Raw genomic sequence first — 220,085 nt, 5'->3', positions numbered from 1 at the left:
TACAGCGTTACACGCTGCTGTCAACACCTCTTTTTCACCCCCCTTTGTGCTTCGATGAACTGAAGCAACCTGCTGCCGAAAACTGCGTAACTCTTTGTTTACCAAGGAGTTTTCCGTTTCGACTGCGCCGGAAGTGGGGCGAATTATAGACACCTGGAATCTGCCGTCAAGCACTGATTTAGGTTTTCTATCAATAAGCTGCAGAAAGCAGCAAAACGCCCTAAAGGGCGCCTATATAGAGGAGCCGAAACACCCTCTATATAGAAGAGACCTATCAGAGAACGCCAGAAGCCTTGAATGCGGACACCGCCCCGGCATCCAGACCCAACACACGCTGCAAAACTTCAAGCGTGTGCTCACCCAGCAGAGGAGGTGCAAAACGATACTCAACCGGCGTCTCCGACAATCGAATCGGGCTCGCCACCTGAGGCACCATCCCGGCCAGCGCATGCGGCAGTTCGATAGCCAACCCACGTGCCTTGACCTGAGGATCGGCAAACATCTGGGCCACGTCATTGATAGGCCCGCATGGCACGCCAGCCTGTTCCAGTTGCGCCACCCATTCAGCGGTAGTCTTGAACACCGTCGCCTGGCGGATCAGCGGAATCAGTATTGCCCTGTTTGCCACCCGCAGCTTGTTAGTGGCAAAACGCGGATCGTCCGCCCACTGCGGCTGCCCGGCCACTTCCGCAAACTTGCGGAACTGACCATCGTTCCCGACGGTAAGGATGAAATCGCCATCCGCCGTAGGAAAATCCTGATAAGGCACGATGTTCGGGTGAGCATTACCCAAGCGCTTAGGCGCGTTGCCTGTCGTCAGGTAGTTCATTGCCTGATTGGCCAGACAAGCCACCTGTACGTCCAACAGTGCCATATCGATATGCTGACCACCGCCGTCGTGATCCCGATGCGCAAGCGCAGCCAGGATCGCGACAGTCGAATACAGCCCGGTGAGGATGTCCGTCAGCGCCACGCCAACCTTCACCGGCCCCGCACCCTCTTCGCCCTCAGGTCGCCCCGTCAGACTCATGAGGCCGCCGAGCCCCTGGATCATGAAGTCATAACCCGCACGCTTGGCATAAGGACCGGTCTGGCCGAACCCGGTGATCGAGCAATAGATCAGATCCGGATTGATCGTCTTCAGCGTTTCATAGTCCAGGCCATAAGCCGCCAGACCGCCGACCTTGAAGTTCTCGATCAGGATGTCCGACTTGGCCGCCAGTTCACGCACCAGCTTCTGCCCTTCAGGGCGAGTGAAGTCGATGGTGACAGATTGCTTGTTGCGATTGGCCGACAAGTAATAAGCAGCCTCGCTGGTATTCTCGCCATAAGCGTCTTTAAGGAACGGCGGCCCCCAGGCGCGCGTGTCATCGCCGTTACCCGGACGCTCGACCTTGATCACTTCAGCGCCAAGGTCGGCCAGGATCTGCCCGGCCCAAGGCCCGGCCAGCACCCGCGATAAATCCAGTACCCGTAGATGCGATAGCGCGCCCATGGACGTTCTCCTTAATAGAACGCCTGGAGGCCGGTTTGCGCACGACCGAGGATCAGTGCATGGACGTCGTGAGTACCTTCATAGGTGTTCACCACTTCCAGGTTGACCAGGTGACGCGCCACACCGAATTCATCAGAGATGCCGTTGCCGCCCAACATATCGCGAGCCATGCGCGCGATATCCAGGGACTTGCCGCAAGAGTTGCGCTTCATCATCGAGGTAATTTCGACCGCAGCGGTACCTTCGTCCTTCATACGACCCAGTCGCAGGCAGCCTTGCAGCGCCATGGTGATTTCAGTCTGCATGTCGGCCAGCTTCTTCTGGATCAACTGGGTAGCGGCCAGTGGGCGACCGAACTGTTGACGATCCAGGGTGTACTGGCGAGCGGTGTGCCAGCAGAACTCGGCTGCACCCAGCGCACCCCAGGAGATGCCGTAACGTGCCGAGTTGAGGCAAGTGAAAGGACCTTTCAGACCACGGACGTCCGGGAAGATGTTCTCTTCCGGAACGAACACGTTGTCCATCACGATTTCACCGGTGATCGATGCCCGCAGGCCCACCTTGCCGTGAATCGCCGGAGCGCTCAGACCTTTCCAGCCTTTCTCCAGAACGAAGCCGCGAATGTCACCGGCATCGTCCTTGGCCCAAACCACGAACACATCGGCGATCGGGCTGTTGGTGATCCACATCTTGCTGCCGGTAAGGCTGTAGCCGCCTTCCACTTTGCGCGCACGACTGATCATCGCGCCCGGGTCGGAGCCGTGGTTAGGCTCGGTCAGGCCGAAGCAGCCGATCCACTCGCCCGACGCCAGTTTCGGCAGGTACTTCTGCTTTTGCGCTTCGGTACCGAATTCATTGATTGGCACCATCACCAGCGAGGACTGCACACTCATCATCGAACGATAGCCGGAGTCGATGCGCTCGACTTCACGGGCGATCAGGCCATAGCTGACATAGTTCAGGCCGCTACCACCGTATTGCTCGGGGATGGTTGCGCCCAACAGGCCGACCTCGCCCATTTCGCGGAAGATCGCCGGATCTGTCTTCTCATGACGGAAAGCTTCGAGGATGCGCGGCGCAAGGCTTTGCTGAGCGAATTGCGCAGCCGTGTCGCGAATCATTCGTTCTTCTTCAGTGAGCTGTTGATCCAGCAGCAGGGGATCGATCCAGTTGAAGCTAGCTTTACCGCCCATGAGTGTGTCCTCTCGAATCGGGTCAAATAACGTGGACTGATCCTAGGCCTGGATCGGCGCGACGGCAAACGAGGATTTTGCATACTGTTGTGCTAATTTCTCACTCCGAAACGTCGCAAAAGAGCTTTTATGCGATGCATTAGTGAGGTTGACGTACATGCGCAGAAAGATACCCAGCACCACCGCCCTGATCAGCTTCGAGGCCGCGGCGCGCCACGAGAGCTTCACCAAGGCCGCCCAGGAGCTTTCGCTGACCCAGGGAGCGATTTGCCGACAGATTGCCAGCCTTGAAGAGTTCCTCAGTGTGGAACTGTTCCGACGCTCGCGGCGCGGGGTCAAGCTGACGGAAGCCGGACTCTCCTACAGCCGTCGGGTGGCCACTCAGCTCGATGCCGTTGAGCGCGACACCTTGTCCGTGATGGGCCAGCAGGGCACCAACGTGATCGAACTGGCCGTAGTTCCGACCTTCGGCACCCAATGGCTGCTGCCGCGACTCAAGGATTTCCAGCAGAAACACCCGGAAGTGACGGTCAACCTGACCAACCGCACGCGGCCGTTCCTGTTCGCCGACACGGATTTTGATGCCGCCATCTACTTCGGCGACGCGGATTGGTCGGGTACAGAATCCCACAGGCTGATGGGTGAAAATCCGATGCCCGTTTGCAGCCCCAACCTGCTCGGAAACAAGACCAGTCTGACGCCCGGGGAAATCGCCGACTTGCCTCTTCTGCAACAAACCACTCGCCCCTATGCCTGGCGCCAATGGTTCGACTCCCAACACCTGAATGTCCCGCGAGACATGACGGGCCCCCGCTACGAGCTATTCTCCATGCTCGCCCAGGCAGCCATGCACGACATGGGCATTGCCCTGATTCCGCCGTTCCTGATTCAAAGGGAGCTGAAAGAGAAACGCCTGGTGATCGCCAACCCCCAAGCCCTGTCCAGTATCAAGGCTTACTACCTGATGATTCCTGAGCGAAAGGTCGAATCCGCGTCTTTAAGGGCATTTCGCGACTGGTTGGTAAATCAGGCGTACAGCTACAGCCTAGAGGGATAAAGGCTCTACAAGGTTACTTGACCCCGTAGTCAGCAAAATAAAAGCCCTACAGATATACGTATTTGTCGCATGGCAGCAAACTGTATCGACAAGTCGTACAAACGTCCCACAAGCGCCTGATGACGCGGCTTTGCGCCACTATTTCGAGGCAATGCCGCATCATTCATACGGCCGATGTGTAAATTCTTCAATTTCGGCCAGAATCCTTGAAAAGCACGGTCTGCAAGGGATTGAGCCGGTTGGTTGCGACATTCGGTCACGGGGTGACTTGTAGTTAATTTTCCGTCACCCGTCATAATCCCTTGAAGGGCACAAAGTTCGCCTGCAAAATGCCGCGCCCCGCCCTGATTTGGCGGGATCGTGCTGATCGGCCGCCCCAGCCGCACCATCCGTAGTGCATGGGTTTACTCAATAAGATCACGCAGGAGATTTGACGTGCACATTGGTGTTCCTCTCGAAACCCAGACCGGTGAAACACGGGTTGCTGCAACCCCGGAAACCATCAAGAAGCTGATCGGCCAGGGCCATAAGGTCACTGTACAAAGCGGCGCCGGCATCAATGCCAGCGTTGTCGACAGTGCCTATGAAGCGGCAGGCGCAAGCATTGGCAGCGCCAACGATGCGTTTGGTGCCGAGCTGATTCTGAAGGTGGTCGCGCCCAGCGACAGCGAGCTCGCCCTGATCAAGAGCGGCACCGTAGTGGTGGGCATGCTCAATCCGTTCAGCAATGAAACCATCGCCAAAATGGCCGAATGCGGCATTACCGCCTTTGCCCTGGAAGCTGCGCCGCGCACCTCCCGCGCCCAAAGCCTGGACGTACTGTCGTCGCAAGCCAACATCGCCGGCTACAAGGCTGTGTTGCTGGCCGCGCACTACTACCCGCGTTTCATGCCAATGCTGATGACCGCAGCGGGCACCGTGAAAGCGGCGCGCGTGCTGATCCTGGGTGCCGGCGTGGCCGGCTTGCAGGCCATCGCTACCGCCAAGCGCCTGGGGGCGGTGATCGAAGCGTCTGACGTGCGTCCTGCGGTAAAAGAACAGATCGAATCCCTCGGCGCCAAGTTCGTCGACGTGCCCTACGAGACCGATGAAGAGCGCGAATGCGCCGTCGGTGTCGGCGGTTACGCCCGCCCGATGCCGGCCAGCTGGATGCAGCGCCAGGCCGCGGCCGTGCACGAACGCGCCAAGCAGGCGGACATCGTTATCACCACCGCGCTGATTCCGGGCCGCAAGGCACCGACGCTGCTCAGCGCGCAAACCGTGGCCCAGATGAAACCGGGTTCGGTGGTCATCGATCTCGCGGCCGCCCAGGGCGGCAACTGCCCGCTGACCGTGGCCGACCAGGTGGTCGTCGAAAATGGCGTGACCATCGTGGGCCCGACCAACCTGGCCAGCGCCGTGGCGGCTGACGCTTCGGCGCTGTACGCCCGCAACCTGCTGGACTTCATGAAACTGTTGTTCGATAAAGAAGGACAACTGGTGATCAACCTTGAAGACGATATCGTCGCCGCGTGCCTGATGTGCCGCGACGGCCAGATCGTGCGCAAGAACGGCTGAGGATAAAAACAATGGAAGACATGCTGATCTCTGACGGTATCTACAACCTGATCATCTTCGTGCTGGCGATCTATGTCGGTTACCACGTGGTCTGGAACGTCACGCCTGCGCTGCACACCCCGTTGATGGCGGTGACCAACGCGATCTCGGCGATCGTGATCGTCGGTGCCATGCTGGCAGCGGCTTTGACCGTGACGCCACTGGGCAAGACCATGGGCACCCTGGCCGTGGCCCTGGCCGCGGTCAACGTATTCGGTGGCTTTTTGGTCACCCGCCGCATGCTGGAAATGTTCAAGAAGAAAGCGCCGGCAAAAGCTCCGGCCGCCAAAGCTGAAGCAGTCAAGGCTGAGGTGCAGCAAGCATGAGCATGAACCTGGTTACTTCCCTGTATTTGATCGCCTCGGTCTGCTTCATCCAGGCGCTCAAGGGCCTCTCGCACCCCACCACGTCGCGCCGTGGCAACCTGTTCGGCATGCTCGGCATGGGCCTGGCGATCCTCACCACGGTCGGCCTGATCTACAAGCTCGGTGCCGAACTGGCTCAAGACGGTATCGTCTACGTGATCGTCGGCCTGCTGATCGGCGGCACTGCCGGTTCGATCATGGCCAAACGCGTTGAAATGACCAAGATGCCGGAGCTGGTCGCCTTCATGCACAGCATGATCGGCCTGGCCGCGGTGTTCATCGCCGTGGCTGCCGTGGTCGAGCCGCAGTCGCTGGGCATCGTCAAGCAACTCGGTGACGCGATCCCGGCCGGTAACCGCCTGGAACTGTTCCTCGGTGCCGCCATCGGTGCAATCACCTTCTCCGGCTCGGTGATCGCCTTCGGCAAGCTGTCCGGCAAGTACAAGTTCCGCCTGTTCCAGGGCGCACCGGTACAGTTCAGTGGCCAGCACAAGCTGAACCTGCTGCTGGGCCTGGCCACACTGGGCCTGGGCGTGACGTTCATGCTCACCGGCGACTACACCGCTTTCGGCGTGATGCTGGCGTTGGCCTTCGTGCTCGGCGTGCTGATCATCATCCCGATCGGCGGCGCGGACATGCCCGTGGTCGTGTCGATGCTCAACAGCTACTCCGGCTGGGCAGCGGCGGGCATCGGCTTCTCGCTGAACAACTCGATGCTGATCATCGCCGGCTCGCTGGTAGGTTCGTCCGGTGCAATCCTCTCGTACATCATGTGCAAGGCGATGAACCGCTCCTTCTTTAATGTGCTGCTCGGGGGCTTCGGCAATACGGCGGACGCGGCCGGCCCGGCGGGTTCGAAGGAAGCCCGTCCGGTGAAGTCCGGTTCGGCCGACGACGCGACCTTCCTGCTGACCAACGCCGACACCGTGATCATCGTGCCGGGCTACGGTCTGGCGGTGGCACGTGCGCAGCACGCGCTGAAAGAGCTGACCGAGAAGCTGACCCATCGCGGCGTGACCGTGAAGTATGCGATCCACCCGGTTGCCGGTCGTATGCCCGGCCACATGAACGTGTTGCTGGCCGAGGCCGAAGTGCCTTACGACCAGGTGTTCGAGATGGACGACATCAACTCCGAGTTCGGCCAGGCCGACGTGGTACTGGTGCTGGGCGCCAACGACGTGGTCAACCCGGCCGCGAAGAACGATCCGAAATCGCCGATTGCCGGCATGCCGATCCTCGAAGCGTTCAAGGCCAAGACCATCATCGTCAACAAGCGCTCGATGGCCAGCGGCTACGCCGGCCTGGACAACGAACTGTTCTACCTGGACAAGACCATGATGGTGTTCGGCGACGCTAAAAAGGTCATCGAAGACATGGTCAAAGCCGTCGAGTAACCCTCTGCGGCACACGGAACGCCCCGACTCGTCGGGGCGTTTTTGTTTGCGCAAATCGTCGGACAAACTATCCTTTTGTTACCGATCCGGTAACGGTGTTTTGCTTGAAAGACCCGGAATAGACGCCTCGATTGCGACCTTGGTAGCGGGACAGAAGCCGGCGCAATTCACTAGACTGCACGTCCTGCTACCTGTTACCCGAGATAACAATCCATGTACCGTGACCGTATTCGCCTGCCTTCGTTGTTGGACAAAGTGATGAGCGCTGCCGACGCTGCCGCTCTGATTGAGGACGGCATGACCGTCGGCATGAGTGGCTTTACTCGCGCAGGCGAAGCCAAGGCCGTCCCCCAGGCGCTGGCCGAGCGTGCCAAGGTCACGCCGCTCAAGATCAGCCTGATGACCGGCGCAAGCCTGGGCAACGACCTCGACAAGCAGTTGACCGAAGCTGGCGTGCTGTCGCGGCGCATGCCGTTTCAGGTCGACAGCACTCTGCGCAAGGCGATCAATGCCGGCGAAGTCATGTTCATCGACCAGCACTTGTCGGAAACCGTGGAGCAATTGCGCAACCAGCAATTGAAGCTGCCGGACATTGCCGTGATTGAAGCCGTGGCGATCACCGAGCAAGGGCATATCGTGCCAACCACCTCGGTCGGCAACTCGGCCAGCTTCGCGATTTTCGCCAAGCACGTGATCGTCGAAATCAACATGGCGCACAACCCGAATCTCGAAGGTCTGCACGACATCTACATTCCGACCTACCGTCCGACCCGTACACCGATTCCGCTGGTCAAGGTCGACGATCGCATTGGCAGCACAGCCATCCCGATTCCACCGGAAAAAATCGTCGCCATCGTGGTCACCAACCAGGCTGACTCGCCCTCCACTGTGCTGGCGCCGGACGTCGAGACCCAAGCCATTGCCGACCACCTGATCGACTTCTTCAAACAGGAAGTGGCAGCCGGGCGCATGACCAACAGGCTCGGCCCGCTACAAGCCGGTATCGGCACCATCGCCAACTCGGTGATGTGTGGCCTGATCGACTCACCGTTCGAAGACCTGACAATGTATTCCGAGGTGCTGCAGGACTCGACCTTCGACCTGATCGACGCGGGCAAGCTGAGTTTTGCCTCGGGCAGTTCGATCACCCTGTCGAGCCGGCGCAATGCCGACGTGTTCGGCAATCTGGAGCGCTACAAGGACAAACTGGTTCTGCGTCCGCAGGAGATCTCCAACCACCCTGAAGTCGTGCGCCGCCTTGGCATCATCGGCATCAACACGGCACTGGAGTTCGACATCTATGGCAACGTCAACTCCACTCACGTCTGCGGCACGCGGATGATGAACGGCATCGGCGGCTCGGGCGACTTCGCGCGCAACGCACACCTGTCCGTGTTCGTGACCAAGTCGATCGCCAAGGGCGGTGCGATCTCCAGCGTGGTGCCGATGGTCAGCCATGTTGACCACACCGAACATGACGTCGACATCCTCGTGACCGAAGTGGGCCTGGCAGACTTGCGAGGCCTGGCGCCTCGGGAGCGTGCCCGGGTCATCATCGACAAGTGCGTGCACCCGGATTACCACCAGGCGCTGAATGATTACTTCACCACTGCGTGCGCCATCGGCGGGCACACCCCGCACATCCTGCGTGATGCCCTGAGCTGGCACATCAACCTGGAAGAAACCGGGCAAATGCTGAACAAGTAATTGGTACAGATAGCAGCTGACGCAAACACAGTTTCGTCAGCTTGCTCCTGCTGCTTCACATTATGGAAAAAACTGTACTACTGTACCGGTCATTTCCTAAGGAAAACTCCTACCTCGTCGAGTCAAAACAGCAGATTTGCACCTTAACAGTGCAGACAGGTACAGTTGCCTCAAATTCGACCAGTACACCCCCTATAAACAGTTAACTGAGCTCGCACAATACAGGTGAACTGTATCTACAGAGACTAGGCAAACGAGAGGATCATGGGCACCAGTTAAGCCACTACCTAATCCCGCCATAAGCGGAAGGATGAAAACCATGGAACGTACACTCAGTTCCGAACTGTTCTTCGAAGACACCGCTGCAAAAACCCAGGCTTCCCTGCCTCTGCGCGTTATCGCCAACTTGATGCTGTGGCAGCGCCGCATCACCAGCCGCCATCAACTGGCTCGTCTGGATTCGCGTCTGCTGGCTGACGCTGGGATTAGCGAAGCACAACGCTACGAAGAGCTGAGCAAGCCGTTCTGGCGCTAAGTTAGCGTCGCTGGCTCTGACCTGAAGGTCCACCGCCAGCAACCCGAATTGAAAAAACAAAACCCGTCGTGGGAAGCCACGACGGGTTTTGTCGTTTTGGCCTGTCAAATCCGCGTTTACAGTAGGGAACCCTGAACACCAGTACAGTTTGCGAAAACGACAAACTGGATGAGTACAATATCGTCGCAGTGTGTCTGCAACGGATATTCGACCGGTGTCAGCATGGAGCCCTCCACTTATCAGGACAGGGAACGCGCCATGAGTTCTTTACAGGATGTTTCGACCCCATCATTTCGATCAAGACCTTGCCTGCACTGGGTCAGAGATCTGCTGACAGGATTCTTCGCTAGCCTGGAAAGGGCGAGAACACGACGTTTACTGGCTCAACTCGATGATCGTCAGCTATCGGATCTTGGCATCAGCGACGCTGAGCGCATCAATGAACTGGATAAACCGTTCTGGCGCTGACTGCCTGTTTGCATGACGGGCTGTTCGAACTGACACACTCAGGCCTAATATCAAGTCAGAACGTGGCGAGCGCCAAGCGCCTGGCGTCTGACTTTGCAGACACTGCGCCATTTTTCAACTGGTTTACCCAAAGGAGTTACCCATGTCCCGTCTCCGCCTGCTCAGCGCTGCAGCCCTGTTTGCCGTGGCAGCCAATGCCAGCGCAACCAGCTTCATCGTGACCACCGACGCTGTAGTTAACGCGCTCAAAGCCACATCCGATGCGACCTCCGACGTCATATCGTCGTCCTTCAAGGATGACAAGATCGTCCTCGCGGCCCGTGATGACGCCGCCAGTTTCGTCGCCAGCGAAGGTTCCATTCGCGGAGTGAAACTGGAAAGCGCCATCGACCACATTCACCGCCAGGCGCCACAGCTGAACGCAACCGACGCACAACTGGCGCAGGCGATCCTGACGATCTAAACGACTGCACAAGGCATGGGGCACGCCCGACGTGCCCCAATGTTTCGGCGCTGGCTCTAGAACGGGCCTTGCGCTAGCCTTGGGACTCACTCTCAACTGTCGAGTCTCATGCGTTTTCCTTCAAGTTTCTTGATCGCTCCAGCCTTTCTTACCCTTGGTTACTGCGGATCGGCCCACGCTTATGACGCCTTCAACCTGTCCACCCAAGGCATCGTCGCCAGCGGTTACGCCACAAGTTTGGTGACCTCCGCCCCCTTCGACCATAAACTGCTGCTCGCTGCCCATGATGACGCCGCGGCATTCATTGCCAGTGACGGCCAACTGAGAGGCGCACGACTGGAGTCTGCCTTGCGGTATCTGCGTCGGACCCAGGCAAAACTTCGTGCCAACGACCTTGAACTGGCACAAGCAATTCTCGTCCAATAGTTATCCCTGTTTTTTCTGGAGTCATTCCATGCGTAACCCGCTGATTGCTGCCACCTTAGGTCTGCTGCTGTTGGCCGATGTGGCCCAGGCACATACTCTGGTTGCCACGAGTAATATTCTGATCCGTGCTACCCAGCGCACCCTCGATTTCACCTCCGACACCACTACGTCCATTCGCGATTCGAAAATCGTGCGCGAAGCCCAGGACGATGCCGCCAGTTTCGTTGCCAGCAATGGCGACATTCGTGGCGCTCACTTGGAATCCGCCTTCGATTTACTGCGTACCCGTGTGCCGGAAGCTCGTGACGCCAGTGACCAGGATCTCGCCGAAGCCATCCTCGCACTGTGAAGCGTCAAGGTGCCTGGCTGCTGGCCGGGGCCATGTTGCTGCTCGGCAACACGGCCCACGCTGGCCTTCAATTACAGCTCAAGACCGAAGGTCTGACTCCCGCGCAACAGCAAGCCAGCCAGGCGTTGCTCGATGAAGCCATGCAGGCACTGCCGCCACGCTTTATCGAGCAACTCGATCGACGCATCGACGTCGACTGGACGGATGACATGCCGGGCAACGCCTACGGTCAGGCGTCACTGGTGTCCGAACTCGATCTGAACCGCAACCTGCTGGCCAGCCTCACCGATGGCAGCGCCGCGACCAAGAAAACCCTTCGCCCCCATGGCACCGTGCGCCGGGAAATGCTGGCCACGGTGGTGCACGAGCTGACTCACATCTACGATCGCTCGCGCCTGTGGCCGGATGCCGAACGCAAGCTGATTCAGCGCTGCACCCAGCGCAACAACAGCTCAGGGCTGGTTGGCATTCCCGACCAGTGCCGGGGCCAGTCCGATCGGCGTTTTACCCTCAGTGACGATCCGCGTCTGCTCGACCTCGCCGGCTGGCAGCAATACGTAGGCCGTCGCGGTGAACGCGAACAGCACAATCGCCAGATTGCCCGCAGCCCGGACATCTACGAGACCAGCAGTCCAAAGGAGTTCGTCGCGGTCAACATGGAGTATTTCCTCCTCGACCCGAGCTACGCCTGCCGCCGTCCCTCGCTGTATCGCTACTACCAGGAACATTTCGGCTGGGCGCCTGCCGCCAAAGACACCTGTAGCAAGACCTTCGCGTTCCTCAATGCCGGCAGCGACTTCGCCAAGACACCTTTGGGCCAGGTCGATCCGGAGCGAGTCTATGCCGTTGACTATCTGCTGGCCGAGGCCAACCAGAACCTGTTCAGCCGCTGGGGTCACAGCATGTTGCGCCTGGTGATCTGCGCGCCAGGCCGACCACGCGGACCGGATTGCCGATTGGATCTGGACCAGCATCTGGTGCTGTCTTACCGCGCCTTCGTCGGCGACGTGCAGCTGTCGAGCTGGGATGGCCTGGTCGGTAAATACCCGTCGCGACTGTTTATCCTGCCGCTATCCCAGGTCATCGACGAATACACCAAGACCGAACTGCGCAGCCTGGCCTCCGTGCCCCTGAACCTGTCGCGCAGAGAGATTGAAGACGTGGTCGGACGTGCCGCCGAGATGCACTGGAGCTACGACGGCAACTACTTCTTCCTGTCGAACAACTGCGCGGTGGAAGAGCTGAAGTTACTGCGTGGCGGCACCAATAACCCGCAATTGGTGGGACTCGACAACATCATGCCCAACGGTTTGCTCGAAGTGCTGAAGGGCCGCGGACTGGCGGACGCCAGTGTGCTGGACGACCCACGAGAAGCCTTGCGCCTGGGTTATCGTTTCGACTCCTTTCGCGAGCGTTATCAGGCGATGTTCGAGATCCTGAAAAAGCACTTGCCGATCAAACAGGAAACCGTCGAAGACTGGCTCGAATTGAAAGCGGCAGAGCGTCGGCAATGGTTCGAGCAGGCCGATTTGCGCACCAGCGCGGCGTTGTTGCTATTGGAACAAGCCAGCTTCCGTCAGCAGTTGCTGCTGGCCCAGGATGAAGTGAAGCAGCGCTATCTTGGCGCCCGAGAACTAAAGAATGGCGGCATGGACAAGGCCAACGAGACGCTCAAGGACATTCTGGCCAACAGTGGTTTCCTCAGCCGACCGGCAGAACTGCTGGGCACCAAGGGTTATGGCCTGCCGCAACCGAGCGAGTGGGAGCATCTGGAATCGGAAAGCAGCCAGCGCCAGAAGCAGCTCCTGGCGCTGTCCGGGGATCTGGACAAGGAAGTGAGGGCATTGCTTGAACCAGGCCGCGCCGCCGAAATGGCCGCCAACGAGGCCAACGTGAAGCAGATTGGTGAACACCTGCGCAAACTGCACAAGGCATCAGGCGGGATAGAGTTGCCTTGATACCGCAACCTGTGGGAACGAGCTCGCTCCCAAAAAGATTTACAGCGTTTAGCCACACATAGCAAAAAGGGCTTCAGAACTCAGTCCTGAAGCCCTTTTTGCTGTTCAGCCTGTGCCGCGCGGCTCTAATTCCTCTGTATCAGGAACTTTACCTTCAGCTGACGCGAGCTTTGCGCACGCCTTCGGCCAACGCTGAGCACAAGCTCAGCACGCCATCCACGGCTTGTTCCGAGGAGGTGGCATTGGCGATGTGATCAATCAAAGCCGAGCCCACCACAACACCGTCGGCCAGACGCGCGATGGACGCCGCCTGTTCCGGAGTCCGGATACCGAAACCGATGCTGATCGGCAGGTCGGTATGGCGACGCAGACGGGCAACCGCTTCCTCGACGTGTTCCAGCGTGGCAGCGCCGGCGCCGGTCACACCGGCCACCGATACGTAGTAGACGAAGCCGGAGCTGCCGTTGAGTACGGTCGGCAGGCGCACATCGTCGGTGGTTGGCGTGGTCAGGCGAATGAAGTCCAGGCCCGCGGCCTGCGCCGGGTCGCACAGTTCGCCATTATGCTCTGGCGGCAGGTCGACCACGATCAGGCCGTCAACGCCGGCCTCCTTGGCTTCGGCGATGAAGCGCGGTACGCCGTACATGTGGATCGGGTTGAAGTACCCCATCAGCACCAGCGGTGTTTCGTTGTTGTCCTGGCGGAACTCGCGAACCATTTGCAGAGTTTTCGCCAGATTCTGCTTGGCACCCAACGCACGGATGTTGGCGAGCTGGATTGCCGGGCCGTCAGCCATCGGATCGGTGAAGGGCATGCCCAGTTCGATCACATCGGCGCCAGCCGCCGGCAAGCCCTTGAGGATAGCCAGGGACGTGTCATAGCCCGGGTCGCCGGCTGTCACGAAGGTCACCAGAGCGGCACGGTTCTGTTCCTTGAGTTCGGCAAAACGCGTTTGCAGGCGGCTCATCAGTGTTTCTCCTGCTTTGATTGTTCCATGTGGTGCATCACGGTCTGCATGTCTTTATCGCCACGGCCGGACAGGTTGACCACCATCAGGTGATCCTTTGGCAGGGTCGGGGCGCGCTTGAATACTTCAGCCAGGGCATGGGCGCTTTCCAGGGCAGGGATGATCCCTTCCAGGCGGCAGCACTGGTGGAACGCAGCGAGGGCTTCGTCGTCGGTCACCGAGGTGTACTGAACGCGGCCGATGTCATGCAACCAGGCGTGTTCCGGGCCGATGCCCGGGTAGTCCAGGCCGGCGGAGATCGAGTGGGCATCGATGATCTGGCCATCGTCGTCCTGCAGCAGGAAGGTGCGGTTGCCGTGCAACACACCGGGTACGCCGCCGTTCAGGCTGGCCGCATGCTTGCCGGTCTCGATGCCGTAGCCGGCGGCTTCAACGCCGATGATCTCGACACTCTTGTCGTCGAGGAACGGGTGGAACAGGCCCATGGCGTTGGAACCACCGCCGATGCACGCCACCAGGCTGTCCGGCAGGCGACCTTCCTGGGCTTGCAGCTGCTCGCGGGTTTCCTTGCCGATTACGGCCTGGAAGTCGCGAACCATCGCCGGGTAAGGGTGCGGACCAGCCACGGTACCGATCAGGTAGAAGGTGCTGTCGACGTTGGTCACCCAGTCACGCAGGGCTTCGTTCATCGCGTCTTTCAGCGTGCCGGTACCGGCTACCACCGGGATCACTTCGGCACCCAGCAGCTTCATGCGGAACACGTTGGCCTGCTGACGCTCGATGTCAGTGGTGCCCATGTAGATCACGCAATCCAGACCGAAACGCGCAGCAACAGTGGCCGTGGCCACACCATGCATGCCGGCGCCAGTCTCGGCGATGATGCGCTTCTTGCCCATGCGCCGCGCCAGCAGGATCTGGCCGATGCAGTTGTTGATCTTGTGCGCGCCGGTGTGGTTCAGCTCTTCACGCTTGAGGTAGATCTTCGCGCCGCCGCAGAACTCGGTCAGACGCTCGGCGAAGTACAGCGGGCTTGGACGTCCGACGTAGTCGCGCTGGAAGTAGGCCAGTTCTTCCTTGAATGCAGGATCTTCCTTGGCCAACTCATATTCGCGGGCCAGGTCGAGGATCAACGGCATCAGGGTTTCGGCAACGTAGCGGCCGCCGAACGCGCCAAACAGGCCGTTGGCATCAGGGCCGTTGCGCAGATTAGTCTGGGTCATGGGGCGCTCCAGTTGAATGCATGAAGTGATGCATAAAGAGATAGTGGGCTTCACTCTACCCCTGACGCCCCGGCCTGAAAACCGATAAGATCGCCACAACCTGTCAGGAAAACTCACAGATCAAATGAGCCATGACCTTCCTCCGCTGAACGCGCTTCGCGCCTTCGAAGCCACCGCCCGCTTGAACAGCGTCAGTCAGGCGGCCGAACAGCTGCACGTCACCCACGGCGCAGTCAGTCGGCAACTCAAGTTACTTGAAGAACACCTCGGCGTAAGCCTGTTCATCAAGGACGGTCGCGGCCTGAAACTCACAGATGCCGGGTTACGCATGCGTGACGCCAGCAGCGAAGCCTTCGAGCGCCTGCGCAGCGTTTGCGCCGAACTCACACAAAGCTCCGCCGATGCGCCATTCGTGCTCGGTTGCTCTGGAAGTCTGCTGGCGCGCTGGTTTATTCCAAGACTGGGGAGACTCAATGCCGACCTGCCGGACTTGCGCTTGCACCTGTCGGCCGGAGAAGGCGATCTGGATCCGCGAAAACCGGGGCTGGATGCCTTGCTCGTATTTGCCGAGCCACCCTGGCCGGCGGACATGCAGGTTTTTGAGCTGGCCAGCGAACGTATCGGCCCGGTCATGAGCCCGCGGTTCGCCGGCTATGAACGGCTCAAGCAGGCGCCTGAAACTGCACTGCTGAACGAACCCTTGCTGCACACCACCTCACGCCCGCAAGCCTGGCCGAACTGGGCGCAACCACGCGGGCTCGACGCCAGGGCGCTGAAGTACGGTCAGGGATTTGAACATTTGTATTACTTGCTGGAAGCCGCCGTCGCAGGTCTGGGCGTGGCGATTGCCCCCGAACCCTTGGTGACGGAGGACTTGAAGGCCGGCCGCCTGGTTGCGCCTTGGGGCTTCAGTGAAACCCCGGCGCAACTGGCGTTGTGGCTACCCAAGCGCGCCGCGGACGGACGCGCCCGGCAACTGGCGCAGTGGCTCAAGAACGAGCTGCGTCGCGCGGATTAATCACGTTTGCACAACAAATAAGCGGCCAGCAAGCCTAATGCACCCACGGCGACACCAGCTGTTGTCCAAGGATGTTCCTGGGCGTAGTCCCGGGTGGCAATCCCGGTTTCACGGGTTTTGACCTTGACCTCTTCATAGGCATCGCCAAGCAAATGGCGCGAGTGCTTCAAGGCATTCTCGGCGTTGCTTTTCAGGGTCTTGAGGGTTTTACGCGACTCGTCCGAGGCGTCGTCCTTCAGGCTTTCCAAAGACTTGAGCAGACTCTCGATCTCGGCTTCCATGCTTTGCAATGAGGCTTTGCGTAACGAGGTGTTGGCCATGGTGGCTCTCCTGCATTGGTGATGAGTGGCGTGTGTTGGTTGGGACTTCATGGGTTCGAGAAAGTGCAGAAAATCTGAACTTCACCCTCAGAACGACCAACAGAAGAAATAGGAAAAATCACTGCTAGTCTGTAATTCACACGCCGAGGAGAACGCCATGTCTGACCATCACACCTACAAGAAAATCGAGCTGATCGGCTCGTCCACCAGCAGTATCGAAGATGCGATCAACAACGCGCTGGCCGAAGCCAGCAAAAGCATCAAGTACATGGAATGGTTTGAAGTGACCGAGACCCGTGGGCACATAAGGGACGGCAAGGCTGCGCACTTTCAAGTGACCTTGAAAGTCGGGTTCCGGATTGCCAGCAGCTGACTTTGGGCTAGTCTTCTGAACTTGCACGCCGGTCGAATGCCATAGGGAATGGCAAAGCACTACATGAGTGCGTCCGGCTGACGGCTGGTTACCCCTATGATCCGACCAGGGAATGCAACCGATGAAGAAGTTTATGTTGGCAGTAGGTTTGTTGAGCCTTGCGGGGAGCGCGTTGGCGGGCGGCAAGCCATGCGAAGAACTGAAAGCCGAAATCGCAGCGAAACTTGATGCCAAGGGCGTTTCCGGTTACTCGCTGGAGATTGTCGACAAAGGTGCCGCTGCCGGCGGGAAAGTTGTTGGCAAATGCGAAGCGGGTGCCAAAGTGATCGTCTATAAAAAGTAGGCAGAATTCCGCCTGAAAAAAAGCCGACACCACGGTGTCGGCTTTTTTACGCCTGCCGTTTGAGCATCAACCCCGCATGACCTGCGCCAGCAGTTCGTAGGAATGCACGCGATCGGCATGTTCGTACAGGTCACAGGTGAAAATCAGCTCGTCAGCCTGGGTCTGTTCGATCAGGACCTCGAGTTTGGCGCGGATTTTCTGCGGGCTGCCGATCATCGCCAGGCCAAGGAAATCGTGCACGGCATCTTTCTCATGGGGCAGCCACAGGCCGTCCATCGTCTTCACCGGCGGACGCTGTACCAGGCTTTGGCCACGCATCAGGGCGAGAATCCGCTGGAACACCGAGGTCGCCAGAAAATCGGCCTGCTCGTCGGTATCGGCTGCCACCAATGGTACGCCGAGCATCACGTAGGGCTTGTCCAAAACGGCTGACGGCTTGAAGTGATTTCGGTAGACCCGAATCGCTTCATGCATGTAGCGCGGTGCGAAATGCGATGCGAAGGCGTAGGGCAAACCGCGCTCACCGGCCAGTTGCGCACTGAACAGGCTCGATCCCAACAACCAGACCGGCACATTGGTCCCGGTCCCCGGCATGGCGATGATGCGTTGGTCCGGGGTACGTGGCCCAAGGTAGCGCACCAGTTCCGCCACGTCTTCCGGGAAGTCGTCGGCGCTGCCGGAGCGTTCGCGGCGCAGCGCACGTGCGGTCATCTGGTCGGAACCGGGGGCACGCCCCAGGCCCAGATCGATCCGGCCCGGATAAAGGCTTTCCAGGGTGCCGAACTGTTCGGCGATCACCAACGGTGCGTGGTTGGGCAACATTACCCCGCCCGAACCGACTCGAATGGTCGACGTGCCACCGGCCAGGTACCCAAGTAGCACCGAAGTCGCGGAGCTGGCGATGCCATCCATGTTGTGGTGCTCAGCCACCCAGAAGCGGTTGTAACCGAACTTCTCGACATGCTGCGCCAGGTCCAGCGAGTTGCGCAGCGATTGGGCCGCGCTGCCGTTCTCGCGCACGGGCACCAGATCGAGGGTCGAGAACTTGATATCGGACAGTCGTTTCATAAACCTGCTTCTCCAATTGAGGGCGCAGGTTTGTTCTTGCGAACGCAAACCTGCCGAATCCAAAAGCGTATTCATGCAATGTGGGCATATACCCGAGTTTCAATAGCCCGGTAAAAAATCCCGCGAAAAAAGCAGACTGATCGGACGTGATGAACTTTGCGCCACTGTCTATCCTCACAACCCTGGCAAGTGAAAACCACGAAGGCGCGACGTTTCGCGCCAATCTTGAGGTGACAGGCATGGCTATCGTTAAGAAAGCATCGGCCCATTGGGAAGGTGATCTGAAAACCGGCATCGGCTCGATTTCCACAGAAACCGGCGTGCTACGGGAAGCACCCTATGGCTTCAAGGCGCGCTTCGAGGGCGGCCGGGGCACCAACCCGGAAGAGTTGATCGGCGCGGCCCACGCCGGCTGTTTCTCCATGGCGTTTTCCATGATTCTCGGTGATGCCGGCCTGAAGGCCGATAGCATCGACACCCAGGCAGAAGTCACTCTGGATCAAGTGGACGGCGGTTTTGCGATCACCGCAGTGAAATTGATTCTGAAAGCGAAAATCCCCGGGGCGACGCAGGCGCAGTTCGAAGAACTCAGCAAGAAGGCCAAAGAGGGTTGCCCGGTATCCAAAGTGTTGAATGCGAAGATCAGCCTGGAGGCAACATTGGTCGGCTAGATTTTAATTGAAACGAAAAGATCGCAGCCTTGCGCAACCTGCCGGGATTATTTGGCAAAAGGTGCTCAAGGCTGCGATCTTTTTTGCGTCGCGACAGACTCGCCCGCTAAAACTGTGGTCGAATAAATGACAGCAGCGAAAACCACGATTGTGCGTGCTGCCTCAAAGGAGCTTCAACCATGAAACGTTTTGCCTTGGCGGTTATCTGTTGCGCACTGGCCACTTCGGCCTTGGCGGCACCGAAACCCTGCGAAGAGCTCAAGGCCGAGATCGAAGCCAAGATCCAGGCCAGCGGCGTATCTTCCTACACGCTTGAAATCGTCACCAACGACGAGGTCCATGACCAGAACATGGTTGTGGGTTCGTGCGAAAACGGCACCAAGAAAATCATCTACCAGAAAAACGACCGCTGACCGCTCACATCAGGCAGTAGGATTCCCGGTCTTCAGCAACGATTTCGCGCTTGGCATTGTACAGCCGGGCACCGGGGGTAAAGGCGATGGAACGGCCTTCGAGCACATAACGCTGACCGGCTTCGAAATGATCGTAATTGATGGTCAGGTAGCACAGCCGTTCCGAGGGGCCGCCCATCATGCCCAATCCGCCACCGGGTACTTCAAAGTCGAAACGCACGATCAGTTCATGGCTTCCCGGCGTGACCTCGAAAAAACGCCCGTCACGCAGGCGTTGTTTATCCAGTCGTTCGGCCATCAACAACTTGTCGTTAGGGAAGGGCGTCGAAAACTCTACCCAGGCCATCTGTGGATTGGGTGTCGGCATCGGGCTTTGGCAGCCCGCGACAACACCGACGGCGAGTAACAGCATCAACCTGCGCATGATGGATGTCCCAAGGGGATATGCATCCAGCATAACGCCGATCAGGTGTGTTGACAGCCTGCCGGTGTGCCTTGGCCAATCACTTTGCGCTGTTGATCGTAGAGTTTCGCCCAAGGCCGAAAACCGATGTTCCCCGCCTGTAGTTGATAACGCTCACCCGCGTTGAAGTCGCTGAATTTCACGCTCAACTGACAATCGCGCCACAACGGCTCGGCGTCCGGGCCGATATTGGTGGGCTGGACTGCGAATTGGTAGCGGACCGTCAACTCATGGCTACCGGGATGAACCTGGAAATAGCGTTTATCGTCAGTGATTTTGTCATCGACCTCCAGCGCCTGCAGCGCCGTATCGTCCTGCTTCGAATCAAGGTCGATCCAGGCTTGCGCAGGATCATGGCGGGGTATTCCGAAACCAGCACAGCCGGCCAGCATCAGCAGGCCTCCTGACAGTATCAACATGCGCATAGCGGAGCTCCAGTCTGGCGGGATAGTCTTGTGGAAAGACTCTCCAAGGAAGAATTATTGTGATCAGGCCGCTTCCTAGCCTTGGGTTACTTGATCGCGTTTTTCGCGTTTTGTTTCCGAGCCTCCTGTTTTTGTTGCTCAACGGCTGCACCAGCACCAGCTATTACAGCCAACTGGCCAGCGGCCAACTGCAGTTGCTGCGGGCCAGGGAGCCTGTTTCCAGCGTGATTGCCGACCCGGCGCGCGATCAAAAACTGCGCACACACCTGGAGCAATCGCAAAAGGCCCGAACCTTCGCCAGCCAGCAATTGCACCTGCCGGATAACCAGAGCTACCGCCTGTACGCGGACATTGGGCGTCCCTTCGTCGTCTGGAATGTCTTCGCCACACCGGAATTTTCCCTCAAGCCCGTAAACCACTGCTTCCCCATCGCCGGTTGTGTTGCTTATCGCGGTTACTACAGCCAGAGCGCAGCCCGCGGCGAAGCGGCCTTGCAACGCTTGCAAGGCATGGACGTGTCGATTGGCGGCGTCGAGGCCTATTCGACACTTGGCTGGTTCAACGACCCAATCATCAGTTCGATGATGGGCTGGGGGGATGAGCGACTGGCCACGCTGATCTTTCACGAGCTCGCCCATCAGCGTTTCTATGTGAAGGACGACACGGAGTTCAACGAATCCTTCGCCACCTTCGTCGAGCAGGAAGGTACTCGCCAATGGCGCGCCTACCGCCACATGCCACCGGATAACAATGCGCAGGCACGTCAGCGCGACCAGTTCACTGAGTTGGTGCTCAAGACCCGCACCCGACTGGAAAAGCTCTACACCTTGCCGTTGCCAACCGAACAGATGCGCCAGCGCAAGGCGGCCGAGTTCGAACGCTTGCGCAGCGAATACCGGCAATTGCGTGACAGTCAGTGGGCCGCAGACAAACGCTACGACGCGTGGATCCATGCCCCCATGAACAACGCCCGGTTATTGCCGTTTGGTTTGTACGACCAATGGGTGCCGGCTTTTGCCGCGCTGTTCCATCAGGAGGGTGGCGACTGGCTCAAATTTTACACCGCCGTGGAAAAGCTCGGCGCCTTGCCGACGGGCGAGCGCAAGGCCGCGCTGAAAGTGTTGGCTGGCGGGGCCGATCAACCAAAGAACCAGTAGCAAACCCCGATAGCACCCAGCACCCCGGCAAGCTCTGCCAGCAATGCGCAGCCAACCGCATGGCGTGCGCGCTGGATGCCCACGGCACCAAAGTACACCGCCAGCACATAGAACGTCGTTTCGGTACTGCCCTGGATTGTTGCTGCCACCAGCGCCGGGAAGCTGTCCACGCCCGAGGTCTTCATGGTTTCAATCAGCATCGCCCGGGCGGCGCTTCCCGAGAAGGGTTTGACCATCGCCGTCGGCAGCGCATCGACGAAACGCGTGTCCCAACCGGCCCATTCCACCAGATGCCGGATCCCGTCCAGACCGAAGTCCAGTGCCCCGGATGCCCGCAGGACACCCACCGCGCAGAGCATCGCCACCAGGTAGGGCAGCAAGTTCTTGGCGACATCGAAACCCTCTTTGGCACCTTCAACGAAGGCCTCGTAGACCTTCACTTGGCGCAGCGCGCCGATCACTAAAAACAGCATGATCAGGCCAAACAGCGTCAGGTTGCCGAGGATCGATGACAGGCCGGCCAGAGCGGTCGCCGAAAGGGTCGCCAGCAACGCCATGAAGCCACCGAGGGCTAGGGCGCCGGGGATCAGGTAGGCCAGCACAACGGGGTCCCAGACGCGCAGGCGCTGCATGAACGCCACCGACAGGAAGCCGACAATGGTCGAGCAACTGGTCGCCAGCAGGATCGGCAGGAACACCAGCGTCGGGTCCGGCGCACCTTGCTGGGCGCGATACATGAAGATGGTCACCGGCAGCAGGGTCAGCGAGGAGGCGTTGAGCACTAGGAACAGGATCTGTGCATTGCTGGCGACGGTCGCGCTGGGATTGAGTTCTTGCAGTGCCTTCATGGCCTTGAGGCCGATCGGCGTGGCGGCGTTGTCCAGGCCCAAGCCGTTGGCTGCGAAGTTAAGTGTGATCAGGCCGATGGCTGGATGACCCGGCGGGACTTCAGGCATCAGGCGCAAAAACAGTGGCCCCAGGGCCCTTGCCAGCCATTCGACGATCCCGGCTTTCTCGGCAATGCGCAGAAAACCCAGCCAGAGGGTGAGGGTGCCGAACAGCAGCACCATGACTTCGACCGACAGCTTGGCCATGGCAAAAATGCTTTCCACCATCGCCGCGAATATCCCGGCGTTGCCACCGATCAGCCACTGGGCCAGCGCCGATACAGCTGCCACGATGAAGAAGCCAAGCCACAGGCCATTGAGCATCAGTCAAATCCCCCCAAAAGATCCGCGAATGATAGCGGGGTAGCCAGAAACGACAAACCCCGGATTTCTCCGGGGTTTGTTGTAGGAGCGAACGTGCTCGCGATGGACGTCAATGATGATGCGGGCATTCTGGATAAGCCCGGTGCCCCTGCCACCATCGCGAGCAAGCTCGCTCCCACAGGTTTTGCATCAATTGCTGGAGGTTTCACCCGCCGGCAGTTTTTCCTTGCTGCGCCAGTGCGGCAGGGAGTTCCAGTAGCGCTGGCCCTTGGCGTCGTCGTACATGCCTTCCCAACGAGCGATAACCAGAACGGCCAGGGCGTTGCCGATCACGTTCAGTGCGGTACGAGCCATGTCCATGACGCGGTCGACACCAGCGATGAACGCCAGGCCTTCCAGTGGAATACCGACGCTGCCCAGGGTGGCCAGCAGTACCACGAAGGACACGCCCGGTACGCCGGCGATGCCTTTGGAGGTGACCATCAACGTCAGTACCAGCAGCAGTTGCTGACTGATCGACAGGTCGATGCCATACAGCTGGGCAATGAAGATCGCCGCGATGCTTTGGTACAGGGTCGAACCGTCGAGGTTGAACGAGTAACCGGTCGGCACCACAAAACTGCAAATGGCTTTCGGCGCGCCGTAGGCTTCCATCTTCTCAATCACGCGCGGCAGCACGGTTTCGGAGCTCGCGGTGGAGTAGGCCAGTACCAGCTCATCCTTGAAGATGCGCATCAGCTTGATCACCGAGAACCCGAACAGGCGAGCGATCAGGCCCAGGATCACGAAAGCGAAGAAGGCGATGGCGACGTAAACCAGGATCACCAGTTTGGCCAGCGGTATCAGCGACGCGAAGCCGAAGTTGGCAACGGTCACCGCGATCAGTGCGAACACGCCGATCGGAGCGTAGTTCATGATCATGTGAGTGACCTTGAACATGCTTTCCGAAACGCCCTGGAACATCTTCACCAGCGGCTCGCGCAGGTCCGCCTGCAGGCTCGACAAACCGAGACCGAACAATACAGAGAAGAAGATGATCGGCAGCATTTCGCCGCGAACCATGGCCGCAAAGATGTTCGACGGGATCAGGTTGAGGATGGTTTCGATGAACGCATGTTCATGCTGAACCTCGGCCGCCGTGGCCTGGTACTTGGAAATGTCCACAGTGCCCAGGGTGCTCATGTCGATGCCGGCACCCGGATGGAACAGGTTGGCCAGCAGCAGACCGACCACGATGGCGATGGTGGTGACGATTTCGAAGTAGATGATGGTCTTGAAGCCGATGCGCCCCAGCTTCTTGGCGTCACCGACGCCGGCAATGCCGACGATCAAAGAGGAAATGACGATCGGGATCACGATCATCTTGATCAGACGGATAAAGATATCGCCTGCCGGTTGCAGGACGTTGCTGATCCACCAGGCTTTTTCGGCGCTGAAATGGTTGAGCAGCGCACCGATTGCAATCCCCAATACCAGACCGATGAGGATCTGCCAGGCGAGGCTAAGCTTTGCCTTCTTCATATCTTTACCCTTACTTGTTGTTTGACTCAGGGAGATGCGCGAACTGGAACGCTTGTGGCGAAAAAGTCCAGTGCATCTGCCCCCCGTATAAGGTGCCCCGGAACGCGTGTTTACGGCTCTCTGGCAGGCGAAAAAAGGCGCAACTATTCCGATGCAAGGAAGCGCCGTCTAATGCCGTAAACGCCTACCCCATGCCGAATCGGCATGAGGTTTTTTTACCGAAACGCGCGTCCCAACCGGTTCGAATACGACATTTCGGCAGGCATAAGTGCCGTGAACCGGCCATCACAGAGCAGATTGAGTATTTTTCGAGCAGTGGCCGAGCGTTGATTTTTCAGCAAAATCGCGCAGGACGAAGGGAAAAATCGCGGCCAAAGAAAGGTGATTTTTCTCGATATACGGTCGCAGATGAAACACCGGGAAAAGTATTTTCCGACGTAACACGGACAAGGACGGGATAACACTGATGAAATCGAGACGAGCGCTCTATTTCAATGTGTTGCTTGATCAAGCCCTTGGCAAGTCCGTCGAACCTTGGCGGTCCGGCGAACTTGCGCAGCAGCTTTTCCTGACCCGGCCCTTGCGCAGGTACTCCCTGTACCCGTAGGTCACTCCGCCCCTGAAACAGGCAGAACGTCCCGACCCCTTGGTCATGCGCCGGCCTTCCTCAGGTGGCGCAGGTAGAAAGAGGCGCTGGCCTCCTTCGTGTACAAATTCTGTTCTATCGGCAGGCCCTGAATGGGCCTCAGGCATGTCGGGAAAACGCCAGCCCGCATGCCATGGCACTACCGCCCAACAGCAGGGCGGCTGCCAGTGTCTTGAACAACGCTCTCATATCAGCCTCGACCGCGACGGCCAAAGAAGAAGGAGGCAATGAACATCACCAGGAACACGACAAACAGAATCTTGGCGATACCCGTGGCGGTGCCCGCGATACCACCGAAGCCCAGTACAGCAGCGATGATGGCGATGATCAGGAATGTGATTGCCCAGCTCAACATGGTGATTCTCCTTACGCTTCTGTTTAAAGGTGCTGCGTTTCCCGGCGCATGGGGTGCGGCGGAAGTTTTGCCTAGAACACCCAACGCTCTTGATGACGTATCTCACCCACAGGCCCGGCCTGGTCGACATCCATCATGCGCATCGGGGGGCTATCGGCCTGACCGCTGCTGACAGCGCTGAAATGGGTTTGGGTCGGATGCGGAATCGACAAGCGTGGCGCTTCCGGCTGCTGGCTCTGCTCCCAGCGCAGAAACTGCTGGCCGCCGATCAGGGTGATCAACAGTGCCAGAACGGCAAACAACCCTTGCTGGATAGACACAGGCGAGAGGTGCAGGTGGGCGGCACGTTGACGGTTCATCCTGGAGCTCCTACCACTGGGGTCGGTATTCGATTGCGGGCGTTTGTTTTTGCATGCCCTGGTTAACCAGACAATTGCAGCCTGCATGCCAGCTTTTATTTTGAATAATTTCTTTTTATATCAATGCTTTATGAGCATAAAAAAATTCACTTCGCACGCATCCTGCACGATGCCTCTTGTTCAGTCGTGCGTATTGCACGATTGGTTTGAAGGAAGACGTAAATTTTTTGAATTGAGAGAAGGGCGCGGATGTCAGAAATACACGCTGGCCTTTGCAGGAAACCGGGCATCCATTTAAGACCCACGAAATTAACCGGCTAAGCGATACATGGGATGAAAGCTACCCTGCCATGACAGGAATGGCTCAGAATCAATCATGCAACATGCCCGATTTCTCCGAGACTAAATAACGATCATTCATTAAGGAGCGTAGGAAAATGGAATCCGCCACTGAGCATCAAGGCCGCATTCTGCTGGTGGATGACGAATCCGCCATCCTGCGTACTTTCCGTTATTGCCTCGAAGACGAAGGCTACAGCGTGGCCACCGCCACCAGCGCCGCGCAGGCAGAAGCCCTGTTGCAACGGCAGGTCTTCGACCTGTGCTTCCTCGACTTGCGCCTGGGTGAAGACAACGGCCTCGATGTGCTGGCCCAGATGCGTATCCAGGCGCCCTGGATGCGGGTGGTGATCGTCACTGCGCACTCTGCCGTCGACACGGCGGTGGATGCGATTCAGGCTGGCGCCGCCGACTATCTGGTCAAACCGTGCAGCCCCGATCAATTGCGGCTGGCAACCGCCAAGCAACTGGAAGTGCGGCAATTGTCGGCGCGACTGGAAGCCCTGGAAGGCGAGGTACGCAAGCCCATGGATGGTCTGGACTCCCACAGCCCGGCCATGAAAGTGGTACTGGAAACCGCCCGCCAGGTTGCCACGACCGATGCCAATATCCTGATTCTGGGTGAATCCGGTACCGGCAAGGGCGAACTGTCCCAAGCCATTCACGGCTGGAGCAAACGCGCGAAGAAATCCTGCGTCACGATCAACTGCCCGTCGCTGACCGCCGAGCTCATGGAAAGCGAACTCTTCGGCCACAGCCGCGGCGCCTTCACCGGCGCCAGCGAAAGCACCTTGGGCCGAGTCAACCAAGCTGACGGCGGAACGCTGTTTCTCGACGAGATCGGCGACTTTCCCCTGACATTGCAACCGAAGTTGCTGCGTTTTATTCAGGACAAGGAATATGAGCGCGTCGGTGATCCGGTGACCCGCCGTGCCGATGTGCGCATCCTTGCGGCCACCAACCTCAACCTTGAGGACATGGTGCGCGACGGTCGTTTCCGTGAAGACCTGCTCTATCGCCTGAATGTCATTACCTTGCACCTGCCACCGCTACGCGAACGCCGCGAAGATATTCTCAACCTGGCCGACCGTTTCCTGGCACGCTTCGTCAAGGAGTACGCCCGTCCCGCGCGCGTCTTCAGCGACGAGGCCCGGGAAGCACTGCTGGGCTATCGCTGGCCGGGCAACATCCGTGAACTGCGCAACGTGATCGAACGGGCGAGCATCATCTGTCCGCAGGAGCGGGTCGAGATCAGTCATCTGGGTATGGCTGAAACCCCGGTCAACAATGCACCGCGCATCGGCGCGGCACTGAGCCTGGATGAGTTGGAGAAGGCCCACATCGGCGCGGTCCTCGCCACCGCCGATACCCTGGATCAAGCGGCGAAAACCCTGGGCATCGACGCCTCGACGCTGTACCGCAAACGCAAGCAGTACAACTTGTGAGCAATCGCCGATGAAACTGGCGATGAAATTGCGGACCCGGCTTTTCCTGAGCATCTCCGCACTGATCACCGTCGCGTTGCTCGGGCTCTTGCTCGGGCTGGTCAGCGTGATGCAGATGGCCGGCAGCCAGGAAGCACTGATCCGCAGTAACTTCATCACCCTGGACCTGGGGCTCAAGCTGCGTCAGACCCTGGGTGATCAACTGATCATCATGCTCAGCGAGAAGCCTGACTCCGCCGCTTTCGCTGCCTCGAAGCAGCGTTACTTCGAACTGCTGGAGGAGGGCATCGCCCAGGAGCCGGAGGAAACCGCAAGCGAGCACGGTTTCAGAAAAGCCAAGGCCGACTACGAGCGTTTTATCCAGGCTTATGAAGCGTCCCCGGACCCGTCGAAGGTGCTCAGCAGCCACGACAACCTGACGGAAAAATTCAATGCGCTACGCAATGGCCTGATCGCCGAGCACAAGCGCGCGCTTGATAACATCAGCGATACCGAGCGCCAGGCCCGGGGGCAGGCGCTGCTGTTTGCCGGGTTGCTTGGACTGGTGGGGCTGGCGGTGCTGATCATCGGCTTCGTGACCGCACAAGCCATCGCCCGGCGTTTCGGGGAGCCCATCGAGGCCTTGGCCAAGGCGGCGGACAATATCGGCCAAGGCAATTTCGATGTCACCCTGCCGATTTCCTCGGCGGTGGAACTGAACCAGCTGACCCGGCGTTTCGGGATCATGGCCCAGGCGCTGCGTGAGCATCAGGCCACCAACGTAGATGAGCTGCTGGCCGGTCAGCAGCGCTTGCAGGCCGTGCTCGACAGCATCGACGACGGACTGCTGATGATCGACCGTCAGGGCCATCTGGAACACCTTAACCCTGTAGCCCAGCGTCAGTTGGGCTGGGAGTCCGATCGTCTGGGTCAGGGGCTGGGTACGGCGCTGGAGCGCCCCGAGCTCGATGAGCAGCTGCAACTGGTGCTGCGCGGCGGCACGTTGGAGCGGGCGCCGGAAGACTTGAGTGTCGAAGTCGATGGTGAGTCGAGACTGCTGACCTACAGCCTGACCCCGGTCAGCCATACCCAGGGCCATATTCTGGGTGCCGTGATGGTGCTGCATGACGTCACGGAGCAACGAGCGTTCGAACGGGTACGCAGCGAATTCGTATTGCGAGCCTCCCATGAATTGCGCACACCGGTCACCGGCATGCACATGGCCTTCGGATTGTTCCGTGAGCGCGCTCACTTTGCCCCGGATTCCCGGGAAGCCGACCTGCTCGATACCGTTAACGAAGAGATGCAGCGGCTGATGCAGTTGATCAATGACCTGCTGAATTTCTCCCGTTACCAGAACGGTTTGCAGAAACTCACCCTGACGCCGTGTTCCATCGAGGCGTTGCTGGAACAGGCTCGGTCACGTTTTGCCACATCGGCCGAAGAGAAGGAAATCAATCTGCTGGTGGAAGTGCAGGGGCCTTTGCCGCGGTTGCAGGCCGACCAGCCACAACTGGAGCGGGTACTCGACAATTTGCTCGACAACGCCTTGCGTCACACCGGCTCCGGCGGCCGGATACGCTTGCAGGCCCGGCGTCACGGTGACCGGGTCATCATCAGTGTCGAGGACAACGGCGAAGGTATTGCCTACGGTCAGCAGGGGCGGATCTTCGAGCCCTTCGTGCAGGTTGGACGCAAGAAGGGCGGGGCCGGGCTCGGCCTGGCCTTGTGCAAGGAAATCGTGCAATTGCATGGCGGACGGATGGGTGTCTATTCACGACCGGGGCAAGGAACTCAGTTCTACATGACGCTGACCGTTTAGGTCACCCTCACGCTTCGTCATCCAGGCGCCGGCCGGCCCGACGCCGGCCCCGGGTAATCAATTCCGTGAACTGCACTGCGCTCAACGCGCGGGCGAACAGCCAGCCCTGGCCGAACTTCACGCCTTCACTGCACAGGAACGCGGCCTGGGCCTCATGTTCGATGCCCTCGGCAATCACCTTCAGGTGCAGCGACTGGGCCATGTGAATGATATGCGGGGCCACGCCGCTGCTGGCGGCGTCATGGCCCAGCGCATCAATGAACGCCTTGTCGATTTTCAGGCAATCGACCGGCAGGGTTTGCAAATAGGCGAGGCTGCAATAGCCGGTGCCAAAATCATCGATCAACACCTGATGCCCGACATCCCGTAGCGCTTGCAGGTTTTCCCGGGCCACCACCACATCGACCAACCCGCGCTCGGTGACTTCAAAAGCAATTTGCCGCGCAGCGACGCGATGCAGGGTCAGCAGCCGCGCCATCACCTGGCCAATCCGCGGAACCATCACATCACACGCCGCGAGATTGACCGAGATGTACAGCTGCGGGTTCGCACGCAGCAACTGGCCGAGTTGCTCGAGCAGGCGCTGCAAGACGAAGTCCGTCATCTGGCGAATCTGCCCGGTGTTCTCCGCCATCGGAATGAACAGGTCGGGACTGGTCAGGGTACCGTCCGGCCTGCGCCAGCGCAGCAGTGCTTCTGCCCCGACACAGTTGCGGCTATCGAGGTCGAAGATCGGTTGGTACAGCACCTGCAACTCGCCACGGCGAATCGCGCCGGCCAGCTCGGCGTCCAACGACTGCCGTTGGCGCACCAGCAAAAACACCAGGAACCCAACGCATATGCCCAGCGCAAGGCTGGCCGGCAGCAACCACCACCAGACCGCCGGGATATGCATGCCGGTGCGCGGGCTGATCAACACCAATTGATATTCCGGGTTGTCGGTGGGCATCCGGTATATCAGGCGTGCCTGGGTGATCTGCAGCGCATCACGGTTTTTCGGTGGCCAGGCCTCGGCCGGCGGCCAGACCTGAGAAGCGCCCAGCACCGGAATCGCGCGCGCGCCATGGTCCAGGACCACCAGCAGGCTGCTGCCCGGCGACAGGTCGACCATATCGGTCAAATGCCCGCGAGAGGTCGCCACCCGGAAATTCCCGCGCCCGAGCATCAGCGCGGCACGGTTTTCATCGGGTTCAGTGGTGGTATTGAGCCAATAGCTGTAAGTCGGGCCTTTGATGTCTGGCGATCGACTCAGCGACAGCCCTTCCTGACGAGGGCGATTGGAGCAGATTCGTGAAGAGTCCATGTAGGCGGCTTCGTAGACGAAGCGATAATTGAACGTAACCTGTTGCAAGGTCGCGATCATTTCAGCATCGCAGCCGCGCAACGGTTGCGCTTCAAGGTCATCAAGGCTTTCACGCAGTTGCCCGAAGAGCTGTTCGAGACGGGCGAGGAAGCGTTCGCCCTGAGCATTCATTTCTTCGCTTTCGCTTTGCTCGACCTGGTGTATGGCGACGAACAGGCTGCCGGCCATCAATAATGTTGCGCTCAAGACAGTAGACATCAGCCCCAGGAACCAGGGGCGATGGAACCAACTACGGAAGGTCTCTCGAGCAGCAGTCATTGTGCAATATCCGATGTATTACCAATGAGTTATAGCTGCTGATTGGAAAAAAGCCCTGACCGTCGGGCGGGCGTCATTATTTTGTCTGGTTCAACACCCACAGTAGCGCGGCGGTTTGCGCATCCGGAGTGCCATCGAAACGCGCCGGACGGAAATGCATCTGAAATGCCGCTATCACATGTCGTGTCGCGACATCGAGCTCGCCGGTCTGTGGCGAGGCATAACCCAAGCGGGCCAACTGCGCCTGAAACCAACTGATGCTCGGCAACTGCTCGGCGAACAACATTTGCTGGCGCGCCACCGACTGTTCATTCGGCCAGATGCCCAAGCCTTCGGCGGCCAGACGCTTCCAGGGGAACAGCGGCCCCGGGTCCAGCTTGCGCAAGGGTGCAATATCACTATGGCCAATGATCTCGCGAGGTTTTATGCCGTGACGTTTGCTAATGTCCTTGAGCAATACGATCAGCGACTGGACCTGGTCTTCGGTGTAGGGATACCACACGCGTCCGGTCGGGGTGTCCTCGAAGCCCGGGTTGACGATTTCGATACCGATGGAACTGGAGTTCAGCCAGGTGCGGCCATTCCACTCACTCTCCCCGGCGTGCCAGGCCCGCACATTTTCATCCATCAGCTTGTAGATGGTGGCGCCCTTGTCGTCGCCGATCAGGTAATGGCTGCTGACCTCACCGTGGGTCAGCAATTGCAACGAACGCTCCAGCGAGGCATTGGTGTAATGCACCACCACAAATTGCACGCGGCTGTCGTAATTGGCCGAAGAGTGGCTGGTGTTGAAACGGGGACCGCTGGCACAGCCGGCAAGCACAATCAGCGATAAGATCAGAGCAAAATATTTCATGGCGAAAGGCAGTACACGCAAGACAATAATGCAACAGTGTAACGTAATGCCTTGCGGGCGGACGGCAATCCCATCGAATTAAACAAAATGGAACAGATCACCGTCAGCTCGGTTCCACTCGGTTGCGGCCGGCATTTTTTGCGCGATACAGCGCCTGATCGGCTCTTTTAAGTACCTGATCGCTATGTTCACCCGGCCTGAACGCCGTCATTCCGATAGACACGGTAATGGTCACCGGCTCTCCCTTGAAGTGGAACGGACAGGCTTCGATGGAGGCCCGCAAGCTTTCCAGCATCTTCAGCCCCGCCGCCGGCACCGTGGATGGCATTAACAGCACAAACTCCTCGCCGCCAAACCGTGCAATGAAATCCGTTCCGCGCAGCCGCTTGCGCAACACGCTGGCGATGATTTTCAGCACTTTGTCACCGGCCAGATGCCCGTAGTTGTCATTGATGCGCTTGAAATGATCGAGGTCGAGCATGGCCAGCAACAGCGTGTTGCCATGTTGTTGCCATTGTGTGACTTCATGACCCAGGCGCTCGCTCCAGGCCGCGCGGTTGGGCAGCCCGGTCAACGGGTCGACCAATGCCTTCTGTCGTTGCTCTTCAAGGTGCTCGCGGTAACCCTGGGCCTCCTGCTCCATATGGGCGACCCGCTCGGCCAGGCTGTGCAGGCGCGCAGCGACCTCCTGCTCGCGCTCATCGCGCTGTTTCTGGTGCTGGTCCATGGTGCCCAGCAAGCCTTCGAGATGGTTTTCCAGTACGTGCTTGAGATCTTCCAGGTCCGCGGCTTCCTGCATGCTGCTTTGCAGGCCATCGACCTGTTCGCGGATCTGCGTGTCCATCTGTCGCGCAGCCGAACGGTTGTCGGCGTGTCCCGCGGTGGCGGCCTGCAAGTTGCTCTGGAACGATTCGAGACGTTCGTTCAGTCGTTGCAGATAGGCTTCGAACTCATGCTGGCCGCTGTCGGTAATGGCCAGCATCAATGTGGCGAAGTCGTCGAGAATCGGCAGCAATTCGTACCAGTTCAGACCGTTTTTCAGACGATCGCGCATGGATTCTGCTTGTGGACGATGACGCTCGGGTAGTGTCAGGTCGTCGAGCAGCCCCAGCAACGTGTCTTCGATGTGGCTGGCCACCGAGCTGTAGGAGGGCTCGGGGGAATCCGGGAGTGCGTAGAGAATGTCGTGTTCGGATGACGCCTGATCGACGACGGCCACGTCCTGCATCGGAATCGGAGGTAAGGGCAAGCTATCGGGTGATGCTTGCGCGGTCAGCTCGTCGGGGTTCGCTTGCGACTCAGGTGATGTCGCGATGGTTTCCGGGGTCGGTTTCTCGGCCGATTCGATTTCCGCCGCGGCTGCACTGGGTGGTTGAGGCTCCGCAGCCGGAGGTGCAAAAGCCACGGTTGGCTCGGTCGGCGCGAACTCGTCCTCGACTCGCTCAACAGCGGGTACCTCGCAGCTTGCCGCAGGGCTCTCGGCTACAGGGGCAGCCAGCGCAGGAGCAGCGGCCGTTGATGCCTCCGTCTCCTGCGCTTCACGACCGCCGAACAACCGCTGCAGCAAGCCCGGCCGGCCGTTCTCCGTTGGGGTCTCCAGCTGGCTCAGGGCCTTGCCCTGCAAGCCACTCAGCTCGCTGAGCAGCAAGGGCATCTCGCGCGCCTGACTGACCCGCGCATCCAGGTGCTTGGCGAAATTCTTGAGTGGCCGACTCACATCCCGTGGCAATGGCAATGTTTGCAGTTGCGTGACCAGCGCAGTCAAGGCGGCACTGGTCTGGTTGACTCGGGTTTCCCGACGCTGTTCGGAGTCGAGCACGGCTTTTTCCAGGCGTGGAATCAGCGCAGCCAGGCCGGCGTCCATGTCATCGGTACGCACGACTTCGCGCATTTCCTTCATGCATTGGTCAACGGCGCGGTCCGTACCTTCCGCTGCCAGGGTGCTGCGCACCAGCCCGCGACGCAGCAAGTCGAGCCGCGCGTCCCAGCGACGTTCGAGCTTTTCCTGTTGTTCGATGCTTTTGAGGTATTTCTCTTTCCAGCGCTGTGCTTCGTCGCTCATTCATGGGATCCGCGAGGGGCAGGACTCAACGCGGGCAATGCATCGGCCGTGAGCGAACCCGGCAAACGAATCTCTACCGCGACCGGCAGGTGATCGGAAATGGGCTGTGCCAGCACCTCAACCTTTTCCAGGGTCAGGCTCGGGCTCAGCAGGATATGGTCCAGGCAGCGCTGTGGGCGCCAGCTGGGAAACGTCGCTTCCAGTTGCGGCGCAAGCAGGCCGAGATCGCGCAACGGGGAATGTTGCAGCAGGTCACTGGCATGGGTGTTCATGTCGCCCATCAGCACCTGATGCTTGTAGTCGCCGATCAACTCGCGGATGTAGGCCAATTGCAGACTGCGTGCCCGGGCGCCCAACGCCAGGTGCATCATGACCACCACCAGCGCTTCCGGGCCTTCGCCGAACCGTACCAGAATGGCTCCGCGACCCTTTGGTCCCGGCAACGGATGATCCTCAATTGCCCACGGACGCAATCGGCTGAGCACGCCATTGCTGTGCTGGGCCAGGCGACCGAGATTACGATTGAGTTGTTGATACCAGTAGGGAAAGGCGCCGAGCTGGGCCAGGTGTTCGACCTGATTGACGTAACCTGATCGCAGGCTGCCGCCATCGGCCTCTTGCAAGGCGACCAGATCGAAGTCGCCTAGCAGATTGCCGATTTTCTGCAGGTTATCGGCACGCCCCGTGTGCGGCAGCAGGTGCTGCCAGCCCCGGGTCAGGTAATGCCGATAGCGCTCGGTACTGATACCGACCTGGATATTGAAACTGAGCAAGCGCAGACGACTGTCTGCGGGCAGGCCCGTGGATTCCAGATGATGCTCGTTGACCCGCGGATCATGCAGGCCAACGATGCGTTCAGTACCCCATCGGCGCATGGCAGTGACTGCCCTTAGTTGGCGGCAGCCTTGTTAGCCGCTCGCTCTTTGTCGATCAGTTTGTCGGCCAGTTGCAGGGCCTGTTCGGCACCGCCGGCAGAACCCACGTCGAAGCGATACTTGCCGTTGACGACCAGGGTTGGAACGCCGGAGATTTCATACTTCTTGGCCAGTTCACGGGCTTGAACGACCTGGCCCTTGATAGCAAAGGAGTCGAAGGTGGCCAGGAATTTATCCTTGTCTACGCCCTGGGTAGCCAGGAAGTCAGCCATGTCATTCTTGTCGATCAGCTTCATTTTTTTGTTCTGGATCGCGTCGAATACCGCGGCATGAACCTTTTGCTCAACACCCATGGACTCAAGGGTCAAGAACATTTGGCCATGAGCATCCCAAGCTCCGCCGAACATGGCTGGAATACGCTTGAAATTCACATCGGATGGCAGTTTTTCAGCCCAAGGATTGATTGTCGGTTCAAAATGATAGCAATGCGGGCAGCCGTACCAGAACAGCTCCACCACTTCGATCTTGCCAGGCACGGCAACCGGAACCGGATTGGTCAGCTCGACATAAGGGGCGGCTGGGGCGTCGGCGGCCTGGGCAGTCATGCCAAACAGGCTGGCAGCGGCAAAAACGGCACTGATGATCAGATTACGCATGCTTTACTCCTGGACAAATTTTTTCGCCGCGCGCGATTGTTTTCAGACAGATCCTGGCGGGCTTGAGTTCTGTAGTGTAACGGCAGCGGCCACAAAAAAGGGCGGCCAAGGCCACCCTTTTTATACTTGCCGAGACGGATTAATCGAGCGTTAACGTTGCAGGCGATCAGCACGCCGTTCAACGCCCGATCCACCGGCCTTAGTGCAGGCCTTGAATGTAGCTGGACACCGCGGCGATGTCTTCGTCGCTCAGCTTCTTGGCAATGCTCTGCATCGGTTTGGTATCGCCGTCGTTGGTGCGGCCACCTTCTTCCTTGCGGAAATCGACCAGTTGCTTGCCGACGTATTGAGCGTGCTGTCCACCCAGGTGCGGGAAACCGGCAGCCGCGTTACCTGCGCCATTTGGCGAATGGCAACCGGTGCAGGCTGGCAGGCCCTTGGCCAGGTCACCACCACGGAACAGGGCCTCACCGCGAGCGACGATCTTCGGATCGGCGGCACCGACGCTGCCTTTCTGGCTGGCGAAGTAGGCAGAGATGTCCGCCAGGTCCTGATCGCTCAGGTTGGTCAGCAGGCCGGTCATTTCCAGAACGGTGCGCTTGCCCGACTTGATGTCGTGCAATTGCTTGGTCAGGTAGCGTTCACCCTGACCTGCCAGTTTCGGAAAGTTTGGCGCCATGCTGTTGCCATCCGGGCCGTGGCAGGCGCCACAGACGGCGGCTTTGGCCTGGCCGGCTTTTGCATCACCCGGTTGTACTGCCTCACCTGCAGCATGGGCCATGCCGGAGATGCCCACGGTCAACAGCAGACTCACGATCAATTTCTTCATCAGCTAATCCAACTACGGCTAAGGGTTAAGAGTTATGGACCGGGCTTACTCGCTCATCCAAAGGATGATGGCTTGGTAATCCTCGGCACTGCAGTCCATGCACAAACCACGCGGCGGCATCGCCTTGAAACCCTGGGTCACGTGTTGCACCAGCGTCTCCATACCTTTCGCCAACCTCGGCGTCCAAGCTTCCTGATCGCCTTTTTTCGGCGCCATGGGGAGTTGGCCGGAATGACAGGCACCACAAACACGGTTGTACACAGCTTCCGGATCCTGTGTAGCCTGAGCGCTGTAAAGCGGCATCAATACACCGGCAGCTAGCAGCCATTTCGTCATAAAACGACCTTTTCAGGGTTGAGAGCGAGCTGCGTTCTAGTGCGCAATCAAGGTCTGTCGCTCTCGTGAACTTCGTCCTACGCTGGGACAAAGCGCACACAAAATCTGCGGCATTATATACTGGCGTCACTGAAACGGAAGCGACACTGCTTGCCGCACCCATTCCTGGCGCCGCCCACATCGGAAATCCCATGCAACTCAAGAATCCCATCCTCGGTCTGTGCCAACAGTCCACCTTCATGCTCAGCGCCGCCAAAGTCGATCAATGTCCGGATGACGAGGGCTTCGAAGTCGCCTTCGCCGGGCGTTCCAACGCCGGCAAGTCGAGTGCCTTGAACACCCTGACCCACGCCAGCCTGGCGCGCACCTCGAAAACCCCGGGACGCACGCAGCTGTTGAACTTCTTCAAGCTAGACGATGAACGCCGTCTGGTCGACCTGCCGGGCTACGGTTATGCAAAAGTACCGATCCCGCTCAAGCAACACTGGCAGCGTCACCTGGAGGCATATCTGGGTGGTCGCGAGAGTTTGAAGGGTCTGATCCTGATGATGGACATCCGCCATCCGATGACCGATTTCGACCTGCTAATGCTCGACTGGGCCGTGGCTGCCGGGATGCCGATGCACATTCTGCTGACCAAAGCGGACAAGCTGACCTATGGCGCGGCCAAGAACACCCTGCTCAAGGTTCAGGCGGAAATCCGCAAGGGTTGGGGCGATCTGGTGACAATCCAGCTGTTTTCGGCCCCCAAACGCATGGGCCTGGAAGATGCCTACACCGTACTGGCTGGCTGGATGGAGTTGGCGGACAAGGGTGCCGAAGCAGAGATTCAATAAATATCAAAAACTGTTTGTGGTGCGCTCAGGCAAGGCAAAAGCGCGGCTCGAAAGCGGAGTTTAGGGGCCTAAATGAGCATTTCGAGCCGCGCTTTTAACGCAGCCTGAGCGCATCACAGACAGTTTTTCTCGGGGCAAAAAAAACCCCGGGCTTCATATGGGGAGGGAGAAGTTCCGGGGTTGAAGCTCTAGACCGCTAGGGCGGGGTCCAGATATCTGCCAACACTTAACACAACATAGGAGCATCGAAGGGCTTCACCAGCCATTCAGTAACTCTGAGTGGTGGTGCGCAAGATTAGTTCAGATTTTTTTCAGATAGCTTTGAAATTACTCTGATAGCCCTCCGGACCAAGCTGTTTTTTTGCGCCCTTCTGCCGCGGCACTATGCCGCAGCAGAACTCGACAATTTTCTGCAGGCGCGAGCTTGCTCGCGATGGAGTGTCAGACACATCGATTTCGACTGAAATTCCATCGCGAGCAAGCTCGCTCCTACAAGAAGGCTCAGTGAGCCTCATCCCAGTTATTTCCAACACCCACTTCGACCAGCAACGGCACATCCAGCTTCGCCGCCTCGCTCATGTGTACGCGAATTTCATCGCGAACCTGGTCGACCAGATCTTCACGCACCTCAAGCACCAGTTCATCGTGCACCTGCAAGATGACTTTGGCGTCGAGGCCCGACGCGGTCAGCCAGTTATCCACCGCGACCATGGCTTTCTTGATGATGTCCGCAGCGGTGCCTTGCATCGGTGCGTTGATTGCCGTGCGCTCGGCAGCGGCGCGCTCTTGCGGCTTGTTGGAGTTGATGTCCGGCAGGTACAGGCGACGGCCGAAGAACGTCTCGACATAACCTTGCTCGGCGGCCTGGGCACGCGTGCGGTCCATGTACTGGCGAACGCCGGGGTACCGGGCGAAGTAGGTATCGATGTAGGCCTTGGCGGTCTTGGTGTCCACGCCGATGTCCTTGCCGAGCTTCTGCGCGCCCATGCCGTAGATCAGGCCGAAGTTGATCGCCTTGGCGCTGCGGCGCTGGTTTGAGGTCACTTCGGCCAGTTCGACCTTGAACACTTCGGCGGCGGTCGCGGTGTGTACGTCCAGATTGTGGCGGAAGGCGTTCATCAGCCCTTCATCCCGGGACAGGTGCGCCATGATCCGCAGTTCGATCTGCGAATAGTCCGCAGCCAGCAGCTTGTAACCGACCGGGGCCACGAAGGCCTGGCGGATGCGCCGCCCTTCGGCGGTGCGCACCGGGATGTTCTGCAGGTTCGGATCGCTGGAGGACAGCCGCCCGGTGGACGCCACCGCCTGGTGATACGAGGTATGGATCCGCCCGGTACGCGGGTTGATCTGCTCCGGCAGGCGATCGGTGTAGGTGCTTTTCAGCTTGCTCATGGAGCGATATTCCATGAGCACTTTCGGCAATCGATAGTCGTCTTCTGCCAGTTTGGCCAGCACTTCTTCGGCGGTTGATGGCTGGCCCTTGGCGGTTTTCTTCAGTACCGGCAGGCCGAGCTTCTCGTAAAGGATCACGCCAAGTTGCTTGGGCGAACCGAGGTTGAATTCCTCGCCGGCAATCTCGAAGGCTTCACGCTCCAGCGCCACCATCTTGTCGCCCAGTTCGATGCTTTGCACGCCCAGCAAGGCGGCGTCGACCAATGCGCCCTGGCGCTCGATACGCGCCAATACCGGCACCAACGGGATTTCGATGTCGGTCAGTACGCTGGCCAGGCTCGGAATAGCCGAGAGTTTTTCGAACAGGGCATGGTGCAGACGCAAGGTGATATCTGCATCTTCGGCGGCGTAAGGCCCAGCCTGCTCCAGGGCGATCTGGTCGAACGTCAGCTGTTTCACGCCTTTGCCGGCGATGTCCTGGAAACTTACCGTGGTGTGGTCCAGATACTTCTGCGCCAGGCTGTCCATGTCATGGCGGGTGGCCGTGGAGTTGAGCACGTAGGACTCAAGCATGGTGTCGAAGGCGATGCCACGCACGGTAATGCCGTTGTCCTGATCGCCGCCGATGGCGCAGTTGGCCAGGATGTTCATGTCGAACTTGGCGTGTTGGCCGACCTTGAGCTTGTCCGGATCTTCCAGAATCGGCTTGAGCGCGCGCAGGACCGTGTCACGATCCAGCTGCTGCGGCACACCGATGTAGGAATGGGTCAACGGGATGTAGGCCGCTTCGTTAGCCTGAACCGCGAACGACAGGCCCACCAGTTGCGCCTGCTGCGCATCGATGCCGGTGGTTTCGGTGTCGAAGGCAAACAGTTTGGCGTTGTTCAGTTTTTCCAGCCAGGCATCGAACCGCGCTTGATCGAGGATGGTTTCATAGGCGGCTTCAGCAGCGACGGCCGGTGCTTCGGCCTCTGGTTCGCTGAACAGATCGGCGGCCGGTGCTGGCTCGGCGGCAGCGCTCAGTTCCAGGCGTTTGGCGTCGCGATCAAGGTCGTTCAGCCAGCTCTTGAACTCCAGCAGGGAGTACAACTCGTAGAGTTTCGCAGGATCTTCCGCGCCCATTTTCAGGTCGTCGAGGCCAACGTCCAGTGGCACGTCAACCTTGATGGTCGCCAGCTGATAGGACAGGAAGGCCATTTCCTTGTGCTCTTCGAGCTTGGCCGGCAGGGTCTTGGCGCCGCGAATCGGCAGGGTCGGCACGATATCGAGTTGCGCATAGAGCTCGGTCAGACCGCCGTTCACACCGACCAGCAGACCGGAAGCCGTCTTCGGACCGATGCCTGGAACACCCGGAATGTTGTCGGAAGAATCGCCCATGAGCGCCAGATAATCGATGATCTGCTCCGGAGCGACGCCGAATTTCTCCTTCACGCCCTCCACGTCCATGCTGCTACCGGTCATGGTGTTGACCAAGGTAATGTGACCGTCGACCAGTTGCGCCATGTCCTTGTCACCGGTGGAGATGATCACCGGACGATCCGCCGCCGCGCTGCTGCGGGCCAGGGTGCCGATCACGTCATCGGCCTCGACGCCTTCGACGCACAGCAGCGGGAAGCCCAGGGCGATCACGCTTTGGTGCAGCGGCTCGATCTGCACACGCATATCGTCGGGCATGCTCGGACGGTTGGCCTTGTATTCGGCGAACATCTCATCGCGAAAAGTCCCACCCTTGGCGTCGAACACCACGGCGAACGGACTGTCCGGATATTGCTTGCGCAGGCTCTTGAGCATGTTCAGCACGCCCTTGACCGCGCCGGTCGGCAGGCCTTTGGACGTGGTCAGCGGTGGCAGCGCGTGAAAGGCGCGGTACAGGTAAGAAGAACCGTCCACCAGGACGAGGGGGGCTTGGCTCATGAGCAGGATCAACCTTTTCGGCGGGTCCGGCGCTAGAATAGCGGGACCGTTGACGACAAAGGGACAAGGTTATCATGCGCACACTAAATCGCCTGTTGCTGGCTGGCTTGTTTGCAATCGCACCATCGGCCGTGATGGCGGCGGACGATGCGCCATCGGCGGACCCGGATGTCACCATTCGCACGGAAGGGGATAAACTCATTCAGGAATACCGGCAAAACGGCTTTTTGTACGCCATCAAGGTCACCCCAAAGGTTGGCAAACCGTATTTCCTGGTGCGCGCGGATGGCTCGGAGGGAAACTTCGTCCGTTCCGACTACCCGGATATGCTGATTCCGGCGTGGGAAATTTTTAAGTGGTAAGTCGTCCTTAACTTTAATCGGCGCCGGCTCAACAGCGGCGCCCGTACTGGCAGCTTAAACATGTCTGTGTTCACCCCCCTGGCTCGGCCCGAGCTGGAAGCTTTTCTCGCCCCTTATGGCCTCGGCCGCCTGCTTGATTTCCAGGGGATTGCCGCCGGTAGCGAAAATACCAATTTCTTTATCAGCCTGGAGCAGGGCGAATTTGTCCTGACCCTGGTCGAGCGCGGTCCGGTTCAGGAGATGCCATTCTTCATCGAACTGCTCGACGTACTGCACGGCGCTGACCTGCCGGTGCCTTACGCCTTGCGCACCACAGACGGCGTGGCCTTGCGCGAACTGGCGGGCAAACCTGCCTTGCTGCAACCGCGCCTGGCCGGCAAGCACATCAAGCAAGCCAACGCGCAACATTGCGCGCAGGTGGGTGAGTTGCTCGGCCATCTGCACCTGGCGACCCAGGCCAACATGATCAAGCGCAAAACCGATCGCGGCCTGGACTGGATGCTGGAAGAGGGCACGCAGTTTCTGTCGCACCTCGGCGCCGAACAGAAAGACCTGCTGCAACGGGCGCTGGAAGAAATCACCCGGCAGAAGGAAAAAATCCTGGCACTGCCGCGGGCGAACATTCACGCCGACCTGTTCCGCGACAACGCGATGTTCGAAGGCACTCACCTGACCGGGCTGATCGACTTCTACAACGCCTGCTCCGGGCCGATGCTCTACGACGTGGCGATTGCCTTGAACGACTGGTGCTCGGACGACAATGGCGTAATCGATGGACCGCGAGCGCGGGCCTTGCTGGGCGCTTACGCGGCCTTGCGACCGTTCACCGCCGCTGAAGCCGAGTTGTGGCCAACCATGCTGCGGGTGGCTTGCGTACGGTTCTGGTTGTCACGCCTGATCGCGGCGGAGTCGTTTGCCGGACAGGATGTGTTGATTCACGATCCGATGGAGTTCCAGTTGCGCCTGGCGCAGCGGCAGACGGTCAATACGCCGCTGCCTTTCGCCCTTTAAAGGCTTTGACCTGTGGGAGCGAGCTTGCTCGCGATAGCGGCAGGTCAGTCAACATTGATGTTGATGTAATGCCGCCTTCGCGAGCAAGCTCGCTCCCACAGGGTCTGGTGTCGGTTACAACGACTCCAGGCACCCCGCCAGATCATTCCCCAATTTCTCCAACACCTGCTCATAGCCCTGGGCCGTCGCCGGCGTGTACCCGCCCAGCGCATCCAGTTCAGCCAGTTTCACCGGCAAACCCGCCACCAGTGTTTCCGCCAGACGGGGCCGCAGCGGCGGTTCGCTGAACACGCAGGTCTTGCCGACTTCCTGCAATCGCGCGCGCATCGCCGCGACATGCTGGGCACCGGGTTGCACTTCGGCCGCGACGCTGAACACACCCACGTGCTTGAGGCCGTAGGCGTCTTCGAAGTAGTCGAAGGCTTCGTGGAAAACGAAGTAGGGCTTGCCCTGAACATCGGCCAGGCGCTTCTTCAGGCGCGCATCCAGTGCATCGAGACGCTCGTCGAAGGCTTTCAGATTGCTCTGATAGCGCGCGGCATTTGCAGGATCTGCGGCACTCAGGTCAGCCGCCATTTTCGTGGCGATGACCCGGGCGTTGACCGGCGACAGCCACAAGTGCGCATCCAGGCTGCCCGGACGGTGATCGTGGTCGTGTTCGTCGGCTTCTTCAGCGTGGGAGTGGTTATCTTCGGCAAAGTGACGCAGTTTCATGCCCGGCAAATCCTGCACGGCGACGTTGGGCAACGTACGACCATTGAGCACACGTGGCAGGAAGCCCTCCATGTCCGGGCCGATCCAGTACAGCAGGTCCACCGATTGCACCTTGCGTACGTCGGAAGGGCGCAACGCATAGTTATGCGGTGAGGCACCCGGTGGCAGCAAAACCTCGGGGATCGCCACGCCATCCTGCACCGCCGCGGCGATCAGTTGCAGAGGCTTGATGCTGGTAAGGACCTTGACCTCGGCCTGCGCCGAACCGATCAGCAGAAAACTTGCGATAAATGCGACAAAAACAGAAAAAAGTCGGGACACGATGACCACTCGAAGAGGCGAGAACGGGTAACATAATAACGTCTCTCACAAACCTCGTCGCCGCTCATGCTAAAAACACCGATCGCCAGCCGTCCCCACGACCACTCACATTGCGTTCACAGCGCTTTGTCCGAGGCCGATGCCCTGTGCGCACGTCAAGGTCTGCGCCTGACCGCGTTGCGCCGGCGAGTGCTGGAGCTGGTGTGGCAAAGCCACAAGCCTTTGGGTGCCTACGACATTCTCGCGGTCCTCAGCGAACAGGACGGTCGTCGCGCCGCACCGCCGACGGTGTACCGCGCGCTGGATTTCCTGCTGGAAAACGGCCTGGTCCATCGGATTTCCTCGCTCAACGCCTTCATCGGCTGCAACCACCCGGAACATGCTCACCAGGGTCAGTTCCTGATTTGCCGTGTGTGCCACGCCGCGATCGAACTTGAGCAAAAATCCATCAGCGACGCGATCATCGCCAGCGCCAGGGATGTCGGGTTTGTCGTCGAAGGCCAGACCGTTGAAGTGGTCGGTCTCTGCTCCGGTTGCCAGGGGGCTTGATGAGCAACGCGCTGATCCGTCTTGAGCAGGTTGCCGTCACGTTCGCCGGGCAACCGGTGCTGGACAACATCGAACTGAGCGTCGAGCCGGGGCAGATCGTTACCCTGATCGGCCCCAACGGCGCAGGCAAAACCACCCTGGTGCGTGCCGTGCTCGGCCTGTTGAAACCGGACAGCGGCAGCGTCTGGCGCAAGCCGAAACTGCGGGTCGGTTACATGCCGCAAAAACTCCATGTCGATCCGACCCTCCCGCTGTCGGTCCTGCGTTTCCTGCGCCTGGTACCGGGGGTGGACCGTGCGATGGCCTTGGCTGCACTCAAGGAAGTCGGCGCCGAACAGGTGATCGACAGCCCGGTGCAAAGCGTTTCCGGTGGCGAAATGCAACGTGTGTTACTGGCCCGTGCCTTGTTGCGCGAACCGGAACTGCTGGTACTCGACGAGCCGGTACAGGGCGTCGACGTGGCCGGCCAGGCCGAGCTGTACAGCCTGATCACCCGCCTGCGTGACCGTCATGGTTGCGGTGTGCTGATGGTCTCCCACGATTTGCATCTGGTGATGAGCACCACGGACCAGGTGGTTTGCCTCAATCGTCACGTATGCTGTTCCGGCCATCCCGAGCAGGTCAGCGGCGATCCGGCTTTCGTCGAGCTGTTCGGAAAGAACGCACAAAGCCTGGCGATTTATCACCACCATCACGACCACGCCCACGACTTGCATGGCTCGGTGGTCAAGGCGCCCGCGTCGGGCCAACCCCATGTTCACGGAGATAGCTGCAAGCATGGCTGATTTTCTGCTCTACGCCCTGCTTGCAGGCCTGGCCTTGGCCGTCGTCGCAGGCCCGCTGGGGTCTTTCGTGGTCTGGCGGCGCATGGCCTATTTCGGCGACACCCTGTCCCACGCGGCATTGCTCGGCGTGGCCCTGGGCTTTTTGCTGGATGTCAGCCCGACCGTTGCCGTCACTGTTGGCTGCTTGCTGTTGGCGGTGATGCTGGTGACGTTGCAACAACGCCAGCCGCTGGCATCCGACACACTTTTGGGAATTCTCGCACCCAGCACGCTCTCTCTGGGCCTGGTGGTACTAAGCTTCATGCACGAAGTGCGGATCGACCTGATGGCCTATCTGTTCGGTGACCTGCTGGCGATCAGCCCGACCGATCTGGCCTGGATTCTTGGCGGCAGCGCGGCGGTACTGGTCTTGCTGGTTACGTTGTGGCGCCCATTGCTGGCGATCACGGTGCATGAAGAACTGGCCAGGGTCGAAGGTTTGCCCGTGGCGGGATTGCGCCTGGCGTTAATGCTGTTGATCGCCGTGGTAATTGCCGTGGCGATGAAAATCGTCGGCGTGTTGCTGATCACTTCGTTGCTGATCATCCCGGCGGCTGCGGCACAACGTCATGCTCGCTCGCCGGAACAGATGGCACTGGGCGCGAGCCTGCTGGGCATACTCGCCGTATGTGGCGGGCTGGCGCTGTCCTGGTTCAAGGACACCCCGGCTGGCCCGTCGATTGTGGTGACGGCCGCCGCGCTATTTCTGCTGAGTTTTGTTCTGCCCCGTCGAGGGGTGTAGACTTGCTCGTTTTTTGCGCAAATAGAGAGTCGCAGGAATGAAGTCGTTCGCCTCCCGTTATCTGCTCCTTGTCGCATTTTCTTTGCTGCTGGGCGCCTGCCAAAGCACGCCACCGGCGGCCACCGAGGCCGCCGATGCGCGGGCCGCGGCCATCGTACAACTGGAACAAAACATCGCCAGCGATGAACTGGCCATCGCCGAAGACCAATTGGCAGCCTTGCAGGCCGAATCGCCCAACGATGCTTCCCTTGAGCAATACCAGCGGCAGCTGGCCGAAGCCTATCTGCGCCGCAGCCAGATCGTGCTGCAAAAGGGTGACGTGGATGCCGCAGCAACTGCCCTGAGCCGTGCCCGCGCGTTGATGCCCAAGGCTCCGGCACTGACCGGCGGAGTCAACGGCTCGATTGCCCAGGCGCGCAAGGCCGAACTGGAAAGAGCCGAAGCCGCCCTCAAGGCTGCCGAAGCCAAGCCAAAAGCCAAGGTTATCGACCTGACGGCTGAAAGCACCACGGTCGTGCTCAATATCAACGATATGGGCAAACTGCGTCGCCAACTGGATGCCATTGCCGCCGATGTGGTGAATTTTCAGTGCGACGTGAGCATTCAGGCTCCACGCACTAATGATTACCCTTGGCTGGCCAACTTGCTGACCAAACGGGTGAAGAAACTCGATCCTGAGTTTGATCTGAAGCTGGAGCGGCAGATTTTGCGCAGTGTCCCGGCGCAGATGGTTCTAACACCTCGTAAATCTTAAAAGCATCGCGAGTACGCTCGCTCCCACAGGGTTTCGGGTTGCCCACACATTTTGTGACCAACACATCTCTACTGTAGGAGCGAGCTTGCTCGCGATGGCGGTCTCCCTGGCTTCGCAGATCTTCAGGCCGGAATCGCCTTGGCCTTCGCCTCCCTGTCCCAAACCCGATGCTGCCCACCATGTCGAAGTTGCCTTCGGCCTTGGGTGAGTTTCTTCAGCCGTTCCTTTTTTCTGACCTTTGATCGCGTTATTGCCAAATGACAGGACAAATACGAAATAAATGCTAAGAACCTCTATACGGACAGGCTAAAATGCGCGCCCGGCTAACCGCTGATCCTTTTCTAACGCGCCCCACAAGGTTCGCTACGTGATCGAGTTTCAAAACGTCCATAAAACCTACCGCGTCGCCGGTAAGGAAATCCCCGCCCTGCATCCGACCAGTCTGACGATTGAGAACGGGCAGGTTTACGGCTTGATCGGTCATTCCGGCGCAGGAAAAAGTACCCTGCTGCGTCTGATCAATCGCCTGGAAAACGCCAGTGGCGGCAAAATCACCGTCGACGGTGAAGAAGTCACTGCACTCGACGCCAACGGCCTGCGCCGCTTCCGTCAGCAGGTCGGGATGATTTTCCAGCACTTCAACCTGCTGGCCTCCAAGACTGTCGCCGACAACGTCGCGCTGCCTCTGACCCTGGCCGGCGAATTGTCGCGCAGCGAGATCGATTCGCGCGTGGCCGAGTTGCTGGCGCGGGTCGGCTTGTCCGACCACGCGAAAAAGTACCCGGCGCAATTGTCCGGCGGGCAGAAGCAGCGTGTCGGCATTGCCCGTGCACTGGCGACCAAGCCAAAAATCCTGCTGTGCGACGAAGCCACCAGCGCCCTCGACCCGCAAACCACCGCATCGGTCCTGCAATTGCTGGCCGAGATCAATCGCGAGCTGAAACTGACCATCGTGTTGATCACCCACGAGATGGACGTGATCCGCCGGGTCTGCGACCAGGTGGCCGTGATGGACGCCGGCGTGATCGTCGAGCAAGGCTCGGTGGCCGAAGTGTTCCTGCATCCGAAGCACCCGACCACCAAGCGCTTCGTGCAGGAAGACGAGCAGATCGACGAAAGCGAACAGCGTGACGACTTCGCTCACGTGCCAGGCCGCATCGTGCGTCTGACCTTCCAGGGCGACGCGACCTACGCGCCGTTGCTGGGCACCGTCGCCCGGGAAACCGGTGTGGACTACAGCATCCTGGCCGGTCGCATCGACCGCATCAAAGACATCCCCTACGGGCAACTGACCCTGGCCGTGACCGGCGGTGACATGGAAGCAGCCTTCGCCCGCTTCACCGCAGCCGACGTCCACATGGAGGTGCTGCGCTAATGGAAGCCCTGACAAGTTTCTTCGCCAATATCGACTGGTTCGAAATCTGGCTGGCCACCGGTGACACCTTGCTGATGCTGGGTGGTTCGCTGTTGTTCACCGTACTGCTTGGCCTGCCGCTGGGTGTGCTGCTGTTCCTGTGCAGCCCGCGCCAGTTGCTGGAAGCCAAAGGCATCTACGCGATGTTGTCGCTGGTGGTGAACATCCTGCGCTCGCTGCCGTTCATCATCCTGCTGATCGTGATGATTCCGTTCACCGTGTTGATCACCGGTACCTCCCTTGGTGTCGCCGGTGCAATTCCGCCGCTGGTAGTGGGTGCCACGCCGTTTTTCGCGCGCCTGGTGGAAACCGCCCTGCGTGAAGTGGATCGCGGCATCATCGAAGCGACCCAGGCCATGGGCGCGACTACACGACAGATCATCACCAATGCCTTGCTGCCTGAGGCTCGTCCGGGCATCTTCGCGGCGATTACGGTGACCGCCATTACACTGGTGTCCTACACGGCAATGGCCGGTGTCGTTGGCGCTGGTGGTCTGGGTGACTTGGCGATCCGTTTCGGTTACCAGCGTTTCCAGACCGATGTGATGGTGGTGACAGTGGTGTTGCTGCTGGTACTGGTCCAGGTACTGCAAACCGTTGGCGACAAATTGGTCGTCCACTTTTCCCGTAAGTAAGACATGAGCCGGCCATTCGCTGGCAGGCGCCAAACGGGCGCCTCACATGGAGTTAGCTGAATGAAAAAACTACTCGTGGCCTTCGCGGCCGTTGCGGCATTCTCTGCCCACGCTGAAACCCTGACCGTCGCGGCCACTCCGGTTCCGCACGCCGAGATCCTCGAATTCGTGAAGCCGGCCCTGGCCAAAGAAGGCGTGGACCTGAAGGTCAAGGTATTTACCGACTACATCCAGCCGAACGTGCAGGTCGCGGAAAAACGCCTGGACGCCAACTTCTTCCAGCACCAGCCGTACCTGGATGAGTTCAACAAGGCCAAGGGCACCCATCTGGTTTCTGTGGCTGGCGTGCATCTGGAGCCCCTGGGCGCTTACTCCAGCAAGTACAAGACCCTCGCTGAACTGCCTGGCGGCGCCAACGTGGTCATCCCGAACGACGCTACCAACGGCGGCCGTGCGCTGTTGCTGATGGCCAAGGCCGGCCTGATCAAGTTGAAGGATTCGAACAACATCCTGTCGACCGTCAAGGACATCACCGAGAACACCAAGGATCTGAAAATCCGCGAACTGGAAGCCGCGACCATCCCGCGCGTGCTGACTCAGGTCGACCTGGCGCTGATCAACACCAACTACGCGCTGGAAGCCAAGCTTGATCCGGCCAAGGACGCGCTGTTCATCGAAGGCAGTGACTCGCCTTACGTGAACATCCTCGTTGCCCGTCCAGACGACAAGGACACCGATGCGATGAAGAAGCTGGTTACCGCGCTGCACAGCCCGGAAGTGAAAGCCTTCATCCTCGAGAAGTACAAAGGCGCGGTGGTGCCGGCGTTCTGATCGAACTGCTGCAATGCAAAAGGGGATGCCAAGTGCATCCCCTTTTTTGTGCCTGGAAATACGGCCCCAGTGGGAGCGAGCTTGCTCGCGATGGGGCCATAACATTCAACATCCAAGCTGACTGATACACCGCCATCGCGAGCAAGCTCGCTCCCACAGGGTTTGGTGGTGTTTTCAGTTGCGCTTGAGCATCACCGGCAACTGCGCCACCAGCTTCGCATTGTTCAACGGCGCCCGAATGAACCCACGCTGTGTCCCATCCGGCCCGATCACCGCGAGGTTGCCGCTGTGATCAACGGTGTAGTTCGGCTTGCTCGTGTCCGCCGGAATGAACGGAATGCTCACCGCGTTGGCGATCGTTTGCAGTTCATCGGTCGACGCCGGGGTCAGGCCGATGAACTGCGGGTCGAAGTAGCCCAGGTACTGCTTGAGCTGCTTGGGCGTATCGCGGTTCGGGTCGACGCTGACCAGCACAATCTGCAATTTATCCACAGCCTCGGGTGGCAATTCGCTCTTGATCTGCCGCAACTGGGCGAGGGTGGTCGGGCAGATGTCCGGGCAGAAGGTGTAGCCGAAGAACAGCAGGCTCCACTTGCCTTTCAATTCATTGATCGCGACCGGCTGGCCGTCCTGATTGGTCATCATCACGTCCGGCAGATTACGGCTCTGCGGCAGCAAGATGATGCCGGCGTCGATCAGTGCCGTCGGATCGCCCTGGTTTTTCCCGGACAGCACCTTGTTGACGGTCAGGCCCAGGATCAGTGCGACCAGGGCGACAAGTATGAAGACGGTTTTCTGGGTTCGAGTCATAGGTTCAACAATAGGTAGTGGTCTACGAGCAGGGCGATAAACAGCAGGAACAAGTAGTAGATAGAGTACTTGAACGTGTTGATCGCCGCGTGCGGCCGAGTGCCACGGTACAGCACCACGGCCCATTGCAGAAACCGCGCGCCCAGCCCGAGCGCACAGACCAGGTAGAGCGTGCCGCTCATGTGGATCACATAAGGCATCAGGCTGACGGCAAGCAATGCGAAGGTATAAAGCAGGATGTGAATCTTGGTGTAGTGCTCGCCATGGGTGACCGGCAACATCGGGATGTCGGCCTTGGCGTATTCCTCCTTGCGATGGATCGCCAGCGCCCAGAAGTGCGGCGGGGTCCAGGCGAAGATGATCAGCACCAGCAGCAGCGGTTCGGCGCTGACGTGACCGGTGGCGGCGGTCCAGCCAAGCAATGGCGGCGCGGCACCGGCCAGACCACCGATGACGATGTTCTGCGGGGTCGCGCGCTTGAGGAATCCGGTGTAGACCACCGCGTAGCCGAGCAACGAGGCGAGGGTCAGCCACGCGGTCAGCGGGTTGGTGAACGCCAGCAGCATGGCTTGCCCGAGGACCGCCAATACCAGCGCGAACGTCAGCGCGGCGGTCGGCGAAACCCGGCCTTCGGCGAGCGGCCGTTTGTGGGTGCGCGCCATCACCGCGTCGATGCGCCGGTCCACCACATGATTGACCGCCGCCGCGCCACCGGCACACAAAGCGATGCCCAGGTTGCCGAAAATCAGCACCGTCCACGGCACCCCGGCGCGGGTCGCGAGGAACATCCCCACCAGCGAAGTGATGAGCATCAGCACCACGACTTTGGGCTTGGTCAGTTCCAGGTAGTCACGCCAGATCGCCTGACTGGGACGTTCGCCGATCAGAATCGCCATGGCATTTCTCCTTTTATTGTTATGGGCCCGGCTGAGTGTTTACGTGGGCTGAAGTGCCAGCGCGCTTGCTTGACCCGGACCAGACTGGTTCGGGCGTGGTAATTGACCAGCACCATGGTCAGCAACAGCGCCGCGCCGCCCGCGTTATGCGCGACGGCCACCGGCAGCGGCAGATGGAACAGCACGTTGCTGATGCCCAGGGTGATTTGTGCGCCGAGGGCGATCAGCACCAGGCCTGCCAGGCGCGTCATGCCAACCGCCTTCAGTTGCCAGGCCAGACCGAGCAATACCAGGGTGACCAGTAACGCGCCGATGCGATGAGTCAGGTGAATGGCCGTACGGGCATCGCTGTCCAGTTGCCCGCCGAGGTAGTTCGGGCCGATGTGCTGGGTCAGGTGAAAGCCATTGGCGAAGTCCGCCGCTGGCAACCACTGGCCGTGACAGGTCGGAAAGTCGATGCAGGCCACGGCGGCGTAATTGGAACTGACCCAGCCCCCGAGGGCGATTTGCCCGATCACCAGCAACAGCCCTGCCGTCGCCCAGTGCTGCAAACGTCGTGGCACCGTCAGCGCCGGCAGTACGCCGGACAGGCGCAAGGTCAGCAGAAACAACAGGCTCAAGGTCGCGAAGCCGCCCAGCAAATGCCCGGTGACCACCTGCGGCCAGAGCTTGAGCGTTACCGTCCACATGCCGAACGCGGCCTGGCCAACAACCACCGCCAACAGGAACAACGGCAGCTTCACCGGCTGTCCGGGATGGCGGCGATGCACCCACGCACGACCCGCCAACACCGCGATCAACAGCCCCAGCGTGCCGGCGGAGTAGCGGTGGATCATCTCGTTCCAGCCCTTATGGGCCTCGACCGGAGCGTCCGGGAAATGCAATTCGGCATGGGCCAGTTGGGCTTCGCTTTTCGGCACGCTGATGAAGCCATAGCAGCCGGGCCAGTCCGGGCAGCCGAGGCCGGCGTGGGTCAGGCGCGTGTAGGCGCCGAGCAACACCACAATCAGTGCCAGCAAGGTGGCAAACAACGCGAGGCGAAATCCAGGCTTGGCCATGACGATGCCCTTATCCGATGTTCGACAGTTTCAGCAGGTGGCGCAGATCGTTGAGCAAGTCCTTGCCCTTCACCGACGGGTCGTAGCGCAGAACCAGATTGCCGTGGGGGTCGATGATCCACAGGTGCGGCACGTCATTGCTCTGAGCGCCTTTTGTGTAGGCAGGCAAGTCCAGTGAATAACGTTGCAACTGCGGGTACTCGCGTTGAAGTTTAGTCTCGTAATCACTGTTCAGCGTCTGCGCGGTGGCCAATGCATGGATGGCGCGGGACGCATCGCGGCCCAGGCCGATCTGGATTTGCCGCGCCAGATACACCAGTTGCTGGCAGTCCACCGCGCAATCCTTGGGCGCGGTCACCAGTATCTGCCAACGCTCTTCCTGGGCCTGTACGCCGATGTCCGCCCGGGTCTGACCGTTGCCGATCAGTTCGCCGTGATAACTGCGGCCCTCGGGCACCCAGAAATTCAGCTTGTACATGCCGGTGGCAAGGATCATCGGACCGATCACCCCGAGCAGGATCAGCAGCAGTTGCATACGGCCCTTGCGCCGGTTCACCAACGGTTTCGCCTCAGACATGCTGGGTGGATTCATGGCCGCTCCCATGGTGTTTCTCCTTTGCGTTGTGCCAGCCGAGATAGAGATAAAGACCGAACAGGACGATCGCCATGGCGAACCACTGCACGGCATAAGCGATGTGTTTTTCCGGGCCCATGGCGACTACGGGCCAGTCGGCCTGGTAGATGGCGGGTCCGGTTTCGGCACGTAGTTCGTAGGCAAAGCCTTCGCGGCTCAGTGCTGTCCAGAGCTTGTCTGGCTCAACGGCCGTAATCAGCTTCGGCCATGTCAACGTTGTGGGATCTGCGTGCAATTGGAACGTCGCCCCAGGGGAGACGTAGACCCACGCGTCAAGGCTTACCGCCTCGGTGGGTGTCTTGAATTGCGGTGGTGTGCGGCGCTCCGGCCAAGGCAACCAGCCGCGATTGACCAGCAGCCAAAGCCCGGTGGCCTGATCGTGAAAGGGTTGCAACAGCTCGACGCCAACCCTGCCGTTGCGTTGACTGTTATCCAGCAGCAGGCTGTGTTCGGCATCGAACCGGCCGTACAGGTGAACCCGACGGAAGGCCGGGTCTGTCGTGTGTTGCAGTTCGGTGCTGGCCATCGGCTCGGCGGCCCGCCGCTCGGTGTAGCTTTGCAGCAGCGCGCTTTTCTCCGCGCCCCGACTCAACTGCCAGAACCCCAGGGACACCAGTAGCGGCAGCAGCAGCGCCACCACCAGCGTTGGCACGATACCTGGCCGAAAGCACTTCATGGCATTGCCAGAAAATCGGTCATCGCGATAGCTATACTCAAGTACATCGCTTGTCCCCCCGGAGTCTCACCATGCTCAAAGCAGCCATCGTCCTGATGCTGATTGCCACGGTTGTCAGCCTGTTCAGCGGCCTGTTTTTTCTGGTCAAGGACGACAGCCGCTCAAACCGCCTCGTCATTGCCTTGAGTGTTCGTGTGACCCTGGCCGCCCTTACCCTTGGCTTGATTGCCTGGGGCTTTTTCAGCGGCCAGCTGGTTTCCAATGCCCCCTGGTAACTGCTGCTTTAAAGCACATAGACGAAAACAAACAGCCCGATCCACACCACATCCACGAAGTGCCAGTACCAGGTCGCCGCTTCGAAACCGAACTGGTGCTCGTTGTCGAAGTGCCCGCGCATGATCCGCATCAGCATCACGAACAGGATGATGGTGCCGATGGTGACGTGGGCGCCGTGGAACCCGGTGAGCATGAAGAAGGTCGCGCCGTAGATGCCCGAGCCCAGGGTCAGGCCCAGTTCGCGGTAGGCGTGCATGTACTCTTCGGCCTGGAAGATGAGGAACGCACTGCCGAGCAATACAGTGAGCGCCAGCCAGAGTTTCAGTGCGCCGCGATGGCCCTTTTTCAAGGCATGGTGGGCGATGGTCACGGTCACGCTGGAACTGACCAGCAACACGGTATTGAGTAGCGGCAGGCCCCAGGGGCTAATGACTTCCTTGGGCGGCGGAAACAGTTTCGAGTCGGGGTTGCTCAGCAACGGCCAGGTGAACTGGAAGTTCGGCCACAGCATGTGCGCCATGCCTTTGGCACCCTCACCACCGAGCGCCGGTCCGGAGATTTGACGCACATAAAACAGCGCGCCAAAAAAGGCGATGAAGAACATCACCTCCGAGAAGATGAACCAGCTCATGCCCCAGCGGAACGAGCGATCCATCTGTGCGCTGTACAAGCCGCCGCGACTTTCCTTGATCACCGTGCCGAACCAGCCAAACAGCATGTAGGCCAGCAACAGGCCACCGACGAAAAAGATCAGCGGCCCGTGGGATTCCGGACGCGCTGCTTTCAGATCATTGAACCAGGTGGCCAGGCCAAACACCGTGACGAACATCCCGACCGTGGCGATGATCGGCCATTTGCTCTGGGCCGGGACGTAATAATGTTCATGAGTTGCCATTTATTGTTCTCCTTATCGGGCACGCTCAGCCGCCAGTGTTTACAGCTACCGGTGGATGTCGGGCGGTGATATCGAACAGCGTGTAGGACAGCGTCAGGTGCTTCACATCCTTGGGCATGTCACGATCAACGATGAAACGTACCGGCATTTCGATCCGCTGACCGGGCTGCAGCACTTGCTGGGTAAAGCAGAAACATTCGGTCTTGTGGAAGTACGCCGCCGCATTGCTGGGCGCGATGCTCGGCACGGCTTGGGCGCTCATCGGTTTATCGGTGGGGTTGTGGGCGATGAAGATCATCTCGTTCACCGCCCCCGGGTTCGCGGTCAATTCGTCATGTTTGGGGTAAAAGTCCCACGGCATGTCGGCGGTGTTGGTCGACAGAAACTGCACGCGCACCTGCCGCGAGGTGTCGACCGTTTGCTCACCCTCGTACTGCCCGCCGGTCTTGCCATTAATGCCGAAGGCCTTGCACATCACGTCGTAGATCGGCACCAGGGCAAAGCCGAACACAAACATTGCCACCACCACGGTCAGCAGGCGCGTGACCAGTTTCTTCATCGAAATCGAGTCAGCCATGATTTCCGCACAACCCTGCAGGAGCGAGCTTGCTCGCGAAAAACTTGAGAGCGCCGTGGTGTGTCAGGCTTCCAGCGTCATCGTTGACGACCATCGCGAGCAAGCTCGCTCCTACAAGGGCCACAGTGTTCATTTCACTTCCGGCGGCGTGGTGAATGTGTGATACGGCGCCGGCGACGGGATGCTCCACTCCAGACCTTCAGCCCCATCCCACGGCTTGGCCGGTGCCGGCGCGCCGCCTCGAATGGTCTTGATCACGATGAACAGGAAAAAGATCTGCGTGGCGCCGAACATGAACGCGCCGATCGACGACACCATGTTGAAGTCGGCGAACTGCAGGTTGTAGTCCGGAATCCGTCGTGGCATGCCCGCCAGCCCCACAAAGTGCATCGGGAAGAAGGCCAGGTTCATGCCGATGAACGACAGCCAGAAATGCAGCTTGCCGAGGGTTTCGTCATACATGTGGCCGGTCCATTTCGGCAGCCAGTAGTAGGCCGAGGCGAAGATCCCGAAGATCGCCCCCGGCACCAGCACGTAATGGAAGTGCGCGACCACGAAGTAGGTGTCCTGATACTGGAAGTCCGCCGGGGCGATGGCCAACATCAACCCGGAGAAACCGCCGATGGAGAACAGGATCACGAACGCCACGGCAAACAGCATCGGCGTCTCGAACGTCAACGAACCCTGCCACATGGTGCTGGCCCAGTTGAACACCTTCACGCCCGTCGGCACCGCAATCAGCAACGTGGCGTACATGAAGAACAACTCGCCCACCAGCGGAATGCCGACCACGAACATGTGGTGCGCCCAGACGATGAACGACAGGAACGCGATACTCGCCGTGGCGTAGACCATCGAGGTGTAGCCGAACAGTGGCTTGCGCGAAAAGGCCGGAATGATCGAGCTGACGGCGCCGAAGGCCGGCAGGATCATGATGTACACCTCGGGGTGACCGAAGAACCAGAACACATGCTGGAACAGCACCGGGTCTCCGCCACCGGCGGCACTGAAGAAACTGGTGCCGAAGTGGATGTCCATCAGCATCATCGTCACACAACCGGCCAGTACCGGCATCACCGCAATCAGCAGGAACGCGGTGATCAGCCAGGTCCAGACGAACAACGGCATTTTCATCAGCGTCATGCCGGGGGCGCGCAGGTTGAGGATGGTGGCGATCACGTTGATCGCGCCCATGATCGAACTGATCCCCATCAAGTGGATGGCGAAAATGAAGAAAGTCACGCTTTCCGGCGCGTAGGTCGTCGACAGCGGCGCATAGAACGTCCAGCCGAAGTTCGGCCCGCCACCCGCAGTGAACAGGGTCGACACCAGCATCAGGAACGCCGCCGGCAACAGCCAGAAGCTGAAGTTGTTCATGCGCGGCAGGGCCATGTCCGGCGCGCCGATCATCAGCGGGATCATCCAGTTGGCGAGGCCGACGAAGGCCGGCATCACCGCACCGAAGACCATCACCAGACCGTGCATGGTGGTCATCTGGTTGAAAAATTCCGGCTGGACGATCTGCAGCCCCGGCTGGAACAACTCGGCGCGAATCACCATCGCGAACGAACCGCCAAGCAGGAACATGGAGAACGCAAACCACAGGTACAACGTACCGATGTCCTTGTGGTTGGTGGTCAGCACCCAGCGCATCAGGCCTTTTGCGGGGCCATGGGCGTGGTCGGTGGCGGTATGAACATGCTCATCGATTACAGCAGTCATGTCCTGTCTCCTGCAAACAGATGGACTGTGCGGGCCGGGGTGCGTAGCCCCGACCGGTTCCTTACGTGCGCAATAGACCGGGTCATTTGCTTTCCGCCTGTTTCAGCTCCAGCACTTCTTTAGGCGTGACCATGTCGCCCTTGTTGTTGCCCCAGGCGTTACGTTCATAGGTCACGACCGCCGCGATATCGACCTCCGAGAGTTGCTTGCCGAATGCGGCCATGGAAGTGCCAGGCTTGCCGTGGAAAACAATGCTCAGGTGAGCGTCTTTCGGTCCGGTGGCGATTTTCGAGCCCTTGAGTGCCGGGAACATCGGCGGCAGACCCTGGCCTTCGGCCTGGTGACAGGCCACGCAGGTGGTGTGATAGACCTTGTCGCCGCGTTCCTTGAGCTCCTCGAGCGTCCATTCCTTGCTGGTCAGCTCTTTGAGCTGCGCGGCCTCGGCCTTGCGATCGGCCAGCCATTTTTCGTAATCGGCCTTTTCCTTGACCTCGACCACGGTCGGCATGAAGCCGTGATCCTTGCCGCACAACTCGGCGCACTGGCCACGGTAGATGCCGGGCTTGTCGATACGGGTCCAGGCTTCATTGACGAACCCGGGAATCGCATCGCGCTTGACCGCGAAAGCCGGCACCCACCAGGAGTGGATCACGTCGGCGGAGGTCACAAGGAAGCGCACTTTGGCACCGACCGGCAGCACCAATGGCTTGTCGACTTCGAGCAGATAGTGCTCGCCCTTGGCTTCCTTGTTGTGGATCTGATCCTGGGGGGTGGTCAGGTTGCTGAAAAACTCGACGTCCTGGCCCAGGTATTTGTAGTGCCACTTCCACTGGTAACCGGTGATCTGGATGTCGATTTCCGGCTCACTGGCGTCGTACATCTTGATCAGGGTCGCGGTAGCGGGAACCGCCATGGCCACCAGGATCAGGAAGGGCACGATGGTCCAGAGGATTTCGACGGTGGTGCTTTCATGAAATTTGGCGGCCACCTGCCCGGTCGAGCGGCGGTGGAGAATCATCGACCAGAACATGGCACCAAATACGATGATGCCGATCACCACACAGATCCAGAAAATGATCATGTGCAGGTCGAATACTGCGTGACTGATTTCAGTCGCTCCAGGCGCCATATTCACAGTCCAGGCCGCTTGCGCCTGACTGAAAATCGACCACAACAGGAGGCCCATCCAGACATGTGGATGTCGCATCATTGCGGGTTCCCCTTATCGTTCTTGTTATCCCGCCGGCTTTCACCTGCGGCAAGGGAGCGGCTGCATCAGACTACGAACTTGAGCACCGGGCCTTGCTGCATATGCAGTCGGGCGTCATCAGCTAACTCCATTCCACCCCGAGTATAGACAGCGACTCTCACCTCGCAATGCGAAGGCGTAAATGATCTGAAACAGCATTAACTTGCGTTGCAGGGCACGAATGGAGAAGGATGCAGACGAGTGGTGGCAAATCGATATAACGGGACCGTCTCAAGGATGAAATAATTATGACAAATGCGTCTTAGCATTTTTCGTAAGCCAGCTAAGTTATGTCTTCCCTATTTCATTGCCTTGTTTCCTGGAGTTTTCATGAACACCGCCGCATTGCGCGAGCAGATCCAAACAGCCCAACAACACGAAGCCGAGACCGGTCTGCTGACGCGTCAACTGGAAAGCAAACTGGCTCATCTGCACCCGGCGATCCAATTGCCGGAGGCCGATACCAAAGGCGTACTGACGCGATTTGTCGCCGCCTACATCGAAGAAGTGCCTGATCTGCTGGATGCAGCCAATGAAGTCGCCAGGGAAGCGGGCATTGAGTCACAGATCAAACCGGTGCTGAAAATCGCCGAGCAATACTTCCTCCAGCCGCCAGCCATCATGGCCGGCCATGCCGGGCTCGACAGTCTGCTGGATGAAGCCTATCTGGCGCACCGGTTTGTCGAAGAGGTCAACGACCTGTACATCAAGCATCTTGGCCAGCCACTGATCCCCTTGGACATGACTGTCGCCAACCTGATTGCTCACCAATTGATCGGTGAGACGTTCGCCAACCAACTGGACGAAGTGGTGCATCACGCCATCGACGAGATGCTCAACGACGAAACCTTCGCACTGGAGTCCGTGGAAGCCTACCGCGAGAAGCTCAACAGCCCGGACACCGGCGCCGCGTGGAAACGCTGGCCGTGCATGTCCCGCCGTTTGGGCGTAGGCCTGGAACTGGATCAACCGGCGGCTTGATCCACCGGGAAACACAATCCCCTGTGGGAGCGAGCCTGCTCGCGATGAGGCTATGTCATTCAACATCAAAGTTGACTGATCTACCGCCATCGCGAGCAAGCTCGCTCCCACATCGGGCCTCAGCCAGCTGCACCTATGCCCGTGTTGGTACGAACCCTGCCTTCAAGTCTGCGCTTCAATCCCCGCGATTCAATCAACAGCTTCGAACCCTTGGCCGCATTCGCCCGACCCCACTCCTCCAGAAGCTCCAGACACGAGTGATCGATGTAGCTCAGGTTGTTAAGCGGCACATGCACCGTCGCGCCTGGTGGAATACTACCCAGCACCTGGGTCAGCGCCGGCACTTTGAGGAAGGTCGCCGCACCCACCAGGCGCAATTCCATTTCCCCTTCCTGAGGCAGGTCGATCAGGCTGATTTTCAACCGAGAAGCTTTCAGCGCCAGCTTCACCAGCGTCAGGCCGAAGCCAATCAATACGCCAGTCAGCAGGTCCGTGAAAACGATGGCGAGCGCGGTTGCCGCATAGGTGAACATCGGCGCCCGACCATACCGGCCCAAACCACGGAATACCTTGAGATCCACAAGCTTGAAACCGGTGTACACCAGCACGCCCGCCAGGCTCGCCACCGGAATGCTTTGCAGCACGCTGGACAGCAACAGTACGAACGCCAACAACCACAGGCCGTGGAAAATGGTCGAAAACCGCGTGGTTGCGCCAGCCTGAACATTCGCCGAACTGCGTACGATAACGCCGGTCATCGGCAACGCTCCAAGCAGGCCACACAGCATGTTGCCGATACCTTGCGCCGACAATTCCCGGTCGAAGTCCGAGCGCTGACCGCTGTGCATACGATCAACCGCGGCGGCTGAGAGCAAGGTTTCGGCGCTCGCGATGAAAGCCACGGCAAACGCCGCGATCAGCAAGGTCGGATCAGCCAGGTTGAGCAGATCCGCTGGCTTGAGCCAGTCGATGGCCTCCGTCAGGTTGGCCGGAACCTCAACCCGTTTGACCTGCAACGCCAGCATCAGGCTGGCAAGCGTGGCCAGACCGACGCCAAGTAGCGCGCCAGGAACGAAGCGCAGGGATTGCGGACGGAATTTATCCCACAGCCACATGACGGCGATTGTCGACAAACCGAGCAACCCGGCTTGCCAGCCAAACGTGGGCAACGCCAGAGACAGCGCCGCCGGGAAGGCCGCCAGGTTATCCAGACCCGAAGGTTTGGGCACGGCATCCAGCATCACATGCACCTGAGACAGGATGATCAGTACGCCAATCCCGGCCAGCATGCCGTACACCACCGCGGGTGCCGTCACTCGAAACCAGCAGCCCAGCTTCAATCGGCCAGCCACCAGTTGCAGCAAACCCGCCAACAACAGTATCGGCCCGAGCATGGCGATGCCGTGCTGGCGGACCAACTCGAACACCAGAACGGCCAGGCCCGCCGCCGGGCCGCTGACTTGCAGTGGCGAACCGGCCAACCAGCCGACCACCAGACCACCGATGATGCCGGTGATCAGGCCTTTGGCCGGCGGCAGCCCCGAAGCAATCGCGATGCCCATGCACAGAGGCAGGGCGACCAGAAACACAACCACCGAAGCCAGCAGCTCCCGTGGCAGAACAGCTTTGAGTCGAGCAGCACGCATGGTGAGTCTCCCGAAATTTTTCTTCAGGCATGGCAAAGCCAGGCTGCCTGAACGGCAGCCTCGGCTGAACCACACAACGATTTAGGAGGATTTAGAAGCGCGCTTTGGGCGTCGCCACGGGAATTGGCAGGCTGCCATTGAGCGGCAGGAAACAGCCTTGATCTGCGTCGTACGCTTTGATTTCGCTGGTTTCGATGTTGTAGACCCAGCCGTGAATAAATAGCTGACCGTTGGCCATGCGCGAAGCCACCGACGGATGGGTGCGCAGATGCTGCAACTGGGCGATCACATTCTCTTCAGTGAGGATGTGCATGCTTTCGCTTTCGCTGGAGCAGTTGCAGTTCTCTTGCACCATGGTTTTGGCCACTTCGGCATGACGCAGCCAGGCTTTGACCGTGGGCATTTTTTCCAGACTGTCCGGGTTGAGCACCGCGCGCATGGCGCCGCAGTCGGAATGCCCGCAAATGATGATGTGATGCACCCCAAGAGCCAGTACGGCGTACTCGATGGCCGTGGAAACACCACCGTTCATTTGCCCGTAAGGCGGCACGACGTTGCCGACGTTACGGGTCACGAACAGGTCGCCGGGGGAGCTCTGGGTAATCAGCTCGGGAACGATGCGCGAATCGGCGCAGGCGATGAACATCGCTCGTGGCCGCTGGGCCGTGGCGAGTTTCTTGAAGAGCTCTTCCTGTTGAGGAAAGATCTCATGATGAAAATGCAAAAAGCCGTCAACGATATGCTGCAACGCTGCATCGGCGGTTTCGGCCTCGGGTTGGGCTGAAGCCGACGCAGCCAACGGCTGTTTATCCTTGTCACTCATCAATTCATCCTCATTGGCGGGCTCAGGGAGTCATCCCGTGTGGTCCGGTGTGAAGCCAGTGGCTGGTTAAAAAACATCCAGGCCAAACATCTCGACCCATCAGTCACTCGATGAACAAGGTAGCGGCCGAATCTTAATTGAAACTGAATAAAACGCTCTAGAATGCGTGTTGCAGGTCACAAAAAACGTGACCAGCCTAAGACGCAAGCGCGATCTTCAGTACTCAACCATAGGCCAATTGTCCTCAAATCAATGACATTTGGCGACCGGGCGGACAAAAGGCATTGCAGTCCAGGTCAAAGCTTTCCCGGCGATTGAGCCCCAGGCGCTTGATGGCTTTGGCAAAACGCTGTGCCAGCAGGTCGGCGAAGGGACCTTCGCCGCGCATTCGAGCACCAAAGCGGCTGTCGTAGAGTTCACCGCCACGGCTCTGGCGAATCAGGCTCAGCACATGCGCCGCCCGTTGCGGATAGTGGGCGCCCAGCCATTCTTCGAACAGCGGCGCCACTTCCAGCGGCAGACGCAGCATCATGTAGGCGGCGCTTTGTGCTCCGGCGCCGTGAGCCTCGGCGAGCAGGCTTTCGAGTTCGCTGTCGTTGATCATCGGAATCATCGGTGAACACAGGACGCCCACCGGAATGCCCGCCTCGCGCATGACCCTGATCGCCCGCAACCGGGCCTTGGGCGCTGCGGCGCGGGGTTCAAGGATGCGTTTGAGATCGTCGTCCAGGGTGGTCAGGCTGATCATCACCGCCACCAGGTTTTGCTGTGCAAGTTCGGTCAGCAGGTCCAAATCGCGAAGTATCAGCGAGCCTTTGGTGACGATGGTCACGGGATGGCGATATCGCAGCAGTACTTCGAGGGTATGCCGGGTGATCCTGTATTCACGCTCGATCGGCTGATAGGGGTCGGTGTTGGAGCCGAGGTTGATCGGCGCACATTGATAGCCGCGTTTGGACAGTTGTTGCTCCAACACATCCACAGCGTTGATCTTGGCGATCAGCTTTGTCTCGAAATCCAGCCCGGGCGACATGTCCCAATAGGCATGGCTTGGCCTCGCGTAGCAGTAAATGCAGCCATGCTCGCAACCGCGATAGGGATTGATCGATCGATCGAAGGGCAAGTCCGGCGACGTATTGCGGGTAATGATGGTTTTCGCCGTTTCAATGCTCACCTCGGTGCCCTGGGTAAGCGGTACTTCCTGATACCAGCCGTCGTCCTCAACCACCGAATGGCTGGGGGCAAAGCGGTTGTGCGGGTTGGTTGCGGTGCCGCGGCCGCGGGGAGGCAGAGAGCTAACCATCAGCGGACTCCTTGATCTGTATATCCATACAGTAACCGACTCACTGCCTGTCGACCAGTACCGCTCAGCCCTTCATCTGACAACGGGGCATCATGATGCTTACTTGTTCATTGATAATCAGAAAACTCAGGAAACATATAGTCAGTGGTTAGATTCAATACCCAACCGTATATTCAACCCAACAGGCAATACCCTCAACAGCAATCAAATAAAAGGATTTATTAATGTCTTTCTTTAATCAACGCGGTATTTTCCTTCAACTCATGAAACCAGGCCCTTCGGAACCCAACACCTTGGTTTCTTTGCAACTGGCTCGCAAAGAGTTGAGTTGGGATGCGGAAAATGAAATGCAAGTTGAAAAGCTCGTCGACTCGACTTACTACACCGCCACTTCCACCGACCTTGGCAACTCTTTCAGCATCCGGACCGTGGGCAAGGATGTCGATGGAGACGGGACCATCGATGCCGACGACAAAGCCAAGTTACAGGCGCTGGCAAAGGCTTATGCCAGTATCGTCAATCCCTGAGCCCTGACTTTCCGATCACTGGAAAGTGCTATTGCCGAATGCATGCGGGCTCCCGCATGCATTCCAGACAGCCTGGAGGATAAAAATGTCAATGCTCATAAAAACTGGTGCTTATCTACAACAAAAAGAAACGACGAAAGGTGTGCAGGTAATTATCAAGCTAATAAGGGCAGGCGAGTATCCGAACAAAACAATGGAGCAATTCGCTGATATTCTCGCAAGCGCTCCCTCAGTGACACTCCATATAAAAGACGAAGGCAAGACTTCAAAGCTCGATTTTGATCCTTGGTCCGATATCAATGTCACTCCAGACAATAGCATCGACGAAAAGGACATTGCCGCCCTTACACAACTTGCACTCGCTTTTTATCATCAACAAATAATTGCCCCAGAGGGCATAGCGTACCTTTATCGTCTTTCCGCTGAATCACCCGAGCTTCGAGTAGACGTTGAGGAATTTGAAATTGACGAAGATGATCATCAACTGTATAGCCTCGGTGTGTACGAAACTAAATCTGCAAATGCCGGCTCGTCTTTTGAAGGTCGCAAGCGCAACCCTTTAACTGGACAGGTGTTTAACTATGGGGTCGGACTGAACGAGCTGCTCAAATCCTTCATCAAACTGAAACTATAACCTGAGCGCGGACTTCACGATTCTTTGACAGTCAGCTCACAGGCCTTTGACCGTGCATGGCTGATCCTTGCCACCATCTTCCCGTCCCTTTCTGAACGGTCGCTCAAGCATGCTTTTTCCACGTTTTTTATCTGCAATATGCTTGTCGCTGGTTGTGCTCGCTAACCTGACACCGGCACTTGCTGACGACAGTGTGATGCAGCGTCCAGCAGACTGGGCTCAACAGATAGAGAAGCAATACAACCTCTTCCAGATGTCGCCGACGCTCTATCGCAGCGCCTTGCCGGACAAGGGCGCGGTGCCGCTGCTGGAGAAACTCAAGGTGGGCACTGTGATCAATTTCCTGCCCGAAGCAGACTCCAGTTGGTTGTCCGCGCCAGGTATCACGCAAGTACAACTGCCTTATCGCACCAACCATGTGGATGACGCCGATGTGCTCAAGGCCTTGCGCGCCATTCGGTCCGCCGAAGCCAAAGGCCCGGTGCTGATGCACTGCAAACACGGTTCCGACCGTACCGGCCTGATGGCCGCCATGTACCGGGCTGTCATCCAGGGCTGGACCAAGGAGGAGGCCCTGAACGAAATGACCCAGGGCGGCTTTGGCGACAGCACCCACTTCAAGGACGGAATTCGCTACATGATGCAGGCCGACGTGGAAAAACTGCGCACGGCCCTGGCCAATGGCGATTGCAGCACCAGCCCATTCGCTGCGTGTTCAATGAAGAGCTGGTTCAAGTCCGCTCACATCGAATAAAAAAAGCCCCCGCTGCATTGCACAACGGGGGCTTTTTTCACTCAATTTTGTTCGTCAGGCTTTTTCTTCAGCTTCGGATTCGGGAAGAACTGAACCGGCTGAACCTTGGTGTCGGCAGGTTTTGGGGCGCTGGTGTTCACCCGCGTACCCAACTCCTTGGGCACTGACAGCCCTTGCTCATTGAGTGTGTCGGAGTAACCGCAGGCCACGCACTCTCGGTGCGGGACCTGGTCTTCATTCCACATCATCAATTTGTCCGGCTCGCTGCATGCCGGGCAGACCGCCCCGGCGATAAAGCGTTTTTTCGTAATCACAGGTCCCTCACTCATGCTGCCGCGCCCTCACTCAGGCCGCTGTGGCGCAAGAGTGCGTCAATTGATGGCTCACGACCACGGAAGTCGACGAACAGCACCATCGGCTCCTGGGAGCCGCCACGGGCCAGGATTGCTTCGCGGAACGCACGACCGGTGTCGGCGTTGAGCACGCCTTCTTCTTCGAACTTCGAGAACGCATCGGCCGACAGCACTTCAGCCCACTTATAGCTGTAGTAACCCGCGGCGTAACCGCCAGCGAAGATGTGCGCAAAGCTGTTGGGGAAGCGGTTGTAGGCCGGCGGACGCATCACCGAAACCTCGTCACGCACGCCTTCAAGCACTTGCAGCACGCTGCGGCCGTCGCCATGGGTGGCGTGCAGTTCGAAGTCGAACAGCGAGAACTCCAGTTGGCGCACCATCATCAGGCCGGACTGGAAGTTTTTCGCCGCAAGCATCTTCCCAAGCAGGTCCTGAGGCAGCGGTTCGCCGGTTTCATAATGACCGGAAATCAGCGCCAGGCCTTCCGGCTCCCAGCACCAGTTCTCCATGAACTGGCTCGGCAGCTCGACCGCATCCCAAGCCACGCCGTTGATGCCGGACACGCCAGCATGCTCGACGCGGGTCAGCAGGTGATGCAGGCCGTGACCGAACTCGTGGAACAGGGTGGTGACTTCGTCGTGGGTCAGCAGCGCAGGCTTGCCGCTGTCGGCCGGGGTGAAGTTGCACACCAGGTTGGCTACCGGGCTTTGCAATACACCACCAGCGGTGCGACGACGGTCGCGGGCGCCATCCATCCAGGCGCCGCCACGCTTGTTGGCGCGAGCATAGAGGTCGAAGAAGAAGCGGCCGACGTGCTGGCCGTGTTCCTTGATTTCGAACAGGCGGACATCCGGGTGCCAGGTGTCGAAGCCTTTCTGCTCGGCAATCTCGATGCCGTACAGGCGCTGGACGATGGCGAACAGGCCGCTGAGTACCTTGTCGATCGGGAAGTAGGCGCGCAGGGCTTCCTGGGCGACGCTGTAACGCTGTTCACGGAGTTTTTCGCCGTAGAAACCGCTGTCCCAGCTTTGCAGATCCGGGCAGCCCTGTTCGGCGGCATAAGCCTTGAGCTGTTCCAGATCCTGGGCAGCGAACGGTTTGCTGCGCTTGGCCAGGTCGCGCAGGAAACTCAGCACCTGATCGCTGGACTCGGCCATTTTGGTCGCCAGGCTCAACTCGGAGAAACTGCTGAACCCCAAGAGTTTTGCCAGTTCCTGACGCAGGTCGAGGATTTCTTCCATGACCGGGCCATTGTCGTTCTGGCCTGCGTTCGGCCCCTGGTCCGACGCCCGAGTGCAGTACGCGGCGTAGACTTCTTCACGCAGCGCGCGGTCCTGGGCGTAGGTCATCACCGCGTAATAGCTCGGGAATTCCAGGGTGATCAGCCAGCCGTCCAGATCCTTGGCCTGAGCCGCGGCGGCCATTTGCGCTTTGGCCGAATCGGTCAGGCCGGCGAGGGCGGCTTCATCGGTGATGTGCTTGGTCCAGGCCTGAGTGGCATCGAGCAACTGGTTGGAAAAACGGCTGCCCAGTTCGGACAGCTTGCTCTGCACTTCGGCGTAACGCTTTTGTTCGGCTTCCGGCAGGTCGATACCCGACAGACGGAAGTCACGCAGGGAGTGTTCCAGGATAGTTTTCTGCGCCACGTCGAAACCGGCGGCCTCCGGGCTGCTGGCCAGGGCTTCGAAAGCCTGGAACAGTTCGCGGTTCTGACCCATTTCAGTGGAATAGGCGCTCAAGGCCGGCAGGCACGACTCGTAGGCTTCACGCAGTTCGGCGCTGTTGCACACGGCATTGAGGTGGCTGACCGGGCTCCAGGCGGCGCCCAGGCGGTCGTTGAGTTCGTCCATCGCCAGCACCAGGCCAGCCCACGTTGGCTGTTTGACCTGGGTCTTGAGGATCTCGACGATAGCGGCACGGTTGTCAGCCAGGATCTGTTCAATGGCCGGTTGTACGTGTTCGGCGCGAATGGCGGAGAACGGCGGCAGGTCATAGGACTGCAAAAGAGGGTTGTTCACGCTCACGGTTGATACCTTGGCTGGAGAAACATGCAGCCATCTTAATTACAATCGACGTTCACCGCAGCTATCAGCAACAGAGAGAAACCCTATCGTGAACCTTCGCAAGTATCAGAACCACACGCCGCTGCTGGGTAAAGGCGCTTTTGTCGACAGCTCGGCGGTGGTGATCGGCGACGTTGAAATCGGCGAAGACAGCTCGGTCTGGCCGCTGACAGTGATCCGTGGCGACATGCACCGAATCCGCATCGGCGCGCGCACCAGCGTGCAGGATGGCTGCGTGTTGCACATCACCCACGCCGGGCCGTTCAACCCGGATGGCTTCCCGCTGCTGATCGGCGATGACGTGACCATCGCCCACAAGGTCATGCTGCATGGCTGTTCGGTGGGCAGCCGGGTGTTGATCGGCATGGGCAGCATCGTCATGGACGGTGCGGTGGTCGACGATGAGGTGATCATCGGTGCCGGCAGCCTGGTGCCGCCGGGCAAGCATCTGCAAAGCGGCTTCCTGTATGTGGGCAGCCCGGTGAAGCAGATCCGCCCGCTGACTGACAAGGAACGCGCGTTTTTTACCTACAGCGCGGCGAACTACGTGAAGCTCAAGGACCTGCATCTGGCCGAAGGCTACGACCAGCTTTGACCCTGCCCCTTATTCAGGATTCGACATGCATTACCAAACCGTTTTGTTCGACCTCGATGGCACCCTGACCGACCCACGCGAGGGCATTACTCGTTCGATCCAGTTCGCCCTGAGCAAACTGGGTATCGATGAGCCGGACCTGGCCAGACTCGAACACTTCATCGGCCCGCCGCTGTTGCAGGCATTCATGCAGTTCTACGACTTCGATGAAGCCAGGGCCTGGGAAGCGGTGAATTTCTACCGCGAGCGCTTCAAGGTCACCGGCCTCTACGAAAACCGGGTGTTCGATGGTGTCACGCCACTACTGGAAACCCTGGGCGGACAAGGGCGACAGCTGTACATCGCGACCTCGAAACCGTGGGTGTTCGCCCGGGAAATCGCCCGGCATTTCGATTTTGCCAAACACTTCAAGGTGATTTACGGCAGCGAACTGGACGGCACCCGGACCAACAAGGTCGAGCTGATCGCTCACCTGATGGCCGAAGAAAACCTGGACCCGGCCAACACTTTGATGATCGGCGACCGCAAGCACGACCTGATCGGCGCACGCAGCAATGGCCTGGACGCGGCGGCGGTAGGTTACGGGTTCGGCAGCCATGAAGAGTTGAGCGCCGAAGCGCCGGCGTATCACTTTGAGACGCTGGAAGAGTTGCATCAGGCGTTTTTGCCGAGCTGATCAGGCCGACACAAGTCAACTGTGGGAGCGAGCTTGCTCGCGATAGCAGTGTGTCAGGCACATTGATTGTGAAGGTGCCTCAGTCATCGCGAGCAAGCTCGCTCCCACAGGACTGCGCAAGTCCTCAAGGTCTGGGCGGCGGGGCGAGTTTCTGTCCTTGCTCAACCGCCCAGCTCACCACCTGCACAGTCAACTGATCACTCGCCTGACCGAACCCGGCCACCACCGCCGGGACCTGCACTTCACTGAGTGGCTGGCGCACTTCAAAGCGGCGGCTGGCGAGGATGCGCTGGTCGTAACTGCGCACCAGCAATGCATCCAGACGCACGACCGCGCTGGCATTCGTGCCCTGGTATTCAGTCTGGAACGCCTGCAGGCTGCCGCCCAATTCAAGATCGGTCTGGAAAATGCTGTCATCGGTGCTCAGCAGCGGCACCCGCCCGTCATGCTGGAAACCTTCCAGCAGACGATTGCGCACCAGCACCGGCGCCGGGTCGCTCCAGCGTGAACCCTTGTAGTGGCTGATCACATCGCCCTGGGGAATTACGGCAATGTTCGGACTGTTCAACGCTTCGCTGGACTGGAATTTGCTCAGGCGCAGCGACCAGCGCTGCGGCGTGCCATGGCTGGCCGATGCGCTCTGGGCCGACGGCAATCGATAGACCTCGAAGGGCTCGGGTTTGGGCAGGATCGAGCACGAACTGATCAATGTGAAGCCAGCGAGGAGGGCAATCCGAATCAGCTTCATGGCGTAAATTCCTTGGTCTTGTCACTGCCCAGCAGGTAACCGCTGGGGTTGGCTTCCAGGCGTGTGGTAATGGTGCGCAACGAACTCAGGGTTTCGCGCATCTCACGGACCGCCGGCCCCAGGCCATTAAGGCCTTGCATGCCGCTGTTGAGCGAATCCTGATTGGTGGTGATCAGTTTGTTGAGGGTGGCGCTGCTCTCCTGCAGCGACTTCATCGCCTGCTCGGCGCTGCCCAGCGCTTCCTTGCCATGCTCGTTGAGCAGCCCGTTGGCATTGCGCATCAACGCCGTCGTCTGCTCCAGCATGGTGTTGGCCTGCTTACCCACCGAGGCCAGTTGCTGCATGGTCTGGCGGATATCGCCGCGCTGTTCGGCAATGGCCCCGGTGGTTTGCTCCAGGTGCTCCAGGGTGTTGCTGATGCGCTCGATGTTTTCCGTGGAGAACATCAGATTGGCGTTATGCATCAGCGTACTCACCCCGGCCATCAGGTCTTCGCTGTCATTGAGCAGCCGGGCGATGGGCGAGGGCGAGGCGACGATGGTCGGCAGGTTACCGTCCTTGCCCTTGAGCGTCGGACTCTGTGGTGTGCCGCCGCTGAGTTGGATGATCGAAGTCCCGGTGACGCCGGTCAGGGCCAGTTTGGCCTGGGTGTCCTCCTTGACCGGGGTATCGCCGGCCAAGCGAATTCGCGCCAGCACCCGGCGCGGGTCTTTCGGGTCCAGGCGCAGCGAGATCACGTCGCCGACCTTGATCCCGCTGTACTGTACCGAGCTACCTTGGGACAAACCGCTAACCGCCTCGTTGAACACGACCTCGTAGTCCTTGAACTCGGTGTCGACACTGGACTTGGCCAGCCATAGGCCGAACAGCAGCGCGGCCGTCACCACAATCACGGTGAACAGGCCGATCAATACATGATGGGCTCGGGTTTCCATGTCAGACCTCGTTGAGCTGTTGGGCGGCCGTCAATGCCGCGCGGCCACGAGGGCCATGGAAGTATTCGTGAATCCACGCATCGTTGGTTTCCGAAACCTTGTCGATGGCGTCCGCCACCAGCACTTTTTTCTGCGCCAGCACCGCCACCCGGTCAGTGATGGTGTAGAGCGTGTCGAGATCGTGGGTCACCAGAAAGACACTCAGGCCCAAAGCATCGCGCAGGGTCAGGATCAATTGGTCGAACGCGGCGGCGCCGATCGGGTCGAGACCGGCGGTGGGTTCGTCGAGAAACAGGATGTCCGGGTCCAACGCCAATGCCCGGGCCAACGCAGCACGCTTGATCATGCCGCCGGACAGCGACGAGGGGTACTTCTCTGCGGCCGACAGCGGTAACCCGGCCAAGGCCATTTTCACCGCCGCCAGGTGCTCGGCGTCGTTGCGGCTCAAGCCGGCGTGTTCGATCAGCGGCAGGGCGACGTTCTCGGTCACCGTCAGTGAAGAGAACAGCGCGCCTTTCTGGAACAGTACGCCGAATCGCCGCTCCACCAGCGAACGCTCGTGCTCGGACAAGGTCGGCAGGTTTTTCCCGAAAACTTTCACCACGCCTTCACTGGGCTGGCGCAACCCGACAATGCTGCGCAGCAGCACCGACTTGCCGCTGCCGGAGCCGCCGACCACGGCGAGGATCTCGCCCTTGTACAAGTCCAGGTCGAGGTTCTCGTGCACGCTCTGGCTTCCAAAACGGTTGCACAACCCACGGACTTCAATCACCGCCTCGGAGGGCGCTCTGGGGATACGACTCACCAACCCATCTCCATGAAAAACATCGCGGCGATCGCATCCATCACGATCACCACGAAAATCGACTGCACCACACTCGACGTGGTGTGCGCGCCCACAGACTCAGCGCTGCCACTGACCTTGAAGCCTTCGAGGCAACCGATGGCGGCGATGAGGAAGGCGAACACCGGCGCTTTGACGATCCCCACCAGAAAGTGCTGAACGCCGATGTCCGTCTGCAGCAGCGACAGGAACATCGCTGGCGAGATATCCAGCGCCACCGCGCAGACCACGGCACCGCCGATAATCCCTGACAGCATCGCCAGGAAGGTCAGCATCGGCAGGGCGATCAGCAACGCCAGGACCCGCGGCACCACCAGCAACTCCACGGGGTCGAGGCCCAGGGTGCGGATAGCGTCGATTTCCTCGTTGGCCTTCATCGAACCGATTTGCGCCGTGAACGCACTGGCGGTGCGCCCGGCCATCAGGATCGCGGTCAGCAACACACCGAATTCGCGCAGGAAGGCAAACCCCACCAGGTCCACGGTGAAGACGGTGGCGCCGAAAGTGGCCAGCACCGTCGACCCGAGAAACGCCACCACGGCGCCCACCAGAAAAGTCAGCAACGCAACGATGGGGGCGGCGTCGAGACCGGTCTGTTCGATATGGGCGATCATCGGCGTGACGCGCCAGCGTTTGGGACGGAACAGGCCGCGGACGATGGTTTCGATGATCAGGCCGACGAAACCCAGCAGTTGCAGGGTGTCCTGCCAGACAGTGTCCACCGCGCGGCCAATGCGGGTCAGCAACTGAATGGAAACGCTGACTTCCGGTTCCTTGATCGGTACGCAGAAATCGGTCAACGAGCAGTAGACGGTTTGCAGCAACGCCCGATCAGCGGCAGAGAGTGTGCAATCAGGATGTTCGGCAGAACGACCGAGGCGCTCGGAGCCGAGCAGCTCGACCAACAGCGAGGCACCGGCGGTGTCGAGGGCGCCGAGACCATTGAGGTCGATGGGGGTGTTGGCGTCGTACTGGCCGTGGAGTTTTTCGCTCAACAGCTTGAGGTCAGCGTAATGGGCAAGCGTCCAGTCGCCCGTCACCCGCAACCGCGCAGGGGTACTCGAGGAGTCCAATCGGGCGTTGCCGGCCATCGTGCTGCTGATCATAAGCTCCGTGCTTGTTCAGTGATTACGCAGCTCTACGTAATAGCACGAACCGGACTACTTTTCTTTGATCGCTGTGCTGTCCGTGACTTTGAAGCGCAGCACGCCAATGACCTGGCCATCTTCGGTCAGGACCCTAACCTGCCATTTACCGGCCGGGTTGCCCGGGAAGTTCTGCTTGTGGGTCCAGGCCCGGTAACCTTCCTTGCGCCCGCCACGAATATCCAAGGGGATGCGGTCGACCTCTTTACCGTTGAACTGCCAGACGTGATAAATCCGCTCGTCCAGGCCACGCGGGGCGTTGATCGCGGTGTACGCATAAAGCCCGCCATTACGGATCTGTTCGGCGCTGACTTCGTCGAGACTGGCGCCAGGTGTGCGATCCTGCATTTGCGTACTGATGGCCACGTCGGTCATCCACAGCGTCGCCGGCGGCACCCACGAGCGCAGCTCCCAACCAACGGCGCCGATGCCCAGAGTGATACTCAAGATCGCCAGCGCATTGCGCAGGGTACGAATCGGGAAGATCGACGCCAGGCTCGGGAACGACAGCAGCACCGAGATACCCAGTGCCCATTTGAAACTTTGCGCGGTGGTCAGGTGCATGATCACCGGCAATGCGGTGAGCAGCGCGGCGAACAGGGTCAGGGTGTGCAGGGCCAGAAACGCCCAGCGCCGTGGAGCCAGCCACTTGTAGTAGAGCGGGTCGACGATCGAAATCAGCGCCGCGACGCCCAGCAACCCGGTGAAAAACAACTGGCCGCTGTTCCACGTCGTGGTGATGAAGAAGAACGGCAGGACAAAGAACAGGCTTTCCTGATGGATCATCTGCGTTGCGTAACGCAACAACGGTTCCGGTATTTCGCGCTTGAAGATGCGCGTGAACAGCTTGGTCAGGCTGTTTTCCAGCATCAGCCAGATCCAGCTGATCAGCATGATGGTGGTGATCCAGCTCGCCAGGCCTTGCTGGCGATCGACCAGAATGAAACTGCCCACCCCGGAGATGAAACCAAAGAGCGCAATGACCCCAGGGTACCGCTTCATCAAATCAAGGATGCGCTGTACGAAAAGGGATAGGTTTTGCATTCGGTGGTTTCACAGTCGTCGTAGGAAAAAACCTCGACAGGGTACCGCTGGTACGGCGCTGTGGCGAGGGTTCACGATCAGTTACACCACGCAACCTGTAGGAGCGAGCCTGCTCGCGATGAGGCCGGCACATCCAACATTTTCGGCGGCTGACAATCCGCTATCGCGAGCAAGCTCGCTCCCACAGGGAACCGGCAAGGCCTCTCAGTCCGTTGTCACATGGAATGGTTACTTCCTGCGGTGCAAACGCCAGCCCACCAACATCAACACGATCAAGCCCACCCCACCGACCACCAGCCACATCAACTGGTCATAACTGAACAAAGGCTTCTCGATCCGCAAATACCCCGGTTGCAGGAGCAATTCACGCACGGCCTTGTTCGCTTCTTCCAGGGTCACCCCTTGCAGCTCCCGGGCCGGGTTGGTGAAGTGACCGTCCTCGTAGTTACCGATGGCGCTCCAGTAGTAGTCGGCCAACGCGCTGTTGCCTTGTACGGCCCAGGCCTGGCGGGCAATCGCGGCCTGCTTGAGGCGGTTGAAGGTGTCGGCATTGAGGCCGTCCTTGAGCAGACCGGCCTTCAGGTCCTCGAGTACTTGTTCGGCATCGGCCACGGCGTCGCGCTCAAGGTCGGCGTTGAGGCTCATGAAACCCACGCCGCCGAACACCTCGCGCTCCGCCCACGGGCCGTAGGACAAACCGTGAGCCAGGCGTAGCTGGCGATAAAGCGCCCAATCCAGATAGTCCTTGAGCAAATCGAAGGTTTCATCGTGCCCATCCTCCAGTACCGGCTCCGGCACCAGCCAGTGCAACTTGGCGCCGTTGCCGACCAGGCTGTGGGTCAAGGTGCGCTCATGGGTGGCGCTGGCCTGGATTTGCGGCAGCGGCGGATGCTCGCCAGGGGTGATCGCTTCCAGCGCGCCATACTCCCGTTCCAGATAGGCTGGCAGCAACTTGTCGAGGTCGCCGACCACGATCAGGGTCATGTTGTTCGGCGCATACCAGTCCTTGCGCACCTGCTCCAATTGTTCACGGGACAGGTCATCGACCTGCGCACGCTCCGGGCATTTGAGGCCCAACTCCACGGCCAGTTGGTTGCTGGCCGTGTGGCCGAGGTCCTGACGATCGAGCCAGCGCTGCAGGTGCGAGTAGTGGCCGCCGTCTTCACGCTCGACCACTTGCTTGGCCGCGTTAATGGCGCTGTCGTCGAAGCGGGTCTGGGTCAGCAGCGCCAGCAACAGGTCGAGCACCTTGCGCTGGTTTTTCGCCGGGGCTTCGATGACGAAAGTCGTATCGGCATTACTGGTGAACGCGTTCCACTCGCCGCCCAGAGCCTGCATGCTTTCTTCCAGGCCGCCTTCGCCGCTGGCGTCGATACCGCTGAACAACAAGTGTTCCAGCAGATGCGGCAACTCCTTTTCTTCGCACTTGAAATCGTCCAGGCCAACGCCGACCACCAGCCGGATTGCCACATGCCCGTGGTCAGTGCCGGGCTTGAGCAGCAACTGCAAACCGTTGCGCAGGGTGTAGCCCTCGACCTGGAAGCGATCCAGGGCGAATGACGGGAGTGAACCTAGCAACAGGCAGGCGAACAACAGACAACGCATAACGAGCTTCCGTACGGCTAGCGTAAGTTCAACAGACTTCAGGCAACTGTGGACGTTCAGGGTGAATGAGTGATGTCACTCAAATCGTCGACCACCAGCGCACCTGTGTCCGATGTTTCCAGCACCACGTAGGCACTGCTGCAAAACAGCGAATTAAGACGCTTCATGTCGGCGATCAGCTCCAGGTGCAACGAACTGGTTTCGATACTTTGCACGATTTTACGTTGCAAGCGGCTGACATGAGCGTGAGCCAGGCGCCGCTCCTGTGCGCGGAAACGACGTTTTTCACGCACCAGCTGGCGGGCACTTTCCGGGTCGCCACTGAGAAACACCGACATCCCGAGCCGCAGGTTGGAAATCAACTGAGTTTGCAGCCCGGTCAATTCGTCCAGCCCCACTTCGGAAAACGACCGGCGCTGCGAGGTTTTCTGCTGCTGGACCTTGCGCAGCATGCGTTCGATCAAGTCGCTGGCCAGTTTCAGGTTGATCGCCAGTTCGATGATTTCCGCCCAGCGCCGGCTGTCCTGATCGCTGAGATCTTCCCGGGGCATTTGCGCCAGATACAACTTGATCGCGCTGTAGAGCGCTTCGACATCGTCGGTCAGACGCCGCATTTCCTGGGTGACGGCGGTTTGCTTTCCGCGCAACACGTCGAGCATGGCTTCGAGCATGTTGTCGATCAGGTCGCCCATGCGCAGGGTTTCCCGGGCCGCGTTGGCCAGCGCCAAACCGGGGGTGACCAACGCCGTGGGGTCAAGGTGTCGGGGCTTGGCCGTACCGTTGGCTAGCGGGCGCTCCGGCAGCACCCAGGCACAAAACCTGGCCATCGGCCCAACACTGGGCAGCAAGATCAGGCAACGCGCGATGTTGTAGAGCAGGTGAAAGCCAATGACCATTTCCTGAGGGCTGAAATCCAGGCCATCGAGCCAGTGCACCAGCGGATCGAGCACCGGAATGATCAGTAAAAGACCAATCAGTTTGTACAGCAGGCTGCCCAGCGCCACTTGGCGCCCGGCGGCGTTCTGCATGCTGGTGCTGAGGAACGCGAGTATGCCGCTGCCGATATTGGCGCCGATCACGAGCCCGATGGCCACCGGCAGGCTGATCACGTTGGCGCCCGCCAGGGTCGCGGTGAGCAATACAGCGGCCAGGCTGGAATAGGAAAGCATCGCGAACAGCGCGCCGACCAGGGCGTCGAGCAGGATATCGCCGGTGAGCGAGGCGAAAATCACCTTCACCCCTTTGGCATGGGTAATCGGGTGCGCGGCTTCAACAATCAGTTGCAGCGCCAGAATGATCAACCCCAAGCCAATGGCGACACGGCCCATCTGCCCGAGTCGGGTCTGCTTGCGCGACAGAAAGAAAATCACCCCGGCAAAAATCAGCAACGGCGACAACCACGACAGATCGAACGTCAGCACCCGCGCCATCAGGGCCGTACCGACATCGGCACCGAGCATGGTGACCAACGCTGGCGTAAGCGCCATCAGGCCCTGGCCGACAAAGGAGGTGACCAGCATGGCGGTGGCGTTGCTGCTCTGGACCATCGCCGTCACGGCGATCCCGGAGAGGAAAGCCAGCCAGCGGTTGGACATGTTATGGCTGATGACATGGCGCAAGTTGGTGCCGTAGACCCGCAGGATGCCGGTTCGGACGATGTGCGTGCCCCAGATCAGCAGGGCCACGGCAGAAAGCAAATTGAGCAGGGTGAGCATAATGACCCCCTGTGGTGTAGCGCCCCAAAGGAGCAAGTTGACGGTACCGCGTGACGTTCTACGTTCTGTACTTAAGCTGTAGTTGGCTAACGGTCTGCGCGCCAGCATCGCATAGCCAAAGACGCGATTGAAACAAAACTGTCATGAAAAGAGCGATCTTCCAGCCACACAAAACACTGTGGGAGCGAGCTTGCTCGCGATGAGGCCATCAGATTCAACTTTGACGTTGACTGACAGACCACCATCGCAAGCAAGCTCGCTCCCACAGGTTTTGCGTATTTATCGCTACCGGGTTACTGGCCCGGAATGTCCTTGCGCAGCCTTACCGGATCCTGCTGTTTCTTCTTTTTCGCGATGGCAGTGCGCATCCTGATGTTGATCGCTTCCACCGCCAGCGAGAACGCCATGGCGAAGTAGACGTAGCCTTTTGGCACGTGCACATCCAGGGATTCGGCAATCAGCACCGTACCGACGATCAGCAGGAACGACAGCGCCAGCATCTTCAGCGACGGGTGCTTGTCGATGAACTCACTGATGGTGCCAGATGCCCACATCATCACCAGTACGGCCACGATGATTGCCGCGACCATGACCGGTACGTGGGAGACCATGCCGACTGCGGTGATCACCGAGTCCAGGGAGAACACGATGTCGATGATCGCGATCTGGATGATGGTGTAGAGGAAGTTGCCGCCCTTGCCCGAAGGCTCTTCGTTGGTTTCGTCTTCACCTTCCAGCGCGTGGTACATCTCTTGCGAGCTTTTCCACAACAGGAACAGACCACCGAAGAACAGGATCAGGTCGCGTCCGGAAATACCCTGGCCGAATACTACGAACAGGTCCGCCGTCAGGCGCATGACCCAGGTGATCGACAGCAGAAGCAGGATTCGCGTGATCATGGCCAGCGCCAGACCGAAAATCCGGGTGCGCGCCTGCATGTGTTTGGGCATGCGGCTGACCAGGATCGAAATCATGATGATGTTATCGATACCCAGGACGATTTCCAGGGCGGTCAGGGTGAAGAAGGCAACCCAGATTTCAGGGTTGGTCAGCCATTCCATGTGTATTCCTTTGAGCGATTGTTAAACCACAACGGGCCCGGGCTTCAAACAGCGAAGCCTGGACCCGAAGTGGTGAGTCTTGGGCTTATAGAGTGCTGAACACCGGGAAAGTCCCCAACAGCAGTGCAGCAATCAGTATGCAGATACAAACCAGCACTGCCCACTTCAGGGTGAAGCGCTGGTGGTCACCGAAGTCGATGCCAGCCAGGGCCACCAACAGGTAGGTCGATGGAACCAGCGGGCTCAACAGGTGGACGGGCTGACCGACGATCGAGGCACGTGCCATTTCCACTGCGGTTATACCGTAATGGCTGGCGGCTTCGGCAAGTACCGGTAACACGCCGTAATAAAATGCATCGTTCGACATGAAGAAAGTGAACGGCATGCTTACCAGTGCCGTGATCACTGCCAGGTACGGGCCGAGGAAATCCGGAATCACCGCCAACAGGCTCTTCGACATGGCGTCGACCATCCCGGTGCCGGTCAGGATACCGGTGAAGATACCGGCCGCAAAGATCAACCCGACCACGGCCAGTACGCTACCGGCGTGAGCCGCGACGCGATCCTTCTGCTGTTGCAGGCAAGGGTAGTTGACGATCATGGCGATACTGAACGCCACCATGAACAGTACCGGCAACGGCAGCAGGCCGGCGATCAGGGTGCACATCAGGGCCAGGGTCAGGGCGCCGTTGAACCAGATCAGCTTCGGACGACGGGCATCCGGGAACTGCGAAACGCTGATTTCACTGTGGTCGATTTCATCGCCCACCAGGTGCAGTTCACCCAGACGCGCACGTTCACGCTTGCCGTAGAAGTAGGCAATGACCAGGATCGCCACCACACCAGCCAGCATCGCAGGAATCATCGGTACGAAGATGTCGGACGGATCCACATGCAACGCACTGGCGGCGCGAGCGGTCGGGCCACCCCATGGGGTCATGTTCATCACGCCACCGGCGAGGATGATCAGGCCGGCCATGATTCGCGGGCTCATGCCGATACGGCTGTAGAGCGGCAGCATGGCGGCCACGCAGATCATGTAAGTGGTCGCGCCGTCACCATCGAGGGAGACAACGAGCGCCAGAACGGCGGTGCCGACCGAAACCTTCAGCGGGTCGCCCTTGACCAGTTTGAGGATCTTGCGCACGGCCGGGTCGAACAGGCCGGAGTCGATCATCAGGGCGAAGTACAAGATAGCGAACATCAGCATCACGCCGGTTGGCGCAAGCTTGGTAATGCCTTCGAGCATCATCGGACCGATCTTCGGCGAAAAACCGCCGAACAGGGCAAAGATGATTGGAATGATGATCAGGGCGATCAGCGCGGACAGGCGCTTGGTCATGATCAGGAACATGAACGTGATGACCATGGCGAAGCCAAGGAAAGTCAGCATGGGAATACTCCAGGCGTAGCGCGGCTAGGGAATGGGCGGATCAGGCGGGATCAGCGCAGAACGGGAAGCACGGGACGTACGGGCGGAGTTGCAGCGAAGCGGCGGATGGAAGAGGACATCAGAATCACCATTGTTGTTGTTAAATGGGCTGTGCGAGCGATAAAACGCTGGCATTGGCCAACCGGTCTGTTGCCGGTAGTGGGGGCGATCCTAATCGGGGAAGCTTTCAGCCAGCTTTCGGCGATGAACGCGTTGACCGGAAGTACAACCGGTCGTCGGACTGGGGCATGAAGGTGAACCGAGTTACGGCCTTCGCGAGCAAACCCGCTCCCACACTGGATCTGTGTCGTACACAAAGCCAATGTGGGAGCGGGCTTGCTCGCGAAGGCGTCGGTAATTACGCATCAGGAGGAATGCCATGAACAAAACTCATACCGGCGGCTGCCATTGCGGGCAACTGCGCTATCAATTCAGCGGGCCGCTGCACGATATCGCCCACTGTCATTGTTCGATTTGCCGACGGGTCAGCGGCGGCATCGTGACTACCTGGATAACCGTGCCGGCATCCGCCTTTCAATGGCTGGCCGGGACGCCGTCGCGGTACGAATCTTCATCCACCTGTGCGCGATATTTCTGCGGCCACTGTGGGGCGCAACTGGCACTAGCGACGCAACTAAGCCCGGAAAGCATCGACCTGACCATCGCCACCCTCGACCATCCTGAGCAAGCACCAGCCGAGCGGCACATCTGGACCGACAGCCGCTTGCCGTGGCTGCATCTGGACGAACATTTGCCCGGTGAGGCTGAAGAAACACTCTGATCAAAAAACAGACAGGTCCAGCGGCCGAATCGCGCCCATCCAGATCGCGTGCTCGGTGTGGTCAAGCAAATCGTCGCCGGTGTCCGGGTGCAGGAACACCACCAGCCCCTTGCGGTTCAGCGCCAGCCACGGCAGAACGTCGCCCAGCACCTGCGGTTCGAACGCCAACTGGCAGCTCCAGTCCGGGTGCGGACCGACCGGGCGCTCGTGCACGCGGCCCATTTTCAATGGAAACAATTGCGCCGCCCGTTCACATAAGGCTCGCGCCTGCGAGATCGTGTTGGCATCGAAATAAACGTGGGCGTGGTAGCCCGTTATCTGCTGCATCTGAATCCCTCTGAAAGTTGTTCGAACCCTCGCCGTTTCCTGCGGGTCAAACGTTATACAGACGCTGGAAAACAGGAAGCCCAGCCATGAAAAATGCCGAAACCCCCGTCGTGAAAGTGGTGCTTTATGGTGCCATGAGTAGCCTGGGCAGTGCGCTGATGGCTGAAATGCTGCGACGCCAGCATGAAGTGATCGCGATTCTCGATGACCTGACGGCGCTGGCACCCCGTCCGGGGCTGCGCACCAAGACTGGCGACCTGTTCGACGCGCAACGGGTCAAGCAGAGTGTGGCCGGCAGTTCAGTGGTTATCTGCTTACTGGACGCACCAGGGTTACCGTTCAATAGCGAACACGTGGAAAAAGCCATCGTGCCCGGCCCGGTCGAGCAGGTGCTGGCAGTGGATGCGCTCATCGATGGCATGCAGGCAGCAAACATCGCCCGATTGTTTCTGGTGGGTGATTTCGACGTGCTGGACGACCCGGAAACCGAGGATAGCTTGCAACGTCACGCCGCCGAGGAAATCCGCGAGGCACTGCAAAGCAGTCCTTTGAAGTGGACGCTGGTTAACGAACCGCGCGGGGTACCAGGGCTGACCATCGAACACTTTGCCAACATCGGTGGCAACCCCGAACCGGGGTTGGTTGAACCGCTCAAACGGCTGGCCCGCACTGCCGTGGGCATTGCCGATGAATTGCACCTGAACCTGCACATCGGCGAGCACGTCAACTTCATCGCAACCGACAGTTAAACCGCAATGGACGGCAGCGTCAGGCCGTTGAGCGATTGCGCACTGCAGGCCTGTTCCGCCATCAACCAATCCACAAACTGCTGGATCAATGCTCCGCGTCTTTTGCGCTGGGGCAGAACCACGTAGTAACCCAGCCTCGACATCACCGTTTCGCCGATCGGTCGACACAACAACCCTTGCGCCAGCAAGTTATCCACAAGGTGGCGCCAGCCGATGGCCACGCCCTGGCCGCCAATCGCCGCCTGAATCAGCAAGGTGTAATTATCGAAGCGCAACTGCCCGGGCGCCGGGGGCGAGGTAATGCCCAGCTCGCGGAACACACCACTCCAGTCGAACCAGTTACTGCTGTGTTCCCCACGCAGGTGCAACAAAGGAAACTCCAGCAATGCCTGGGCTGGCAAGGGCAGTGGACGCTCGCTCAACAACTGCGGGCTGCACACCGGAAACACTTCCTCGCTGAACAGCCAATGGCTTTCACCCTGCTTGAAGCGGCCATCGCCGAACAGCACCGCCACATCGATATCGGTACGTAGCATGTTATGGCTGCGTTCACTGGTGACCAGGCTGACATCCACCTGCGGATTGGCCGCGTGAAAGCGGTGCAGACGCGGCATCAACCAATAGGCGGCGAAGGCAAAATCCGTGGCCACCTGCAGCACTTCATGCTGTTGCTGTGCGCTGATTGCGCTCAATCCTGCGTCGATATTCTGCAAACCGAGCTGAACCTGCTCAAAAAGAATCTGCCCAGCCTCTGTCAGTTCGATTCCGCGATAAATGCGGTCGAATAGCCGTGTTGCCAGTTGTTCTTCCAGGCGCTTGATCTGCTGGCTGATGGCCGGTTGCGTGGTGCCCAGTTCAACCGCCGCCGCTGTGAAGCTGCGCTGACGGGCCGCCGCTTCGAAGGCGCGAAGCAGATCCAGTGACAGGTCACCAAGGGCGTCATACATAAGCTGTGCTTATCCTAGTCATTGCCGCGTATGGGCTTTACCACAAGGTGCGAGGGTTTCATTCTCAAAGCCAGCACTCTCGCATAAACATCCACTATGGAATGCCGCGATCACATGAAGCGCAAGAACATTCTTTTCATCATGGCCGATCAAATGGCCGCGCCAATGTTGCCGTTCTACGGCCCATCGCCCATCAAATTGCCCAATCTCAGTCGCCTCGCCGCACAAGGCGTGGTGTTTGACTCCGCCTATTGCAACAGCCCATTGTGCGCGCCATCGCGTTTCACACTGGTCAGCGGCCAGTTGCCGAGCAAGATCGGCGCCTACGACAACGCCGCCGATTTCCCCGCTGACGTACCGACCTACGCCCACTACTTGCGCCGCCTCGGCTACCGCACCGCCCTGTCGGGCAAGATGCATTTCTGCGGGCCAGACCAGTTGCACGGCTACGAAGAACGCCTGACCAGTGACATTTACCCGGCCGACTACGGCTGGGCGGTAAACTGGGATGAACCGGACGTGCGCCCGACCTGGTATCACAACATGTCATCGGTGCTGCAAGCCGGCCCGTGCGTACGCACCAATCAACTGGATTTCGACGAAGAGGTGGTGTTCAAGGCCCAGCAGTACCTGTTCGACCATATCCGCGAGGATGGCGACCAGCCGTTCTGCCTGACCGTTTCGATGACTCACCCGCACGATCCGTACACCATTCCCAAGGCTTTCTGGGATTTGTACGACGATGCCGATATCCCGCTGCCTACAACCCCGGACCCGCATGACCTCGATCCGCACTCGCAACGTTTGCTCAAGGTCTACGACCTGTGGGACAAGCCACTGCCTGTGGATAAGATCCGCGATGCCCGTCGCGCCTATTTCGGCGCGTGCAGCTATATCGACAGCAACGTCGGCAAACTCCTGCAAACCCTCGAAGATACCGGGCTGATCGATGACACCATCATCGTGTTTTCCGGTGACCACGGCGACATGCTCGGCGAGCGCGGCCTCTGGTACAAAATGCACTGGTATGAGATGGCCGCACGGGTGCCGCTGTTGGTCAGCGCACCGGGGCAGTTTGGCGCCGGCCGGGTCAGCGCCAGTGTTTCCACAGCGGACCTGTTGCCGACATTCGTCGAACTGGCCGGCGGCTCGCTGGAACCGGGCTTGCCGCTGGACGGCCGCTCGCTGGTCCCGCACCTGCAAGGGCAGGGCGGTCACGATGAAGTGTTCGGTGAATACATGGCCGAAGGCACCGTCAGCCCGTTGATGATGATCCGTCGCGGTGCCTACAAATTCATCTACAGCGAAGACGACCCTTGCCTACTCTTCGACGTACAGAATGACCCTCGCGAACTGGAAGAACTCAGTCATTCGCCGCAACATCGCCAGTTGTTCGACGATTTTCTCGCCGAAGCGCGGGCCAAATGGAACATCCCGGCGATTCACCAGCAGGTGCTCGCAAGCCAGCGGCGCCGACGCTTCGTGGCCGAGGCGCTGACCCTCGGCAAGCTGAAGAGCTGGGATCACCAGCCGCTGGTGGACGCCAGTCAGCAGTACATGCGTAACCACATCGACCTCGACGATCTGGAACGTAAAGCACGTTATCCACAACCCTGCCAAAACCAATAATGTTAAGGGGAAGTCCATGCAAAGGTTATCCACAGTACTGACGGTCGGGCTCCTGGCTCTGGGCAGTGCCTCGGCGTTTGCCGATCAGAGTTGCGAGACGGTGAAGATGGCCGACCCGGGCTGGAGCGACATCGCCGCGACCAACGCCATCACCGGGTTTCTGCTGGACGGCATGGGCTACAAGGCCAAGGTCGACACCCTCGCGGTGCCGATCACCTTTGGCGGGTTGAAGGACGGCCAGGTCGATGTGTTCCTGGGTAACTGGATGCCGGCGCAGCAGGGCTTCTACGACAAATTCGTCGCAAGCGGCGATGTCACGCAACTGGCGAAGAATCTCGACGGCACCGAATTCACCCTCGCTGTCCCGGACTACGTGTGGGACGCGGGTGTGCATAACTTTGCCGACCTGAACAAGTACGCCGACAAGTTCGACCACAAGATCTATGGCATCGGCTCCGGTGCACCGGCGAATATCTCGCTGCAAGAGATCATCAAGAAAAACGATTTCGACATGGGCCAGTGGAAACTGGTCGAGTCCAGCGAGCAGGCGATGCTGGCGGAAGTGTCCCGCGCGGTGAAAAAACAGAAATTCGTGACCTTCCTCGGCTGGACCCCGCACCCGATGAACGTGCAGTTGAAAATGCACTATCTGAAGGGTGGCGAGAAATACTTCGGTGACACCGGCAGCGTGCATACCCTGACCCGAAAAGGTTATGCACAGGCCTGCCCGAACGTCGGCAAACTGCTGACCAACCTGAGTTTCACTCAGGAGATGGAAAACAGCATCATGGCCGAGGTGGTGAACAAGAAGGTCAGCAATACTGACGCGGCCAAGGCGTGGATCAAGGCCAACCCGGCAGTGCTGGATAAATGGCTCGATGGGGTGAAGACAGTGGATGGCAAGGATGCTTTGCCAGCGGTCAAAGCCAAACTCTAAACCAGAGGCGATATGGTCTTTGTGGCGAGGGGGCTTGTCGGACCGCCGCCCCGCCCCGTTCGATTGCGAAGCGATCGTAAAACCATTGAATGCGGTCTACCTGATAAACCACATTCAATGGTTTTGGGACGGCTGCGCCGTCCAACGGGGGCAAGCCCCCTCGCCACAATGATCGCCTTGTCCTGCTACCCTTGCGCAAAATCCCCACCCGAGAGGACCCATGGCCCTTCCCAGCCGCCATTCACTCTTCCCTTTCCTCACCTGGCTACCCCGGCAAACCCGCGCCAGTGTCGGGCGCGACCTGATCGTCGGCCTCAGCGGCGCGATCCTCGCGTTGCCGCAATCCATTGCCTACGCACTGATCGCCGGCCTGCCACCGGAATACGGCCTGTACGCCGCAATCATCCCCGTTCTGATCGCCTGCCTCTGGGGTTCGTCGTGGCATTTGATCTGCGGTCCTACGGCCGCCATCTCCATTGTCCTGTATGCCAGTGTCAGTCCTCTGGCCGTTCCAGCGTCGCAGGACTACGTCATGCTGATCCTGTTGCTGACGTTTCTTGCCGGCATCTTTCAGTGGCTGCTGGGTTTGCTGCGGTTCGGCGCGCTGGTGAATTTCGTCTCGCACTCGGTGGTACTCGGCTTCACCCTGGGTGCTGCTGTGGTGATTGCCATCGGTCAATTGCCTAACCTGCTGGGGCTGGACTTGCCCAGCCAGGCCACCGCGCTGGATAGTTTCATCACGTTGTTGCGCCATCTCGGCGAAATGGACAAACCTTCGCTGGCGCTGGGTCTGGCGACCGTGGTGGTCGGCGTGATCCTCAAACTGCTGCTGCCACGCTGGCCGACGCTCTTGATCACCCTGATTCTCGGCGGCTTGCTGGTTTGGCTCTGGCCATCAATGTTCGGCCATGTGCAACTGGTAAGCGCCTTCACCGGCAAACTGCCGCCCTTCAGCCCGTTGCCCCTGGACCTGGATCTGATCCTGCGCCTGCTGCCCAGCGCGGTGGCGGTCGGTATGCTCGGGCTAGTAACCAGCCTGTCGATCGCCCGCTCGATCTCGGCACGTTCGCAGCAATTACTCGACGCGAATCAGGAAGTCCGCGCCCAGGGCTTGTCGAATATCGTCGGTGCGTTTTTTTCCGGATCGCTGTCGGCCGGCTCCTTCACTCGCTCAGGCCTGAGCTACGAAGCGGGGGCCTGTTCGCCGCTGGCCGGGATTTTTTCGGCATTGTGGGTGGCGCTGTTTGCGATCTTCGGCGCGAGCCTGATCGCGCACATCCCGATTCCAGCCATGGCCGGCAGCATTCTGTTGATCGCCTGGGGACTGGTGGACCATCGCGGCATTCGTGCGTTGTTGCGGGTCAGCCGCGCCGAATTTGTGGTCATGGCGCTGACCTGCGTCGCCACGCTGCTGCTGGAGTTGCAGACGGCGATCTACGCCGGCGTGTTGGCCTCGCTTTTTTTCTACCTCAAACGCACATCGCAACCACGGGTGCAGCATGTGCGAGATGGCGAGGAAGACATTCTGCGGGTGGGGGGCTCGATTTTTTTCGGCGCCAGCCATTACCTGCAAGTACGCCTGCAACGCATGCACGGCGCGCGCGTGGTGATCGAGGCGCAGCAGATCAACTTCATCGACTACTCAGGGGTGGAAATGCTGCACCAGGAAGCCCGGCGGCTACTGCGTCAAGATCGCAGCCTCACCTTGCGCCGGGCTCGACCGCAGGTGGTGGAAGAGTTGAGAAAGCTGGAAGGGGCGGAGAAATGCCCGATCCGGTTTGAGGACTGAAACGCCGCTCTCTGTAGGAGCGAGCTAGCTCGCGAAGGTCGTGAACGATTACGCGCAAAACCAGATGCCCTCAGGTTTTTCGCGAGCAAGCTCGCTCCTACAAGTAGGTTACAAGGCCAATTGCCGGCGGAGTTCAGCCAGCACCGGCGCCGTATCCGGGCGCACGCCGCGCCACAGGAAAAACGCTTCCGCCGCTTGCTCGGCCAGCATGCCCAAGCCATCCATCGACACCGCCGCCCCGTGTTCGCTGGCCCAGCGGCAGAACGAGGTCGGTTCCTTGCCGTACATCATGTCGTAGCACACCGTTTTGCCAGGCTCAATCAAGCTGGGGGCAATAGGCGGCACATCACCGGTCAGGCTCGCCGAGGTCGCGTTGATGATCAAGTCCACCGACTCCTGCAACCAGTCGTAGCCGCTGGCCGAGATCGGCCCCAGATCGCAGAACAGTTCCGCCAGCAGTTCGGCCTTGTCCACCGTGCGATTGGCGATGATCACCGAGGCTGGCTGCTCGGCCAGCAACGGCTCCAAAGCACCGCGCACCGCACCGCCAGCACCGAGCAACAGGATGCGCTTGCCCTTGAGGCTGAACCCGGCGTTGACCGTCAGGTCCCGCACCAGCCCGGCACCGTCGGTGTTGTCGCCCAGCAGACTGCCATCGGCCAGTTTGCTCAGGGTGTTCACCGCTCCGGCCCGTTGCGCCCGCGCCGTCAGGCTGTTCGCCAGCCGATAGGCTTCTTCCTTGAACGGCACCGTCACGTTGGCGCCGCGTCCTTCGAGGAAAAACCTCCGGGCACAGGTGGAAAAGTCGTCGAGTGGCGCCAGCAGCGTGTTGTAATCCAGTTTCTGCCCGGTCTGCTCGGCGAACAGGCGATGGATCAGCGGCGACTTGCTGTGACCAATCGGGTTACCGAATACGACATAACGGTCCATCAGGATTCCTCGTTCAGGCTTCGGCCAACCAATCGCGGTCTTGCAGGAAGTACTCGGTCAGACGCGCTTCTTCACTGCCAGGCTCGGCTTTCCAGTCGTAACCCCAGCGCACTTGCGGCGGCAGCGACATCAAGATCGACTCGGTACGCCCACCCGATTGCAGACCGAACAACGTGCCACGGTCGTAGACCAGGTTGAACTCAACGTAGCGGCCACGGCGGAACTCCTGGAACTCACGCTGCTTGGCGGTGAACGCATCGTTCTTGCGGCGCTGCACGATCGGCAGATAGGCGTCGATGTACGCGTCACCGATAGCACGCATGAAGGCGAAGCTGGTGTCGAAGTCCCACTCGTTCAGGTCGTCGAAAAACAGGCCGCCGATGCCACGCGGCTCGTGACGATGCTTGATGTGGAAGTAGCTGTCGCACCAGGCCTTGTAACGCGGGTAGACGTCCGGACCGAACGGCGCGCAGGCCTGCTCGGCGACGCGGTGCCAGTGGATGCAGTCTTCTTCGTTGCCGTAATACGGGGTCAGGTCGAAGCCGCCACCGAACCACCAGACCGGCTCTTCACCTTCCTTTTCGGCGATGAAAAAACGCACGTTGGCGTGGGAAGTCGGCACATGCGGATTGTGCGGGTGGATGACCAGCGACACGCCGAGGGCTTCGAAGCCGCGGCCGGCCAGCTCCGGTCGATGGGCGCTGGCAGACGGTGGAAGACCACTGCCGAAGACATGGGAAAAGTTGACGCCACCCTTTTCAATCACCGCGCCGTTTTCTATCACACGGGTGCGACCGCCACCGCCCGCCGGCCTGGTCCAGGCGTCTTCGACGAATTGCGTGCCACCGTCTTCGGCTTCCAGGGCGGCGCAAATACGGTCTTGCAGGTCGAGCAGGTAGGCTTTTACGGCCTCGGTGCGGGTCGTCATGTCATCACCTTGAATCGGGCAAAACAACGCGGCGCTCCATTGGAGCTCAGCCTGCGCAAATGGGCGCGTAGCATACCATCGCAAGTCACCCCGCCGCAGTTGACGAAGATCAAGCTTAGGAGTCCGATAGGGAGCTTGGTAAAACGACCTATGGAGAGTTCTGATGGCAAAGCGTATCCAGTTCCGCGCCCATGGCGGCCCCGAAGTGCTCGAATATGTGGATTACCAACCCGCCGAGCCAGGTCCGAAGGAAGTACGCGTGACCAACAAGGCCATCGGCCTCAACTTCATCGATACCTACTACCGCAGCGGTTTGTATCCACCGCCGTCCCTGCCGTCGGGTGTCGGTTCAGAGGGTGCGGGCGTGGTCGAGGCAGTGGGCAGCGACGTGACCCGCTTCAAGATCGGCGATCGCGTGGCCTATGGCAGCGGGCCGCTGGGCGCCTACAGCGATGTTCACGTCTTACCCGAAGCCAATCTGGTGAAACTGCCGGACGCCATCAGCTTCGAACAGGCCGCCGGCGTCATGCTCAAGGGCCTGACCGTGCAATACCTGCTGCGTCAGACTTATGAACTCAAGGGTGGCGAAACCATCCTGTTCCACGCCGCGGCGGGCGGTGTCGGCTCCCTGGCTTGCCAATGGGCCAGGGCCTTGGGCGTGAAGCTGATCGGCACTGTCAGCTCGGCGGAGAAAGCCGCGCTGGCCAAGGCCAACGGCGCCTGGGCGACCATCGATTACAGCCATGAAAATGTCGCGCAACGTGTGCTGGAATTGACCGACGGCAAAAAAGTCCCAGTGGTGTACGACGGCGTTGGCAAGGACACCTGGCTGACTTCACTCGACAGCGTCGCGCCGCGTGGGCTGGTGGTGAGTTTCGGCAATGCGTCCGGCGCGGTCGACGGCGTGAACCTGGGGATCCTGGCGGGGAAAGGCTCGTTGTACGTGACCCGGCCAACCCTGGGCACTTATGCGAACAACGCCGAAAACCTGCAACGCATGGCCGACGAGTTGTTCGAGATGATCATCGGCGGCAAGCTGACCGTGGACATCAGCCAGCGTTATCCACTGGCTGACGCGGCGAAGGCGCAGACCGAGTTGTCGGCGCGGCGCACGACGGGCTCGGTTGTTTTGTTGCCCTGACTGACACCATCGCGAGCAAGCTCGCTCCCACAAGGTTTCTGTGTCGAATACAAATCCCCTGTGGGAGCGAGCTTGCTCGCGATGGGCGCACCAGGGTATCAGTCCGGGCGCACAACCCTGCCGGTCGCCAGATCGCGAATCACGCTCGGGTTCTTGCGTCCGCCCAGGTTTCCGCCCAGCACCAGATCCACCTGGCCACGGAAATACTGTTCGACGCGAATTCGCGTACGTGCCGCCGGGCGCCCCTGCGGATTGGCCGACGTCGACACCAGCGGCCCGACCAGCGCGCACAAATCCCGCACCAGCGGGTGATCGCTGACCCGCAGCGCCACGGTTTCATGCACGCCGGTAATCCACTCCGGCAGCAGGTTCTGGTGCGGCACCAGCCAGGTGTTCGGACCCGGCCAGGTACTGGCCATGCGGTCCATCCACAACTCGGGGAAGTCTTCGAAGAGGAAATCGAACTGACGGATGTTGTCGGCGACCAGAATCAGCCCCTTTTCCACAGAGCGGCCCTTGATCAGCAGCAGACGTTCCACCGCATCGATGTCCCACGGGTCGCAACCCAGGCCCCAGACTGCTTCGGTTGGGTAGGCAATCACCGCCCCGGCGCGAATTGCTTGCGCGGCTTGTTGCACACGCCAACTGTTGACCATGAAAAACACTCCAGACTAAGGCTCTGCGCAGTTTACCGATCTTGTTTATAAAACCTAGCTCACCCGTGCAAACCAGCGCCCGTTTTCGCACACGGCGCGGCCATCCATTTCCAGTTCCGTCAACGCCGCCAGCACTTTCGGCAAGGCCCAGCCGCTTGCGTCGGCCAGCGCTTCACTGGTGTGAGGCGCGACATGCAGCAGTTTCAGCAGTGGGTGAGTCGTCGCAGGGGTGCAGGTTTCTGTGGATAACGACAGTCGTTGCCAACCGCGCAAGGCTTCGAGGATATGTTCGATGGTTTCCACCAGCACCGCACCGTCCCGAATCAACTGATGACAGCCGCGGGCGCCGGGGTGATGGATCGACCCGGGCATCGCAAACACCTCGCGCCCCTGTTCCGCCGCCAGCCTCGCGGTGATCAGTGAACCGCTGGCGACACTGGCTTCGACCACCAGCACTCCAAGGGACAAACCACTGATAATGCGATTGCGCCGTGGGAAGTTGCTGGCGCTGGGACCTGCATCCAGCGGAAACTCCGAAAGTACTGCGCTGCCCGAAGCGATCATGGCGTCCGCCAGGCGTCTATTTCGCTGTGGATAAAACTTCTCGAGCCCCGTGCCGAGCACACCGACCGTTTGCCCGCCAACGTCGAGCGCGGCCTGGTGCGCGGCGGCGTCAATGCCCAGGGCCAGGCCGCTGGTAATGACAAAACCGGCACCCGCCAGGCTGCGGGAAAACGCGGCAGCGGTGTCCATTCCTGGCCGGGAAGCGCGACGGCTGCCGACCATCGCCAGTTGTGGTTTTTCCAGAATGCCCGGATCGCCCGCGACAAATAACAGCGGTGGTGCATCGCTGATTTGTGCCAGCAGTGCCGGGTAGTCCGGTTGGTCCCACATCAGTAAATGCTGGGCCGGGCGCTCCAGCCAGGCCAATGCATGACTGGCGCCGTCACGGATCTCAGTGCTACGCCTAGCCTCGGAACAGGCCAGTGGCAAACCCAGCGCGCGCCAGGCACTGGCTGGCGCACTGATGGCTTTGGATGCCGAGCCGAAGGCTTCGAGCAATTTCTTGAAACGCGCAGGGCCGAGTTCCGGCAAACGGTGCAGACGTAAACGAGCTTCCAGTTCCGCGGGGGAAACCGGTGTAACGGCAGACAGCGACATGGATCATCCTTGATCGTTATGAGCACCCGTACAAACGGGAATAAGCTGTGGATAACTCTGTTGGTAACTTGTGAAGCACTTTTACGGATTTCGTACCTTGTCCATCACCGACAGCGAGCGCGAGGCGCTGAGCACCAGCCCGTAACTGAGCTTGTCGTAGGTACGGAAAACCATCAGCAAACCGGCGCGCTCATCGGGAATTTTCAATGGCTGGCCAGTGATCCGGTCCCTTACGGTTTCACCGGTTTTCATTACCGCCAGCAGATTGCCTTCGGCCAGACCGTCGCGCTGACCCTTGTTCAGCGTTACCACGTCCAACTCGCCAATCTGCGTGACCCCACGCGGCACATCGATGATCAAACCATTGATTTCGTGGCTCGGTGCGCTGGGCGTGAAGGTGGAGTTGATCGCGCGCTCTTCACCGCTGAACAAGCGATCGCCGAGGCGGACCTCCTGAGTCGTGCGTAGCAACTCCAGGGTGGCAACGTCACCTTCGATGGCCACGACATCGCCGCCGCCGATATCGTCGGCGTTGATCCCCAGAATTTCCTTGCTCTGCGGATCGGTGTAGACCTTGCCTTGGCGGAAGATACCGTACGCCGGTTGTGCCGGATCGAAATGGCCACGGGCAAAGATGCGGTCACCCGCGCCGCTGAGCACCCGTTCGGAATCACCAGCGACGATGTAAGGCGCCTTGTCGAATTCCTCGGCCTTGTCGACGATGCGGTTGCTCAGCAGAAAGCTGTTGATCGATTTCAGAGCAATGCCGGGGATCGCCTCGGTCACCGGGCTGCTGCGAACCTGAGGCGACAGCTTTATGGTGGGAATCTCTTCCCGAAGCTGCCCTTGCCCGTACGCCCAACCTGCCGAAGCCAGGAGCAGCAGGGCGAGTAGTGATTTCCTCATGCGGTGAATCCCTTTATTATGTGCATTCGCGTGAAACGCCAAAGCCGTCAGTGGCTCGCTCCCTACTTGCTTGTCAACAAAAGGGAGCTACGTTTTACAACGGTAGCCTGCATCTTCGGACCGCCAGGCCATCGACCCGACCTTACTTCACACGTGCACTTATCAAGCTTATGGCCATTTTAAACATCCTCGAATTCCCTGATCCGCGTCTGCGCACTATCGCCAAGCCAGTGGCCGTAGTGGACGACGAAGTGCGTCAGTTGGTCGACGACATGTTTGAAACAATGTATGAAGCGCCTGGCATCGGCCTCGCCGCTACCCAGGTCAACGTGCACAAACGTATCGTCGTGATGGACCTCTCCGAAGACCGCACCGAACCGCGAGTGTTCATCAACCCCGAGTTCGAACCCCTGACCGACGAGATGGAGCAATACCAGGAAGGCTGCCTTTCGGTACCCGGCTTCTATGAAAACGTCGATCGCCCGCAAAGGGTCAAGGTCAAGGCGCTGGACCGCGATGGCCAACCCTACGAACTGATCGCCGAAGGCCTGCTCGCGGTGTGCATCCAGCATGAATGCGACCACCTCAACGGCAAATTGTTCGTCGATTATCTGTCGACGCTCAAACGCGACCGCATCAAGAAGAAACTGGAAAAGCTTCATCGCCAGAACGCCTGATGCCCATCTTCAAAGGCTTGCTGCGGCAAGCCTTTTTCTTTTCAAGAGACGTCACCCATGACTGAGCCACTGCGCATCGTCTTTGCCGGCACCCCGGAATTCGCCGCCGAACATCTCAAGGCCCTGCTCGACAACCCTTACGAGATCGTTGCGGTCTACACCCAACCGGATCGTCCGGCCGGTCGCGGGCAAAAACTGATGCCGAGCCCGGTCAAGCAGCTTGCTCTGGAGAACAATATCCCGGTGCTGCAACCGCCCACTCTGCGCAACGAAGATGCTCAGGCTGAACTGGCCGCACTGAAGCCGGACTTGATGGTGGTGGTCGCCTACGGCCTGATCCTGCCGCAAGTGGTGCTGGATATTCCGCGCCTGGGTTGCATCAACAGCCACGCCTCGCTGCTGCCTCGCTGGCGGGGCGCGGCGCCGATCCAGCGCGCCGTGGAGGCGGGCGACGCCGAAAGTGGCGTGACCGTGATGCGCATGGAAGCCGGCCTCGACACCGGGCCGATGCTGCTCAAGGTCACCACGCCGATCAGCGCCGAAGATACCGGCGGCAGCCTGCACGATCGCCTGGCCGAAATGGGCCCGCCGGCTGTAGTCCAGGCGATTGCCGGCCTCGCCGCCGGAACCCTGGAGGGCGAAGTGCAGGACGACAGCCTCGCTACCTATGCGCACAAATTGAACAAGGACGAAGCACGCATCGACTGGAGTCGCCCGGCGGTTGAGCTGGAGCGTCTGGTCCGTGCCTTCAACCCGTGGCCCATTACCCACAGCACCTTGAATGGCGAAGCCCTGAAAGTGCTGGCCGCAAACGTCGCCGAAGGCAAAGGCGCCCCGGGTGAAATCCTCGGCGCCAGCAAGGACGGTCTTATCGTCGCGTGCGGCGAGCATGCCTTGTGCCTGACCCGCCTGCAATTGCCCGGCGGCAAGGCGCTGAACTTCAGCGATCTGTTCAACAGCCGTCGCGAGAAATTCGCCACCGGCACTGTCCTCGGTCAAGTGGCGGACGCTCAATGAATCCGCGTCTGGCCGCCGCCAAGGCACTCGCTGCCGTCCTGAACGGAAAAGCCTCGCTCAACAGTTCGCTGCCTACGCAGTTGGACAAGGTCGAGGACCGTGATCGCGGCTTTACCCAGGACCTGGCGTTCGGCACCGCGCGCTGGCAGCCACGTTTGTCGGCGTTGGCGGCCAAGCTGCTGCAGAAGCCGTTCAAGGCTGCCGACGCCGATGTCGAGGCGCTGTTGCTGGTCGGTCTCTATCAGTTGCTCTACACCCGTGTCCCGGCCCATGCCGCCATTGGTGAAACCGTCGGTTGCGCCGACAAGCTGAAAAAACCCTGGGCCAAGGCGCTGCTCAACGCTGTGCTGCGTAATGCTCAGCGCGAAAGCGAAACGATTTTCGCCGAGTTGGAACGTGATCCGGTGGTGCGCACCGCTCACCCACGCTGGCTGCAGAAATCTTTGAAAGCGTTCTGGCCAGATCAATGGGAAGCCATTTGCGCGGCGAACAATGCGCATCCGCCTATGATCCTGCGGGTCAACCGTCGCCATCACACCCGTGATGCCTACCTCGGTTTGCTGACTGACGCGGGAATTGCCGCCACGCCGTGTGTCTACAGCCGCGACGGCATCGTGCTCGACGCCGCCGCCGATGTGCGCAGCCTGCCGGGTTTCGCCGAGGGCTGGATCAGCGTGCAGGACGAAGCCGCGCAACTGGCTGCCGATCTGCTCGACCTCGCGCCGGGCCAACGGGTGCTCGACGCTTGCTGTGCACCAGGTGGCAAGACCTGCCACATCCTCGAAGCCGAGCCAAAACTGGCCGGCGTCGTGGCGGTAGACCTGGAAGCCAAGCGGCTGGTGCGGGTGCGGGAAAACCTCGAACGCCTGAAACTGAGCGCCGAACTGATTGCCGCCGACGGCCGCGACACTCAGGCGTGGTGGGACGGCAAGCCGTTCCAGCGCATCCTGCTGGACGCGCCATGTTCGGCCACCGGCGTGATTCGTCGTCACCCGGATATCAAACTGACCCGCCAACCCGACGACATCGTCGCTCTGGCACTGCTGCAGGGCGAGTTGCTTGATGCCATGTGGAAAACCCTGGAGGTCGGCGGCATCCTGCTGTACGCCACCTGTTCCACGCTGCCGACCGAGAACACCGAGGTCATCGAAGCCTTCCTCGCCCGCACGCCGGGTGCCCGGGAACTGGACCTCACCACGGCGGCCGGCATCAAGCAGCCCCATGGTCGCCAGTTGCTGGCCCAGGAAGGTGGCCACGATGGCTTCTACTACGCCAAGCTGATCAAGATCGCCGCCGCGCGCGGTTAAATGGATTCAATGGAGTGACTGGATGAAAATCATCATCCTCGGTGCAGGGCAAGTCGGCGGTTCGCTGGCGGAACACCTGGCCAGCGAAGCCAACGATATTACTGTGGTCGACACCGATGGCGAACGCCTGCGCGACCTTGGTGACCGCCTGGACATCCGCACGGTACAAGGTCGTGGCTCGTTCCCGACCGTGTTGCGCCAGGCCGGAGCCGATGACGCCGACATGCTGGTCGCGGTGACCAACAGCGACGAAACCAACATGGTCGCCTGTCAGGTCGCCCATACCCTGTTCCACACCCCGACCAAGATCGCCCGGGTTCGCGAAGCCGCGTACCTGACCCGCGAAGAGCAGTTGTTCCAGAACGAAGCGATTCCGGTGGACGTGCTGATCAGCCCGGAACAAGTGGTCACCAACTACATCAAGCGCCTGATCCAGCACCCCGGTGCCTTGCAGGTGATCGACTTCGCCGAAGGCAAGGCGCAATTGGTGGCGGTGCGGGCGTACTACGGCGGGCCGCTGGTGGGCCAGCAACTGCGGCAGTTGCGTGAACACATGCCGAACGTGGAAACCCGCGTTGCGGCGATTTTCCGTCGTGACCGGCCGATCCTGCCCCAGGGCGACACGGTGATCGAGGCCGACGACGAAGTATTTTTTATCGCCGCCAAGGCGAACATTCGTGCGGTGATGAGCGAAATGCGCCGTCTCGACGAAACCTATAAACGCATCGTCATCGCCGGTGGCGGGCAGATTGGCGAGCGTCTGGCCGAGGCCATCGAAAGCCGTTATCAGGTGAAAATCATCGAGATGAACCCTGTACGCTGCCGTCATCTCTCCGACACACTGGACAGCACGGTGGTGTTGCAGGGCAGCGCTTCGGACCGCGACCTGCTGATGGAAGAGAACATCGCCGACGCTGACCTTTTCCTGGCCCTGACCAACGACGACGAAGCCAATATCATGTCGTCGCTGCTGGCCAAGCGCCTGGGCGCGAAGAAGGTGATGTCCATCATCAACAACCCGGCTTATGTCGATCTGATCCAGGGCGGCGACATCGACATCGCCATCAGCCCGCAACTGGCGACCATCGGCACATTGCTGGCCCACGTGCGCCGGGGCGACATCGTCAGCGTGCACTCACTGCGCCGGGGTGCGGCGGAAGCCATCGAGGCAATTGCCCATGGTGATGCGAAATCGAGCAAGGTGATCGGCAAGGCCATCGAGAACATTGGCCTGCCGCCAGGCACCACCATCGGTGCGATTATCCGCGACGAAGAAGTGATCATCGCCCACGACGACACCGTGATCGAAGCGGGCGACCATGTGATTCTGTTCCTTGTGGATAAAAAGCATATTCGCGATGTAGAGAAGTTGTTCCATGTGGGGCTGAGCTTCTTCTGATACGGGGCCTGCCTTTAGTAGGAGCGGGCCCTGCTCGCGATGGTCGTCAACGATAATGCTGGAAACCAGACACCCCGCGTCGCTGTCAGGTTCATCGCGAGCAAGCTCGCCCCTACAGTAAATCAACCCATGACATGCCTCAGGCAAGGAATCCACCCATGATCGAATCCCTGGAAAAAATGCTCGCCAAGGGTGTGGATAACGCTTTGCTGCGCTTCGGCCTGGGCAAGGGTTATCTGGATCTGGGGGAGAACGCCAAGGCTGCGGAGCATTTTCAGCGCTGCGTCGAATTCGATCCGAAGTATTCGGCGGCGTGGAAACTACTGGGCAAGGCCCATCTGGCGCTGGCGGACTTTGCGGCCGCGCGGCAGGCCTGGGAGCAAGGCCTGGAAGCTGCTCGCGGCCATGGCGACAAGCAGGCAGAGAAGGAAATGACGGTGTTCCTGAAGAAGCTCGAGCGTCAGGCCCATTGATCAGAGATAGCGCAAACCGATGCCCTCGGCGTCCACCTGCACCACTTCCATGCGCACGCGAGGCGCGCCTGTGGGTAAGTCCTGCACCTGTCCGTAAACCACCGCCCCCCGGGGCAGCGCCGACAGTTTCGGATGCTTGACGTAGACGCCGGTGGTCGACAGGTTGCGCGTCTGGCCCAGGCAATCGCCGATGCTTTCGTGACTGATCTTGATGCGAAATGATTTGCGGTGTTCGGACATCTTTTTGCGCCCTGATGAACGGTTGTGGATACGTGCAGGAGCGAGCTTGCTGCGATGGATGCCAGGGTGCCGCGTTCAACCTGGCAGCCCACATCATCGTTAACGTCCATCGCGAGCAAGCTCGCTCCTACAGGTTATCCACAGAGTGTGCCAAGTAAGTCAATACCAACGCTCTTCACCCGGTGGGCGCTTCTTGAAGCGCTTCATGCTCCACATGTACTGGCTCGGGTACGCCCGCACATAGCGCTCGACCACTTGGCTCATGGCCGCACAGGACTCTGCCGTATCGGTGCTGTACATGGCCTCTGGCGCGGCTTCAAGGATCACTTTGTAGCCCGAACCGTCCGGCAGGCGCAGGGCGTGCAGGAACACGCCGACCGCTTTGCCGCCGGCCAGCATGTTCGGTACGAACTTGCTGGTCAGTGCCTGAGTGGCGAAGAACGGCACGAAGATCCCGGCGGATTCGGACGGTTCCGGGTCAGCGGGAATGCCCACTGCACCACCTTTGCGCACTTCCTTGATGACACTGAGGATGCCTTCCTTGGTGGAAGCCGCGACCTTGTTACCCAACTGCACCCGCTGCTTTTGCAGCAATTCATCCACTGCCTTCAATTTCGGCGGACGGTAGAAAATGATCGGTTTGCACTGGCTGCAATAGAAGTGATTGAGCACTTCCCAGTTGCCCAGGTGGCTGGTGATGCCGACCACGCCTTTGCCGGAGGCAAGGGCGTCCTTCAATACGTCGAGGCCTTCGACTTCGCGCACCAGGTCGATGGAGCGCTGGGCCGGCCAGATCCAGGCGCAGGCACTCTCGGTCAGGGACTTGCCGATGTCTTTCAGGCTCTGGCCCACCAGGCGTTCACGCTCGGCGGGGTCCATGTCCGGAAAGCACTTGGACAGATTGATCCGTACCACGTCGCGGGAACGGTTCGGGGTTTTCCACATAACCCAGCCAATCGCCGAGCCCACGGCCTGCACGGCCCACCACGGAAGCAGGGCAAACAGCCGCAGAGCGCCTACCAGCAAGGCGCCTTTAAACTTATCCACAGGTCACTCCTGATCTTGTGCTGTGCGCGAGGCGGCCATTCTAACCGCCGTTCGCCAGCTGCGCGTAGCGGTCGCAATCGCGGGTGTGATCCATGACCATGCCCGAGGCCTGCATCAGCGCGTAGCAGATGGTCGGCCCGACGAACGTGAAACCGGCCTTTTTCAAGCCTTTGCTCATTTCCACGGCAGTCGGCGTCACGGCCGGGACTTCGCTGCGATCCTTGAAATGATTGATCACAGGCGTGCCGCCGACGAATGACCACAGAAACGCCACCGGATCCTCCAGCGCCAGCCAGGCCTGGGCATTGCGCCGGGCCGCGTTGAGCTTGAGTCGGTTGCGGATGATGCCGGGATCGAGCATCAGCTCGTCGATTTCGGCATCGCTCATCTGCGCCACGCGCTGCACGTCGAAGCCGAACAAAACTTCGCGATAACGCTCGCGCTTGCGCAGCACGGTGATCCAGGAGAGCCCGGCCTGGAACCCTTCGAGCAAAAGCAACTCGAACAATCCCTGCGCATCCCGTAGCGGCGTGCCCCACTCCTGATCGTGATAAGCCATGTACAGCGGATCTTCGGAACACCAAAAGCAGCGTGGCATAAGGCTCCAGGGGGCGTGCGCAGCAATGAATCGGGTATACTCCCGCTCTTTAAATCGCAGCCCAAGAAACAGGTGAATTTCGTGAGCCAGCCTACGCCAGCCGTGCGTACCTTCCAAGACTTGATCCTCGCCCTCCAGCAATACTGGGCCGAGCAAGGTTGTGTGGTACTTCAGCCCTACGATATGGAAGTAGGCGCCGGCACTTTCCACACCGCAACATTCCTGCGCGCCATCGGCCCGGAAACCTGGAACGCCGCCTACGTGCAGCCAAGCCGCCGTCCGACTGACGGCCGTTACGGTGAAAACCCGAACCGTCTGCAGCACTACTACCAGTTCCAGGTGGTCCTGAAGCCGAACCCGGACAACTTCCAGGAACTGTACCTGGGCTCTCTCAAGCACGTTGGCCTGGACCCGCTGGTCCACGACATTCGCTTCGTCGAAGACAACTGGGAATCGCCGACCCTCGGCGCCTGGGGTCTGGGCTGGGAAGTCTGGCTCAACGGCATGGAAGTGACCCAGTTCACCTACTTCCAGCAAGCGGGCGGCATCGAGTGCTACCCGGTGACCGGCGAGATCACCTACGGCCTCGAACGTCTGGCCATGTACCTGCAAGGCGTGGACTCGGTCTACGACCTGGTGTGGGCTGACGGTCCGTTCGGCAAAGTGACCTACGGCGACGTGTTCCACCAGAATGAAGTGGAGCAGTCCACTTACAACTTCGAACACGCCAATGTCGACAAGCTGTTCGAACTGTTCGATTTCTACGAAAGCGAAGCCAAGCGCCTGATCGAACTCGACCAGCCGCTGCCGTTGCCGAGCTACGAAATGGTGTTGAAGGCTTCCCACACCTTCAACCTGCTGGATGCGCGCCGGGCGATCTCGGTGACCGCGCGTCAGCAATACATCCTGCGTGTACGCACCCTGGCGCGTTCCGTTGCGCAAGCCTACCTGCTGGCTCGCGCCAAGCTGGGCTTCCCGATGGCGACCCCGGACCTGCGTGATGAAGTACTGGCCAAGCTGGAGGCTGCACAATGAGTGCTCTGGATTTTCTGGTTGAACTGGGCACTGAAGAACTGCCACCCAAAGCCCTGAACACACTGGCCGAGGCGTTCCTCGCCGGTATCGACAAGGGCCTGCAAGCTGCCGGCCTGAACTACGAGAGCAAAACCGTTTATGCCGCTCCGCGCCGCCTGGCCGTGCTGATCACCGCACTGGCCACCCAGCAGCCGGATCGCAGCATCAACCTCGACGGCCCGCCGCGTCAGGCCGCGTTCGATGCTGAAGGCAACCCGACCCAGGCAGCATTGGGCTTCGCCAAGAAGTGCGGCGTCGAGCTGAGCGAAATCGATCAGAGCGGCCCGAAACTGCGCTACAGCCAGAGCATCGCCGGCAAGGCGACTGCGAGCCTGCTGCCGACCATCGTCGAAGATTCGCTGAACGACCTGCCGATCCCGAAACGCATGCGTTGGGGCGCGCGCAAGGAAGAATTCGTTCGTCCGACCCAATGGCTGGTGATGCTGCTCGGTGACCAGGTCATCGACTGCACCATCCTCGCCCAGAAGGCCGGCCGTGACTCCCGTGGCCACCGCTTCCATCACCCGGAAAACGTGCGCATCGGTTCGCCGTCCAGCTACCTGGCCGACCTGCGTGCCGCCTACGTTTTGGCCGACGCCAACGAGCGTCGCGAGATCATCAGCAAGCGCACCGAAGAGCTGGCCACCCGCCAGGAAGGCACGGCAATCGTTCCTCCAGCGCTGCTCGATGAAGTGACCGCGCTGGTCGAATGGCCGGTGCCGCTGGTGTGCTCGTTCGAGGAGCGCTTCCTCGACGTGCCGCAGGAAGCCCTGATCACCACCATGCAGGACAACCAGAAGTACTTCTGCCTGCTGGACGCCGACGGCAAGTTGCTGCCACGTTTCATTACCGTGGCCAACATCGAGAGCAAGGACCCACAGCAGATCATCGCCGGTAACGAGAAAGTGGTTCGCCCACGCCTGACCGACGCCGAGTTCTTCTTCAAGCAAGACAAGAAGCAAAAGCTCGAAGACTTCAACCTGCGTCTGCAAAACGTGGTGTTCCAGGAAAAACTCGGCAGCGTCTACGACAAGGCCGAACGCGTATCCAGGCTGGCCGCGTTCATTGCTCCACACATTGGTGGTAACGCTCAATGGGCGGCGCGTGCCGGCCTGCTGTCCAAGTGTGATCTGGCGACCGAGATGGTCGGTGAGTTCCCGGAGATGCAAGGTGTCGCCGGTTACTACTACGCCCTCAACGATGGCGAGCCGGAAGATGTCGCGCTGGCGCTGAATGAGCAATACATGCCGCGCGGTGCCGGCGCTGAACTGCCGACCACCCTGACCGGTGCGGCCGTGGCGATCGCCGACAAGCTCGACACCCTGGTCGGGATCTTCGGTGTCGGCATGCTGCCCACCGGTAGCAAAGACCCGTATGCTCTGCGCCGTGCCGCGCTCGGCGTGCTGCGGATCCTGATCGACAAGAAGCTCGACCTCGACCTGACCGACGCCGTGGCCTTCGCCGTCAACTCGTTCGGCAGCAAGGTCAAGGCTGCCGGCCTGGCTGATTCGGTGCTGGAGTTCATCTTCGACCGTCTGCGTGCCCGTTACGAAGACGAAGGCGTGGATGTTGCCACCTACCTGTCGGTACGTGCCCTGAAACCGGGTTCGGCCCTGGATTTCGATCAGCGCGTACAAGCGGTGGAAGCGTTCCGCAAATTGCCGGAAGCCGCTGCACTGGCCGCGGTGAACAAGCGCGTATCGAACCTGCTGAGCAAACTCGAAGGCAGCATGCCGACCACCGTCGAAGCCAAGTACTTCGACAACGCCGCCGAGTTCTCCCTGTACTCGGCGATCCAGCAAGCGGATCAAGCGGTGCAGCCAATGGCTGCGACCCGTCAGTACAGCGAATCGCTGGCACGTCTGGCCGCCTTGCGCGAACCGGTGGATGCGTTCTTCGAAGCCGTGATGGTCAACGCGGAGGACGCAAAAGTCCGCGCCAACCGTTATGCATTGCTGGCGCGTCTGCGTGGGTTGTTCCTCGGCGTTGCCGACATTTCGCTGCTGGGTTGAGGGACTGCTGTTGAAACTGCTGATTCTCGATCGGGACGGAGTGATCAATTACGACTCCGACGCTTACATCAAGTCGGTGGAGGAGTGGATTCCGCTCCCCGGATCGATCGAAGCCATCGCGCAGTTGAGCAAGGCTGGCTGGACGGTAGCCGTCGCTACCAACCAGTCGGGCATCGCTCGCGGCTATTACGACCTTGCCACCCTCAATGCCATGCACGAGCGCTTGCGCGCGTTGGTGGCGGAGCAGGGTGGTGAAGTCGGCCTGATCGTCTACTGCCCGCATGGGCCGGACGAAGGCTGCGATTGCCGCAAGCCGAAACCCGGGATGTTGAAAACCATCGCCGCTCATTACAACGTGTCGCTGACCGATCTCTGGTTCGTCGGCGACAGCCTTGGTGACCTGGAAGCCGCCAAAGCCGTCGATTCACAGCCAGTTTTGGTAAAGACCGGGAAAGGCGAAAAGACTTTGGGCAAGACCCTTCCGGTTGGCACATTGATTTTTGACGATCTGGCGGCGATTGCCGCAGAACTTATCCACAATTAGAGTGCTTCTGAAATTCCTGATAAAGGACCCATCAGGAGTGCGCTTTATACAGGCGGGCAATTCCCGCAACGGTAAACGTCACCATGTCGATATTGCAGGCCATCAGAACCTTCCTCTTTTACCTGCTGCTGGGCACCAGCTCATTGCTGTGGTGCAGCCTGAGTTTTTTTATCGCACCGTTTCTGCCCTTCAAGGCACGTTATCGCTTCATCAACGTGTATTGGTGCCGTTGTGCCCTGTGGCTGAGCAAAGTGTTCCTTGGTATTCGCTACGAAGTGAAGGGCGCCGAGAACGTACCTGAACGGCCGTGCGTGATTCAATCGAACCATCAGAGTACCTGGGAGACGTTTTTTCTCTCCGCCTACTTCTCACCGCTGAGCCAGGTGCTCAAACGTGAGTTGCTCTATGTGCCGTTTTTCGGTTGGGCCATGGCCATGCTGCGACCGATCGCCATCGATCGCGACAACCCGAAAGCAGCACTCAAGCATGTGGCTCAAAAAGGTGATGAGTTGCTCAAGGACAATGTCTGGGTGCTGATCTTCCCCGAAGGCACGCGCGTTCCTTTCGGCACCGTCGGAAAGTTCTCGCGCGGTGGCAGCGCCTTGGCGGTCAACGCCGAATTGCCGGTGCTGCCGATTGCGCACAACGCAGGCAAGTTCTGGCCGAAAACCGGTTGGGCGAAGAAGCAGGGCGTCATCACTGTGATCATTGGCGAGCCTATGTATGCCGCAGGCACCGGACCACGAGCCATTGCTGAATTGAACGACCGGGTCCAGGCGTGGAACGAGCAGATGCAACGGGAAATGGGCTCACTGCCACCGGCTCCACAAGCGCCGGTTTCAAACGATCAGGTGGTTGTCTGAGATTCTGTGGATAACCTGTGTACCGTTTCATTGAAAAGCGTCGTTTTTTGTACGTAACATTATGATTTTTTTACATATTTCTTAGAATGATAAAAACCATAAAAACGTGCATAAGTTTTTTTTGGACGTAAAAAAACCGGCGGATATAGCCGGTTTTTTTATGCCCATCCACAACGGCTTTGACCATCGATAATCCCAACCCCACGCCATCGATACCTTCGGTGGAAGAAAAGCGTCAGTATTGGCTGAACAGTTCGATCTTCAGCTGCGCGATGGGCAGCGCCTGGTCGCGGGATTACCTGTACGAACGATTCTGGCCCGATGAAGAAGTGTCCTCGTCCCGGCCGCTCGATACTCACATCTATCGCCTGCGCAACAAGCTTGGGCTGACGGCGGATCGCGGTTGGCAGTTGCTGACGATTTATGGGTATCGGTTGGAGAGTGTGGCACCGGCGAGCGAGTAAAACGCGGGCAAAAAAAGGCCAATGCAAATGCATTGGCCTTTTCGTTGGGGTCGACCGGGATCAGAAGTCCAGGTTGGACACCGCCAGGGCATTGCTTTCGATGAAGTCACGACGTGGTTCGACCGCATCACCCATCAGGGTGTTGAAGATCTGGTCCGCGCCAATGGCGTCTTCGATAGTCACTTTCAGCATGCGACGCACGCTTGGGTCCATGGTGGTTTCCCACAGCTGGTCTGGGTTCATCTCGCCCAGACCTTTGTATCGCTGAATGGTGTGGCGTTTGGTGCTTTCAGCCATCAGCCAGTCCAGGGCTTCCTTGAACTCGGTGACCGATTTACGGCGTTCGCCACGCTGGATGTACGCGCCATCGTCGAGCAGGGTGCTCAGTTGAGCGCCCAGGGAAACAACGGTCTTGTAGTCGTTGCTGCCGAAGAAGTCGCGGTTGAACGTGACGTAGTTCGACAGGCCGTGGGAGATCAGTTCGACCTCTGGCAGCCACACGCCACGCTCACGGTCTTCACGCAGGCTTGCCTTGTAGACCAGACCCGACTTCTCGACGGTGCGCAGGCGCACTTCGTACTGGGCCAGCCAGTCCTGCATCGCTGCATGATCGGACAACTGATCCATGCTGACAGCCGGCAGGTAGATGAAGTGCTCGGTCAGTTCCTGTGGGTACAGGCGCGACAGACGCTTGAGGGTCTTCATCACCAGACGGAAGTCATTCACCAGACGCTCGAGGGCTTCGCCGGAGATACCCGGTGCATCCTCGTTCAAGTGCAGGCTCGCATCTTCCAGGGCCGACTGCGTCATGTACTCTTCCATGGCGTCGTCGTCTTTGATGTATTGCTCTTGCTTGCCTTTCTTCACTTTGTACAGCGGCGGCTGAGCGATGTAGATGTAGCCACGCTCGATCAGCTCCGGCAGCTGACGGAAGAAGAAGGTCAACAGCAGGGTACGGATGTGCGAACCGTCGACGTCAGCATCGGTCATGATGATGATGTTGTGATAGCGCAGCTTGTCGATGTTGTACTCTTCGCGACCGATGCCGCAGCCCAGCGCGGTGATCAAGGTGCCCACTTCCTGGGAAGAGATCATCTTGTCGAAGCGGGCCTTCTCGACGTTCAGGATTTTACCCTTGAGGGGCAGAATCGCCTGGGTCTTGCGGTTACGTCCCTGCTTGGCAGAGCCGCCCGCGGAGTCACCTTCCACGAGGTACAGTTCAGACAGGGCAGGGTCTTTTTCCTGGCAGTCGGCCAGTTTGCCCGGCAGGCCGGCGATGTCCAGCGCGCCTTTGCGGCGGGTCATCTCACGGGCTTTACGTGCCGCTTCACGAGCACGGGCCGCGTCGATCATCTTGCCGACGACCAGCTTGGCTTCGTTCGGGTTTTCCAGCAGGAAGTCGGAGAAGTACTTGCCCATTTCCTGTTCGACCGCGGTCTTCACTTCGGAAGACACCAACTTGTCTTTGGTCTGGGAGCTGAACTTCGGATCCGGCACCTTCACCGAAATGATCGCGGTCAGGCCTTCACGGGCATCGTCACCGGTGGTGGCGACTTTGTGCTTCTTCGCCAGGCCTTCTGCTTCGATGTAGGTGTTCAGGTTACGCGTCAGTGCGGAACGGAAACCCACCAGGTGAGTACCGCCGTCGCGCTGTGGAATGTTGTTGGTGAAGCACAACAGATTCTCGTTGAAGCTGTCGTTCCACTGCAGGGCGATTTCCACGCCGATGCCGTCTTCACGCTGGACGTTGAAGTGGAACACCTGGTTGACCGGGGTCTTGTTGGTGTTCAGGTATTCAACGAACGCACGCAGGCCGCCTTCGTATTTGAACAGTTCTTCCTTGCCGCTGCGCTCGTCCTTGAGGACGATACCGACACCGGAGTTGAGGAAGGACAGTTCACGAATCCGCTTGGCCAGGATGTCCCAGCTGAAGTGGATGTTCTTGAAGGTTTCGCTGGAAGCCTTGAAATGGATCTGTGTACCGGTGGTTTCGCTGTCGCCAACGATTTTCATCGGCTCTTGCGGAACACCGTGGACGTAAGTCTGTTCCCAGATCTTGCCGCTACGGCGAACGGTCAGGACCAGCTCTTCCGACAGGGCGTTAACTACCGACACACCCACACCGTGCAGACCGCCGGAAACCTTGTAGGAGTTGTCGTCGAATTTACCGCCGGCGTGCAGCACGGTCATGATGACCTCGGCTGCCGAAACGCCTTCTTCCTTGTGTACGTCTACCGGGATGCCACGGCCGTTGTCGCGAACGGTGATGGACTCATCCGGGTGGATGATGATGCTGATGTCGTCGCAGTAGCCGGCGAGCGCTTCGTCGATCGAGTTGTCGACCACCTCGAACACCATGTGGTGCAGACCGCTGCCATCGTCGGTGTCGCCAATATACATACCGGGACGTTTGCGTACGGCATCCAGGCCTTTCAGCACTTTAATGCTCGTTGAGTCGTACGTATTTTCTTCGCTCAATGCCTTCACTCCCGATGGTCGTGGGTCTGGGTGATACGGCCCTGTTCCACGTGGAACAGAGCGACTGGCGTTTCCGTCTGCCAGCCTTCCCTCAATAATTCGTGATCTACACAGGTGATAAATACCTGGCAGCGTAAGTCTTCCAACAAGCGGCAAAGGGCGCGACGGTGGTGCTCGTCCAGTTCGGACGGCAAGTCATCCACCAGATAAATACACTGACCGCGTCGAGCCTGGCTGACCAAGTGCCCTTGGGCAATCCGTAATGCGCAAACCACCAACTTCTGCTGGCCTCGGGACAAGATGTCCGCGGCGTTGTGCGCACCCAGTCTGAGCCGCAAATCAGCGCGTTGTGGTCCGGCCTGGGTATGTCCCATTTGCTGGTCCCGCTGAAGAGACCCGGCGAGCACAGCACTCAGTTCACGGTCCTTGTCCCAGCCGCGGTAATAGCTGAGCGTCAAGCCTTCAAGCTCAACCAGTTCGCTCAAGGTTTGTTCAAAGACTGGTTTCAAGGCTTTGATATAAGCGCGGCGGTATTCATCGATTTCAGCGCTGGCCTGGCACAGTTCCCTGTCCCAAACCGCTTGCGAAACGGCGTCAAGTGTACCATGCCGCAGCCAAGAGTTTCTCTGGCGCAGGGCCTTCTGCAAGCGCTGCCAGGTTGACATGAAGCGCGGTTCCACGTGGAACACACCCCAGTCGAGAAACTGTCGGCGAATCTTCGGCGCGCCTTCCAGCAATCGAAAGCTATCCGGATTGATCAGTTGCAGTGGCAAGATCTCGGCCAGTTGCGCGGCGCTACGAGCGTTCTGCCCATCGATACGGATCTGGAATTCGCCTTGGCGATCCCGGGAAATACCCAAGGCGCTATGCCCGCCCTCCGCCAGTTCAACCTGGCCAAATACCGTACAGGCAAGCTGTTCGTATTGAATGACCGGCAACAGACGGGTGCTGCGAAACGAACGGGCAAGCCCCAGCAGATGGATGGCTTCCAGAACACTGGTTTTGCCGCTGCCGTTGGCGCCGTAAAGAATATTGATGCGGGGGGAGGGGGAGAAGGTCACCGGGTGCAGATTGCGCACCGCGGTGACCGAGACGCGACTTAAGGACATCTAGCTTCTGCTGAACATGATTACAGACGCATCGGCATGACAACGTAGGCCGAGTCGTCGTTATCCGATTCCTGCACCAGCGCGCTGCTGTTGGAGTCGGACAGGATCAGACGAACCTGCTCGGTGGTCATCACGCCCAGTACGTCGAGCAGGTAGCTCACGTTGAAGCCGATTTCCAGAGAGCCGCCGTTGTATTCAACGCCCACTTCTTCTTCCGCTTCTTCCTGCTCCGGGTTGTTCGCCTGGATCTTCAGCTGACCGCTGGCCAGTTGCAGACGGATACCACGGTACTTCTCGTTGGACAGAATGGCGGTACGGCTGAACGCTTCGCGCAGAGCCTGACGATCACCAAGAACCAGCTTGTCGCCACCTTTAGGCAGAACTCGCTCGTAGTCCGGGAATTTTCCGTCAACCAGCTTCGAGGTGAAGGTGAACTCACCGGTGGTGGCGCGAATGTGATGCTGACCCAGCACGATGCTGACATTGCCGTCCGGCTCGGTGAGCAGGCGAGCCAGTTCGAGGATACCTTTGCGCGGCACGATGACCTGGTGACGATCCGGCTGGCCGATGTCGGCCTGCATCGAGCACATGGCCAGACGGTGGCCGTCGGTGGCTACCGCGCGGATCACACCCGCGGAAACTTCCAGCAGCATGCCGTTGAGGTAGTAACGCACGTCCTGCTGGGCCATGGCGAAGCTGGTGCGTTCGATCAGACGACGCAGCTTGCTTTGCTCCAGGCTGCAGGTCAGCGAACCCGGGCCTTCTTCCACGGTAGGGAAGTCGTTGGCCGGCAGTGTCGACAGGGTGAAGCGGCTACGGCCAGCCTTGACCACAAGCTTCTGCTCGTCGACCTTGATGTCGATCAGCGCATCGTTCGGCAGGCTTTTGCAGATGTCCATCAGCTTGCGCGCCGGCACGGTGATGGAACCCGGATCCGCCGGCTCTTCGAGTTGAACACGACCGACCAGCTCGACTTCCAGGTCGGTACCGGTCAGCGACAATTGCTGGCCTTCGACAACCAGCAGCACGTTGGAAAGTACCGGCAAGGTCTGTCGGCGTTCGACGACGCCTGCGACCAGTTGCAGGGGTTTCAACAGGGCTTCGCGTTGAATGGTGAAATGCATGGTCTAGTCCCTTGCCTTAATTAGCTGCGCTGGTGTTCATCAAGTGGTCAGTGTACGCAGCAGGTTCTTGTAGTCCTCGCGGATGTCCGCGTCGGATTCCTTAAGTTCGTTGATCTTGCGGCACGCGTGCAAGACCGTCGTATGGTCGCGGCCGCCAAACACATCGCCGATTTCCGGCAGGCTGTGGTTGGTCAGTTCCTTGGACAACGCCATGGCGACCTGACGCGGACGAGCGACCGAACGCGAACGGCGTTTGGACAGCAAGTCGGAGATCTTGATCTTGTAGTACTCGGCGACAGTGCGCTGAATGTTATCCACAGAGACCAGTTTATCCTGCAACGCCAACAAGTCCTTAAGGGATTCGCGAATCAGCTCGATGGTGATATCGCGGCCCATGAAGTGCGAGTGGGCGATCACGCGCTTGAGCGCACCTTCCAGCTCACGGACGTTGGAGCGAATGCGTTGGGCAATGAAAAACGCGGCGTCGTGAGGCAACTCGACTTTGGCCTGATCGGCCTTCTTCATCAGGATCGCCACGCGGGTTTCCAGCTCCGGCGGCTCAACCGCTACGGTCAGGCCCCAGCCAAAACGGGATTTGAGGCGTTCTTCAAGGCCTTCGATTTCCTTCGGGTAGCGGTCACTGGTGAGAATGACCTGCTGCCCACCTTCGAGCAAGGCGTTGAAGGTGTGGAAAAACTCTTCCTGGGAACGCTCCTTGCGGGCGAAGAACTGAATGTCATCGATCAGCAACGCATCCACCGAACGGTAGAAGCGTTTGAACTCGTTGATCGCGTTCAGTTGCAGGGCCTTGACCATGTCCGCCACGAAACGCTCGGAATGCAGGTACACCACCTTGGCATTCGGGTTCTTCTTTAATAGATGGTTACCCACAGCATGCATCAAGTGGGTTTTACCCAGGCCGACGCCACCATAAAGGAAGAGTGGGTTGTAACCGTGCTTGGGGTTGTCTGCCACCTGCCAGGCGGCGGCGCGCGCCAGCTGGTTGGATTTACCTTCAACGAAATTCTCGAAGGTAAAGGTGCGGTTCAGGTAACTGGTGTGCTTGAGCGCACCTTCGACCTGCACGGTACGTTGCTCGGCGCGCACAGGTGCCTGTTGCGAACTGGCTCCGGCCATCGGGTCGAAGCTGTCACGGGAAGGTTCTTCCTCGGAGACTTCAGCCACTTTTTGCGTCGCACGCTTGGTCGACACGGCGGCAGGTGCCGGCGGCGGACTGACGGGTGCTTGAGCAGCCTGGGCCTGGGAAGCCGCAGCAGCCAGGGGAGCGTTTGGCGCGGCACGGGGTGCCGAACTGCGTTTGCTGCCTATTAATAGGGAAAGCGCAGGCGCCATGCCATTGCCGTGCTCATCGAGCAATTCGAGAACACGCCCCAGGTACTTTTCGTTGACCCAGTCCAGAACAAAACGATTGGGTGCATACACACGCAACTCGTCGCCTTCGGCTTCGACCTGTAGTGGACGGATCCAAGTGTTGAATTGTTGGGCAGGCAGCTCATCGCGCAGAAGCTCCACGCACTGCTGCCAAAGTTCCACTGACACGGATATCCCCTAAGTTGAAAGCCGGTGAGGCAAAAACAAGCGGCCATTGTAGCGACCAGACGCCGACTTATCCACACGAAGGTGGTTCATCGACCAAGAAGAATCACCGTTTCATAAGCAAAAAAGGCGACCAGTGGTCTGTGCATAAGCTCTGTGGATAACCGGGGTTAAGGTCATTGCACAAGTGGGGGCGAAACTCGGTGGATAACCCGCCTGTGGATAAAGCGACCTTTCACACACAGGTTATCCGACAGCGCAGCACAGGCTGAACACTGTTTTCCACCGTAGTTGTCATTCTCTGTACAGCAGGTAAAACAAGGGCTGAATCGAGTTATCCACAGAAGATGGCGAGCCTAGCTTTTATAAGCTTTACAGAAAAGCTTTAAATACTTTCCTTTCTTATTTTTATATCTACGCAAGGTGCGAGTGCTGAAAAACCTCTGGAGATCTATTTATAAGGAAACGTTGGTTGGAAATTGACCTGAAGGCTTGCTTTCTCTAGAATCCCCGGTCTCTTAAAACGGGGGCCATTCCGGCCCGTTGTGGACGAACCAGGTAACACGACAATGAAACGTACTTTCCAACCAAGCACTATCAAACGCGCTCGTACCCACGGTTTCCGTGCTCGCATGGCTACCAAGAACGGTCGTGCCGTCCTGTCGCGTCGTCGCGCCAAAGGTCGTGCGCGTCTGGCAGTTTGATAATCCGGCACTGGAGGTGAGTCAGGACTTCAGTCGGGAAAAGCGTCTGCTTACCCCCCGGCAATTCAAGGCAGTCTTTGACTCCCCTACCGGCAAGGTTCCGGGGAAAAATCTCCTGCTCCTTGCGCGCAACAACGATCTTGATCACCCCCGTCTCGGGTTGGTAATCGGGAAAAAGAGCGTAAAGCTCTCCGTCGAGCGCAATCGCCTCAAACGTCTGATGCGCGAATCGTTTCGCCTGAACCAGGATTCTCTGGTCGGCTGGGACATTGTTATCGTCGCGCGCAAAGGTTTGGGCGACGTAGAAAACCCCGAATTGATTCAGCATTTCGGCAAACTCTGGAAACGACTGGCTCGCAGTTCGCCAGTACCAGCAGTCAAAACCGAAACTGTAGGGGTAGACAGTCCAGATGCGTAAACTGGCACTCGTTCCGATCCAGTTTTATCGCTATGCCATTAGTCCCCTGATGGCCAGTCACTGTCGTTTCTACCCCAGTTGTTCCTGCTACGCGTTAGAAGCCATCGAAAATCATGGCCTTCTTCGCGGTGGCTGGCTGACCTTTCGTCGTTTAGGTCGCTGTCATCCGTGGAATCCCGGTGGTTATGACCCGGTTCCACCTATCCCTACCTCCCGTTCTTCTTCGATGGCCGAGTAATCATGGATATCAAACGCACGATCCTGATCGTCGCCCTGGCAATCGTGTCCTACGTTATGGTTCTTAAATGGAACCAGGACTATGGCCAGGCTGCCCTGCCGACTCAGAATGTTGCCACCAATACGACTGCATCGGGCCTGCCGGATACGGCATCTGGCTCCAACGCTTCTGCCAGTGACGACATTCCACGTGCTGCAAGCGACACCAGCGCACCTGCCGAAACGCCGGTGGCTGTGAGCAAGGACCTCATCCAGATCAAAACGGATGTACTGGACCTGGCTGTCGACCCACAAGGTGGCGATGTTGCCCAGTTGACCCTGCCGCTGTATCCGCGTCGTCAGGATCACCCGGAAATTCCGTTCCAGCTGTTCGATAACGGCGGCGAACGTACTTATCTGGCGCAAAGCGGTCTGATCGGCACCAACGGTCCGGATGCAAATCCGGCCGGTCGTCCGGTTTATTCCTCGGAGAAGAAGATTTATCAGCTGGCTGACGGTCAGGACCAATTGGTCGTAGACCTGAAGTTCAGCAAAGACGGCGTCAACTACATCAAGCGTTTCACCCTGAAACGCGGCCTGTATGACGTAACCGTTTCCTACCTGGTCGACAACCAGAGCGCCCAGCCCTGGAATGGTGCGATGTTCGCCCAGTTGAAGCGCGACGCCAGCGCCGATCCTTCATCGACTACGGCTACCGGCACCGCGACTTACCTGGGCGCCGCCCTGTGGACAAGTTCCGAGCCGTACAAGAAAGTGTCCATGAAGGACATGGACAAGGCGCCGCTGAAAGAAACCGTCACAGGCGGTTGGGTTGCCTGGTTGCAGCACTACTTCGTGACCGCATGGATTCCGGCCAAGGGCGAAAACAACGTCGTCCAGACCCGTAAAGACAGCAAAGGCAACTACATCATCGGCTACACCGGCCCATCGATGAGTGTTGCGCCGGGTGCCAAGGCCGAGACCAGCGCTGTTCTGTACGCCGGTCCGAAAAGCCAGGCTGTGCTGAAAGAGTTGTCCCCAGGTCTGGAACTGACGGTCGACTACGGCATTCTGTGGTTCATCGCCCAACCGATCTTCTGGTTGCTGCAACACATCCACGCCATTGTGGGTAACTGGGGCTGGTCGATCATCTTCCTGACCATGCTGATCAAAGGGATCTTCTTCCCGCTGTCGGCTGCCAGCTACAAATCCATGGCGCGCATGCGTGCAGTGGCGCCGAAACTGGCCGCGCTGAAAGAGCAACATGGCGATGACCGGCAGAAAATGTCGCAAGCCATGATGGAACTGTACAAGAAAGAGAAGATCAATCCGCTGGGTGGTTGCTTGCCAATCCTCGTGCAGATGCCGGTTTTCCTCTCGTTGTACTGGGTTCTGCTGGAAAGCGTTGAAATGCGTCAGGCGCCGTTCATGCTGTGGATTACTGACCTGTCGATCAAGGATCCGTTCTTCATTCTGCCGATCATCATGGGCGCAACCATGTTCATCCAGCAGCAGTTGAACCCGACTCCTCCGGATCCGATGCAGGCCAAGGTGATGAAGCTGATGCCAATCATCTTCACCTTCTTCTTCCTGTGGTTCCCGGCCGGTCTGGTGCTGTACTGGGTTGTAAACAACGTGCTGTCCATCGCACAACAGTGGTACATCACGCGTAAAATCGAAGCGGCCGCTAAAGCAGCTGCCTGATTTACACTGTGGATAACCACTCAAAACGCCCCCTAGTGGGGCGTTTTGCTATCTGTCACTTTTGTCTGGATACCGGTTTATGAGCGTTCCTCGCGAAACCATCGCAGCCGTCGCCACCGCTCAAGGTCGCGGCGGTGTAGGCATCGTGCGTATTTCCGGGCCGTTGGCCAGCGTTGCGGCCAAGGCCTTCAGCGGTCGCGAGCTCAAGCCGCGATTTGCCCACTACGGTCCGTTTTTCAGTGAAAACGACGAGGTGCTGGACCAGGGCATTGCCCTGTATTTCCCCGGCCCGAACTCGTTCACAGGCGAAGATGTGCTGGAGCTGCAAGGCCATGGCGGTCCGATTGTTCTGGATATGTTGCTCAAGCGCTGCCTGGAACTGGGTTGCCGTCTCGCCCGGCCGGGGGAATTCAGTGAGCGCGCCTTCCTCAACGACAAACTGGACCTCGCCCAGGCCGAAGCCATTGCCGACCTGATTGAAGCCAGTTCTGCCCAGGCTGCGCGAAACGCGTTGCGCTCCCTGCAGGGTGCTTTTTCGTCACGTGTGCATAACCTCACCGAGCAACTGATCGGCCTGCGAATCTATGTCGAAGCGGCCATCGATTTCCCGGAAGAGGAAATCGACTTCCTCGCCGATGGCCACGTCCTGAGCATGCTCGACAAAGTGCGCGACGAGTTATCCACCGTCATGCGCGAAGCCGGGCAGGGCGCCTTGCTGCGTGACGGTATGACCGTGGTAATTGCCGGTCGTCCGAATGCCGGTAAATCCAGCCTGCTCAATGCCCTGGCCGGGCGTGAAGCAGCAATCGTGACCGAGATTGCCGGCACCACCCGTGACGTGCTTCGCGAACATATCCACATCGATGGCATGCCGCTGCACGTCGTGGATACCGCCGGTCTGCGCGATACCGATGATCATGTGGAAAAAATCGGCGTCGAGCGTGCCTTGAAAGCTATCGGCGAAGCCGATCGGGTACTGTTGGTGGTTGATGCCACTGCACCGGAAGCCCTCGATCCTTTTGCACTCTGGCCGGAGTTTCTCGAAATCCGTCCCGATCCCGCGAAAGTCACCCTGATCCGCAACAAAGCCGACCTTACGGGCGAAGCCATTGCGCTGGAGGTCAGCCAGGACGGCCATGTCACCATCAGCCTGAGCGCCAGGTCGGGTGGTGTCGGGCTGGAGCTGCTGCGTGATCACCTCAAGGCCTGCATGGGCTATGAACAAACGTCCGAAAGCAGCTTCAGCGCTCGCCGGCGACACCTTGAGGCGCTACGTCATGCCAGTGCTGCCCTCGAGCATGGCCGTGCCCAATTGACCCTGGCCGGTGCTGGCGAGTTGTTGGCCGAGGATTTGCGCCAGGCTCAGCAGTCGCTGGGTGAAATCACCGGTGCTTTCAGTTCCGATGACCTGCTGGGGCGGATTTTTTCCAGCTTCTGTATCGGTAAGTAGCCCTCCTGTTATTCACAGACAGGCCATTCGTGCCTGTCTGTTCTCTCCTTTTCTGAAAAAAACTCCCAGTGCCGAGCGGACTTCGTCTGCTTGAGCGGAATTCCTGCACCCGAATTTCGAGCGAACGGCACTTTTCTGTGGATTAAGCCCTGTGAATAACCGCGGCTAAGGTCAGTTGATAACAGGGCTCGAAAACTGGACATAACCGCCTCTGTGGATAACCACCCCTTTCATCCACAGGCTTAAACCGGTTATCCAAGGGCCTCATTGGCACATGAACACAGGGTTTTGAATCTCTGTACACATTGAAAATAAAGGTCTATAGCAATCTATCCACAGAAAGGTAGGTGCATAGAAATAAACATAAAAACAAAGATTTAATAAATTTCTTTCTTTTTAATTTCTATAACTCCGACTTTTCCACAGCTGGTTAAATTTTGTGCAAAGGGTTCTTTAGGAAGGGCGAAGTCCCTATACTTGTCGACCAGGTCCAAAAACCTGAGCTCAAACTATTCCTGAATTACCTACTTAAGCAGGCACGAGGTGCGTGGTGGATTTCCCTTCCCGTTTTGAAGTGATCGTCATCGGCGGCGGTCATGCCGGTACCGAGGCAGCACTGGCCTCAGCACGTATGGGGGTTAAAACCCTATTGCTGACGCATAACGTGGAAACCCTCGGTGCCATGAGTTGCAATCCGGCCATTGGCGGGATCGGCAAAAGCCACCTGGTCAAGGAAATCGACGCCCTTGGCGGCGCGATGGCCATGGCTACCGATAAAGGCGGTATCCAGTTTCGCGTGTTGAACAGCCGCAAAGGCCCGGCCGTGCGAGCAACCCGCGCGCAGGCAGACCGGGTTCTGTACAAGGCAGCTGTCCGCGAAATCCTGGAGAACCAGCCGAACCTGTGGATATTTCAACAGGCCGCTGACGATCTGATCGTCGAGCAGGAACAAGTCCGTGGTGTTGTCACCCAAATGGGCCTGCGTTTCTTCGCTGATTCCGTGGTGTTGACCACCGGTACGTTCCTCGGTGGACTTATCCACATCGGTTTGCAGAATTTTTCCGGCGGTCGCGCCGGTGATCCGCCATCGATCGCGCTGGCTCACCGTCTGCGTGAACTGCCATTGCGCGTGGGTCGTTTGAAAACCGGTACTCCGCCACGTATCGACGGTCGGTCTGTGGATTTCTCGGTGATGTCCGAGCAACCGGGTGATACGCCGATCCCGGTGATGTCGTTCATGGGGTCAAAAGAGCAGCATCCGAAGCAAGTCAGCTGCTGGATTACCCACACGAATGCGCGCACCCACGAAATCATTGCCGCGAACCTCGACCGTTCGCCGATGTATTCCGCTGCCGGTGAGATCGAAGGGATAGGCCCGCGTTATTGCCCGTCGATCGAAGACAAGATCCATCGCTTCGCCGACAAGGAAAGCCATCAGGTGTTTATCGAACCGGAAGGTTTGACCACCCATGAGCTGTATCCGAACGGGATATCCACAAGCTTGCCGTTCGACGTGCAATTGCAGATCGTGCAATCGATCCGCGGCATGGAAAACGCGCACATCGTGCGTCCGGGCTACGCGATCGAGTACGACTACTTCGATCCACGCGATTTGAAATACAGCCTGGAGACCAAAGTCATCGGCGGCTTGTTCTTCGCCGGGCAAATCAACGGCACAACCGGTTACGAAGAAGCCGGTGCCCAGGGTTTGCTCGCCGGGACCAACGCTGCACTGCGTGCGCAAGGCAAAGAGGCCTGGTGCCCGCGTCGCGACGAGGCCTATATCGGCGTGTTGGTCGACGACCTGATAACCCTCGGTACCCAAGAGCCGTACCGGATGTTCACCTCACGTGCCGAATATCGCTTGATCCTGCGCGAAGACAACGCCGACCTGCGCTTGACCGAAAAAGGTCGCGAACTGGGTCTGGTGGATGACGTGCGCTGGGCGGCTTTCTGCAAAAAACGCGAAAGCATCGAACTGGAAGAGCAGCGCCTGAAAAGTACCTGGGTACGCCCGGGTACCGAACAGGGCGATGCCATTGCCGAAAAATTCGGCACGCCACTGACTCACGAATACAACCTGCTCAACCTCTTGAGCCGTCCGGAAATCGACTACGCTGGTCTCATCGCCGTGACCGGTGGGGGCGCGGAAGATCCACAGGTTGCCGAGCAGGTCGAGATCAAGACCAAATACGCCGGCTACATTGATCGTCAACAGGATGAAATCGCCCGCCTGCGAGCCAGCGAAGACACCAAATTGCCTGTGGATATCGATTACACGAATATTTCCGGTCTCTCCAAGGAGATCCAGAGCAAGCTCGGCGCGACCCGTCCAGAAACCTTGGGCCAGGCCTCGCGTATACCGGGCGTTACGCCGGCAGCCATTTCGCTGTTGATGATTCATTTGAAAAAACGCGGCGCGGGCCGTCAGTTGGAGCAAAGCGCTTGAGTTCGTTGGTCACTCCGCAACACGCAGAAGAGTTATCCACAGGTGCTCGCCAGCTCGGTGTCACGCTGACAGAAACCCAGCACGCGCAGCTGCTGGGTTATCTGTCCCTGTTGATAAAATGGAACAAGGCTTACAACCTGACCGCGGTACGCGATCCGGACGAGATGGTCTCCCGCCACTTGCTCGATAGTTTGAGCGTGATGTCGTTCGTCGAAAACGGCCGGTGGCTGGACGTTGGCAGCGGCGGTGGTATGCCGGGCATTCCGTTGGCCATCCTGTTTCCAGAGTCGCAAGTGACTTGCCTGGACAGTAACGGCAAGAAAACCCGCTTCCTGACCCAGGTTAAACTCGAACTCAAACTGGATAACCTGCAAGTTATCCACAGTCGCGTCGAAGCCTTCCAGCCTGCACAGCCCTTCAACGGAATCATTTCCCGGGCGTTCAGCAGCATGGAGAACTTCAGTAACTGGACGCGCCACCTCGGCGATAGCGAAACACGCTGGCTGGCAATGAAGGGCGTTCATCCGGCCGATGAGCTGGTAGCATTGCCGGCAGACTTCCACCTCGATAGCGAACACGCCCTGGCCGTACCTGGTTGCCAAGGCCAACGCCATCTGCTGATACTGCGCCGCACGGCATGATTGGGAACACAAGCAAGAATGGCTAAGGTATTCGCGATTGCGAACCAAAAGGGTGGCGTGGGCAAAACCACCACCTGCATCAACCTCGCAGCATCCCTGGTCGCGACCAAGCGCCGGGTGCTGTTGATCGATCTTGATCCACAGGGCAACGCCACCATGGGTAGCGGTGTAGATAAACATGGCCTGGAAAACTCGGTCTACGACCTGCTGATCGGAGAATGTGATCTGGCCCAGGCCATGCACTTCTCCGAACACGGTGGTTACCAGCTGTTGCCGGCCAACCGCGATCTCACCGCGGCCGAAGTGGTGCTGCTGGAAATGCAGATGAAGGAAAGCCGTCTGCGCAGCGCGCTGGCGCCGATCCGGGAAAACTACGATTACATCCTGATCGACTGCCCGCCGTCGCTGTCGATGCTGACCTTGAACGCACTGGTTGCCGCTGACGGGGTCATTATCCCCATGCAGTGCGAGTACTTCGCACTCGAAGGCTTGAGCGACCTTGTGGATAACATCAAGCGTATCTCTGAACTGCTGAACCCGAATCTCAAGGTCGAAGGCCTGCTGCGTACGATGTACGACCCACGCCTGAGCCTGATGAACGATGTCTCGGCGCAGCTCAAGGAACACTTCGGCGAGCAGCTCTACGACACCGTCATTCCGCGCAATATTCGTCTGGCCGAAGCGCCAAGCTACGGCATGCCGGCGCTGGCGTACGACAAAGCTTCGCGAGGCGCCGTTGCCTACCTGGCATTGGCGGGCGAAATGGTTCGTCGTCAACGCAAAAACTCACGCATCGCCGCTGCTCAGGCAACTTAAGGAATCCCCATGGCCGTCAAGAAACGAGGTCTCGGACGTGGACTGGATGCTCTGTTGAGTGGTCCGACTGTCAGCTCGCTGGAAGAACAAGCGGCGCAAGCCGATCAGCGTGAGCTGCAACATCTCCCCCTGGATCTGCTCCAGCGCGGCAAGTACCAGCCGCGTCGTGACATGGATCCGCAGGCGCTCGAAGAGCTGGCGCAATCGATCAAGGCCCAGGGCGTCATGCAGCCCATCGTGGTTCGCCCGATCGGCAGCGGCCGCTTTGAAATCATTGCCGGCGAACGCCGCTGGCGCGCCAGCCAGCAAGCCGGGCAGGAAACCATCCCGGCAATGGTTCGCGATGTACCCGATGAAACCGCGATCGCCATCGCGCTGATCGAGAACATTCAGCGCGAAGACCTGAACCCGATTGAAGAAGCGGTGGCCCTGCAGCGGTTGCAGCAGGAGTTCCAGTTGACCCAGCAACAGGTGGCCGAGGCTGTGGGCAAGTCCCGGGTGACCGTGGCCAACCTGTTGCGCCTGATTTCCTTGCCGGAAGTCATCAAGACCATGTTGTCCCACGGCGACCTGGAAATGGGTCATGCCCGTGCTTTGCTCGGTTTGCCGGAAATTCAACAGGTTGAAGGGGCGCGACATGTTGTCGCACGCGGGCTGACCGTGCGCCAAACCGAGGCACTGGTTCGCCAGTGGTTGAGTGGTAAACCGGAGCCTGTGGAAGCGGCAAAACCGGACCCGGATATCGCCCGTCTCGAACAGCGCCTGGCCGAGCGCCTAGGCTCTGCGGTGCAGATCCGCCACGGTAAGAAGGGTAAAGGGCAGTTGGTGATTGGCTACAACTCACTGGATGAGCTTCAAGGCGTACTTGCACATATCCGCTGAAACATTTCCTCATGTAGCGCGCAGTCGGAAATCACTACCTGACAGTTGAATAGGGGCAGAACCGCCCCTATACTCTGCGCGCATTTTGTCGGCACAAATTATGCCAAGTTATTGAATTTCGGCAGCCGACCATTGGGGAGTAAAAGTGATGGAAACCCGCACGCCAAACCGCCTGCCCTTCCATCGCCTGGCAGTTTTTCCGGTGTTGATGGCTCAATTTGTCGTGTTGCTGATCGCCGCTTTGGCGCTCTGGTACCGATATGGAGTCGTTGCCGGGTACTCGGGACTCTGCGGAGGCCTGATAGCCTTGCTACCCAATATTTATTTCGCTCACAGGGCATTTCGGTTTTCCGGCGCCCGAGCAGCCCAGTCCATCGTCCGGTCTTTTTATGCCGGCGAGGCAGGCAAACTGATTTTGACGGCAGTGCTGTTTGCACTGGTGTTTGCAGGTGTGAAGCCACTGGCGCCGATTGCAGTATTCGGTGCCTTCGTGCTGACTCAGTCGGTCAGCTGGTTCGCTCCCCTGCTGATGAGAACAAGACTTTCGAGACCTTAGGGCGTTTGAGGCAACCATGGCAGAAACAACCGCTTCGGGCTATATCCAGCACCACTTGCAGAACCTGACCTTCGGTCAGCACCCTACCGGCGGCTGGGGCTTTGCCCACACCGCAGCAGAAGCCAAAGAAATGGGCTTCTGGGCTTTCCACGTCGATACTCTCGGCTGGTCGGTCGCATTGGGTCTGATCTTCGTTCTTCTTTTCCGCATGGCGGCCAAGAAAGCGACTTCCGGTCAGCCTGGTGCTTTGCAGAACTTCGTTGAAGTATTGGTCGAATTCGTCGATGGCAGCGTGAAAGACAGCTTCCATGGCCGTAGCCCGGTGATTGCACCGCTGGCACTGACCATCTTCGTCTGGGTGTTCCTGATGAACGCCGTCGACCTGGTACCGGTCGACTGGATTCCTCAGCTGGCCATCCTGATCTCCGGCGATGCACACATCCCGTTCCGCGCCGTGTCGACCACCGACCCGAACGCGACTCTGGCCATGGCCTTCACGGTGTTCGCGCTGATCATTTTCTACAGCATCAAGATCAAGGGCCTCGGCGGCTTCATCGGCGAGCTGACCCTGCACCCGTTCGGCAGCAAGAACATCTTCGTTCAGGCCCTGCTGATTCCGGTGAACTTCCTGCTGGAATTCGTGACCCTGATCGCCAAGCCGATCTCCCTGGCTCTGCGTCTGTTCGGCAACATGTACGCCGGCGAGCTGGTCTTCATTCTGATTGCTGTGATGTTCGGCAGCGGTCTGCTCTGGCTTAGTGGCCTGGGCGTTGTTCTGCAGTGGGCGTGGGCTGTGTTCCACATCCTGATCATCACCCTGCAGGCGTTCATCTTCATGATGTTGACCATCGTCTACCTGTCGATGGCGCACGAAGAAAACCATTAAGGCCAGTCTCGACTAGTCTGATGTCCTTCCCGGTAAAACGGGAAGGTGCTCCTTACGGGGCATCTGAAACGATTTGTTTTACCGCTTTAATCTAAAAAACCTAAACCATACGACGTAAAAGTCGGGAGGAAAGATGGAAACTGTAGTTGGTCTAACCGCTATCGCTGTTGCACTGTTGATCGGCCTGGGCGCACTGGGTACCGCAATTGGTTTCGGCCTGCTGGGCGGCAAGTTCCTGGAAGGCGCAGCGCGTCAGCCAGAAATGGTTCCAATGCTGCAAGTTAAAATGTTCATCGTTGCCGGTCTGCTCGACGCCGTAACCATGATCGGTGTTGGTATCGCTCTGTTCTTCACCTTTGCGAACCCGTTCGTTGGTCAAATCGCTGGCTAATTACTCGGATCTTCCGGGTAATTTGGTGTGATGGACAACGTAACTGCGAGGTGTTGGCGTGAACATTAATGCGACCCTGATTGGCCAGTCCGTTGCGTTCCTGATTTTTGTACTGTTCTGCATGAAGTTCGTATGGCCTCCGGTCATTGCGGCACTGCACGAACGTCAAAAGAAGATCGCTGATGGTCTGGACGCTGCCAGCCGTGCAGCTCGCGACCTGGAGTTGGCCCAAGAAAAAGCGGGTCACCAACTGCGCGAAGCGAAAGCTCAGGCAGCTGAAATCATCGAGCAAGCCAAGAAACGCGGTAACCAGATTGTCGAAGAGGCTGTTGAAAAGGCCCGTGTCGACGCTGACCGTGTGAAGGTTCAGGCTCAGGCCGAGATCGAACAGGAACTGAACAGTGTCAAAGACGCGCTGCGTGCCCAAGTGGGCTTGCTGGCAGTCGGCGGCGCCGAGAAGATCCTGGGTGCCACAATCGATCAAAACGCGCACGCAGAGCTGGTTAACCAACTGGCTGCTGAAATCTAAGCGAGGGCGATCATGGCAGAACTGACCACGTTGGCCCGACCTTACGCTAAGGCGGCCTTCGAGCACGCTCAGGCCCACCAGCAACTGGCCAATTGGTCAGCCATGCTCGGCCTGGCTGCAGCGGTGTCGGAAGACGACACCATGCAGCGCGTGCTCAAGGCCCCGCGACTGACGAGCGCAGAAAAGGCCGCCACGTTTATTGACGTGTGCGGCGACAAGTTTGATGCCAAGGCACAGAACTTCATCCACGTCGTTGCCGAAAACGACCGTCTCCCGCTGTTGCCGGAGATCGCCGCTCTGTTCGACCTGTACAAGGCCGAACAAGAGAAGTCGGTAGACGTTGAAGTCACCAGTGCTTTCGCATTGAACCAAGAACAGCAAGACAAACTCGCCAAGGTTCTCAGTGCACGACTCAACCGGGAAGTGCGCCTGCAAGTTGCGGAGGACGCTGCCCTTATTGGTGGTGTCGTCATCCGCGCCGGCGACCTGGTTATCGATGGCTCGATTCGCGGCAAAATCGCGAAACTTGCCGAAGCATTGAAATCTTGAGTTTGAAGGGGCAGCAGAGCAATGCAGCAACTCAATCCTTCCGAAATAAGTGAAATTATCAAGGGCCGCATCGACAAGCTCGATGTGACCTCCCAAGCCCGTAACGAAGGCACTGTCGTCAGCGTATCTGACGGTATCGTGCGGATTCACGGTCTGGCCGACGTAATGTACGGCGAGATGATCGAGTTTCCGGGCGGCGTCTTCGGTATGGCCCTCAACCTGGAGCAAGACTCCGTAGGTGCCGTTGTATTGGGCGCATACCAGTCTCTGGCTGAAGGCATGAGCGCCAAGTGCACTGGCCGCATCCTGGAAGTTCCGGTTGGTAAGGAACTGCTGGGTCGCGTAGTCGACGCACTGGGTAACCCTGTTGACGGCAAAGGTCCACTGGGCAACACCGAGACCGACGCGGTCGAGAAAGTTGCTCCAGGCGTGATCTGGCGTAAGTCGGTAGACCAGCCTGTACAGACTGGCTACAAGGCTGTCGATGCCATGATCCCTGTCGGCCGTGGCCAGCGTGAGCTGATCATCGGTGACCGTCAGATCGGTAAAACCGCTCTGGCGATCGACGCGATCATCAACCAGAAGAACAGCGGCATTTTCTGCGTCTACGTAGCAATCGGTCAGAAACAATCGACCATCGCCAACGTGGTTCGCAAGCTGGAAGAAAACGGCGCCCTGGCCAACACGATCATCGTGGCTGCCAGTGCTTCGGAATCTCCTGCGCTGCAATTCCTGGCACCGTACTCCGGTTGCACCATGGGTGAATTCTTCCGCGACCGCGGTGAAGACGCGCTGATCGTTTATGACGATCTGTCCAAGCAAGCAGTGGCTTACCGCCAGATTTCCCTGCTGCTGCGCCGTCCACCAGGCCGTGAAGCTTACCCAGGCGACGTGTTCTATCTCCACTCCCGTCTGCTGGAGCGCGCATCCCGCGTTTCGGAAGAATACGTAGAGAAGTTCACCAACGGCGCAGTGACCGGCAAAACCGGTTCCCTGACCGCACTGCCGATCATCGAAACCCAGGCTGGCGACGTTTCCGCGTTCGTTCCGACCAACGTGATTTCCATCACCGACGGTCAGATCTTCCTGGAATCGGCCATGTTCAACTCGGGCATCCGTCCTGCAGTGAACGCCGGTGTTTCGGTATCCCGTGTGGGTGGTGCCGCTCAGACCAAGATCATCAAGAAGCTGTCCGGTGGTATCCGTACCGCTCTGGCTCAGTACCGTGAACTGGCGGCATTCGCCCAGTTCGCTTCTGACCTGGACGAAGCGACCCGTAAGCAACTTGAGCATGGTCAGCGCGTTACCGAGCTGATGAAGCAGAAGCAATACGCACCAATGTCGATCGCTGACATGGCGCTGTCGCTGTATGCCGCTGAGCGTGGGTTCCTGACTGACGTTGAAATCGCCAAGATCGGCAGCTTCGAGCAAGCGCTGATTGCTTTCTTCAACCGCGATCACGCCGATTTGATGGCGAAGATCAACGTGAAAGGTGACTTCAATGACGAAATCGACGCTGGCATGAAAGCCGGTATCGAGAAGTTCAAGGCCACCCAAACCTGGTAAGCCGCAGCGGGAGCCGCAAGGCTCCCGCTTGCTAACCTGATAGGTGTTACATGGCAGGCGCAAAAGAGATTCGCAGTAAGATTGCGAGCATCAAAAGCACGCAAAAGATTACCAGCGCCATGGAAAAAGTGGCGGTCAGCAAAATGCGCAAGGCACAAATGCGCATGGCTGCTAGCCGTCCTTATGCGGAGCGTATCCGCCAGGTAATTGGGCATCTGGCCAACGCCAACCCGGAATACCGCCACCCGTTCATGATCGACCGCGAAATCAAGCGTGTTGGTTATGTCGTAGTGAGCAGTGACCGTGGTCTGTGCGGCGGCTTGAACACCAACCTGTTCAAGGCCCTGGTCAAGGACATGGCGGTAAACCGCGAAAACGGCGTCGAGATCGATCTGTGTGTCGTTGGTAGCAAGGGTGCGGCCTTTTTCCGCAACTTCGGCGGTAACGTCGTTGCAGCTATCAGCCACCTGGGTGAAGAGCCGTCGATCAATGATCTGATCGGCAGCGTCAAGGTGATGCTGGATGCCTACCTGGACGGCCGTATTGACCGCCTGTCCGTGGTGTCCAACAAGTTCATCAACACCATGACGCAACAGCCTACCGTGGAGCAGTTGATTCCATTGGTGGCAACCCCGGATCAAGACCTCAAGCACCACTGGGACTATCTCTACGAACCGGATGCCAAGGAGCTGCTCGACGGCTTGATGGTCCGTTACGTGGAGTCGCAGGTCTACCAGGCGGTGGTCGAGAACAACGCGGCTGAACAAGCTGCGCGGATGATCGCGATGAAGAACGCTACCGACAACGCCGGTGATTTGATCAGCGATTTGCAGCTGGTCTACAACAAGGCGCGTCAGGCTGCGATCACCCAAGAGATCTCGGAAATCGTCGGCGGCGCTGCCGCGGTTTAACGGTTCAAATATTCAGAGGATCCAGCTATGAGTAGCGGACGTATCGTTCAAATCATCGGCGCCGTTATCGACGTGGAATTTCCACGCGACAGCGTACCGAGCATCTACAACGCGCTGACAGTACAAAGCGCGGCCGGGACCACTCTGGAAGTTCAGCAGCAGCTGGGCGACGGCGTGGTTCGTACCATTGCGATGGGTTCCACCGAAGGCCTGAAGCGCGGTCTGGAAGTTACCGACTCTGGCGCAGCCATCTCCGTACCGGTCGGTAAAGCGACTCTGGGCCGGATCATGGACGTTCTGGGCAACCCGATCGACGAAGCTGGCCCTATCGCCACTGAAGAGCGTTGGGGCATTCACCGTCCAGCGCCTTCGTTCGCTGAACAAGCAGGCGGCAACGACCTGCTGGAAACCGGCATCAAGGTTATCGACCTGGTTTGCCCGTTCGCCAAAGGCGGTAAAGTCGGTCTGTTCGGTGGTGCCGGTGTAGGCAAAACCGTAAACATGATGGAACTGATCCGTAACATCGCCATCGAGCACAGCGGTTATTCCGTGTTCGCCGGTGTGGGTGAGCGTACTCGTGAGGGTAACGACTTCTACCACGAGATGAAGGACTCCAACGTTCTGGACAAAGTGGCACTGGTTTACGGTCAGATGAACGAGCCGCCGGGTAACCGTCTGCGCGTAGCACTGACCGGCCTGACCATGGCCGAGAAGTTCCGTGACGAAGGTAACGACGTTCTGCTGTTCGTCGACAACATCTACCGTTACACCCTGGCCGGTACTGAAGTATCCGCACTGCTGGGCCGTATGCCTTCGGCAGTAGGTTACCAGCCGACCCTGGCTGAAGAGATGGGCGTTCTGCAAGAACGTATCACTTCGACCAAGGAAGGTTCGATCACTTCGATCCAAGCGGTATACGTACCTGCGGATGACTTGACCGACCCGTCGCCAGCGACCACCTTCGCCCACTTGGACGCTACCGTCGTTCTGTCCCGTGACATCGCTTCCCTGGGTATCTACCCAGCGGTCGATCCACTCGACTCGACTTCGCGCCAGCTGGACCCGAACGTAATCGGCCAGGACCACTACGACACCGCTCGCGGCGTTCAGTACGTTCTGCAGCGTTACAAAGAACTGAAGGACATCATTGCGATCCTGGGTATGGACGAGCTGTCGGAAGCCGACAAGCAGTTGGTAAACCGTGCTCGTAAGATCCAGCGTTTCTTGTCGCAGCCGTTCTTCGTGGCTGAAGTCTTCACCGGTGCATCGGGTAAATACGTTTCCCTGAAAGACACCATTGCTGGCTTCAAAGGCATCCTCAACGGTGACTACGACCACCTGCCAGAACAAGCGTTCTACATGGTTGGCGGCATCGAAGAAGCGATCGAGAAAGCCAAGAAACTGTAATCCCGGCGCCCGGCAACGGGCGCTAATTTAGGTTGAGGCAATCAGATGGCTATGACAGTCCATTGCGATATCGTCAGCGCGGAAGGAGAAATCTTTTCCGGTCTGGTCGAGATGGTGATTGCGCACGGTGCACTGGGTGATCTTGGTATCGCTCTGGGTCACGCGCCGCTGATCACTAATCTGAAGCCAGGTCCGATCCGCCTGGTCAAGCAGGGCGGGGAAGAGGAGGTGTATTACATCTCCGGTGGTTTCCTCGAGGTTCAGCCGAACATGGTCAAGGTTCTTGCCGACACCGTGCAACGTGCTGCCGACCTGGATGAAGCCTCCGCTCAGGAAGCCGTTAAGGCAGCCGAGAAGGCCTTGCATGAACGTGGCGCAGAATTCGATTACGGTTCTGCTGCCGCACGTCTGGCCGAGGCTGCAGCTCAGCTGCGCACCGTCCAGCAGATCCGCAAGAAGTTCGGCCACTAAGGCTGCACTTGTTGTGTGATTGATTAAAAAGGGTAGCCTCGGCTACCCTTTTTTCTTTTCCGATTTTTACAACCCGGTCGCAGCCGCTGACCACCCAGGATTGGTAGCCAGTCATGTCTCTTGAAATCGTTATTCTCGCTGCTGGCCAAGGCACGCGTATGCGTTCTGCTTTGCCGAAAGTTTTGCACCCGATTGCCGGCAACTCCATGCTCGGCCATGTTATCCACAGCGCCCGGCAACTAGATCCACAGCGCATTCACGTCGTGATCGGTCATGGTGCCGATGCGGTGCGCGAACGCCTGGCAGCGGATGACCTGAACTTCGTCCTGCAGGATAAACAGTTGGGTACCGGCCACGCCGTTGCTCAAGCCGTGCCGTTCATTCAGTCCGACACCGTGCTGGTGCTCTACGGTGATGTGCCGTTGATTGAGGTCGAAACACTGCAGCGCCTGCTCAAGCAGGTGGGTCCAGAGCAATTGGGACTGCTGACCGTCGAACTGGACGATCCGACCGGTTACGGCCGCATCGTTCGTGATGGCGCTGGCAAGGTTGCCGCCATTGTCGAGCAGAAAGATGCCGATGAAGCCCAACGCCAGATCACCGAAGGCAATACCGGCATTCTGGCGCTGCCTTTTGCCCGGCTCGGCGACTGGATGAGCCGTCTCTCCAACAACAACGCCCAGGGCGAGTACTACCTGACCGACATCATTGCCATGGCAGTGAGCGATGGTCTGGTTGTGGCCACCGAGCAACCGCACGACGCCATGGAAGTGCAGGGCGCCAATGACCGCAAGCAGCTTTCCGAACTTGAACGGCATTATCAATTGCGCGCCGGTCGTCGCTTGATGGCTCAAGGTGTGACGCTGCGCGACCCGGCACGATTCGATGTGCGCGGAGACGTAACCGTAGGCCGCGATGTGCTGATCGACATCAACGTGATCCTTGAAGGCAAGGTGGTCATTGAAGATGACGTGGTGATCGGCCCGAACTGCGTGATCAAGGACAGCACCCTGCGCAAAGGCGTGGTCATCAAGGCCAACAGTCATATCGAAGGTGCCATTCTGGGTGAGGGCAGCGATGCCGGTCCGTTTGCGCGTCTGCGTCCAGGTACCGTGCTGGAAGCCCGGGCGCATGTGGGTAACTTCGTCGAGTTGAAAAATGCTCGCCTGGGCGAAGGTGCCAAGGCCGGTCATCTGACTTACCTGGGCGATGCCGAAGTCGGGGCGCGCACCAACATTGGTGCCGGCACCATCACTTGCAACTACGACGGCGCCAACAAGTGGAAAACCGTGTTGGGCGAAGATGTGTTCATTGGTTCCAACAACTCGTTGGTAGCGCCTGTGGATATCCTGGCCGGTGCGACCACGGCGGCCGGTTCGACCATTACTTCGACTGTGGATAAATCCCAGTTGGCGATTGGGCGTGCTCGTCAGAAGAACATCGACGGTTGGAAGCGGCCGGAGAAGATCAAGAAGGGCTGAGTTATCCACAACTCCCTTGTGTAGGAGCGAGCTCGCTCCTACACAGGGTTATCCACAGCTCTTTTTATCGCATGGTGCTTGACGAAGTTTCGCTGATAGGTTTTGATTGCTTCCGCTATCTTTCGAAACGAAACTTACCAGCTCATGTCAAAGCGCAACACACCTCAGCGTCGTCACAACATCCTCGCCTTGCTCAATCAGCAGGGCGAAGTCAGTGTGGATGAGTTGGCCAAGCGCTTCGAAACGTCGGAAGTTACGATTCGCAAGGATCTGGCGGCACTTGAAAGCAATGGCCTGTTGCTGCGTCGTTACGGCGGGGCGATCACCCTGCCTCAGGAACTGGTGGCCGACATTGGTCAGCCGGTTTCCAAATACAAACAAGCCATCGCCCGTGCCGCCGTCGCGCGAATTCGCGAGCATGCGCGCATCATTATCGACAGTGGCAGTACCACCGCTTCCATGATCCCGGAACTCGGACAGCAACCCGGTCTGGTGGTGATGACCAACTCGCTGCATGTCGCCAATGCCCTGAGCGAACTTGAGCACGAACCGGTGCTGTTGATGACCGGTGGCACCTGGGACCCGCATTCCGAGTCATTTCAGGGGCAGGTTGCCGAGCAGGTACTGCGCTCCTACGACTTCGACCAGCTGTTTATCGGCGCTGATGGCATCGATCTGGTTCGCGGTACAACCACCTTCAACGAGCTGCTCGGGCTGAGCCGGGTCATGGCTGAAGTCGCCCGCGAAGTAGTCGTGATGGTGGAGGCCGACAAAATCGGCCGCAAGATTCCAAACCTGGAGCTGCCATGGAGCAGTGTCCATACCATTATTACCGATGAACGCCTGCCCCTTGAGGCTCGCGATCAGATTCAGGCCCGCGGCATCACTTTGATTTGCGCGGCTGTCAGTCAGGAGAAATAGCATGTGTGGAATTGTCGGCGCAGTCGCAGAACGTAACATCACCGCCATCCTCGTCGAAGGCCTGAAACGCCTCGAATACCGTGGGTATGACAGCGCTGGCGTGGCGGTCTACACCAACGATGAAAAACTCGAGCGCGTGCGTCGTCCGGGCAAGGTCAGTGAGCTGGAGCAGGCGTTGACCACCGAGCCGCTGGTCGGTCGCCTGGGCATTGCCCACACGCGCTGGGCCACCCACGGTGCGCCGTGCGAGCGCAATGCCCACCCGCATTTCTCCGGCGACCTGGCGGTGGTGCACAACGGCATCATCGAAAACCACGAAGCCCTGCGTGAACAACTCAAAGCCTTGGGCTATGTGTTCACCTCGGACACCGACACTGAAGTCATCTCCCACCTGCTGAACCACAAACTCAAGGATCTGCGCGATCTGACCGTCGCCCTCAAGGCGACCGTCAAAGAGTTGCACGGTGCTTACGGCCTGGCAGTGATCAGCGCGCAGCAACCGGATCGCCTGGTTGCAGCCCGCAGCGGCAGCCCGCTGGTGATCGGCTTGGGCCTTGGGGAAAACTTCCTGGCATCCGACCAGTTGGCCCTGCGTCAGGTTACTGACCGTTTCATGTATCTGGAAGAAGGCGATATCGCTGAAATCCGCCGCGACAGCGTGCAGATCTGGGACGTTGACGGCAAGGTCGTCGAGCGCGAAGCCGTGCAGTATCGCGACGGCGCCGAAGCCGCTGAAAAGGGCGAGTTCCGCCACTTCATGCTCAAGGAAATCCACGAGCAACCGTCCGTGGTGCAGCGCACCCTGGAAGGTCGCCTGAGCCAGAACCAGGTCCTGGTACAGGCATTCGGCCCACAGGCTGCCGAACTGTTCGCCAAAGTGCGTAACGTACAGATCGTCGCGTGTGGCACCAGTTACCACGCCGGTATGGTCGCGCGTTACTGGCTCGAAGAGTTGGCCGGCATTCCTTGCCAGGTCGAAGTCGCCAGCGAATTCCGCTACCGCAAGGTGGTGGTGCAGCCGGACACCTTGTTCGTGACCATTTCTCAGTCCGGCGAAACCGCCGACACCCTGGCCGCGCTGCGCAACGCCAAGGAACTGGGCTTCCTGGCCAGCCTGGCGATCTGCAACGTCGGCATCAGCTCCTTGGTGCGTGAGTCCGATCTGACCCTGTTGACCCAGGCCGGACGCGAAATCGGTGTGGCTTCGACCAAAGCCTTCACCACGCAATTGGTTGGCCTGTTGTTGCTGACGCTTTCCCTGGGTCAGGTTCGTGGCACCTTGGCCAAAGGTGTCGAAGCGACGTTGGTCGAAGAGTTGCGTCGTTTGCCGACCCGTCTGGGCGAGGCGCTGGCCATGGACAGCACCGTGGAAAAAATCTCCGAGCTGTTCGCCGAGAAACACCACACGCTGTTCCTCGGCCGTGGCGCGCAGTTCCCGGTCGCGATGGAAGGGGCACTCAAGCTCAAGGAAATCTCCTACATCCACGCTGAAGCCTATCCGGCCGGCGAGCTGAAACACGGCCCGTTGGCGCTTGTGGATAACGACATGCCAGTGGTGACCGTGGCGCCGAACAACGAACTGCTGGAGAAGCTGAAGTCCAACCTTCAGGAAGTCCGCGCCCGCGGTGGCCAGTTGATCGTCTTCGCTGACGAGAAGGCCGGCATGACCAACGGTGAAGGCACTCACGTTGTGCACATGCCGCACATCCACGACATCCTGTCGCCGATTCTCTACACCATCCCGCTGCAACTGCTGTCGTACTACGTTGCCGTACTCAAGGGCACCGACGTTGACCAGCCGCGCAACCTGGCGAAGTCGGTCACTGTGGAATAAGTTATCCACAGGTGAAAAACCCCCTTCTCAGGGGGTTTTTCTGTTTCTAGGCGGTCGTAATTCGACGCTCCCGCCGCATGTCCAGCAGATGGACCATGACACAGGCGTACAAGGTCACCAGTATGAACAGGCCCATGCGGATGGCGAAGGCGGTGTAGACGTCCTTGCCCGCCGCACTGTCCTGTACCGATTGGCCGAGCAGAATGATCAGGGTCGCCAGGCTGTTGAGCCAGAAACTCGGTGGTTGTCGAGTCATGGCCACACCGTAGAGTTTTCTGGCCACCAGCAAACCGAACAGCAGCATCCACAGAAAGAACATCCACAGGTTGACGAACAGGCTGAGTGCGCACCAGAAAAGAATTGCCATCAGGCCACCGAGCAGGGTCGAGCCGAGCAACTCCTGGCCGGCGGTGCGGGCACTGGTCGCGCAGCTTTGTTGGCCGAGGCTGACGGCTTTCATGATGATCGGCAGGTAGCTGGCCGGGTCGATCATGGCCAGCAGGAAAGTCGGCAGTACCACCAGCGTGGCACGTAGCGCCAGCCAACTGCTTTCGGTTGGAGTAAGGCTCGGGCCGGGTTTGGCCGCGGGAGCACTGGCGGGGTCGGGAAACAGCCAATGGCTGATGGTCAGCGTGGTGACGGCAAGGAACAGCCCCTTGACCAGGGCCACGATCACCTCAAGCGCCAGGGCGAATTCAGCGGTTCCGGCCGAACTGATCAAGGTCAGGCCCACCACCAGAAACGTCGCCACCAGCGGGTTGCCGCCGCGCAAGCCATAACCGAAGGCCAGGAACAGGCATAGCCCTACCAGCAGCACACCGCTGAACGGGTAGTAACGCAGCAGGGGAATGAGCAACAGGCCGGTCCCGGTGGTCAGCATAAGGATCAGGATCAGGCCCAGGCTGGCCTTGAACGGCAATGGTCGGTTCATCGCTGCCAGCATCATCAGCGCCAGCATCGGAGAGAGGAACGGGATGGGCAGGGCCAGACCAAAGCTCGCCGCCAGGCACAGCGCCGTGCCGAAGCTCAGGCGCAGGGCGCGCTGAACCCGGGGCGGGCGCTCAATACGCATAGGACATCCAGCTCATCAGGCGCAGGAACAGGCGACCCAGGAAATTCAGCGGGTTACTTTCACTCGGAAATGCCATGACTTCGGCCTGCCCGCCAGACCGGATGCCTTGCGGGCCGGTCAACTCACCGGGTTCGAACTCGATGATCACCGGAAAGCGCTGGGCAGGGCGCAACCAATCGCGGCTGTTCTCCACTTTCGGCAGGCTGCCCGGCTGGGTGGTCTGGCCGATATCGACGCCATAGCCGACGCTACGCACATGGCCTTTGAAAATTCTCCCCGGCAGGGCGTCGAGGACGATGGACACCGGCGTCCCTGGCTGGACACTTCCCAGGTTGTTTTCGGTCATGTCGGCGCTGATCCACACATCGTGGATGGCGATCAGGGTCATCACCGGCGCACCGGCGGAAGCAAACTGGCCGACGTCGGTGCGCAAATCGGTAATCAGGCCGGCCGAGCGCGCGTGGACCTTCGTATTGCTCAAGTCCAGCTCGGCTTTTTCAAGGTTGCTGGCGGCGCTGAGCAACTGGGCGTTTTCGTCTTCGTTACCGCCCTGTTGTTCGCGCGCACGTTGCACTTCGGCCTTGGCCGCGGCGACCTGGCTGATGGATTCTTCCAGGGTGGCGCGGGATATCTCCAGGCGTCGCAGCGAGATGGTGCCCGGGTCTTCTCTGTACAGGCGTTCAAGCCGCTGGATGTCCTGGCGTGCCTTGAGCTCGTTGGCCTGGGATGCACGCAGTGATGCTTGCTTGGAGTCGACACCGGCGGTGTTGGCGCCCACCTGGCGACGGGTCGACTCAAGGTCGGCGCGAGCGCGATCGACGGCAATCTGGTACTGCTCCGGGTTGACTTCAAACAGCAATTCGCCAGCCTTTACGTCCTGGTTGTTGCGTACGTGCACCTTGGTCACCCGGCCGGATACCTCGGCGGCCACCGGTACAATGAAGGCCTGCACCCGTGCCTGTTGCGTGTAGGGGGTGTAACGGTCGGCCATCAGGTACCAGACCAGACTCAGGATGATCAGCAGCACCACCCAGTTGATCGCTTTTTTCGCAGGGTCGGCGGCAGGTGTCGGGGCTTTCTCGGCGGCCGGTTGTTGGCTGTCAGTCATTGGCACTTTCCTTCGGTTCGTCGAGCAGATCGCCCCAATCGGTCCGTTCTTGCATTTGTTTGCGGGTGGCCGGGTCGATCATCGGCTGGTCGCTGTACCAGCCTCCGCCCAGAGCCTTGTATAGGGCGATCAGGCTGTTGACCGCGGTGCCACGGTTGACCAGGTAGATATCCTGTTGGGCAAACAGGGCCCGCTGGGCATCCAGCACGCGCTGGAAATCGGAATAGCCTTCGCGGTATTGGGCATTGGCCAGGGTCACCGAACGTTCGGCGGCCACCGATGCATCGCTGAGGATCCGGTCGCGCTCCAGTGCTTTGATCAAGCCGGTCGCGGCGTCGTCCGCCTCGCGTGCCGCCTGGCGCACGCTGTCCTGGTAGATAACGATCAGTTGCTGCAAGCGCGCATCCTGCACGCGGACGTTGTTGGTGATCCGGCCGTGGTCGAAGATGTCCCAGCGCAAACTGGGGCCGGCCACCATGTCCAGGGTGTTGGATGCACCGCTGAGCGAGCTGGCAGACCAGACGATGCTGCCCAGCAGGCTGATGGAGGGGTACAGGTCAGTCTCGGCCACACCGATCAACGCCGACTGCGCCGCCACTTGCAGCTCGGCAGCACGAACATCGGGGCGCCGCACCAGCAGGTTGGCCGGCACATCCTGCAAGATCGCAGTATCGAGCAGCGGCACTAAGCCGGTGTTGCGATTGAGGTCAGGGATCGAGCCGGGTGGCTGGCCGATCAGGGTGGACAACGCATTGCGCAAGCTCGCCACCTGGCTCTCGAAATCCGGGATGGTACTGAGTGTGCCCAGGTATTGGGTCTTGGCTTGTTGCAGATCAAGTTCGGCTTCGGCCCCGCTGTTGAACAGGCGCTCGGTGATCTCGTAGCTGCGTTTTTGCAATTTGGCGTTACTGCGGGCGATGGCCAGGCGTGCCTCGGCGGTGCGCAAGGCGTAGTAGTTTTGCGCCAGTTGCGCGTGCAACAGCACCAAGGCATTTTCATAGTTGGCCTGGGCGGCAAACCAGGATGCGTCCGCCGACTCGATGGCACGGCTGAAACGCCCCCAGAAATCCAGCTCCCAGCCGATATCGAAACCGGCGCTGTATTGCCAGAAATGCGTGTCCTGAGGGTTGGCGCCGCCCGATTGTCGACGGTTCAAGTACAGGCTGTCGGCGCTGGCCTGCTGCAATTGCGGGTAGCGTCCACTCAGGGCGATACCCAATTGCGCCCGGGACTCCATGACCCGAAGGCCAGCGAGGTGCAGGTCGGCGTTGTGGGCATCGGCTTCGGCCATCAAATGGTCCAGCACCGGGTCGTTGAACACGCGCCACCATTGGCGGCTGTCAGGTTGCGCGTGTTGTTGGCCGGCGACCTCCAGGGCCGGGCTGTTCCAGTGGTCGACCCAGGGCTGGGCCGGCGACTGGAAATCCGGGCCCAGTTGTACACAGCCCCCCAGGACGACGGTGCCACAGAGCAGAAGCCGGCTGATGCGAGCAGGGCGTGGCATCAAGCGCAAACTCCTCAGACAGGACGCTGATCGTTCAACGCCTCGATCTCGGGTGTCTCATTCATTAGCTCGGCAGACGGTTGGTCCTGGACCCATTGCCAGAACAATTGGTAGCCCACCGCCAGCGCCACCGGCCCGATGAACAAACCGATGAAGCCGCCGCTTACCATGCCGCCCAGGGCGCCAATCAGAATCACCGGCATCGGAACATCGACGCCACGACCCAGCATCAACGGTTTGAGGACGTTGTCGGCCATCCCGGCAATCAGGCTGTAGATGCCAAACACGACGGTGGCCAGGCTGGTCCCTTCGGTGGCGAAGACAAAAGCGATCACCGGAAGGGTCACCAGCAGTACCGGCAATTGCATGATCCCCATCAACAGCGCCACCATGGCCAGTAGCCCGGCACCGGGGACACCCATGAGCACGAAGCCCACACCGACCAGCAACATCTGAATGAACGCGATGCCCACTACGCCCTGGGCGACCGCGCGGATGGTTGCAGTGCAGAGCACGGTAATGCGTGGCCCACGCTCTGGTCCGGAAAGGCGCGAGGTGATGGCCAGGGCGCTTCTTTCGCCGTTTTCGCCATAGGCCATGAACACGCCGGCAATGATCAGGGCGCCGATGAACAACAGAAAGCCCACGCCAACATCGGCCATTTTGCCCAACAAGGTCAGGCCGACGGACTTGATGTAAGGCATCAGCTTCATGAGCACGCTGCTCATGTCGGTGGCGGCCTGCATCCAGTAGCCATAGAGCGGCTCGCCTATGAGCGGCAGGGAAGCGATTTTTTCGCTGGGGAGCGGAATCTGCAACGTATCGGACTTGAGAACCGCCAGGGTGCCCTGGACCGATTCACTGATCGAGGTGCCCAGCAGGTAGATCGGTACCATTAGCAAAGCCAGGGCGACTACCACGATCAGGGTGGCGGCACGACCGTCCTTGTTGACCAGCTTGCGCTTGATGAGCGCATGCAGGGGATACAGGGTAATGGCCAGAATCATTGCCCAGAGCATCAGGTTGAGGAAGGGGTGGAAGATCTGGAAGCAGAACAGTACCAGCACCGTAATCAACCCGGCGCGAATCAGTACATCGAGCAAACCACCGGACAGTGCTCTAGCGGAAATGTTAGTGCGCAACATTGTCGAACTCCTTGCTGTGTCACACAGGTTAGCCAGGCCGTTGAAGTTCAACTCTTCCCTACTAAGTGAATCCATAAAGCAGGATCGACGGGCAGCCGTCAAAGCGTTAAAAACCGATAACGCCTTACTTTAAGTAGAGAAAACTTCAATGAGGTACCTACCAAAAACCCAATAGGTAACAGGTGGTTTGTAGTATAGGAGCAGTCGTATATTCCGCCTGTTTATACAGGCTGGAATCCTGCTGCAGTTGATGGAGTCCGCTGCGAGCCCTTGACTGAATCGGTTTGGAAGCTGAGCCAATGGCTCCTTTTTCTCTACCGGGCATTTGCCGTTGCAGCGGGCTGATCAGAATAATTGCCAACAGTCGCACCCGTCGCAAGAAAATAATCGTCATTAATTATCAATAATCCCCGGTCCGCTTTTTGAGGTTTGTGACACGCTTGGTTTTTACGGTGCAGGCGCTACAGTGCAGTAGCCCATTGATTTACCTGATGGTCTGGCGCCCAACTATGTTGTTGAACATTTGCGCTTAACATTCCGGCCTTCGGTTGCGGTTTATCTATCTGAAATGAGGGCAGTCCCATGGACCGCTTCCAGGAAATGCAGGTCTTCGCTGCTGTCGCCAAGGAGCAGGGTTTTTCGGCGGCGGCGCGGGGTTTGGGTCTGTCGGCGGCCAGCGTCACCCGAGCGGTCGCGGCGCTGGAGAAGCGAATAGGCACACAACTGCTCACGCGTACGACGCGCAGCGTTTATTTGAGCGAGGCCGGTCAACGATATCTGGAGGATTGTCGGAGAATTCTCGCCGAGGTGCAGGAAGCCGAGGACTCGGCAGCGGGCAGCCATATCCATCCCCGTGGGCAACTGACCATCACCGCACCGGTCTTGTTTGGCGAGCTGTTTGTCACGCCGTTGATGGTGAATTATCTGACGCAATTCCCCGAGGTCTGCATCAACGCGCTGCTGGTGGACCGGGTGGTGAGCGTGGTCGAGGAGGGCGTTGATGTGGCCATCCGCATCGGCGAGCTCCCCGACAGCAACCAGCATGCGATCCGCGTGGGCGAGGTGCGGCGGGTGATCTGCGCATCGCCACAGTTTCTGGCCAGTCATGGTCGGCCCAGACATCCCCGGGAACTGGCCCAGGCGCCAATCATTGCGACATCGGCCATAGGCCAGTTGCGGAGTTGGCCATTCATCGAAGACGGCGAAACCTTGAGCGTGCGGGCTGAACCGCGACTGGTGGTGACGGCGAATCAGGCAGCCATCACGGCGGCCAGTTTGGGGTTAGGCTTCACGCGGGTGCTGTCTTATCAAGTCGCGAACAAGGTGGCTGCCGGAGAGCTGGAAATCATTCTGGCGGACTTCGAACTGCCGCCGTTGCCCATCCATGTGGTCTATCAGGGCGGACGTAAAGCACCGGCCCGGGTGCGCAGTTTTGTTGATTTCGCGGTGAACACGCTGCGCGAGCATCCGGCGCTCAGGCGTTGAGTTATTTCATCCGGTGAAATAATGGATTGCGTTTGCTGGTGATTCTGTTGTTTTGGTCGAGGGTAGAAGATACGACCCATCTCTCCCCTGAACAGCACCACTCACCCGAGGTGTCGACCATGCAAGCGATCAAACTCTACAACTTCCCACGTTCCGGCCACGCTCATCGTGTCGAATTGATGCTGTCCCTGCTGAAACTGCCGACCGAATTGATCTTCGTTGACCTCGCCAAAGGCGAACACAAGCAACCGGCGTTCCTCGCGCTCAATGCTTTCGGTCAGGTGCCGGTGATTGATGATCAGGGCGTGGTGTTGGCCGATTCCAACGCGATTCTGGTTTACCTGGCGCAAAAGTACGGCAACGGTCGCTGGCTGCCGGCTGATCCGGTAGGGGCCGCCAAGGTCCAACGCTGGTTGTCGGTGGCGGCCGGTCCGATTGCCTTCGGCCCTGCCCGGGCAAGATTGATTACTGTGTTCGGCGCGCCTTACAACGCTGCAGAAGTGGTTGCCTATGCCCATACCGTGCTCAAGGTAATCGATCACGAATTGGCCGATACGCCGTATCTGGCTGGCACTGATCCGACGATTGCCGACGTCGCCGCCTACAGCTACATCGCCCATGCGCCTGAGGGCAATGTGTCGCTGGACGAGTACACCAACATTCGTGCCTGGCTGGCCCGCATCGAAGCCTTGCCGGGTTTTGTCGGCATGCCGCGCACCGTCGCCGGCCTGCAAAAAACCGCCTGATGCTGGTGGCCCGGTGTTGCCGGGCCGCCCCGTTCTGCGCCACAGGCGCAAGGGAGCAGCCGTATGGACCGTTCACCCTGGCATGCCGGCGAGAAACAATTGCAGGCGCATGTGGGCGTTGCCGAACGAATGGAGGCGTTCGGTCGTAAGGTGATTCGCAGCGAGATGCCGGACCAGCACCGCACCTTCTATCAGCAATTGCCGTTCATGCTGTACGCAGCGGTGGATGCCGACGGTCATCCCTGGGCCAGTGTCCTTGAAGGCCAGCCCGGTTTCGCACATTCGCCAGAACCTGGCTTGCTGCAATTTCGCAGTCTGCCGGCCTTTGATGATCCCGCGCAGTTGAGCGAAGGCTCGGCCATCGGACTGCTGGGCATCGAGTTGCACACCCGCCGCCGTAACCGCATCAATGGGCATGTCAGTGCCATGACCATGGATGGTTTCGCGGTGACGGTGGACCAGTCCTTCGGCAATTGCCCGCAGTACATTCAGTTGCGCCAGTTTCGCTCGGTGCCGCTGACCGATCCTGCGACCCGTGCCGCCCAGCATTTCGGCGAACTGGATGACGCGAGCAAAGCCATGATCGCCGAGGCGGACACCTTTTTCGTTGCCAGTTATGTGGACGTCGACGGTGAACGCTCGGTGGATGTTTCTCACCGCGGCGGTCAGGCCGGTTTCGTACAGGTGGAAGGCAATCGCCTGACCATTCCGGATTTCGCCGGCAACCTGCATTTCAACACCTTGGGCAACCTGCTGCTCAATCCCCGGGCCGGGTTGTTGTTCATCGATTTCAATACCGGTGATTTGCTGCAGCTCAGTGGGCGCACCGAAATCATCCTGGACGGTCCTCAGGTCGAGGCGTTCCAGGGGGCCGAGCGCCTGTGGACGATCGATGTCGAGCAAGTGGTACGTCGTCCGGCTGCCCTGTCGTTGCGCTGGCGCTTCGACGGCGTTTCACCCACCAGTTTGCTCACCGGTACCTGGGAGCAGGCCAAGGCGCGTTTGCAGGCCAAGGCCCTGGGCGATCAGTGGCGGCCGTTGCGGGTGACGCGGATTGAAGCGCAAAGCCACAGCATTCGCTCGCTTTACCTGGAGCCCGCCGACGGAGCGGGGTTGCCACTGTTCCAGGCCGGGCAGCATTTGCCTTTGCGCTTCAACATTGATGGCGATGTGCATATCCGCACGTACAGTTTATCGAGCGCACCGTCCGATGATTTTTTCCGCATCAGCGTGAAGCGTGACGGACGGGTGTCTACGCATTTGCATGAGCAGATTCGTGTCGGCGACCTGCTGGAGGCGCGGGCGCCGCAAGGGCATTTCACCGTGGCGCCCCATGAGCGTCGACCCTTGGTGTTGTTGGCGGCCGGGGTCGGCATCACGCCGCTGTTATCGATGCTGCGGGAAGTGGTTTACCAAGGGTTGCGCACCCGGCGTATCCGGCCGACATGGTTCATCCAGAGTTCGCGCACGATGGCTGACCAGCCATTTCGCCGCGAACTGGATCGCTTGCTCGAGGATGCCGGTGACGCGGTGCGGGTAGTGCGTTTGCTCAGTCAACCGGAAGCCGAGGCGATACAAGGAGAGGACTTCGACCTCAGTGGACGGATCGACGTCGCGCTGCTCAAGGATCTGCTGACAGTCGAGGACTACGATCAGCCGGATTTTGTGGTCTGCGGTCCCGGGAGTTTTACCCAGGCGTTGTACGACGGCTTGCGCGAGTTGGACATTCGCGATTCGCGGATTCACGCCGAAACCTTCGGCCCGTCCACCTTGCGCCGGCGACCGGACCCCGATGCGGTGGTCATCGAACAACCGCCAGCCGCCACCACGTCCGTGCTCGTGGTGTTCCAGCGTTCGACCAAGGAGGCGCGCTGGCAGCCAGACGGCGGCAGCTTGCTGAAGTTGGCGGAAAGCCGTGGCCTGCGCCCGGAATTCAGTTGTCGCGGCGGCTCCTGCGGCACCTGCAAAACGCGCTTGATCAGCGGTCAGGTGCATTACCCACTGCCGCCAGCGGAGGTGCCGGATGATGGACAGGTGCTGATTTGCTGTGCGATTCCGGCGCAGGGCGCGCAACCGCTGGTACTCGATATCTGAATATCATTTCAGGCGAACATTGCCCGCCGGTCGATGGCTGAGTAGGGTAGGGGCAGAACGAACCAGGGCCGCAGAGGTCAATGCCTGTCAGTTAAGCCCCGGACATTGTGGGAGCGAGCTTGCTCGCGATAGCGGACTGTCAGTCACCCCTTGTAAGACTGTCCAACCGTCATCGCGAGCAAGCTCGCTCCCACAAGGTTTGCGGTGTTTAAACGCTTAACTGACTGGCATTCACCGCACAGGCCCTTTCTGCATTTCAGGAACAGGCGTTTCAATGGTTTTTTTCACTCGCTCGATGGTCTTGCTGATGGCGCTGGCGCTCACCACCGGTTGCGAAAGACAGGATGCACCGCCGCTGGATCAACAGCTTTACGTCTGGCAGCGGCAGTGGACGCCGGCCCACGACGCTGCCCTCAGGGATAGCCGCGCCGACTTTTCGACGTTGCGGGTGCTGGCCTTGCAGGCCTTTCCCAACGCGGGCTGGAGTCGAGCCCGGATTGACCCGGCACTGCTCAAGCGCGATGGCCGGCCGGTGATTGCGGTGATTCGCCTGGATGGGCAGCTCAAGGCGCTGGATCAGGATGAGATAACTGCGCAAATCCGCCAGGTGATCGGCGACTGGAAGGGACAGGGGCTGAACCTCGCCGGCGTGGAAATCGACCACGATGCCGGTAACGCTCGGCTACCGGAGTACCGCCAATTTCTCGCGCAGTTGCGCGGAGCATTGCCGACTTCGCTGGTACTGAGCATCACCGCGTTGCCATCCTGGCTCGACAGTCGCGAACTGCCGGCGCTGTTATCCACAGTCGACAGCAGTGTGTTGCAGGTGCACGCGGTGAGCGATCCGCGTCGTGGCTTGTTCGATGCGGATCAGGCCCGGCAATGGGCGAAGGCCTGGAGCCGTATCACGACGAAACCGTTCTATCTGGCGCTGCCGGCCTATGGCGTGGCGTTGCTGCTCTCGGCGGGTGGCGCGCCCGTTGTGGAAAGTGAAGTGACGGTGGAGCGTGAAGGACTGCGTCGGGAATTACTTGCCGACCCTCAGTCATTGCGCACCCTCGGCACCGAGTTGCGTGCCGATCCACCGAAACATCTGGCGGGCCTGATCTGGTTTCGCCTGCCATTGGCCAACGACCGTCGGGCCTGGAGCTTGACCACTTTGCTCGCCGTGGCGCGTGGTGATGTCCTCGACAGTCAATTGAAACTGAAACTCTCGGCCGACAATGGCCTCTATGACATCGGCATCAGCAACCAGGGCAATCTCGACAGCGCCTGGCCCGAACGCCTGACACTGGCGGTCAGCGGTTGTGAGGGGGCCGATGCCTTGGCCGGTTACGCGTTGCAACAGCGTCCGGATCTGCTTACCTTCACCCGCCTGCGTGATGGCCGAGTACCGGCCGGCGGGCAGCGTGCCGTTGGTTGGGCTCGCTGCGCACACATTGATCAAGGAGGTTCGAATGTTCACCCGTAACTGGCCGCGTCATTTGCTTTGCCTGAGCCTCAGCCTGCCGCTGGGTTCGGCATTGGCCTGCGGCCCGGACTTCCCCATGCGCCTGCTGGATAACCGAGGCCAGTCGCTGGCAGAACTGCCGGAAGGCAACTTCAGCTTCGAAATCAGCCGCCTCGGCCACGCCATCAACGGGTTGAAGAACGTCACCGCTGGCGTTGACTACACGGATGCACCTGACGCTGTAGCGCTGCGCGATCAAGCCGAGCAGGCGGGACTTTCCGCCGAGCAACAGGTGCTGGTGAAACACTTGCGCAGCCTGACCGATGCCCGCCAGGTTGAAAGCGAGGGCGCGCAACTGCCGCCTGAGCTCAGGTTGTACCTGGCCGGCGCTGTGGCATTTGCCGCGGGTGATCCTGCCTTGGCCGCCGGGTATTTCAAGAAAGTGCTGGCCCTGCCCGCAGAGCAACGGGCCTCGCGCAGTACCTGGGCGGCTTACTCGTTGGGTCGAGCGTTGTTCGCCATGAGCGCCGAAGCCAATGCGGCTCCGGATCTGCTCGAACAATCCCGTGACGCCTTCGAGCAAACCCGGCAACTGAGCATCGACGGCTTCAGTGATCCACTGGAACTGGGTGTCGCGAGCCTCGGTGAAGAAGCCCGGGTGGTGCGCACCGCTGGCGACTGGAACCGCGCCATCGAGTTGTACGCCACGCAGAATCTGCACGGCTCCGCGGTGGGCTACACCTCGTTGAAGCTGTTGATGGCGGACCTGATGACGCTGCCGGATGATCAAGTGGCCGAGTTGCTCAAGGGCCAGCCAGTGCAGCAATTGGTGACAGCATCGCTGATCAGTCGGTTGGGGTGGTCGTTCGGTGATCAACCGCCAAACGAACAGAAAATGATCAAGCTGCTGCAAAACAGTACCCGTGGCAGCCTCGAAAACGCCGACCGCCTGGCGGCAATGAATTATCAACAGGGTGATTACGCCAGCGCCAAGGCTTTCCTCGAACAGGCTGGCGATGGTGGGTTGGCCTGGTGGTTGCGGGCGAAACTGGCGGTGCGCGAGGGCAATAAGAGCGCGGCCGCCGCAGCCTATGCCAAAGCGGCGCAGGCCTTCCCGCAGAATGAATCCTGGGGCGAGCGCCGCACACCGGACTTCGATTACGAAACGCTCCAGCCCAAATGCCGGGTCGAGGGTGAAAGTGCGATCCTGGCCCTGCAACGCGGGGATTACCTGCAAGCCTTCGATCAGCTGTATCGCAGCCAGAGCATTTACTGGTTCGACGCCGCCACCGTTGCCGAGCGCGTGTTGACCCTCGAAGAACTCAAGCACTACGTAGACACTCAAGTGCCGGCCCCGCCGCCGCTCAGCCAACAGGACCGCGACAACTATGTGCCCTTGCCGGTGGCGGCGGGCTTGCGCAATTTGTTGGGGCGGCGTTTGTTGCGCGAGGGGCATTACGAGCAAGCGCCGGCGTACTTCGACAATGACGGCTTGCGGCACAAGGCAAAGCTGTATGGCGAGCAGCGTCTGGCGGCTGATTCAGCCTGGTGGCCGACCCGTCGCGCCGCTGCGCTGTTCAATGCGGCCTGGACGGCACGCGAGTGGGGCATGGACATTCTGGGCTACGAAATGGCGCCGGATTACGCCACGTTCGGCGGTAACTACATTCTCGAAAACACCGAACTCAAGGTCGGTCCTTTGGTGGCCGAGGACGAAGTGAAGCGCCAGCAGGCCAGCGCTGCCCAGCCTGATCAGCGTTATCACTATCGCTTCGTGGCCACCGCGCTGGCGAGCAAGGCGGCGGATAACTTGCCTCACACCAGTCAGGCGTTTGCGGCGGTGCTGTGCGAGGCGTCGGGGTGGAACAGCAGCCTCGAAGAGCAAAGTGCGATATATCAGCGTTATGTCAAAGAAGGGCCTTACGTGGAATGGGCCGCCGATTTCGGCCACCAGTGCCCGTACCCCGACTTCGAAAACGCCGACAAACGCTACGTGACCCAAGTGACCGACGCTGCGCGTTCGGCCTTGCGACCGTACAAGATGCCTTTACAGGTTGGTTGCGTAGTGGTGTTCGCGGTAGCGGCGCTGTTGATGTTCAAACGCCGCCGCCGCAAGGCGCAGTGAGGTTCAAGCCTGTTGCACAAAGGTTAGCCGCACGGCGAAACCGATCAACAGGCTGCCGAACAACCATTGTTGCAGGCGCTGGGCTGAGGGGCTGCGTTGCAGCCAACGGCCGAGTGCGGCGCCGACCAGGGCGTATGCGCTGTCGAACAGCAACCCGACACTAACCAGCACCACGCCCAAGGTCGCAAATTGCCCGAGCACCGGCCCAGACTGTGGGTCGATGAATTGCGGCAGCAGCACCGAGCAGAACAGCAGTGCCTTGGGATTGAGCAGGTTGGTCAGCAGTCCGCGTCGGATGGCTGCGCCCCAGCGCGGTTTTTCGCCGGTTGGGTCGGCGCTGGGGAGGCTCGGCAGCATCGTGGTTCGCAGGCACTGAATGCCGATCCACAGCAGGTACGCGGCACCGGCCAGGCGTACCACGTCGAACGTCCAGGGCGCTGCCTTGAACAGTGCCGCCAGCCCCAGCGCCGCCAATGCCACATGGCAACCCCGGGCAATACCCAGGCCCACGGCCGTGGCCAGCGCGGCGCCTTTGCCTTGGCGGGCACCGGTCTGCAACAGCAGGATCATGTCGGGCCCCGGCAACAGGTAGACCACCGCCAGTGCCATGAAAAACAGCCAGAGACCTTGCATGTTGCACCCCATTCGTTGTCGATTTGGTCGTGCCAGTCTAGGGCTGAAGGGCGGGGCAGGTGCTTGCGTTGTCAGCTTCTATCGGGTCATGTATTGGCATAATCTGCCACTTAATCAAGATTGAACCATCAGGATCTGCCAAACCATGAAACTCGACGCCTACGACCGCAAGATTCTCGCCGCACTGCAACGGGATGGCCGCCTGAGCAATGTGCAACTGGCAGACGAGATCGGCCTGTCGGCATCGCCATGCTTGCGCCGGGTGCGGATGCTTGAAGAGGCGGGGGTGATTCGCGGCTACCAGGCCAATCTGGATCGCGACGAAGTGGGGTTGGGGCTGACAGTGTTTGTCGGGGTCAAGGTCGAGCGTCATAACGATGAGCAAGCCGAAGCCTTTCGACTGGCGGTGACGGCATTGCCGGAGGTGATTTCGGCGTTTCTGGTATCAGGTGAGTCGGATTTTCTGCTGCAGGTAGTGGTGCCGGACTTGCGTGCCTATGACCGGTTTCTCACCGGGCGTTTGCTGAAGTTGCCGGGTGTGAGCGACATCCGCAGCAACTTTGCGATTCATACTGTGAAGGCCCCGGGGGTGTTGCCGCTGGAGCATTTGCCGCTGTAGACCGAGTTGCCTGCCATCGCGAGCAAGCTCGCTCCCACAGGTACAGCGCAAACCATGTGGGAGCGAGCCTGCTCGCGAAGGCGATAAATCAGTCACTGCAACTCTTCAAGTCTTACATCTGCGTCGCCATCCCCTCCACATTCATCGCCGCCTGGCGCAAGGCCTCGGAGCGAGTCGGGTGTGGATGGCAGGTCAGGGCGATGTCTTCGGCCGAGGCGCTGAACTCCATGGCCACGCAATACTCGCCAATCATTTCACTGACGCTCGGGCCAACCAGATGCACGCCGAGGACTTCGTCCGTGCGTTCATCGGCCAGCACTTTGGCGAAGCCTTCGGTCTCGTGGTTGATCTTCGCCCGGCTGTTGGCGGTAAAGGGAAACTTGCCGACCTTGTACGCCCGACCTTCAGCCTTGAGCTGCTCTTCGGTTTTGCCGACGCTGGCCAGCTCCGGTTTGGTGTAGACCACACTGGGGATCAGGTTGTAATTGACCTCGCCAGCCTTGCCGACCATCTGCTCGACGCAGGCCATGGCTTCGTCCTCGGCCTTGTGGGCGAGCATGGGGCCGGAGGTCACGTCACCAATCACCCAGACCCCGACGGCTTCGGTGCGATGCCCCTTGTTGGCGAGCATGCCGCGCTTGTCCGTGGCGAGGCCGACGTTCTCCAGGCCCAGGCCCTGTGTATAAGGTCGGCGCCCGATGGCCACCAATACGTAATCCGCTTCCAGTAGCTCGGCGGCACCGCCAGCGGCAGGCTCGATGCTGAGCTGCACGCCGGTGGCGGAGGTGGTGGCGCTGGTCACTTTTGAACTCAACTTGAAACTCAAGCCTTGTTTGCTCAGGGAGCGCTGCAGGGTTTTGCCGGCTTCGATGTCCACACCGGGGCAGATCCGGTCGAGAAACTCGACCACCGTTACCTGCGCCCCAAGGCGCCGCCATACCGAACCCAGCTCCAGGCCGATCACGCCGGCGCCGATCACTACCAGATGCTTGGGCACCTCGGTCAGCGCCAGGGCACCGGTGGAGTCGAGGATGCGTTTGTTATCGATATCCACGCCGGGCAGGGGCGTAGGCTCGGAACCGGTGGCGATGATGATGTCCCTGGCACTCAGCTCGGTCTTGCCGCCGGCGCTATCGGTCACCGTGACTTTGCCCGGCCCGTCGATGTGGCCCCAGCCTCTGATCCAGTCGACCTTGTTCTTACGGAAAAGAAACTCGATGCCCTTGGTCAGCCCGGTAACGCTTTCATCCTTTTGCTTCATCATCTGGTTGAGGTTGAGCACGGGTTTGACTTCGATCCCCAGATTGGCGAATTCCGCGCCCTTGGCCGCGTCGTACAGTTCGGAGGCATGCAGCAACGCCTTGGATGGCATGCAACCGACGTTCAGGCAGGTGCCGCCGAGTGTGGCGCGTCCTTCCACGCAGGCAGCTTTCAGACCCAGTTGTCCGGCGCGGATCGCCGCGTTGTAACCGCCGGGGCCACCGCCGAGTATCACGACGTCATAAGTGCTCATGGATGTACTCCTGGATCGAATGGGGAAGGGATGGGTAAAAGTAGTTCCTGAGTAAAATTACGAACGTAATATGTGCGTTCTGTCGCATTTCGGTCAAGGCTTCAGCCAAGTGACAGGTTGGGCATCTTTAGATAGCGCGCTCGAGTACGAAAATTTCACCATTTTCGTTATATCGTAACGAATTGCCATGCAAGCGAAGACACTCTGGGGTGGTATGCAAGTCGATCTCGATGTTGATGAAACGCCGTTAGCCGGGTTGCCGCGCTTTCAGCAGGCGTTCATTCAAGGGCGGCGTTTGCGCCAGTTCGCCATCGGTGCGGGCGTGCTCGCGACGGTAGGTGTGCTGCTGGCGTTTTTTGCCGGGCTGTTTGCATCGCAAACACTGTGGCCGGCGTTGCTGCTGAACCTGAGCGCGGCGTTTGTCGTGTTGATGGCGGGTTTGCAATCGGCCTGGTGGGTGGCCCAGTGGCGTGCTCGCGCCATGAACCCCGTGGGGAAGGTGATTGCTGTCGACGAATCTGTCGCGCCTTCGGGGTGGTATGAGCGTTTGCTGGACCGGATCAGCCTGCAATCGCAGCACCTGCTAGGGCAAATCGGCGCGCCAACGCTGTGGCTTGGTGGCTGGGGATTGTTGGCGGTATTGGGCGTCGAACAGGCCTGGAACCTCACATTGCCCCCGACAGCACTGGGGCTGGCAGCCACTGTCGGGGCAGCGTGCTTCTTGCTGTTGGCGTTCGGCCTGTTGGTGATGGAGCGTCATCTGGCGCAGGAAAACACCGCGCAATGGCCTGAAGCCGCTACGTTGGCGCAATTGATCCGTGTGGTGATCATCAGCCTGGCGCTCGGTGCTTTTTGCCTGTTGTTTGCCGATGAAACCTCGGTATGGCCCGTACGCCTGGCGGTGTTGATTGGACTGCTGCCGGGGCTGGTGGCGGCAGAACTGTTGCTGCGCGCGGTGTTGTCATTGTTCAGCCCGCGCCGTGAACGTCTTGAGCCAGAGCTACTGGCGCGCAGTTTTATCGCTGACATGTTGCGCTGGCCACCACAGCCATTGCTGGCGTTACAGCACGAATTGCATAACCGCTTCGGCATCGATCTGCGGCAGATCTGGGCCTTCAGTTACATGCGTCGGGCCTTCCTGCCGGTGTTGGCGGTGGTTGCACTTGTTGGCTGGTCGCTGACCGGCATTCACGAAATTGCCCTGCAAGAGCGTGGCATCTACGAACGATTCGGTAAGCCAGTGGAGGTGTTTGGCCCAGGTTTGCATATGGGGTTGCCTTGGCCATTGGGCCGGGTGTTGAGCGTCGAGAATGGCGTGGTACACGAGTTGGCCACCAGTGTTGGCGAAACCACGGCCCCTGATCAGGCAGACCCCGCTGAAGGCCCGGCCCCGGCAGTTGCCAATCGTCTGTGGGACGCCAGCCACGTGAACGACAAATCCCAGGTGATCGCCAGCAGCCGAGCCGACAAGCAGAGCTTTCAGATCGTCAACATGGACGTGCGCTTCGTCTATCGCATTGGTTTGAGCGATGAGGCGGCGTTGGCTGCGACCTATAACAGTGCCGATGTACCGATGTTGATTCGCAGCTCCGCCAGCCGAATCCTGGTTCACGACTTCGCCTCGCGCACCCTCGACGGATTGCTTGGCGAGGACAGGGTAGGGCTGGCTGAAGAGATCGGCCGCGCGGTTCAGGCGGACCTGCAAAAACTCGACAGCGGCGTGGAAATTCTCGCCACGGTGGTCGAGGCGATTCACCCTCCGGCCGGTGCAGCCAATGCCTATCACGGCGTGCAAGCGGCGCAGATTGGCGCGCAAGCCTTGATCGCCCGTGAACGTGGCGCCGCTGCCGAAGCTACCAATCAGGCGCAGTTGCAGGCCAGCATCGCCCGCGATCAGGCGACGGCCAGCGCCCGCGAAATCAATGCCGGCGCCCAGGCAGCGGACCTGAAATTCAACGCCGAACAAAAAGCCTATGCCAGCGCCGGTCAGGCCTTTGTGCTGGAACAGTATTTCAGTCAGTTGTCCCAGGGTTTGGCCAATGCCAAGTTGCTGGTTCTCGATCATCGTCTGGGCGGCAGCAGCAATGCGCCGACCATCGACCTCCGTACGTTCACGCTGCCGGTTGACCCTGCGCCGTCGCGTAAAACCGCTCAGCCAGGAGCTGCCAATTGAGCCAGTCCCATACTCACGATCACGATGACCACGCCGGCCACGATCACGGCCATGGCGGGCACCATCACCACGGCCATCATCATCACGGCGATCCGCAGGAGGCCGGTCCATTCCCATGGCGTCGGATGGGGTGGGCGGCATTGCTGGTGGCGTTTGCGGTCGCTGCCGCGAGCTTGGTGCAGGTGCGCTCGGGTGAGGCCACGGTGATCACGCGCTTCGGCAACCCCTCACGGATCTTGCTGGAGCCGGGACTGGGCTGGCGCTGGCCGGCACCGTTCGAAGCAGCGATCCCTGTGGATCTGCGGCTGCGTACCACGTCCAGCGGTTTGCAGGATGTCGGCACACGGGACGGTCTGCGCATCATCGTTCAGGCCTACGTGGCGTGGCAGGTGCAGGGTGATCCGGACAATGTGCAACGTTTCATGCGGGCGGTGCAGAACCAGCCCGATGAAGCCGCGCGGCAGATTCGCACCTTTGTCGGCTCCGCGCTGGAAACCACCGCCAGCAGTTTTGATCTGGCGAACCTGGTCAATACAGATGCCAGCCAGGTACGCATCGCCGATTTCGAAACACAACTGCGCAAGCAAATAGATCAGCAGTTGCTCACCACTTATGGTGTGCGCGTGTTGCAGGTCGGTATCGAGCGATTGACGCTGCCTTCGGTGACGCTCACCGCGACGGTCGACCGGATGCGTGCCGAGCGCGAAACCATCGCTACTGAGCGCACGGCCATCGGCAAGCGTGAAGCCGCGCAAATTCGTTCCGCCGCCGAGCGTGATGCGCGAATTGTGCAGGCCGATGCCACGGTGAAAGCAGCAGATATCGAAGCGCAATCGCGCGTCGAAGCGGCGCAGATTTATGGCCGCGCCTACGCGCAATCGCCGCAGCTCTACAACCTGCTGCGCTCGCTCGACACCTTGGGCACGGTGGTGACGCCAGGAACCAAGCTGATTCTGCGTACCGACGCCGCACCGTTCCGGGTGTTGGTTGACGGTCCGCCGAGCTTCGACAACAAGTCCGGATCGCAGCCATGAGTTTGGTTCCACGTGGAACAAATGAGTTGAGCAGCCCCTGGATTCAGGCCGGGCGCTTGGCGTTTCTCGCCCTCTACGCGGTGACGGTGTTGGCGGCGTTGGCGTGGGCGTTTTCCAATGTGCGGCAGATTGATCCGCAGAATCGCGCAGTGGTTTTGCATTTCGGCGCGCTGGATCGCATTCAGAATGCCGGGCTGTTATTGGCCTGGCCACAACCGTTCGAGCAGGTGAATTTGTTGCCGGCGGCGGATCGGGTGATCGAGCGCCGAGTGGAAGGCTTGTTGCGCAGTGGTGCCGCGATGCAGGCAGATCGCGTGGCCAGTTTTGCCACGCCCATCAGCGATGCCCTCGCAGGCTCCGGCTATCTGTTAACGGGTGATGCCGGTGTGGTGCAACTGGATGTGCGGGTTTTCTACAAAGTCACCGAGCCCTATACGTTCGTGCTTCAGGGCGAACACGTGTTGCCGGCACTGGATCGTCTGGTGACCCGCAGTGCGGTCGCGCTCACGGCCGCACGGGATCTGGACACTATCCTGGTCGCTCGCCCGGAATTGATCGGCGCTGATAGCCAGGCGGCGGAACGGCGCGAGCGCTTGCGTGGCGATCTGGTGCAGGGCATCAATCAACGGCTGGCCGAACTCACCGCAACGGGGCAGGGCTTGGGGATCGAAGTGGCGCGGGTCGATGTGCAATCGAGTCTGCCCAGCCCTGCGGTGAACGCTTTCAACGCGGTACTGACGGCCAGCCAGCAAGCCGATAAGGCCGTCGCCAATGCGCGCACCGAAGCCGAGAAGTTGACGCAGACCGCCAACGAGCAAGCCGACCGTACGCTACAAGTGGCCCATGCCCAGGCGAGCGAACGACTGGCCAAAGCCTCGGCAGATACCGCCACAGTATTGAGCCTGGCCAAGGCTCAGCAGCAGGGGACCGACCCGCAAATGCTGCTGCGCATTTATCGCGAGCGGATGCCGAAGATCCTCGGCCAGGCCGGCTCCGTCACGACGGTCGACCCTAAAGACGATTCCCGCCTGATCATTCAGGGAGCTGCACAATGACCGCTCAAACCGCCGCCGTACCGAGCCTGTTGTCATCGGCCGAACAGCGCCGCGCCGCGCGCCAGTTGACCCTGGCCATGCTCGCGTTGGGCCTGCTCGCGCTGGGCTTGATCTGGCGTTGGCTGGCGCCGGAGCAGACTGGTGTCAGTCAACTGCTGCTGGGTTTTGCTTCGTTGCTGGTCGCCGTTCCGGTCATGCGTTCAGGCTGGTACAGCCTGCGTTATCCAAGCCTGCACGGCATCACCGATCAATTGATCGCCCTGGCCATGCTGGGTGCCTGGGCCACCGGGGATCTGCTGACGGCGGCCCTGTTGCCGATCATCATGATCTTTGGCCACGTGCTGGAAGAGCGTAGCGTGATCGGTTCCCAGGAGGCGATTCACGCCCTCGGCAAACTGACCCGCAGCCACGCGCGCAAGGTTCAGGCGGACGGCTCCATCATCGAAGTCGACAACGGCACGCTCAAGGCGGGCGACCTGGTCGAGGTCCGCGCCGGGGACAGGGTGCCCGCGGATGGCCGGGTGTTGTCCGGCCAGGCCAGCCTGGACACCGCCTCCATTACCGGCGAATCGGTACCGATGGAGGCGGGCGTCGGCATGTCGGTGTTCGGCGGCGCGATCAACCTCGACGGTCTGCTACGGATCGAAGTGACCCGCACCGGCCAGGAATCGACCCTCGGCAAAGTCATCGCCCTGATGCAAAACGCCGAGCGCTCGAAACCGCCGATCACTCGTCTGCTGGAGCGTTACGCGGGCAGCTATATGGTGCTGGTGTTGCTGCTGGCGGCGGTGACCTGGTTCATCACCAACAACGCTCAAGCGATGCTCGCGGTGTTGGTGGCGGCCTGTCCTTGTGCGCTGGTGTTGTCGGCGCCGGCCACGGCGATTGCCGGGGTGGCGGTAGCGGCACGCCACGGGATTCTGATTCGCAGTTCTGCGTTCCTTGAAGAGTTGGCGGACCTGACTTCGCTGGTGGTCGACAAGACCGGGACGCTGACCTTCGGCACCTTGCGCCTGCAATCCATCGACAGTCCGCTGGAGGATCGCAGTCATGTATTGAAGCTCGCCGCCAGCCTTGGCTCGGCCAGCAGTCATCCGGTCAGTCGTGCTCTCGCGGGGTTGGTGACCCAGGAGCATTTCCTGCTGCTTACTGACATCCATGAGCGCCAGGGCCTGGGCGTGGTGGCGATGACCGGGCAGGGCGAAGCGGCGCTCGGCCGGCCGGAGCTGTTCGCGCAACTGGGCATCAGTACAACGGAGGTTCCCGATCACGACGGTCCGATTGCCGGGCTGGCGCTCAACGGTGAATTTCTCGCCTGGCTGTTGTTGGCCGACAGCGTCAAACCCGAGGCGCAATTTGCCTTGGGTGAGTTGCGCGACCTCGGGTTGGGTCGCCAGTTGTTGCTCACCGGTGACCGGCACAGCGTCGCTCAAACGCTCGCCCGGGATGTCGGGATCAGTGATGTCGAAGCGCAGGCCCTGCCCGAAGACAAACTGAAGCGTGTGCTCAAGGAAATCGACAGCGGTTTCCGGCCGATGGTGGTCGGCGATGGGATCAACGATTCCCTGGCCCTCAAGGCTGGCGTGGTGGGTGTCGCCATGGGCGCGGGCGGTGCGGACATCGCCTTGGCATCGGCGGATATCGTGCTGATCGGCAGTGACCTGCGCCGCCTCGGTACTTGCGTGCGCCTGAGTCGTCAGTGCCGCCAAACGTTACAGGTGAATGTGATCATCGGGCTAGGCTGGACCCTGGCGATCGTGGCCTTCGCCGCGTTCGGCTGGCTTGGCGCTGCCGGGGCGATGATTGCGGCGTTGCTGCACAACCTCAGCACCTTGCTGGTGTTGGGCAATGCCGGTCGTTTGCTGCGGTTCCAGGAGCCACTGCTCAAGCTCAAGGATGAAGCCTGAAGGCGAATGCTCTAAACCGGGTAATCACGGGGGGCTTCAACTTTTTAGAACTGTGCGCCCGGTTCGTAGTCTTTGAAGATGAGGGCACATCATTTTGTGCGTTCGCGGCGGCCGGTTCTGGCGTCGCGAATCATTGAAAACGGCTATTAATTCGATAGCCAGCTATTTTTCTAAGATGGTCTACCCTCTGTTTAGACGTCTGAAACAAGGGGGCTTCTCCATGCTCGCGCATCTTCCACCGGCCTTACAGAATCTGCAATTACCGCTTCGCCTGAGACTCTGGGATGGCCATGAATTCAATCTGGGGCCGACGCCCAGTGTCACGATTGTGGTCAAGGACCCACAAATGGTCACCCAGTTTACCCATCCAAGCCTGGACGCCCTTGGTGCTGCATTTGTCGAAGGCAAACTTGAGCTTGAAGGCTCCATCAGCGATGTGATCCGCGTCTGCGATGAATGGAGCCAGGCGTTGCTGGATGAAGGCGACGACAATCAGCCGGTTCGTAACGCCCACGACAAAGAGATGGACGCCAAGGCGATTTCCTACCACTACGACCTTTCCAACGCGTTCTATCAGCTGTGGCTCGACAGCGACATGGCATATTCCTGCGCCTATTTCGAGACCGGCAGCGAATCCCTGGAACAGGCCCAGCAAGCCAAGTTCCGTCATTTGTGCCGCAAGCTGCGCCTGCAGCCCGGCGAGTATCTGCTGGATGTGGGTTGTGGTTGGGGCGGATTGGCGCGTTTTGCTGCGCGAGAATTTGGCGCGAAAGTGTTCGGCATCACCCTCAGCAAGGAGCAGTTGGCCCTGGCCCGGGAGCGCGTAAAAGCGGAGGGCCTGGAGGACCTGGTCGAACTGCAACTGCTCGACTATCGCGATCTGCCGCAGGATGGCCGTTTCGACAAAGTGGTCAGCGTCGGCATGTTCGAACACGTCGGTCACGCCAATCTTGCCGAGTACTGCAAGACCCTGTTCGGCGCGGTGAAAGACGGTGGCCTGGTGATGAACCACGGGATCACCGCCAAATACACCGATGGCCGTCCGGTGGGACGCGGTGCCGGTGAATTCATTGGAAAATATGTGTTCCCCAACGGCGAGCTGCCGCACCTGTCGATGATCTCTGCCGAGATCAGTGAGGCAGGGCTGGAAATCGTCGACGTCGAGAGCTTGCGTCTGCACTACGCACGTACGCTCGATCACTGGAGCGAACGCCTGGAGGACAACCTTGAAGCGGCCTCCAGACTCGTACCGGAACAAGCCCTGCGTATCTGGCGACTGTACCTGGCCGGTTGCGCTTACGCGTTTGCCCGGGGCTGGATCAACCTGCACCAGATTCTCGCGGTGAAGGCCCACGCCGATGGCAGTCATGAACTGCCATGGACCCGTGACGATATCTACCTCTAGAGAACCGGCGAAATAAGCCGGGCGACCCGCATGCCGACCTGCTGCAGGCGGTGAGTCTCCCGGCCTTCTCCTTTGGCGATTTCGTGGGCGTTGGCGAAATCATCGTTGAGCATCTGTTCCACCTCTGCGGCAAAGGCGCTGTCGACGGTCAGCAACATTACTTCGAAATTCAGCCGGAACGAACGGTTGTCCAGGTTGGCGCTGCCGATGGCGCTGATTTCGTAGTCGATCAACACCACTTTCTGGTGCAGGAAACCGGGCTCGTAACGGAACACCCGAACACCGGCGCGCACGGCTTCGAAGGCGTAGAGGCTGGAGGCGGCGTAGACGATTCGATGGTCGGGTCGAGACGGCAACAGCAGCCGCACATCCACACCCCGCAGGACCGCCAGACGCAACGCTGCGAATACGGCTTCATCGGGGATGAAGTACGGGCTGGTGATCCAGATCCGTTCCGTCGCTGCATGGATCGCTTCGACAAAGAACAGAGAACAGGTTTCGTAGGCGTCTGCCGGCCCGCTGGCGAGCAACTGGCACAGCACGCCGTCTTCCGGATAAACCTCGGGCAGGATCAGTGGCGGCAGGGCATGAGCCACCCAGAACCAGTCTTCAGCGAAAGACTCCTGCATGCACGCCACCACTGGCCCGCGCACTTGCACGTGGGTATCGCGCCAAGGGGCCAGGGGCGGTTTCTCGCCCATGTATTCATCACCGACGTTGTGCCCGCCAACGAAGCCGAGAATGCCGTCCACCACCACAATTTTGCGATGGTTACGGAAGTTCACCTGAAAGCGATTGAACCAGCCATTACGAGGGCCAAAAGCCTTGACCTCGACCCCGCCATCACGCAAGGCCTGCACGTAGCCGTTGGATAGGGAATGGCTGCCGATTCGGTCATACAACAGATAGATCGCTACGCCTTCGGCGGCTTTCTTCAACAGCAAAGTCTGCAGGCGTTGGCCGAGGCGGTCGTCGTGGACGATGAAAAACTGGATCAGCACGGCTTCTTTCGCCTGGCCGATGGCATCGAAAATGGCCTCGAACGTAGACTGGCCGTTGATCAACAGCCGCATCTGGTTATTGGCCAGGCAGGGCATGTGTCCGAGCTTGGGCATCGCTCTGAGCGAGGCGTAGGCAGAAGAAGCGCGGGCGGTGAGGGCTTCTTCTACCCAGGGCCGCCAGTTGAGTTCGGAAACAGCCTTGCGCATCTCGTCGTTGGCCTGCCGCCGGGCCTTGATGTAGCCATCAAAGGTGCTGCGGCCGAACATCAGGTAAGGGATCAGCGTCAGGTAAGGGATGAAAAACAGCGACAGGGCCCAGGCGATCGAGCCTTGGGCGGTACGGACGGTCAACACGGCGTGTATGGCCGCAATCATGCCCAGCGAGTGCAACAGGGCGATGGTATAACCGAAAATATGTGGTCCGAAGTAATCCATGGGGGCTGCCTTGCTCCTGAAGATTCAGTGCTTAACAGACCATGTTCCGTGCAGAATGTCGCTAATTAATTCGACCATGAACCGAAGCCCGCGGCTGACGTCTAACGGCCACTACTGATCAGGAGTTACTCGATGAACGTTCGTCTGCTGGGTTTGGCCATGGCACTGGGTTTGGCACTTCCTGTGGCGGCTCACGCGCAAATGCTGCAACCAGGATTGTGGGAGCTGACCACGAGCAACATGAAGGTCGACGAGCAGAATATGCCGGACCTGCAATTGATCCTCGGCCAGATCCAGAACCAGATGACTCCCGAGCAGCGTGCGCAGCTGGAAAAGCAGGGCATCACCATGGGCGGTAAAGGGATCCGGGCGTGCCTGACCCCTGAACAGGTCAAGACCGACAACATTCCGCTGACCGATCCGCAGTCGGGCTGCAAACAGGAAATCACCGACCGCTCCGGCAATCAGTGGAAATTCCGTTTCAGCTGCCCGAAAGCCCAGGGAGCCGGCGTGGCGACGTTCCTCAGTGATCGTGAATTCACCACCAAGGTCAACGGGACGTTCAACGCCACCGGCATTCAGCAGAAGGGCAGCCTCGAGTCCCGCGCCGTCTGGTTGGGGCAGGATTGCGGCACGGTAAAGCCAAGAGCTTAAAAAGCTTCGCGAGCAGGCTCGCTCCCACATCGGTTATGTGTCGAACACAAATCACCTGTGGGAGCGAGCCTGCTCGCGAAAGCGTCCATTCAACCGCCCTGAATCCCCGGCCGACTTAACCACTCACACGCCGCCTCGACAGCCATCCGGCCAAAATCCTCCCCCGTGCGACTGCGCACACTGACGAACCCCCCAGCCTGTTCCATTTCGCCAACCACGACCAGGAACGGCACGGTCTGGCTGTGCTGACGAATCTTGTAGCGGACCTTTTCGTTTCGCAGGTCGGCCTTTGCATGCACGCCTTTTTGGCGCAAGGACTCGGTCACCGCTTGTGCATAAGTCGCCTGGCGTTCATCCATGCTCACGACGACCACATGGGGTGGAACGCGCCAGTGTTGCAGCTCCTGATGGCTGGACCAGCAGGTGCCGTAGATCCGTTGTTGCAACGTGCCGCTGATGTGATCGAGGGCAAACGCCTGCAAGACTTTGGTGGTTGGGACGTGCGGTCCATGGCTCTGGTACTCGGCGTCCCCCAGACGGTACAGCGACACGGCTTCGCGCGCCGGCCGACGACGGATCGAGTGATTGGTTGCTGCCAATGACTGCATGCGCGCTTCGATTAGAGGCAGGTCTGCGGGGGTCAGCGGTTGCTCGACTGCAAACTCGTAATAGAAACCGTCACCCAGTTCCTTTCCCGCACGCAATTGCGCATGAGGGTGGAGTTGCTTGACCGCCATGGCCAGCATCAATGCACAGGAGCGACGCAGGATCTCCAGGCCGTCCGGCTCCCGGGGGGTGACAATGCTGACCCGGGCATCCGCCTCGATCAGGTATTCGCAGTCCACCAGTACACCATTGACCCTTCCCGCGACGGCCGCGATGGCCAGTTCGGGGCCGATGCTGGCGGCCACCTCGTGCACGGACAGCGGCTGGTCGTACTCACGCAATGAACCATCGGGCAGGGTGATCTGGATCATGGTCGGCGTACTCTGGTGCTTCTAACGAGCGTTATCGCATAAACCGTAGGGGTGCTTCATTAAGACGTTTGTCATGCCAGGCAATTTGTCCTGACACGATGGCTGGTTCTGGCCGCCAGTGTGCTGATCGGCAAAATCTGTTCCGCGACCGGTTCCAGCAACGCGGGCATTGCGAATCAGCACGCTACTCATGCTCAGAACTCGTTTTGCAGGGCTTTGTAGCCGCGTACCAGGTCGACGTTGGTGCGCGCCACATCTTCGGAAAATTCCGAAGCACTGACGCTCACCGGCGGGTATTGCGAGAGGTCGGTGTTTGGGCCGATCCGCGTGGTGGAAGGTACGTAGAAAGCTTCAGGCAGGTCACGACCATCGACCACCGAGTTGTGCCGCACCACGCAACCGTCGCCGACCACGCAGTTGAACAGCACGCTGTTGAAGCCGATGAACACTCGATTGCCCACGGTGCAGGGGCCATGCACGATCGAGCGGTGGGCGATGGAACTGAACTCGCCAATGGTCACCGCCGCACCGGATTTGGAATGGATCACCACGCCGTCCTGGATGTTCGAGTTGGCGCCGATGGTGATCGGCTGCATGTCGCCCGAGTCATCGACTTCGTCAGCACGTATCACCGCGTAGGGGCCGACGAACACGTTCTCCCCGATCACCACTTTGCCGCAGATGATTGCCGTCTTGTCGACGTAGGCCGATTCGGCAATCAGCGGTAAATCTCCAGAGGGGTTCTTGCGGATCATGGCTTGCTCAGCGCGTTGTAAAGGGTGTTGAGGTTGTACTCGAACAACCCTGTGAAGGTGCTGGCCGGACCACTCGCCGCCAGGGCATCGGAGTACAGCGTGCCGCCGATCTGCGCGCCGCTTTCATCTGCGATCTGCTTGAGCAGGCGGGCGTCCTTGATGTTTTCCATGAACACCGCCTTTACCTTGGCCTGACGAATCTGGGTAATCAGTGCGGCCACTTCGGCGGCTGAAGGCTCGCGCTCGGTTGAGAGTCCTTGAGGCGCCATGAACTCGATGCCGTAGGCTTGGCCGAGATAACCGAAGGCATCATGGGACGTCACGACCTTGCGGTTGCCCGGTGGCAGTGAGCCGAGTTTGGCCTTGGCTTCGGCGAGCAGGGCGTAGACCTGTTTCAGGTACAGCTGGCTGTTGCGCTCATAGTCGGCGGTGTTCGCCGGGTCAGCGGCGATCAGCGCTTTGGTGATGTTGGTGATGTACAGCTCGGTGTTCGCCAGGTTATGCCAGGCGTGCGGGTCGGGAACGGTTTCGCCGTCTTCATCCAGGCTACGGGGTATGACACCGTGGCTTGCGCTGATGACCGGCGCCCGAGTCTCCGTGCTCGTCACCAGGCGATCCAGCCAGGGCTCGAAACCCAGGCCGTTCTTGATGATGAGCCTGGCCTTGAGCAGCGCTTTGGCGTCGTCCGGTGTCGGCTCGTACGTGTGCGCATCCGCGTCCGGGCCGACCATGTTGGTGATCTGGATGTGATCCTTGCCGACCTGCCGGGTCATGTCGGCGAGGATGCTGAAGCTGGTGACCACCTGAAGTTTTTCGGCGGCGGACAGTGACATCGACACCATCAAGCTGAACAGCACAAGTAAAGCGCGCATCGGTTAACACCTCATTGGGATGTGAGCAAAGGCGGGCGGCGCAGTAAGCCGTGCACCGGCCCAAACACCACGGACAACAGATATCCACCGCCGGCCACCAGCACGATTGCCGGGCCACTGGGCAGCGAGTAATAGAACGAGATCAATAAACCGAGCCATACCGAGAGGCTGCCGAGCACGGCGGCGACGACGATCAGTATTGGCAGGCGGCGACTCCAGAAACGTGCCGCGGCGGCAGGCAACATCATCAGGCCGACTACCATCAACGCGCCGATCGCCTGGAAGCCGATGACCAGATTCAACACCACCAGCGTCAGGAATACGCCGTGGGCCAGTGGGCCGAGACGGCTGACGGTATGCAGAAAAAGCGGGTCGAGGGTGTCGAGCAGCAGTGGTTTGTAGATCAGTGCCATGGCCATCAGGCTCAGGCCCGAGACCCAAAGCATGCCGGTCAAGGTCGGGCCGTCGACTGCCAGCGCGGAACCAAACAGCAGGTGCAACAGGTCCAGGCGTTTGCCGGCGATGCCGAGAATCAGCACGCCACCGGCCAGGGAAATCGGGTAGATCGCCGCAAGGCTGGCGTCCTCTCGCAGGCCGGTGCGTCGCGTAATCCAGGCTGCGAGGCCTGCCATGCTCAGACCCGCGCCGAGGCCACCGATGGTCAACGCAGGGAGGCTCAATCCGGCAAACCAGAAACCTAACGCCGCACCGGGGAGGATGCCGTGGGCGACGGCATCACCGATCAGGCTCATGCGTCTGAGGATCAGAAATACCCCCAGGGGCGCCGTGCTGCATGCCAAGACCAATCCACCGAGAAGCGCTCGGCGCATGAACACGAATTCGTGGAACGGTTGCCAGAGATGCGCGGCAGCGATCATCAGGCCACCTGCGATTGAGGTTGTTGGCGGATCAGTTCGGCGCTCGGACCGAATACACAACCGTTGCTTTTGATCAGCAATGTATGTGGGATGTGCTCGCGAACAGCGGCGAGGTCATGGCACACGACCACCAGCGTCCGGCCGTCGAGGTGCCAATCGTGTATGTGTTTCCAGAGTAATGCCTGACCGAGTTCATCGAGGGCCGCGTGGGGTTCATCGAGCAACAGCACGGGTGCGTCTGTCAGGCTCAATCGGGCGAGCAGGGCGCGTTGCAATTCGCCACCGGAAAGGGCCATCAAGGGTCGATCTTCCAGGCCATTCAGGCACCAGTTTTCGAGGACGGTTGCCAGTCGTTGGCTACGGATTACCGGTGATTGTTTGTTGCCCCAGAAACCGGCGGCGACCAATGCCTGAAGGCTGATCGGAAATTGCCTGTCCAAGTGTTGTTGCTGGGGCAGGAACGACACACCGCCCTTGAGTGGAACATCCAGTCGAACCTTTCCGGCCAACGGTTTTTGCAGGCCGGCGATGACCTTCAGCAGGCTGCTTTTCCCGGAGCCGTTCGCACCGATGATGGCAGTCAGGCTGCCCTTCGACAGTTCGAAGTCCAGCGCTGGCGTCAGTGGCTGCCCCGGTGCGCCCCAGCGCAAGGCGTGGCAACCGATCATGCGACCTCCCAGTTGAAACGGCTTTCGGCTACGGCGTCGTGGGCGTGCAGGCTTTCGGCGTGGATCACACGAATGTGGAAGGCGTTAATGCCCGTGGAGCGCTTCAGGGCCAGATTCAAGCGGCGTGCGGCGTCCTCACAGAACATCAGGTTCTGACCATTGGCGAGGGCGAAGGCCTGTTCGTCGGCGCGTTTTACCGCTGTTTGAACGGCTGTGCCGAGTGCGGCTTCAGCGTCACTGATGACGGCAATCAGAGGCAACTCGTCCAAAAAATCAGCCAGCCGTACGCGCAACTTTGCGCTGCTGCGTTGGCTATGAGGTGTGGCGACGATGCCATTCGTGGAGCCGAGCCACGCTAAAACGTCGGCGTGTTGCAGTGGCTTGTTGGTGAAATCATCGACGAACTGCTGCTGAATCAACTGTCGAGAAAGAGCAGCAGAACACGGGCAGGTTGAGGAATAAGGCACCTCGATTTTTAGTTCCACGTGGAACATTGCGTTTTTCAAACGTGCTTCGATGCTGATCGGATAGCTTTTCCAGCCCGCCAATGGACTGATTAGCGCGGGCCTTTTCAGCAACAAATCGGCGTGAAGGGTCAAGTGGGCGCTGCTGGACAGCCCTTCATGGCTCTCAAGAAAACGCTGCAAAACCCGCCGCAATAAAGCCGCTGAAAGGCTTTCCTGTTCCAACAATTCAAGTGCGAGATAGAGCCGTGACATGTGAATGCCACGCGCGTTGCCATCGTCGAGGCTCACGCCGGCATCGGCCTTTGCATTCAGTCGTTGGCCCTCAAACAAAACTGGAAGAGCAATGCCGCACATGCCCACCCACTCCAGTGGCAGGGCTTGGCGTGAGGCCTGCGCGGCGATATCCGGCAGAGTCAGCGCATTCATGAGCAGGTCCATCGTGGGAGTTGATTTATAATGTTATATCATAACAACAAAATCGACGATGCCTTTTTCATGAACAGGTTTTCATCATGCACAGACGTCATTTGCCTGGCAGCAAGAGCAGAAAAACAAGCCGGCCTAACAGCCAGCGATCCGGCTGCAGGTGAACCTGGCGCTGCTGCCGCCGGAGCTGGAAAACCGGTTGATCGTGGTCCAGCCGACGCGCCGGTTGTAGCCAACCCAGGTCTCGCCGTCGGAAGCGATACCGGTGAAAAACGTAAGCTGGCCGTAGCGGCTGTTGGTCTGTGCCCAATAGCGTTTTCCGGCCGCTTCGAAACCCCGCAAATAGATCGTGCTTCCGGCGGTATTGACGCTGTAGGCGTTGCCATCCGCATCCACGCAGGCCAGCAGGTTGGCGCTGCGAGTGCACTTGGCCAGGCTCGGGACCTGTGCCATCGCGTCGGCAGCCACCAGCAGGGACAGCATGATCAATACGGGTTTAAGGGCGTTGCGCATGGGCTTTCTCACGAGGGTAGCGGCGTTCAGCATCCTGTCGTTTGCCCTGCTGAGCAAGAGGGGATGGTTTATTGATGTTGTTACAGTATAACATTGTGTAAGCCCGACACAGCGACCGGGCATCCCTGTGAGGAATATGCAGATGTCCAATCGACTCCCCGTGACCGTTCTCTCCGGCTTTCTTGGTGCCGGAAAAAGTACACTTCTTAATTACATACTACGTAATCGCGATGGCTTGCGAGTTGCAGTCATCGTCAACGATATGAGCGAAATCAACGTCGATGGCACCGAAGTCCAGCGCGATGTCAGCCTTAATCGGGCTGAAGAACGGTTGGTGGAAATGAGTAATGGGTGTATTTGCTGTACGTTACGTGAAGATTTGCTGGAGGAGGTGAGCCAACTCGCCAGGGAGGGTCGCTTCGACTATCTGCTGATCGAGTCCACCGGTATTTCCGAACCGCTGCCGGTGGCGGAAACCTTCACCTTCCGCGATGAAAACGGCCAGAGCCTCAACGACATCGCACGTCTGGACACCATGGTCACGGTGGTCGATGGCATGAACTTCCTGCTCGATTACCAGGCTGCCGAAAGCCTGGCTTCCCGAGGAGAAACCTTAGGGGAGGAAGACGAACGTTCGATTACCGATCTGTTGATTGAGCAGGTCGAGTTCGCCGATGTGATTTTGCTCAGCAAGATCGACTTGATCAGCAGCTACCAGCGTGAGGAGTTGATCGCCATACTTGAACGGCTCAACGCCAGGGCGGAAATCATTGCGATGTCGATGGGTGAAATCCCCTTGAACAAGATTCTCAACACCGGTCGTTTTGACTTCGAAAAGGCTGCCCAGGCACCGGGATGGTTGCAGGAGCTGCGCGGCGAACATGTGCCGGAAACCGAAGAGTACGGCATTGCTTCCAGTGCTTACCGGGCTCGCCGACCGTTCCATCCACAGCGTTTCTTCAACTTCATCGACGGTCCTTGGGACAACGGCAAACTGCTGCGCTCCAAGGGCTTTTTCTGGCTGGCGAGCAAGCACATGGATGCCGGCAGCTGGTCTCAGGCCGGTGGTTTGATGCGCTACGGCTTCGCCGGACGCTGGTGGCGTTTCGTACCGAAAAACCAATGGCCGCAAGACGAAGAAAGTACCGCCGGGATCATGAAAAACTGGACCGCTGACAGCGGGGACTGTCGTCAGGAACTGGTTTTCATCGGCCAGAACATCGACTTCACGCAGCTTGCGGCCGAGCTGGACGCATGCCTGCTGACCGATGAGGAAATGGCGCTGGGCGCAGAGGGCTGGCATTTGCTGCCTGATCCATTCGGCCCTTGGTACGAAGAGGCTGCCTGATCCTCTGCTGGCGCTTCAGGGCCTGAGCCAGCTGCCCTGGCTCTGGGCCTCGCAGTACGGCTGCAAATACGCCGCGTCGGTGGCAACACCGTAATAGTGAATATCCTGTCGGTAGGGCATATTGGCGACTTGGGCGTTGCTGCAGATTCCAAATGCGCCGCCGGGACATTGATCGACATACTGCACGTCGACTTTCTGCCCAGCCAGGTTCGGTTGGCAGAAACCATCGGCGAAGAGTTTTGGCGGGATGTTGCGGTTCTGCTGGCAAACCTGGACATCAAGTCGCTCGCCCTGGCTATGAACCACACAAGCCTGGGCCAGCGTTTCGCTTGAAACGAGTGCCAGGAGCAACGCCAAGCCAATCAACCGCATCCACCACCTCCTCAGAAATCATCAACCATGCTGCAAAATATCCCCACCCATGTCATTGCCGGCCCCTTGGGTGCCGGCAAGACCAGCCTGATCAAGCACCTGCTGGCTCAGCGCCCGGCTGGCGAGCGGTGGGCGGTGTTGATCAACGAGTTTGGCCAGATCGGTCTCGACGCTGCGCTACTGACCCAGGACGCCGATGGTATCGCACTGGGGGAAGTGGCCGGGGGCTGCTTGTGTTGCGTCAACGGTGCGCCGTTTCAGATTGGTCTTGGGCGCTTGTTGCGCAAGGCACAACCGGATCGGCTGTTCATCGAACCCTCGGGGCTGGGGCATCCGGCGCAGTTGCTCAGGCAATTGAGCGAAGCGCCGTGGCAAGGCGTGTTGGCTGTCCAGCCTTGTGTGCTGGTGTTGGATGCCCAGTCGCTCGCCGCGGGCAAACCGCTGCCGGATGTTCAACAGCAAGCGCTGGGCCATGCGGGATTATTACTGTTGAACAAGTCTGAAGGGCTCGAAGAAGAAAGCCGCCAGCGAATCACCGGGCAATTGCCGCCGCTCCCTCTGCGCTGGACGCAACAGGCGGCTTTACCCTTGAGCGAGTTGCCGGGGCTGCATGCCAAAGCGCTGGCAGGTGTGGATAACTTCGTCTTGCCCAGGGGGTTGGCGCAGCTGCCGGCGGTCTGGAGTGATCCCGCGTTGCCCATTTGCTTGAGTCAGGAACAGGACGGAGGCTGGAGTATCGGATGGCGTTGGCACCCAAGCCAGGTGTTTGATGCCGCTCTGGTTGGCCAGTGGCTTGACTGCCTTGGCTGGATGCGGGCGAAGCTGGTTATCCACAGCGCCCACGGATGGGTCTCGGCGAACGCTGTGGATAACTCGGTGCTGGACTGGCAGCCCAGTGAATGGCGGCAGGATTCGCGTATCGAGCTGATTTTCAGTGAAACGCAGAATGCAGAACGACTGCAGCGTGAGCTGGCAGCATGTCGATCCGGATCGGGTTAATGACTCAAGGTCGCCACTTGGTGTGTTCCTGACGCCACTGGCTCAGCTCGATCACTTCCGCGCGAGGTTTCGCCACTTCGACCACCGGTTCGGTTTCGTCGAACGGGACCGGGTAGGGCGCCAGCTCAATCTGTGCGCTGTGAGCGCCGAACTGGGTGATGGTACCGTTGTGGCGGGTTTCGCCCGTCACGGTGAACTCGAAGTTATACACACGGGCCAGGCGTCGCCGACCACTGGCATCCCTGATGAACGCGATTCTTTTCAAGGCCACGTTGCCGTCGAGCAATTCGATCCCGAGTTTGCCGCAATGCTGCTTGACCCGCTCCAGCGCGCGCTCGCGCAAGCCGTGGTTGTGCCATAGCCATGCGCCGGCAGTGGCGAACAGCATCAGCACGAATATATTTCCAAGGGTCAGCATCAACAGGGTGCTCCAACAAGATAGTGTCAGCTTAACTGTGTCGCTGGTCTGTCGTACAGGCTGCGTTTAGTCGCATACTGCGCGGCTAGAATTTCAATCGTTTTACGGAAATCCACCGCATGAAACGTACACCGCATTTGCTCGCTATCCAGTCCCACGTGGTATTCGGTCACGCCGGCAACAGTGCCGCGGTTTTCCCGATGCAACGGGTCGGGGTGAATGTCTGGCCGCTCAACACCGTGCAGTTCTCCAATCACACCCAGTACGGTCAGTGGGCCGGTGAAGTGTTGGCGCCGCACCAGATACCTGACCTGGTCGAAGGCATCGCGGCGATTGGCGAGCTGGGCAACTGCGATGCGGTGCTCTCCGGTTACCTCGGCAGTGCGGCCCAGGGCCGGGCGATCCTGACGGGGGTGGAGCGGATCAAGTCGATGAACCCCAAGGCGCTGTACCTGTGTGACCCGGTCATGGGGCATCCGGAGAAGGGCTGCAGTGTTCCGGCGGAGGTCAGTGATTTTCTGCTGGAGGAGGCCGCCGCCGTGGCGGACTTCATGTGCCCGAACCAGCTGGAGCTGGACAGCTTCTCCGGACGCAAGCCGCAGTCGCTGTTCGATTGCCTGGCAATGGCGCGTGCATTGTTGGTGCGCGGTCCGAAAGCGGTGCTGGTCAAGCATCTGGACTACCCAGGCAAGTCTGCTGAGGTCTTCGAGATGCTGCTGGTGACGGCCGAAGGCAGCTGGCATTTGCAGCGCCCGTTGCTGGCGTTCCCGCGTCAGCCGGTGGGCGTGGGCGATTTGACGTCCGGCCTGTTTCTGGCGCGTGTGCTGCTGGGCGACAGCCTGGTGGCCGCGTTCGAGTTCACGGCATCGGCGGTGCATGAAGTGCTGCTGGAAACCCAGGCTTGTGCCAGCTACGAGTTGGAACTGGTTCGGGCTCAGGACCGGATTGCCCATCCGCGGGTGCGGTTCGAGGCGACCTCGATCAGCCTTTGATTCTGCGTTGCCCCCATTCGCGAGCAGGCTCCCACATTTGATCTTCGGTATTGCATAGATCCAGTGTGGGAGCGGGCTTGCTCGCGAATGGCTATCTAACGAACACCATCAGCCTGACAGACCAGCTCAGGCGTCGCCCTTGATTTCCTGATAGCGCTTTTCCAGCTCCTGACGAATCTGCCGACGCTGCTGGGCCTGCATATAGCGGCGCTTGTCTTCGCTGTTCTGCGGTTGCAGCGGTGGTACCGATGCAGGTTTACGCTGCTCATCCACCGCGACCATGGTGAAGAAGCAACTGTTGGTATGGCGCACCGAGCGTTCGCGGATGTTCTCGGTCACCACTTTGATGCCCACCTCCATGGAGGTGTTGCCGGTGTAGTTGACCGAGGCCAGGAAGGTCACCAGTTCGCCGACATGGATCGGCTCACGGAAAATAACCTGATCCACCGACAAGGTCACCACATAGCGGCCGGCATAACGGCTGGCGCAGGCGTAGGCCACTTCGTCGAGGTATTTGAGCAGGGTGCCGCCGTGAACATTGCCAGAGAAATTGGCCATGTCGGGGGTCATCAATACCGTCATCGACAGCTGGGCGTTTCCGGGTTCCATAGCATTCTCACGGGTCAAGGCCAGGTTTGAGGGATGCACCTCTGCGGGTGCCTCGGCGGTTTTTTTCAAACCAACAGTTATCGGGACGCCGGGTGTCGGGTCGCCGTCACGCCGGATCGATCTGTTTCCATATATTGCACCGCCTTTCTGCCAGAAGTCGCGGTGTTACCCTGCAAAAGCCCCGCCTCAAGGGCATTTCCTACGTGCAATTCCGATTTTTGTTCTGCTCGATCAGACTTTTCCTGCGTCCGGGGATCGAGCAATACCACCCAGGGAGTCTCACGCCATGCATGCCATCAGTTTCATTCAGGATCTGGCAGTGATCATGTTGATCGCAGGCGTGGTCACCGTGGTCTTCCATCGCCTGAAACAACCGGTGGTACTGGGATACATCGTCGCCGGTTTCATCATTGGCCCGCACACCCCGCCATTCGGCCTGATCCACGACGAAGAAACCATCAAGACCCTGGCCGAGCTCGGTGTGATATTCCTGATGTTCTGCCTGGGCCTGGAGTTCAGCCTGCGCAAGTTGTTCAAGGTCGGTGCCACGGCATTCATCGCGGCATTCCTGGAAATCGTGCTGATGATCTGGATCGGCTACGAGATCGGTCGCTGGTTCGACTGGAACACCATGGATTCACTGTTCCTCGGCGCGATCCTGGCGATTTCCTCGACCACCATCATCGTCAAGGCGCTCAATGATCTGAAGCTGAAGAACGAGCGGTTTGCCCAGTTGATATTCGGAGTGCTGATCGTCGAAGACATTCTGGGCATCGGCATCATCGCGTTGCTGTCCAGCATCGCGGTCAGCGGTACGGTCAGCTCCGGCGAAGTGTTTTCCACGGTCGGCAAGCTGTCGCTGTTCATGATCGTCGCCTTGGTCATTGGCATCCTGATGGTGCCGCGGTTGCTGGCCTACGTCGCCAGATTCGAAAGCAACGAAATGCTGCTGATCACGGTGCTGGGCCTGTGTTTTGGTTTCTGCCTGCTGGTGGTCAAGCTTGAATACAGCATGGTCCTCGGTGCATTCCTGATCGGCGCGATCATGGCGGAATCCCGGCAACTGTTGAAAATCGAGCGCTTGATTGAACCGGTTCGCGATCTTTTCAGTGCGATTTTCTTTGTGGCCATCGGGCTGATGCTCGATCCGGCGATCCTGCTTCAGTACGCCTGGCCAATCGCGGTAATCACCGTAGCCGTGGTGCTCGGCAAGATGTTGTCCTGCGGCCTTGGTGCATTTATCGCCGGCAATGACGGACGTACATCGCTGCGAGTCGGGATGGGTCTTTCACAGATTGGCGAATTCTCTTTCATCATCGCGGCACTGGGCATGACGTTGCAGGTCACCAGTAACTTTTTATACCCCGTGGCTGTGGCGGTTTCGGTGATCACGACCTTGCTGACGCCTTATCTGATCCGTGCGGCCGATCCATTGTCGATCAAGCTCGCAAGCGCGATGCCAGAACGTTTGGGGCGGGTGCTGGGGATGTATGGCGAATGGCTGCGCAGCATCCAGCCGCAGGGTGAGGGCGCGTTACTGGCATCCATGATTCGCAGGATATTGCTGCAGGTGGGCGTCAATCTGGCGCTGGTGATCGCGATCTTCTTCTCGGGCGCGTACTTCGCCGAACGCATGTCGGCTTACCTGCAAGGCTGGATCAGCGATCCGAGCTGGCAAAAGGCGTTGATCTGGGGCGGAGCGCTGTTGTTATCGCTGCCTTTTTTGATTGCGGCGTACCGCAAGCTAAAGGCGTTGTCGATGTTGCTCGCGGAAATGGGCGTGAAACCGGAGATGGCCGGGCGCCACACGCAGCGAGTGCGCCGGGTGATCGCCGAAGTGATCCCGATCCTGTCGCTGCTGGTGATCTTTTTTCTGCTGGCAGCCTTGTCGGCCAGTATTCTGCCGACCAACAAGTTGCTGGTACTGATCGCCGTGGTCGCGGCCGCCGTGGCGGCGCTGCTGTGGCGCTGGTTCATTCGTGTGCATACGCGGATGCAGGTGGCGTTGCTGGAAACCCTCGACAATCACAAGGAGTCGTCCGGGCATTGACCACCCCGCGGCGTTGACTGGATCAACTTTCCAGCCAGACGTCCCGTGCCCAGTGCCAAACCGACTCCCAGGTCTCTTCGGCGATCAGTTCTTCTTCGGCCTGCCAAAGCACCACGGTGCCGTCTTCTTCGACACAATAGTAGTCATCACCGTCCTGGCAGATCGGGATCAGGCTGCGATCGACGCCGGCGTCCCAAGCGTTGGCGGCAACGTCGGGCAGGTAGGTGTGGGATTGCGGGTCGGTCACGGTGACCGGTTCCAGGCTGCCGTAGACCACATCGCTGACGGTCAGCAGAAACTCTCTGAAGACGAACGGAATGTCGATGAACAGTTGTTCTTCGATTTCGACCAGCAGGTCTTCGTCGGGCAACTCCAAGGGGACCGGTACCGGTTCGTTGGCTTCACGCAGTTGTTCGATGATTTCTTCCACGTCCGGGATCCTCTTGCTTGTATGGCGCGGTTTATATGGGGCGGTTTATACAGTAGCTTGCTATAGATGCAACCGCGAAATAGAAAACCCCGGCCTGGGCCGGGGTTTTGTTTACAACAAGTGAAACGCGGAGGGTGATCAGCCGTTCTGGCGGATACCGGCCACCAGCCAAGGCTGGTTTTCGCCCTGTGCACGTTCCATGTTCCAGCTTTCGCTGAAGACTTCGCCCTGGTCGAAACGCGAGGTTTTCGACAGGCCAGTGAAGGTCAGGGTGGCGATGGTCTTGTCGGCGCGATCGTCCACACCGTCCAGCTGTACATTGAGGTTATCGATGTAGGTGGACTGGAAGCCGTCGCCCAGGTCAGCACGTTCACGCTTGAGGAACTCCAGCATTTGCGGGGTCACGAACTCGGCGATCTTGTCCATTTCGTTGGCGTCCCAGTGCTGTTGCAGGGACTGGAAGTGATTGCGTGCCGCTTCGACGAAGTTTCCTTCGTTGAACCAGGCTGGCGCGTTGATCACCGGGCGAGCGGCAACAGGCGCTGCCGAACCACCGAAGATCGAACCGCCGGCAGGCTTTTGTTCGAACGCCTCACGTTGCATCGGCGCGTGGCCGGCCGGAGCGTACTGCTCCTGCTGCTTGCGACGACGGGCGGCGATAAAGCGGAAGACCAGGAACGCAATGACGGCCATGATCAGGATGTCGAAGATCTGCATGCCCTGGAAGCCGTCACCCATGAACATGGATGCGAGCAGGCCACCGGCCGCGATACCGGCCAGTGGGCCGAGCCAGCGCGAAGCGCCACCGGCCTTGGCAGCAGCGCCAGCGGCACCGGCAGCACCAGCGGTCGCCGCAGCGCCGCCCATGCCTGGAGAAGAAGGAGCCATCTGGCTGGTCTGGTGAGTCGGCGCAGCGCCTGCGCTTTTGCCACCACCGAAGCGCTTGGCGGCATTGACGTCGAGACTCATCGTCAGGCCGATGCACAACGCCATGGCGATGCTAAGAAAACGTTTCATAAAGGGAATTCCCATTTGTGGAAGGCACGCGCGCCATGTTGCACAGGTGAAGTGTTGCTGGCTAGCGGCAGAGTGTTTCGGGCTTTTGCCTGACAGGTCGTGTTCAGCTCCAGTCCGTGCAATAAGGCCTTTTGACTTTGATCTGTCAGATGAGTGGACAGGGCTTGTAGGACGCTTGCCTAGCGTCGCAGGGCAAGCATGACCACTCCGGCGGTGATCAGGCCTATTCCGCCCCATTGGCGCAAGTCGAGTTTTTCACCCAGCAGGACAACGCCAAGGACAGCCACCAGCACCACGCTGAGTTTGTCCACTGGAGCAACCAGTGACGCCGGACCGACCTTGAGTGCGCGGAAATAGCAGATCCACGATGCACCGGTGGCAAGGCCCGACAACATCAGGAACAGGTAGCTCTTCGCAGAGATCGATCCCAAGGACTGATATTGGCCCGTGGCGTACAAAATCAAGGCCAGGCTGACCAATACCACCATCGTACGCAGCAGGGTGGCGAAGTCGGAGTTGACGTTTTCGATGCCGACTTTCGCGAAAATGGCGGTCATTGCCGCGAATGCCGCGGATAACAGGGCCCAGAATGTCCAGGAGGAAAAAAAGCCTGAGCCCATGTGTTTGCGCCTCCAGGATCAGTCAAGGCCAGCGCAGAACCCTGTGGGAGTGAGCTTGCTCGCGATGACGGACTGACAACCAGAAATAATGTCGACTGATCTACCGCTATCGCGAGCAAGCTCGCTCCCACAGAAAGGCTAGATTGCTTCCAGTTTGGCATACCCCAGCATCAGCCACTTGCTGCCTTCGCTGAAGTTCACCTGCACCCGGGCCTGAGCCCCGGCGCCTTCGAAGTTGAGGATCACACCGTCACCGAAGATCGAGTGGCGCACAGTCTGGCCCAGGCTGAAGCCGGTCTGCGGAATTTCGCTGCCGCTGAACAGGTTGCTGCCACTCATCGACTGGTTGCCACCGAACGGACGGCTGACGCTGTTGGACAGCCGCACCTCCTGAATCAGGCCTTTCGGAACTTCGCGTACGAAGCGCGACACCTTGTTGTAGGTCTCGCTGCCATAAAGGCGCCGGGTTTCGGCGAAGGTCATCACCAGGTTCTGCATGGCCCGGGTGATGCCTACGTAGGCCAGACGACGCTCTTCCTCCAGGCGACCGGGTTCTTCCAGGCTCATCTTGTGCGGGAACAGGCCTTCTTCCATGCCCACCAGGAACACGTAAGGGAACTCCAGGCCTTTGGCGCTGTGCAGGGTCATCAGTTGAATGCTGTCTTCGTGCTCGTCGGCCTGGGTATCACCGGCTTCCAGCGACGCATGACCAAGGAATGCTGCCAATGGCGTCAGGTCTTCGTCTTCTTCGCTGTTTTCGAAGTTGCGCGCGGCGCTGACCAGTTCCTCAAGGTTTTCTACCCGGGCCTGGCCTTTCTCGCCTTTTTCCGCTTCGTGATAGGCGATCAGCCCCGACTGCTCGATGACGGTCTGGGTCATCAGGTGCAGCGGCATTTCCATGCACTTGGCAGCGAGGTTCTCGATCAGCTCGATAAACGCGCCGAGGGCACCGGCTGCACGACCGGTCAGGCCTTTGTTGGCCACCAGTTGGCGCATCGCTTCCCACATCGACACATCGCTGTGGCGCGCATGGTCGCGGATCGCTTCGACGGTTTTCTCGCCGATGCCACGGGCCGGTACGTTGATGACCCGTTCCAGCGCAGCATCGTTACCGCGGCCTTCGAGCAAGCGCATGTAGGCCATGGCGTTCTTGATTTCGGCGCGTTCGAAGAAGCGCTGACCGCCATAGATGCGGTAGGGAATGCGCTCGCGCAGCAAGGCTTCTTCCAGAACCCGCGACTGGGCGTTGGAGCGGTACAGAATCGCGATATCGCTTCGAGACAAGCCGGTTTTCAGCGCGCTTTCGATGGTTTCGACAACGTAGCGTGCTTCGTCGTGCTCGTTGAAGGCGGCGTACAGGTTGATCGCTTCGCCGTCGCCGCCGTCAGTCCACAGCTCTTTGCCCAGGCGCCCGGTGTTGTTGGCGATCAAGGCGTTGGCAGCCTTCAGGATGCCGGCGGTGGAGCGATAATTCTGCTCCAGGCGAATGGTTTCGGCGTCCGGGAAGTCTTCGGAATACTGGTAGATGTTCTCGATTTTGGCGCCGCGCCAGCCGTAGATCGACTGGTCGTCGTCGCCCACCACCATCAGGCTGTCGCCACCCTTGGCCAGCAGGCGCAACCAGGCGTATTGCACGGCGTTGGTGTCCTGGAACTCGTCTACCAGAATGTGCCGGAAGCGCTTTTGATAGTGAGCGAGCAGGCCTGGGTGATCGCGCCACAGATCGAGTGCGCGCAGCAGCAATTCGGAGAAGTCGATGACACCGGCACGCAGGCAGGCGGCCTCGTAGGCCTCATAGATACCGCGCATGGTTGCCAGGAACAGGTCGCCGCTGGCTTGAATGTGTTGCGGGCGCAGGCCTTCGTCTTTCTGGCCGTTGATGAACCATTGGGCCTGACGGGCCGGCCAGCGCTGTTCGTCCAGGCCGAGCTCGCGGATCACCCGCTTGACCAACCGCTGCTGGTCATCGCTGTCGAGAATCTGGAAGGTCTGGCTTAAGCCCGCTTCCTGCCAGTGTGCCCGCAGAAGGCGGTGCGCCAGGCCGTGGAAGGTGCCAACCCACATGCCGGCCGGGTTGATGCCCATCAACTGCTCGATGCGCTGGCGCATCTCGGCAGCGGCCTTGTTGGTGAAGGTCACCGACAGGATGGAGTGGGGCGAGGCGTTTTCGACCTGGATCAACCAGGCGATACGGTGCACCAGCACTCGGGTTTTACCGGAACCAGCACCGGCCAGGACCAACTGACGACCCACGGGGGCCGCTACGGCCTGGCGTTGGGCATCGTTGAGGGAGTTCAGCAGAAGGGAGAGATCATCGCGCATCGGGGCATTCTAGGGGGCCGCGACACACCGGGCAAACCCCGCTTCGCTTTAACCGATGAAAGTTATGCGAAGGACGACCGGTCAGTCATCGGCTGCAGGCATTGGCGGGGCGTGCCTTCAGCATTTTCAGTGGCATCGGCGTCCGAAAAATTTGGCGATTTATTGATCAGCAGCAGTTTGGTCCGGGCAATTGCTTGTGTATGCTCCGAGCAGTTTCGGGCACATGCTCATCATTATAAGAACAAGAACATCGCCTATGACCCTCAGCTTCGACCTGTCGGGCCCCACTGTGGAGCCCCGGGTGATCCGTAAACAGTACGCCATGGAAATGGCGGTCGAACGCACGCGCCTGTTGTATCAAGGCTCGCTGCTGCCCACGTTGTTCATGCTGATCAATGGCCTGGTCTGTGCCGGTTTGCTCTGGAGCCCGCAGCGCTATTTCCTGGTCAGTGTCTGGCTGGTGTGGTTGTTGTCATTGGTGGCATTGCGGGTGATTCAGGTCGCAGCCTTTGATTCGGCCATTCCCAACCGTCAGGCCCATCCCATCTGGCGGCGGATGTTTTTGCTGGGCTCCGGCCTCACCGGTCTGACCCTGGCCGGTGCCGGCATCGCTCTGGTTCCCGCCGATAACTTCATTCAGCAAGCCTGGGTCTTCGGCCTCATCGGTGCCGCAGCGCTCTCGGCCAGCGTGGCTTATGCGGTCAGCTTGCCGGCCTTCCTGTCATTCACCTTGCCCTGCCTGTTGCCGGCCATCGCCTATATGTTTTGGGGAGCTGACGAACAGCAGCAAGGTTGGGGCTGGTTCGGGCTGATCCTGCTCGGTGCGTTGAGCGTGGTTGCCTGGCAAGTCAATCGATTGATCGATCGGGGCTTGATGCGACGCTTTCAGAACCAGGCACTGATCGAGCATCTGCAGCAGGCGCAAAGCTGCAGTGATCAGCTCAATCAGAAGCTGGCCAAGGAGATAGAACAGCGCCGACGTGCCGAGGACGAATTGCGAGAGATCCAGGTCGACCTGGAAAACCGGGTCGCTCAGCGCAGCCTGGAACTGGACGCCGCCAATCAGGCACTGAGCAAGAGTGAGGCGCGCCTGGCGCTGGCATTGAAGGCCAGCGAGTTGGGGTTGTGGGACTGGAATCTGCAAACCGACGAAGTCCATCACACACAAATTCAGGAATTGTTCGGCCTGGAGCCGGAACAGGTCACGGCGATATTGCGTCACCTCAAGCCGCGCCTTCACCCCGAGGATCTTCCTGCGCTGAAAAGGGCGCTGGTCGAGCATTTGAAGGGCCGCACCGAGGACTATCAAATCGAGTATCGCGTGCGGCATGGCGACGGCCACTGGGTCTGGATCGAGGACCGCGGGCGGGCAGTCGAGCGTGCCGACAACGGCCGGGTGATTCGCATGGTCGGCACTCGCCGCGATATCAGCGCCAGCAAAAGTCTGGAAGAGCAGCGGCAATTGGCGGCGACCGTGTTCGAGGCGGCCAGCGAAGGGATCGTGATTTTCGATCCTAACTACGTCCTGATCGCGATCAATCAAGCCTTCAGTCGGGTGACCGGTTATGACATCGACGACATGATCGGACGCAATGTCGTTGAGTTGCCATGCAGTCGCGATGCGCGTAGGCATTACGCCGCGATACATCAGGCGCTGGAGCAGCAAGGCAGCTGGCAGGGCGAATTGGTGGAAACCCGCAAGAACGGCGAGATGTATCCGCAATGGCTGCAACTGAATGCCGTGCGCGATGCCCGGGGAAATGTGAGCCATATTGTGGGCTTTTTCGCTGATCTCTCGGCTCGTCGAGAATCCGAACAGCGTATGCGCTATCTGACCCATTACGACGAACTTACCGGTCTGGCCAACCGCGCAATGTTTCGCGAACGACTCAACGAGGCTCATCAACGAGTGCGGCAGGGCGGTTATCGCAGCCTGGCGTTGCTGCACATCAATCTCGATCGGTTCAAGCAACTCAACGACAGCCTGGGGCATGAAGTCGCCGATCAGTTATTGCAGAAAATGGCCCGGCGACTGGTGAATGCATTGCCTGAAGCAGACACCATCGCGCGCCTTTCCGGTGATGAGTTTGCCGTGCTGTTCAATTCCTACGGCAACCTTTCGAGCCTGGCGAGAGTGGCGACTCGTCTGGCGAACAAGTTGCGTTTGCCGGTGACCATTGACGGGCATGAGCTGGTGCTCAGCGCGTCGATGGGCATCAGCTTGTTGCCGGACAGCGCGCGGGAAATATCGGCACTGGTCAGTCAGTCGAACATGGCAATGCAGCACGCCAAACACCTGGGTGGCGATAATTTCCAGTTTTACACCGACAGCTTGCAAGCCAGCACGTTGGAGCGTTTACAGCTGGAAAACCACTTGCGCAAAGCCATCGAAGACAAACAACTGAAGGTGTTTTACCAACCGAAACTGTGCCTGGCCACTGGCAGGTTGAATGCCGCCGAAGCCTTGGTGCGTTGGGATCATCCGACCATGGGCCGCGTGCCGCCGGGGGATTTCATTGGCCTGGCTGAAGAAACCGGATTGATCGGCCCGATCGGTGAGTTCGTGCTGCGTCAGGCCTGCTGGCAAGCCTGTGAGTGGCAACGGCAGGGACTCGAAGCAATTCGGGTGTCGGTCAATCTGTCGGTGCATCAATTGCGCCAAGGCAAGCTGGTCAGTCTGGTGCGGCAGGTGCTGGAAGAAACCGGGCTGGCGCCGCAACTGCTGGAGCTGGAACTCACCGAAAGCCAGTTGCTGGACAGCGTCGAACACATCATCGCAACCTTCCAGCAGTTGCGTGATCTCGGGGTGAAACTGGCCATTGACGATTTTGGCACTGGTTACTCATCCCTGAGCTATCTCAAGCGGATCCCGGTGGATTACGTGAAGATTGATCAGGCATTTATCCGTGGCTTGGGTGAGGGCAGCGAAGACGCGGCGATTACCCGGGCAATCATTGCCATGGCCCACGGCCTGAAGCTTAAGGTCGTGGCGGAAGGAGTGGAGCGCGGAGAACAGCTTGAGTTCCTGAAAGCCGAGCGCTGCGATGAGGTACAAGGCTATTTGATCAGCCGTCCGGTTGAGGCTGAGACGTTGGCAGGTTTGCTGCACGCGCAAGCCGCAAGCTGACGAGGATACGTAAGTAGCTTTTGTCCTTTAAAACGTGCACCCGGCACACCTGGACAGGCGCCATGAGTGCTACATGAAGCGCGGGCACCTGAAATCGAGGGATTCGGTAACGCATTGAGCAGGCAAAAAGCCGATTCATGTAGTATAACTACAAGCGTGCTACATCCCCGGCACCTGCCAATAACAAAGAGTCCAGCCCTTTGAATCTGCTGCAACACATCGCCCAGTCTCGCCACCTGTTACGCAAGTCGGAGCTCAAGGTCGCCGACCATGTGCTGCTTGATCCTGCGGCCGTGATGCACAGCTCCATGGCCGACCTGGCCCACAGCGTGGGCATCAGTGAGCCGACCATCGTGCGCTTTTGCCGTGCCATCGGTTGTTCCGGCTTTCAGGACCTGAAGCTGAAGCTGGCCCAGAGCCTGGCAGCAGGTGCGAGTTTCGGCCAGTTTGCGATCCATGAGGATGATTCGGTCGCTGACTACAGCCTGAAAATCTTCGACACCACCCTGCATACGCTGATGGAGGTTCGCGAGAAACTCGATCCGCTGGAATTGCAGCGGGCGGTGACGCTGATGTCCCAGGCCCAGCGTGTCGAGTTCTATGGCTTTGGTGCCTCGGGTGCGGTCGCGGCGGACGCCCAGCACAAGTTCTTCCGCTTGCTACTCACCGCTGCGGCGTATTCCGACCCGCACATGCAGGCGATGTCGGCCGTGACGCTCAAGCCAACCGACGTGGCGATCTGCATTTCCCAGTCCGGGCGTTCCAAGGACCTGCTGATCACTGCCAACCTGGTGCGTGAAAGCGGTGCCTCGTTGATCACCCTGTGCCCGAGCCAGACGCCGTTGGCCGAACTGTCCACGGTCAATCTGGCGATCGATGTGCATGAAGACACTGAAATCTATACGCCGCTGACTTCGCGTATTGCCCACCTGGTGGTGATCGACGTGCTGGCGATGGGCGTGGCCATGGCGCGTGGCCCGAGCCTGGTCAACCACCTCAAGAGCGTCAAGCGCAGCCTGCGCAGCTTGCGGTTGTCGCCCAAGTCGGTGAAAGCGCTGGACGATTGATCTGGAGATCAACACGGACTCTGTGGCGAGGGGGCTTGCCCCCGTTCGAGTGCGCAGCAGTCGCAAGATACTCGGGGCCGCTGCGCGGCCCAACGGGGGCAAGCCCCCTCGCCACAGGTACAGCAGGCGCCCAACAATGTTTCATCAGTTTGTAACCCCCAAGCCGCCAAACCGTCATCCCCCGCGCCTATCTTGAAACTCCCGTACTCGCCTTGGGAGACTCGAAATGGCCATGCCCTACGAAGAACGCAACAGCGCTGTCAAAACCCGTCGTCAGCAAGAAGATCAGCGCCGCATGGAATTCCGTCGCGCCATCGAAGATCGCTGCGAACGCCGTCAGCTTCTGGCCGAAATTGGCGATTTTCCGGAGTTGGAACTCAACTTCTGGCAGGCAACTCCCTCGACTTCCCGTCGAAACGCTCAACCAGCGCGCTGATTTGAATCCGTTCACTACGGATAAACGCCAGGAAGGCGTGAGCCACCGGTGACAGGCGTTTCGCCTTGGCCTGCACCAGGCACCAACTGCGAAACAGTGGCAGCTCTTCGACCGGTAGCTCGATCAGCCCACCGGTTGCCAGTTCAAGGTTCAGGGCGTGGCGCGTCAACAGCGCAACGCCCAGGCCTGCCAGTACACATTCTCGCTGGGCTTCGGCAGACGAGACTTCCTGAGTCTGGTTGAAGTGCACGCGTTTCTCTTTGAAGTATTCTTCGCACGCCAGCCGCGTCCCGGAGCCTGGCTCACGCAGCAGCAGTGTGTAGGGTTCGAGATCCTGCAAGCGCAGCGGCCCCATATGACACAGCGGGTGATCCGGTGGCGCCACGGCGACGATCGGGTTGTTCAGGAACGGCAGGAATTCCAGGCCCATGTCCTGAGGCACCATGGACATGATCACCAGGTCGTCGCGGTTGTCCGACAAACGCCGAATGACCTGGCCGCGATTGACCACCGTCAGTTGCAGGTTCACCTCCGGGTGCTGGCGTTTGAAGGCGGCAAACAAGTGCGGCACGAAATATTTTGCGCTGGATTCCACCGCCAGTTTCAGCTGCCCCTGCAACGAACCCTGCATGTCCGACAGCTGCATGTCGAGGTTTTCCAGGCGTCCGAAAATATCCCGGCTGGCCCGCTGTAACGCTTCAGCCGCTTCGGTCATGTAGAGTTTTTTGCCGACGTAATCGAACAAAGGCTGGCCAATCAGCTCCTCAAGTTGACGAATCTGCAGGCTGACGGCAGGTTGTGTGAGCGACATTTCCTCGGCCGCGCGACTGTACGACCGCAAATCACAGACCTCGTTGAAGATCTGCAATTGTCGTAAAGTCATACGCATCAATGACTTACGCATTTTTTGATCACTCTCGTCGCTGGCTGGTGAATCAACTATAAGTCTTTACTTATGCGTGACCCAATAATTATTCATTTTTGTTAATCCCTTGTGAGCGCTAGTGTGGACCTGCGACCAAATTGAAACATTTGGTCACGCGTCGACCTGGTCTAGCAGGTCGTGGGTACCACCGGCTCAAGGGAATTTCCAAGTGATAACAAAGATCCTGATCGCCAACCGTGGTGAGATTGCCGTACGAATCGTACGTGCCTGTGCCGAAATGGGCATTCGCTCGGTCGCGATCTACTCCGATGCCGACCGTCATGCCTTGCACGTCAAGCGAGCGGACGAGGCCCACAGCATTGGTGCCGAGCCACTGGCCGGTTACCTGAACCCGCGCAAGCTGGTGAACCTGGCTGTGGAAACCGGTTGCGATGCACTGCACCCAGGCTATGGCTTCCTTTCGGAAAACGCCGAGCTGGCGGAGATCTGCGCCGAACGCGGGATCAAGTTCATTGGCCCGTCGGCTGAAGTGATTCGCCGCATGGGCGACAAGACCGAAGCCCGTCGCAGCATGATCAAGGCCGGTGTACCGGTGACCCCGGGCACTGAAGGCAACGTGTCGGGCATCGAAGAAGCCCTGACCGAAGGCGATCGCATCGGTTACCCGGTGATGCTCAAGGCCACTTCCGGTGGTGGCGGTCGCGGCATTCGTCGCTGCAACAGCCGTGAAGAACTCGAACAGGCTTTCCCGCGGGTCATTTCCGAAGCCACCAAGGCTTTTGGTTCGGCGGAAGTGTTCCTGGAAAAATGTATCGTCAATCCGAAGCACATTGAAGCGCAAATTCTTGGCGACAGCTTCGGCAACGTGGTGCACCTGTTCGAACGTGACTGCTCGATCCAGCGCCGCAACCAGAAGCTGATCGAAATCGCCCCAAGCCCACAGCTGACCCCGGAACAGCGCGCCTATATCGGCGATCTGTCGGTGCGCGCAGCCAAGGCCGTGGGATACGAGAACGCCGGCACCGTGGAGTTCCTGCTCGCCGAGGGCGAGGTGTACTTCATGGAGATGAATACCCGGGTGCAGGTGGAACACACCATCACCGAAGAAATCACCGGCATCGACATTGTCCGCGAGCAGATTCGCATTGCCTCCGGCCTGCCGCTTTCGGTGAAACAGGAAGACATCCAGCACCGCGGCTTCGCCCTGCAATTCCGGATCAACGCCGAAGACCCGAAGAACAACTTCCTGCCGAGCTTCGGCAAGATCACCCGTTACTACGCTCCCGGCGGCCCCGGCGTGCGAACCGACACGGCGATCTACACCGGCTACACCATTCCACCGTTCTACGACTCCATGTGCCTGAAACTGGTGGTGTGGGCGCTGACCTGGGAAGAGGCGATGGACCGTGGCTTGCGCGCCTTGGATGACATGCGTCTGCAAGGGGTCAAGACCACCGCCGCGTACTACCAGGAAATCCTGCGTAACCCGGAATTCCGTAGCGGTCAGTTCAACACCAGCTTCGTTGAAAGCCACCCTGAACTGACCAACTACTCGATCAAGCGCAAACCCGAAGAGCTGGCCCTGGCCATCGCCGCCGCCATCGCCGCCCACGCAGGCCTGTGAGGAATAGAACAATGAGCAAACAAATCCACGTTACCGACACTATCCTGCGCGACGCCCACCAATCGCTGCTCGCCACCCGCATGCGCACCGAAGACATGCTGCCGATCTGCGACAAGCTCGACAAAGTCGGCTACTGGTCGCTGGAGTGCTGGGGCGGCGCGACGTTCGACGCCTGCGTACGTTTCCTGAAAGAAGATCCGTGGGAGCGTCTGCGCCAGCTGCGCGCCGCGCTGCCTAACACCCGCCTGCAAATGTTGTTGCGCGGCCAGAACCTGCTGGGCTACCGCCACTACAGCGACGACGTGGTCAAAGCCTTCGTGGCCAAGGCAGCGGTCAACGGTATCGACGTGTTCCGCATCTTCGACGCCATGAACGACGTGCGTAACCTGCGCGTGGCCATCGAAGCGGTGAAAGCCGCCGGCAAACACGCCCAGGGCACCATCGCCTACACCACCAGCCCGGTGCACACCATCGAGGCGTTCGTGAACCAGGCCAAGCAAATGGAAGCCATGGGTTGCGACTCGGTGGCGATCAAGGACATGGCTGGCCTGCTGACCCCGTACGCCACCGGCGAACTGGTCAAGGCTCTGAAAGCCGAGCAATCGTTGCCAGTGTTCATTCACTCCCACGACACTGCTGGCCTGGCCGCGATGTGCCAGATGAAGGCCATCGAAAACGGCGCCGATCACATCGACACCGCGATCTCCAGCTTCGCCTGGGGCACCAGCCACCCGGGTACCGAGTCGATGGTCGCCGCCCTTAAAGGCAGCGAGTTCGACACCGGCCTGAACCTGGAACTGCTGCAAGAGATCGGTCTGTACTTCTACGCAGTGCGCAAGAAGTACCACCAGTTCGAAAGCGAGTTCACCGCCGTCGACACCCGTGTTCAAGTCAACCAGGTACCGGGCGGGATGATTTCCAACCTGGCCAACCAGTTGAAAGAGCAGGGTGCGCTCAACCGCATGAGCGAAGTGCTGGCCGAAATCCCGCGCGTTCGTGAAGACCTCGGCTTCCCGCCGCTGGTGACCCCGACTTCGCAGATCGTCGGTACCCAGGCGTTCTTCAACGTGCTGGCCGGCGAGCGCTACAAGACCATCACCAACGAAGTGAAGCTGTACCTGCAAGGCGGCTACGGCAAGGCGCCGGGCACCGTGAACGAACAACTGCGTCGCCAGGCCATCGGCAGCGAAGAAGTGATCGACGTTCGCCCGGCCGACCTGCTCAAGCCGGAAATGGCCAAGCTGCGTGCCGATATCGGTGCCTTGGCCAAGTCTGAAGAAGACGTGCTGACCTACGCCATGTTCCCGGACATCGGTCGCAAGTTCCTCGAGGAACGCGCCGCTGGCACCCTCACGCCAGAGGTTCTGCTGCCGATTCCTGAAGCGGGTGGCGTGGCCTCTGCCGGTGGCGAAGGTGTGCCGACCGAGTTCGTCATCGACGTGCACGGTGAAACCTACCGCGTCGACATCACCGGTGTTGGCGTCAAGGCCGAAGGCAAGCGTCACTTCTACCTGTCCATCGACGGCATGCCGGAAGAAGTGGTGTTCGAGCCGCTCAACGAATTTGTCGGCGGCGGCAGCAGCAAGCGCAAGCAAGCCACTGCACCGGGTCACGTCAGCACCACCATGCCGGGCAACATCGTCGACGTGCTGGTCAAGGAGGGCGACACCGTCAAGGCAGGCCAGGCCGTGTTGATCACCGAAGCGATGAAGATGGAAACAGAAGTCCAGGCAGCCATCGCCGGTAAAGTCACCGCCATTCACGTGGCCAAGGGCGACCGGGTAAACCCGGGCGAGATCCTGATCGAGATCGAAGGCTGAGTTAACAGCCTCGATACAACGCTTTATACCTCGGGGGGGCATGTGCTCCCCTTTTTTTATGCCTGCAAATCCGTGCCTGAAACCCTGTGGGAGCGAGCTTGCTCGCGATAGCGGAGCATCAGTCTCAACAATTGCTGAATGTGATGCCGCCATCGCGAGCAAGCTCGCTCCCACAGGTGCTGTGTCCCATCAGTGAAGCGGGTGTTAATTGATCAAGAGCTCGCTCGCGATGGCGTAATTCCAGGCGCTGACGATTACCCGCGACACTCCACCAACGACTTCACCTGCCCCGAACCGGTCTGGTTCTCATCGCTCAGCCACTTTTCAAACCCCGCACCAATTGCCGGCCACTCCGAATCCAGGATCGAATACCACGCCGTATCCCGGTTCTGCCCCTTGACCACCATGTGCTGACGGAACACCCCTTCAAAACTGAAACCCAGTCGCTCAGCCGCGTATTTGGAGCGAGCGTTGCCGTTGTTGCATTTCCATTCCAGGCGACGGTAACCCAGGGCAAAGGATTCCTTGGCCAGAAGGTAAACCGCCTCGGTGCTTTTCGGCGAACGCTGCATCGGGGCGCCGAAGGTGACGTGGCCGATTTCGATGCGGCCCTGGGCCGGGACGATGGACATCAGGCTGAGAATGCCCTGGACCTCGCCGCTGACGCGGTCGATCACGCTGAAGAAATACGGATCGCTGCTGGTCGCGTGGTTGTTCAGCCAGTCGTTGAAGACGCTGCGCTCCGGGAAGGGGCCGTAAGGCAGGTAGTCCCACAATTTCGGGTCAGCGCCCGGGCCTTGCAGGGCCTTGAACAGGTCGTCGCCGTGGCGCGCCGGGTCGAGTCTTTCCAGGCGGATGTAACGCCCTTCGATCAGTTGAGTCGTGGGGGGCGGGACGCCTTTCCAGTCGGCGAGTGAAATCGACATGCTGTTCTCCTTGAACCTATATGGCTTTGCGAAACTGGATGAAACCGGGGCGTTCGGCGATGCGCTCGTAGAGCTGGATCGCGGTGGCATTGGTTTCGTGGGTCAGCCAGTGGACCTTGTTGCAACCGTCGGCCTTGGCTGTGGTGTAGACGAACTCGATCAACTGGCGGCCGACGCCGGTACCACGGGTTTGCGGGACCACCAACAAGTCTTGCAGGTAGCAGGAGTTTTCGATGGCCCAGTTCGAACGATGGTAGATGAAGTGCACCATCCCCACCGCTTTGTCATCGGCCCAGGCGAGGGCGGCGTGGGTCGGTTCGCTCGGGTCGAGCATGCGCTGCCAGGTGCTTTGAGTGACGGTATCCGCAAGTTCAGTGTTGTAGAAGCGCAGGTAGGCGTGCCACAGCGGCAACCATGCCGCGTGATCACCGGCGGTGACTTGGCGAATGTCGATCTGACTCATGGTGATTTCCTTAGCGCATCAATTGGGCGAGGGTTTGGTCGTTGACGTCGGGGCTGGCGGCCAGGCCTTTGCGCACGCCGGCGATGTCGGCGGGGCTGCGGTTCTGGCTGAGCTTGCGCTTGCCTTCCAGACGGTCGATGGGAATGGCGAAACCGACGATGGCTTTGAGCATGCCGTCGATGTAATCGGCGGGGGCATCGGCCACTGACCACGGTTGGGCGCGGCCAGCTTCATGACGATCGGTGAGGGTGCTGACGATGTCGAGCAGCCGCCCGCCATCACTGAAGGTTTCGGCTCGGCCATAGGCGTGTACGGCGACATAGTTCCAGGTTGGCACGACTTTGCCGTGTTCGGCCTTGCTCGGGTAGAAGCCAGGGCTGACGTAGGCGTCGGCACCGGCAAAAATCAGCAGGGCTTCGGCGCCGTCGCGCAGGTCTTTCCACTGTGGATTGGCTTTGGCCAGATGCCCGTACAACGTGCCGTTCGAGCCTTGCTCGCAATGCAGCAGCACCGGTACATGGCTGGCTTGCAGGCCGCTTTCACCGTGGGTCACCAATATGGCGAGACGGGTGGCGAGGATCAGTTCATGCAGTTGGGACAACTCGTCGATGGCAAAAGCACGTGGCGTGTACATGGAGATATTTTCCTTGGCGAATGTCTGCATCCTAGGCAGGCTATTGGTCTGTTGTAAGAGCCATTAATGACCAATTTCATAGGTCCATTGTGATGACTAGCGAACCACTGTCCCTGACCTTCAACCCGGCAGGTATCGAACTTGATCGTCGCCAGGGGCTGAGTCGTCAGCTCTACCAGGCATTGCGCACGCGTGTGTTGGACGGGCGACTGGCCAGCGGTACGCGTCTGCCTGCCAGTCGTGATCTGGCAGCCGCGCTGGCGATTTCCCGTAACAGCGTGGTGCGCGCTTATGATCAGTTGTACGCCGAAGGGTTTATCGAAGGGCGGGTAGGCGATGGGACTTATGTCGCGCAACTGCCCCAGGCAACCGTGCCGGCAAAAAAACTATCCACAAAAGTATCCACAGGGTTTTCAACAGGGTTACCCACAACCTTATCCACAAATTGGCTCGATTTACCTGTGGATTCATCCAGCAAAGTTATCCACAGTGGTGCATTGACTCGCGTCGAAAAGAACCATTTACCCATGCCGCCCAGTGGTCCGCCCAAGGCTTTTCGGGTTGGTGTTCCGGCGTTCGATCTGTTTCCGTTCGAGGTCTGGGCCAAGCTGAATGCGGCTTTCTGGCGTAAACCGGATTTCCAGCAGCTGTGCTACGGCGACCCTGCAGGTGATGCGCGCTTGCGGGGGATGATCGCGGCGTATCTACGCAGCTCGCGGGGCATGCAGTGCACGGCTGAACAAATTGTGATCACCAGTGGTGCGCAGCAGGGAATCAGCCTTTGTGCACAGCTACTGGTGGAGCCGGGCGATGGGGTGGCGATCGAAAATCCGGGCTACCGTGCGGCGGGTCATGCCTTCGCCGTGGCCGGGGCGCGCTTGCACGGGGTAGCGGTGGATAGCGAGGGCATCGACTGCGGTGAGCTGGCGGGGCTCAGTGATTGCCGCCTGACCTATGTCACGCCGTCACATCAATACCCGACTGGCGTGGTGATGAGCCTCGCTCGCCGTCTGGAGTTGCTGGCCTGGGCCGAGCGCACCCAAGGCTGGATCGTCGAGGATGATTACGATGGCGAGTACCGCTACAGCGGTGCGCCATTGGCGCCTTTGGCGGCACTCGATCGTCACGGGCGAGTGTTGTATGTCGGCACGTTCGGCAAGGTCGCCTTTCCGGCGTTGCGTCTCGGTTATCTGGTGCTGCCAATGGGGCTGGTGGACGCGTTTTCCCAGCGTCGTGCCGTGGATGTGCGCCACTCCGAGGTCAGCACGCAGGCAGTCATGGCCGAGTTCATGGCGGCCGGACACTTCCAGCGGCATATCCGCCGCATGCGCCGTGCGGCACTGAGTCGGCGCAATACGCTGCTCAGTGGTTGGCCGCTGGATATCCCCGGCGTTGGCTCGTTGCCCACAGTCGCTGCCGGGCTGCACATGACCGTGTCAGTCGAAAGCGTGGCGCGCGAACAGGAACTGATCGAATTGGCGCGCAGTGTCGATGTCGAGATCAACGGTTTGAGCAGCTATTGGCTGCCGGAATCCACCACGCCCTTCGATCAACGCGCCGGGTTGGTACTGGGCTTTGCGGCGGTGCCCGAAAAGTCGGTCGAGGCGGCGCTGGAGCGATTGCGAGAGGCGTGGCGCGCTCGATGAAGCGGGCGGACCAGCAGTCCGCCCGCAGTCGTTCATCAGGGTTGAGTTTCGAGTTTGAGGAACAGATTCGGGTCGCTGATACGCCGCAGCACGTAGTCGATTGGCGCCAGAGTCGTGAGTACCTGGCGGCGTTCGGTCGTGAACTGCTGCAGATGCGCTTCGGCGATTTTCAGGTGCGCCGCCGTGAACTGCTCCATCGGCGCATCAAGCGAATCGTAGTGAAAGTGCGCAAGCCGCAGAGGCTGATCCTTGTTGGTGGTGTCTAGCACCTGGTACTCCTGGAAATAATCCCTGCGTTTTTTGGTCTTGATTCGTCCCTGTTCGTTGCGGACGATACGGAGCTGGTCGTTGTCCAGCAGCCACTGCAAGTACGCCTGTCGGGGCTGTCGATCCTTGAGCAGGCTGGCGCGAATACCGATGCCTTGAGCGCGTAGCTGGACGGCGGCACCATTGAGCTCCGAGCTCGGACCAGCGCCTGGGTCAGCGACTCGAACTGTGTGGGCATGGCCACGAGCGTGCCGTCGCGGACCCGCCATTGAGGCGTGCCGATCATGGTTTGGTCGGGGGCCGATCTCGCGCTCGGGTTGCAGCACCTTCAGCGCTTGGCGCAGTAACAGCGCGGCGACGCTATCGACAGTGGGACCCCTGTTGGTCTGGTAACTCACTTGGCTCTTTTTTAGCAAGCCGGGGGTTTGGGTATTCTCTGGGTGGTCTGTCATCGTCATTTTCCTTTTTGACGTGGCGGCTTACGAAAAGAACAGTGAGCGCGCCAGTTGCGGGCTGATCGCGCTGCGATAGATGGCGATCACCTGGCTGCTGGAAGCGGAATTAAGGTCGCTCCCTCCGGCCATCATCCGTTGATCACGCAGTTTCAAATGGGCGGCGGTAAACGCCTCGACAGGCGTATCAGAAGCGGCGTAGTGAAAATGGGCGTACCACAACGGTTGCCCGGTGCCTCGCTCGCGAATTTCGTACTCCTGCAGGTAATCCTTGCGCGGGCCTTTGAGTCGGCGTCGTTCACCACTGCGCACGACATCGATTTCATTTTTGCTTGATAGCCATTCGATGCGGGCGGCCGTGGGCGGCTGTTGCTTGATCATCTGGACGCGAATCCGGTAGCCCTCGGCGTACAGTCGAACACGTGCCGTGTTCAAGGCCGCGCCCAGTGTTGTCGCAGCGACGGTCGTATTCGAAGCGGTCAGGGTTTGCTCGAGTGTCTTCGCGCTTTTGTCGATCTGTTCGGCTTTATGCTGGAACAACTCTTCGATTTCCACCGGGATGCGGCCGGCTTTTTTTGCGCTCGCTTCGGTTTTCTGGATGAAGCTTTCCACGCCATCGAGCAGCTCCTGACCCTGAGTGATTTGTGTGGCGAGGTCCGGTATTTGTACCGCAGGGCGGCGACGTCTGGGTTGCACGCGCTCAATCCAGACGCCGGGTGATTTTTCGTGAAAGGTGGCGATCACTTTGCCGGTCAAGGGCGATTTCACATCCAGCAGGACCGGCTCTCCCGATGCAGAGGGACGCACTTCGCCCACAACCGTACCCTTGAAGCGTGTCTTGACCACCCGTTTACGCGATGCCGATGCGGGCTTTGACGGACCGGGTCGGGGTTCTACCGGCCGTTGTTCGCGCAGCAGTTGCGCCAGATTGGCTTCGGTGTCCTGCTGGAATTCACTGATCCGTGTACGTACGTGTTTGAACGGTTGCTCCAGAACCGCGTCCTTGTGGGTGAGGCTGAAGTCTTCAAAGGCCTGGTCGATAGCGGCAAACTGTTCGAGCATGCCGTTGAGGCCTTCGATACGTTCGCCTGCCGCCCAGGCACTGTTTTGCAGCATCAGTTCTTGCGAGGTCTGTATGACCAGGTTGGTGGTATCGAGCAAGCGCTCGAATGCGCCCCGGGCGTCGATCAGCGCGGCACTGTTTCCTTCTTTCAAGCAGACGTCGCGAGCCAGCGAAACCTGGAGCGCCTTGAGATCGTTAACACTGAAAGCGGGCAGTTTTGCCCGGTAGGTACTGGCCACTTCAGCAGCATTTCTACCGAGTCGACTCAAGTCATGGAGCCGCGATTGGGCAAACTCTATTTTGCCGATCACACCCTCGGTCAGGTCGACCATTTTCCGGTAGGTTGCAGAATTACCGTTCCCGCCTGTCGTTTCCTCGGCATCGAGCAGCGCCAGGGTTTCCCTCAAGGTCTGCGTAAACGTTGCATTGTGCTGATCGAGCCACGTCTGGTTGAAGAACAATTGAGTGCCGAGCATCTCGACCATGGCGGTTCGGTAGTTGGGCACCGTTTCGAGCAGGTTCAGCGACTTCAACTGCTCGATAGGGGCGGCGTATTCTTGGGTACGGCGCTCGAGCTTCTCGAGGAACTGCGTTTGCGCGGCCGACAGTGCTTCGTCACCGACTGATTTTTTCATGGCGTTGTGGGCGTCCGTCAGCTCTGTACGTGCCCGCTCGCGTTCATTGTCAAACTCGGCCAGTTGCTTCTTGAGTTCGGCGATGCGTGCACGGTTTTGTTGCTTCAGTGCCTTGCGTCGGCTCGACAGACCGCCGCCGCGCAGGCGCAGGCGCGTGTCGACGAACCAGTCACCGCGTTGGTTGCTGATCAGTGCCGGACCGCTGCGCACGGGCTGCTGTCGAGAGTCGATGATCGACACTTCGCCCGTGTCCTCGACGGCCACCTCGAACCAGCGCTCGCCCACCGGCGCATAAAAGCTCTTTTCTTTTCGGTAGAGGTGGCGATAGACGCCGTTGCCACTATCGGGCGGTGTGAGCTGTTCGGGTGGAGTGACCTTGAACTGATCCAGGGTTTTTGTCAGGTCCAAGGCCGCATCGGTTGCCACTGTCTGGCGATGTTGCACAGGAGGGGGCTCGCTGACGATGTCGGGTAATTGCACGACGGTCACAGGTTGTCGGGCCGGTTTTTCCTGTTGCTCGATCGCTTTTGCAATGGGCTTTTCCTGGACCCTGCGCGCAGGCGGATTACGCGTACTGGCGTGATGGGCAAGCACCATGGCCAGGGTCAGCAACAGGTCGGTCATGGCGGATTTCTGCTGCTGATGGTCGCCACTGTCGGCAGCATCGAGGGTTTGCTGCAAGTCATCCAGCACTTGCCAGATCCAGGCGGCCGTCCCGACGGTTCGACCAAGAAAGGGCAGCGCCGCATTGAGCAGCGTCCAGGCTGTACGCTTGAAAGTCGCCCAGCGATTTTGCGCGTTGGACAGCGATTGCCGTTGCGCCAGTTCGACCAGCGCATTGACGTTGGCCTTGTACAGGACGGCCAGGTAATTGCCGCTGAGAACCCGCGAGCCGAGGGAAATCGGGCCGCTCATTTGCAGGGAGGTCAGCGGGTCGCCCAGCAGTTGAGAAATGCTCCAGACCGAAGGTCGGTCACCGGTGAACACATAGTTGGCATAGTTGGCGCGGGCACCGTCCGGCAGCCAGGCGAGTACGGACTGGCGCAACGTCGGCGAGTGTTTGATGGTGTAGACCAGGTTGGCCGGCGTTGGATACTGGCTCAGCGGTTGTTCAAGCATTGGCCGGTAAAGCAGGCAAGGCCCCTTGTCCATCTGGCGGGGCCCGATCACGAACATGTTGGTCACTTCATCGGTGGCGCCACCGATGCGCCAGCCGGGCGCGAATGCCAGTGGGCGAATCACGATCTCCTGGCCATCCACCCAGCGATTGGCGTCGAGCACTTGCACCACGGCGGCGACATAGCGGTAACCGGTCTCGTCGATGCCGTGCTGCTTGCGAATCTTCAGCTGTAAGGCCAGCAGCGGTAACTCGACGCGCAAATGGCTGGTGAACAGGTTCTGACGCCGCAGGCTGTCCACGGGTTCGGCGAGCAGCTTGCTTTTGATCAGCGCCGGGTAGTGCTGGCCGATGTCGACGCGTGTAATCAGCTCCTCCAGATAGCTCACCGTCATCCACTGCGGCAGCGCGGCGGCGCTGGAACTGCGTACGAATTTGTTGCCTTGCGGCAGGGCAATCAGGTTTTGCAGCGCCAGGTCGACCAGGCTCAGGGTGGTGCGCTCAGGGTCCACCGTTGGCACAAAGCTGCCCCAGACCACCACGCTGTCGACCACGATTTCGATGTCCGCCAGGTTCAGATGTGCGGCATCGGCATGTTGCGCGAGCATGGCTTCGCGCAGTCGATCCAGCGCAAATTCGCGGATCGGTTTGAGCCCGTCCAGAAAGGACTTCCCGGCGTTCTGATTGCGCACCGTCACCAGATCCATCAGATGACGGCTGTAAGCGGTGAGATCGGTGGATGACGCATCGGCCATCCAGTCTGGCAGCGATTGCTCGACCTGATTGAATCGCGAGGATGACTGTTTGTCCGTCGGGTCGAGCTCGTTGGTCGTACGGCTGACGTGGGGCGCCAGGTCCGGGTTTGCCGCCGCGGGTTCGTTGGCCAGCGCACCGATTGCATCGGCCTGCAGGGCTATCAGGTTGCACGCCAGGCGGTCGAAATAATTGCCCGGCGGTTCGATCAGGCGCCAATGCAGGACATTTCCCGGTACTTGCCCATCGGTGTCCGCCAGCAACGACGCGCCCAGTTCCTGCAAGGAGTCAAACGCCTGGAAGCCACGGGTGATGGTGTGAGTGAGAACCAGAGTACGGCTACCCAGCGTCCCGATCAGTACCGCCGTGTCGACGATGTTAATGTGCGTCGAAGCCGCGCCGCTTTGGCCGTCCAGGTCAATCAGGCAGGCGCGTGACTGATAAGGGTCATGCGCACGACGTGCGTTTTTGTCCGGGTAGGCGAAAAGCTTGCCGGCCATGGCGTGCTGGTCGCTGTCCCAGTCCGGGTTGGCTTCGATGTTCCATAGGTCGCGCAAGGATTTGGACAGTGCCTGCCAGCGTGGAGCCGATGCGCGGGTGAACTGGTTCCAGTAATCGACTTGTTGCTCTTGAAACGCGACAAACAGCAGTGGCGCCAACTCATTGAGCAGGCGCCCGATGGCATCGATGCTGACGGGCAGTTGCGCCGGTGTCTGCACCTGGGGTTGCAACGTTAGGTAGTGCTCGCCGTCGAGGTAGACCACGGGCGTTCGCGCTACGCCATGGCGCACCAGTGCGTCTGTCAGTGACTCGAAGCGCCTTGACCCAGGCTCGACACTGCCATTGTGCAAGATCCAGGTCGGCGTCACCACCATGGCCAGGCGGGGATCGATTTGCAAATTCGGGTACAGCGCTTTCAGGGCTGGTTGCAGCGCATGTGTGGCGACTTCCCTGATCGAGGGGCCGGTTACCAATTGGGTGAGAAGGGCATCTTGATCAGAGGGGAGGCTGGTTTCAGACGAAGGGCTGGAGGTACTTGTCATGGTCACATCCTTTGTGAGGGTAGCAGGCACCGTGGAAGGTTCGGTGCGCGGTCCATTGCAAAGTAGCGACGGGTATAGCGGCGTTGGCGGTAAATAAATATCGCGGGCAAAAAAAAGACCTGCGCAAGCGCAGGTCAGGATAAACCCGCGTCGGCTATCAGGTGCCCGACTTGATCTTGGTCCAGGCCCGGGTCCGCGCGCGCTCGGCATCGCGCGGCAGCGGTTGCAGGGTGTAGAGCGTACCCATCGCCGCATCGGTCGGGTACAGGTTCGGGTTGTTGCGGATTGCCGGGTCGACCAGTTCCGTGGCGTCCTTGTTCGGGTTCGGGTAACCGACAAAGTCACTGACCGGTGCAATCACCTGCGGCTGTAGCAGGTAGTTGATGAAGGTGTAGGCGTCTTCGGGGTTTTTCGCCCCCTTCGGAATCGCCAGCATGTCGAACCAGATCGGCGCGCCTTCCTTCGGCAAACGCATGTCGACGACCACCCCATTCTTGGCTTCCTTGGCGCGATTGGCGGCTTGCGAGAAGCTGCCGGAATAGCCGACTGCGACACAGATGTCACCGTTGGCAATGTCAGCCATGTACTTGGACGAGTGGAAGTAGGTGATGTACGGACGGATCTTCATCAGCAGTGCTTCAGCCTTGTCATAGTCCGCAGGCTTCTTGCTGTTGGGGTCCAGCCCGAGGTGTTGCAGGGCCAGCGGCAGGATCTCCGAGGGCGAGTCGAGCAGGGCGACACCGCACTGCTTGAGCTTGCTGATGTTCTCTTCTTTGAAGATCAGGTCCCAGCTGTCTACCGGCGCGTCGGCGCCCAGGGCTGCCTTGACCTTGTCCGGGTTGAAGCCGATCAGGATGGTCCCGTACATGTACGGCACGGCAAATTTGTTGCCCGGGTCGTTGGCTTCGATCAGCTTCATCAGCTTGGGATCGAGGTGGTTCCAGTTCGGCAGCTTGCTGCGGTCCAGGGGCTGGAATACGCCGGCTTCGATTTGCTTGGCGAGGAACACGTTGGACGGCACCACCACGTCGTAGCCGGAGTTGCCGGTCAGCAGCTTGGCTTCCAGTGCTTCGTTGGTGTCGAAGATGTCGTAGACCAGTTTGGTCTGGGTGTTCTGAGCCTTGAAGTCTTCCAGGGCCTTGGGGGTGATGTAGTCGAACCAGTTGTAGACGCGCAGCGTGCGTTCTTCAGCGTGCACGGCACCACCGAGCAGCGTGGCGCACAGCGCGGGAGCGATAAAGCGCTTGAGTCTGTTCATTGTTGTTTTCCTCACTGAGCGCTTTCAAAGCCTTCGAGTACGTTCACGGCGTTGATGCCGATTTCTTCCACCGCATAACCGCCTTCCATCACGAACAGCGTTGGCTTGCCGAGGCCGGCGATGCGCTTGCCCATGGCCAGATAGTCCGGGCTGTCGAGTTTGAATTGCGAGATCGGATCGTCCTTGAAGGTGTCGACGCCCAGGGACACGACGATGATGTCGGCACCGTAGTTGTCGATCTCTTTGCAGGCCTGCTCCAGCGCCGCACTCCAGGTGTCCCAGCCCGAGCCAGCGGCCAGCGGATAGTTGAAGTTGAAGCCTTCGCCGGCACCTTCGCCCAGCTCGTCTTCATAGCCGAGAAAGAACGGAAACTCGGCTTCCGGGTGACCGTGGATCGAGGTGAACAGCACATCGCTTCGCTCGTAGAAAATCGACTGGGTGCCGTTGCCGTGGTGGTAATCGACGTCGAGGATCGCGACTTTTTTGTGGCCCTGATCGAGGAACGCCTGGGCCGCGATGGCGGCGTTGTTGAGGTAGCAATAACCACCCATCAAATCGCTGGCGGCGTGGTGTCCCGGTGGACGGCACAGGGCGAAAGCAGAACGGGCGCCGCGCTGGATTTCAGCTTGGGCGGTGAGCGCGACTTGTGCTGCGCTGTACGCCGCTTGCCAGGTGCCGGCGGTGATCGGGGCGCCGCCGTCGAAGCTGTAATAGCCGAGTTGGCCGTGCAGGCTGGTCGGTTTGATCGGGCGCAAGGTGCGTGCAGGCCAGGTGTAGGGCAGCAGGTCACCGTCGGTGTTGAACTCGGTCCAGCGTGCCCAGGCACCTTTGAAGAAGTTGAGGTAGTCGCGGCTGTGAATGCGCGCGATGGGCTCAAGACCGAAATCCTTTGGCGCTTCGACTGGGCCAAGGTTCTGGTTCTGCACGCGTTGCAGCACATGATCGGCGCGCGATGGCATCTCGAAGCACGGCTTGAGCTGGCCGTCGATGAGTTCGCAGCGGCCATGGTGCAGGTGGTGATCGTCAGAGTAGATCGTCAGCATTTGTTGTTCTCCGCAGGGCTGATTCGGTTGCCCCCAGTGTTGCGGCGCACGGCGAATCGGAGAACGGCAGGAAAGGCCAAAAGGGGATCGATATGGCCAAAACATTTGACCGAAATTCGCCCCTTGATAATGCGGAGCTCTCGCGGCCGCCTTCGCGAGCAAGCTCGCTCCCACAGGTGAGCCTCAGTGCTCGCGATTTTTGTGTAAGACGCATACCCCTTGTGGGAGCGAGCTTGCTCGCGATGGCGGCAGATCGGTCACTACAGCCCTCAGGGCCGGAACTGACTCGGCGCCACACCACTCCAGCGCACAAAGGCATGGCGAAAACTCGCGGTCTCGCTGAAGCCCAACGCTTCGGCAATCTGATAGATCGGCAATTGATCCTCGCAAAGCATTTGCTTGGCCTGCTCGAAGCGCAGTTCGTCGAGCAGCTCCTGGTAGCTGCAACCCATGTCCTTGAGATGCCGGCGCAAGGTCCGCGCCGAACAGTTCATTTGCTCGGCCAGCCCCTCCAGCCCGGGCGCGGCATTCAGTTGCGCGCTGAGCAATTGGCGGATCCGTCCCAACCAGGCCTGTCGCCCGGTGAACTCGATGTTCTGTTTGCGGCAGCGTTCGGCCATGGCTTGATGGGTGATGACATCGGCCAGCGGCAATGGTTGGTCGAGCCAGCGCTTGTCGAAAGCGAAGGCGTTGTTGCGTGCTCCGAAGTGCACTGGGCAGTTGAAGTGTTCGGCGTAGGTTGCTTCGTAGTCGGGCGCGGCATGTTCGAAGCGTGCGCCGAGCAAGGGCAGGGGATGGCCGAGCAGGTCGTCGCAGGTGACTTTCAGCGACACCAGGCAGAACTCGGCATTGAACACCGCCATGGCGGGGCTCTCGCGGTAATCGGCGGCGGCGAACCAGATGCGCTCGCCATCGTCTTCAAGGCTCAGTTCGAAAAGTGTTCCCAGCAGCGCCGGATAGCGCATTGCCAGACGCAAAGCGTCACCGAAGGTGGCACTGGTGAGCAGGGCGTAACCGAGCATGCCGTAGCAGGAGACGTGCATCCGCCGGCCCAGTTCCAGGCCGATGTCACGCTTGAGCGCGACAGCGTTGGCGCAGACCTGCATTTCCTGATTGGTGGTGATGCGCGTGTCGGCACGGTTCAGATCCGCCGCACTGATGCCGCTTCCGGCCAGCAGTGCTTCGCTGGACAAGCCTTGTGCCTTGAAGGCATCGAGTACCAGGGAGACGGCATTGAGGGTGGTGAGGTGGGAGTGGAGCATAAGGACTTCCAGCCTTGGGATAGCTGGAACACAGCAAGTTATATGCCGAGCGCTGGAAACTGTAGGAGCGAGCCCGCTCGCGAAAAGCCTGAGAGCGCCGCGGGGTGTCAGGCTCCCGGCGTTATCGTTAACGACCATCGCGAGCGAGCTCGCTCCTACACGTGGTGTGGTGTGTCAGCTCAATTCGCCGCAGAGGTCGAGTTCAACGAGACGGCGAACCTCGGCAGCTTCGAGTCCGGCTCCCAGCAAGCCATGCAACTTGCCAAACGCCGCCTCACGGGTCATGCCGCCACCGGACAGCACGCCAACACCACGCAGGCGGCTGCCTGCCTCATACACGTCGAGCTTCACGCCACCTTCATGGCATTGGGTAACGGCAACCACCACCACGCCGTTGTCCCGTGCACGGCCGAGGCTGGCGAGGAACTCTGGATTGTCGCTCGGCCCGGTGCCGCTGCCGTAGCACTCCAGCACCAGACCTTGAATGCCGCTGTCGAGCAAACCATCCAGCACCTCGGCGCTAATGCCGGGAAACAGCGGCAATACCGCGACCTTCGCCAATTGCTTCGGCTGGTTGTAGTTCAGTTGTGCCGGAATCGAGGCCGCTTTCACACCGCCGCCCTGACGCACCAGTCGCTTGAAGGGATGACGGCCAAAACTGCGCACCTTGGCGCAACGGGTCGGGTCCAGCAGTTCGCCATGGAAGTACAGATGCACGCCCGGCGCCAGGCCTTGGCCCATCGCAACCAGCGCGCCGCCGAGGTTTTCCCAGGCGTCGCTGTCCGTTACACCTGCCGGCAGCATCGAGCCGGTGAAACACACGCGGGCATGCAGGCCGAGCAACTGGAAACTCATCGCGGCCGCGCTGTAGGCCAGGGTGTCGGTGCCATGCAGGATCAGCACGCTGTCGCAGCCCTGAACATCCACCGCATCGACCACTGCTTCACGCAACTGCTGCCAGTACGTCGGGGTCATGTTGGCACTGTCGATCAGCGGCGACATTTCACGGAAACGCCATTGCGGAACCACCAGCTCAGGCTGGCTGTGCAGATAGTCACGCATCCGCGCTTCGAAGCCGGACGCCGGGGCCAGGCCGTTGGCGCTGGCCTGCATACCGATGGTGCCGCCGGTGTAAAGCACCATGACGTGCTGAGCGGCGGGGTAGGTCGACGAATTCATGAAGATTCTCCGAAAGGAAGAGTTCCTGTGGGAGCGAGCTTGCTCGCGATAGCGGTATGTCAGACATCGCTATGTTGACTGACAGTGCGCCATCGCGAGCAAGCTCGCTCCCACAGTTTTTCGAACTTTAACTGACGGGCGCACGCGATGCGCCCGTCATTTACCTGTCAGCGTTGCGCTGCGGGTACGCCTTGCGGCTCAACTTCAGTCTTGCCGACAGCGGCAGGCGGGTTGGCCGGCCACGCCTGGCGATCCAGATCCAGATCCGGGAACTTGGCGGAGTCGAACACCGGAGTCTTGATCCCGGCGGCGCGTTGGTCATCGTAGTCACGCAGGATGCGCATGCCGACCTTGAACAGCAGGAAGAGCGCGATCAGGTTGACGAACGCGAGCATGGTCATGGTGATGTCGGCGAAAGCGAACACGGTGCCGAGGTTTTCGATGGCGCCCCAGAAAATCAGCACCAGTACCAGCGCGCGATAGCCCATCAGCGCTTTGCGGTTTTCACCGATCAAAAAGCGCAGGTTGTTCTCACCCAGGTAGTAGTTGTAGAGGATCGAGGTGAACACGAACAACGCCAGGGCTACGGAGATGAACATCCGGCCCCAGTCACCGACCACGGCGGCCAGCGAGTTCTGGGTCAGGGCAATGCCGTCGCCTTCGAAGCCTGGGGTGTAGAAACCGGAGAGCAGAATCAGCAACGCGGTGCAGGTGCAGATCACGAAGGTATCGAGGAACACGCTGAACGCCTGGACCACGCCTTGCGCCACCGGGTGTTCGACCGCCGCAACCGCCGCCACGTTAGGCGCACTGCCCAGGCCTGCTTCGTTGGCGAACACGCCACGCTTCACGCCCATGATAATGGCGCTGCCGATCAGGCCGCCGAAGGCCTGGTCCAGACCGAAGGCGCTCTTGACGATGGTCATCAGCATGCCCGGCACCTGGTCGAACTGCAGTACGATCACGTAGATGGTCACGCCGATGTACACCAGGGTTTTCACCGGCACCAACAGGTCGGCGACCTTGGCGATGCGCTTGATCCCGCCGATGAACACCAGGCCCAGCAGTACGGCCAGGCCGATGCCGGTGTAAGTGGTGTCGAGGCCGAACGCGTTGTTCAGCGAGTGCGTCACAGCGTGGGCTTGCAGGCCGTTGAAGGCGAAGCCGAACGTCACCAGCAACAGGAACGCCATCAGCATGCCCAACCAGCGTTTTTGCAAACCGTGCTGGATGTAATAGGACGGGCCACCGCGGAACTGGCCTTCGGAATCGCAGCGCTTGTAGAGCTGGCCGAGGGAGCATTCGAAGAAACTGCTGGACATGCCGACCAGCGCGGTCACCCACATCCAGAACACCGCACCTGGGCCACCGAGGGTCACGGCAATGCCGACACCGGCGATGTTGCCCGCACCGACGCGGCCGGCGAGGCTGAGCATCAGGGCCTGGAACGAGCTCAGTTGCCCGGCGCTGCTTTTGAGGCTGTCGCGGAACACCGCGAACATATGGAAGAAGTGACGCAATTGAACGAAACGCGAGCGGATCGTGAAGTAGCTACCGAGCCCGACAATGAGCACGATCAGTACTTTCCCTGAGAGGAAGTCGTTAATGACTTCGAGCATGGATTATTCCTCGCTGTTTTTTGTGTAGGCAACAATGCTGGCCGGACAGACACATCGAGTTACACCCCTTGGCGCACGGCACAATGGGCGGTACGAAGTTCGTCCCGGTTTCATATCGCGGGTTTGTTATTAGTTCGGGTTTCGCATGGGTTGTGGCCTCGCTACCGACGACCGCTCATGCGAAGAGGGGCGGCACTATACCGATGACAGTGCCGTCCGTCTGCACGGTTGTGGTGCGTGCGGTGAAACGAAGCCTTTGAAACACCTGACATTTTTGCTGTCAGGCTATGTGGGAACTGCTCTTGGTGGGAGCGGGCTTGCTCGCGAAAGCGGTGTATCAGATACGTCATTGTTGAATGTGTCGCCGCCTTCGCGAGCAAGCCCGCTCCCACATTGGTCAGGCCCCAGACATATGGTTTTCACTGGCAAATGGTTAAAAAAAAGGGCCTGGAGATTGATCTCCAAGCCCTCAAAAGGTGAGAGGTGTCTAGTCCCTCGACCTGGTGAGCGGTGCTACAAGTAATGCGTCGGGTTATGCCTTCAGAGGCACCAGACGCGGCGCAATCATGTTTTCCGGGCGCAGGATGTCGGCGAGCATGGCTTCGTCGAGCAGACCTTCTTCGCGCACCAGTTCCAGCACGCCACGGCCGCTTTCGAGGGCGAGGCCGGCGATACGGGTGGCATTTTTGTAGCCGATGTACGGGTTCAGCGCGGTGACCAGGCCGATCGAGTGCTCGACCAGTTCACGGCAGCGTGCTTCGTTGGCGGTGATGCCGACGATGCAGTGCTCGCGCAGCATGTCCATGGCACGTTGCAGCAGGCGGATCGAGTCGAAGATCTTGAAGGCGATCAGCGGCTCCATCACGTTCAGCTGCAGTTGGCCGCCTTCGGCTGCCATGGTCAGTGCCAAGTCGTTACCGATGACCTGGAACGCTACCTGGTTCACAGCTTCCGGGATGACCGGGTTGACCTTGCCGGGCATGATCGAGCTGCCTGGCTGACGCGCCGGCAGGTTGATTTCGTTGATGCCGGTGCGTGGGCCGCTGGACAGCAGGCGCAGGTCGTTACAGATCTTCGACAGCTTGACCGCGGTGCGCTTGAGCATGCCGGAGAACAGCACGAAGGCGCCCATGTCGGAAGTCGCTTCGATCAGGTCGGCCGCTGGCACCAGCGGTTGACCGCTGATCAGTGCCAGGCGCTGTACCGCCAGTGCTTGATAACGTGGGTCGGCGTTGATGCCGGTACCGATCGCGGTGCCACCCAGGTTCACTTCAGTCAGCAGTTCCGGGGCCAGCGTCTTCAGACGGGCCAGGTCTTCGCCCATGGTGGTGGCGAAGGCACGGAATTCCTGGCCGAGGGTCATTGGCACGGCGTCTTGCAGTTGAGTACGGCCCATTTTCAGGACGTGATCGAATTCTTTGCCCTTGGCCGCAAACGCCTGAATCAGGCTGTCGAGGCTGGCCAGCAGGGTGTCGTGACCGAGCAGCAGACCCAGACGGATCGCCGTTGGGTAAGCGTCGTTGGTCGACTGCGCCATGTTGACGTCGTCGTTCGGATGCAGGTACTGGTACTCGCCTTTCTGGTGACCCATTGCTTCCAGAGCAACGTTGGCGATCACTTCGTTGGCGTTCATGTTGGTGGAGGTACCGGCGCCACCTTGAATCATGTCGACCACGAACTCTTCGTGGAAATCACCGCGGATCAATCGGGCACAGGCTTCGCTGATGGCGGCGTGCTTGGCTTCGCTCAGGTGACCCAACTCACGGTTGGCGTCAGCAGCGGCCTGTTTAACCATGGCCAGACCGACAACCAGTTTCGGGTAGTGCGAAATCGGAACGCCCGAAAGGCGGAAGTTATTCACCGCTCGCAGGGTCTGGATACCGTAATACGCTTGAGCCGGTACTTCGAGGGCGCCAAGCAGGTCATTTTCTGTGCGGAATGATGCAGCGGAGGACATGATAGAAATCATCTCAATATGGACCCGGTCTGTGCCGGAACGCTGTGAATGCTAGGCTTGTGTAGAATTTTGGGCCAATGCTGTTAAGCACTAGCCTATGCACATTCGGCATAATGCCCGTGTGACGCCGGCTTGACGGCGAACGTGTGACCTAAATTGGTGCGTGTCCGGGAGGACGTGATGAATCTGGAAAGCAAATGGCTGGAGGACTTCAGTGCCCTGGCCGCCACCCGCAGTTTCTCCCAGGCCGCCGAGCGGCGTTTTGTGACGCAGCCGGCGTTCAGTCGGCGAATCCGCAGCCTTGAAGCCGCGTTGGGGCTGACCCTGGTCAACCGTTCGCGCACGCCGGTGGAGCTGACGGCGGCAGGGCAATTGTTTCTGGTCACCGCGCGCACCGTGGTCGAACAGCTGGGCGAAGTATTGCGCCATCTGCATCACTTGGAGGGCGGGCAGGGCGAAGTGATGCAGGTCGCTGCCGCGCACTCCCTGGCGCTCGGTTTCTTTCCGCGCTGGATCGCGCAGTTGCGCAACGAAGGTTTGAACATCGCCACGCGACTGGTGGCGACCAACGTCGGTGATGCCGTGCATGCCTTGCGCGAAGGCGGCTGCGATCTGATGCTGGCGTTCTACGACCCGGATGCGGCAATGCAGATGGACCCCGAAATCTTCCCCTCGCTACACCTTGGCCACACCGAGATGCTGCCGGTCTGCGCAGCAGACGCCGATGGCAAGCCGCTGTTCGATCTGGAAGGCGAGGGCAGCGTGCCGCTGTTGGCCTACAGCGCTGGTGCGTTCCTCGGTCGTTCGGTGAACATGTTGCTGCGCCAACGGGCGCTGCGCTTCACCACCATCTACGAAACTGCGATGGCCGACAGCCTGAAAAGCATGGCTCTTGAAGGCCTGGGCATTGCCTGGGTGCCACAACTGAGCGTGCGTGCCGAACTGGCGCGCGGTGAACTGGTGGTCTGCGGAGGGCCGCAATGGCATGTGCCGCTGGAAATTCGTCTCTACCGCTGCGCCCTTGTGCGCAAGGCCAATGTGCGGTTGTTGTGGCGCAAACTGGAAGGTGGAGCGGCGGGTTCTGCTTCCTGAGGGCGAAGCGTGATCAAGGCCAATCGAGTTGGCCTTGATCTGTCGAAAACGGCGTCAATCAGCTCATGGGAACTGAATGAGGTAATTGCGAATGTTCTCTTCGTTTTTCTTGCTGAAGGTAAAAGCTGACTTGCGTGCAGTTTTGTACATTATCGATTTGTAGGTTCCGTAGTAGGTCGAAACGTTTTCATCGCTGTCTTCATGAGCAGCGTTAAGCATATGCCCAACCTCATGGGATGCAGTTAATTTCGATGTAATCGAGGCAATACCCATCACACCCGGTTGTTGAGCAACACCCAGCGTAGTTTTATTGATGTCGTCGCGCGTTAATAGCAAATACAAATCGATGGAGGCATCGTAAGTGGTGCGATCTTGATTTCCCAGATGGGTAAGAAGAGCATCCTGGAATTTATCCATCAAGCGCTCAATATTATCCGACTTATAGTTGAAGCTGCTTAATGTTAAGGCGTCTGAAGGTTGTATTAAATTAACGTCCATTGTGCGGCCTGAGATTCGGGAGACCGTATCTGCCAGCCAGTCGAAATAATCTTGGTGGAGCAAGTCTTCGTTAATGCCTTTCAGATCTTCGTGCAGGAAGACGTTAAGCTTGATCGGTCGTTTTGACATAATATAATCCATTGGTTTTTCAAATCATAAATGGCTCGAGTTGAAATTGGGGGGTGCGTTGAAGTTTCAATACAGGCTGTCTACATAGTCCTTGATGCGCTTTCGATTTGCATCGCTAAATACCATGCAATTCGACCTGAGCTGCAGGGCTGGGAGCATGAAGGTTTCGCACCACCAACCGTTGTACAAAACTTCGCCATCTTCATGATCGGCGTTGAAGGTGTGCCCCAATTCATGGCCGACCCCTTGCTTGAAATCAAGAGACGCAATGGCGGCTCTTCCCGGTTGTGCATCCGCGATACCTCCAACGCCTCCGAATAAGGGATGGCCGTTAATCATATCGTTAGTGATCAAAAGCACTCTGTCGTTGCGAGATATTCGAAATTCCTTATCATCATTTCTTTTCTTTCTGTATTGCCAGGCAAGTTCTCTCCAATCCTTTATTACTTTCTCCCGGTCGGAACTTCTGTATTTGAAGTTACTGTATGGGGCTATGTGTTCATCAAAAACCACATGGGCCTTGCGGCCGGTGATGCTTTGAAACTCTTCAATGAAAGGATGAATGTAATCACCATGTATGCTGTCTCTTTTCGACTTCGGTATGTCGTCATGGAAGATGAAGTAAATCCGAATTGGATCGAGACGGTCATCTTTCAACGGCGGGCTGTCGTTAGCGTGAATATTGAGGCTCAGAAGTAATGCAGCTATAAAAGTCATGAATTTCATCAATGGGTTTTGCATTTCGATATCTCATTGTGAATCCGCCTTCAAACTATGTGAGGGGATTTGACACATCTATAAATAGGTTGGGGCGATTATTAAAAATAACTGTCGTGCAGTTATATATCATCCGGCGCATGGGTTTGCTTTTGATAGTGTTTTAAATAGTATTGCGCAGGGCAGTGATCGAAGTTTATTGGTTTGAAATTGTTAGTGATCTTCGAGGCTTCATTACTAACTAAAATTCTTGACCTTAAAATCAATAAACCGCTGTTTGGCCCCAGATGACAGATGGTCGCGACAGGGGCTGTTTATCTGTCGTATTGCGGTATACTGCGCGGCCTTCGGCCGGTTACGACCGGCCATAATTCGTACAATCAAGCCACGCATCCTGCGTGGCTTGTTGTTTTTTGATGCGCCTGCGGGCGCCCAGAGAGAAGAGGCACGACGATGAGTGCACTGGTTGGCGTGATCATGGGCTCCAAGTCCGATTGGTCCACCCTTAGCCACACCGCCGATATGCTGGAAAAGCTCGGCATCCCCTACGAGGTGAAAGTGGTTTCTGCCCACCGCACCCCGGACCTGCTGTTCCAGTACGCTGAAGAAGCCGAGGCGCGTGGCATCGAGGTGATCATCGCCGGTGCCGGTGGCGCGGCCCATTTGCCTGGCATGTGTGCGGCCAAGACCCACCTGCCGGTGCTGGGCGTACCAGTACAATCGGCAATGCTGTCGGGCGTTGATTCGCTGCTTTCCATTGTGCAGATGCCGGCGGGCATTCCGGTCGCCACCCTGGCCATCGGCAAGGCGGGCGCGATCAACGCGGCGCTGCTGTCGGCGAGTATCCTTGGCGCCAAGCACCCGCAGTTCCACGCGGTGCTGAAAACCTTCCGTGCTGAGCAGACAGACAGCGTCCTGGACAATCCAGACCCACGCATCGCCTGAGGTTGTTGACGATGAAGATCGGTGTAATCGGTGGCGGCCAGTTGGGTCGCATGTTGGCGCTGGCGGGCACTCCGCTGGGCATGAACTTCGCTTTCCTGGACCCGGCTCCGGATGCTTGTGCAGCCGCGTTGGGCGAACACCTGCGAGCCGATTACGGCGATCAGGATCACCTGCGCCAGCTGGCCGATGAAGTCGATCTGGTGACCTTCGAGTTCGAAAGCGTTCCGGCCGAGACCGTGGCTTTCCTGTCGCAATTCGTCCCGGTCTATCCGAGCGCCGAAGCGCTGCGCATCGCCCGCGATCGTTGGTTCGAGAAGAGCATGTTCAAGGACCTGGGGATTCCTACCCCGGCGTTCGCCGACATTCAGTCCCAGGCTGACCTGGACGCCGCCGTGGCTTCCATTGGCCTGCCGGCAGTGCTGAAGACCCGTACTTTGGGTTACGACGGCAAGGGTCAAAAAGTCCTGCGCACGCCAGAAGATGTGGTTGGCACCTTTGCCGAGCTGGGCAGCGTGGCCTGTCTGCTGGAAGGCTTCGTGCCGTTCACCGGTGAAGTCTCGCTGATCGCCGTGCGTGCCCGCGACGGTGAAACCCGCTTCTATCCGCTGGTACACAACACCCACGACAGCGGCATCCTCAAGCTGTCCGTGGCCAGCACCGATCACCCGCTGCAAGCCTTGGCCGAAGACTACTCCAGCCGTGTGCTCAAGCAACTGGATTACGTCGGCGTGATGGCGTTCGAGTTCTTTGAAGTCGACGGTGGCCTCAAGGCCAACGAAATCGCCCCGCGAGTGCACAACTCCGGGCACTGGACCACCGAAGGCGCCGAGTGCAGCCAGTTCGAAAACCACCTGCGGGCCGTTGCCGGTCTGCCGTTGGGTTCGACGGCCAAGGTCGGCGAAAGCGCGATGCTCAACTTCATCGGCAAAGTGCCTGAGACCGAGAAGGTCCTGAGCATCGCCGATTGCCATCTGCATCACTATGGCAAGGCGTTCAAGGTCGGTCGCAAGGTCGGTCACGCCAACCTTCGTTGTGCAGACCGAGAGACGCTGACGGCCCAGATTCTCAAGGTTGAAGCACTGATAGCCGAATAGTATTTATGTGCAACGGTGGAACCTTCAGGTTGCACCGTTCTCTCATGGCAGGTCACGAAAGTCTGACTAGGCTTTCCAATAGCGACTTCATTGAGAGGGGAATGCCATGGGAATTATCGGAACCATCTTTATCGGCTTGATCGTCGGTCTGCTGGCACGGTTCCTGAAACCGGGCGATGACAGCATGGGCTGGATCATGACGATCCTGCTCGGCATCGGCGGTTCGCTGGCGGCCACTTACGGCGGTCAAGCCCTGGGCATCTATCAGGCCGGCCAAGGCGCAGGCTTCATCGGTGCGCTGGTGGGCGCCGTTGTGTTGCTGGTGATCTACGGCCTGGTCAAAAAGAACTGATCCAGACGACAAAGTCCTCTCGGCCGCACAAGCCGGGAGGGCTAGAATGCTCGGCGTTTCCTGATCCTTTCTATACCGAGCACCTTCATGCGCCGTCTTCTGCTGACTCTACTTTTATTGGGAACGGGCCTTGCCCATGCCGGTGAACTGCCGGAAACCGACTGGCTCGAATTGATGCCCAAGTCGGACCAGAAGGCCCTCGAGGCCATGCCTGAAATCGACCACAACTCCCCTGAAGCCAATGGCACTTTCACCGACAAGGGTGGGATGAAGCAGGCCAAAGGCTTGCCGGCGGTGATGTACTCGACCAAGACCGTTGCGTCGATGAACGACAAGAACATCCGCATTGGCGGTTACCCCGTGCCGCTGGAGTCCGATGCCAAGGGCCACAGTACGTTGTTCTTCCTGGTGCCGTACCCGGGCGCGTGCATCCACGTGCCGCCACCGCCGCCCAACCAACTGGTGCTGGTGCGCTATCCAAAGGGCCTGAAACTGAACGATATCTACACGCCGCTGTGGGTCACCGGCACGCTGAAGGTCGAGAAGGTCAGCAATGACTTGGCGGATGCGGCGTATGCGCTGGATGCGGCGACGGTACGGGTGGTGAAAGAGTCGGATTTGTAACGCGCCGTCAGATGGCATGGCACAAAAAACTGTGGGAGCGAGATTGCTCGCGATGAGGCCATAACATTCAACATTCATGTTGCCTGTTACGCCGCCATCGCGAGCAAGCTCGCTCCCACATTATTGGTTTTGTGGTGTTGCTTAGAGCGGCTTGCTACCGACGCTCACACCCAGGGTATGGCTGGCCCCTGGTTTCAGGTTCACCACATCGTCCATCACGTTCGCCGTCTCGATGCACAGCATGCGCTGCCAACCGTCGTCGGCCATGTCGCTGAACGCGGCGGCGCGGTCGATCCATGGGTTCCAGATCACCGCGGTGCGCGAGCCCGTGCTGGTCAGTTCGATGCGTCGCTCCCAGGCCGGATCGACGATGCTCAGCAGTGGCGGGGCATCGAGATAGATGCGGTCGGTTTCGCCGGTAAAACGCAGATCACCGCTCTGGGTTACGGTTTTCCAGTTATCCAGGGTTTCGATGTATTTGAGACCGCCCACACCTTCGACATGCACCTCGCGCACATCGCTGACGGCAAAATAGCTGTGCAGCGCCTGGCTGATGCTGACGGTTTCAGCGCCCCGGTTATGGCTGGTCAGGTGGATGTGCAACTGCTCGTCGAGGCGAATGCTCAGCGTCAAGTCCACCTGGTGCGGCCAACCAGGAAAGCCGCCGTCGGGGTAGGGCAGGAGGAATTCGACTTTCAGGCTTTCGCCTTCGGCTTCGATGCCGCCCAGCTCCCAATCCATCGCTCGCACGAAGCCGTGAGCTGACGGCGCTTCATTGCTGACGCGCATCGCCTGCACGCTTTGCGGGTTACGGTCGAAGACGCCGAACCACGGCCAGCACACCGGCACGCCGGCACGTATGCTCTTGCCGGTCTTGAATACGGCCTCGTCATTGAGCCAGATCAGCGGCGGCTGGCCGGCCAGTTGATAACTGAGGATGTGCGCGCCTTGCTGGGCCACCAGTAATTCAGCCTGACCGTGGCGAATTCGCCAGCAGTTCAGTTCATCCAGTTTTACGGCTTCAACATTGGGCGTGCTCATGGGACAGCTCTCGATCAGTAACGTGGACGACTATCGACCGCAAAACGGCTACCAGGTTTAGAAGTTCTTTCAGCGAGCCCGGGGCGGAACCGAACGGGTGCGACCGCTGCCGTCGATGGCAACGAACACAAACACCGCTTCGGTTACTTTACGCCACTCGCTGGACAGTGGGTCGTCGCTCCAGACCTCGACCATCATCTTGATCGAGCTGCGGCCGATTTCCAGGGCCTGGGTATAAAAGGAGAGCTGAGCGCCCACCGCCACCGGAACCAGAAACGCCATGCGGTCGATTGCAACGGTGGCAACGCGTCCGCCGGCGACCTTGCTGGCCATCGCGGTGCCTGCCAAATCCATCTGCGCCACCAGCCAGCCGCCGAAAATATCGCCAAAGCCGTTGGTTTCGCGTGGGAGCGCGGTGATTTGTAAGGCCAGGTCGCCTTGCGGGATCGGATCTTCTTGTTCGAGTTCTATCATGCCGGGGGGCCTCTGACCCGTGACTCTTCGTTGGTATTGCTGGTGGTAGCCGTCTTCGGGAAAAACGATTCAGCACCGAACATACTACGTTCGTCACGTTTTCCATCAGGCGCCTAAAGGGAAACTCTGCGAAATCGCCTATGAACCTGACAGGCGCTTTCGCACAGCAACCCCTCAAAAACCGGAGCAGGCTTTGAGTATATCGGTCGGTAGACTCCGCGACGACCGTCCGGTTCTCATTTTGACTGTCAAAAACGCACCTCTATGTGCTTTTTCGAACAATTTGCTATCGTGCCGGACCTGCCCAAACCTCAGCCAGCGTTGTTGAGGTAGCAGATCCGACTATAAGAGAAGCCCTTGCCATGACCACAGCGCCCTCGAGCATCGCGCAGCCAGACCAACCCGCACGTCCGCTGACCCGCAACGACTACAAGACTCTATCGCTGTCGGCCCTGGGCGGCGCGCTGGAGTTCTACGATTTCATCATCTTCGTGTTCTTCGCTACGGTGGTGGGCAAGTTGTTCTTCCCGGCGGACATGCCTGAGTGGCTACGCCTGATGCAGACCTTCGGCATCTTCGCCGCCGGCTACCTGGCGCGGCCGCTGGGCGGCATCGTGATGGCGCACTTCGGTGACCTGCTGGGCCGCAAGAAAATGTTCACTCTGAGCATTTTCATGATGGCGGTGCCGACCTTGATCATGGGTTTGCTGCCGACTTATGCGCAGATCGGCATGTGGGCGCCTATCCTGCTGCTGTTGATGCGGGTGATCCAGGGCGCGGCCATTGGCGGTGAAGTGCCGGGTGCATGGGTCTTCGTTTCCGAACACGTGCCGCAACGGCATATCGGCTATGCCTGCGGGACCCTGACCAGCGGCCTGACGGCGGGCATCCTGCTCGGTTCGCTGGTCGCCACGGCGATCAACAGTATCTACACCCCGGTGGAAGTAGCGGATTACGCCTGGCGAATTCCGTTCCTGCTGGGTGGCGTGTTCGGTCTGTTCTCGGTGTACCTGCGTCGCTGGCTGCACGAAACCCCGGTGTTCGCCGAGCTGCAACAGCGCAAGGCCCTGGCCGAAGAAGTGCCGCTGCGTGCGGTGTTGCGTGACCATCGTGGCGCCATCGCCATTTCGATGCTGCTGACCTGGCTGCTGTCGGCCGCCATCGTGGTGTTGATCCTGATGACACCGACTGTGTTGCAGACGGTCTATCACTTCTCGCCAACCACGTCCCTGCAGGCGAACAGCGTGGCGATCGTGTTCCTGAGTTTTGGTTGCATCATTGCCGGCGCACTGGCCGATCGCTTCGGTGCGGGACGAGTCTTCGTGATCGGCTGTACCGCATTGCTGGCCAGTTCCTGGACCTTCTACCACAGCCTGGCCGATCATCCCGACTGGCTATTCCCGATGTATGCCCTGACCGGTCTGCTGGTCGGCACCATCGGCGCGGTGCCGTATGTGATGGTCAAGGCGTTCCCGCCGGTGGTGCGTTTCAGCGGCCTGTCGTTCTCCTACAACGTCGCCTACGCGATTTTCGGTGGTCTGACGCCGATGATCGTCAGCCTGTTGCTCAAAGAAAGTGCGATGGGGCCTGCCTATTATGTGGCAGTGCTGTGCGGGGTGGGGATCCTGGTCGGCGCCTGGCTATGGAAGAAAGGCCGTTGATCCGTTAGTAGTGGCAACGGCGGGCGCTGCGCTCTCGGCTAAATCCAGCCAATTCCAACATTTACAGTTACAACTGAAAGGCCAGCCTTCCGAGCGGAATGCTGGCCTTTCATCCAATTGTCATATTTCAGCCATAGAGTGTTCACACGGCCTGCTGATACTTGGCCCCGACTTAACACACCCTATCTGCTAGGAGTAAGGCATGAAACTGAAGCGTTTGATGGCGGCAATGACTTTTGTCGCTGCTGGCGTTGCGACTGCCAACGCGGTTGCCGCTGTTGACCCTGCTATCCCGAGCTACACCAAGACCACTGGTGTGTCGGGCAACCTGTCCAGCGTCGGCTCCGATACCCTGGCCAACCTCATGACCCTCTGGGCTGAGAACTACAAAAAAGAATATCCGAACGTAAACATCCAGATTCAGGCCGCCGGTTCTTCTACCGCGCCACCTGCGCTGACCGAAGGCACCGCTAACCTGGGTCCGATGAGCCGCAAAATGAAGGACAACGAGCTGCAGGCCTTCGAAACCAAATACGGTTACAAGCCAACCGCTATTCCGGTTGCCGTGGATGCCTTGGCCGTATTCGTGCACAAGGACAACCCGATCAAGCATATGACCATGGAACAGGTCGATGCGGTCTTCTCGTCCACCCGTCTGTGCGGCGGCAAAGCCGACGTCAAAACCTGGGGTGACCTGGGTGTGACCGGCGACCTGGCCAACAAGCCGGTTCAGCTGTTCGGTCGTAACTCGGTATCCGGCACTTATGGCTACTTCAAGGAAGAAGCCCTGTGCAAAGGTGACTTCAAGCCAAACGTCAACGAACAGCCAGGCTCGGCTTCGGTTGTGCAGTCGATCAGCTCCTCGCTGAACGGCATCGGTTACTCGGGTATCGGTTACAAGACTGCCAGCGTGAAGACGGTGGCCCTGGCCAAGAAAGGCAGCACCGAGTTTGTTGAAGACACTGAAGAAAACGCCCTGAACGGCAAGTACCCGCTGTCGCGCTTCCTGTACGTGTACGTCAACAAAGCCCCGAACAAGCCTTTGGCTCCGCTGGAAGCTGAGTTCGTGAAGCTGGTTCTGTCCAAACAGGGCCAGGAAGTTGTGGTGAAAGACGGCTACATCCCACTGCCAGCCAAGGTTGCTGCAAAAGCACTGGCTGACCTGGGTCTGGCGGAAGGCGGCACTGCAGTCGTAAAAAAGTAACAAATTGAGTCCGGGGTGAATCCTTCCGGACTCAAGTAAAAGGCCGGATCTGCTTGCAGGCCGGCCTTTTACACACCTCAAATTTTCGATCCTCTGCCAGTCCCGCTGGCGGTGGATTTGGTGCGTCACTGCATTGTCATCTTTCTGTCATACAGGATCGCTAGGGTGAGCGCATGAATGATCTGGCCAATTCCAACATGACTACTAATCCCCCCAAGCGAATTGACTTCAATACGCCTGAGCTGCAACGCAAGCGCCGCATTCGCGCGCTCAAAGATCGCTTCACCCGTTGGTACGTCCTCATCGGCGGCCTGGCGGTGCTGGCAGCCATCACCCTGATCTTCTTCTTCCTCGCCTATGTTGTTGCGCCGCTGTTCCAGGGTGCCGACCTGACCGCGAAAGAGTCCATTACACCGGCCTGGATGCAGGACGCTGGCAAGCCACTGATGATCTCGCTCGAAGAGCAGAATCAGGTGGCCATGCGCGTTTCCGACAAGGGCCAGGCGTTGTTCTTCGATATCGACAGTGGCGCTGAATTGAAGCGCGTCGATCTGTCGATCCCGGCCGGCACCACCGTGACCTCCATCGGTGAAGACCAGCCAGGTCACCCGCTGGTGGCCGTAGGTCTGTCCAACGGTCAGGCCCTGGTGTTCCGTCACACCTATAAAGTCAGCTACCCGGAAGGCAAGAAAACCATCACCCCGGCCGTCGAGTACCCGTACGGCGAAACGCCAATCGCGGTCAACGAAGCCGGCGGTGCGCTGGAACACGTCAGCCTCAACGCCAATGATTCGACCCTGATGCTGGTCGGCTCCACCGGTTCGCAACTCAATGTTCTGTCGCTGACCAGCGAAGAGAACATGATGACCGGCGAAGTCACCAACGAGCAGAAACGCATCGAACTGCCGCAAATGACCGAGCCGGTGAAGAATATTTTCGTCGACCCGCGTCAGCAATGGCTTTACGTGGTCAACGGGCGTGCCCAGGCCGACGTGTTCAGCCTGCGCGACAAGAGCCTCAACGGTCGCTACAAATTGCTTGAAGACGGTGAGGCTCAAGTCACCGCCAGCACCCAACTGGTGGGCGGCATCTCGCTGATCATCGGTGACTCCAAAGGCGGCCTGGCCCAGTGGTTCATGGCGCGCGACCCCGATGGCGAGCAACGCCTGAAGCAGATCCGCACCTTCCAGATGGGCACCACGCCTATCGTTGAAATCACCGCCGAAGAGCGCCGCAAGGGCTTCGTTGCCCTCGACGCTTCCGGCAAGCTTGGCGTGTTCCACAGCACTGCCCACCGCACCTTGCTGGTGGAGCCGGTCGCAGAAGGCCAAGGCGTTTTCGGTCTGTCGCCGCGCGCCAACCGCGTGATCGTGGAAGCCGGTGGCAAGTTGCACCCGCTGCTGCTCGACAACCCGCACCCGGAAGTCTCGTGGAGCGCGCTGTGGAGCAAGGTCTGGTACGAGAACTACGACGAGCCTAAATACGTCTGGCAATCGACTGCCGCCAACACCGACTTCGAACCCAAGCTGAGCCTGTCGCCGCTGACCTTCGGTACCCTGAAAGCCGCGTTCTACGCCATGCTGCTGGCCGCTCCACTGGCCGTTGCCGCTGCGATCTACACCGCGTACTTCATGGCTCCCGGCATGCGCCGCAAGGTCAAGCCGGTGATCGAGCTGATGGAAGCGATGCCGACGGTGATCCTCGGTTTCTTCGCCGGCCTGTTCCTCGCGCCCTATGTTGAAGGGCATTTGCCGGGCATCTTCAGCCTGCTGATGTTGCTGCCGATCGGCATCCTGGTCGCCGGTTTCACCTTCAGCCGCCTGCCTGAGTCGATCCGCCTGAAAGTCCCGGATGGCTGGGAAAGTGCGCTGCTGATTCCGGTGATCCTGTTCGTGGGCTGGCTGTCGCTGTACATGAGCCCGTTCATGGAGAACTGGTTCTTCGGTGGCGACATGCGCATGTGGATCTCCCACGACCTGGGCATCACCTACGACCAGCGCAACGCCCTGGTAGTGGGCCTGGCCATGGGCTTCGCGGTCATCCCGAACATCTACTCCATCGCCGAAGACGCCGTGTTCAGCGTGCCTCGCGGTCTGACCCTGGGCTCCCTGGCCCTCGGTGCCACACCGTGGCAGACCATGACCCGCGTGGTGATCCTCACCGCGAGCCCGGGCATCTTCTCGGCGCTGATGATCGGCATGGGCCGTGCGGTCGGTGAAACCATGATCGTGTTGATGGCCACCGGTAACACCCCGGTCATGGAAATGAACCTGTTCGAAGGCCTGCGCACCCTGGCGGCCAACGTTGCAGTGGAAATGCCCGAATCGGAAGTCGGCGGCAGCCACTACCGCGTGCTGTTCCTCTCGGCGCTGGTGCTGCTGTTGTTCACCTTCGTCATGAACACCCTCGCAGAACTGATTCGTCAGCGTCTGCGCAAGAAATACTCGTCGCTTTAAGAAAGGTAGAAGTCTGTGAAACAGAACTCCCTGAAAGGATGGTTCAAGAGCGGCGCCCCCGGCGTCTGGATCAGCGGTGGCGCGGTGTCCATCGCGGTCATCATGACCATTGGCCTGCTGGCAGTGATTGCCGTGCGTGGCCTGGGTCACTTCTGGCCGGCGGATCTGATCCACGCCAGCTATGACGTGCCGGGCCAGGGCCAACACCTGGTCATTGGCGAAGTGGTGCAGAAAGAAGAAGTGCCACGTGCCCGACTGAAGAGCGCCGGCCTGCCGGTGCCTGACGAAGGCCCGGAGTTCATGACCCGCGAGCTGATCAAGGTCGGCAACCGTGATCTGAACGGCAACGACTTCACCTGGATCGTCGGCGAGTGGCTGACCCAGCAAACGACGCCGCCGGAGTTGATGGCCATCGAGCGTCGTGAGTGGGGTAACTTCTACGGTTACCTGGTCAACGTCAAACAGGATGGCAAAGTCATCGCTGAAGGCGAAGCTGCATGGCCTGAGTTGCAGGCCCGTGTCGACCGCGTCAACAAGCTTGCTGCGCAACTGAAGTCACTGGAAAAGAGTGATATTGGTGCGATCAACGCAGGTCTGGAGCGCATCCGTCTGCACGGCCGCAAGCTGGAGCTGGAAGGTAAACTCGACGCAACCGCACAAGCGGACATGGAATCCGAGCGCGCTGAGCTGAACGCCCGCTATCAGGATATCGAAGCACGTCTGACTGACTTGCATGCACAGTTCAACCGCGACGCTTTGACAGCCCGCGACGCCAATGGCAAAGAAATCGAAATCGGTCTGGGCAAAGTGGTTCACGCCTACCAGCCGAACGCCATGAGCACCTTCACCAAGATCGGTTTCTATTTCAGCAAGATCTGGGAATTCCTGTCCGACGACCCGCGTGAAGCAAACACCGAAGGCGGGATTTTCCCGGCGATTTTCGGCACCGTGATGATGACCCTGATCATGGCGATGATCGTGACTCCGTTCGGCGTGTTGGCAGCGGTTTACTTGCGTGAATATGCCAAGCAGAACGCGCTGACCCGAATCATCCGCATCGCGGTGAACAACCTGGCGGGTGTTCCGGCGATCGTTTACGGCGTGTTCGGCCTGGGCTTCTTCGTCTATGTGCTGGGCGGCTCGCTCGACCGTCTGTTCTTCCCGGAAGCACTGCCGGCACCGACCTTCGGTACGCCGGGTCTGCTCTGGGCCTCGCTGACCCTGGCGCTGCTGGCGGTGCCTGTGGTGATCGTGGCCACCGAAGAAGGCCTGGCGCGGATTCCTCGCACCGTGCGTGAAGGCTCGTTGGCCCTCGGCGCGACCAAGGCTGAAACCTTGTGGAAGATCGTGCTGCCGATGGCCAGCCCGGCGATGATGACCGGCATGATCCTCGCCGTGGCTCGCGCCGCGGGTGAAGTGGCGCCGCTGATGCTGGTGGGTGTAGTGAAACTGGCGCCGTCGCTGCCGGTGGACGGTAACTACCCGTACCTGCACCTGGACCAGAAGATCATGCACCTGGGCTTCCACATCTATGACGTCGGCTTCCAGAGCCCGAACGTCGAAGCCGCGCGACCGCTGGTGTACGCCACGGCGTTGCTGTTGGTGCTGGTGATCGCGACATTGAACCTGTCGGCGGTGTACATCCGTAACCACCTGCGCGAGAAGTACAAGGCGCTGGATAGCTGATAACACCCTGTAGGAGCGAGCCTGCTCGCGAAGAAGGTACATCCGACACATTTTCTGTGTCTGAACGACCATCGCGAGCAGGCTCGCTCCTACAGAAAGAATTGTGTAACCGCGGGCCTTGGCCAGTGGCAACCGAACCGAATTTGTTAGCACAGGGAGCCTCCCATGCAGCACGAAGCACATACCCACGGCATCAACATGTCGGCGCTGGGTCGCGACAAACAGAGCCTGAACCTCGAGCAGGAAACCGTAGCCATCGAAGTGCCGGGCCTGAGCCTGTTCTACGGCGAAAAACAAGCGCTGTACGACGTCAGCATGAACATCCCGAAACAGCGCGTGACCGCCTTCATCGGCCCGTCCGGCTGTGGCAAGTCGACGCTGCTGCGTACCTTCAACCGCATGAACGATCTGGTTGACGGCTGCCGCGTTGAAGGCGAGATCAACCTGTACGGCAACAACATCTACCGCAAGGGCGAAGACGTGGCCGAGCTGCGTCGTCGTGTCGGCATGGTGTTCCAGAAGCCCAACCCGTTCCCGAAAACCATCTACGAAAACGTGGTTTACGGCCTGCGCATCCAGGGCATCAACAAGAAGCGCGTCCTCGACGAAGCCGTCGAGTGGGCGTTGAAAGGCGCGGCACTGTGGGACGAAGTCAAGGACCGTCTGCACGAGTCGGCACTGGGTCTGTCCGGTGGTCAGCAGCAACGTCTGGTGATCGCCCGCACCATTGCCGTGGAACCGGAAGTACTGTTGCTCGACGAACCGTGCTCGGCACTCGACCCTATCTCCACGCTGAAAGTCGAAGAGCTGATCTACGAACTGAAATCCAAGTTCACCATCGTGATCGTGACCCACAACATGCAACAAGCCGCGCGGGTGTCCGACTACACCGCGTTCATGTACATGGGCAAACTGGTCGAGTTTGGCGACACCGATACCCTGTTCACCAATCCGGCGAAGAAGCAGACCGAAGACTACATCACTGGTCGGTATGGCTAGTTGAGGCGGCCGCGAGCTACAAGCTGCAAGCGGCAAGAAAGAAGCGGTGCGATTCCAGGACTTGTACATAACTGCTTGAAGCTTGCAGCTTGAAGCTTGCAACTTTCGCGGAGCGAAAAAGATGATTAGTAAAGAAGGCCTTACCCACCACATTTCCGCGCAATTCAACGCCGAGCTTGAGGAAGTGCGCAGCCACCTCCTGGCCATGGGCGGGCTGGTGGAAAAGCAAGTCAACGACGCGGTGACCGCGCTGATCGAGGCCGACTCCGGCCTGGCCCAGCAGGTGCGCGAGATCGACGACCAGATCAACCAGATGGAACGCAACATCGATGAAGAATGCCTGCGCATTCTGGCCCGTCGTCAGCCGGCAGCGTCCGACCTGCGCCTGATCATCAGCATTTCCAAGTCGGTGATCGACCTGGAGCGCATCGGTGACGAAGCGACCAAGATCGCCCGTCGTGCCATCCAGCTGTGCGAAGAAGGCGAAGCGCCGCGCGGTTACGTCGAAGTGCGTCACATCGGCGACCAGGTGCGCAACATGGTCCGCGATGCACTGGACGCCTTTGCCCGTTTCGACGCCGAACTGGCCTTGTCGGTGGCGCAGTACGACAAGATCATCGACCGCGAATACAAGACGGCCCTGCGTGAGCTGGCTACCTACATGATGGAAGATCCGCGTTCCATTTCGCGGGTTCTGAGCATTATCTGGGTGCTGCGTTCGCTGGAGCGTATCGGCGACCACGCGCGCAATATCTCGGAGCTGGTGATCTACCTGGTACGCGGCACCGACGTGCGGCACCTGGGTCTCAAGCGCATGAAGGAAGAAGTCGAAGGAACAACCGGCGAAAGCGCTAATGTTCCGGGCAAAACTGACGATAAGTAAGGTTGCCCAAGTAAAGCGCCCGGCCTTTTGGCCGGGCGTTTTTGTTTGAGCTTCACGAATTCGAAAGGCAGCACCCCGCGAACGAAAAGTCCGGCGTGACTGAAGGTTTTTGGCAATGTGCCATCAGCAAGGCGGTATGCTGGCCGGGATTTTTTAAAGGGGTTTTGGATGAGTAAGGTCAATGTGTTGGTCGTGGACGACGCGTCGTTCATTCGTGACCTGGTGAAGAAGTGCCTGCGCAACTATTTCCCGGGCATGCGGATTGAAGACGCGATCAACGGCAGAAAGGCCCAGGCCATGCTGGCCAAGGAAGCCTTCGACCTGGTCCTGTGCGACTGGGAAATGCCGGAAATGTCCGGCCTGGAACTGCTGACCTGGTGCCGCGAGCAAGACACCCTCAAAACAATGCCCTTCGTGATGGTCACCAGCCGTGGCGACAAGGAGAACGTTGTCCAGGCGATCCAGGCCGGAGTTTCCGGTTACGTCGGCAAGCCGTTCACCAACGAGCAACTGATCACCAAGGTCAAGCAGGCGCTGCACAAGGTCGGCAAACTCGACGCCTTGATCAACGTAGCCGCAACCAAAACCAGCCCTGCCTTCGGTAACGACTCCCTTGCCGCCTTGACCGGTGGCAAGGCACCCGTAGTGACACCAACGGCCGCACCCGCACCGTCCAAAGGCTTGCTCAACAGTCCACCGGTCAAGACGCCTGCGACCTCCTCGGCACCCACCAGTGGCCGTGGCCAGGGTCAACTGCGCTTGCCGAACGGCATCGCGCAATGTGTGATCAAGGCCTTGAGCCTCAAGGAAGCCCTGTTGGTGGTCAAACGCACCGAGACCCTCCCGCAGATCCTCGACAGCGCGGTGCTGGACCTTGAGCAGGGCGACAACGCCGAAATCGCCCGTCTCAACGGTTACCTGCACGCCGTCGTGGCCCACGAACCGAAGCCCGACAGCGACTGGCTGCAACTGACCTTCCGCTTTGTCGACCAGGATGCGCAGAAGCTCGATTACATCTCCCGCCTGATTGCGCGTGGTACGGCGCAGAAGCACTTTATTCCTGGCGCTTGATATAGGGCCGCCTGACAGTCCGCTTTCGCGAGCAGGCTCGCTCCCACATTTGTAATGCGTTCTCTTGTGGGAGCGAGCTTGCTCCGGGCGGCGATCCGACGATGGGGTCATCACGTTTACCGCACATCTGCTGAACACCTTTTCTGAAACAACTGCCGACTACCCGGGTCCATTGCAGCTGCTAGGCTCAATCCCAGATCTCACTCGACAGAATCCTTGCTCATGTTCACGCGCCTGCTGTTTTTATGTGGCTTGTTCATGGTCGCCACCTCGGCCGTGGCCATGACCATCTACAAGTCCAAGGACGCCTATGGCGTGGTTTCCTACAGCGACCGCCCCAGCAAAGGCGCCCAGGTGTTCGTTTTTCGCGATGGCATGGTCGAGCACCTTGAGCGTCAGGTGCGCCTCATCATCATGAAGAAGAACGGCGTGCACAGCGTGTACGTGCGCAATGACCTGTATGCGCCGGTAGAAGTCGAATTGAGTTTTGCCGGGGTGAAAAACGCCAGCGGCGTGCCGGGCGGGACGATTCGGCGGGTGATACCGCTACGCAGCAGCGTTCGTCTGGCGCGGCTCACGGCGACTAAAAGCGGGAGGCCCCTCGCATACGTCCCGAAGTTCAAATACTCCCTGGGCGACCCCTCTGGGCCCACGGTGGGCTATCGGTACCCGTTGCCCTGGCGTGGTGGACCATTCCGGATCAGTCAGGGCGCCAATGGCCCCTACAGCCACTTCGGGCCCAGGAGCCGATATGCCATAGACATCGCAATGCCTGAGGGCACGCCGATCATTGCCGCGCGAGGCGGGGTGGTGGTGAAAACCGAGAACAGGCAGAGCGGGCGCGGCACCGACGCTTCCGGCAATTTCGTGCGGGTGCTGCACGATGACGGGACCATGGGTGTTTACCTGCACCTGAAGAAAGGTTCGGTCTGCGTTCGGGAAGGTCAGCGGGTAACGGTAGGCAGTGCGTTGGCGTTGTCCGGCAACACCGGCAACAGCACCGGGCCGCATTTGCACTTCGTGGTGCAGCGCAATACCGGGCTGGGGCTGGTATCGATTCCGTACCAGTTCAACCAGCCGGTGGGTGCGCTGCCCAACTTTGCGTTGGGCGGGAAGTGAAGTTTTCGGTGATCAACTGTGGCGAGGGGGCTTGCCCCCTCGCCACAAAAGGCCCTTCAGCCGCAGATCAATCCAGCATCAACACCTTGGCCAGAACGATCTTCGGCCCTTTCATCTTCTTGATGATGATCCGCAGGCCTTCGACTTCCAGCACTTCTTCCTCTTCCGGAACGCGCTTGAGGCTCTCATAGACCAGCCCGGCAAGGGTTTCGGCTTCGACGTGGTCGAGGTCGATGCCCAGCAACCTTTCAACCTTGAAAAGTGGTGTATCGCCCCGCACCAGCAGCTTGCCCGGCTGATACGCGAGGATCCCGCGTTCGGCCTTGCGGTGTTCGTCCTGGATGTCGCCGACCAGCACTTCCAGCACGTCTTCCATGGTCAGGTAGCCGATGATGTTGCCGTCGGCCTCTTCGACCACGGCGAAGTGCGAGCCGCCCTTGCGGAACTGCTCCAGCAACTGCGACAGCGGCATGTGCCGTGACACGCGCTCCAGCGGGCGGGTCAGTTCGGCCAGGTTGAACGACTCGGGAATGTGGTCCAGCGCCGCCAGTTCCAGCAGCAGATCCTTGATGTGCAGCAGGCCGACGAACTCCTGGCGCTCGCTGTCGTACACCGGGTAGCGGCTGAACTTGTGGCGACGGAACATCGCCAGGATCTGTTTGAGCGGCGCGTTGAACTCCAGGGTCACCAGGTCTTCGCGGGAGTTGGCCCAGTCGACCACTTCCAGTTCACCCATTTCCACTGCCGAGGCCAGCACGCGCATGCCTTGGTCGCTCGGGTCCTGGCCGCGGCTGGAGTGCAGGATCAGTTTCAGTTCTTCACGGCTGTAGTGATGCTCGTGATGCGGGCCGGGTTCACCTTGCCCCGCAATGCGCAGGATAGTGTTGGCGCTGGCGTTGAGCAGGTAGATGGCCGGGTACATGGCCCAATAGAACAGGTACAGCGGCACGGCGGTCCACAGCGACAGCAACTCGGGTTTGCGGATGGCCCAGGATTTGGGGGCCAGTTCGCCGACCACGATGTGCAGGTACGAAATGATGAAGAAGGCGGTGAAGAACGAGATGCCTTTGACCACTTCGGCCGACTCGACGCCGACTGCGCTCAACACCGGCTCAAGAATGTGGGCAAACGCGGGTTCACCGACCCAGCCCAGGCCCAGGGAGGCGAGGGTGATACCCAATTGGCAAGCCGACAGGTAAGCATCGAGCTGACTGTGCACGGTGCGCAGGATGTGCCCGCGCCAGCCGTTTTTGTCAGCGATGGCCTCGACCCGGGTCGAGCGCAATTTGACCATGGCAAATTCCGCCGCAACGAAAAATCCGTTGAGCAAAACCAGGATCAGAGCAAAAAGAATCATGCCGAAGTCGGCGAAAATTGTAGCGAGGGTCAAGCCAGGGGAAGGGTCCATGATGGAGTTTTGCGGGTTCCGTATATTCGAGTGGGAAGTAAAAAACCGCGCCTGAAAGGCAGGCACAAGTCAGCCAATGTAGCGGCTGACCGGCCAGTTGCCTAGTGGCGCGTGCTGGCCGGTATCAGTCAGCGGTGCTGATAACCCGTGATTTGGTGACCTGGGCCGGGGCAAAGTGGCAGGTAAAGGTACTGCCGTGGCCCGGCACGCTGCTGATTTCCATGCGTGCCCGATGTCGTAACAAGACGTGTTTGACGATCGCCAGCCCCAGGCCGGTGCCCCCGGTGTTGGAGTTGCGGCTGGAGTCGACGCGATAGAAGCGTTCGGTCAGGCGCGGCAGGTGTTTGTTATCGATGCCGATCCCGGAATCCTGCACGCTCAGGTGCGCCCCCTGGTCATCGCCCCACCAGCGAATACGGATATTGCCTTCGGCCGGGGTGTATTTCACCGCGTTGAACACCAGGTTGGAAAATGCGCTGCGCAACTCCGCTTCGCTGCCCTTGAGCAGAATCGTCGGGTCGGCTTCCAGGGTGATGTTCTGGTTTTTCTGGCCGGACAACTGCTGCGCGTCACTCTTGATCGATTGCAGCAAGCCGTCGATCGGTACCGGCTGGTTGTCCGACGGATAATCGGTGGCTTCCAGCTTGGCCAGCAACAACAGGTCGTTGAGCAGGGTCTGCATGCGTCCGCCTTGTTGCTGCATCTGCTGCAAGGCACGGCCCCAGCGCGGGTTCACCTCGTCGACGTTGTCGAGCAAGGTTTCCAGGTAACCGCAGATCACCGTCAACGGTGTGCGCAGTTCATGGGAAACGTTGGCGATGAAGTCTTTGCGCATTTGCTCAAGCTGATGGATGCGCGTCACATCGCGCACCAGCATCAAGTGTTCGTTGTTGCCGTAACGGGTGATGTACAGCTGAATGCGCACGCGGTCGTTGGTTGGCGAAGGGATTTCCAGCGGCTCAGCGTAGCTGTCTTGCTCGAAGTATTCCTTGAAGCGCGGATGGCGCACCAGGTTGGTCACCGGTTGGCCGCTGTCCTGTGGCGTCTTGAGGCCCAGCAGAGTTTCGGCGGCGCGGTTCCACCATTCCAGGTTGCCGTCGGTGTCGAGCATGATCACCGCATCCTTGAGCGCGGCGGTGGACTCCTGAACCCGGTCGATCACCGCTTGCAGGCGCCCGCGTACCCGTTGGTCGCGGCGTTGCAGGTGGTAGATGCTGTCGAACACCTCGCCCCACAGGCCGTAGCCGTCGGGTGGCGCTTCATCGGGTTTGTGCAGGCGCAGCCACTCGTGCAGACGCAGCAATTGCTTGAGGGTCCAGGCCAGGTAAAGACCCAGGCCTGCGGCGAGGCTCCAGCCGTAATAGCCGGTAATCAGGCCGATCACCAGGCAGGCGGTGACCAGCAGCAGCATGTGGCGAATCAGGGTGCCATGCCAGTTTTGGTTCACTTGACGCGCGTCCTTGTCAGCTTGTCGGGCGGTAAAGGTCCGGGTCAGGCTTTGGTAGAAAAGCGGTAACCGGTGCCGCGCACGGTTTGTACCAGATTTTCGTAAGCATCGCCGAGGGCTTTGCGCAGGCGACGAATGTGCACGTCGACGGTACGCTCTTCAACGTAGACGTTGCCGCCCCAGACCTGATCCAGCAACTGGCCACGCGTGTAGGCGCGCTCCTGGTGGGTCATGAAAAATTGCAGCAGGCGGTATTCGGTCGGGCCCATCTCGGCAGGACGGCCGTCGATGGTCACCCGGTGGCTGATCGGGTCCAGCAGCAGGCCGCCGACTTCGATTGGCGCCTCGCCATCGGTCGGGCCGGCACGGCGCAGCACGGCCTTCAGGCGCGCTACCAGCTCACGGGGGGAAAACGGCTTGGTGATGTAGTCGTCGGCGCCGACTTCCAGGCCCTGGATCTTGTTGTCCTCTTCACCTTTGGCAGTGAGCATGATGATCGGGATGTCCCCGGTCAATTCATCACGCTTGAGACGACGGGCCAGCTCGATGCCGGACGTGCCGGGCAGCATCCAGTCGAGCAGGATCAGGTCCGGTTTGCGGTCGACGATAATGGCGTGGGCCTGCTGGGAGTTTTCAGCCTCCAGGCAGTCATAGCCGGCCATTTCCAACGCAACGGCGATCATTTCGCGAATAGGCGCTTCGTCGTCGACGATCAGAATGCTCCTGCCAACCATGCCCTTAATCCTCTTGTCATTTAACTGTCTTGCGCCGCATTAGATAACGGAATTATTGCAGTCGTGTGACAGTATTTTAGTCGGTCGGCGATTGGTGGGATCCTGGGCTAAGCTTTAAGTCCGAATCCTGACAACCACAAAAGGAAGGTTTCCATGAAGCAAATCTCGCAATCCTTCAAGGCTCTGCTACTGGTTGCGGCGTTTACCTTGCCGACCATGGCCTTCGCGGCTGAGCCGGCGATGATGAAAGACGGCATGATGGTCGACCATAAGGGCATGACCTTGTACACGTTCGACAAGGACAC

The 220,085-nt window shown here is 59.5% G+C and carries 205 protein-coding genes and 2 pseudogenes (1 of these 207 running past the window's edge); 109 read left to right on the top strand and 98 right to left on the bottom strand.

The annotated features are described in order from the left end of the window. Positions 1-274 precede the first annotated feature (274 nt). Both J4D25_RS25970 and J4D25_RS25965 read right to left on the bottom strand, forming a co-directional pair. Positions 275-1,495, bottom strand: a complete 1,221-nt coding sequence (locus J4D25_RS25970) for a CaiB/BaiF CoA-transferase family protein (protein ID WP_057712566.1) — start codon at positions 1,493-1,495, stop codon at positions 275-277. 11 nt (positions 1,496-1,506) lie between these two features. Further along, the gene (locus tag J4D25_RS25965) at positions 1,507-2,688 is read right to left on the bottom strand and encodes an acyl-CoA dehydrogenase (protein WP_008053124.1); all 1,182 of its coding nucleotides are present in this window, start codon (positions 2,686-2,688) and stop codon (positions 1,507-1,509) included. A gap of 157 nt (positions 2,689-2,845) precedes the next feature. Between J4D25_RS25965 and J4D25_RS25960 the strand changes: the two genes are divergently transcribed. From J4D25_RS25960 to J4D25_RS25910, 11 genes are all read left to right on the top strand, one after another. Continuing rightward, complete coding sequence (locus J4D25_RS25960) at positions 2,846-3,745, top strand: LysR family transcriptional regulator (RefSeq protein ID WP_057712567.1); 900 nt, start codon at positions 2,846-2,848, stop codon at positions 3,743-3,745. A gap of 435 nt (positions 3,746-4,180) precedes the next feature. Beyond that, positions 4,181-5,302 (top strand): Re/Si-specific NAD(P)(+) transhydrogenase subunit alpha, encoded by a 1,122-nt coding sequence (locus J4D25_RS25955; protein WP_057712568.1) that lies wholly within the window; start codon positions 4,181-4,183, stop codon positions 5,300-5,302. A gap of 11 nt (positions 5,303-5,313) precedes the next feature. After that, positions 5,314-5,667, top strand: a complete 354-nt coding sequence (locus J4D25_RS25950; RefSeq protein ID WP_057712569.1) for an NAD(P) transhydrogenase subunit alpha — start codon at positions 5,314-5,316, stop codon at positions 5,665-5,667. Further along, the gene (locus tag J4D25_RS25945; protein WP_057712570.1) at positions 5,664-7,100 is read left to right on the top strand and encodes an NAD(P)(+) transhydrogenase (Re/Si-specific) subunit beta; all 1,437 of its coding nucleotides are present in this window, start codon (positions 5,664-5,666) and stop codon (positions 7,098-7,100) included. The genes J4D25_RS25950 and J4D25_RS25945 overlap by 4 nt, the downstream gene beginning before the upstream one ends. Before the next feature lie 213 nt (positions 7,101-7,313). Next, on the top strand, positions 7,314-8,807 hold the full coding sequence (locus tag J4D25_RS25940) for an acetyl-CoA hydrolase/transferase family protein (protein ID WP_057712571.1): 1,494 nt from the start codon (positions 7,314-7,316) through the stop codon (positions 8,805-8,807). Between the two features lie 319 nt (positions 8,808-9,126). Continuing rightward, positions 9,127-9,342 carry a DUF1127 domain-containing protein gene (locus tag J4D25_RS25935; protein WP_008018491.1) on the top strand — a complete coding sequence of 72 codons (216 nt, stop codon included), beginning with the start codon at positions 9,127-9,129 and terminating at the stop codon, positions 9,340-9,342. 258 nt (positions 9,343-9,600) lie between these two features. Then, a complete protein-coding gene (locus J4D25_RS25930) occupies positions 9,601-9,810 on the top strand; it encodes a DUF1127 domain-containing protein (protein WP_079246815.1) in 210 nt (69 codons plus the stop codon). Positions 9,811-9,952: 142 nt separating this feature from the next. After that, positions 9,953-10,273: a DUF2388 domain-containing protein gene (locus tag J4D25_RS25925; RefSeq protein ID WP_057712572.1), complete on the top strand. Its 321-nt coding sequence runs from the start codon at positions 9,953-9,955 to the stop codon at positions 10,271-10,273. Positions 10,274-10,381: 108 nt separating this feature from the next. Then, the gene (locus J4D25_RS25920; protein WP_057712573.1) at positions 10,382-10,699 is read left to right on the top strand and encodes a DUF2388 domain-containing protein; all 318 of its coding nucleotides are present in this window, start codon (positions 10,382-10,384) and stop codon (positions 10,697-10,699) included. A gap of 28 nt (positions 10,700-10,727) precedes the next feature. Continuing rightward, positions 10,728-11,048: a DUF2388 domain-containing protein gene (locus tag J4D25_RS25915; protein WP_057712574.1), complete on the top strand. Its 321-nt coding sequence runs from the start codon at positions 10,728-10,730 to the stop codon at positions 11,046-11,048. Positions 11,049-11,080: 32 nt separating this feature from the next. Next, a complete protein-coding gene (locus J4D25_RS25910; protein ID WP_219733309.1) occupies positions 11,081-13,006 on the top strand; it encodes a DUF4105 domain-containing protein in 1,926 nt (641 codons plus the stop codon). A gap of 154 nt (positions 13,007-13,160) precedes the next feature. Here the strand turns inward: J4D25_RS25910 and trpA are convergent, their stop codons facing one another. Further along, positions 13,161-13,973, bottom strand: a complete 813-nt coding sequence (gene trpA / locus J4D25_RS25905) for a tryptophan synthase subunit alpha (RefSeq protein WP_057712576.1) — start codon at positions 13,971-13,973, stop codon at positions 13,161-13,163. Then, positions 13,973-15,193: a tryptophan synthase subunit beta gene (trpB, locus tag J4D25_RS25900; RefSeq protein WP_008002146.1), complete on the bottom strand. Its 1,221-nt coding sequence runs from the start codon at positions 15,191-15,193 to the stop codon at positions 13,973-13,975. The genes trpA and trpB overlap by 1 nt, the downstream gene beginning before the upstream one ends. Positions 15,194-15,317: 124 nt before the next feature. On the opposite strand from trpB, the gene J4D25_RS25895 reads away from it, so the two are divergent. Next, positions 15,318-16,211 (top strand): LysR family transcriptional regulator, encoded by an 894-nt coding sequence (locus J4D25_RS25895; RefSeq protein WP_057712577.1) that lies wholly within the window; start codon positions 15,318-15,320, stop codon positions 16,209-16,211. Here J4D25_RS25895 and J4D25_RS25890 read toward each other — a convergent pair. Then, complete coding sequence (locus J4D25_RS25890; protein ID WP_057712578.1) at positions 16,208-16,531, bottom strand: YqjD family protein; 324 nt, start codon at positions 16,529-16,531, stop codon at positions 16,208-16,210. The genes J4D25_RS25895 and J4D25_RS25890 overlap by 4 nt on opposite strands. A gap of 157 nt (positions 16,532-16,688) precedes the next feature. Between J4D25_RS25890 and J4D25_RS25885 the strand changes: the two genes are divergently transcribed. Further along, positions 16,689-16,904 carry a dodecin gene (locus J4D25_RS25885; protein WP_057712579.1) on the top strand — a complete coding sequence of 72 codons (216 nt, stop codon included), beginning with the start codon at positions 16,689-16,691 and terminating at the stop codon, positions 16,902-16,904. A 121-nt stretch (positions 16,905-17,025) separates the two neighbouring features. Beyond that, positions 17,026-17,247 (top strand): DUF1161 domain-containing protein, encoded by a 222-nt coding sequence (locus tag J4D25_RS25880; RefSeq protein ID WP_008045869.1) that lies wholly within the window; start codon positions 17,026-17,028, stop codon positions 17,245-17,247. Between the two features lie 66 nt (positions 17,248-17,313). On the opposite strand, the gene J4D25_RS25875 is transcribed toward J4D25_RS25880, so the two are convergent. Beyond that, positions 17,314-18,315, bottom strand: coding sequence for an LLM class flavin-dependent oxidoreductase (locus J4D25_RS25875; protein ID WP_057712580.1), 1,002 nt, complete (start codon positions 18,313-18,315; stop codon positions 17,314-17,316). 239 nt (positions 18,316-18,554) lie between these two features. Between J4D25_RS25875 and J4D25_RS25870 the strand changes: the two genes are divergently transcribed. Together J4D25_RS25870 and J4D25_RS25865 are read left to right on the top strand one after the other, a co-directional pair. Beyond that, positions 18,555-18,986, top strand: coding sequence for an OsmC family protein (locus J4D25_RS25870; RefSeq protein WP_057716532.1), 432 nt, complete (start codon positions 18,555-18,557; stop codon positions 18,984-18,986). A 179-nt stretch (positions 18,987-19,165) separates the two neighbouring features. Then, on the top strand, positions 19,166-19,399 hold the full coding sequence (locus J4D25_RS25865) for a DUF1161 domain-containing protein (RefSeq protein WP_057712581.1): 234 nt from the start codon (positions 19,166-19,168) through the stop codon (positions 19,397-19,399). A 4-nt stretch (positions 19,400-19,403) separates the two neighbouring features. Here the strand turns inward: J4D25_RS25865 and J4D25_RS25860 are convergent, their stop codons facing one another. Together J4D25_RS25860 and J4D25_RS25855 are read right to left on the bottom strand one after the other, a co-directional pair. Next, the gene (locus J4D25_RS25860) at positions 19,404-19,823 is read right to left on the bottom strand and encodes a hypothetical protein (protein ID WP_057712582.1); all 420 of its coding nucleotides are present in this window, start codon (positions 19,821-19,823) and stop codon (positions 19,404-19,406) included. Between the two features lie 41 nt (positions 19,824-19,864). Then, positions 19,865-20,287, bottom strand: coding sequence for a hypothetical protein (locus J4D25_RS25855; protein WP_057712583.1), 423 nt, complete (start codon positions 20,285-20,287; stop codon positions 19,865-19,867). A 59-nt stretch (positions 20,288-20,346) separates the two neighbouring features. Here J4D25_RS25855 and J4D25_RS25850 point away from each other — a divergent pair, with 59 nt between their 5' ends. Then, positions 20,347-21,444: an aminopeptidase gene (locus J4D25_RS25850; protein ID WP_057712584.1), complete on the top strand. Its 1,098-nt coding sequence runs from the start codon at positions 20,347-20,349 to the stop codon at positions 21,442-21,444. Here the strand turns inward: J4D25_RS25850 and J4D25_RS25845 are convergent. From J4D25_RS25845 to J4D25_RS25830, 4 genes are all read right to left on the bottom strand, one after another. After that, on the bottom strand, positions 21,426-22,655 hold the full coding sequence (locus J4D25_RS25845) for a nucleoside recognition domain-containing protein (protein ID WP_057712585.1): 1,230 nt from the start codon (positions 22,653-22,655) through the stop codon (positions 21,426-21,428). The genes J4D25_RS25850 and J4D25_RS25845 overlap by 19 nt on opposite strands. 189 nt (positions 22,656-22,844) lie before the next feature. After that, positions 22,845-24,176, bottom strand: coding sequence for a glutamate/aspartate:proton symporter GltP (gltP, locus tag J4D25_RS25840; protein ID WP_057712586.1), 1,332 nt, complete (start codon positions 24,174-24,176; stop codon positions 22,845-22,847). 836 nt (positions 24,177-25,012) lie between these two features. Beyond that, positions 25,013-25,177, bottom strand: coding sequence for a DUF1328 domain-containing protein (locus J4D25_RS25835; protein WP_003177151.1), 165 nt, complete (start codon positions 25,175-25,177; stop codon positions 25,013-25,015). Positions 25,178-25,248: 71 nt separating this feature from the next. Then, on the bottom strand, positions 25,249-25,536 hold the full coding sequence (locus J4D25_RS25830; RefSeq protein WP_057712587.1) for a hypothetical protein: 288 nt from the start codon (positions 25,534-25,536) through the stop codon (positions 25,249-25,251). Positions 25,537-25,973: 437 nt separating this feature from the next. Here J4D25_RS25830 and algB point away from each other — a divergent pair, with 437 nt between their 5' ends. Further along, positions 25,974-27,320, top strand: a complete 1,347-nt coding sequence (algB, locus tag J4D25_RS25825; RefSeq protein WP_057712588.1) for a sigma-54-dependent response regulator transcription factor AlgB — start codon at positions 25,974-25,976, stop codon at positions 27,318-27,320. 10 nt (positions 27,321-27,330) lie between these two features. Then, a complete protein-coding gene (locus tag J4D25_RS25820; RefSeq protein WP_057712589.1) occupies positions 27,331-29,121 on the top strand; it encodes a KinB sensor domain-containing domain in 1,791 nt (596 codons plus the stop codon). A gap of 7 nt (positions 29,122-29,128) precedes the next feature. Here J4D25_RS25820 and J4D25_RS25815 read toward each other — a convergent pair whose 3' ends face one another. The 7 genes from J4D25_RS25815 to J4D25_RS25785 form a co-directional block, all read right to left on the bottom strand. After that, positions 29,129-30,742, bottom strand: coding sequence for an EAL domain-containing protein (locus J4D25_RS25815; RefSeq protein ID WP_057712590.1), 1,614 nt, complete (start codon positions 30,740-30,742; stop codon positions 29,129-29,131). A gap of 76 nt (positions 30,743-30,818) precedes the next feature. After that, entirely contained in the window at positions 30,819-31,598 is a 780-nt protein-coding gene (locus J4D25_RS25810) for an N-acetylmuramoyl-L-alanine amidase (protein ID WP_057716533.1), read from the bottom strand. Between the two features lie 103 nt (positions 31,599-31,701). Then, positions 31,702-33,660 carry a GGDEF domain-containing protein gene (locus J4D25_RS25805; protein WP_057712591.1) on the bottom strand — a complete coding sequence of 653 codons (1,959 nt, stop codon included), beginning with the start codon at positions 33,658-33,660 and terminating at the stop codon, positions 31,702-31,704. Further along, positions 33,657-34,535, bottom strand: coding sequence for an endonuclease/exonuclease/phosphatase family protein (locus J4D25_RS25800; protein WP_057712592.1), 879 nt, complete (start codon positions 34,533-34,535; stop codon positions 33,657-33,659). Before J4D25_RS25800 ends, J4D25_RS25805 begins: the two co-directional genes overlap by 4 nt. 14 nt (positions 34,536-34,549) lie before the next feature. Further along, complete coding sequence (gene dsbA, locus J4D25_RS25795) at positions 34,550-35,191, bottom strand: thiol:disulfide interchange protein DsbA (RefSeq protein ID WP_057712593.1); 642 nt, start codon at positions 35,189-35,191, stop codon at positions 34,550-34,552. A 199-nt stretch (positions 35,192-35,390) separates the two neighbouring features. Continuing rightward, positions 35,391-36,020, bottom strand: a complete 630-nt coding sequence (locus J4D25_RS25790; protein ID WP_057712594.1) for a cytochrome c4 — start codon at positions 36,018-36,020, stop codon at positions 35,391-35,393. 45 nt (positions 36,021-36,065) lie between these two features. Continuing rightward, positions 36,066-36,356: a cytochrome c5 family protein gene (locus tag J4D25_RS25785; protein ID WP_008002190.1), complete on the bottom strand. Its 291-nt coding sequence runs from the start codon at positions 36,354-36,356 to the stop codon at positions 36,066-36,068. Positions 36,357-36,547: 191 nt separating this feature from the next. Here J4D25_RS25785 and yihA point away from each other — a divergent pair, with 191 nt between their 5' ends. Beyond that, positions 36,548-37,192, top strand: a complete 645-nt coding sequence (gene yihA / locus J4D25_RS25780; RefSeq protein WP_057712595.1) for a ribosome biogenesis GTP-binding protein YihA/YsxC — start codon at positions 36,548-36,550, stop codon at positions 37,190-37,192. A gap of 501 nt (positions 37,193-37,693) precedes the next feature. Here yihA and polA read toward each other — a convergent pair. After that, entirely contained in the window at positions 37,694-40,498 is a 2,805-nt protein-coding gene (gene polA, locus J4D25_RS25775) for a DNA polymerase I (RefSeq protein ID WP_057712596.1), read from the bottom strand. Between the two features lie 74 nt (positions 40,499-40,572). On the opposite strand from polA, the gene J4D25_RS25770 reads away from it, so the two are divergent. Then, the gene (locus J4D25_RS25770) at positions 40,573-40,860 is read left to right on the top strand and encodes a DUF2782 domain-containing protein (protein ID WP_057712597.1); all 288 of its coding nucleotides are present in this window, start codon (positions 40,573-40,575) and stop codon (positions 40,858-40,860) included. A gap of 60 nt (positions 40,861-40,920) precedes the next feature. Beyond that, on the top strand, positions 40,921-41,871 hold the full coding sequence (locus J4D25_RS25765; RefSeq protein WP_057712598.1) for a homoserine kinase: 951 nt from the start codon (positions 40,921-40,923) through the stop codon (positions 41,869-41,871). Positions 41,872-41,985: 114 nt separating this feature from the next. Here the strand turns inward: J4D25_RS25765 and znuA are convergent, their stop codons facing one another. Continuing rightward, a complete protein-coding gene (znuA, locus tag J4D25_RS25760) occupies positions 41,986-42,906 on the bottom strand; it encodes a zinc ABC transporter substrate-binding protein ZnuA (RefSeq protein ID WP_057712599.1) in 921 nt (306 codons plus the stop codon). A 66-nt stretch (positions 42,907-42,972) separates the two neighbouring features. Between znuA and zur the strand changes: the two genes are divergently transcribed. The 7 genes from zur (at position 42,973) to J4D25_RS25725 (ending at position 48,655) form a co-directional block, all read left to right on the top strand. Further along, entirely contained in the window at positions 42,973-43,455 is a 483-nt protein-coding gene (zur, locus tag J4D25_RS25755) for a zinc uptake transcriptional repressor Zur (RefSeq protein WP_008045818.1), read from the top strand. Beyond that, complete coding sequence (gene znuC, locus J4D25_RS25750; protein ID WP_007989407.1) at positions 43,455-44,240, top strand: zinc ABC transporter ATP-binding protein ZnuC; 786 nt, start codon at positions 43,455-43,457, stop codon at positions 44,238-44,240. The genes zur and znuC overlap by 1 nt, the downstream gene beginning before the upstream one ends. Then, the gene (gene znuB, locus J4D25_RS25745; protein WP_057712600.1) at positions 44,233-45,021 is read left to right on the top strand and encodes a zinc ABC transporter permease subunit ZnuB; all 789 of its coding nucleotides are present in this window, start codon (positions 44,233-44,235) and stop codon (positions 45,019-45,021) included. The genes znuC and znuB overlap by 8 nt, the downstream gene beginning before the upstream one ends. Positions 45,022-45,058: 37 nt before the next feature. Next, the gene (locus J4D25_RS25740) at positions 45,059-45,775 is read left to right on the top strand and encodes a PA5502 family lipoprotein (protein WP_057712601.1); all 717 of its coding nucleotides are present in this window, start codon (positions 45,059-45,061) and stop codon (positions 45,773-45,775) included. 367 nt (positions 45,776-46,142) lie between these two features. Beyond that, positions 46,143-47,150, top strand: a complete 1,008-nt coding sequence (locus J4D25_RS25735) for a methionine ABC transporter ATP-binding protein (RefSeq protein WP_057712602.1) — start codon at positions 46,143-46,145, stop codon at positions 47,148-47,150. Beyond that, a complete protein-coding gene (locus tag J4D25_RS25730) occupies positions 47,150-47,824 on the top strand; it encodes a methionine ABC transporter permease (protein WP_057712603.1) in 675 nt (224 codons plus the stop codon). The genes J4D25_RS25735 and J4D25_RS25730 overlap by 1 nt, the downstream gene beginning before the upstream one ends. A 60-nt stretch (positions 47,825-47,884) precedes the next feature. After that, a complete protein-coding gene (locus J4D25_RS25725; protein WP_057712604.1) occupies positions 47,885-48,655 on the top strand; it encodes a MetQ/NlpA family ABC transporter substrate-binding protein in 771 nt (256 codons plus the stop codon). A gap of 174 nt (positions 48,656-48,829) precedes the next feature. Here the strand turns inward: J4D25_RS25725 and J4D25_RS25720 are convergent, their stop codons facing one another. The 5 genes from J4D25_RS25720 to J4D25_RS25700 are packed head-to-tail and all read right to left on the bottom strand — an operon-like array spanning position 48,830 to position 52,729. After that, entirely contained in the window at positions 48,830-49,465 is a 636-nt protein-coding gene (locus J4D25_RS25720; protein WP_057712605.1) for an SCO family protein, read from the bottom strand. Next, a complete protein-coding gene (gene cyoE, locus J4D25_RS25715) occupies positions 49,462-50,361 on the bottom strand; it encodes a heme o synthase (protein ID WP_008045805.1) in 900 nt (299 codons plus the stop codon). The genes J4D25_RS25720 and cyoE overlap by 4 nt, the downstream gene beginning before the upstream one ends. Further along, positions 50,349-51,419 carry a heme A synthase gene (locus J4D25_RS25710; protein ID WP_057712606.1) on the bottom strand — a complete coding sequence of 357 codons (1,071 nt, stop codon included), beginning with the start codon at positions 51,417-51,419 and terminating at the stop codon, positions 50,349-50,351. Before J4D25_RS25710 ends, cyoE begins: the two co-directional genes overlap by 13 nt. A gap of 10 nt (positions 51,420-51,429) precedes the next feature. Next, positions 51,430-52,023 carry a hypothetical protein gene (locus tag J4D25_RS25705; protein ID WP_057712607.1) on the bottom strand — a complete coding sequence of 198 codons (594 nt, stop codon included), beginning with the start codon at positions 52,021-52,023 and terminating at the stop codon, positions 51,430-51,432. Beyond that, entirely contained in the window at positions 51,989-52,729 is a 741-nt protein-coding gene (locus J4D25_RS25700) for an SURF1 family protein (RefSeq protein ID WP_057712608.1), read from the bottom strand. Before J4D25_RS25700 ends, J4D25_RS25705 begins: the two co-directional genes overlap by 35 nt. Before the next feature lie 71 nt (positions 52,730-52,800). Here J4D25_RS25700 and J4D25_RS25695 point away from each other — a divergent pair, with 71 nt between their 5' ends. Beyond that, complete coding sequence (locus J4D25_RS25695; RefSeq protein WP_057712609.1) at positions 52,801-53,004, top strand: twin transmembrane helix small protein; 204 nt, start codon at positions 52,801-52,803, stop codon at positions 53,002-53,004. 8 nt (positions 53,005-53,012) lie between these two features. Here J4D25_RS25695 and J4D25_RS25690 read toward each other — a convergent pair whose 3' ends face one another. The 4 genes from J4D25_RS25690 to coxB all read right to left on the bottom strand — a co-directional run bounded on the left by J4D25_RS25690 (position 53,013) and on the right by coxB (position 57,409). Continuing rightward, positions 53,013-53,900 (bottom strand): cytochrome c oxidase subunit 3, encoded by an 888-nt coding sequence (locus J4D25_RS25690; protein ID WP_057712610.1) that lies wholly within the window; start codon positions 53,898-53,900, stop codon positions 53,013-53,015. Between the two features lie 25 nt (positions 53,901-53,925). Continuing rightward, positions 53,926-54,477: a cytochrome c oxidase assembly protein gene (locus J4D25_RS25685; RefSeq protein WP_056726726.1), complete on the bottom strand. Its 552-nt coding sequence runs from the start codon at positions 54,475-54,477 to the stop codon at positions 53,926-53,928. 129 nt (positions 54,478-54,606) lie between these two features. Further along, positions 54,607-56,199, bottom strand: a complete 1,593-nt coding sequence (ctaD, locus tag J4D25_RS25680; protein WP_057712611.1) for a cytochrome c oxidase subunit I — start codon at positions 56,197-56,199, stop codon at positions 54,607-54,609. Between the two features lie 82 nt (positions 56,200-56,281). Beyond that, positions 56,282-57,409 carry a cytochrome c oxidase subunit II gene (gene coxB / locus J4D25_RS25675; protein ID WP_057712612.1) on the bottom strand — a complete coding sequence of 376 codons (1,128 nt, stop codon included), beginning with the start codon at positions 57,407-57,409 and terminating at the stop codon, positions 56,282-56,284. 369 nt (positions 57,410-57,778) lie between these two features. On the opposite strand from coxB, the gene J4D25_RS25670 reads away from it, so the two are divergent. Further along, positions 57,779-58,429, top strand: coding sequence for a hypothetical protein (locus J4D25_RS25670; protein ID WP_057712613.1), 651 nt, complete (start codon positions 57,779-57,781; stop codon positions 58,427-58,429). Positions 58,430-58,548: 119 nt separating this feature from the next. Here the strand turns inward: J4D25_RS25670 and J4D25_RS25665 are convergent, their stop codons facing one another. The 3 genes from J4D25_RS25665 to J4D25_RS25655 all read right to left on the bottom strand — a co-directional run bounded on the left by J4D25_RS25665 (position 58,549) and on the right by J4D25_RS25655 (position 62,201). After that, complete coding sequence (locus tag J4D25_RS25665) at positions 58,549-60,075, bottom strand: SulP family inorganic anion transporter (RefSeq protein WP_057712614.1); 1,527 nt, start codon at positions 60,073-60,075, stop codon at positions 58,549-58,551. Between the two features lie 91 nt (positions 60,076-60,166). Next, positions 60,167-60,898: a carbonic anhydrase gene (locus tag J4D25_RS25660; protein WP_008045785.1), complete on the bottom strand. Its 732-nt coding sequence runs from the start codon at positions 60,896-60,898 to the stop codon at positions 60,167-60,169. Between the two features lie 244 nt (positions 60,899-61,142). After that, positions 61,143-62,201 carry a PA0069 family radical SAM protein gene (locus J4D25_RS25655; protein WP_057712615.1) on the bottom strand — a complete coding sequence of 353 codons (1,059 nt, stop codon included), beginning with the start codon at positions 62,199-62,201 and terminating at the stop codon, positions 61,143-61,145. A 224-nt stretch (positions 62,202-62,425) separates the two neighbouring features. Here J4D25_RS25655 and J4D25_RS25650 point away from each other — a divergent pair, with 224 nt between their 5' ends. The 3 genes from J4D25_RS25650 (at position 62,426) to J4D25_RS25640 (ending at position 64,116) form a co-directional block, all read left to right on the top strand. Beyond that, positions 62,426-62,728, top strand: a complete 303-nt coding sequence (locus J4D25_RS25650) for a hypothetical protein (protein ID WP_057712616.1) — start codon at positions 62,426-62,428, stop codon at positions 62,726-62,728. Between the two features lie 85 nt (positions 62,729-62,813). Further along, complete coding sequence (locus J4D25_RS25645) at positions 62,814-63,362, top strand: hypothetical protein (protein ID WP_057712617.1); 549 nt, start codon at positions 62,814-62,816, stop codon at positions 63,360-63,362. A 109-nt stretch (positions 63,363-63,471) separates the two neighbouring features. Further along, positions 63,472-64,116 (top strand): tyrosine-protein phosphatase, encoded by a 645-nt coding sequence (locus J4D25_RS25640; protein ID WP_198530227.1) that lies wholly within the window; start codon positions 63,472-63,474, stop codon positions 64,114-64,116. A gap of 41 nt (positions 64,117-64,157) precedes the next feature. Here J4D25_RS25640 and J4D25_RS25635 read toward each other — a convergent pair whose 3' ends face one another. Both J4D25_RS25635 and prlC read right to left on the bottom strand, forming a co-directional pair. Then, positions 64,158-64,445, bottom strand: a complete 288-nt coding sequence (locus J4D25_RS25635) for a YheV family putative zinc ribbon protein (protein ID WP_057712619.1) — start codon at positions 64,443-64,445, stop codon at positions 64,158-64,160. Next, the gene (gene prlC, locus J4D25_RS25630; protein WP_057712620.1) at positions 64,442-66,493 is read right to left on the bottom strand and encodes an oligopeptidase A; all 2,052 of its coding nucleotides are present in this window, start codon (positions 66,491-66,493) and stop codon (positions 64,442-64,444) included. The genes J4D25_RS25635 and prlC overlap by 4 nt, the downstream gene beginning before the upstream one ends. An 88-nt stretch (positions 66,494-66,581) precedes the next feature. On the opposite strand from prlC, the gene J4D25_RS25625 reads away from it, so the two are divergent. Together J4D25_RS25625 and J4D25_RS25620 are read left to right on the top strand one after the other, a co-directional pair. Then, positions 66,582-67,127 (top strand): gamma carbonic anhydrase family protein, encoded by a 546-nt coding sequence (locus J4D25_RS25625; protein ID WP_057712621.1) that lies wholly within the window; start codon positions 66,582-66,584, stop codon positions 67,125-67,127. Positions 67,128-67,152: 25 nt separating this feature from the next. After that, on the top strand, positions 67,153-67,803 hold the full coding sequence (locus J4D25_RS25620; protein WP_057712622.1) for an HAD family hydrolase: 651 nt from the start codon (positions 67,153-67,155) through the stop codon (positions 67,801-67,803). Between the two features lie 124 nt (positions 67,804-67,927). Here the strand turns inward: J4D25_RS25620 and J4D25_RS25615 are convergent, their stop codons facing one another. From J4D25_RS25615 to J4D25_RS25575, 9 genes are all read right to left on the bottom strand, one after another. Beyond that, positions 67,928-68,551 carry an ABC-type transport auxiliary lipoprotein family protein gene (locus J4D25_RS25615; RefSeq protein ID WP_057712623.1) on the bottom strand — a complete coding sequence of 208 codons (624 nt, stop codon included), beginning with the start codon at positions 68,549-68,551 and terminating at the stop codon, positions 67,928-67,930. Further along, complete coding sequence (locus J4D25_RS25610; RefSeq protein WP_057712624.1) at positions 68,548-69,486, bottom strand: MlaD family protein; 939 nt, start codon at positions 69,484-69,486, stop codon at positions 68,548-68,550. The genes J4D25_RS25615 and J4D25_RS25610 overlap by 4 nt, the downstream gene beginning before the upstream one ends. A gap of 1 nt (position 69,487) precedes the next feature. Further along, a complete protein-coding gene (locus J4D25_RS25605; protein WP_057712625.1) occupies positions 69,488-70,291 on the bottom strand; it encodes an ABC transporter ATP-binding protein in 804 nt (267 codons plus the stop codon). Then, entirely contained in the window at positions 70,288-71,436 is a 1,149-nt protein-coding gene (locus J4D25_RS25600) for an ABC transporter permease (RefSeq protein WP_057712626.1), read from the bottom strand. Before J4D25_RS25600 ends, J4D25_RS25605 begins: the two co-directional genes overlap by 4 nt. A 54-nt stretch (positions 71,437-71,490) precedes the next feature. Next, positions 71,491-72,519, bottom strand: a complete 1,029-nt coding sequence (locus J4D25_RS25595) for a DUF5924 family protein (protein WP_057712627.1) — start codon at positions 72,517-72,519, stop codon at positions 71,491-71,493. 228 nt (positions 72,520-72,747) lie between these two features. Next, positions 72,748-74,124 carry a pitrilysin family protein gene (locus tag J4D25_RS25590; protein ID WP_057712628.1) on the bottom strand — a complete coding sequence of 459 codons (1,377 nt, stop codon included), beginning with the start codon at positions 74,122-74,124 and terminating at the stop codon, positions 72,748-72,750. Positions 74,125-74,180: 56 nt separating this feature from the next. Next, positions 74,181-75,839: a Na/Pi cotransporter family protein gene (locus J4D25_RS25585; RefSeq protein WP_057712629.1), complete on the bottom strand. Its 1,659-nt coding sequence runs from the start codon at positions 75,837-75,839 to the stop codon at positions 74,181-74,183. Positions 75,840-76,132: 293 nt separating this feature from the next. Then, a complete protein-coding gene (locus tag J4D25_RS25580; RefSeq protein WP_057712630.1) occupies positions 76,133-76,900 on the bottom strand; it encodes a TerC family protein in 768 nt (255 codons plus the stop codon). Positions 76,901-76,985: 85 nt separating this feature from the next. Further along, positions 76,986-78,293 carry a CitMHS family transporter gene (locus J4D25_RS25575; RefSeq protein WP_008045759.1) on the bottom strand — a complete coding sequence of 436 codons (1,308 nt, stop codon included), beginning with the start codon at positions 78,291-78,293 and terminating at the stop codon, positions 76,986-76,988. Between the two features lie 418 nt (positions 78,294-78,711). On the opposite strand from J4D25_RS25575, the gene J4D25_RS25570 reads away from it, so the two are divergent. Continuing rightward, on the top strand, positions 78,712-79,113 hold the full coding sequence (locus J4D25_RS25570; RefSeq protein WP_057712631.1) for a GFA family protein: 402 nt from the start codon (positions 78,712-78,714) through the stop codon (positions 79,111-79,113). Here J4D25_RS25570 and J4D25_RS25565 read toward each other — a convergent pair whose 3' ends face one another. Continuing rightward, on the bottom strand, positions 79,114-79,440 hold the full coding sequence (locus J4D25_RS25565) for a DOPA 4,5-dioxygenase family protein (protein ID WP_057712632.1): 327 nt from the start codon (positions 79,438-79,440) through the stop codon (positions 79,114-79,116). It abuts the gene before it with no gap. Positions 79,441-79,526: 86 nt separating this feature from the next. On the opposite strand from J4D25_RS25565, the gene J4D25_RS25560 reads away from it, so the two are divergent. After that, positions 79,527-80,189 (top strand): NAD(P)-dependent oxidoreductase, encoded by a 663-nt coding sequence (locus tag J4D25_RS25560; RefSeq protein WP_057712633.1) that lies wholly within the window; start codon positions 79,527-79,529, stop codon positions 80,187-80,189. On the opposite strand, the gene J4D25_RS25555 is transcribed toward J4D25_RS25560, so the two are convergent. Continuing rightward, complete coding sequence (locus J4D25_RS25555) at positions 80,186-81,136, bottom strand: LysR family transcriptional regulator (protein ID WP_057712634.1); 951 nt, start codon at positions 81,134-81,136, stop codon at positions 80,186-80,188. The two genes, J4D25_RS25560 and J4D25_RS25555, sit on opposite strands and share 4 nt — an antisense overlap. A gap of 114 nt (positions 81,137-81,250) precedes the next feature. Here J4D25_RS25555 and betC point away from each other — a divergent pair, with 114 nt between their 5' ends. The 3 genes from betC (at position 81,251) to J4D25_RS25540 (ending at position 85,491) form a co-directional block, all read left to right on the top strand. Beyond that, on the top strand, positions 81,251-82,765 hold the full coding sequence (betC, locus tag J4D25_RS25550; RefSeq protein WP_057712635.1) for a choline-sulfatase: 1,515 nt from the start codon (positions 81,251-81,253) through the stop codon (positions 82,763-82,765). 16 nt (positions 82,766-82,781) lie between these two features. After that, positions 82,782-83,702 carry a choline ABC transporter substrate-binding protein gene (gene choX / locus J4D25_RS25545; protein WP_057712636.1) on the top strand — a complete coding sequence of 307 codons (921 nt, stop codon included), beginning with the start codon at positions 82,782-82,784 and terminating at the stop codon, positions 83,700-83,702. 220 nt (positions 83,703-83,922) lie between these two features. Beyond that, positions 83,923-85,491 carry a SulP family inorganic anion transporter gene (locus J4D25_RS25540; protein WP_057712637.1) on the top strand — a complete coding sequence of 523 codons (1,569 nt, stop codon included), beginning with the start codon at positions 83,923-83,925 and terminating at the stop codon, positions 85,489-85,491. 108 nt (positions 85,492-85,599) lie between these two features. On the opposite strand, the gene aroE is transcribed toward J4D25_RS25540, so the two are convergent. Further along, complete coding sequence (gene aroE, locus J4D25_RS25535; RefSeq protein ID WP_057712638.1) at positions 85,600-86,421, bottom strand: shikimate dehydrogenase; 822 nt, start codon at positions 86,419-86,421, stop codon at positions 85,600-85,602. A gap of 13 nt (positions 86,422-86,434) precedes the next feature. Then, the gene (gene hemF / locus J4D25_RS25530; RefSeq protein WP_057716534.1) at positions 86,435-87,349 is read right to left on the bottom strand and encodes an oxygen-dependent coproporphyrinogen oxidase; all 915 of its coding nucleotides are present in this window, start codon (positions 87,347-87,349) and stop codon (positions 86,435-86,437) included. 163 nt (positions 87,350-87,512) lie between these two features. On the opposite strand from hemF, the gene J4D25_RS25525 reads away from it, so the two are divergent. Further along, a complete protein-coding gene (locus J4D25_RS25525) occupies positions 87,513-88,490 on the top strand; it encodes an NADPH:quinone reductase (protein WP_057712639.1) in 978 nt (325 codons plus the stop codon). A gap of 98 nt (positions 88,491-88,588) precedes the next feature. Here the strand turns inward: J4D25_RS25525 and J4D25_RS25520 are convergent, their stop codons facing one another. From J4D25_RS25520 to J4D25_RS25510, 3 genes and pseudogenes are all read right to left on the bottom strand, one after another. Further along, on the bottom strand, positions 88,589-89,146 hold the full coding sequence (locus J4D25_RS25520; protein WP_057712640.1) for an L-threonylcarbamoyladenylate synthase: 558 nt from the start codon (positions 89,144-89,146) through the stop codon (positions 88,589-88,591). Between the two features lie 54 nt (positions 89,147-89,200). Then, the gene (gene dprA, locus J4D25_RS25515; RefSeq protein ID WP_057712641.1) at positions 89,201-90,307 is read right to left on the bottom strand and encodes a DNA-processing protein DprA; all 1,107 of its coding nucleotides are present in this window, start codon (positions 90,305-90,307) and stop codon (positions 89,201-89,203) included. Between the two features lie 81 nt (positions 90,308-90,388). After that, positions 90,389-91,135: pseudogene (locus tag J4D25_RS25510) on the bottom strand (peptidoglycan-binding protein); the annotation flags it as partial. Positions 91,136-91,383: 248 nt separating this feature from the next. Between J4D25_RS25510 and def the strand changes: the two are divergent. From def to J4D25_RS25485, 5 genes are all read left to right on the top strand, one after another. Next, positions 91,384-91,890, top strand: a complete 507-nt coding sequence (def, locus tag J4D25_RS25505) for a peptide deformylase (protein WP_057712643.1) — start codon at positions 91,384-91,386, stop codon at positions 91,888-91,890. A gap of 57 nt (positions 91,891-91,947) precedes the next feature. Further along, the gene (gene fmt, locus J4D25_RS25500; protein WP_057712644.1) at positions 91,948-92,907 is read left to right on the top strand and encodes a methionyl-tRNA formyltransferase; all 960 of its coding nucleotides are present in this window, start codon (positions 91,948-91,950) and stop codon (positions 92,905-92,907) included. Continuing rightward, on the top strand, positions 92,904-94,214 hold the full coding sequence (rsmB, locus tag J4D25_RS25495) for a 16S rRNA (cytosine(967)-C(5))-methyltransferase RsmB (protein WP_057712645.1): 1,311 nt from the start codon (positions 92,904-92,906) through the stop codon (positions 94,212-94,214). The genes fmt and rsmB overlap by 4 nt, the downstream gene beginning before the upstream one ends. Before the next feature lie 22 nt (positions 94,215-94,236). Continuing rightward, positions 94,237-95,613, top strand: a complete 1,377-nt coding sequence (gene trkA, locus J4D25_RS25490; protein WP_057712646.1) for a Trk system potassium transporter TrkA — start codon at positions 94,237-94,239, stop codon at positions 95,611-95,613. A 158-nt stretch (positions 95,614-95,771) separates the two neighbouring features. Beyond that, positions 95,772-96,086: a tetratricopeptide repeat protein gene (locus J4D25_RS25485; protein ID WP_057397334.1), complete on the top strand. Its 315-nt coding sequence runs from the start codon at positions 95,772-95,774 to the stop codon at positions 96,084-96,086. Here the strand turns inward: J4D25_RS25485 and J4D25_RS25480 are convergent, their stop codons facing one another. From J4D25_RS25480 to tag, 3 genes are all read right to left on the bottom strand, one after another. Continuing rightward, entirely contained in the window at positions 96,087-96,326 is a 240-nt protein-coding gene (locus J4D25_RS25480) for a PilZ domain-containing protein (RefSeq protein WP_057712647.1), read from the bottom strand. Positions 96,327-96,485: 159 nt separating this feature from the next. Continuing rightward, a complete protein-coding gene (locus tag J4D25_RS25475) occupies positions 96,486-97,373 on the bottom strand; it encodes a lysophospholipid acyltransferase (RefSeq protein WP_057712648.1) in 888 nt (295 codons plus the stop codon). A gap of 40 nt (positions 97,374-97,413) precedes the next feature. Beyond that, positions 97,414-97,971 (bottom strand): DNA-3-methyladenine glycosylase I, encoded by a 558-nt coding sequence (gene tag / locus J4D25_RS25470; RefSeq protein WP_057712649.1) that lies wholly within the window; start codon positions 97,969-97,971, stop codon positions 97,414-97,416. Positions 97,972-98,052: 81 nt separating this feature from the next. On the opposite strand from tag, the gene glyQ reads away from it, so the two are divergent. The 5 genes and pseudogenes from glyQ to J4D25_RS25445 all read left to right on the top strand — a co-directional run. Further along, positions 98,053-99,006 (top strand): glycine--tRNA ligase subunit alpha, encoded by a 954-nt coding sequence (gene glyQ, locus J4D25_RS25465; protein WP_003187265.1) that lies wholly within the window; start codon positions 98,053-98,055, stop codon positions 99,004-99,006. Next, positions 99,003-101,057, top strand: coding sequence for a glycine--tRNA ligase subunit beta (glyS, locus tag J4D25_RS25460; protein ID WP_057712650.1), 2,055 nt, complete (start codon positions 99,003-99,005; stop codon positions 101,055-101,057). The genes glyQ and glyS overlap by 4 nt, the downstream gene beginning before the upstream one ends. A 4-nt stretch (positions 101,058-101,061) precedes the next feature. Further along, a complete protein-coding gene (gene gmhB / locus J4D25_RS25455) occupies positions 101,062-101,601 on the top strand; it encodes a D-glycero-beta-D-manno-heptose 1,7-bisphosphate 7-phosphatase (protein WP_167362881.1) in 540 nt (179 codons plus the stop codon). A gap of 83 nt (positions 101,602-101,684) precedes the next feature. Continuing rightward, entirely contained in the window at positions 101,685-102,464 is a 780-nt protein-coding gene (locus J4D25_RS25450) for a 1-acyl-sn-glycerol-3-phosphate acyltransferase (protein WP_057712652.1), read from the top strand. A 281-nt stretch (positions 102,465-102,745) separates the two neighbouring features. Further along, a pseudogene (locus J4D25_RS25445) lies at positions 102,746-102,928 on the top strand (helix-turn-helix domain-containing protein); the annotation flags it as partial. A gap of 60 nt (positions 102,929-102,988) precedes the next feature. Here the strand turns inward: J4D25_RS25445 and gyrB are convergent. Genes gyrB through dnaA form a run of 4 tightly spaced genes read right to left on the bottom strand, consistent with a single transcriptional unit; the run spans position 102,989 to position 109,199 of the window. Further along, positions 102,989-105,406, bottom strand: a complete 2,418-nt coding sequence (gyrB, locus tag J4D25_RS25440) for a DNA topoisomerase (ATP-hydrolyzing) subunit B (protein ID WP_057716535.1) — start codon at positions 105,404-105,406, stop codon at positions 102,989-102,991. Between the two features lie 5 nt (positions 105,407-105,411). Continuing rightward, positions 105,412-106,515, bottom strand: coding sequence for a DNA replication/repair protein RecF (gene recF / locus J4D25_RS25435; protein ID WP_007969883.1), 1,104 nt, complete (start codon positions 106,513-106,515; stop codon positions 105,412-105,414). A gap of 20 nt (positions 106,516-106,535) precedes the next feature. Further along, on the bottom strand, positions 106,536-107,639 hold the full coding sequence (dnaN, locus tag J4D25_RS25430) for a DNA polymerase III subunit beta (RefSeq protein ID WP_007969885.1): 1,104 nt from the start codon (positions 107,637-107,639) through the stop codon (positions 106,536-106,538). A 39-nt stretch (positions 107,640-107,678) separates the two neighbouring features. Then, positions 107,679-109,199, bottom strand: coding sequence for a chromosomal replication initiator protein DnaA (dnaA, locus tag J4D25_RS25425; protein ID WP_057712654.1), 1,521 nt, complete (start codon positions 109,197-109,199; stop codon positions 107,679-107,681). 566 nt (positions 109,200-109,765) lie between these two features. Between dnaA and rpmH the strand changes: the two genes are divergently transcribed. From rpmH to glmS, 21 genes are all read left to right on the top strand, one after another. After that, positions 109,766-109,900 carry a 50S ribosomal protein L34 gene (gene rpmH, locus J4D25_RS25420; RefSeq protein ID WP_003213577.1) on the top strand — a complete coding sequence of 45 codons (135 nt, stop codon included), beginning with the start codon at positions 109,766-109,768 and terminating at the stop codon, positions 109,898-109,900. Between the two features lie 16 nt (positions 109,901-109,916). After that, positions 109,917-110,318: a ribonuclease P protein component gene (gene rnpA / locus J4D25_RS25415; protein ID WP_056727027.1), complete on the top strand. Its 402-nt coding sequence runs from the start codon at positions 109,917-109,919 to the stop codon at positions 110,316-110,318. Next, positions 110,311-110,556: a membrane protein insertion efficiency factor YidD gene (gene yidD, locus J4D25_RS25410; RefSeq protein ID WP_010207715.1), complete on the top strand. Its 246-nt coding sequence runs from the start codon at positions 110,311-110,313 to the stop codon at positions 110,554-110,556. The genes rnpA and yidD overlap by 8 nt, the downstream gene beginning before the upstream one ends. A gap of 2 nt (positions 110,557-110,558) precedes the next feature. Beyond that, positions 110,559-112,238, top strand: a complete 1,680-nt coding sequence (yidC, locus tag J4D25_RS25405; protein ID WP_057712656.1) for a membrane protein insertase YidC — start codon at positions 110,559-110,561, stop codon at positions 112,236-112,238. A gap of 79 nt (positions 112,239-112,317) precedes the next feature. Beyond that, positions 112,318-113,688 (top strand): tRNA uridine-5-carboxymethylaminomethyl(34) synthesis GTPase MnmE, encoded by a 1,371-nt coding sequence (mnmE, locus tag J4D25_RS25400; RefSeq protein ID WP_057712657.1) that lies wholly within the window; start codon positions 112,318-112,320, stop codon positions 113,686-113,688. A 550-nt stretch (positions 113,689-114,238) separates the two neighbouring features. Continuing rightward, positions 114,239-116,137 carry a tRNA uridine-5-carboxymethylaminomethyl(34) synthesis enzyme MnmG gene (mnmG, locus tag J4D25_RS25395; protein ID WP_057712658.1) on the top strand — a complete coding sequence of 633 codons (1,899 nt, stop codon included), beginning with the start codon at positions 114,239-114,241 and terminating at the stop codon, positions 116,135-116,137. Next, positions 116,134-116,778 carry a 16S rRNA (guanine(527)-N(7))-methyltransferase RsmG gene (gene rsmG / locus J4D25_RS25390; protein WP_057712659.1) on the top strand — a complete coding sequence of 215 codons (645 nt, stop codon included), beginning with the start codon at positions 116,134-116,136 and terminating at the stop codon, positions 116,776-116,778. The genes mnmG and rsmG overlap by 4 nt, the downstream gene beginning before the upstream one ends. 18 nt (positions 116,779-116,796) lie before the next feature. Further along, positions 116,797-117,594 (top strand): ParA family protein, encoded by a 798-nt coding sequence (locus J4D25_RS25385; RefSeq protein ID WP_046038783.1) that lies wholly within the window; start codon positions 116,797-116,799, stop codon positions 117,592-117,594. Positions 117,595-117,603: 9 nt separating this feature from the next. Further along, positions 117,604-118,476, top strand: a complete 873-nt coding sequence (locus J4D25_RS25380) for a ParB/RepB/Spo0J family partition protein (RefSeq protein ID WP_057712660.1) — start codon at positions 117,604-117,606, stop codon at positions 118,474-118,476. A 148-nt stretch (positions 118,477-118,624) separates the two neighbouring features. Further along, positions 118,625-119,032 carry a F0F1 ATP synthase subunit I gene (locus J4D25_RS25375; RefSeq protein WP_057712661.1) on the top strand — a complete coding sequence of 136 codons (408 nt, stop codon included), beginning with the start codon at positions 118,625-118,627 and terminating at the stop codon, positions 119,030-119,032. Positions 119,033-119,048: 16 nt separating this feature from the next. Then, the gene (atpB, locus tag J4D25_RS25370) at positions 119,049-119,918 is read left to right on the top strand and encodes a F0F1 ATP synthase subunit A (protein WP_057712662.1); all 870 of its coding nucleotides are present in this window, start codon (positions 119,049-119,051) and stop codon (positions 119,916-119,918) included. A 133-nt stretch (positions 119,919-120,051) separates the two neighbouring features. Further along, complete coding sequence (gene atpE, locus J4D25_RS25365) at positions 120,052-120,309, top strand: F0F1 ATP synthase subunit C (RefSeq protein WP_003097235.1); 258 nt, start codon at positions 120,052-120,054, stop codon at positions 120,307-120,309. Positions 120,310-120,367: 58 nt separating this feature from the next. Beyond that, complete coding sequence (locus J4D25_RS25360; RefSeq protein ID WP_008045681.1) at positions 120,368-120,838, top strand: F0F1 ATP synthase subunit B; 471 nt, start codon at positions 120,368-120,370, stop codon at positions 120,836-120,838. A 12-nt stretch (positions 120,839-120,850) separates the two neighbouring features. Beyond that, positions 120,851-121,387, top strand: a complete 537-nt coding sequence (locus J4D25_RS25355) for a F0F1 ATP synthase subunit delta (RefSeq protein ID WP_008045680.1) — start codon at positions 120,851-120,853, stop codon at positions 121,385-121,387. 21 nt (positions 121,388-121,408) lie between these two features. Further along, entirely contained in the window at positions 121,409-122,953 is a 1,545-nt protein-coding gene (atpA, locus tag J4D25_RS25350) for a F0F1 ATP synthase subunit alpha (RefSeq protein WP_030132553.1), read from the top strand. 50 nt (positions 122,954-123,003) lie between these two features. Continuing rightward, positions 123,004-123,864: a F0F1 ATP synthase subunit gamma gene (gene atpG / locus J4D25_RS25345; RefSeq protein WP_008045673.1), complete on the top strand. Its 861-nt coding sequence runs from the start codon at positions 123,004-123,006 to the stop codon at positions 123,862-123,864. A 27-nt stretch (positions 123,865-123,891) separates the two neighbouring features. After that, on the top strand, positions 123,892-125,271 hold the full coding sequence (atpD, locus tag J4D25_RS25340) for a F0F1 ATP synthase subunit beta (protein ID WP_008002330.1): 1,380 nt from the start codon (positions 123,892-123,894) through the stop codon (positions 125,269-125,271). A gap of 45 nt (positions 125,272-125,316) precedes the next feature. Continuing rightward, the gene (locus J4D25_RS25335) at positions 125,317-125,742 is read left to right on the top strand and encodes a F0F1 ATP synthase subunit epsilon (RefSeq protein ID WP_007969909.1); all 426 of its coding nucleotides are present in this window, start codon (positions 125,317-125,319) and stop codon (positions 125,740-125,742) included. A gap of 113 nt (positions 125,743-125,855) precedes the next feature. Further along, complete coding sequence (gene glmU / locus J4D25_RS25330; RefSeq protein ID WP_057712663.1) at positions 125,856-127,223, top strand: bifunctional UDP-N-acetylglucosamine diphosphorylase/glucosamine-1-phosphate N-acetyltransferase GlmU; 1,368 nt, start codon at positions 125,856-125,858, stop codon at positions 127,221-127,223. Between the two features lie 144 nt (positions 127,224-127,367). Next, positions 127,368-128,144, top strand: coding sequence for a DeoR family transcriptional regulator (locus J4D25_RS25325; protein WP_057712664.1), 777 nt, complete (start codon positions 127,368-127,370; stop codon positions 128,142-128,144). A 1-nt stretch (position 128,145) separates the two neighbouring features. Next, entirely contained in the window at positions 128,146-129,978 is a 1,833-nt protein-coding gene (glmS, locus tag J4D25_RS25320; RefSeq protein ID WP_057712665.1) for a glutamine--fructose-6-phosphate transaminase (isomerizing), read from the top strand. Between the two features lie 46 nt (positions 129,979-130,024). Here the strand turns inward: glmS and J4D25_RS25315 are convergent, their stop codons facing one another. From J4D25_RS25315 to J4D25_RS25300, 4 genes are read right to left on the bottom strand one after another with little or no spacing between them, the layout of a single operon-like run. Further along, positions 130,025-131,050, bottom strand: a complete 1,026-nt coding sequence (locus tag J4D25_RS25315; protein ID WP_057712666.1) for a DUF2955 domain-containing protein — start codon at positions 131,048-131,050, stop codon at positions 130,025-130,027. Next, a complete protein-coding gene (locus J4D25_RS25310; RefSeq protein ID WP_057712667.1) occupies positions 131,040-132,158 on the bottom strand; it encodes an HlyD family secretion protein in 1,119 nt (372 codons plus the stop codon). The genes J4D25_RS25315 and J4D25_RS25310 overlap by 11 nt, the downstream gene beginning before the upstream one ends. After that, complete coding sequence (locus J4D25_RS25305; RefSeq protein WP_057712668.1) at positions 132,151-133,662, bottom strand: efflux transporter outer membrane subunit; 1,512 nt, start codon at positions 133,660-133,662, stop codon at positions 132,151-132,153. The genes J4D25_RS25310 and J4D25_RS25305 overlap by 8 nt, the downstream gene beginning before the upstream one ends. Before the next feature lie 14 nt (positions 133,663-133,676). Further along, the gene (locus J4D25_RS25300; RefSeq protein ID WP_057712669.1) at positions 133,677-134,807 is read right to left on the bottom strand and encodes an AI-2E family transporter; all 1,131 of its coding nucleotides are present in this window, start codon (positions 134,805-134,807) and stop codon (positions 133,677-133,679) included. Between the two features lie 582 nt (positions 134,808-135,389). Between J4D25_RS25300 and J4D25_RS25295 the strand changes: the two genes are divergently transcribed. The 5 genes from J4D25_RS25295 (at position 135,390) to J4D25_RS25275 (ending at position 142,707) form a co-directional block, all read left to right on the top strand. Further along, positions 135,390-136,292, top strand: coding sequence for a LysR family transcriptional regulator (locus J4D25_RS25295; protein WP_057712670.1), 903 nt, complete (start codon positions 135,390-135,392; stop codon positions 136,290-136,292). A 119-nt stretch (positions 136,293-136,411) separates the two neighbouring features. Then, the gene (locus J4D25_RS25290) at positions 136,412-137,038 is read left to right on the top strand and encodes a glutathione S-transferase family protein (protein WP_057712671.1); all 627 of its coding nucleotides are present in this window, start codon (positions 136,412-136,414) and stop codon (positions 137,036-137,038) included. Between the two features lie 63 nt (positions 137,039-137,101). Beyond that, positions 137,102-139,132 carry a pyridoxamine 5'-phosphate oxidase family protein gene (locus J4D25_RS25285; RefSeq protein ID WP_057712672.1) on the top strand — a complete coding sequence of 677 codons (2,031 nt, stop codon included), beginning with the start codon at positions 137,102-137,104 and terminating at the stop codon, positions 139,130-139,132. Positions 139,133-139,406: 274 nt separating this feature from the next. Continuing rightward, entirely contained in the window at positions 139,407-140,603 is a 1,197-nt protein-coding gene (locus tag J4D25_RS25280) for a DUF3142 domain-containing protein (protein ID WP_057712673.1), read from the top strand. Beyond that, on the top strand, positions 140,590-142,707 hold the full coding sequence (locus J4D25_RS25275; RefSeq protein ID WP_057712674.1) for a hypothetical protein: 2,118 nt from the start codon (positions 140,590-140,592) through the stop codon (positions 142,705-142,707). Before J4D25_RS25280 ends, J4D25_RS25275 begins: the two co-directional genes overlap by 14 nt. Positions 142,708-142,710: 3 nt before the next feature. On the opposite strand, the gene J4D25_RS25270 is transcribed toward J4D25_RS25275, so the two are convergent. Beyond that, the gene (locus tag J4D25_RS25270) at positions 142,711-143,340 is read right to left on the bottom strand and encodes a LysE family translocator (protein WP_057712675.1); all 630 of its coding nucleotides are present in this window, start codon (positions 143,338-143,340) and stop codon (positions 142,711-142,713) included. Between the two features lie 145 nt (positions 143,341-143,485). On the opposite strand from J4D25_RS25270, the gene J4D25_RS25265 reads away from it, so the two are divergent. Beyond that, positions 143,486-143,959: an Lrp/AsnC family transcriptional regulator gene (locus J4D25_RS25265; protein WP_057712676.1), complete on the top strand. Its 474-nt coding sequence runs from the start codon at positions 143,486-143,488 to the stop codon at positions 143,957-143,959. Between the two features lie 112 nt (positions 143,960-144,071). Here J4D25_RS25265 and lpdA read toward each other — a convergent pair whose 3' ends face one another. Then, entirely contained in the window at positions 144,072-145,472 is a 1,401-nt protein-coding gene (gene lpdA / locus J4D25_RS25260; protein WP_057712677.1) for a dihydrolipoyl dehydrogenase, read from the bottom strand. 214 nt (positions 145,473-145,686) lie between these two features. Here lpdA and hflK (J4D25_RS25255) point away from each other — a divergent pair, with 214 nt between their 5' ends. The 5 genes from hflK (J4D25_RS25255) (at position 145,687) to cfaB (ending at position 153,046) form a co-directional block, all read left to right on the top strand. After that, positions 145,687-147,645, top strand: coding sequence for a protease modulator HflK (gene hflK / locus J4D25_RS25255; RefSeq protein WP_057716536.1), 1,959 nt, complete (start codon positions 145,687-145,689; stop codon positions 147,643-147,645). Next, positions 147,642-148,679 carry a protease modulator HflC gene (gene hflC, locus J4D25_RS25250; RefSeq protein ID WP_057712678.1) on the top strand — a complete coding sequence of 346 codons (1,038 nt, stop codon included), beginning with the start codon at positions 147,642-147,644 and terminating at the stop codon, positions 148,677-148,679. Before hflK (J4D25_RS25255) ends, hflC begins: the two co-directional genes overlap by 4 nt. Next, entirely contained in the window at positions 148,676-149,734 is a 1,059-nt protein-coding gene (hflK, locus tag J4D25_RS25245) for a protease modulator HflK (protein ID WP_057712679.1), read from the top strand. Before hflC ends, hflK (J4D25_RS25245) begins: the two co-directional genes overlap by 4 nt. Next, positions 149,731-151,641 (top strand): cation-translocating P-type ATPase, encoded by a 1,911-nt coding sequence (locus J4D25_RS25240; protein ID WP_057712680.1) that lies wholly within the window; start codon positions 149,731-149,733, stop codon positions 151,639-151,641. Before hflK (J4D25_RS25245) ends, J4D25_RS25240 begins: the two co-directional genes overlap by 4 nt. Before the next feature lie 220 nt (positions 151,642-151,861). Then, positions 151,862-153,046 carry a C17 cyclopropane fatty acid synthase CfaB gene (gene cfaB, locus J4D25_RS25235; RefSeq protein WP_057712681.1) on the top strand — a complete coding sequence of 395 codons (1,185 nt, stop codon included), beginning with the start codon at positions 151,862-151,864 and terminating at the stop codon, positions 153,044-153,046. Here cfaB and cls read toward each other — a convergent pair. Next, positions 153,043-154,482 (bottom strand): cardiolipin synthase, encoded by a 1,440-nt coding sequence (cls, locus tag J4D25_RS25230; RefSeq protein WP_057712682.1) that lies wholly within the window; start codon positions 154,480-154,482, stop codon positions 153,043-153,045. The genes cfaB and cls overlap by 4 nt on opposite strands. A gap of 132 nt (positions 154,483-154,614) precedes the next feature. Between cls and J4D25_RS25225 the strand changes: the two genes are divergently transcribed. Next, complete coding sequence (locus tag J4D25_RS25225) at positions 154,615-155,136, top strand: DUF3617 domain-containing protein (RefSeq protein WP_057712683.1); 522 nt, start codon at positions 154,615-154,617, stop codon at positions 155,134-155,136. An 89-nt stretch (positions 155,137-155,225) separates the two neighbouring features. Here the strand turns inward: J4D25_RS25225 and J4D25_RS25220 are convergent, their stop codons facing one another. The 7 genes from J4D25_RS25220 to J4D25_RS25190 form a co-directional block, all read right to left on the bottom strand. Beyond that, positions 155,226-156,113, bottom strand: coding sequence for a His/Gly/Thr/Pro-type tRNA ligase C-terminal domain-containing protein (locus J4D25_RS25220; protein ID WP_057712684.1), 888 nt, complete (start codon positions 156,111-156,113; stop codon positions 155,226-155,228). A 194-nt stretch (positions 156,114-156,307) separates the two neighbouring features. Then, complete coding sequence (locus tag J4D25_RS25215; RefSeq protein ID WP_057712685.1) at positions 156,308-156,868, bottom strand: carbonate dehydratase; 561 nt, start codon at positions 156,866-156,868, stop codon at positions 156,308-156,310. Continuing rightward, positions 156,865-157,740, bottom strand: coding sequence for a metal ABC transporter substrate-binding protein (locus J4D25_RS25210; RefSeq protein WP_057712686.1), 876 nt, complete (start codon positions 157,738-157,740; stop codon positions 156,865-156,867). Before J4D25_RS25210 ends, J4D25_RS25215 begins: the two co-directional genes overlap by 4 nt. An 11-nt stretch (positions 157,741-157,751) precedes the next feature. Continuing rightward, positions 157,752-158,618: a metal ABC transporter permease gene (locus J4D25_RS25205; RefSeq protein WP_057712687.1), complete on the bottom strand. Its 867-nt coding sequence runs from the start codon at positions 158,616-158,618 to the stop codon at positions 157,752-157,754. After that, positions 158,618-159,286, bottom strand: coding sequence for a metal ABC transporter ATP-binding protein (locus J4D25_RS25200; protein ID WP_057712688.1), 669 nt, complete (start codon positions 159,284-159,286; stop codon positions 158,618-158,620). Before J4D25_RS25200 ends, J4D25_RS25205 begins: the two co-directional genes overlap by 1 nt. Continuing rightward, positions 159,283-160,179, bottom strand: coding sequence for a GTP cyclohydrolase FolE2 (gene folE2 / locus J4D25_RS25195; RefSeq protein ID WP_057712689.1), 897 nt, complete (start codon positions 160,177-160,179; stop codon positions 159,283-159,285). Before folE2 ends, J4D25_RS25200 begins: the two co-directional genes overlap by 4 nt. A 135-nt stretch (positions 160,180-160,314) precedes the next feature. Beyond that, complete coding sequence (locus tag J4D25_RS25190) at positions 160,315-160,692, bottom strand: hypothetical protein (protein ID WP_057712690.1); 378 nt, start codon at positions 160,690-160,692, stop codon at positions 160,315-160,317. Positions 160,693-160,834: 142 nt separating this feature from the next. On the opposite strand from J4D25_RS25190, the gene zigA reads away from it, so the two are divergent. Further along, positions 160,835-162,040 carry a zinc metallochaperone GTPase ZigA gene (gene zigA, locus J4D25_RS25185; protein WP_057712691.1) on the top strand — a complete coding sequence of 402 codons (1,206 nt, stop codon included), beginning with the start codon at positions 160,835-160,837 and terminating at the stop codon, positions 162,038-162,040. Between the two features lie 15 nt (positions 162,041-162,055). Here the strand turns inward: zigA and J4D25_RS25180 are convergent, their stop codons facing one another. Further along, a complete protein-coding gene (locus J4D25_RS25180) occupies positions 162,056-162,412 on the bottom strand; it encodes a hypothetical protein (protein WP_057712692.1) in 357 nt (118 codons plus the stop codon). Positions 162,413-162,439: 27 nt separating this feature from the next. Between J4D25_RS25180 and J4D25_RS25175 the strand changes: the two genes are divergently transcribed. Next, complete coding sequence (locus tag J4D25_RS25175) at positions 162,440-163,411, top strand: GTP-binding protein (RefSeq protein ID WP_057712693.1); 972 nt, start codon at positions 162,440-162,442, stop codon at positions 163,409-163,411. Between the two features lie 4 nt (positions 163,412-163,415). Here J4D25_RS25175 and J4D25_RS25170 read toward each other — a convergent pair whose 3' ends face one another. Then, the gene (locus J4D25_RS25170) at positions 163,416-163,829 is read right to left on the bottom strand and encodes a DUF3301 domain-containing protein (RefSeq protein WP_057712694.1); all 414 of its coding nucleotides are present in this window, start codon (positions 163,827-163,829) and stop codon (positions 163,416-163,418) included. Between the two features lie 119 nt (positions 163,830-163,948). Between J4D25_RS25170 and pdxY the strand changes: the two genes are divergently transcribed. Then, on the top strand, positions 163,949-164,821 hold the full coding sequence (pdxY, locus tag J4D25_RS25165) for a pyridoxal kinase PdxY (protein ID WP_057712695.1): 873 nt from the start codon (positions 163,949-163,951) through the stop codon (positions 164,819-164,821). Between the two features lie 126 nt (positions 164,822-164,947). Here the strand turns inward: pdxY and J4D25_RS25160 are convergent, their stop codons facing one another. Then, positions 164,948-165,430 (bottom strand): acyl-CoA thioesterase, encoded by a 483-nt coding sequence (locus tag J4D25_RS25160; RefSeq protein WP_057712696.1) that lies wholly within the window; start codon positions 165,428-165,430, stop codon positions 164,948-164,950. A 286-nt stretch (positions 165,431-165,716) separates the two neighbouring features. Here J4D25_RS25160 and J4D25_RS25155 point away from each other — a divergent pair, with 286 nt between their 5' ends. Then, positions 165,717-167,480 (top strand): cation:proton antiporter, encoded by a 1,764-nt coding sequence (locus J4D25_RS25155; protein WP_057712697.1) that lies wholly within the window; start codon positions 165,717-165,719, stop codon positions 167,478-167,480. 22 nt (positions 167,481-167,502) lie between these two features. Here J4D25_RS25155 and J4D25_RS25150 read toward each other — a convergent pair whose 3' ends face one another. The 4 genes from J4D25_RS25150 to uvrD form a co-directional block, all read right to left on the bottom strand. Beyond that, positions 167,503-167,910: an SMI1/KNR4 family protein gene (locus J4D25_RS25150; protein WP_003187120.1), complete on the bottom strand. Its 408-nt coding sequence runs from the start codon at positions 167,908-167,910 to the stop codon at positions 167,503-167,505. Between the two features lie 138 nt (positions 167,911-168,048). Further along, positions 168,049-168,927 carry a Tim44 domain-containing protein gene (locus tag J4D25_RS25145; protein ID WP_057712698.1) on the bottom strand — a complete coding sequence of 293 codons (879 nt, stop codon included), beginning with the start codon at positions 168,925-168,927 and terminating at the stop codon, positions 168,049-168,051. A 179-nt stretch (positions 168,928-169,106) separates the two neighbouring features. After that, positions 169,107-169,547, bottom strand: a complete 441-nt coding sequence (locus tag J4D25_RS25140) for an EamA family transporter (RefSeq protein WP_057712699.1) — start codon at positions 169,545-169,547, stop codon at positions 169,107-169,109. 138 nt (positions 169,548-169,685) lie between these two features. Then, the gene (gene uvrD, locus J4D25_RS25135) at positions 169,686-171,869 is read right to left on the bottom strand and encodes a DNA helicase II (RefSeq protein ID WP_057712700.1); all 2,184 of its coding nucleotides are present in this window, start codon (positions 171,867-171,869) and stop codon (positions 169,686-169,688) included. A gap of 256 nt (positions 171,870-172,125) precedes the next feature. On the opposite strand from uvrD, the gene J4D25_RS25130 reads away from it, so the two are divergent. The 3 genes from J4D25_RS25130 (at position 172,126) to J4D25_RS25120 (ending at position 176,499) form a co-directional block, all read left to right on the top strand. Further along, positions 172,126-174,996: an EAL domain-containing protein gene (locus J4D25_RS25130; protein WP_057712701.1), complete on the top strand. Its 2,871-nt coding sequence runs from the start codon at positions 172,126-172,128 to the stop codon at positions 174,994-174,996. Between the two features lie 200 nt (positions 174,997-175,196). Continuing rightward, positions 175,197-176,063 carry a transcriptional regulator HexR gene (gene hexR, locus J4D25_RS25125; protein ID WP_007954250.1) on the top strand — a complete coding sequence of 289 codons (867 nt, stop codon included), beginning with the start codon at positions 175,197-175,199 and terminating at the stop codon, positions 176,061-176,063. Between the two features lie 226 nt (positions 176,064-176,289). Next, entirely contained in the window at positions 176,290-176,499 is a 210-nt protein-coding gene (locus J4D25_RS25120) for a PA3496 family putative envelope integrity protein (protein WP_008018316.1), read from the top strand. Here J4D25_RS25120 and J4D25_RS25115 read toward each other — a convergent pair. Next, positions 176,441-177,403, bottom strand: a complete 963-nt coding sequence (locus J4D25_RS25115) for a LysR family transcriptional regulator (protein ID WP_008018315.1) — start codon at positions 177,401-177,403, stop codon at positions 176,441-176,443. The genes J4D25_RS25120 and J4D25_RS25115 overlap by 59 nt on opposite strands. A 190-nt stretch (positions 177,404-177,593) precedes the next feature. On the opposite strand from J4D25_RS25115, the gene J4D25_RS25110 reads away from it, so the two are divergent. Continuing rightward, positions 177,594-179,009, top strand: a complete 1,416-nt coding sequence (locus J4D25_RS25110; protein WP_007971702.1) for an acetyl-CoA carboxylase biotin carboxylase subunit — start codon at positions 177,594-177,596, stop codon at positions 179,007-179,009. A gap of 11 nt (positions 179,010-179,020) precedes the next feature. Next, complete coding sequence (gene oadA, locus J4D25_RS25105; RefSeq protein WP_057712702.1) at positions 179,021-180,829, top strand: sodium-extruding oxaloacetate decarboxylase subunit alpha; 1,809 nt, start codon at positions 179,021-179,023, stop codon at positions 180,827-180,829. 254 nt (positions 180,830-181,083) lie between these two features. On the opposite strand, the gene J4D25_RS25100 is transcribed toward oadA, so the two are convergent. From J4D25_RS25100 to J4D25_RS25090, 3 genes are read right to left on the bottom strand one after another with little or no spacing between them, the layout of a single operon-like run. Next, positions 181,084-181,755 (bottom strand): GNAT family N-acetyltransferase, encoded by a 672-nt coding sequence (locus J4D25_RS25100; protein WP_057712703.1) that lies wholly within the window; start codon positions 181,753-181,755, stop codon positions 181,084-181,086. Between the two features lie 16 nt (positions 181,756-181,771). Beyond that, complete coding sequence (locus J4D25_RS25095; protein WP_057712704.1) at positions 181,772-182,218, bottom strand: GNAT family N-acetyltransferase; 447 nt, start codon at positions 182,216-182,218, stop codon at positions 181,772-181,774. Positions 182,219-182,228: 10 nt separating this feature from the next. Beyond that, a complete protein-coding gene (locus J4D25_RS25090; RefSeq protein WP_057712705.1) occupies positions 182,229-182,852 on the bottom strand; it encodes an FMN-binding negative transcriptional regulator in 624 nt (207 codons plus the stop codon). 92 nt (positions 182,853-182,944) lie between these two features. On the opposite strand from J4D25_RS25090, the gene J4D25_RS25085 reads away from it, so the two are divergent. Beyond that, a complete protein-coding gene (locus J4D25_RS25085) occupies positions 182,945-184,498 on the top strand; it encodes a PLP-dependent aminotransferase family protein (protein ID WP_057712706.1) in 1,554 nt (517 codons plus the stop codon). Between the two features lie 35 nt (positions 184,499-184,533). Here the strand turns inward: J4D25_RS25085 and J4D25_RS25080 are convergent, their stop codons facing one another. The 8 genes from J4D25_RS25080 to J4D25_RS25045 form a co-directional block, all read right to left on the bottom strand. Beyond that, on the bottom strand, positions 184,534-185,217 hold the full coding sequence (locus J4D25_RS25080; RefSeq protein WP_057712707.1) for a hypothetical protein: 684 nt from the start codon (positions 185,215-185,217) through the stop codon (positions 184,534-184,536). A 27-nt stretch (positions 185,218-185,244) separates the two neighbouring features. Then, positions 185,245-189,828, bottom strand: coding sequence for a dermonecrotic toxin domain-containing protein (locus tag J4D25_RS25075; protein ID WP_057712708.1), 4,584 nt, complete (start codon positions 189,826-189,828; stop codon positions 185,245-185,247). A gap of 157 nt (positions 189,829-189,985) precedes the next feature. Further along, positions 189,986-191,086: a polyamine ABC transporter substrate-binding protein gene (locus J4D25_RS25070; RefSeq protein ID WP_057712709.1), complete on the bottom strand. Its 1,101-nt coding sequence runs from the start codon at positions 191,084-191,086 to the stop codon at positions 189,986-189,988. Between the two features lie 11 nt (positions 191,087-191,097). After that, positions 191,098-192,129, bottom strand: coding sequence for a histone deacetylase family protein (locus tag J4D25_RS25065; protein WP_057712710.1), 1,032 nt, complete (start codon positions 192,127-192,129; stop codon positions 191,098-191,100). Positions 192,130-192,398: 269 nt separating this feature from the next. Then, entirely contained in the window at positions 192,399-193,391 is a 993-nt protein-coding gene (locus tag J4D25_RS25060; protein ID WP_057712711.1) for an AraC family transcriptional regulator, read from the bottom strand. A gap of 174 nt (positions 193,392-193,565) precedes the next feature. Continuing rightward, positions 193,566-194,570 (bottom strand): asparaginase, encoded by a 1,005-nt coding sequence (locus tag J4D25_RS25055; protein ID WP_057712712.1) that lies wholly within the window; start codon positions 194,568-194,570, stop codon positions 193,566-193,568. A 167-nt stretch (positions 194,571-194,737) separates the two neighbouring features. After that, positions 194,738-196,189 (bottom strand): sodium:alanine symporter family protein, encoded by a 1,452-nt coding sequence (locus J4D25_RS25050; RefSeq protein WP_057712713.1) that lies wholly within the window; start codon positions 196,187-196,189, stop codon positions 194,738-194,740. A 532-nt stretch (positions 196,190-196,721) separates the two neighbouring features. Next, positions 196,722-198,146 carry an aspartate ammonia-lyase gene (locus tag J4D25_RS25045; RefSeq protein WP_034152112.1) on the bottom strand — a complete coding sequence of 475 codons (1,425 nt, stop codon included), beginning with the start codon at positions 198,144-198,146 and terminating at the stop codon, positions 196,722-196,724. A 180-nt stretch (positions 198,147-198,326) separates the two neighbouring features. On the opposite strand from J4D25_RS25045, the gene J4D25_RS25040 reads away from it, so the two are divergent. Beyond that, positions 198,327-199,238, top strand: coding sequence for a LysR substrate-binding domain-containing protein (locus tag J4D25_RS25040; RefSeq protein ID WP_057712714.1), 912 nt, complete (start codon positions 198,327-198,329; stop codon positions 199,236-199,238). A gap of 63 nt (positions 199,239-199,301) precedes the next feature. Here the strand turns inward: J4D25_RS25040 and J4D25_RS25035 are convergent, their stop codons facing one another. Next, a complete protein-coding gene (locus J4D25_RS25035) occupies positions 199,302-199,865 on the bottom strand; it encodes a hypothetical protein (protein ID WP_057712715.1) in 564 nt (187 codons plus the stop codon). A gap of 66 nt (positions 199,866-199,931) precedes the next feature. After that, a complete protein-coding gene (locus J4D25_RS25030; RefSeq protein ID WP_057712716.1) occupies positions 199,932-200,606 on the bottom strand; it encodes a hypothetical protein in 675 nt (224 codons plus the stop codon). Between the two features lie 429 nt (positions 200,607-201,035). Between J4D25_RS25030 and purE the strand changes: the two genes are divergently transcribed. The 4 genes from purE to J4D25_RS25010 all read left to right on the top strand — a co-directional run bounded on the left by purE (position 201,036) and on the right by J4D25_RS25010 (position 203,597). Beyond that, on the top strand, positions 201,036-201,527 hold the full coding sequence (gene purE / locus J4D25_RS25025) for a 5-(carboxyamino)imidazole ribonucleotide mutase (protein ID WP_046038893.1): 492 nt from the start codon (positions 201,036-201,038) through the stop codon (positions 201,525-201,527). Positions 201,528-201,538: 11 nt separating this feature from the next. Next, positions 201,539-202,621 (top strand): 5-(carboxyamino)imidazole ribonucleotide synthase, encoded by a 1,083-nt coding sequence (locus J4D25_RS25020; RefSeq protein ID WP_057712717.1) that lies wholly within the window; start codon positions 201,539-201,541, stop codon positions 202,619-202,621. 106 nt (positions 202,622-202,727) lie between these two features. Beyond that, complete coding sequence (locus J4D25_RS25015; RefSeq protein ID WP_007928514.1) at positions 202,728-202,973, top strand: GlsB/YeaQ/YmgE family stress response membrane protein; 246 nt, start codon at positions 202,728-202,730, stop codon at positions 202,971-202,973. 87 nt (positions 202,974-203,060) lie between these two features. Further along, positions 203,061-203,597, top strand: a complete 537-nt coding sequence (locus tag J4D25_RS25010) for a DUF3299 domain-containing protein (RefSeq protein WP_057712718.1) — start codon at positions 203,061-203,063, stop codon at positions 203,595-203,597. Between the two features lie 141 nt (positions 203,598-203,738). Here the strand turns inward: J4D25_RS25010 and J4D25_RS25005 are convergent, their stop codons facing one another. Then, entirely contained in the window at positions 203,739-204,638 is a 900-nt protein-coding gene (locus J4D25_RS25005; protein ID WP_057712719.1) for a D-hexose-6-phosphate mutarotase, read from the bottom strand. A gap of 69 nt (positions 204,639-204,707) precedes the next feature. Further along, a complete protein-coding gene (locus J4D25_RS25000) occupies positions 204,708-205,112 on the bottom strand; it encodes an acyl-CoA thioesterase (protein ID WP_007942704.1) in 405 nt (134 codons plus the stop codon). A gap of 362 nt (positions 205,113-205,474) precedes the next feature. Between J4D25_RS25000 and J4D25_RS24995 the strand changes: the two genes are divergently transcribed. From J4D25_RS24995 to J4D25_RS24960, 8 genes are all read left to right on the top strand, one after another. Further along, positions 205,475-206,773, top strand: coding sequence for an MFS transporter (locus J4D25_RS24995; RefSeq protein WP_057712720.1), 1,299 nt, complete (start codon positions 205,475-205,477; stop codon positions 206,771-206,773). A 202-nt stretch (positions 206,774-206,975) separates the two neighbouring features. After that, complete coding sequence (locus J4D25_RS24990; protein WP_057712721.1) at positions 206,976-207,977, top strand: phosphate ABC transporter substrate-binding protein PstS; 1,002 nt, start codon at positions 206,976-206,978, stop codon at positions 207,975-207,977. A gap of 422 nt (positions 207,978-208,399) precedes the next feature. Then, positions 208,400-210,433 carry an ABC transporter permease subunit gene (locus J4D25_RS24985; protein ID WP_198530250.1) on the top strand — a complete coding sequence of 678 codons (2,034 nt, stop codon included), beginning with the start codon at positions 208,400-208,402 and terminating at the stop codon, positions 210,431-210,433. Positions 210,434-210,448: 15 nt separating this feature from the next. Further along, the gene (gene pstA, locus J4D25_RS24980) at positions 210,449-212,119 is read left to right on the top strand and encodes a phosphate ABC transporter permease PstA (protein WP_057712723.1); all 1,671 of its coding nucleotides are present in this window, start codon (positions 210,449-210,451) and stop codon (positions 212,117-212,119) included. Positions 212,120-212,284: 165 nt separating this feature from the next. Further along, positions 212,285-213,118 carry a phosphate ABC transporter ATP-binding protein PstB gene (gene pstB, locus J4D25_RS24975; protein ID WP_007971742.1) on the top strand — a complete coding sequence of 278 codons (834 nt, stop codon included), beginning with the start codon at positions 212,285-212,287 and terminating at the stop codon, positions 213,116-213,118. Positions 213,119-213,239: 121 nt separating this feature from the next. Next, entirely contained in the window at positions 213,240-214,001 is a 762-nt protein-coding gene (gene phoU / locus J4D25_RS24970; protein WP_057712724.1) for a phosphate signaling complex protein PhoU, read from the top strand. Positions 214,002-214,169: 168 nt separating this feature from the next. Next, entirely contained in the window at positions 214,170-215,072 is a 903-nt protein-coding gene (locus J4D25_RS24965; protein WP_057712725.1) for a response regulator, read from the top strand. 222 nt (positions 215,073-215,294) lie between these two features. Continuing rightward, positions 215,295-216,191: a peptidoglycan DD-metalloendopeptidase family protein gene (locus J4D25_RS24960; protein ID WP_057712726.1), complete on the top strand. Its 897-nt coding sequence runs from the start codon at positions 215,295-215,297 to the stop codon at positions 216,189-216,191. A gap of 67 nt (positions 216,192-216,258) precedes the next feature. Here the strand turns inward: J4D25_RS24960 and J4D25_RS24955 are convergent, their stop codons facing one another. The 3 genes from J4D25_RS24955 to phoB form a co-directional block, all read right to left on the bottom strand. Beyond that, the gene (locus J4D25_RS24955; RefSeq protein ID WP_007975205.1) at positions 216,259-217,599 is read right to left on the bottom strand and encodes a hemolysin family protein; all 1,341 of its coding nucleotides are present in this window, start codon (positions 217,597-217,599) and stop codon (positions 216,259-216,261) included. 124 nt (positions 217,600-217,723) lie between these two features. Next, entirely contained in the window at positions 217,724-219,010 is a 1,287-nt protein-coding gene (phoR, locus tag J4D25_RS24950) for a phosphate regulon sensor histidine kinase PhoR (RefSeq protein WP_219733298.1), read from the bottom strand. Positions 219,011-219,090: 80 nt separating this feature from the next. Continuing rightward, positions 219,091-219,780, bottom strand: coding sequence for a phosphate regulon transcriptional regulator PhoB (gene phoB / locus J4D25_RS24945; RefSeq protein ID WP_003229608.1), 690 nt, complete (start codon positions 219,778-219,780; stop codon positions 219,091-219,093). Between the two features lie 153 nt (positions 219,781-219,933). On the opposite strand from phoB, the gene J4D25_RS24940 reads away from it, so the two are divergent. Continuing rightward, a protein-coding gene (locus J4D25_RS24940; protein ID WP_057712728.1) for a hypothetical protein crosses the window boundary here: on the top strand, positions 219,934-220,085 show its beginning. The gene runs 235 nt beyond the window's last position; 152 of the gene's 387 nt are visible here — the first part of the coding sequence; the start codon lies at positions 219,934-219,936; its stop codon lies off the right edge, out of view.

The organism is Pseudomonas sp. GW456-L13 (genome assembly GCF_017350115.1).
GTDB lineage: Bacteria > Pseudomonadota > Gammaproteobacteria > Pseudomonadales > Pseudomonadaceae > Aquipseudomonas > Aquipseudomonas jessenii.
The sequence above is the reverse complement of the archived record's forward strand: the minus strand, read 5'-3'. Positions and strand labels throughout refer to the sequence as shown.

Bases quoted from the DNA above. Each gene is read 5' to 3' on its own strand.
- J4D25_RS25970 (WP_057712566.1), bottom strand. From the start codon at position 1,495: ATGGGCGCGCTATCGCATCTACGGGTACTGGATTTATCGCGGGTGCTG.
- J4D25_RS25965 (WP_008053124.1), bottom strand. From the start codon at position 2,688: ATGGGCGGTAAAGCTAGCTTCAACTGGATCGATCCCCTGCTGCTGGAT.
- J4D25_RS25960 (WP_057712567.1), top strand. From the start codon at position 2,846: ATGCGCAGAAAGATACCCAGCACCACCGCCCTGATCAGCTTCGAGGCC.
- J4D25_RS25950 (WP_057712569.1), top strand. From the start codon at position 5,314: ATGGAAGACATGCTGATCTCTGACGGTATCTACAACCTGATCATCTTC.
- J4D25_RS25945 (WP_057712570.1), top strand. From the start codon at position 5,664: ATGAGCATGAACCTGGTTACTTCCCTGTATTTGATCGCCTCGGTCTGC.
- J4D25_RS25940 (WP_057712571.1), top strand. From the start codon at position 7,314: ATGTACCGTGACCGTATTCGCCTGCCTTCGTTGTTGGACAAAGTGATG.
- J4D25_RS25935 (WP_008018491.1), top strand. From the start codon at position 9,127: ATGGAACGTACACTCAGTTCCGAACTGTTCTTCGAAGACACCGCTGCA.
- J4D25_RS25930 (WP_079246815.1), top strand. From the start codon at position 9,601: ATGAGTTCTTTACAGGATGTTTCGACCCCATCATTTCGATCAAGACCT.
- J4D25_RS25925 (WP_057712572.1), top strand. From the start codon at position 9,953: ATGTCCCGTCTCCGCCTGCTCAGCGCTGCAGCCCTGTTTGCCGTGGCA.
- J4D25_RS25920 (WP_057712573.1), top strand. From the start codon at position 10,382: ATGCGTTTTCCTTCAAGTTTCTTGATCGCTCCAGCCTTTCTTACCCTT.
- J4D25_RS25915 (WP_057712574.1), top strand. From the start codon at position 10,728: ATGCGTAACCCGCTGATTGCTGCCACCTTAGGTCTGCTGCTGTTGGCC.
- J4D25_RS25910 (WP_219733309.1), top strand. From the start codon at position 11,081: ATGTTGCTGCTCGGCAACACGGCCCACGCTGGCCTTCAATTACAGCTC.
- trpA (WP_057712576.1), bottom strand. From the start codon at position 13,973: ATGAGCCGCCTGCAAACGCGTTTTGCCGAACTCAAGGAACAGAACCGT.
- trpB (WP_008002146.1), bottom strand. From the start codon at position 15,193: ATGACCCAGACTAATCTGCGCAACGGCCCTGATGCCAACGGCCTGTTT.
- J4D25_RS25895 (WP_057712577.1), top strand. From the start codon at position 15,318: ATGAGCCATGACCTTCCTCCGCTGAACGCGCTTCGCGCCTTCGAAGCC.
- J4D25_RS25890 (WP_057712578.1), bottom strand. From the start codon at position 16,531: ATGGCCAACACCTCGTTACGCAAAGCCTCATTGCAAAGCATGGAAGCC.
- J4D25_RS25885 (WP_057712579.1), top strand. From the start codon at position 16,689: ATGTCTGACCATCACACCTACAAGAAAATCGAGCTGATCGGCTCGTCC.
- J4D25_RS25880 (WP_008045869.1), top strand. From the start codon at position 17,026: ATGAAGAAGTTTATGTTGGCAGTAGGTTTGTTGAGCCTTGCGGGGAGC.
- J4D25_RS25875 (WP_057712580.1), bottom strand. From the start codon at position 18,315: ATGAAACGACTGTCCGATATCAAGTTCTCGACCCTCGATCTGGTGCCC.
- J4D25_RS25870 (WP_057716532.1), top strand. From the start codon at position 18,555: ATGGCTATCGTTAAGAAAGCATCGGCCCATTGGGAAGGTGATCTGAAA.
- J4D25_RS25865 (WP_057712581.1), top strand. From the start codon at position 19,166: ATGAAACGTTTTGCCTTGGCGGTTATCTGTTGCGCACTGGCCACTTCG.
- J4D25_RS25860 (WP_057712582.1), bottom strand. From the start codon at position 19,823: ATGCGCAGGTTGATGCTGTTACTCGCCGTCGGTGTTGTCGCGGGCTGC.
- J4D25_RS25855 (WP_057712583.1), bottom strand. From the start codon at position 20,287: ATGCGCATGTTGATACTGTCAGGAGGCCTGCTGATGCTGGCCGGCTGT.
- J4D25_RS25845 (WP_057712585.1), bottom strand. From the start codon at position 22,655: ATGCTCAATGGCCTGTGGCTTGGCTTCTTCATCGTGGCAGCTGTATCG.
- gltP (WP_057712586.1), bottom strand. From the start codon at position 24,176: ATGAAGAAGGCAAAGCTTAGCCTCGCCTGGCAGATCCTCATCGGTCTG.
- J4D25_RS25835 (WP_003177151.1), bottom strand. From the start codon at position 25,177: ATGTTGAGCTGGGCAATCACATTCCTGATCATCGCCATCATCGCTGCT.
- J4D25_RS25830 (WP_057712587.1), bottom strand. From the start codon at position 25,536: ATGAACCGTCAACGTGCCGCCCACCTGCACCTCTCGCCTGTGTCTATC.
- algB (WP_057712588.1), top strand. From the start codon at position 25,974: ATGGAATCCGCCACTGAGCATCAAGGCCGCATTCTGCTGGTGGATGAC.
- J4D25_RS25820 (WP_057712589.1), top strand. From the start codon at position 27,331: ATGAAACTGGCGATGAAATTGCGGACCCGGCTTTTCCTGAGCATCTCC.
- J4D25_RS25815 (WP_057712590.1), bottom strand. From the start codon at position 30,742: ATGACTGCTGCTCGAGAGACCTTCCGTAGTTGGTTCCATCGCCCCTGG.
- J4D25_RS25810 (WP_057716533.1), bottom strand. From the start codon at position 31,598: ATGAAATATTTTGCTCTGATCTTATCGCTGATTGTGCTTGCCGGCTGT.
- J4D25_RS25805 (WP_057712591.1), bottom strand. From the start codon at position 33,660: ATGAGCGACGAAGCACAGCGCTGGAAAGAGAAATACCTCAAAAGCATC.
- J4D25_RS25800 (WP_057712592.1), bottom strand. From the start codon at position 34,535: ATGCGCCGATGGGGTACTGAACGCATCGTTGGCCTGCATGATCCGCGG.
- dsbA (WP_057712593.1), bottom strand. From the start codon at position 35,191: ATGCGTAATCTGATCATCAGTGCCGTTTTTGCCGCTGCCAGCCTGTTT.
- J4D25_RS25790 (WP_057712594.1), bottom strand. From the start codon at position 36,020: ATGAAGAAATTGATCGTGAGTCTGCTGTTGACCGTGGGCATCTCCGGC.
- J4D25_RS25785 (WP_008002190.1), bottom strand. From the start codon at position 36,356: ATGACGAAATGGCTGCTAGCTGCCGGTGTATTGATGCCGCTTTACAGC.
- yihA (WP_057712595.1), top strand. From the start codon at position 36,548: ATGCAACTCAAGAATCCCATCCTCGGTCTGTGCCAACAGTCCACCTTC.
- polA (WP_057712596.1), bottom strand. From the start codon at position 40,498: ATGAGCCAAGCCCCCCTCGTCCTGGTGGACGGTTCTTCTTACCTGTAC.
- J4D25_RS25770 (WP_057712597.1), top strand. From the start codon at position 40,573: ATGCGCACACTAAATCGCCTGTTGCTGGCTGGCTTGTTTGCAATCGCA.
- J4D25_RS25765 (WP_057712598.1), top strand. From the start codon at position 40,921: ATGTCTGTGTTCACCCCCCTGGCTCGGCCCGAGCTGGAAGCTTTTCTC.
- zur (WP_008045818.1), top strand. From the start codon at position 42,973: ATGCTAAAAACACCGATCGCCAGCCGTCCCCACGACCACTCACATTGC.
- znuC (WP_007989407.1), top strand. From the start codon at position 43,455: ATGAGCAACGCGCTGATCCGTCTTGAGCAGGTTGCCGTCACGTTCGCC.
- znuB (WP_057712600.1), top strand. From the start codon at position 44,233: ATGGCTGATTTTCTGCTCTACGCCCTGCTTGCAGGCCTGGCCTTGGCC.
- J4D25_RS25740 (WP_057712601.1), top strand. From the start codon at position 45,059: ATGAAGTCGTTCGCCTCCCGTTATCTGCTCCTTGTCGCATTTTCTTTG.
- J4D25_RS25730 (WP_057712603.1), top strand. From the start codon at position 47,150: ATGGAAGCCCTGACAAGTTTCTTCGCCAATATCGACTGGTTCGAAATC.
- J4D25_RS25725 (WP_057712604.1), top strand. From the start codon at position 47,885: ATGAAAAAACTACTCGTGGCCTTCGCGGCCGTTGCGGCATTCTCTGCC.
- J4D25_RS25720 (WP_057712605.1), bottom strand. From the start codon at position 49,465: ATGACTCGAACCCAGAAAACCGTCTTCATACTTGTCGCCCTGGTCGCA.
- cyoE (WP_008045805.1), bottom strand. From the start codon at position 50,361: ATGGCGATTCTGATCGGCGAACGTCCCAGTCAGGCGATCTGGCGTGAC.
- J4D25_RS25710 (WP_057712606.1), bottom strand. From the start codon at position 51,419: ATGGCCAAGCCTGGATTTCGCCTCGCGTTGTTTGCCACCTTGCTGGCA.
- J4D25_RS25705 (WP_057712607.1), bottom strand. From the start codon at position 52,023: ATGGGAGCGGCCATGAATCCACCCAGCATGTCTGAGGCGAAACCGTTG.
- J4D25_RS25700 (WP_057712608.1), bottom strand. From the start codon at position 52,729: ATGAAGTGCTTTCGGCCAGGTATCGTGCCAACGCTGGTGGTGGCGCTG.
- J4D25_RS25695 (WP_057712609.1), top strand. From the start codon at position 52,801: ATGCTCAAAGCAGCCATCGTCCTGATGCTGATTGCCACGGTTGTCAGC.
- J4D25_RS25690 (WP_057712610.1), bottom strand. From the start codon at position 53,900: ATGGCAACTCATGAACATTATTACGTCCCGGCCCAGAGCAAATGGCCG.
- J4D25_RS25685 (WP_056726726.1), bottom strand. From the start codon at position 54,477: ATGGCTGACTCGATTTCGATGAAGAAACTGGTCACGCGCCTGCTGACC.
- ctaD (WP_057712611.1), bottom strand. From the start codon at position 56,199: ATGACTGCTGTAATCGATGAGCATGTTCATACCGCCACCGACCACGCC.
- coxB (WP_057712612.1), bottom strand. From the start codon at position 57,409: ATGATGCGACATCCACATGTCTGGATGGGCCTCCTGTTGTGGTCGATT.
- J4D25_RS25670 (WP_057712613.1), top strand. From the start codon at position 57,779: ATGAACACCGCCGCATTGCGCGAGCAGATCCAAACAGCCCAACAACAC.
- J4D25_RS25665 (WP_057712614.1), bottom strand. From the start codon at position 60,075: ATGCGTGCTGCTCGACTCAAAGCTGTTCTGCCACGGGAGCTGCTGGCT.
- J4D25_RS25660 (WP_008045785.1), bottom strand. From the start codon at position 60,898: ATGAGTGACAAGGATAAACAGCCGTTGGCTGCGTCGGCTTCAGCCCAA.
- J4D25_RS25655 (WP_057712615.1), bottom strand. From the start codon at position 62,201: ATGGTTAGCTCTCTGCCTCCCCGCGGCCGCGGCACCGCAACCAACCCG.
- J4D25_RS25650 (WP_057712616.1), top strand. From the start codon at position 62,426: ATGTCTTTCTTTAATCAACGCGGTATTTTCCTTCAACTCATGAAACCA.
- J4D25_RS25645 (WP_057712617.1), top strand. From the start codon at position 62,814: ATGTCAATGCTCATAAAAACTGGTGCTTATCTACAACAAAAAGAAACG.
- J4D25_RS25640 (WP_198530227.1), top strand. From the start codon at position 63,472: ATGCTTTTTCCACGTTTTTTATCTGCAATATGCTTGTCGCTGGTTGTG.
- J4D25_RS25635 (WP_057712619.1), bottom strand. From the start codon at position 64,445: ATGAGTGAGGGACCTGTGATTACGAAAAAACGCTTTATCGCCGGGGCG.
- J4D25_RS25620 (WP_057712622.1), top strand. From the start codon at position 67,153: ATGCATTACCAAACCGTTTTGTTCGACCTCGATGGCACCCTGACCGAC.
- J4D25_RS25615 (WP_057712623.1), bottom strand. From the start codon at position 68,551: ATGAAGCTGATTCGGATTGCCCTCCTCGCTGGCTTCACATTGATCAGT.
- J4D25_RS25610 (WP_057712624.1), bottom strand. From the start codon at position 69,486: ATGGAAACCCGAGCCCATCATGTATTGATCGGCCTGTTCACCGTGATT.
- J4D25_RS25600 (WP_057712626.1), bottom strand. From the start codon at position 71,436: ATGATCAGCAGCACGATGGCCGGCAACGCCCGATTGGACTCCTCGAGT.
- J4D25_RS25595 (WP_057712627.1), bottom strand. From the start codon at position 72,519: ATGCAAAACCTATCCCTTTTCGTACAGCGCATCCTTGATTTGATGAAG.
- J4D25_RS25590 (WP_057712628.1), bottom strand. From the start codon at position 74,124: ATGCGTTGTCTGTTGTTCGCCTGCCTGTTGCTAGGTTCACTCCCGTCA.
- J4D25_RS25585 (WP_057712629.1), bottom strand. From the start codon at position 75,839: ATGCTCACCCTGCTCAATTTGCTTTCTGCCGTGGCCCTGCTGATCTGG.
- J4D25_RS25580 (WP_057712630.1), bottom strand. From the start codon at position 76,900: ATGGAATGGCTGACCAACCCTGAAATCTGGGTTGCCTTCTTCACCCTG.
- J4D25_RS25575 (WP_008045759.1), bottom strand. From the start codon at position 78,293: ATGCTGACTTTCCTTGGCTTCGCCATGGTCATCACGTTCATGTTCCTG.
- J4D25_RS25570 (WP_057712631.1), top strand. From the start codon at position 78,712: ATGAACAAAACTCATACCGGCGGCTGCCATTGCGGGCAACTGCGCTAT.
- J4D25_RS25565 (WP_057712632.1), bottom strand. From the start codon at position 79,440: ATGCAGCAGATAACGGGCTACCACGCCCACGTTTATTTCGATGCCAAC.
- J4D25_RS25560 (WP_057712633.1), top strand. From the start codon at position 79,527: ATGAAAAATGCCGAAACCCCCGTCGTGAAAGTGGTGCTTTATGGTGCC.
- J4D25_RS25555 (WP_057712634.1), bottom strand. From the start codon at position 81,136: ATGTATGACGCCCTTGGTGACCTGTCACTGGATCTGCTTCGCGCCTTC.
- betC (WP_057712635.1), top strand. From the start codon at position 81,251: ATGAAGCGCAAGAACATTCTTTTCATCATGGCCGATCAAATGGCCGCG.
- choX (WP_057712636.1), top strand. From the start codon at position 82,782: ATGCAAAGGTTATCCACAGTACTGACGGTCGGGCTCCTGGCTCTGGGC.
- J4D25_RS25540 (WP_057712637.1), top strand. From the start codon at position 83,923: ATGGCCCTTCCCAGCCGCCATTCACTCTTCCCTTTCCTCACCTGGCTA.
- aroE (WP_057712638.1), bottom strand. From the start codon at position 86,421: ATGGACCGTTATGTCGTATTCGGTAACCCGATTGGTCACAGCAAGTCG.
- hemF (WP_057716534.1), bottom strand. From the start codon at position 87,349: ATGACGACCCGCACCGAGGCCGTAAAAGCCTACCTGCTCGACCTGCAA.
- J4D25_RS25525 (WP_057712639.1), top strand. From the start codon at position 87,513: ATGGCAAAGCGTATCCAGTTCCGCGCCCATGGCGGCCCCGAAGTGCTC.
- J4D25_RS25520 (WP_057712640.1), bottom strand. From the start codon at position 89,146: ATGGTCAACAGTTGGCGTGTGCAACAAGCCGCGCAAGCAATTCGCGCC.
- dprA (WP_057712641.1), bottom strand. From the start codon at position 90,307: ATGTCGCTGTCTGCCGTTACACCGGTTTCCCCCGCGGAACTGGAAGCT.
- def (WP_057712643.1), top strand. From the start codon at position 91,384: ATGGCCATTTTAAACATCCTCGAATTCCCTGATCCGCGTCTGCGCACT.
- fmt (WP_057712644.1), top strand. From the start codon at position 91,948: ATGACTGAGCCACTGCGCATCGTCTTTGCCGGCACCCCGGAATTCGCC.
- rsmB (WP_057712645.1), top strand. From the start codon at position 92,904: ATGAATCCGCGTCTGGCCGCCGCCAAGGCACTCGCTGCCGTCCTGAAC.
- trkA (WP_057712646.1), top strand. From the start codon at position 94,237: ATGAAAATCATCATCCTCGGTGCAGGGCAAGTCGGCGGTTCGCTGGCG.
- J4D25_RS25485 (WP_057397334.1), top strand. From the start codon at position 95,772: ATGATCGAATCCCTGGAAAAAATGCTCGCCAAGGGTGTGGATAACGCT.
- J4D25_RS25480 (WP_057712647.1), bottom strand. From the start codon at position 96,326: ATGTCCGAACACCGCAAATCATTTCGCATCAAGATCAGTCACGAAAGC.
- tag (WP_057712649.1), bottom strand. From the start codon at position 97,971: ATGCCACGCTGCTTTTGGTGTTCCGAAGATCCGCTGTACATGGCTTAT.
- glyS (WP_057712650.1), top strand. From the start codon at position 99,003: ATGAGTGCTCTGGATTTTCTGGTTGAACTGGGCACTGAAGAACTGCCA.
- J4D25_RS25450 (WP_057712652.1), top strand. From the start codon at position 101,685: ATGTCGATATTGCAGGCCATCAGAACCTTCCTCTTTTACCTGCTGCTG.
- recF (WP_007969883.1), bottom strand. From the start codon at position 106,515: ATGTCCTTAAGTCGCGTCTCGGTCACCGCGGTGCGCAATCTGCACCCG.
- dnaN (WP_007969885.1), bottom strand. From the start codon at position 107,639: ATGCATTTCACCATTCAACGCGAAGCCCTGTTGAAACCCCTGCAACTG.
- rpmH (WP_003213577.1), top strand. From the start codon at position 109,766: ATGAAACGTACTTTCCAACCAAGCACTATCAAACGCGCTCGTACCCAC.
- yidD (WP_010207715.1), top strand. From the start codon at position 110,311: ATGCGTAAACTGGCACTCGTTCCGATCCAGTTTTATCGCTATGCCATT.
- yidC (WP_057712656.1), top strand. From the start codon at position 110,559: ATGGATATCAAACGCACGATCCTGATCGTCGCCCTGGCAATCGTGTCC.
- mnmE (WP_057712657.1), top strand. From the start codon at position 112,318: ATGAGCGTTCCTCGCGAAACCATCGCAGCCGTCGCCACCGCTCAAGGT.
- J4D25_RS25385 (WP_046038783.1), top strand. From the start codon at position 116,797: ATGGCTAAGGTATTCGCGATTGCGAACCAAAAGGGTGGCGTGGGCAAA.
- J4D25_RS25380 (WP_057712660.1), top strand. From the start codon at position 117,604: ATGGCCGTCAAGAAACGAGGTCTCGGACGTGGACTGGATGCTCTGTTG.
- J4D25_RS25375 (WP_057712661.1), top strand. From the start codon at position 118,625: ATGGAAACCCGCACGCCAAACCGCCTGCCCTTCCATCGCCTGGCAGTT.
- atpB (WP_057712662.1), top strand. From the start codon at position 119,049: ATGGCAGAAACAACCGCTTCGGGCTATATCCAGCACCACTTGCAGAAC.
- atpE (WP_003097235.1), top strand. From the start codon at position 120,052: ATGGAAACTGTAGTTGGTCTAACCGCTATCGCTGTTGCACTGTTGATC.
- J4D25_RS25355 (WP_008045680.1), top strand. From the start codon at position 120,851: ATGGCAGAACTGACCACGTTGGCCCGACCTTACGCTAAGGCGGCCTTC.
- atpA (WP_030132553.1), top strand. From the start codon at position 121,409: ATGCAGCAACTCAATCCTTCCGAAATAAGTGAAATTATCAAGGGCCGC.
- atpG (WP_008045673.1), top strand. From the start codon at position 123,004: ATGGCAGGCGCAAAAGAGATTCGCAGTAAGATTGCGAGCATCAAAAGC.
- atpD (WP_008002330.1), top strand. From the start codon at position 123,892: ATGAGTAGCGGACGTATCGTTCAAATCATCGGCGCCGTTATCGACGTG.
- J4D25_RS25335 (WP_007969909.1), top strand. From the start codon at position 125,317: ATGGCTATGACAGTCCATTGCGATATCGTCAGCGCGGAAGGAGAAATC.
- glmU (WP_057712663.1), top strand. From the start codon at position 125,856: ATGTCTCTTGAAATCGTTATTCTCGCTGCTGGCCAAGGCACGCGTATG.
- J4D25_RS25325 (WP_057712664.1), top strand. From the start codon at position 127,368: ATGTCAAAGCGCAACACACCTCAGCGTCGTCACAACATCCTCGCCTTG.
- glmS (WP_057712665.1), top strand. From the start codon at position 128,146: ATGTGTGGAATTGTCGGCGCAGTCGCAGAACGTAACATCACCGCCATC.
- J4D25_RS25315 (WP_057712666.1), bottom strand. From the start codon at position 131,050: ATGCGTATTGAGCGCCCGCCCCGGGTTCAGCGCGCCCTGCGCCTGAGC.
- J4D25_RS25310 (WP_057712667.1), bottom strand. From the start codon at position 132,158: ATGACTGACAGCCAACAACCGGCCGCCGAGAAAGCCCCGACACCTGCC.
- J4D25_RS25305 (WP_057712668.1), bottom strand. From the start codon at position 133,662: ATGCCACGCCCTGCTCGCATCAGCCGGCTTCTGCTCTGTGGCACCGTC.
- J4D25_RS25300 (WP_057712669.1), bottom strand. From the start codon at position 134,807: ATGTTGCGCACTAACATTTCCGCTAGAGCACTGTCCGGTGGTTTGCTC.
- J4D25_RS25295 (WP_057712670.1), top strand. From the start codon at position 135,390: ATGGACCGCTTCCAGGAAATGCAGGTCTTCGCTGCTGTCGCCAAGGAG.
- J4D25_RS25290 (WP_057712671.1), top strand. From the start codon at position 136,412: ATGCAAGCGATCAAACTCTACAACTTCCCACGTTCCGGCCACGCTCAT.
- J4D25_RS25285 (WP_057712672.1), top strand. From the start codon at position 137,102: ATGGACCGTTCACCCTGGCATGCCGGCGAGAAACAATTGCAGGCGCAT.
- J4D25_RS25280 (WP_057712673.1), top strand. From the start codon at position 139,407: ATGGTTTTTTTCACTCGCTCGATGGTCTTGCTGATGGCGCTGGCGCTC.
- J4D25_RS25275 (WP_057712674.1), top strand. From the start codon at position 140,590: ATGTTCACCCGTAACTGGCCGCGTCATTTGCTTTGCCTGAGCCTCAGC.
- J4D25_RS25270 (WP_057712675.1), bottom strand. From the start codon at position 143,340: ATGCAAGGTCTCTGGCTGTTTTTCATGGCACTGGCGGTGGTCTACCTG.
- J4D25_RS25265 (WP_057712676.1), top strand. From the start codon at position 143,486: ATGAAACTCGACGCCTACGACCGCAAGATTCTCGCCGCACTGCAACGG.
- lpdA (WP_057712677.1), bottom strand. From the start codon at position 145,472: ATGAGCACTTATGACGTCGTGATACTCGGCGGTGGCCCCGGCGGTTAC.
- hflK (WP_057716536.1), top strand. From the start codon at position 145,687: ATGCAAGTCGATCTCGATGTTGATGAAACGCCGTTAGCCGGGTTGCCG.
- hflK (WP_057712679.1), top strand. From the start codon at position 148,676: ATGAGTTTGGTTCCACGTGGAACAAATGAGTTGAGCAGCCCCTGGATT.
- J4D25_RS25240 (WP_057712680.1), top strand. From the start codon at position 149,731: ATGACCGCTCAAACCGCCGCCGTACCGAGCCTGTTGTCATCGGCCGAA.
- cfaB (WP_057712681.1), top strand. From the start codon at position 151,862: ATGCTCGCGCATCTTCCACCGGCCTTACAGAATCTGCAATTACCGCTT.
- cls (WP_057712682.1), bottom strand. From the start codon at position 154,482: ATGGATTACTTCGGACCACATATTTTCGGTTATACCATCGCCCTGTTG.
- J4D25_RS25225 (WP_057712683.1), top strand. From the start codon at position 154,615: ATGAACGTTCGTCTGCTGGGTTTGGCCATGGCACTGGGTTTGGCACTT.
- J4D25_RS25220 (WP_057712684.1), bottom strand. From the start codon at position 156,113: ATGATCCAGATCACCCTGCCCGATGGTTCATTGCGTGAGTACGACCAG.
- J4D25_RS25215 (WP_057712685.1), bottom strand. From the start codon at position 156,868: ATGATCCGCAAGAACCCCTCTGGAGATTTACCGCTGATTGCCGAATCG.
- J4D25_RS25210 (WP_057712686.1), bottom strand. From the start codon at position 157,740: ATGCGCGCTTTACTTGTGCTGTTCAGCTTGATGGTGTCGATGTCACTG.
- J4D25_RS25205 (WP_057712687.1), bottom strand. From the start codon at position 158,618: ATGATCGCTGCCGCGCATCTCTGGCAACCGTTCCACGAATTCGTGTTC.
- J4D25_RS25200 (WP_057712688.1), bottom strand. From the start codon at position 159,286: ATGATCGGTTGCCACGCCTTGCGCTGGGGCGCACCGGGGCAGCCACTG.
- folE2 (WP_057712689.1), bottom strand. From the start codon at position 160,179: ATGAATGCGCTGACTCTGCCGGATATCGCCGCGCAGGCCTCACGCCAA.
- J4D25_RS25190 (WP_057712690.1), bottom strand. From the start codon at position 160,692: ATGCGCAACGCCCTTAAACCCGTATTGATCATGCTGTCCCTGCTGGTG.
- zigA (WP_057712691.1), top strand. From the start codon at position 160,835: ATGTCCAATCGACTCCCCGTGACCGTTCTCTCCGGCTTTCTTGGTGCC.
- J4D25_RS25180 (WP_057712692.1), bottom strand. From the start codon at position 162,412: ATGCGGTTGATTGGCTTGGCGTTGCTCCTGGCACTCGTTTCAAGCGAA.
- J4D25_RS25175 (WP_057712693.1), top strand. From the start codon at position 162,440: ATGCTGCAAAATATCCCCACCCATGTCATTGCCGGCCCCTTGGGTGCC.
- J4D25_RS25170 (WP_057712694.1), bottom strand. From the start codon at position 163,829: ATGCTGACCCTTGGAAATATATTCGTGCTGATGCTGTTCGCCACTGCC.
- pdxY (WP_057712695.1), top strand. From the start codon at position 163,949: ATGAAACGTACACCGCATTTGCTCGCTATCCAGTCCCACGTGGTATTC.
- J4D25_RS25160 (WP_057712696.1), bottom strand. From the start codon at position 165,430: ATGGAACCCGGAAACGCCCAGCTGTCGATGACGGTATTGATGACCCCC.
- J4D25_RS25155 (WP_057712697.1), top strand. From the start codon at position 165,717: ATGCATGCCATCAGTTTCATTCAGGATCTGGCAGTGATCATGTTGATC.
- J4D25_RS25145 (WP_057712698.1), bottom strand. From the start codon at position 168,927: ATGAAACGTTTTCTTAGCATCGCCATGGCGTTGTGCATCGGCCTGACG.
- J4D25_RS25140 (WP_057712699.1), bottom strand. From the start codon at position 169,547: ATGGGCTCAGGCTTTTTTTCCTCCTGGACATTCTGGGCCCTGTTATCC.
- uvrD (WP_057712700.1), bottom strand. From the start codon at position 171,869: ATGCGCGATGATCTCTCCCTTCTGCTGAACTCCCTCAACGATGCCCAA.
- J4D25_RS25130 (WP_057712701.1), top strand. From the start codon at position 172,126: ATGACCCTCAGCTTCGACCTGTCGGGCCCCACTGTGGAGCCCCGGGTG.
- J4D25_RS25120 (WP_008018316.1), top strand. From the start codon at position 176,290: ATGGCCATGCCCTACGAAGAACGCAACAGCGCTGTCAAAACCCGTCGT.
- J4D25_RS25115 (WP_008018315.1), bottom strand. From the start codon at position 177,403: ATGCGTAAGTCATTGATGCGTATGACTTTACGACAATTGCAGATCTTC.
- oadA (WP_057712702.1), top strand. From the start codon at position 179,021: ATGAGCAAACAAATCCACGTTACCGACACTATCCTGCGCGACGCCCAC.
- J4D25_RS25100 (WP_057712703.1), bottom strand. From the start codon at position 181,755: ATGTCGATTTCACTCGCCGACTGGAAAGGCGTCCCGCCCCCCACGACT.
- J4D25_RS25095 (WP_057712704.1), bottom strand. From the start codon at position 182,218: ATGAGTCAGATCGACATTCGCCAAGTCACCGCCGGTGATCACGCGGCA.
- J4D25_RS25090 (WP_057712705.1), bottom strand. From the start codon at position 182,852: ATGTACACGCCACGTGCTTTTGCCATCGACGAGTTGTCCCAACTGCAT.
- J4D25_RS25085 (WP_057712706.1), top strand. From the start codon at position 182,945: ATGACTAGCGAACCACTGTCCCTGACCTTCAACCCGGCAGGTATCGAA.
- J4D25_RS25080 (WP_057712707.1), bottom strand. From the start codon at position 185,217: ATGACAGACCACCCAGAGAATACCCAAACCCCCGGCTTGCTAAAAAAG.
- J4D25_RS25075 (WP_057712708.1), bottom strand. From the start codon at position 189,828: ATGACAAGTACCTCCAGCCCTTCGTCTGAAACCAGCCTCCCCTCTGAT.
- J4D25_RS25070 (WP_057712709.1), bottom strand. From the start codon at position 191,086: ATGAACAGACTCAAGCGCTTTATCGCTCCCGCGCTGTGCGCCACGCTG.
- J4D25_RS25065 (WP_057712710.1), bottom strand. From the start codon at position 192,129: ATGCTGACGATCTACTCTGACGATCACCACCTGCACCATGGCCGCTGC.
- J4D25_RS25060 (WP_057712711.1), bottom strand. From the start codon at position 193,391: ATGCTCCACTCCCACCTCACCACCCTCAATGCCGTCTCCCTGGTACTC.
- J4D25_RS25055 (WP_057712712.1), bottom strand. From the start codon at position 194,570: ATGAATTCGTCGACCTACCCCGCCGCTCAGCACGTCATGGTGCTTTAC.
- J4D25_RS25050 (WP_057712713.1), bottom strand. From the start codon at position 196,189: ATGCTCGAAGTCATTAACGACTTCCTCTCAGGGAAAGTACTGATCGTG.
- J4D25_RS25045 (WP_034152112.1), bottom strand. From the start codon at position 198,146: ATGTCCTCCGCTGCATCATTCCGCACAGAAAATGACCTGCTTGGCGCC.
- J4D25_RS25040 (WP_057712714.1), top strand. From the start codon at position 198,327: ATGAATCTGGAAAGCAAATGGCTGGAGGACTTCAGTGCCCTGGCCGCC.
- J4D25_RS25035 (WP_057712715.1), bottom strand. From the start codon at position 199,865: ATGTCAAAACGACCGATCAAGCTTAACGTCTTCCTGCACGAAGATCTG.
- J4D25_RS25030 (WP_057712716.1), bottom strand. From the start codon at position 200,606: ATGCAAAACCCATTGATGAAATTCATGACTTTTATAGCTGCATTACTT.
- purE (WP_046038893.1), top strand. From the start codon at position 201,036: ATGAGTGCACTGGTTGGCGTGATCATGGGCTCCAAGTCCGATTGGTCC.
- J4D25_RS25020 (WP_057712717.1), top strand. From the start codon at position 201,539: ATGAAGATCGGTGTAATCGGTGGCGGCCAGTTGGGTCGCATGTTGGCG.
- J4D25_RS25015 (WP_007928514.1), top strand. From the start codon at position 202,728: ATGGGAATTATCGGAACCATCTTTATCGGCTTGATCGTCGGTCTGCTG.
- J4D25_RS25010 (WP_057712718.1), top strand. From the start codon at position 203,061: ATGCGCCGTCTTCTGCTGACTCTACTTTTATTGGGAACGGGCCTTGCC.
- J4D25_RS25005 (WP_057712719.1), bottom strand. From the start codon at position 204,638: ATGAGCACGCCCAATGTTGAAGCCGTAAAACTGGATGAACTGAACTGC.
- J4D25_RS25000 (WP_007942704.1), bottom strand. From the start codon at position 205,112: ATGATAGAACTCGAACAAGAAGATCCGATCCCGCAAGGCGACCTGGCC.
- J4D25_RS24995 (WP_057712720.1), top strand. From the start codon at position 205,475: ATGACCACAGCGCCCTCGAGCATCGCGCAGCCAGACCAACCCGCACGT.
- J4D25_RS24990 (WP_057712721.1), top strand. From the start codon at position 206,976: ATGAAACTGAAGCGTTTGATGGCGGCAATGACTTTTGTCGCTGCTGGC.
- J4D25_RS24985 (WP_198530250.1), top strand. From the start codon at position 208,400: ATGCAGGACGCTGGCAAGCCACTGATGATCTCGCTCGAAGAGCAGAAT.
- pstB (WP_007971742.1), top strand. From the start codon at position 212,285: ATGCAGCACGAAGCACATACCCACGGCATCAACATGTCGGCGCTGGGT.
- phoU (WP_057712724.1), top strand. From the start codon at position 213,240: ATGATTAGTAAAGAAGGCCTTACCCACCACATTTCCGCGCAATTCAAC.
- J4D25_RS24965 (WP_057712725.1), top strand. From the start codon at position 214,170: ATGAGTAAGGTCAATGTGTTGGTCGTGGACGACGCGTCGTTCATTCGT.
- J4D25_RS24960 (WP_057712726.1), top strand. From the start codon at position 215,295: ATGTTCACGCGCCTGCTGTTTTTATGTGGCTTGTTCATGGTCGCCACC.
- J4D25_RS24955 (WP_007975205.1), bottom strand. From the start codon at position 217,599: ATGGACCCTTCCCCTGGCTTGACCCTCGCTACAATTTTCGCCGACTTC.
- phoR (WP_219733298.1), bottom strand. From the start codon at position 219,010: ATGCTGCTGCTGGTCACCGCCTGCCTGGTGATCGGCCTGATTACCGGC.
- phoB (WP_003229608.1), bottom strand. From the start codon at position 219,780: ATGGTTGGCAGGAGCATTCTGATCGTCGACGACGAAGCGCCTATTCGC.